Here is a 184,884-nt window from a genome sequence, read left to right on the forward strand (position 1 = left end):
GCTCGCGTTATATACGGCCACTTGGGGGGCGGGCCAACGGCCAGCGATCGAGCTGATGTTGACGACATCCGCGACTGACCGCGGACTCGTTGTCGGCGCTTCGAGGAGATAGGGAAGTGCTGCCTTGACCACGTGCACCAACCCCCTGAGGTTCACATCGATCATTCGATCCCAGTCTGCGATGGGCGAGGCAACCGAGTCACCATTAAGCATGACCCCGGCCGCGTTCACCACCGTGTCCAGGCGACCGAACTCGGTTATGACCCGCTCGATCAACGAGACCACTTCACCGGGATCGGTGATGTCTGCCGGAACAGCCGTGGCTTCGCCACCCGACCGCCGGATGCCCTCAGCGATCTCTTCGAGGCGATCGGCCCGGCGTGCAACCAGCACTACTGTCGCTCCCTCGGCCGCGAGAGTCTCGGCCGCCGCATGGCCAATGCCGCTCGACGCTCCGGTTACGAGCGCCACTGTTCTATCGAGTCGATCTGCCATCGCGAGCCACCTTTAGCGTCTGGGTCAATTTTGCGTCGATGGAACTCCGACCCCGCCGCCCGGAGGCTGCGGGGTCGGAAGATTCAGTTCTCGGTAGTGAAGCCTTCGAGGGATCCGTCCGACCAGTTCTCGAGCAGCTCGTAATATGCAAGCGCCCCGCCGCCGTAGCGTCCGCCGGTGAACAGGTCGTCCATGCTGGCCGCCTTGCCGTCGTTGTTGTAGTACCCGGGCGTGCACTCAAGGTAGAACTCGAACTGTGACTTGTTCGACGGTGCGGTACGGATCTCCTGCACCCACGCGTCGACTGCTTCCGTTGTCGCCTCGATCGTCCGCGCACCACGCTCGACGAAGTTGGAAACGATGTGCGCGACGTACTGCGCCTGCTCATCAAGCAGATGCACGGCGTTGACAGAGGAGGTGGTCTGCAGGTTGCCTCCGATGAAGAACAGGTTCGGGAACTTGTCCGTCGACATCCCGTGGAACGTGCGTGCGCCGGCCTTGCGCCAGTGATCGGTCAGGTTGGTTCCGCGTCCGTGGAATTCAAAGCCGGCGAGCCGCGTGTATTCAATGGTCGCTTCGAAGCCCGTGGCCATGATGACGCAATCGAGCGGAAACTCCTTGCCTCCGACGATGACGCCCGTCTTGGTGAACGCCTCGACGCCCTGGCCTTGAGTGTCGACGAGGTGGACGTTGTCCCGGTTGAACGACTCAAGATAGTCGTCGTGCCAACCTGGGCGCTTGCACCACCAGCGGTAGTACGGCTTGAGTGCATCCGCCACGGCGGGGTCGGCGACAACCTCGTCGATTCGCGAGCGCAGGCTGTTGGTCACCCGGTAGTCGTTGATGATGCTGAGCTCGTTGAGCTCCTCAGCGTCAGGCGTGCGGCCCAGCCGCGCCTCGATCTTGTCGATGGGCTCGGCAAGCACCTCGAACGTCGACGTCCATCCGTCAGCAACGAGGTCGAGCTCCGGGACCACCACATCTGCGCGCGAGCCGAACTGAACGTGCGCCTGGAAGTTTGCGCGGCGTTCGCGCTGCCAACCGGGCTGGGACATATCCACCCAATCCGGCGGTGTCTCCTGCTGGCCGCGCACACCGACCGTGGAAGGCGTGCGCTGGAACACAAACAACTCCTGGGCGTCTTCAGCGACCGCGGGGACAACCTGGAGACCTGTGGCCCCCGTGCCGATCACGCCCACCTTCTTGTCGATGAGGCCCAGCAGACCACCGGAAGCATCCCCGCCGGTGTAGTCGTAGTCCCACCGGCTGGAGTGGAAGATGTGACCTTCGAAGTCTTCGATGCCGGGGATGCCGGGAAGCTTCGGCAGGCTCTGGCGGCCACAGGCAACGATGAGAATGTCGGCGGTGATCTCGTCCCCGCGGTCAGTACGCACAACCCAACGGGCGTTCTCCTCATCCCAGGTCGCGTCCTTCACAGAGGTCTGGAACAACGCCTTCTCATATAGACCGTAGTCTCGACCGATCCGCTGGCTGATCTCGAGCATCTCAGGCCCGTACGAGTACCGGTGTTTGGGCGCATAGTTGAGCTCCTCGAGGAGCGGAAGGTAGATGTGCGCCTCGATGTCGCACATGGCGCCGGGGTAACGGTTCCAGTACCAAGTGCCGCCGAAGTCGCCGCCGATCTCGATCGTGCGGATGTCCTTGATCCCCTGGTCGAACAGGCGAGCACCCTGGAGCAGTCCACCGAACCCACCCCCGACGACAATCACCTGAGTGTGGTCGCGAAGCGGCTCGCGCTCCTTCTCCTCGGTCCAGGGGTCCTCACTGTACGAGCTGAATCGTCCAGTTTTCGTCGGAATGTACTGGGCTTTCCCCTCGGGCCGAACCCGCAGATCGCGCTCTTCCTGGTATCGCGCCCTCAGCGCCTCCGGGTCGAAATCGACCGTACCGAAGAGCTTCTCATCGAGCATGAGATCTTCATTCATCATTGAATTCCTTTGTTGACACAACTGGTGCGGTGCAGGCATCCATCGCCTGTATGACCCGCGGTAGTTCCAGTGAATCAATCACCATGACCGGCGAGTAGGGACCGCCGTCGTGTTCGTCCGGGACATTCGTCGCGGTCTTTGTCAGGCTCGCCCGCCCGCGAGCACAAGCCCGCCATCGAGCGTGAGCATCTGGCCGGTGATCCAGGAGGACTCCTCCGAGACCAGGAACGCCACAGCATTCGCGACGTCCTCTGGCACACCGAGTCGACCAAGGGGATATTCGGCAGCAACCTCGGCCTCACGCCCTTCGTACAGCGGCTTGCCGAACTCAGTCTTGACCACGGCAGGCACGATGCCATTCACCCGCACGCGGGGGGCCAGTTCGAGTGCGAGAGTCGCAGTCAGATGCGCAACGCCCGCTTTCGTGACGCCATACCAGCCGATGCCGGGTGAGGGAGCCGATCCTGAGATCGAGCCGATGTTCACGATGACGCCATCACCGTCTGCACCGAGCCCGGCCTGTACGGCCACCTGCGTCCACGCCAATGCGCCCAGCAGATTCACCTCGGCGATCTTGCGAGCAAGCCCCAGGTCCAGATCCATGAGCGTGCCATAGGCGGGATTGATGCCCGCATTGTTGATCAGGATACTCGGCACTCCGAACGCGGCACGCACACGCTCGAACACCTCGGCACGGTGGGCTGGATCGTCCGCCTTACCCGCAATGCCCAGTACCGTACCAGCCGGAAAAGCACTCGCTGCTTCGTCTAACGCCTCGGCCCCACGCGCCGTGATGCACACACGTGCGCCCTGGTCTACGAGCCGCTTGGCGATCGCGAGCCCAATACCGCGGCTTGCACCTGTGACCACAGCGGTTCGCCCTGTGAGAGAACCTTCTTGGTTCGCCTTGTTACTCATTGATGCTCCTGATCCTTGTTTGTTGACGAGAAGACCGCGTGTGCTTCAAGCGGCACACGCGGTCTTCTCGTCAACAATCGCTGAATGTTCGACTAGCCGTTGGAAACAGCGGCAGGTCCACGTACAGGTTCGACAATTCTCCCGCCGTCGTCTGCGATGTCGTGCAGGTCGATCTCTTCCGATTTGCGCACCGTCAGAGTTGCGAGGAAAGCAACAGCGCAGAGTACGGTTACTCCGAGCGCGATCGGCCATACGTTCACACCAGATGCGAATAGCGACTGTGCCGCGAGCGGTCCCAGGCCCCCACCCAAGAGCGATGCCAGCTGGTAGGTGACGGAAACGCCGGTGTAGCGGTTCTTCGTGGGGAACAGCTCCACATAGACGGCCGTCAACGGGCCGAGAATGAACGCGTGGATCGCGAAGACGAGCACGTAGCTCGTAATGAGCATCCCGAACGAACCTGAAGAAAGCATCGGCACAACGAGAATCGAGTTGATTACTTGAAGCCCGATACCCCACAGGATGACCTTGCGTTGGCCGTACTTGTCACCGAGCATTGCCGCCACCGGAAGCAACACGAGACAAACGGCGAGCGCGATCATGCCCACGTTTACGATTGTGCCCTGAGATATCCCACTCGTGCCGACCGAGTATGCGACCCAGAAGGTGAGCATGAGGTTCTGGATCAAGAATGGTCCGGTGAAGATCAGCGCACCGATAATCACCCAGCGCCAGTTCGAGCGCAAGACTGCCCCGAAAGGGTTCTCGAACTTCTGGCCCGCGGCTTCCGCTTCAATGATCTCGGCCCGACGCTTCACCATCGTCTCGCTCTCCTTTACACGCAAACGCATGTAGATGGCGAGAATGAAGAGAACGACCGTGACCAGGAACGGGATTCTCCAGCCCCAAGTCATGAAGTTGTCGCCGGTCGCGGGAATCACAATGGCAAACGCACCGAATCCCAGCAGCAATCCTGCTGCAGAGCCCATCGTCGTTGCTGTTCCCATGAGAGCGCGACGCCCCTTGGGCGCGTGCTCGCTGGTCAGCACTACGCCGCCACCCCACTCGCCACCCACGGCAAGACCCTGGATGAGACGCAGAGTGATCAACATTACGGCCGCTGCGGGGCCAACCATTGCGGTCGTCGGCAGGAGCCCGACGAGGAACGTCGCGAGTCCCATGACCACGATCGTGATGATCAGAGTTTTCTTGCGCCCGACCTTGTCACCGAAGTGGCCGAAAATAATGCCACCAATCGGTCGTGCGGCGTAGCCGGCAGCGAGAGTGCCGAAAGAAGCAACCAAGCCGATCGCCGGCGGCAGTTCGCTAAAGAAAAGGCTAGCGAATACGAGAGACGCAGCAGTCGAATAAATACTGAAGTCATAGAACTCGATCGCTCCGCCGATAAAGCTGGAGGCCCAGACTCGCCCAGCTTGGCTCGGCTCGGTGGTCGTAGTCGCTTTCGATTGATCAGCCATACGATATTGATCCTTCCTTGGATCGGCAGGCGAGTACCTCGGGTGTACCGCGCCTCCGGATTCATCCGCCACGGTGCGGATACCGTTCAGCTTGAGGCGTAAACATTTTTGTTGTCAACTAAAAACTAAGTAATCGCTACCTTGCTGTCAAGATCGCGACAAATGTCGCCGCAAAGGAAGGCGCGTTGCGCATAAAGTTGCTAGCCAGATACCAAATATTGTATGGTCAATCATGCACACTGCAGTGCACCGGAGAGGAACACCATGGGCAACATCGCCTTCAATTTCACTGGACGAACCACCGTCGTCACCGGCGCTGCACGCGGAATCGGGCTGGAGGTAGCCCGCGCATTCACTCAGGCTGGCGCACAGGTCGTCATGGCCGACTTCGACGCCGAAGTCCTCGAAGCCGCCGCCGCGGAGATTGGCGGCATCCCCGTTCAGGCGGACGTTTCCCAGACCGAGGATGCCGAGCGCGTCATCCAGACGGCGATCGAGCGCACCGGGCGGATCGACGTACTCGTCAACAACGCCGGCATCCTTCGCGACCGCGTGCTGTGGAAGCTGACTGATGACGACTGGGAGTCTGTGCTCGCCGTTCACGCCGGTGGCACGTTCCGCTTCACACGGGCGGCTATCCCCCAGATGCGTGAGCAGGGTTACGGGCGAATCATCAACGTCACCTCGTTCACCGGGCTTCATGGCAATTTCGGGCAGGCGAACTACGCCACGGCCAAGGCTGGCATCGTCGGCTTCACGAAGACCGCGGCCAAGGAGCTCGCCGGATTCGGGATCACTGTCAACGCGATCTCTCCGCAGGCGGCCACACGCATGACCGCGTCGATTCCGGAGGAGCGTATCCCCGAGCTCAGCGGGCCGATCCCGCGCTTCGCGGATCCCTCCGAGATCGCTACCGCGATCGAGTTCCTCGCCGCCGAGGAATCCGGATACATCACCGGCGTCGTCCTTCCGGTCGACGGCGGCGTCTCGATCTGAGGTTCACAATGCCTGACAACCCGACAATCTCCCGCCGCGATCTCGACTTCATCCTCTACGAGTGGCTGGATGTCGCATCTCTCACCGAGCGCGAGCGCTTCGCCGATCACTCTCGCGAGTCCTTCGATGCCGTCCTCGACCTCAGCGAGGAAATCGCTCGCGAGAAGTTCGCACCGCACTACAAGACGGTCGACTCCCATGAGCCGCACATGCTGCCAGACGGCAGCGTCGAGATGATCCCCGAAGTCGGGGAGGCGCTGGAAGCCTACGCGCAGTCCGGATTCTTCGCCGGAGCATTCGACGAGAAGCTCGGCGGCATCCAGCTTCCGACATCCGTCGCCCGCGCATCCATGGCGATCTTCACATCGGCAAACACCTCGACGTCGGGGTATCCATTCCTCACTCAGGCGAATGCAGCCGCGATCGTCGCGCACGGGAGTGCGGAACAGATCGACAAATGGGTACTGCCCATGCTCGAGGGCCGCTATTTCGGCACGATGTGCCTGTCTGAGCCCGAGGCAGGCTCCTCCCTCGCCGATATTCAGACACGTGCCGAGCCCCAGCCCGACGGTACCTATCGCGTCTTCGGACGGAAGATGTGGATCTCCGGTGGAGAGCACGAACTCAGCGAGAACATCGTGCACCTCGTGCTCGCCAAGATTCCCGGCGGCCCTGCGGGCGTCAAGGGAATCTCCCTGTTCACGTGCCCAAGCACACCGTGAACGATGCGGGCGAGATCGACGAGCGCAACGACGTGACCCTCGCCGGCCTCAACCACAAGATGGGCTTCCGCGGCTCGACGAACACGGCGCTGAACTTCGGCGATGGACCACACACCCCCGGTGGCGCCCCCGGCGCAATCGGATATCTCGTCGGTGAGCAGCACAAGGGCCTCTTCTACATGTTCCACATGATGAATGAGGCGCGCATCGGCGTCGGACTCATCGCGACAGCCCTCGGCTACACCGGCTACCTCCAGTCCCTCGAATACGCACGCGGTCGTCTCCAGGGTCGAACAGCATCAGCGAAAGATCCCTCCTCCCCGCAGGCTGCGATCATCGATCACGCGGATGTGCGGCGGATGCTCATCGCACAGAAGAGCTACGCGGAGGGTGCCCTGGCGCTCGGCCTGTACTGCTCCGACCTCGTCGACCGCCAGGACACCGCAGTAGATGATGCGGAGCGTGAGCGCTTCCGGCTATTGCTCGATGTGCTCACGCCTATCGCGAAGAGCTGGCCGTCGCAGTGGTGCCTCGCAGCGAACGACCTGGCCATCCAGGTCCATGGCGGCGCGGGCTACACGCGCGACTACAACGTCGAGCAGCTGTACCGCGACAACCGGCTCAACATGATCCACGAGGGCACCCACGGCATCCAGGGGCTCGACCTTCTCGGCCGCAAGGTCGTCATGGAGAACGGTGCCGCCCTGGATGCTCTCACCGAGACGGTGCGAGCATCGCTCGAACGAGCGAAGAGCGTCGGAGACGAGTCGCTCGCCGCCTTCGCGGCCGAGATCGGTGTTCGCCTCGACCGCGTTCTTGAGGTCACCCGCACTATCTGGGACGGCACGTCACCCGACGTCGCACTCGCCAATGCCTCGATCTACCTGGAGGCAGTCGGCCACCTCGTCCTCGCCTGGATCTGGCTCGAACAGAGCCTCGCAGCTCTCGGCAAGGAAGGATCCTTCTACGAAGGAAAGCACGTGGCGGCCGCGTACTTCCGCCGATACGAACTCCCTAAGATCGACGCACAACTCGATCTCCTCGCCAGCCTCGACCGCCTTACCGTGGATCTCGATCCAGCCTGGTTCTGACGTCGCAATCGCGACACAACGAAAGGACATCCCATGTCTCGTGAAGCAGTGATCGTCGAAGCAGTGCGCACACCGCTCGGCAAGCGCGGCGGATGGCTCGCCGAAGTACATCCCGCCGATCTGTCGGCCCATGTACTCAATGCGCTGGTCCAGCGCGCCAATATCGACGCGGCGCTCGTCGAGGATGTCATGTGGGGCTGTGTGAGCCAGATCGGCGAGCAGAGCTTCGACATCGCCCGCACTGCGGTGCTCTCGGCGGGGTGGCCCGAGCACATCCCCGGCGTAACAATCGACCGCCAGTGCGGTTCATCGCAGCAGGCCGTGAACTTCGCCGCTGCGAGTGTCCTGGCCGGACACTACGACATCGTCGTTGCCGGCGGTGTTGAGAGCATGTCGCGGATCCCGATGGGGTCCAACACCGCCGCGGGCGACAGCCCTCTCGGCAGGAGGTACCAAGAGCGCTACGGGAGTGCCTTCCCGAACCAGGGCATCGGCGCCGAGATGATCGCCGACGATTGGAAGCTCAGCCGCACCGATCTCGACCAGTTCTCCCTGGCCTCGCATGAGAAGGCGGCCGCAGCTGCGGATCGGGGCGCGTTCACGAGCCAGATCGCTCCCATCGAGACCTCAGCCGGCCTCATCGACAGCGATCAGGGCATCCGACGTGGCGGCACCCTCGAGAAGATGGCGACCCTTGCGACCTCCTTCAAGGAGAACGGCAAGGTCACCGCCGGAAACGCCTCGCAGATCAGCGACGGCTCCGCGGCCCTGCTCATCATGACCTCCGACAAGGCGAAGGAACTCGGCCTCACGCCGATCGCCGCGATCGACACGGTCGCGGTCGTCGGTGCTCCCCCGATGCCGATGCTCACCGGACCCATCCCCGCCACCGAGAAGCTTCTCGCTCGCAAGGGTATCTCCATCAATGACATCGGCACCTACGAGGTCAATGAGGCATTCGCCTCTGTCGTCCTCGCGTGGCTCCACGACACTAAGGCGGATGAAGCGAAACTCAACCCGCTCGGCGGATCCATCGCCCTCGGTCACCCGCTCGGCGGAAGCGGCGCCCGCATCATGACCACCATGCTCAATCACATGCGCGACAACAACCTCGAGTACGGTCTTCAGGTCATGTGCGAAGGCGGCGGGCAGGCCAATGCAACGCTGCTCCGTCTGCTGTAAGGAGAAACCATGACCACATTCACTTCGCTGGATGAGCTGCGAGCTGCTGTCGGTTCGGAGCTCGGAGCGGCTGGTCCCATCCTTGTGACGCAGGACCGGATCAATGGATTCGCCGACGTCACCGAGGATCACCAGTGGATTCACATCGACGCCGAGCGTGCGGCCGCCGGCCCCTTCGGCACCACCATCGCGCACGGTTATCTGACCCTGTCGTTCGTCGCACCGTTCCTGGAGAGCCTTCTCGTGGTTGAGGGTGTCAAAGCGACTCTCAACTACGGCCTCGACTCGGTCAGATTCCCCACTCCTGTTCCCTCGGGCTCGGAAGTCTCCGCGACGGCGGTTCTCGCTGAAGTCGCCGACAAACCGGGCGGGGCAGAGGTCCGAGTAAAGCTGACGATGACGATCCCGACCAGCCCTAAGCCCGTCTGCGTCGCCACCGTCGTCATGCGGATCGTCGAGTAAGGAGCAGCCGATGAGTAAAGATGACGCCCCCGACTTCGCGAGCTTCCCGGTACGCCGCCGCGGTTCGTACCTGGAGAAGTTCGAAACCGGACAGGAGTACGACCACCACTGGGGACGTACCCTCGATATCGGCGACAGCACTCTGTTCTCGACAACGCTGGCGTATTTTCTCCCTCTGTACCTCAATGAGGAATTCGCCCAGCACGAGGGACACCCTTCGCGTCCGATCAATCCGTTCCTGGTGCTCTGCACTGTGGTGGGAGTGTCGGTCGAGGATCTCAGCGAGTCCGCTGGCCCCTTCCTGGGAATCGAGGAATGCGAGTTCCCGACGCCGGTCTATGCGGGCGACACGATCCGCGCGCACTCGACCGTGCTCGACACCCGGCTCTCGGCCAGCCGACCGGGGCGCGGAATCGTCACCTGGCGCACGACCGGATACAACCAGCGCGACGAGGTCGTCGTGACCTACGTGCGCAAAAACCTGCTCGCGACCCTGGAGGAGCTGTGATGAAGACCGAACGCGCACTCACCCTCGTCGACGATGATGGCTGGTTCGAATCCTTCGAGGTCGGCGAACGCTGGCGACATGCTCGGGGCGCCACGGTGGACGAAGTCGAAAATCAGATGCTGACCAAGCTGGTGATGAACTCCGCCCAGGAGCACTGGAACGAAGCATCTATGCAGGGCTCCGAATGGGGCAGCTCCCGGATCGTCTTCGGACTCATCACCGGATGCTTGACGATCGGCCTCGCAAGTCAAGACACCGCCGAGCAGGCGATCCGCGAGCTCGGCCTCGACGCCATCCGCTTCACCTCCAGCGTCTATCACGGCGACTCGATCTACGCCTACACAGAGGTTCTCGAGAAGCGGCCTGCAGACCGCGACGACGCAGGAATCGTCGTCTTCCAGCATTGGGGCGCCACCTCAGACGGCCGACAGGTCTTCGAGTGCCGGCGCACCGTCCTCCTCAAACGTCAATCCCATTGGAGCCAGTCATGACAACACCTCTCTTTCCCGAGCCCACCACGCGAATGGGCGCCCCCTGCGCCGCCGCCGCTCGGAGCTGTCGACACCCGCCACGAACCTCAAGATGATGGCCAAGCTGCCGCCAGCGATGCAGACCTCGTCTTCCTCGATCTCGAAGATGCAGTCGCCCCGAACGCCAAGGGTGTGGCGCGGTCCCAGGCGGCCGAAGCGCTCAACACGCTCGACTGGGGAGACAAGACGCGTGCCGTGCGCATCAACGGCGTGACCACCCCGTGGTTCCTCGACGACATCACCGACGTGGTGCTCGGTGCCGGTGCGAATCTCGACATCTTCATCGTTCCGAAGGTCAAATCCGCCAAGGATGTCTGGTTCGTGGACACCCTGCTCAGCAAGCTCGAGGAGAAGGCAGGTCTCCCCGTCGGTCGCATCGGGCTGGAGGTGCTGATCGAAGAGGTCGAGGCGCTCTCCGACGTTGACGCCATCGCCGGCAGCACACCGCGCCTCGAGGCGATCATCCTCGCGTCGGCGATCTCGCCGCGAGCACGGTATGCGCTCCGCCCACATCGGCACCAGCGCGAACTACCCCGGCGACATCTGGCACTCCGCACGTGCCCGCCTCATCGTCGCGGCGCGCAGCCACGGCATCGATGCGATCGACGGCCCCTTCGGCGAGTTCCGCGAAACTGAGGGCTACCGCGAGCAGGCGGTCTGGGCGGCAGAGCTCGGCGCGGTCGGCAAGTGGGCCATCCACCCCAATCAGGTCGCCGTCGCGAACGAGGTCTACTCCCCCACCCAAGCGGAGATCGACCGCGCGCAGTACATTGTCACCTCCATGCGCGCGGCTGAGGCCGAGGGCGAAGGAGCAGTCGCGATCGACGGGATCATGGTGGATGCCGCGACTGCGCGCATCTTCGAAACCGTGCTCACCCGAGCTTCAGTGAACGGACAGATCTAATGCTCGCCCTCACCCCGTCCACCGTGCGATCATGAGCGGCCCCCTGGCAGGTCTGCGCGTCGTCGATCTGACGGCGGCGCTCGCAGGCCCCTACGGCACGATGATGCTCTCCGACCTCGGGGCGGATGTCATCAAGGTCGAGGCGCCGGGCGGCGAGGTCACGCGACGCGTTGGTCCGCTGCCCAAGCGCGACGAGGGTGAGGACGAGACCGGACCTACGCTCGGTGGATACTTCCAGAGCATCAACCGCGGCAAGCGGAGCATCGTGATCGACCTCAAGTCCGACGAGGGTCACGCGGAATTCCTCGCGCTCATTCGGACGGCTGACGTCCTAGTGGAAAACTTCGGCCCCGGCGTCGTCGATCGACTCGGAATCGGATTTGAGACCCTCCACGCGATCAACCCGCGCCTCGTCTATGGAACCCTGACGGGCTTCGGGTCACGATGGGCGGGCGAGAGTCCGTATGCCGAGTGGCCGGCAATGGACATCACCATCCAGGCGATGGCGGGTCCGCTGAGCGTGACAGGAACCGAATCGGGCGACCCGGTGAAGATCGGTCCCGGTGTGGGAGACATCTTCCCCGGTGCGCTGCTGATGACGGGAATTCTCGCCGCGTTACTCGAGGCGCGCACGACAGGTATTGGTCAGCAGGTCGACATCGCGATGTACGACGCCATCCTCTCCCTCACCGAGCGGATCGTGTACCAGTACTCGTACACGGACATCGTGCCGAAGCCCATCGGCAATACTCATCCGATCCTCACGCCATTCGACATCCTCAAGGTGAAGGATGGTTGGATCGCGATTGCGGCGACCACGCAGTTGCGCTGGGAAGCGCTCTGCCGCATCATGGGCAAGGCCGAGCTCATCGATGATCCGCGGTTCGTCACCGAGTTCGAGCGCTCGCAGCACCGAGACGATATCCGCGCCGTCCTCGACGAATGGACGGTCGGCTACACGCGGGCCGAGATGACCGAGATGCTCGGAGGGAAGGTCCCCTACGGGCAGGTCAACGATGTCCGCGACATCTTCGAGAGCCCGCATGCATGGGCGCGGGACATGCTCGTCGAAGTCGAGAATCCCAATGCGAGCCGTCCCGCCATCATCGCGGGGCAACCTCTCAAGTTCAGCCATTCAAAGCCCGATCCGCTGGTACGCGCACCCTTCCTCGACGAGCATGGCGATGCCATCCGACAGGAGATCGCGCAGCACGACTCATCGAAGGAGACCACCAATGAGTGATCGTGTCTTCCCCGACCCCTATCCGGCAAGCGAAGAGATCCGTACGCTCGTCGCGCGTCTGCGAGCGGCTCCATTCAAAGCGGACACGAAGACCGTGCCCGAGTTGCGGGACAATTTCGAAGGCTTCGCCTCGAGCTTCCACGACATTCCATCGTCGACTCGGTTTGAGCCCGTCGATGATGTGGAAGTCTCGATGGAGTGGGCGATAGCCGAAGGCGCCTCGACGGATGCCGTCATCCTCTACTTCCACGGCGGCGGTTACACCATCGGCTCGATCTCGTCCTATCGAGACCACTGCGCTCGGCTGTCGGCGATGACCGGCGCTCGCGTACTGTCGGTCGGCTATCGACTCGCCCCTGAGAACCGCTATCCCGCCGCACTCAACGATGCACGCACCTCATACGAGTGGCTGCTGGCTCAGGGCATCAGCCTGAGTGCATCCTGATCGCCGGCGATTCCGCCGGCGGCGGATTGTCTCTGGCGACGCTGGCTGCTCTCCGCGATGCAGGACGCCCTCTCCCCGCGGGCGCGGTGCTGCTCTCGCCGCTCACCGATATGGCGCACACCGGGGCATCCGTCGACGAGCGTGCGCATCTGGATCCGATCGTCACCCCGGAAGGCTCCCACGCCTACTCGACCCGCTATCTCGGTGAGGATGGCGACTTCGACCTGCCGTATGCATCTCCGGTGTATGCCGAGCTCGCAGGCCTCCCGCCCGTGCTCGTCGTCGTCGGCACGGAAGAGCTGCTGTTCGACGATTCCGTGCGCGTCGTGCGCAAGATCAAGGATGCCGGAGGTTCCGCAGACCTGGATGTCTGGCCGAACATGATCCACATCTTCCCGTTCTTCGCCTCGCAGATCCCCGAGTCGCAGCGAGCCATGGAGTACATCGCCCGGTTCGCCCGGCAACGACTCGGTCTTGAACAGACGGGAACATCACGATGAGCCGCAACGCCTACCGCGAGGCCGTCGACCTGCCCGCCTCGCCTCCTGAACTTCTTCCACCGTGGTCGACACCTGAGCGCCAAGCGATTCTCGCGGAGGCCAGGGCATTTACGGCCAACATCGTCCTCCCGTACGCGAACGTGCATGACCGGGACGAAGCAGCGATGCCCGCTGAGGTACTTCAGGGACTCGCGGAGCACGGATACTTCGGCATCACTGTTCCCAAGGAGTATGGCGGCCTCGGGCTCGGCGTGTTCGAGTACTGCATGATCGCCGAGGAACTCGGCCGCGGCTGGATGAGTGCGGCAAGCCTTATTGCTCGCGCCCAGGGCCTGGCGACCGCGTTCAGCGATCCGGAGCGCACCGAGCGCGCGCGCCGTCGCAGCGCGCGCGGCGAATGGATCGGCGCGGCAGCGTTCTCTGAGCCCGAGTCCGGATCCGACCTCGGATCGATCGAGACGGTCGCAGTTCGCGATGGCGACGGCTACCTCATCTCGGGCACAAAACGATGGTGCGGGAACGCCTTTGAAGGCGACTTCATCCTCGTGATGTGCCGGATTGTCGAGCCCGACGGAACCCGCGGACCGGTCGAGACCTTTGTGCTCGAAAAGGCCCGTAACAGCTTCCCCGTCGGTGTCACTGGCTCCCCGATCGACAAGATCGGCTACAACGGCATCATCAGCTATGACCTCGAACTGCGTAATGTGCGAGTCACGGATGCGGATATCGCCGAACCTTTCGGTTTCTCCGGTGCGGAGGGACGAGGGTTCGGAGCCGTCGAGAATGGCCTTAATGTGGCGCGAGTGCACACCGCTGCACGCGCCGTCGGACTCGCGCGCGCCGCTGTTGAAGACTCGATCAGCTATCTGCAGAAGCGTGTGCAGTTCGGGCATCCACTCGGCGATTTCCAGGCGCTCCGATTCGAGATCGCCGATATGGCTGCGCGGGTTGCGCAGGCCCGTGCGTTCTACCAGCAGGTCGCGCACCTCATGGATTCTGGTATCGCATGCGAGAAGGAAGCCGCGATGACGAAGCTTCTCGCGACCGAGATGTGCGTCGACGTCACAGGGCGTGCGCTACAACTGCACGGTGGAAACGGCTACACGCGAGACTTCCCGATCGAACGCTACTGGCGCGATGCGCGCCTGACGACGATCTTCGAGGGCACGAGCGAGATTCAGAAGAAGATCATCAGCGACCGGATCCTGCCGCGCGTGGCGCGCTAAAGGCCCTCGATCACCTCCTGCAGGATGCCTGCGGATTGCCCGGATGCGAGTCTGTGCGCCGCACCGAGGAGGCGATCGACGCCTTCCGAACCGATCTGCGCGTCACACAGGTCATGAGCCTTTGCGCGCAGCGCATCCCGCTGCTCACGCGGATGCTCTCGCCACTGCGGCGTACCAGCATTCGCCTCCGCGCTTCTGATGATGCCGTCGTCCAAGGTCACGGCCACCTTCGTCTGCGTCTTCGCATACGAGTCGTCGAAGGTGAGCGTCGTCGCATCCATCAAACTCCGCACCGTGCCTGACGGGCTGTAAGGCTCTGCGAACGATGCGGTCAGGATTGGTCCCTCGAGAGCGGCTGCCGTTGTGAACGCGACGCTGAACTTCGCTTCCTGTCCGGTCTTCGGATCAGGGATCGTGCAGACGGTGCGGGTGATCGGTGGCACAGTGATGTGCACCTTCCGCACGCGCGAAACATCGACCCCGGCGTCTTTCAAAAGACCGGCTGCCATGATCGCGCCGTGAGTGCCGAAGCATGCGGAGGAGAACTTGAACAGGAGCGAGCGGATGTACCAGGGCTCGCCGAACGCCTGAGAAAGTGAGGCTTCATCGACGCTGCTCGAATGTGTGGGCGCAAGCCCTTGCGGTCCGAACACGGTGTCAGCGGCCGGGCCGGCAAGGCCCGTGGCGGCCAGGAGCGCGGCGCGCAACCCGGTGCTCGCCGCATTACCGGCGTTGAGTGGCTTCCCTGCTGAGCCGAACACGGATTTCAGCCCGGATGCGCCGGTCGCGGCGTACGCGATGGCTGCGCGCAGCTGGCTCCGGTCGGCGCCGAGGACGAGAGACGCCGCGCATGCCGCCCCCAGCGCTCCCACGATCCCAGTGGTGTGAAATCCGACCTCGTAGTGCGAGGGGCTGATGGAGAGTCCAACTCGCTCCTGGAGCTCGTAGGCGGCCGCATACGCCGCCAACAGCTTCTCGCCCGATACCTCGCGACCGGCGGACGCGGACAGCAGCGCCGGCACGATCGCGACGGAAGGATGCGCGCCTGAACCAGGAGCCCAGTCGTCGTAGTCGAGGGTGTGGGCCGTGATGCCGTTCACGAACGCTGCAGTGACCGGGTCGCGGGACTCCTGAGTTCCCCAGATGCGCACTGCACCTTCGTCGGGGAAGGCGCGGCGGGAGGCCGCCGCCTCGGGTGCCTGCGTTCCCCCGATCGCACAGATCATCGCGTCCGCGATCGCCTGCGCCGCTAGCTCGGCGATGTCGGAAGGGAGCGGCGCTTGCGCGACCCGAATCGCTTCCTCCACGAGGAAATCGAGACGGTCAGCGTCTTTCTGCGTGCTCATCGAGTGGCAGCCGATTCAGGCGTCCCTCAAGGTGCGGATGAGCCCGGCACGTCGGCCCTTCAAAGCTGTCATCTCCGCCATCTTGCGGCTTGCTTCGTCAATCATCTCGTCGCCGAGCATGACCGCGCCGCGGCCGCCGCCAGCCTCAGAGGTGTGGAAGGCATAGGTCTCGAGAATCTGTTCCGCCCGGTCGTATGAGGCCTGCTGCGGGGCGAAGATGCGGTTGCCGGCGTCGATCTGAGACGGATGCAGCACCCATTTGCCGTCGAATCCGAACGCGACGGCTCGCTCTGCCGCCTTCTCGAATCCGGACAGGTCGCTGATCACGCCGTAGGGGCCGTCGATCACCTGCACACCGTGTTTGCGCGCGGCGATAGCCAGGAGCACGAAAACGGTGTCCAGCGGTGCATAGCCGCCCAGGGAGTTCTCGCCGATCGTCAACGACGGCAGTTGCATGGATGCCATGAAGTCCCCCGGTCCGAAGATGAGCGTCTCCACTCGGGGGCTCCCGCCTGCGAGCTCGTCGGCGATGCTGAGACCGGACGGGCCCTCGATCTGGACTTCGATGCCGATACGGCCTCGCTCGAGACCATGGCGCTGCTCCAGCTGATCGAGTGACGTGTCCAGCCAGTGCAGATCTGCCAGGCGCTCGACCTTCGGGAGCATGATGCAGTCGATGCGCGAACCTGCACCGGCGACAACGGTCTCGAGATCTTCGAATGCCCAAGCCGTCGACGCGTCATTGATGCGCACTGTCACGGTCTTGCCCGTCCAGTCCCCCTCGAGCAACGCCTTCACGATCGCCGCGCGCGCATCTTCCTTCGCGGCGGGGGCCACGGCATCCTCAAGATCGAGAAACACAGAATCGGCATCAAGAGTCTGCGCCTTGGCGAGCATCTTTTCGCTGCTTCCGGGCACTGCGAGAACAGTCCGTCGGGATCGAATCGGTCGAGACATGTCAGGGACTCCCATCCTGCCGGCTTCGCCGCCGACACCCGCCAGGCTATCGACCGACTTGGACTCGACCGGTCACAGAGCGGCGATTAGAGACGGATGTCGCTCCGGCCCCGCGACGCGGGTCGCGTCGAATCCCCTTTCCGAGGCGCAAAGAGTATCCTGGCAACTACCATTTAGAATCCAGAGGAGCCGGGATGTCATCGGAGACAGCCACTGAGAACGAGACCGCATCACAGCGACCTCGTATGAGCCAGCAGAAGCGTTCATCCATTTCCACGCGCAAGCTTCTTCAAGCCACCGCGGACCTGATCGCGGAGCGGGGCTACGAGGGAACCACGCTGATCGAGATCGGCAAGCGCGCTGGCTACAGCCACGGGCTCGTCACCCGTCGATTCGGCACCAAAGCGAACCTCGTGCAGTCGCTCATCGCCACTCTGTCCAAGCGTTTCGGGCACGTCGAGATGTCGCAGACGGTCGGTGACGCGGTGGGAATCGACGCGATCGAGACGCTGCTGCTTTCGATCCGTGTGAACGCCGAGGAGTCGCCGCAATCACTGCGGGGGTTCTACGCGTGATGTTCGAATCGCTGAAACCCGCGGTCGGGTTGCAGGAGTACATGGTCAGCATCCATCGAGACTTCTTGACCGACGTCGAAACTGTCGTCAGCCGCGGCTCCGAAAATGGTCGTCTCGCTGATGGTGCGGATCCCCGTGCGCTCGCCGAAACGATGATGAATCTGCTTCGCGGTCTCGCGTTCCGGTGGCTGCTCGATGAAAAGGAAGTCGACATGCTCGCAGGCATCGACAGCATCCGTCGCACGATGAACACTCTCGCCGCACCCGCAGACTGACCGCGCCCGCTGGGCGCGCTCGAGGGAGAACAATGGCAACCGAAATCGAGAGACTGCTCGACCAATCACCCGAGCCGCACGCGATCATTGATGCCGAGGGCAGATATCGATACATCAGCCCGGCGGCCCGCGAGATCCTCGACGGCAGGGAGTCACGCATCGGTGATCCATCACCGTTCAGCGACGCCCGCTCTCAAGAGTTCCACGGTAGAGTGCGGCACTCCCGGATCGGGTGGACCGCTGTCGAATTCTCCCGTGTTCCTTTCGAATCCGAAGGCGTGGAGCACTTCCTGATCCGATTCGAGCCCGTGCACGGGAAGTCACGTCGCGAAAGACAGCTCGACGCGATCGTCGCGGTGGCGGGGGCATTGAGCGAGGCAGATCAACTTGATGCCGCACTCAGCCGGTTGGCACGCGAAGTGCGCACAGCCGTGGACTTGGAAAGCTGCGCGCTGACCCTGCTGGAGCCGGATCTCCGAGTGCGGATTGCAGGAACAGCGGGGTTACCCGAGGATTACGCGGAGAAACTTGAGGCATGTCGCCAGCGAGGTGCACCGCTTCTCACCGTGCGCGCTGTCGAAGACGATCAGGTCATCATCGATCCGCAATGGCGCAATTCCATCCTTGCCGACCAACGCTGGGCCCCGCTGCACGAGACGATCCGAAGCCTCCGCATCGGAACCCTGATTGCCGCACCGCTTCATGTGCGTGACCCCGAGGGAAAGGACGAGGTCCTCGGCGCTCTCACGGTGTTCTGTCGCGAGGATGTCGAGCTCGGCCACGACGATATCGCGTTCTTGCGCGCGATGACGGACTACGCGTCAATCGCGATCTCGAATGCACGGATGTTTCGTCGGCTACGCGAGCAAGGTGCGCAGGACGAACGGCTCCGGCTCTCGCGCGAGCTGCACGATTCCGTCACTCAGGAGCTTTTCTCCCTCTCGCTTCGCACACGTGCACTCGCTCGCTGGCCCCAGGTGAAGGCGGATCCTGTGCTGGCGGAAGAGGTCGGCGACCTTTATGAACAGTCCCGCCGAGCACTCGACCAGATGCGCGCGACCATCCTCCGCGGCCGAGCAGTCGAGGTCGGCGCGGTGGGCGTGGTGCAGGCGTTGCGGACACAGTGCGCACAGCTGGATCTTCCTCCGGGCCTGAAGGTGGAGGTGCACGCCCACGATGAACCGAGCACGCTGGCGCCCGAACTGCAGGACGACGTCTTCCTGCTGGCGATGGAGGCAGTGCGTAACGCAGTCAAGCACTCCAATGCGTCACGGATCACCGTCGAACTCGCGCGAGGTATCGACGATCCCACGGCACTCCGTATCGTGGTGATCGATGACGGCGACGGGTTCGTACGCTCGCGTCGAAGCGCCGGAGCAATAGGGCTCGATGCGATGCGCGAGCGCGCTGAGGCGCATGGTGGCACACTGACGCTGACGTCGGAGCTCGGTCACGGGACCACGGTCACGTCCGTGTTCCCGGCCGCATACAGTGTCACCGGCGCGAGCGCCGGTGAAATAGCCCAGGAGAACACACCGTGACCGAGATCACCATCGTCCTCGTCGACGACCATGCCATGGTCCGAAAGGGACTACGCGCCTTCCTCGACACCGAAACCGACCTCGCCATCGTCGGCGAAGCGGCTGACGGTCGCGAAGCGATCGCCGTGGTTGACACGCTGTCACAGACACGGGCGCCGGACGTCGTTCTGATGGATCTACTTATGCCGGGCCTCGACGGTATCAGCACGATCCACCACCTACGCGAGCTCTACCCGGACCTCAAGATCGTCGCGCTGACGAGCTCCACCGACGCGGCGACCGTCAACGGGGCGATGAGCGCCGGGGTCAACGGTTACCTGCTGAAGAACGCCTCTCCGGAGCAGGTTGCGGAGGCTGTGCGAACTGCCGCCCGCGGTCAGGCTCACATCGATCCGCAGGTCGCGATGACGGTGGCGAACTCCGCACGTGGCGCCGCGCTGCCGATTCTGAGTGAACGAGAGACAGAAGTGGTGACTCTGCTCGCACGCGGATTCTCAAATCAGCAGATCGCTGACACGCTGTTCTTGAGCGAGCGCACGGCTCGCACACACGTGAGCCACATCATCTCCAAACTCGGCCTCGACTCGCGCATTCAGGTTGCACTATGGGCCATTCGTGAGGGCATTGTCACGGTCTCGTAGCCTCTCGACCGAAATGCAGGCGAGACAAGTGTCGCGTATGCATCAGGACCTTCGTACGACGCTGTGCCTCGCTGATTCCTGTTGGCTAGGTCCATGGCCGAATGACGGCTCTTGGCCGAAAGCCGGCCGATGATTGAGACGAGGATGTTTCGATGGGTGATCAGCTGCAGGGAATCAGGGCGATTGTGACCGGCGCTGGACGAGGAATCGGCCGTTCCGTAGCGATTCGCTTGGCTGAGCAGGGCGCGGACGTCGCCGTGGTCGACATCAATCTTGAATCGGGCAAAGACATCCCCGGCGAAGCTGACGAGCCTACGACCGAGGCGATCAAGGCTCTGGGACGCCGAGCCATCGGCATCCAGGCAGATTTAACCGACCCTGCTGCGGCAACGCGAATCATCGCCAAGGTCGTCGACGCGTGGGGTGGAATCGACGTGCTCGCGAACATCGCCGGCGGTGCGGTGACACCCTTCGCTCGAAGCAACGCGAGCACCATCCCCGTCGAGGACATCCGCCATATTCTCGATGTGAACCTGATGTCGGCGATCTACATGTGTCAGGCAGCGGTTCCTGTGCTTCGGGAGTCGTCGCGCGCAGCGATCGTGAACACGACGTCGCTCTCGGCATCCGTCGCCCATCCGGGCGGGAAGCTCGCGGGATACGGAATGTCGAAGATCGCGCTCGGGTACTACACGCGTGCGCTCGCCGAGGAGGTGGGGCCGGACGGTATCCGAGTGAATGCTGTCGCTCCCGGCTACACCATGACAGGACGCGTTCGTGCAAACTCCGTCGATACCGGGTTCGCCGAGAAGGCCGAGGACGTGGCGCTTCGCCGCCTCGCGACACCGGAAGACATCGCCGATGGCGTGGTCTTTCTTGCTTCGTCGAACTCCTCTTATGTCACTGGGCACACGCTCTCCATCGACGGTCAGACCAGTGTCCGCTGAGCCAGCATCGTGAGGGAAAAAGGTGAAGCTGACCTGCCTCGTGAAAGAATTCCGACGTATCAACAGTTGGGAGCATTGCCAGCCTCGGAGCGCCTGACCGTCCTGCCCGCGCAGATCGACGACCGCGAGCACATGAACATCCGACATTACTTCGATGCGGCGGCGAAGGTAATTCTTGACACCTGCGAGTTCCTCGGGCTCGATGGACACTATCGCGACGAGCACGGCGCTGACGTCTTCACAGCAGAGCATCACATTCGCTACTTCTCCGAGTTGCGGCTCGACGATTCATACTCGACCCGTATTCGTATCGACGCAGCATCAGATAAGGCACTTTGCATGACTGCGTACCTGGTGGATGAGACACAGAATCGTCTGGCGTGCACACTTGAGTCGACGCTCGTAAACGTCGATCTCGCGACGCGGCGCGCGAAGCCATTCACGGCAGAGGTCGCGCAGCAGATCGACGCCACCCTGCGCACCCATGACCTGCTGCCCTGGAAACTTCAGGGTTATGGTCGTCTCACGAGTGTCAGCTAAGCCTGCGACGCAGTGAGGTGCCGCGAACCCTCGTTCCGAAAGAGAACCCATGCTTTACGAGATTCGTCGCTATCAGACACTTCCAGGACTCCGGAGTGAATGGGTGCAGTACATGGAGGATGTGATCATCCCCATTCACGTCGCCGCCGACGTCAAGGTGGTCGCCACGTTCACCGACCTGGACGATGACGATGGCTTCGTGTGGGTTCGGGCCTTTCCTGATGAATCAGCACGAAAGGCCGCCTACCGCGGGATCTACGAGTCGGAGCACTGGAGGGCGATTGTCAGCCCGCGCGTCCGTGAGTTCCTGGTCAAGGATTCGACGACGATGATGAGCGTGCAGTCCACCGCGAAGTCGCCGCTCGACCAACACTTCTTCGGTACCGAGCCTGTATGAGTGAACGCCAGATTCCCCGCAGCGGGAACCGCTTTATTTGAACCCCATCTTTCGCGACCAGACTCATCCGGATTGACTCAGGAAGCCCGGATTCACGCGGATTTGTGATCTGGAAGATCTGGGCTCAGCCCGTCCCAGCGGGGTTGGTTCTTGTTCAGTTTGACGCAAAATGTGGGCAGGAATCCTGAGGACTCCAGGGCACGCGTTTCGCCTTCAGAATCATTCTCCCGCACCTAGCGGTCGCCGCCAGCGGGTCGCAATCCACAGGCTGACCCATCGCCCAAAAACTTCCACGCCCACTACTCACCGAGTAGAATCAGATGGACGGATGGAGAAACCATGACCATCACTGAAGCACGAGCCTTTCAGGTAGAAGCCGCGATCCACAGCGCCGAGATCGAAGGCTGAGCGTGACGCCCGACACTCGCGCCGATGCTGACTCGTACATTGCGGGCACCATCGATTCACACGAACTCGTCGATCGAGTACGTGCCCGGTATGGCCTCTCCTGATTTCGTCGACCCTTACCTGATTCCCGGAAGCGACGTCCTCCGAAACCTTGTGGGCGCCACATCGGCGTCAGAACTCTCGTTCGCAGAAGCCGACTTGTCCTTCGCGCGAGCGCTCCAGCTCCTCGAAGCACCAGCGCCAGCAACCAACGACCTCCGCGAACTGCAGGCAATTCATTCCCACCTGTTCCAGGACGTCTACGACTGGGCCGGTGAGCTGCGCACGGTCGACGTGCGCAAGAACGTCCCCGGTGCGGAGTTCTTTCTCCCCTACGGGTTCATCGAAAACGCCGCAGAGATCTGCTTCCGAGAGCTCGCCGAAGAACGACTCCTCGTCGGACTGGGTCGAACGACATTCATCGAACGCCTGGCCTCCCACTACGAGAAGATCAACTACGTCCACCCGTTCCGTGAGGGCAACGGCCGCACCCAACGCTTCTTTTGGAACCGAGTGGCACTTCAAGCAGGCTGGCAGCTCGACTGGCGCCCCGTCCACTGCGAAGAGAATCACACAGCCGCTCGAGTCGGATCAGACGAACAGGACCTCGGCCCACTGATTCGAATGTTCGACAAGATAGTGACCGAGCCTCAGGAGCTCGGATCAGACACATGGGCGACGCAAGAAATCCAACGACTGTCGATCACACTGCCCGAGACTGGTTAGACGACCCCAACCGAATCTCCACCACTCCACGGGACGTCACCTTTGTTCAGACCACAAGCCGAGCTCGAGCTTCGCGAGCGCCTGCACCATGTGCTCGAACTGTTGCCAACCCATCCTGTTGAGTTCGTAGTGGCCCACGCGCATCCTCTCAACCATTCAGGTCGCGACGGCGATCCGCCACTCCGGATCAGGCTACTGGCAACAGAGCGGAGGATGCCCCGAGGTCACCGCTCATGGTGAGGATGCGTCTGCGTTGGTTAGTCAGCGATCTGTTGACCAATTGCCGGTGCTCGCCGCGAGAGAACCCGCTCGGTCCCCTGGGGACATCAGATGCCGGTCGCGGCGCTGAAAATAAGAGAGGTCTGCGGCTCTGTGCGAGCCGCAGACCTGAATCTGAATCCGTATGGTGCCTAGCTAAGCCAGAGGGCCGAGACCACCGGAGTTCCCTCATTATCGCACCTTTACAGGCAGCTCGCTACCCTATGGGATGATGCCGGTGTGCAGCTTTCACAGACGACAGCAGAACAGTGGCTCTCTCACCCTCGACTGCACGTGTACCTGCATGCGCGTCCGGGAATCTGGATGACGCGCTCGACCTCTACGACTGGAACGCGGCAGTCGCCGCGGCGTGTCTGCGCGACGTCGGCCATTTCGAGGTCCTGATTCGCAATCGCTACGCGGCTGTTCTGAACCAGCACTATCCAGACTGGACCTTCCCCTCGAACGCCCTGTGGACCATCGAGGCAGGTATCCCCCAGACCCGCACGAAGCAGCGGAAGCTAAATCAAGGTTCGGCGAACATGGTGCGCAAGGCGCGGAACAAGACCACACCTCCTAGCGCCGGCCACACGATCGCAAACCTTCAGTTCGGGTTCTGGATGATGCTCACCGCGGCTCCTCGAGAAGTGACGATCTGGACGCCGATGCTGTCGCCGTCTTTCCCTGGCCGGTCTCGCGGCTATGTGCATGACCGGATGGAGAAGTTGAACGACTTCCGAAACCGGCTCGCTCACTGGGAACCGGTGTTCAGCACCACCACCGGCCTCGCTGCCCGTCTCAGCGAATTCGACCGCTTCCTCACCGAAGTGGATGCGGATGTGGCGCGGTGGGTCGGTGAGCGGTCGACCGTCGTGGAGACGGTGACACAGTGCCCAATCCCGGCCCTGAACATGGTGGCACCCACCTACCTGGGCAAAGCCCCCTGATCGATGCGGGCGGCCAGGAAGGTCGCTTTGCGGCAAAGAAACGCTCCGCGCGTTTGTAGGCACCGAGTCGGCGTCGCCGCCCGCCTCAAGTTCGCTGCGGGTGCCTCTAGCGATTGAGCGCGCGGCGAACACTAGTAGCACCGACTCCGAGCACGCGGGCGATGCTCTCCCAGCTCTGATGCTCGGCGCGCATGCGCGCGGCGGTCGCGATCCGTTCGGCCGTCATCACGCTCGGTCGGCCGCCGACGCGACCCTGGCTGCGGGCGTAGTCCAGCCCGCGAGTCGTGTTCTCTCGGATCGTGTCGACGCGGAGCTGCGCGAACACGGCGACGATCCCGTAGAGGACGCGACCCATCGGTGTCGTGGTATCGATCATTGGCTCGGTGAGGCTGACGATGTTCACTTGTCGGGCGTCGAGATCCTGCAACGTCTCGATCAGGATGCGCTCACTGCCGGCGAGGCGATCGAGTCGGCGCACTTTGAGGGTGTCTCCCGGCCGGAGGTAGTCCAGGCAGGCAAGCCACTGAGGGCGGTCCGCGACGCGGCTGGACTCGCCGTGGTCGACGAACACACGTTCACAGCCGGCCGAGCGCAGCTCGGCCTCCTGCGCGTCCGGGTTCTGCTCGCGCTTGGAGACTCGGGCGTAGCCGACTTGGTGTGCCATGCCGAAAACGGTACTGCCGATGTTCCGGCGCGATTCGGTTTCGGCAGGGAGTTTCGGCGGATCAATCCGCGGCGTGTCGTGCACCTGGTCGCCGACATCGACCGGCCTGCCGAAAACGATCGTTTGCGGTGGCGCTCGGCTTCCTGCCCAGCCAGCGCAAGCGGCGCGCAACTCGCCGCTGATTCGCACAGCCGCGTTGGTTGGCACAGGGCCGCGCTGACGACCGCGGTCGTGACGCTTACCCCTTTGCGGTACCGGCTCATCATCAGAACCGCTGTCAGCGTCACGATGATAACGAGCACAAGGACGAATGGCGCGACCACCGCAAGCGTGTACAGAGCGTATGCCCTGGGATCGAGCATCGGACCCGGGCACTATACCGGCTCGATCGCGACACATCAACCCAAGGCGAGCCCCTTGACACGTGGTTCCTGGGGGCGTTTGCTGTCTAGCGATGGGGCCGGCGTCGGAGAGGCCTTGCCAGAAAGACATCGAGCGACACAATCGGATCGGAGTAGACATGAAAGCAGTGGTGTACGAGGGACCCCGTCAGGTCAGCACGAAGGACGTCCCGGACGCGAAGATCGAGCGACCCACCGATGTCCTGGTCAGGGTAACGACGACGAACATCTGCGGCTCGGACCTCCACATGTACGAGGGGCGGACCTCCTTCGAAGTAGGCCGGACGTTCGGTCACGAGAACATGGGGGAGGTCATCGAAGTCGGTAGCGGCGTGGAGAAGGTCAGGGTCGGAGACCGGGTTGTGCTCCCGTTCAACATCTCGTGCGGATTCTGCAAGAACTGCGAACGCGGCCTGACCAACTACTGCCTCACCACCCAGCCCGAACCATCATTCGCCGGAGCGGCCTATGGGTTCGCCGACATGGGTTCCTATGGCGGTGGCCAAGCGGAGCTGCTCCGCGTGCCTTTCGGTGACCACAACGCGCTGCGTTTGGGCGAGGATGCGGAGGAGAAGGAGAACGACTACGTCATGCTCTCTGACATCTTCCCCACCGGCTACCACGCCACCGAGATGGCCGGCGTGATACCCGGCGACAGCGTTGTGATCGCTGGGGCGGGTCCGGTCGGATTGATGGCCGCCCTGTCCGCGATGATCAAGGGCGCAGCAAAGGTGATGGTGGTCGATCGCCACCCTGACCGGCTCGCGCTGGCCGAGCAGATCGGTGCGATTGCCATCGACGACTCCAAGGTCGACCCCGTGCAGGCTGTGCTGGACGAGACGATGGGGCTCGGAGCTGACCGTGGTTGCGAATGCGTGGGCTACCAGGCCCACGATCCCCAGGGCAACGAGGACACCGCCGCCACGCTGAACATGCTCATCAACTCGGTCCGCTTCACCGGAGGAATCGGCACCGTTGGCGTGTTCATCCCCCAGGACCCGGGGGCCAAGGGCGAATTGGCCAAGCAGGGCAAGGCAGCCATCGACTTCGGCACACATTGGCTCAAGGGGCAGACCATGGGAAACGGTCAAGCCCCGATCAAGCGGTACAACCGCCGGCTGCGAGACTTGATCGCGGCCGGCAAGGCGACCCCTTCCTGGATCGTCTCCCACGAAATCTCGCTGGACCAAGCCGCCGATGCCTACAAGAACTTCGACGCCAGGTCCAAGGGTTGGACGAAGGTCCTCATCAAGCCCGGCATGTCAAGCGGAAAGAAGGAAAACTGAGATGGCAGCAGATCTTCAGGGCAAGAGGGTCGCGATCCTCGCGGCCGACGGAGTCGAACGCGTTGAGCTCGAGCAACCCCGCGAAGCACTGGAACAGGCCGGCGCTCAGACCGAGGTCCTCTCGATCCACGACGGCGAGATCAAGGCCCGTAAGAACGATCTGGATGAAGCGGGCACGTTCACCGTCGACGGGTTGGTCGCCGACGCCTCGGTGGGCGACTACGACGCCCTGCTGCTTCCCGGCGGCACGGTGAACCCCGACCAGCTCCGGGTCGACAAGGACGCCGTTTCCTTCGTCCGCGACTTCGTCGAGAGTGGCAAGCCCGTGGCGGCGATCTGTCACGGGCCTTGGACGTTGATCGAGGCTGGCGTGGTCGGAGGTCGCACCTTGACGTCCTTCCCGAGCATCCGCACGGATCTGCGCAACGCCGGTGCGGAGGTCGTTGACCAGGATGTCGTGGTTGACGGGAACCTGATCACCAGCCGCTCACCCGACGACCTGCCTGCGTTCTGCGATACGATCGTGGCGAAATTTGCGAGCAATTCGACCCAGGAAGAGGTGATGTCATGAGCGTGACGAAGGGACTGCTTGTCAGGCTGGAGGCCCTGCCCGGCAAGGAAGACGAGGTCCAGGAATTTCTCGGCATCGGGCGAGGGCTCGTCGAGGAGGAACCGGCCACCATCGCGTGGTTCGCGATCCGTCTCGGCCCGTCCTCATTCGGGATCTTCGACGTGTTCCCCGATGACGCCGGCCGCGACGCGCACCTGTCTGGCGCGGTTGCGACCGCTCTCGGCGAGCAGACGGGCAAACTGTTCAGCGAACCGACGATCGAGAAGCTCGACGTTCTGGGCTCCAAACTCCCCGCCTGACACCACAGACCGGGAGTACTGGCCCAGAAAGGAGGGGTCGCTGCGCGCGGTGACTTCGGGCTTACACAGCCCGCTGACGTCGTGGCAGCGGCCCCTTCTCTTGCGGCCTATCGCTAATCGCCAACAGATCGGGGAACCGCGATGACAGGAACTGACGACGGCGTTGCCACGACGCGTTCACCCGAGGTAGCAGTGATCGGGGGCGGGATCGTCGGTCTGTCGACGGCGTACGCGCTGCGGGAGCAGGGCGTGCCGGTGCGCTTGTACGAGGCTGGTCTGCCCGGGACGGGTCAGTCCGCAGGCGAGGCGCGGATCTTCCGGCATGCCCACGACGACCCGCGACTCGTCGCTTTCGCGCGCGAAGCCGCGGCGTATGGGATGAGTGGGCCGAACACTTCGACGTCGAGCTGGTCTCATCAGACGGTGTCCTGGCGATCGGAGACAGCGCCCTGGCGCGGCTGCGGGTGCTCGACCAGGTCGGCGGCGTGGAAGCGCACGAGATCGACGCGGCCGAGGTCGCCCAGCGGATGCCGCTGCTCGCTGGGTACTCGGGGCCAGCGGTGCTCGACGAGTCGGGCGGCGCGATCCGCACCCGCGCCGCGATCACGGCACTCACGGGTGCCCTCGCAGATGCGGTCACCACCGGTGAGGTCATCTCCATCGATCCCCGCGCCGACGGGACGGTCGAGGTGCGCAGCGTCACCGACCGGGCTGTCTACTCCAAGGTGGTCGTGTGCGCCGGCCGCGAAACCGCCCGCCTGGCACGCAGCGTCGGCCTGTCGCTGCCGGTTCGCCTTGCCGCACACGTCAGGCTGACCTTCGAGGTGAAAGCCGCCGCCCCGGCACGAGTCGCGTGCCTGCAGGACAGCAGCGGCGTCTTCGGCGAAGTCGGCGTCTACGCGACGCCGCTACCGGGCAACAGCAACTATTCGGTCGGACTCAGCGACACCGTCGGCGTCCGCGACGACGGAACTTTCATCGACCCGGCGGCGATTCGATCGCTGGACGAACGCGCACGCGAATACGTGACACGGGCGCTGCCCGGTCTCCACCCAGAGCCGCGCGACTTCCTTCACTGCTGGGTGACCGACCTCCCGTGGAGTGAGGACGGCGTGGCCGTGTGGGAGGCAGGCTCTGTCCTTTTTGTGGCCGGTCACAATTTGTTCAAGCAGGCACCTGCGCTGGGTCGCGCTCTTGCCCGGGCTGCGACCGGCGGCGGTCTCCGCGCCGAGCTCACGCCCGAAGCGCGCCTCGGCGAGGCCCAGAGCTAGGGCGTGTCTCCCAATCGCGGGGGGGTGACCCGCGATTCTGGCCGGCAAACTGTTCAGCGAACCCACGATCGAGAAGTTGGACGTCCTGGCCTCTAAGCTCCCCGCCTGAGACTACGACCTCGTCGAGTCACGATGGGGTCACGTTGGTGGCTGCGTGCAGTGCGGCGGTGAGGTAGCCCGCGGAAGCACCGACACCTTTGTCCGCGACGTGCTCGTGCGTGCCAGCTGCAACCACGGTCCCGCCAGCGTCGCCCGCACCGGACCCTAGATCGATCACGTGGTCGGGCCACTGCGATGACACGCATATCGAGCTCTGCCGCGACGACAGTATTACCCGCCTCGACGAGCGTCTGCAGATGCGCGACCAGACGATCCGTGTCGGCGCAGTGGAGCCCGGACGTTGGCTCGTCCAATACGTACAGCGTGTCCCCACGCTGCGCACGCTGCAACTCGGCCGCGAGCTTGACGCGCTGCGCCTGTACTCCGGAGAGCTCGGTTGCCGGTTGACCCAACCGGAGGTAATCGGGTCCAACGTGCCGACGGGAGCATAGGGAGCAATGAATAGATCGCCTTGCTCCGCCGAAGCCTTCTCTCCGGCTATGCATAGCGTGACATTCGAAGAACTCGACCAGGTGAGCCCGACGCTTGCCCCTCGTGGAGGGTTCAGCACGGCGGAGGAACCGGTGCGAGACATCGTCGTGAAGATCGCGGAACCTGTAGGGACCGTCGCTGAAGAAGAGGCAGCGAGGTCTTAGCGTGCGCAGCCCGCCCGTGAGTGATCCGCTGACGGACACACGAGCCCGACATTGGGTGAACAAGATCCTTGCTCACCGATGCAGTAAGAGGCTGCGTATAGATCTGCGCCCCACGACACGAAGGCAGCAATGCCGGCGGGAACTGAGGGCCGGATGTGATTGGAGATCTGCTGCAGGGTGGAACCTCCAGCGAGGGAGACTTCGCACCCAGGTAGGCCGTGGCAGTTTCTGCCAGGCAGGTGTAGCATCACCCCCGTGATGGAGTGCGAAATCGAGCCGCGAGAGGGCGCGCGCCTTCGCGCATCGGAACAATGCTGCGCACTGTTCAGCGCCCGCGGCACCACGGACCTGACGATCACTGAGATCGCGAGCGAGATCGGCATTTCGCAGCGAACGTTTTATCGGTACTTTCCGGTCAAGGCTGAGTCGGTTGGGCCAGTGTTCGACTGGTCCATTCGACGTTTACGCGGTGATCGTCGAAACGGATCCAGACATCGCCTTGACGGAGGTGCTGTCGCCGTCGCGTTCCGGGGCAAGCTTGCTGGGCGAATCGGCCGTAGCGCACTTTGCACGCTGTTTCCCCTCGTGTTCCGCAACTCGGAGATGTGGTCGGTGTTCATGAGAAGGGTTCATGACGGTGAGCTGTCGGTCGCGCCCGTGGTGGCGCCCCGGCTCGGGTTGGCGGCGGACTCTGTCGCCGCCCGCGCGGCTGCCGCAGCCGTGGCGAGTTCGATTCGGATCGCCCTCGAGGACATGGTCACAGCGGGCGCTGATCCGGAGATCGCTTACGTGCGGACCCTCGCACAATTCACGTCGGGACCTCTCGTTGCCACCCCGCGCCGCCTCCCCGAGGTGGGCAGCCCGCCTCGCCACGCGAACCTGCGTCGATGGGAGGTGCGAACTCAACGCCCTGATCGAACAACACTGGCGCTTCGACGAGTCGCCTCCTGCGATCGCAGGGCAACCAGGCGACCGCAAACCATCATCCCCAACAAGGCCCGCTAATGGCGTATCTGTGAACAGAAAATGAAGCACATTATGAAAGCAGCACGACTGAACGAAGTAGGGTCGGATTTCGTCATCGAGGACATCCCGACTCCAGAACCTGGGCCTGGGGAGGTCCTGATACGAATCGGTGGATCCGGGGCATGCCACTCCGACCTGCACGTCAAGTCCGGCGAGATTCCGGGTGTCGCTTTCCCACACACCCTGGGTCATGAGAATGCAGGCTGGATCGAGTCCTTCGGTCCCGGCGCAGAAGGCAACGGGTTCGAGGTCGGCGACGCGGTCGTCGTGTTCGGCGGCTGGGGCTGCGGTCACTGCCGTTTCTGCCTGGGAGGCAAGGAACAGCTCTGCAACACATTCCTGTGGGGCGGCATGGGCCCAGCAGGCGGGTATGCGGAGTACATGGTCGTGCCGTCCGTGCGGCATTTGCTCCGGGCAGACGGACTCGACCCGGTAGAAGCAGCCGCTCTCACCGATGCAGCCCTTACGCCTTACTCGGCGGTCAAGAAGGCACTGCCCCGCCTCGTGCCCGGCACTAGCGCGGTCTTGATCGGCGCTGGAGGGCTCGGCCAGTACGGGGTCCAGTTCCTGAAGCTGCTCTCCCCGGCAAAGGTGATCGTCGTCGACACCGACGAGAAGAAGCGTCAGACCGCACACGAGCTCGGCGCCGACGTCACCGTCGACCCTCGAGATGCTGATGCCGCGGAACAGATTCGCACTGCCGCCGGCCAGGACGGGGTAGCGGCTGTTCTTGACTTTGTCGGAATCGACACGACCATGGCCCTTGGTGCTGGAGCGGTGGACCGGCTCGGTATCTTTGTGCTCGTCGGGCTCGCGGGCGGCAGCTTCCCGTTCTCGTTCTTCCGCTTCGCCGCCGAAGCAGTGATGATGACGAGCAACTGGGGTACCCGGAATGAACTCGAGGAGGTACTCGCGCTAGCCCGCTCTGGGCGCCTGGTATCGGCGATTGAACGACACCCACTTTCGGAAATCAACGAAGTGTTCGAACGCCTCGCCACCGGTCAGATCCCCGGACGGGCCGTGCTGGTCCCGGGAACACCCTCCTCGAAGGGCTGAGCGCCCAACGGCCAGGACGATGCCCCTCCCACGAGAGAACAACAGGCTGGGGCATCGTCCTCGCCACCACGATCGGGAATCGTTGACGCAAGCGGAACGAAGATCTGATCCGCTACGCCGAAGAGCTGGGCCTGAATGTCGCCCAGTTCACGGCTGACCTCGACAGTGCCGCCGTACGTGCTCGTGTGGAGCGGGATCTCGAAAGCGCCGATGCAAGCGGGGCGCACGCCACCCCGACGTTCTTCGTAGACGGCCGACGGTTGCTGGGTAGCTACGACGCTCGAACGCCCACCTCAGCCCTCGAAGCCAGCCGCCGAGGCACACGAACCCAGGAAGTGCGCTCCTGAGTCGTCAGGCGTCGCGGGGCGCGTCGGTACACCTGCCCGAGCGAACAAGAACACCCGATGGCAGGGCGCTCGTCGCCCTCGACAGCGCGGGAACGTACCTCCCCGTTGCGGCACTCTTCCTCATCCAAGTTCGCGGATTCTCGGTTGCGGACGCGGGCCTCGCATTGGGCGTCGGGGCAGGCGTCGGACTGCTGTTCCCCGTGCTCGCCGGGACGCTGGTCGACCGAGTTGGCCCTCGCAGGGTGATCGGCACCGGACAGTTGCTCCGAGCCATCGCGATGCTCGTCTACCTACTCGTACCCGGTTGGCCCGGGGCGATTGCCGGGAGCGCGATCTGCGCCCCGGGATGCAGCTGCACTACGGATCGCTATACGCCTTCCTGACAGCATTGCGTCCCAGCGACGGGTCTCACGATGCGCAGTTCGCTCGCGTGAGATGGTGCGTTCGGCTGGCTACGGTGCTGGCGCGCTCCTCGGTGCCGTGCTGCTGGCCTGGGACCCCGCCATGTTGCCTTGGCTGCTAGCGGTCAAACTCGTCACGTCGACGATGGCAGCCATACTTGTGTTCACGATGCGGATGCCGCCGCACACGTCATCTCGCTCGGTGAAGGCTACGTCCGCCGCACCAGGAGTGCTACGGAACCGCCCGTTTCTCGGGCTCATCCTTCTGGGCTTTCTCATCACCCTGGTGATGGAGTTCTTCCCGGTTGCCTTTCCGGTGATCGCTGTCGAACAACTCGGCGCGCCGGCATGGTTGCCGAGCCTCGCAAACGCCGGCCTGGCCGTGCTGTCGAGCACTCTCACAGGAGTCGCGGTGGCGCTGACGAGCTCACGTTCTCGGGCATTCGCTGTGCGGCTCGGAGCAGTGCTGCTCTTGGCGTGGATCGCCTCAATGGCGGCCGTCTACGCGGTTCCTTCAGCGTGGCTTGCGGTGGCCCTGTTCGGATCGGCGCTGATCTTCGGAGTCGGCACGGTCGTGCTCGGCACGAGGATGAACGCGGCCGCGAGTGAGGTCGCCCCACCGGAACAGGCTGGACGCTACCTCACTGCGTTCCAGTACTCATTCAGCATCGCCAGCCTCACCGCGCCTCTTCTGATGTCGGCTTTCGCGTTGTCGGGTTGGTTGCCGTGGGTGCTACTCGCATTGGGGCCTGCGGGGCGCTCGTACTGCTTCCGTGGCTACGTCGCGCGCTGCCGCCCCGTGTGCTCGCTCTCGCTCCCGACGAGACTGAAGCCGGAGCCTCACCCATCCGCATCCGACGGGTGAGGACGACGCCACCACCTGTTACAAGAGATGCACGATCCCTGTGTCACCCCAGGCGGACGCGAGATACTCCGCGGCGAGACGCCGATGACAACGATCAGGAGAGGCCTCTGAGCAGAGGAGCACTGCCTCGTTGAAGTCAGCAGGACTGAGCACCGCTTCGACCTGGCGACCTTCCAAGAGGCGCACGTACTCAGCGGCGTATTGCTCCCACGACACAGCCCCGTGCTGGTAGTCACGTAGCGCTTGCTCCGTCGGGGTGAGGATCAACTCCTGCCGATAATGCATGTGGCAAATCTCACTGAGGAAGAACTCGAGGTCGTCTCGCTTCGCGAATCCTGCGAGCTGCGAACGGTTCCGCAGCCGTATGTCAACAAGAGCCGTGGCGCCGCTGTCGGAGAGCAGACCGAAGAACTCGCGCGTCTTCTTCTTCGTGAACCCGATGGTAAACAGCCGCATCATCTTGCCTCCCACGGTCGATGAACCTGCTTACCACGAGACCCGCTTGGTACAGTTCTGAAATGGATCACCTTTCCTCAGTGCCCACCCACGTCCAGCCCGATGTCCGGGTGCGTGGTGCCCGCGAACACAACCTCAAGGACGTCGATCTCACGGTTCCGCGTGACGCGATGGTTGTGTTCACGGGCGTGTCCGGATCCGGGAAGTCCTCGTTGGCTTTCGGCACGTTGTACGCGGAGTCGCAGCGGCGCTACTTGGAGTCAGTTGCCCCGTACGCGCGGCGACTGATCGACCAGGCGGGTGTCCCCGACGTCGACTCCATCACCGGGATGCCGCCCGCAGTCGCCTTGCAGCAGCAGCGCGGAGGGCGTAGCGCGCGCTCCTCTGTAGGCAGCATCACCACGCTGTCGAGTGTGGTTCGGATGCTCTATTCGCGAGCAGGTGAATACCCAGATGGTCAGCCGATGCTCTACGCCGAGGACTTCTCCGCGAACACCGTGCAGGGCGCGTGCCCCGAGTGCCACGGCATTGGCAGAGTGTACGCGGTGACCGAGGAGCGGATGGTGCCCGATCCCTCACTCACCATCCGGGAGCGCGCCATCGCATCGTGGCCGACCGCCTGGCACGGCCACCAGTTGCGGGACGTGCTCGTCGCGCTCGGCTACGACGTCGACGTACCGTGGAAGGATCTGCCGAAGAAGGATCGGGACTGGATCCTCTATACCGACGAGACCCCCTTCGTTCCCGTCCACTCTCGACTCACACTCGCCGAGGCGCGCCGGGCAATCCGAGCAGGAATCGAACCGAGCTACTCGGGCACCTTCGTCGGCGCGCGGCGGTACGTGCTCGACACTTTCGCGAACACGAAGAGCGCGTCGATGAAGCGCCGCGTAGCCCAGTTCATGAGCGCGGCGGTCTGCCCGGTGTGCCATGGGAAGCGGCTCAAACCCGAAGCACTGACGGTGACGTTCGAAGGACTCGATATCGCGGACTTCTCAGCCTTGCCACTGCGTGAATTGACTGAGCTCCTCGAGTCCGTCGTCGCCGAGTCTGACCGCGAGGGCGAGACCTCCGGCGCCGTGGTAGACGTCGCGACTAGACGTGAAGCCGTCGAGCAGCGCGTTGCTGCTGGCGGCTCCGCTCACTCCGCTGCGCCGGATGTCCGTCGCACACCGAATCAGTCTGTCGAGAAGCGCGCCGCGGCAGCCCGCCTGGGCGCAGAATTGCTGGACCGCCTGCGCCCCATCATCGATCTCGGACTCGGTTACCTCTCGCTAGGTCGCACTACGCCGACACTGTCCGGAGGGGAGCTACAACGACTTCGACTCGCCACGCAGCTCACGTCGGAACTGTTCGGTGTTGTCTACGTCCTCGACGAACCGTCAGCCGGTCTCCATCCGCACGACGTCACCGCGCTGCTGGGTATCCTCGACGGGCTGAAGCAGCGCGGCAACAGCCTCTTCGTCGTGGAGCATTCCGTCGACATCATGCGGCACGCGGACTGGCTGGTTGACATCGGCCCCGGAGCCGGGGAACGCGGCGGGCGCGTGATCTACAGCGGACCCACGGACGGGCTCGCGGAGGTCGACGAGTCGGTGACGCGCGGATACATCTTCGGGGGCAGCGGCCTTCCACCGCACCAGCCCCGTGCCGCCCACGACTGGTTGCAGCTGGAGCACGTCACCCGCAACAACCTGCGGGACGTATCTGTGGCGCTACCGCTCGGAACGCTCACGGCTGTCACTGGCGTGTCAGGGTCGGGGAAGTCCAGCCTTGTCAGTCAAGTCCTGCCTGCCCTCATCGGCGCCAGGCGAGGAGACGCCCCTCGCGTCGAGGAGGAAAGCGCTGAGGCCGACGCCCTGCTCCTCACTGACGAGTCCGATGAACTCGGAGGGTCGGTCGAGGGCGATCTCACGACCGTCCGGCGTGTGGTGAGCATCGACCAGAAACCCATCGGCCGCACGCCCCGCTCCAACGTCGCGACCTACACAGGACTCTTCGATCATGTGCGGCGCCGGTTCGCCGAGACGCCGGAAGCTCGGACACGCGGATACAAGCCCGGTCGGTTCTCCTTCAATGTCGCAGGCGGCCGTTGCCCGACCTGTGAGGGTGAAGGCTCCGTGATGGTCGAGCTGCTCTTCCTGCCCTCGGTCTACACCGTGTGTCCCGACTGCCATGGCACCCGCTATCAATCGAGCACCCTGGAGATCACCTGGCGAGGGCGCAACATCGCGGAAATCCTCGCGATGAGCGTCGAAGAGGCTCACGAGTTCTTCGCCGGCGAGTACGACGTGATGCGCTCACTCACCTCGCTGGTCGATGTCGGGCTCGGTTATCTGCGCTTGGGACAGCCGGCCACAGAGCTCTCCGGTGGGGAGGCGCAGCGTGTGAAGCTGGCCACCGAACTGCAACGAGCGCAGCGCGGCGACACTCTGTACGTGCTCGATGAGCCGACCTCCGGATTGCACTGTGCCGACGCAGACCGTCTAGTTACCCACCTTCAGACTCTCGTCGATGCGGGCAACACGGTCGTGATGGTGGAACTCGACATGCGAGTGGTCGGCGCAGCCGACTACGTCATCGATCTCGGGCCGGGAGCCGGTGACAACGGCGGCACAGTGGTCGCGTCCGGAACGCCAGCAGAGGTCGCCGCGTCGAGAAACAGCGCTTCAGCACCGTATCTCGCCGCCGCCCTCGCCGAGGCCGCGACGCTGACGTCAGGGGCATAACCGGCTCTTCGCAGATGAGGGTGTAGACATCGAGGGTGCGTTGTTGGCCGGGTAAGGTGAATCGCTCTGGGTTTCGTTCCGTTCCGTTCTTCAAGCAAGGATGGAATTGATGAATCAGAAGTACTCGCCCGAGATGCGGGAGAAGGCGTTGCGGATGCTGGACGAGGCGAAGCCCTCGCATCCGAATCTCATGACCGCGGTGCGTCATGTCGCTGGGCTTCTTGGTATGAGCGCGGAGACGTTGCGGGTGTGGCATCGCCGTCGCGAAGTCGACGGCGGGCAGCGTCCCGGTGTGCCCACCGATGTTGCCGAGGAGAACAAGCGCCTGCGGCGTGAGAACGCTGAGCTGCGCAAGGCGAACGAAGTCCTCAAAGCCGCGAGCGTGTTTTTCGCGAAGGAACTCGACCGCTCCTGACGGGTCTGCCCCGCGCACACCGCTTCCGCTGTCCCGATAGCCGGTCGTCCACCGGTACAGGTGCGGACCATCCGGGTGAACGACCAGAACCCAGCAACTACCTAAGCCTTCGATTCCCGTAAGACTGTCCCGCAAAAATGCCCGGTGAAGGTCCCCTAAACGCTATAGTCGTCGCATGCTTGTCGGATACGCCCGCGTCTCAACCTCTGGGCAGGACCTCGCCGCGCAGCGGGACGGCCTCCACTCGCTCGGCGTCGATCCCGAGAACGTGCACGTCGACCACGGCATGACCGGAACGAACCGTGAACGCCCGGGGCTCCGCGAAGCGCTTGCCGCGGTCCGCAAAGGTGACGTCCTGGTCGTCACCAAGCTCGATCGCCTCGCAAGATCACTCCCCGACGCTCGTGATATCGCCGACGAGCTGACGCGCAAGGGCGTGACGTTGAACCTCGGAGGTTCCGTCTACGACCCAACCGATCCCGTTGGGCGACTGCTGTTCAACGTCCTCGGGATGGTCGCGGAGTTCGAAGCCGACCTCATCCGTGCCCGCACGCGCGAGGGGATGGCGATCGCTAAGGCCGCGGGCAAGCTCCGCGGAAAGAAGCCCAAGCTCTCCGTCTCACAGGAGAAGCACCTGGTCGCGCTGCACCGTGCCGGCACGCACACCACGAGCGAAATCGCCGAGCTCTTCGGTGTCGCCCGCTCAACCGTGTACCGAGCGATCCAGCGCGGCGGAGCGAACCCACCCGCCGCCTGACGACACCGAGCGAAGCGGGAAGGACGACACCGAGCGAAGCGAGAAGGACGACACCGAGCGAAGCTGCTCACAGGTCGTCGACTCCGAGCTCACTTCCGCGCTGGGGCTCCTCGACGCGATGAGCCCTGAGACGCCAGCGGTTAAGATCGGACGCTGTATCGAGTATCTGAGTCAGAGCTGCTCGCTGGGCTGCGGTGAGGACCATGGTGGGCACGTTAGCAACGAGGATGTGCACCCACCGAAAACGATGGGTTTTGAGATGTTGGTAGCCTCCAGCCAACCTCACCCGGACGGGCACCGTCACATTCCACCTCCGGCGAGGAGGTGCGCAAGCACCTCAAGAGTCGCCTGAGCCCTGCAGAGCGGCACGCTCGGCGGCCGATCCGACGGAGGTCTTTCCTCTTCTGAAAGACGTGTGGCCCTCGTTTGTCCTTTCTGGCGTTCCGCGATTGCAACGTCTTTCCGCGGTGGCCGCAGACTCATGCGCGTCAGACGCCGACACGATCGGACGTGCCCGTGATGCGGGTAGTCACCGGGGAACTAAGCCGGCGTCTGCCGCATCTGACTACAGGCACCGGCTTGGTCTCCGTGTCGAGCGCGCCGGAGCGGCTCGGGTCGCGTGAGCAGCGGTGCGAGAGCAAAGGACGGTGCGGGAAATTATCCCGCACCGTCGAGTCGCCACCAGGATCCCGAGCATTAGCGGCGAGGCACTCTCCACGTCAGTCTCAGAATACGCCCAAGCGGCTCAAAGTTCAGCCTGGTCACTCTCGGCACCCGGCAACGTCAGACGCGGACTCGGACTGCGAACCGGCACACGATCTGCAGCGCGCTCGACATAGGAGCTGTGCGTGCACCTGTCAGTCGCAGGAGATTTTCGTCAACTGCGAACCCCGCGGGGATCGCAGTGCAGACCACAAAAGACATCGCACGAGATAGGAGAGCGCGATGAGCGCGGACCACAACAGGGACTCGCCCCGGTTGTTCCTTTCCGAGGAAGAGGCGGCAGCGCAGCTCGGCATCCACCGCACCACGCTGCGCGCGCTGGCCCTGGATGGCCGCTCCCCTCTCGAGCGGGGTAGTGGAGTGAGCATCGAGATTCGTCGGACTAAGGCCGGAAAGCCCTACTACTTCGTTCGTGTCAAGTCCGGTCGCCGGTTGGTGGCATCCAAGGCGTTCGATATCAAGCGAGACGCAGAGATCTGGGAACGGATACAGAAGCACCTCGTCGAGACAGGTCTCCCTTTGCCTCCTCCTCGGACCTTCACGCTCCGGAAGCTTGTGACGCAATTCAAGATTGCACGCGCGGGCGGGAACCCGCACAGTGTCGATACCGACGTGAACAACCTGAACGCGCTACCAGCGAACCTGCTCGATCGCCCGCTCGCTTCGATCGATGCCCGTGACATCCGCGCCCATCTGCTCGACCAACTGCGCGCCGGAAAGATGCCATCCACCGTCGCGCGGGCAAAGACCACACTGAGCGCCCTATTCACCTTCGCCGCTGCCGAAGGCCTTCTGTATCAACAGCATCCTGTGCGCACCATGGCGCGAATCCCTGAGCTCGGAGCACCCGCGCTCCGTCCCGTCAGCCCCCATTCCATCCCCTCGCCGCGAATCGTTGCATCGGCTCTCACCGATCTCCGGGAGCGCCGTTCGGACATCGCTGACGTCTTCGAGTTCCTATCGCTTACTGGACTTCGCTGGGGTGAGCTTCGCGCTCTCCGCACGGATGCGCTGTCTGACGTTCCATTCCCGCAGTTGATCGTTGAGCGCTCCCACTCCGACGGATACGAGGAGAAGGAGCCGAAATCCTGGCGCGGCACACGTCTGATCCCACTTTCCCCTCGAGCTGTGGCCATCTTCCGCGCCCACGCCCGCGGAAAGCGACCCGAGGCCTATCTGTTCACCAACCGCCGAGGTGAGCAGCTCAGCGTCGGCGTCGTCCGAAAGTTCCCACTCGGCTTCCGCCGGCACGCCCTGCGCCACTACGCAGCATCCACCTGGCTACGGCTGGGGACACCCGTGAACGAAGTGGCCGAATACCTCGGCGACGACCCCCGCACAGTGCTTGCGGTGTACGCGCACGTACTCGGAGACGACCAGCGTCGTACGCACCTGCGACGCCTCACGGTGGCCGAGGGCCAGCCCTTCGAACACCGTGCGCGATCCTCCCCCGATGATCGCCTTTCGGGGCTCGGCAACTGACGCTCTCCCGCTCGGCAACCAGGCGCGAAATTGTCAAATCGGTGGGGCCGCTATCTGCGAGCGATACAACCTCAACGAATCCAGACGCACGAGGGCCCCGCGAGCTACCGAGGGCATCAAGCGGCAGCGGCTCGGGCAGGCACGGAACCCGCCACTCGATGGGGGACACCTGGGGGACACCTGACGGTCGAGACGCGGTGTTCGCGCCAGATTGGTCCCACCCGCCATGAATCAAGAAATCCCCGCCTGAGCGGGGATTTTGATGGCGGAGACGAGGGGATTTGAACCCCTGGACCCTTGCGAGGTCTCCACCTTAGCAGGGTGATTCTGCCGCGCCGCAGGAAGGCCACTCCCCCGCCGCCCCCTGCCCGGAAACACCCAATTTGTCTGTTTTTGCGGGCCTTTCCGGCCCGCCATCTAGAACCACACCACGCACTCGATGCACTCCCAAAGTGGGCAGCATCGGCATCCTCGGGAGACGCGGGGTCACTTGGGGGTCACCTGGCAGATATTCCCGAGAGCACAGACCACGTCAATCTGTTACAGTTATTGCAGTTATTCAGAACATGGAGGTGGACAATGACTGACATACTGACCCGTGACGCCAATGCCCTGCATCGTGCGCTCGACGGCAAGGGCGACGAGGTAAAGCTCAGCCTGTCGCGAGAGACCGCAGAGTGGCTCGCGCGCATCGTGGATGCCCGGACTCACGGCCAGGAAGTCGTCTTCACGCGCACCAGTGGCGAGGTGACGCCGACTGAGGCTGCGACGCTGCTCGGAGTTTCCCGCCCCCAGGTCCGCAAGTTCATGGACGAAGGCAAGCTCGAGTTCCGCAAGGTAGGCACGCACCACCGGATCACAGTCGAATCACTCCAGGCCTTCCGTGAGCAGGAGCGGGCACGCAGACGTGTGGCGATGGAAGAACTCTCCCAGTTGCAGAACGAGCTCGGCCTGTTTGAGTGAGTCCATCCACGGACATTGACCACGCCCCGATCCGTATCGTTCTCGGCGACGCGAACGTTCTCTACTCCCGCGTGCTTCGGGACTACCTGCTCTATACGGCGGACGCCGAACTCATCAGCATTCGCTGGAGCGCCGCGATCGTCGCCGAGGTCATCGAGCACCTCATCGCGAACCTGCCAACCTTCGATGCGGCCGCAGGACAGCGACTCATCACAGCCATGACCACTGCATTCCCTGACGCAGAGGTCAACATCGATGACGCCGCTCGCGAGCGGGTCGCATCGTTGGCGCTTCCCGACGAGGACGACCGGCACGTTCTCGCGGCCGCCATCGCGGCAGAAGCAGAGATCCTCTGCACCGACAACATCAAAGACTTCCCCATTGACGCGATGAAGGCGGTCAGCATCCAGGCACTGACCGCTGACGACCTGCTCTCGCTGCTCGTCAAGGAGTACGGCGACGAAATGCGCGCTGTACACCAGACGGTCGTCTCACACCTACCTGGTGCGACTGACGAGTCGACGCTCGCAACGCTTCGGCGGGCTGGCGCGGTAAGAACAGCCGCCTGATCGGGAATCTGCTCGATGACCGTTCCTGCTGAGACGGCTCACCGACAACGGCGGGAATCAGGCATGGGTCATAGGCTGAGGCCATCGCGTTCAGCACCGCGCCCGTGTGATGGTGAACGCCTCTGCTCCGGTTCCCGCATTTGGGCGGCTCGTTCCGCAGGGGCACGTTCGTCCGCCTTCTGCGCTTCGGCGTGCTCGCCGATAAGGGCTGCGGCCTGATCGATCGGTAGCGCTTCGATCTGCCCGAGATGTCGCCGGGCCTCGTCGGCTTGCCTCGCCCATCCATCGGCACGGGTTACCGCACTGCCAGCGATGCGAACCTGGCCGTAGATGCTCTCGCGGAGCACGTCCCGCTCCCTTCCCTGCCGAGTCTGCAGGGCGTGAAGCTTCTCCTGCTCGATCGTTGCCTGCCGCCGCTTCTGAGATACACGCGGATCGTTCTCAGCGATGCGACCGGTTGCGGAGGCCGACCACGTTGGCACTCCAGCAGTTGTGCCGGGCGTTGAGCCCCACCGCCGAGTCGTGGCCGCTTCCAGTTCACCGTGCTCCGTACTTGCTCGCACTTGGGCGCGGTCTGCACCGCGTCGCTGGAAACCTCGTGCAGAGCGTCGATCAGCCGACGCGTCCCACATGCGTTGCCGTGCCGCGAGGTAGGCGGTGCCGTCTTCAACCGCCTGCGCCAAAAGAGGAGTCGTCACCTCGGAACGCACTCGTTCGGCCTGCGCCTCAGCCGCCATGAGATCAGCTCGTTGTTCGTCGGACTCCGCTAGGTGTTCTTCCCTCTGCCCACTCAGCATCACGGCAGCGCGCTTCCACTGCGCAGCCTGGCGGTCGGCGCGTTCGATCTGCTCCGTTAGCCGGGCACGCTCCACGCTCACGAGTTTCACTGGTCCTTCTGCGACGAATCCGGCGACGGCGTCGCGGACGGCCTGGGTGGCGGCGACCAGGCCGCGGTCGGCGCGATCGCGCTCGAGCGCGGCGGTGAACTGCTCACGGGCGTCGTCCAGATCGGCGGCGACGATATGCAGACGGTTGGCCTCCTGTCCGCGAGTCATTCCGACATAGACACCTGCGGCGTCGAGGGCATCGCCGAGGACGGTGTGCGACTCAGGCATGGTCGCACCTTGCACTCCGTACGCAGTGGAGGCGTAGGTGAGGTGCGTGTGCTCAGCGACGTACTCGGCGGGGAGACGGACGCCGCGCTGGCGCTTCCGGTCGATGCCGTTCTCAACAGCCCACACGGTGCCGTCCTCTCCGACGTCCTGTACAGTCCAGGTCTGTCGGTTGGCGACCTGCACGTCAGCATCGTTGCGTCGGGTCTGAATCACATCACCGCGACCGAACGACAGGCCATCGTTACCGGTCGCCGTCCGAGCGTCATCGACCAGACCCGCACGCACTCGCTCCTCGCGGATGCAGATGTTCAGTTCGCGTGCCTCGTCGTTGGTCGCCACCGTGATCGCATCCCCCACGTGCGTGGTGCTGGCAATTGCGTCGCGCACGTCTTCGGTGCTGTTGTGCAGGGCAACCAGACCGAGTGCGTGCAACCGGTCGAACAGCAGCGCCGCGTTCTCTCCGGCACGCATCCGTATCGTCAGATCGGCGTATTCAGGATCGGTGAAGCGGTGCACCGTCGTCAGATCGACCACGTGCGTGGAGAGTTGCGCGGCCATATCGAGCACACCGCCACGGCCGACCGCAGCGAGCTGCGCCCGGTCGCCAACGAGCGCGAGAGTTGCACCGTGCTCGTCTGCGACAGCAAGGAGAGCGAGGGCGGTGTCCTGATCGAGCATCCCGGCCTCGTCCACCACGATCCGTTCCCCACGCATCAGACGCGCCTCTGCGGATGGACCGACGTAGGTGATACCGGTTTCCGGGTCGGTACCACCAGGGGTTAGGCGGGACCAGATGCCGTCCCGGTTCCAACGCCAGCCGTGTTCGTGCACGAGCATCGCGACCGACTCTGCCGAGATGCCGAATTCCTTTGCGGCAACGTCAGCGGCTTTCTTCGTCGGAGTCACGATTCTCGTCGCTCGGCCGTCCGCAGCAGCGGTTTCGATTGCAGCCCCGAGCATGGTGGTCTTGCCCGCGCCCGCAGCTCCCTCGACCACCACCAGCGGATTAGTGGAAGCGATCCCGGCAGCAGCCCGCACCTGCTCAATGTCAAGACCGTGGTCATCGGCCACGGATGCCGGCACCCGATCACTGCTCGCTGCACGGACGGCGAGCAGGTCGTGCAGTCGTGTTTCGACCGAAACAACATGCAAGCTCGTGAGGTGGGCGAAGTGCTCAGGTCGCGCTGCTTTCGGGGGCAGTACCGACAAGCTGTCCTCGGCGGCGAGCGCGGTGGCCAGGGCAACAAAGTCGCGCAACTCTGTAGGTGTTGCGCGCACTCCGGTCTCGGTGATGACGCGGGTGACGTGCTCCTGGATGGTGTGCACCGTCCACGTCGACGCACCCACGGCGCAACGGTCGAGTGCGCGGGAGGCGAGTTGTTGCACGCTCAGATCATCAAGTGCGACAGGCGTGCGCACCCGTGCACGCTTCGGGTGCGGTGTGTAGCCGGCCTCTTCCAGCTCACGCAACCACCCCGCTTCGCTACCGAGACGAGCAGGTTTCTTGCTCGGCCGCTCGTGATCCCACGCACGAGCGATCAACCGTGACCGCACAACGGGCCCGGGCTCCTGTCCGGGATGCGTGCCCTCCCATTCCGCCTCGAACCGGGCCAGGTCCGCGCGACTTGTTCGCCGCGCTTGGACATGACCGCGTTGTAGGACAGTAATTCCGCAACCTCACCGGTGATCGGATCGAGGCTCAGGCCGTGAACGTCGAGGACCGCGGCGAGTTGCGGGTGCGCGGCGATCACCGCCGTACCCAGCGCGCGGATCGCGCCCTGCTGCCGGAACAGTGCCGCCGTGTCCAGACCCCGCCAGGCTCCCGCCGCCCAGACACGGGTGCCGACCTGGAAGTGAATGTGCCGGTGCGGATCACCCGCCCGTGAAGTCTTATGCGAGACAACGACCGTCTCCAACTGCTCGATCGGCACGACCTCTTGCTTTCCCCGCGGACCGACCCGCGTAACCGAGTGTTGACCGAGCCATGCGCGGATCTCCGCCACCGCATCCCGCTGGGCGGCATCCAAAGCCTCCGACACTTCCGGGTGCAAGGCCGCGGCGATCGACAGCGACTTCGGCGCATTCACGACCATCTCCGCGAACCGCGGAGAACCCTGCCGATCCTCCCCCGGCGGGCGAGGCGTGCCCATCGATTCGCCGGTGAGCGGGTTGAGCCAATCAACCCATTGGGCGTACTCCTCCGGCGTCAGCCCCACCGCACCGATCACACGACCCTGGGCATCGACCGCAGAGAATTCGGCAAGTGCGGTCCCGCCCTCCAGGTAATACTCGTCAGCGCGGTAGCGGTCTGATTCCAGGTAGCGGCGCGCGTCCGTACCGGAGCCTCGGAACAGGATCACGCCGCCTTTCATCGCCGCCCCGATCCTTATCGCGTGTACTTGCTATTACGCACGGTAGCATACGTACATTCAGAAGAACAGAGCGGCAGGGCTGGGGTTCGCGTGATGGAGAGCACGGCGGTAGAGGCGGCTGTACTGCCGGTGAGGAGTCCATCTGGTTGACGGGGATTCCGCTTTCGTATGGCGTTTCTTCGGGTGTGAGAAACGCCATAGAACGCGCCGATCAGCATCGCTTCTAACGCGCAAAGAGTTGACGGAGGATGAGCCGTATGACATCGCTCCCGAGCGCTCGGGACTGATTTCTCGACTTTTGTGGGGTAGGTACTAGTGCGGTCAGAGGGCCGCGAAGCGGAAGATCGCGACGAAGATCGCGGCCAACAGCAGCACGATGTTGAAGAGGATGACTTTGATTTCGTGCCGACGCACGTGCACGAAAACAGCGAACAGTTGTATGACGGCGAGCCCTGCGGCGGCGATCGGTGTGAGGACCGGCGCGATGTCGGTCAGCCAGGGCAAGATGACACCGATCGCGCCGAGAGCTTCGACGCTGCCGATGAGCTTGATCGCAGCGGGGGAGTAATCCTCGGCCCATGGGAGGCTTTCGGCGAGTTTGGCTTTGGTGGTGAAGGTCTTCATGAGCCTGCGGCGAGGTAGGCGGCGGCCAGGATTCCGGAAATGATCCAGAGGGTGATGTCCACGTGTTCAGTACTCCGTCGTGTAGGGGGGAAGGGGATGGTTAGTTCAATGAGCGGATTCGGATCTCGGTGCGCGTGGTCGCGGCGATCTACGACGACAGGGCGGAAGTTGCTGTCGACTCTGCCGGTCAAGAAGAGCACGCGGTTGACATCGGCAGTGCTGTCGCAGAGGGTGCACCCGGTTTGCGGTACTAGGCGAGCGCGGCGTTCACCTTTGGGATGACTTCGGTTGCGAGGAGCTCGATCGATCGGTTGGTGAGGGCCGGGTCGATTCCGCCAAAGTCCAGCTGCATACCGATTCGAAGGTTGCCGAAGGTGTCGTGCACGCGCAGGATCTTGTCGACGACTTCGTTCGGTGAGCCGACGAACAGGGCCCCGGCGGGTGCGGCTGCTTGGTCATAGAACGCGTGCTGGTCTGCGTCGCTGCGTTCTCCGAACCGTTGGTTGATTACCGACATGAAGTGCGGGTAGAGCTCACGCTTTGCCTGTTGGCCGTCATCGAGGATGAGTCCGGTCGCGGAGATCCCCACCTTCAGGGAAGCGGCGTCATGTCCGCGACTTGCGCCGGCTTGACGGTACAGCTGAACGAGCGGGGCGAAAGATGCGGTGTCGCCGCCGATGATCCCGTAGACGATGGGCAATCCCAGGGCGCCGATGCGGATCGATGAACGCTGATTGCCGCCGGTGCCGACCCAGATTGGCAGATGGCCCGGCCTGTCGGCGGTCCCTTGTGCCCGCGGGAGCACGCGCGCATGGTCAAGTGGCGCGTGGTACTTCCCGGACCAGGAGACCTCTTCGTTCGCGTCCACGGCGAGGAGCATCGAAAGCTTTTCGTCGAACAGTTCGTCGTAGTCGGCTAGAGGCGCGCCGAACAGGGCGAATGCCTCGGTGAACGAGCCGCGGCCGGCGATGATCTCTGCGCGGCCTCCGCTGAGCTGATCCAGCGTCGCGAACTGTTGATAGACGCGCACGGGGTCCTCTGCGCTGAGCACGGTCACCGCACTGGTCAACCGGATCTGCGTGGTGAGGCTCGCGGCGGCTGCGAGCACTGTAGTGGGAGACGAGATCGCGAATTCGGGAACATGCCGCTCACCGACACCGAAGAACGTCAGACCGGCCTGGTCGGCGAGTACGATCTGCTCCACGGCCTGACGAAGCCGTTTGCCGACGTTCATCGCCGCACCGGTGGACGGATCCCGGTACATGTCGCCGAAACTGTAGATTCCGAATTCCATAGTCACTCTCGTCTCCTGTACGAATCAACTGACTGAGATGGCGTCACACCGCGTGTCGAAGTGCGGTGTGACGCCAGCCGTGTCATCCAGCCGTCGTGACCGAGGGGGTGCCGACGGTTTCGTTCCAACTTGTTTCCAGCGCCTGCAGGAACGCTTCGACCGGTTGTGCGCCGGAGACGGCGTACTTGCCGGCGAACACGAAGAACGGCACGCCGGTGATGCCGAGTTCGCGCGCTTGCTGCGTGTCCGCGACCACAGCGTCGGCGAACTCGCCACTCGCCAGCGCAGCCAGCGCGGCTTCGCGATCGAGTCCGATCTCGCTGGCAATACCTGCCAGCACCTGGTGATCGGCGATGTTGAGTCCGTCGGTGAAGTACGCCTCGAAAAGCCGCCGGATCATCTCATGCTGCTTTCCCTGGGAAGCGGCGAAATGGCTGAGTTCATGCGCCGACCTGGAATTGACCGTGATGGCGCGGTCGAAGTGGTAGTCCAGTCCGACCTCACGACCGCGCTCAGCGATCTGCTCGTTCATGGACACCGCCTGGTCCCGCGGGATTCCCCGCTTGGTGGTCAGCAATTCTGTCAGATCAGTCGGCACATCGCTGGCCAGCTCGGGCATCAGCAGGAAGCTGTGGTAGCGGACTTCGACACCCTGTTTGTGTGGAAACTGCGCTACGGCCTGCGCGAAGAGTTCATCGCCCAGATAGCAGAACGGGCACATCACGTCGCTCCACACGTCCACCACGAGCGGGTTCCGCGGCCGACCGAATGCGCCACCGGACATCAGGCGCACTCCCCATCCATGTCACACACATCGAGAGTGTTGTCCGCGGTGAGAACCTGGAATGAAGAGGTGACATCCGAATCGATAGTCGGAGGGTTCATCGTCGGCATCTCAGTACTGGCGCGAACGTATTGCGTGGGAACGGTCATGGTGTCAGGCCGTGAGAAGGATCTTGCCGAGCGTGCCCCGGCCGAAATGAGCGAGAGCGTCGGCGCCTTGATCGAGGGGATAGACCTGATCGATCGTGACACGGAGGCTGCCGTCGGCGTGAGCACGGGCCAGCCGATCAAGGGTGTGGGTTGTCGAGCTGGCGACCACAGCGGTGACAGTTGCGGTGCCGGCATCGATCTGGTCCGGCGACTGCAGCAGAGTAGACACGAATCGGCCATTCGACTTGATGACCCTGGCAAGGGCCTGTGGGTCGCCGGCCAGGTGGAACACGACGTCAACACCGCCCGGGTGCAGCTGGCCTACTGCCGCGGGCACATCCGCGGTGTAGTCAACAGTCTCGGCGGCGCCGAGGTCGGTGACGTGCGCGATCTCCTGCTCGGTGGTGGCGGTGGCGATCACGCGGGCGCCCGCAGCGCTGGCAAGCTGAACGAGCAGGCTTCCGACACCGCCCGTCGCCCCAGCGATCAGCACTGTATCGCCGGGCATGACGGCGGCGGCATCGAATGAATCCATCGCCGCAGCCCCGGCCAGTCCGAACGTGGCAGCCTGAGCGGTCTCGATCTCGTCCGGGATGAGGGCGAGACCATCGACGGGGACGATCACGTACTCGGCGAAGGAACCCTCGCCCATGTGCGCCTTGTTGACAACGCCGAACGCTCGATCACCCGCGCTGTACCCGGTGACGCCCGGCCCGACAGCGTCAACGGTGCCGGCGAAGTCTTTGCCGAGCACCAGCGGGAATCGGTGCTCGAGGACGCCATCCAAGTAGCCGGCCGCGACCGCGAGGTCGAAGCCGTTCACCGTTGCGGAGTGAACCCGCACCCGTACTTCTCCCTTACCCGGCGCGGGAATTTCGAGGTCAGTGAGCTCCGCAGTGGAGCCGAACGTGTTCAGGACAAGCGCTTTCATGGGTTTCCTTCGTTGATCGATATCAGTCAATATTCGCGGGCCACAGATACAAGCGGGTAAGCCTGCCCGTTTAGATCACCGTAGCACCTATCTGGGCATGGCTATCCAGTTGTAGACTGATGATGTGGAAGCAAAGATCATGACCGGCCCCGGTGAGGTGTTGCGCTCTGACGCGGCCCGAAATCGGGGGCGGGTGGCTGCTGCGGCCCGGGAAGTGTTCGCCGAACTTGGCACGAACGCACCGATGATCGAAATCGCCCGTCGCGCCGGGGTCGGCACCGCAACCCTCTACCGACGCTTCCCCACGCGGGATGACCTGCTCGAGTTGGTGTTCGAAGATCGGATCGAGCTCTGCGCGGCTACGGTCGATCAGTTCCTCGCTCGCGTCGCCACGGAGCCGTGGGAAGCGTTCGCGGGGTACCTGCGGACGCTCTTCACTCTTCAGCGCGAAGATCGGGCCTTCACCGCCGTGTTGCTGCATTCCTTCCCCGAGGGCGGGCGAATGGAACAGGAACGCCGACGCGCGATCGCCGGCCTGAGCGTGCTCGTCGCGCGGGCACAGTCTGCCGGCGCGCTCCGGCCGGATTTCTCGGTCGGAGACATCGAACTCCTCCTCACAGCCCACGACGGCGTCCTCTCCCGCGATCCGAACTGTTACGCCTCATCCCGCATCACAGAAATTCTGCTCGATGCCTGCCGGCCATCCACTCATGATTCGGGGCATGGTGCGATCAGATCGACAGCCGGTTCACACGGTTGAGCTGAGCTCACGGCCCAGCGCGGACTACGCCTCGGCTGGTTTCCGGCTCCCTGACTCGATGGCGAGCTGAGTGAGCGCGGCGAGTTCGCCGGTATGCGTGGCGACGCGTTCGACCAGCGGCAGGAGAAGGGCGGTGACCTCCCGGCCGTCCTTCGTCAGCGAATACTCCACATGCGGGGGCATGGTCGGCTTCTGCTCCCGCAGGATGAAGCCGTCCTCGACCAACGCCTGCAGACACTGCGCGAGCATCTTCTCACTGACCCCGTCAAGCGCGCGTCTGATCTCGCTCCACCGCCGCGTACCATCTGACAGCACGAGTAGAGCGAGCATGCCCCACTTGTTCGTCACATGTCCGAGGACACCACGGGTGACACAGTTGGCTGGAATGGAGAGTGCAGTACGGGAGACGGACACCGAAGTCATGCTCAAATTATACTTACCAAATAGTGGGTATGGTGGCTCGGGAATGTTCACTCGATATGGACGTTGTCTTCTGTGGTTGCGTCCGTGACCACCCCACTGACCTTTCGGAGAGCATCTGTGTCATCCACCATCGCGTCATCCAGCACCGCGCCCGTCATCGTCGTCTTCGGAGCTGGCCCCGGCCTCGGCGCTTCCATAGCGCGCCGTTTCGGCAAGGAAGGATTCCGGGTCGCCCTCGTCGGGCGACGTCAAGCCCCCCTTAACGAGCTCGCCGTAGCGCTGAAGGCCGACAGCGTCGAGGCTGCGCCGTTTACCGCCGACTTGTCCGACCCTGCCCAGGTTCCCGCTCTCATCGCCAACATCCGCGAACGGTTTGGCCGCATCGACGTCGTCGAGTACGGTCCTGCCAGCGCCGGCGAGCAGGGGTTCACTCCCGCCACCCAGCTCGATGCCGCGGCGCTGGAAAAGTCCACACGGTTCTTGCTGCTGACGCCCGTCGAGATCGTGCGCGCAGTCCTTCCCGAACTCACCGAACGCGGTACCGGCGCGATCCTGGTCACCCACGGTATGTCCGCTGCGATAGCGATGCCGTTCCTCAGCGGCACCGGGCCAGCGATGTCCGCGATGCGCAATTACATCTACTCGCTGAACGGCGAGCTTAAGGACACCGGCGTCTACGCCGGAACCCTGACCATTGGCGCGCTCATCGTTCGTGAGGACGCAGCCTCCAACGAGACATTCCCGGATGACGCAGAGGCAGCCGGCGCTTTCCCGACTGTTCATCCCGACGTCCTCGCCGACCTCTACTGGGACATGTACACCCAGCGCGACGCTGCCGAGCGAACCTACCCGGAGTCACTACCCACGGCATGACGCCCGCGATCGATAGGCGTCCCGCTCACCACGGGAGGCCCTCGGAGCTCGACCAGCCCGGGATGCCGCGCACCCGTTCGTGTGCATGGCGGCATTGCCGATGTTCAAGGCGAAGAACGGCGGTGCGGCACCAACCGGTGCGGCACCGCCGTTCTTCATTTCTTGCTCAGCAAGAACCTCAGCGCACGTTTCCAAGTCCTCCATTGACGGAGATGATCTGGCCGGTGATGAACCTCGACGCATCCGACGCCAGGAACACCAGCACTGGCGCGATGTCAGTGGCAGGGTCACCGAGACGTCCGCCGAGGGGAACCATCGCGCCCATGATCGCGTCGTGGGCGGCAAGCTCCTCCGCGTTCATTCGCTCACGGTGCTCGTTGTACATCGGAGTCCACATAGCGGGGACTACGGTGTTCACACGAACGCCGAAGGGTCCCCATTCGGCAGCGGCCGTTCGATCGAAGGCCATGACTGCGCCCTTCGAGGCCGCGTAATGAGCACCGTTCGGGTAGGGGGCGAGCCCCGCGTCCGAGCCGAAGTTGACGATTGCACCGCCATTGGTCTTCAAATGCGGGAACACTGCCTGGTTGATGAAGAACGTGCCTTTCACATTCACGTTCAGAATGACGTCGAGGTCGGCCTCGGTGATGTCCTCGACGGGCCCGGATCGCTCGACGCCTGCGATGTGGAAGAGGGAATCAAGCCCGCCGAGCTCGGCGACGGCGCTGTCCACCGCAGCGAACGTCTCAGCCCGATTTGAGACATCAACGTGACGGTATACAACCGAGCCGGGTCCGGTGGCTGTGGCCTCAGCAGCCACTTTGGCACCTGCATCGTCGCTGACGTCGAACGACACGACGCGTGCGCCGGCGGCGGCGAAAGCACGTACTACGGTTTCCGCGATGCCGCGAGCCCCTCCGGTGACGATGATGCGCTTGCCTTCGATTTCGAACATTTTTGTTCTTCTTTCTTGAATTCGATCGCCGACTCCAGTGCCGACGATGCCGTCATCATCATAAACGCGTAGTAGTCCGCGTTTATTTCATGATGACCGCACGGTCTAGAATTGCGCGATGAACAGCGACCAGCGCCCTCCGCGTCGGGACGCGATCCTTAATCGCGAACGGCTCATCCAGTCGGCCCGCGACGTCTTCGCGGAACTCGGTGTCGACGCCCCACTCGATATCATCGCCCGACGCGCAGGCCTCACCAACGCCACCCTGTATCGGCACTTCCCCGTCCGATCAAACCTCCTCCTGGAGACCTTCCGGCTGACGCTGCGGCGCCACGACCGAACCATCCACGAAGCACTCGCTATGGAGACGGGCTGGATCGGGTTCGAGTACTTCCTCCGATGGGAATTCGCCGAGCATCAATCAGACGCCAGTCTCAGCCACAGTCTGCTCAGCGTTCGAGCGGGCTCTGACACAGAAGTCGACGGACTGCGCCTGCAGACACTGGACGGCATCGAGGCCCTCATGGATCAGGCGAAGGCCGAAGGAGCATTGCGCCGCGATCGTTGGCTCGATGACGTTCTCGTGTTTTTCGAAGCCAACGCGCGATTGGTCGCCAGCGGCGGCACAGGGCCGCAAGCGGCCTCAGACCGCCTGCTCGAACTGGCACTCGACTCGTTCAGCGCTTCTCCGCCGGATCGCGGGGAGGTCGAGCCGGCATCGGTCCTATTGGTAAGGCGCGCATTCGTCCACCGCTTGCACGGAGAACCACGCGACAGCGATGACCTCTAGACAAAGTTCTGTCTGTTGCGTAACAAGACCGTGAGGATGGGCGATGCGTGATGAGACCACCGATCACGCCGATCACAAGGCCTGACGAACCTGCGCATCAGGGCGGGGTGACTGCCTGAATGGCAGCCACCCCGCCCTCTGATTCGGTCCAGCGTCAGTCCGCCTCGCGCCCTGCGCTCCGGACGATCACGACACCGCCAGTCGGTGGCTCGACCACCGCAGTACTGTCGGCATCGACGGTCACGACGAAGGATCCGACGTCGATCCGACGACGCCCGTTCTCGAGATCGTGCACGGCGACATCGAGGGTGTGCACCGCGTCGAGGGCACGGACCTGCCGGCGCAGCGACGCGGACTTCGGAGACACGAGGTGAGCGTGCTGGTTCAACTCGATCGATGTCTCCCGTGGCACGTGGGCGTCGACGTGGACCGATGCGGCATCCTCATCCAGTTGACAGTCGGCAGCATCAGGATCGTTCGCGTGTAACGCATCGACGTGGAGGTGACGGTGTTCGAGGGCGGCGCCTTCGACGTCGACGTTCGGCAGGATCCGGTCGAGCCATCGAGGCAGCCACCATGCCCATTTTCCGAGCAGATGCATCACGGCCGGGATGAACAGCAATCGGACCACGAAGGCATCCACGAGCACACCGAATGCGAGTCCGAAGCCCAGTGAGCGGATGATGGCGCTGTTCGAGAAGATGAATCCTCCGAACACCGAGATCATGATGATCGCTGCCGCGATCACAACCGTCCGACCGGCTCGTACACCTTGCTGGACCGCAATCCGAGCGGACGCTCCACGCGTATACGCCTCACGCATTCCGGACACGAGGAACAGCTGATAGTCCATCGAGAGACCGAACAGGATGCCAATGAGGACCGTGGGGAGAAAGCTCATGATCGGAGCGGGATCGTGCACACCGAAGACCTCGCTGAGCCAGCCCCACTGGAAGATCGCGGTCATCCCACCGAACGTCGCGAACAGCGACATGATGAAGCCGATCGTCGCCGTGATCGGCACCAGGATCGATCGGAACACGAACACCATGATGATCAGCGACAGTCCGATCACCACCGCGAGGTAGATCGGCAGGCTGTCTGCGAGCGTCTGCGAGACGTCGATCGCGCCGCTGGCACTTCCGGCTACTCCGAGTTCGATATTCCCGTCGAGGGGTGAGAGGTCGCGCAGATCGTGCACGAGCTGCTCGGTCGACTCGCTGGACGGTCCCTCTTCGGGGATGACCTGGAAGGCGAGCACGGTATTGTCGTCGGATGCGCCGATGGGCGCGACCGCAGAGACGCCGTCGCGATCGAGCAGTTCCTGTCCGATCTCGACCTGCTGGGCGACGAGATCGTCGTCGCTGATCGCGTCCGGTAGATCCGCGACCACGAGCAGCGGTCCGTTGACACCGTCCCCGAAATTCTCCTCGATCAGCGTGTACGCCTTGTACTGCGTCGAATCGACTGCTTCCGAGGTCCCGTCTGGGAGGCCCAAACGCATCTCGAGCGCGGGTGTGGCCACGACGCCCAGGAGGACGATGCTCGCGATCACTGTGATCCACGCGCGAGCGGTCTTCAGGGGCTTGATGTCCGCGGGCTTTTCCTGCCGCTGACCGAGGCGAGCACGAGCCTTGCGGTTCAGGACTCGTATTCCGATCAACGACAGCAGCGCCGGCGTCATGGTGATGGCGATGAGGATAGCGACCGCGACGCAGATCGCGCCGACGGTACCCATCAACCCGAGGAATGGAATCCCGGTGACGTTCAGGGCGAGCAGCGCCACCAGAACCGTTGCCCCGGCGAAGACGACAGCATTCCCGGACGTGCCGTTGGCGAGACCGATCGACTCTTGCAGATCAACGCCTTCAAGCAGCTGCTTTCGGTGTCGGTTGAGAATGAATAGGGAGTAGTCAATGCCGACCGCGAGTCCGAGCATCACGCCGAGCACGGGCGTGACGGAGATCATCTCAAGCGTTCCGGAGAGGGAGAGGGCGGCAGTGACGCCTACGCCCACCCCTACGATCGCGGTCAGGATGGGCAAGGCTGCGGCGATGACGGAACCGAGCATGACCAGCAGCGTGATCGCTGCGATGATGAGGCCCACGACCTCTCCGATGCCGAATATCTCGGGGATTTCCTGGGTGAGTTCGCTCGTGAACTCCGCTCCGACGCCGTCGGGCAGGTTCTCAGAAATGTAGTCGACGACCTCGGTCTTCGACTCGGGGTCGATCTCCTGCTGTGCCTCATCGAACGTGATGCTCGCAAGAGCTGTGCTGTTGTCATCCGATACCATCCGGATTTCGGACGACATCTCCAGCAGCCGGCTTGCCTGACCGAGTTCCTCGCCCTGTTCTTTCAACTGGGCACGGGTGTCGTCGAGGACGCCCTGTTGGGAGTCGAGCTCGGCCTGCTGAGCGTCCAGCTCGAACTGCTGAGCGTCCAGCTGTGCGAGGCCTGCCGACGTTGTGCTCTCTTCCCGGGCGGTATCGAGTTCGGTCTGAGCATCCGCGAGCATCTGGGCTGCGTCGTCGAGCTGTGCTTGTCCGTCGTCGAGTGCCGTGGTTGCGTCGGCGATCTGGGTCTTCCCGTCGGTGACTTCCCGCGCTTGATCGTCGATCTCCGCTTGGGTTACGAACGGGTCAGTCGTCGAGTCGACCCCGTCAATGTCAGCAGTATCCTCCAGAAGCACTCCGACTGCCGTTTTCTGCGCGTCGGTGAACGTGCCGTCATCGTCGGCGTGGAAAACTACCGTGCCGGATCCTCCGCTGGCGTCCGGGAAGTCCTCGGCGAGCTGGTCAGTAACCTTCGTGGTTGCAGTTCCGGGGATGGTGATAGCACTGGATAGGGCTCCGCCGAATGCCAGGAACGCCCCGACGGAGAGCCCTAGGACGACAACCCAGGCGGTGATGACCTTCCAGGCATGGCGGGCGGAGAACCGCCCGAGACGATACAATAACTCGGCCAAAACTTACTCTTTCTCTGAATGGCGGATGGGGGAAGTCAGTGCTGGGAGGGGTAGCCCGCACGGACGCTCGCGAGGAGCCGTTCGAGAAGGGAATCCCACAGTGCACGGGCATCATCGTCCGTCGTAGCCCCGGTTGCCGCGATCCATCGGTTCGCGATGACCCCGGTGCCGTGTATCAGAGAGGAGACCAGCAGCTCGGTCTCAAGGTCGTCAGTGGCCGGGTTGCGCTGCACGAGCACACGGGAGAGCTCATCCGATGTACGCGAGAAGGTCGCTTGGAAAATCTGCAGCGCACGCGGATCTCCCATATCGAAGCCACCGAGCGCCCGATACACGAATGAGAGCACGGTCGGCACATCCGTGGAGCGCAAAGCGTGGGCAACGTCGTCGAACATCGCGCTGCGCCCCCCGTCGCCCGGAGCATTCTGCTCGGCAGACTGCCGGAACGCGTCGATCACGAACTCAAGTCGCTCGGCGCACATGGTCGTGACGACATCGTCGATGGAAGCGAAATGGTTGAAGATCGTGCGGCGCGCGACATCTGCCCGGTCAGCCAACTCATCGACGCTGAAGCGAGTGACATTTCCTTCGGTCACGAGAGCCGCTGCGGCATCCATAATGGCACGGCGATGACGCGCTTTAAGGGCACTACGGCGATCAATGGGTTCGGATCGATCGACTGATTCAGAGGTTTGCACTTGATTACACTAAGTGCAAAGACGCATGAAGTGCAAGCTGGCACAGAGTGCAAGTGCTTTAGAGAGCATCAATCGAATACGTCGCCCGGAGCGATGCCCGGGAGAACTCTGGTTTCTTATACACTCAGCCTGCCGCGGCTGAGCGCGGTAAGAACATAACGTTGGCAACGAAGCCCCATACATTCATGAGGCGTGATCGACGTCGTCAGGGGTTTGAGGTCAGTTCAACTTGCTCACTGTCCTGAACTCGGCGCTACCCGGCGCGTCCGCGGCGTCCGGGAGGCAACAGCCCACGGGTACGAGTCTTGGCCACCCATCCTTGCGCGGTTGTCAGCGCAACGCCGTTGATCTGTGCCATGGTCGCGCTCGGGTTCTTATCGCCCTGCTGCACCAGACGTCCATGCTGAAGAGCGACGCGCTGGTAGAAATCGGGGACCTGCTTGGCAGTACCACCAAGAGGCTTGAGGAGGTCGCGTTCGGCGATCTTCCGCCCGCTGGGCAGGGTGATCTTTCCGCCCGTGATTGTGTGCTCGCGCTTCATGACGAACAGGCGTTTGTTGATCGCAGCCTCGATCTGCGCGGTCGGCAATTCACGGAGGAGGCGACTGGTGATGGGAGCACCGGGACCCCAGGGAAGATAGACGACTCCGGTGATGCGCACTTCCTCGGGCACGGCGAACATCTGACGCTGCAACCGGAGGAACACCCGCGTGCCGGTGCTGGTGTGCTCGATGTAGCGCCAGCGACCGTCTGCCGTCTCATTCGGCGCGGAGTCATCCCGCTCGTCCGCAACGGGAGTTGGAGGAGCCGCGTTGTCATAACCCAGGAGCGCGTCGATCTGCGTACTGGCATCGTCACTGCGCTCGCCGGGAAATCGAGTGGGCAGATGCCACCCCTCCGGCAGGTCGTCCTGCTGGATCAGACCGTCCGCGCCTTGAAGCGCATACGGAGAACCCGATTCCTTCATGCTTCCGATTGTATCGGCATGCTGCGTGAAATGATGCTCTTGCAGATACACGCGATACGTGATCTAATCGCGTGTACTAGCCAGAACGCGATCTAGGAGGTTGGCATGGGCGATACCGAGATGATCAACGCCGCCGCCCCTGCGCGCCTGTTCTACTCCGAGGAGGAGACCGCCGCCCTGCTCGGCATCCACCGCACGACACTGCGCACTCTCGCACTGGAGGGCCGGGCACCGGTGGAGCCGATTCGGCTCACCGATCACAAGCGCGTCTACCGCCGCATCGACGTCGAGCGCTTGGCGGGGGTGGTCGAATGATCGAGACCCGCACGACGAAAGCTGGCCAGACCTACTACCTCGTCCGGGTGAAGTCCGGCCGCAAGCTCGTCGCATCCAAGTCGTTCGATATCAAGCGCGACGCTGAGGCCTGGGAGCGCAACCAGAAGCATCTGTTGGAGACCGGCCGACCCCTGCCGCCAAAGCGCTCGTTCACGCTGAAAGACTGGTGACCCGGTTCCTGGAGGCACGAGAGGGTGGCAATCCGCACACCGTCGATACTGACCGGAACAATCTCGCCGCACTCCCCACCGAGTTGCTCGCCCGGCCGCTAGCCTCGATCCACGCGGACGACATCCGCACCCATCTGCTCACCGAGTTGCGTGGCGGGAAGAAGCCCTCGACGGTCGCGCGCGCGAAGACGACCCTCAGCGCCCTGTTCACCTATGCCGACGAGCAAGGGCTCCTGCACCAGCCCCATCCGGTGCGGACGATGAAGAAGATCCCCGAACTCAGTGCCGCCCAGCGTGGGATCAGCCCGAACGAGGTGCCCACTCCCCAGCATGTCGCCGCTGTGCTCACCACTCTCCGTGAACGGCGATCCGACATCGCAGATGTGTTCGAGTTCATGTCGCTGACAGGAGTGCGATGGGGCGAACTCCGCGCGATCCGCGTCGGTTGGCTCTCCGAGGTGCCGCTGCCGCAGTTGAGTGTCGAGCGCTCACACTCCGACCACTACGAGGAGAAGAGCCCGAAGTCTTGGCGCGGCACCCGCCCGGTACCGCTCTCTCCGCGCACCCTGGCGATCTTCCGCCAATATGCCGCCGGGAAGAACCCGGACGACTACCTGTTCACCAACCAGCAGGGTGGGCAGCTCTCCGTCGGCGTCGTCCGCAAGTTCCCCCTCGGCTTCCGTCGCCACGCTCTCCGTCACTACGCGGCGTCCACCTGGCTGCGACTCGGCACTCCCGTGAATGAAGTCGCCGAATACCTCGGCGACGAAGCCCGCACCGTCCTCGCCGTCTATGCACACATCCTCGGCGAAGGACAACGCCGCGACTTCGTGCGCCGCCTTGCTACGCCGAGAGCCTCGACATCGGCGGGGGTCACCTGGGGGTCACTCAGAAGGCCCCGGGCCTCGGATTCTAGCCGAGACACAGAATTAGATTCTACGAATAAACCGCTTCTGACCAGGTATTTCTTGGCGGAGACGGAGGGATTTGAACCCTCGGTACCCTTGCGGGTACTCCACCTTAGCAGGGTGGTGCACTAGGCCACTATGCGACGTCTCCAGGCATCCGGCTCGAAGGCACGGATGCGCTCGTCCATCATAACCGGTCGCGGGAACACCTACGAACCGTCGCGAAATCCATGGATCAAGTCAGCCTCCACGATGACGATGACAGGTGGGGCACCCACGCGAGCGCGACTCAATAGCGGCTCGAATCTCACTCTGCGTTGTCGGCGAAGGAATCAGCGAGCAGTCGCGCACTGGCCGTCGCCATGTGGATCGCCATGGCGGATGCCGCAGTATCCCCGTCGCCGGCACGGACTCCTGCCAGCACCGCTTCATGCTCGGCAACCGCCGTCGCCGCTTCACCCGGGTCGTGAACGGCGCGGTCGGCGTAGACCTGGAGGAGCGAACGGATGACGTGCACATGGTCGGTCAGCGTCTCATTGCCCGCCGCTTCGGCGAGCGCATGGTGGAAGTCGAGGTCTGCTTTGGCGAAGGCGGGGAGGTCGGCGATGGTCTCGCGCATCCGCCTTACGCCCTCGTCTAGGCGGGCAATAACGTCGGCATCCGCTCGCGCGGCAGCGAGACGGGCGACGTAGATCTCCAGCCCCTCGCGCAGCTCCAGCAGTTGGGCCGTGTTGCGCTCGCCGATGAGCAGCCCCCAGCGCAGCGTCTGCGGCAGGAGCTCGCTCGCCAGGCCTCGCAGGTAGGTGCCGGAGCCCGGCCGCACATCGACGATGCCGAGGATCTCGAGAGCCGCGAGCGCCTCGCGCACGGCCGAGCGGCCGACGCCGAGCGTGGCGGAGAGGTGGCGCTCGGGGGGCAGGCGGGTGCCGGCGGCGACAGAACCGCTCGTGAAGAGATCGAGCAGGCGGCGTGCCACCTCGGACACCGGCGTCGCGGAAGGCAGCGCACTCAAAGCGGCCGTGATGTCATCAACGGTTCACCGGGGAAAGCGGGCATGGGTTCAACTTACCCGGAACGTTGCAGAATTCGGGTTGCAATTGGTCAACCGGTTTGACAAAATTGCATGAGTTCGTCCATATTCAGTCGCGATCAGAAGGTGTTCACGATGATCGGCCTCGGCACCTACGCGTACTTCTGGCAGCACTCCGACCGAGTGCCGGAGCCGCTGAGCCTGATCGGTGCCTTTGAGGACACCCGCGCCCAGGGCGTCGACCTCTTCCAGATCTGCGACTACGCGCCGCTCGAGCAGATGAGCGACGGTGAACTGCGCGATGCGGCCGGAGCTGCCCGCGATCTCGGCCTCACGATCGAGCTGGGCACGAAGGGCATCGCCGGTGAGCACCTGAGCCGGTTTCTGACGCTCGCCGAGGTCTTTGATGCGCGCCTCGTGCGCAGCATGCTCTACGGCCCGCACTCCCGTCCGAGCCTGGCCGAGACAGAGGCCTGGCTTCGCCATGCTCTTCCTGCGTATGAGACCGCCGGTGTCACTCTCGCCCTCGAGACCTACGAGCAACTCGCCACGACGGATCTCGTCGGTCTGATCGACCGGATTGGCAGCGACCACCTCGGCATCTGCCTGGACCCGGCGAACGTCGTGGCTCGGCTGGAGAACCCCAAAGCATGCGTCGAGCAGACGGCCGCGCTCACCAAGAATGTGCACGTGAAGGACTTCGCCTTCGCCCGTCAGCCGGGCTGGGTCGGCTTCACCTACAGCGGCGCCTCGATGGGATCGGGGCTGCACGACTACGACCATCTCCTCGCGACGGTCCGTCCGCGCGAGCGCGGCATCAACGAGATCGTCGAGCACTGGCTGCCATGGCAGGACGATGCCGCGACCACCATCCGAACCGAGCGGGACTGGACCCGCACTACCCTGGAACACCTGAGGAGCACACTGTGAGCGAGAACTACAAGATCGCCGTCATCGGCGCTGGCGGCAAGATGGGCATGCGGGTGTCCAACAACCTAGCGAGGACCGGGCACACCGTCTGGTACGTGGAGAACTCCCCCGCCGGACAGCAGCGCACGCTCGACGCCGGCCGCGAGCTGACGGATGCGTCCGCAGCAGTCGCAGACGCCGACATCATCGTTCTCGCGGTTCCCGACTTGGCTCTCGGCCCGGTCACCGCTGACCTCGTCCCGCAGCTGCGCGCAGGCGCCATCGTGCTGACGCTCGACCCGGCCGCCGCCTATGCCGGGCTCCTCACCACCCGCGAAGACGTCATCCAGGCTGTCGCGCACCCGTGTCACCCGTCGATCTTCCTGCAGCGCGAGACGCCCGAGCAGTGGGCAGACACGTTCGGCGGCATCGCAGCCCCGCAGGATGCCATTGCAGCGATCGAGAGCGACGATGACGCCAAGAAGGCCATCGTCGAGGCCACCGTGCGCGCGATCTACGCTCCCGTCATCGACGTGCACTGGGTCACGATCAAGCAACTCGCCCAGCTCGAGCCGACCCTCGTCGAAACCGTCGCTTGCATGATCGGCGCTCTTCTCAACGAGGCACTCCAGGAGACAGTGAACACGATGGGCGTTCCAGAGGCTGCGGCGCGCAGCATCCTGTACGGCCACACCCAGGTGGCCCTCGCGAATGGCCTACGCGGCGACAACCCGTTCAGCGATGCCTGCCTCATCGCGATGGACTATGGCCGCGAGAGCCTCATCAAGGACGATTGGAAGAAGATCTTCCGCGACGATGAGCTCGACAAGAACCTTGCCCGGATGCTGCACCTCGACAAGATCGAGCGCTGAGATGGCCCGCCTCCAGGGGAAGACGGCGCTCGTCACCGGCGCGGCGCCGGAATCGGGCGCGCGGTGGCCGAGCGATTCGCCCGTGAGGGCGCGCGGGTGATCATCGCCGACAGAGACGCGGATGCTGCAGCATCCGTCGCCGCGGAGATCGGCGCTGCCGCCCGTGCCGCGGTCGTCGACATCTCTGACGAGGCCTCCGTCGAGGCGGCCTTCGCCGACCTCATCGCGGCCGGTTGGAGCCCCGACGTCGTCGTGGCGAACGCCGGCGTGCAGCTGTTCGGGCAGGATGCGAAGGCAGCGGACCTCGACCTCGACGTGTGGCGTCGAACGATCGACATCAATCTGACCGGCACGTTCCTCACGGTCAAGCACACCGTCCGGGCGATGCTCGCCTCCGGCGGCGGTTCGATTATCCTCACCGGAAGCCCCACCGGCCTCAACGGCGAAGGGCAGGACTTCACCGCATATTCTGCCTCGAAGGCTGGCATTCATGGCCTCACGCGCACAGTCGCCGCGGCATATGCCCGCGACGGCATCCGTGTGAACACTGTCGTGCCCGCCTACACAGAGACCGGACTCGTCGCGACGATATCCGACGACCCCGACTCGCGTGCGGCGATCATCGGGCGCATCCCGATCGGTCGCGCCGGAAGCCCGGCCGACGTTGAAGGCGTCATGGTGTTCCTCGCCTCGGAAGACGCGGCGTTCGCGACCGGCGCGCTGTTCGCCGTCGATGGCGGGATGACGAACCTCTGACGATCGGACGATGGCAATGACGTGGTGGCGGACGGATGCGGCGCCCTGGCGTGCACACGGCTGGAGCATCGAGGTGCGCGGCGACGAGCTCGCCGATATCCGCCGGGACGGGCGGCTGGTGCTGCGCGGCGTGCGCGCCGTCGTGCGCGACCACGGCTGGAACACTGTGCCGGTCGTCGTCGAGTCGTTCACGACCTCCCCTGACGGGCTCGAGTTCCGGCTGCGCCATGACGGACTCGGCGCACGTGTCGCAGCACTTCTGCGGGTCGACGTCCGCGGCGACGAGCTGATCGTCTCGTGGGATGCCGTCAACGAGGTGGGATTCGACACCTGCCGCGCCGGACTCGTCGTGCTGCATCCGGCGACGGATGCCGGATCGGCGGTGACGGTCACCCATTCGGACGGTTCCGCAGAGCAGACGATGCTCCCCGTTGCGATCAGCCCGCACCAGCCAACTAGAGACATCCGAGAACTGCGAATCGGCTCGACCGCCTCGATCAACCTTCGCTTCGATGGCGAGGTGTTCGAGATGGAGGACCAGCGAAACTGGTCCGACGCGTCGTTCAAGACGTACAGTCGACCGCTCTCGCTGCCGTACCCGTACCGCCTGGAAGCCGGCGAGCATCTGCGGCAATCGATCAGCGTTCGGGTGGACGCCGTGGCGACCACAGGCACCGCACCGGCCACAGGCACCGCGGCCGGTGCGGATCCCGTCATCCACCTGAACCCGGCCGGCGCGTTCCCGCAGATCGGAATCGAGGCCTGCACCGCCCCAGACCCGGTCCCCGCGGTCGCGACCGGTGCGTTCCGGGTGGTGGAGCTGAACCTCACCACTCCTAACTGGCACGCGGCACTGACCAGGGCGTCGGCCGACAAGCGTCCAATCGACGTCCGCCTCGTGACCGACGGCGATGCCGGGCTTCTCGAAGAAGCGGCGCGCTCACTCCGGGATCACGACGTGCAGCGAGTGACGCCGTTCGACGTCACGACGCACGTGAGCGACCGAGCCGTCGTCGAGGCGACGCGTGCAGCGCTCGCTTCTGCGGGCCTTTGTGTGCCGATCCTGGCCGGTGCACGCTCGCACTTCACCGAGCTCAACCGCGAGCAGCACCAGGTACCGCACGATGTGCACGGCATTGCCGTGAACACCACGCCGCTGTTTCATTCCCTGGACACCGAGCAGCTCGTCGAGGCCATCCCGATGCAGCGGCTCATCGCCGAGCAGACCGTGCGAATTGCTGACGGCTTGCCCGTGCACATCGGTCCGCTCTCGCTGCGCCCGCGCTTCAACAACGTCGCGACCAGCCCGGAACCGGCGCCGACCCGCGACGAGCTCTCTGAGGGCTACGGCGCACAGTTCACCGGGGGGGCCGACGAACGGCAGCGCGCCGCGGAACTGGCCGCGTGGGTGGTCGCGAGCGCGGCGGCCCTGGCCGTGCCAGGGGTGGTGAGCCTCTCATGGTTCGAGGCCTTCGGGCCGCGCGGGCTGCGCGACGCGAACGGCGCCTTCCCTGTCGCGGCGGCGATCGAGTCGCTCAGCGCTCTCGCCGGCGGCACTCTGCTGACTGGCAGCAGCCCGGACGGACTCGTCTGGGCGATCGGGTCGCGCAGTTCACACGAGGACATCGTGCTCGTCGCGAACCTCGATCGCGTAACGAGGAAGTTCGGCGTGCAGGTGACCGGCGGAGCGACGCAGGACGTCGTCGTCGAGCCCGGCAGCTGGACACGCATGAGCGCCGCCCGCTGACCCCGACAAACGTTCCCCGTGTCGTCGCGATCACCACGATGCAGCTCCGCTATAACGCGCGACGCGACGCCTGGAACGCGGCCGGGCAGACGGGAGCGGCGGTGCCGGTACCTGCTCCCCGACCGTGTTGACGAGTTCACCGATGCCCTCGATGATCATCCGCACCTCGTCGCCCTCCCGCAGCGGGGGCGGGGTGAGAGCCTGGTTGCGACCCCAGAGTTCACCGAGGCATCCGCCGTTGCCGACTGTTCCTGAGCCGAGCACGTCGCCGGGCACGACGCGCGAGTTGCGCGAGGCGTAGGCGACGAACTCCGGGAACGGCCAGCCGGCGTTCGACAGCAGGTCCTCGCCGATCAGCTCGCCATTGACGTACACCTCGGCGCGGAGCGCCAGGAAGCCATCGCCATCGAGATACGGCGCCACCTCGTCGCTGGTCACGATCCAGGGGCCCAGCGTCGTGCCGAAGTCTTTGCCCTTCGCCGGCCCCAGACGCACCTTCATCTCGCGGGCCTGAAGGTCACGCGCCGACCAGTCGTTCATGATCGTGTAACCGAAGATGACGGATGCGGCGGATTGCGCGTCGAGGTTCGACTCCCCCACTTCCGCATCGGCGCCGATGACGATCGCGAGTTCGAGCTCGAAGTCGAGCTTCTCGGTGACGGGCGGACGCAGCACGTCGCCAGGACCCGAGATCGTGTGCGGGTTCGTGAAGTAGAACGTCGGTGCGTCGTACCACTCCGCCGCGACGTCGCTCTTGCCCTCGACTCCGGCGCTGACTCCTTCGACGTGCTCCTCGAAAGCGACGAAGTCGCGCACCGAGGCGGGCACGACCGGAGCGAGCAGGCGCACGTCAGCCAACGACTCGCCTTCGCCCTCGACACGCTCATACAGGGCGTGCGTCTCGGCGAGACCACGCCGCAGCACGTCGGTGACAGTGAGGCCGTCGGGGAACGGCACCACGTTGCCTGCAATGATGAAACCCTCACCGACGCTCTGTCCGCTCTGTCCGCTCTCCCAGCGGGCGATCCTCATGCCTGCACCTTCCCCGTCAGCAGATCGGCGGCGTTTCCGGCCAAGATGCGCTGGGCGACCTCGGCGGAAAGCCCTGCGCCCTGCACGAACGCCACCGGGTCGTCGAGCCCCATGTCGAACGGGAAGTCACTGCCGAGAACCACCCGGTCGGCGCCAGCGACCTCGATCAAGTGCCGGAGCGACGTGGGACTGTGCACGACCGTGTCGAACCAGATCTTCTTCAGATAGGTCGATGGTGCCTCGGCGCAGCGCTGCGCCTCGGGCCGCACGGCCCAGGCGTGGTCTGAGCGTCCGATCGCGAATGGCAGGTAGCCTCCACCGTGCGCCGCGATGATCTTCAGCTTCGGATGCCGGTCGAGCACACCCGCGAAGATGAAGTGCGAGAGCGCCACCGCGTTCTCCGTCGGCTGCCCGACCGTGTTGGCCAGGTAGAAGCGGTCAAGCCGCTCGTCCAGGCTGCAGCCGAACGGGTGCAGGAAGATCACGCAACCGAGTTCGGCGACACGCGCCCAGAACGGCTCGAGCCGCTCATCCGAAAGCTCGACATCGCCGGCGAACGAGGATATCTCCACGCCGGCCAGTCCCCGCCCGAGCACGGCGTCATCGAGGCACTCCACAATCCGCTCCGGATGCTGCAGCGGGACGAGTCCGAGCCCGACGAGGCGGTCCGGAGCCTCGGCCACGTGCTCGGCCACGAGCCTGTTCGCCTCGTTCGCAGCCCAGACCGCGAGGCCCTCCGGAGCCCAGGGGTAGAAGTGGTTGGGCGACGCGCTCACCCACTGCACCTCGACGCCCTGCTGGTCCATCGCGGCAAGCCGCTCAGTGACCGAGGTGAGTTTCGGGATGCGGGCGCCGACCATGGGGCCGGACACAGCCGCGCTCTCCGCACCGTTGCGCTTCAGCTCCAGTGCGGCAGCCTCGGCGACCAGCTCTGGCACTCGCGCCTCCACCGCCGCCTGGATCGACGGCAGGAGGAGATGGGCGTGCACATCCGTCACGCGGGCGTCAGCGGTCCGCTCGTTCTCAACGGTCATGCCGGTTCCGCCATCTTCTTCGCGATCCCAAAGATCAACCCGCCAGCGTCGGCGTCGCGATCGCCGTCGATCTGCCACTGCGCGAGTTGCGAGGACGCTTCAACAACAGCCGTCGCCCTGGGGAGTCTGCGGCGGTGGAACTCATCCCACAGCGCCTCGTCGACAGCATCTGCCGTGACCAGAAGCTCGGCGAGAACGACGGCATCCTCCAGGCCCTGCGCCGCGCCCTGCGCGATCGTGGGAGGGCAGGAATGCGCGGCGTCGCCGATGATCACGACGCGTCCGCGATTCCACGGTGCATCGACGATGTGCCGCGTGAACCAGGTGTAGTTCGCGTGCGCACCCATCTCCAGGTCGGTGCGAATAGAGTCCCACGGGCCTGCATAGGCTCGAGACTCCTCGAGCATGATGCGTGTGGCCTCCTCGTCGGAGTGACCGAATCGGTCCTGCGCCTTCTCGACCAGGAACGCATACATCGAGTTCTCGCCGGTGGGTGTGTAGCCGGCAATGTACACCGGTCCGCCGTAGTACAGCTCGCTGCGCTCGACCTCGGCCGGACGTGACACGAAAGTGCGCCAGATGCCCATGCCGTTCTGCTCGGGCTTGGTCTCGATCCCGATGAGTCCACGGACTGTCGAGTGCAGACCGTCGGCGCCAATCAGCAGATCGTATGCTCCGGCGGATTCGCCATCCACGAACACCTCGACGGAGTCCGGTACGCTCGCGTCGATTGCCGTGACCTTCGCGCCGAAGACGATGTTCACGCCCGCCGCCTGTGCGTGGGAGAGCAGGATGCGCGCCAGTTCGGCACGCGGCATCCCCATAGCGGCCGGGTAGTCGGGGCCACCGGTCTTGACGTCGGGAAGCGATGCGACGATCGGTGCATCGGGTCCGGGAGCTCGGAAGTTCAGTCCCTCGAACGCGTAGCCGGCATCCCGGATGTCGTCCCAGGCGCCAAGCGCGTCGAAGCAGCGCAGTGCGTTCCCCTGCAGGGAGATGCCCGAACCGAGGCCACTCAACTCGGGCTTGGCTTCGAAGACGTCAACCTCGATGCCCGCCTTTGCCAGCTGAATCGCTGCGGCGAGTCCCGCGACGCCGCTGCCGGCGATCGCGACCTTGGATACTGCGGTCATGTCAGAACCTCTCTGTTCTGGTGTAGTGCATCGGAAAGTTAGAGAAGGGCGATGGGATTGATCGGAGAGCCGACCGCACCCGTGATGGGCAGGGGCGGGGCAGAGAGCAAGAACTCCCAGCGGCCGAGCTCTGCGCAGGCCGCTGCGAGCTCGTCGAGGTTCCACATCTCGCCGATCGTGAGCCCCATGTTCGGGATCACGACCTGGTGCAGCGGCTGGAAGGCCTCCGCGTCGAACTCGTTCGGGCGCACCTCGAAGCCCCAGGTGTCGGTCGCGATAGCGGCGATCTCAGTGCGATGCAGCCAGCCGGCGGTGGTGACTGAGAGTCCGGGTGCAGGTCCCCCTGCATAGTCGCCCCAGCCGTCGCGGCGAGTCCGCGTGTACTGACCTGTGCGGACGAGCACGATGTCGCCGCGGCCGATGCGTGCGGAGTCGCCCTGCGCTGCGGCGGTCGCTTCGAGATCGGCGACGGTGATCGCGTGGCCTTCGTCGAGCTCGCCCGTCTCAGGGCGCAGATGCCGGCCGACGTCGAGCAGCACGCCGCGTGAGACGACGACGGATGCTGCATGCTCAATGCCTGTGACGAGGTCGCCATCACTTGTGACGACGTCGCCGGCACGACGACCGTTCCAGGCGTTGCCGTGATCGAAGATGTGGCCGAGACCGTCCCACTGAGTCGAGCACTGCAGCGGCATGGCGATCACGTCATCCGCGCCGCCGATCCCGTGCGGGAAGCCCTGATTGCCGCGTTCGGCATCGGTGCCGGTGTCGGTCATCGTGTGCACCGGGTTGGTGCGTCGGCGCCAGCCCTTTTGCGGACCGTCGGTGTCGAAGGGCTGCGAGAGCGAGATTGCCCGCCGTCGCGGACCAGGCTCGCGGCCTGCACGCGCTTGGCCGGGTCGATGAAGTTCAGCGTGCCGAGAGCGTCGTCCTCGCCCCAGCGGCCCCAGTTGCGAAACGCCTCGGCACGAAGGGTGATCTCTGCCTCTGGATCCTGGCGGTCAAGGTCAGCGGGGTTCTCGGACGGAGCGGTCATGACTCGTCCTCCGCGACGCAGCGGATGACCTGGGTGCCGAGGCCTGCGATCGTCCCGGTCATGACGTCGCCGTCGCGCAGGAACCTCTTCCAGTGCTGACCATTACCCGCGGGGCTGCCAGTCAGCAGCAGATCGCCGGGCAGCAAGGGCATGTTCTGCGAGGCCGCCGAGATCAGTGCGGGGATGTCAAAGAGCAGGTCGGTGGTGGAGGCGTCCTGCATCACCTCTCCATTCAATTCGAGTCGCACCGCCGCATTGTCAGCATCCACGAACTCGGCCGGCACCAAGAACGGGCCAGTGGGCAGGAAGCCGGGGGCATTCTTGCCGCGGTACCAGTCGGTGCCGATGTCTTTCATGTCCTCGCGGAATACGAGGTCCCGCGTGGTGACGTCGTTGACCATGGTGTAACCGGCCACGTGCTCGAGGGCATCCTCGCGAGTCACCCGGAACGCTTCCCGACCGATCACTACGGCCAGCTCCAGCTCCCAGTCATGCACCTCACTGTACGACGGCAGCACGAGCGGTACGTCGTCGCCGACGACGCACGCGGGCAGACCGATGAAGAAGTAGGGCTCACCGTTCACGGCCCGATCGTCCATCAGCTTGGCCGCGAACTCGCGAGCCTCTTCGATTGTGCGACCGCTGTTCTTCGACACTCCGGCGGCGACCAGCTCGATCACGTGCTGACGGTAGTTCGCACCGGTCTGCAGCACCTGGCGCGGCTCGACCGGCGCGGTCAGGACGACCTCGTCCAGCGGACGCCAGGCTCCGTCAGCGCTTTCGGCGAGCGCGCCGAGGCGATCCCAGTCGGGGGCGGCGAGGAATGCATTCAGCCCGCTGCGCCAAGGTCTTCGTCATCCAGTGGGCGGATGCGGTCTCCCGCTACCAGCCCGAGACGCGCAGAAGCGCCGTCCTGGTAGCGGGCCAGCGCGAAGGGTGCCGTGGTGGTCGTCATCGATCCTTCTCCAGTTTCGTTTCTCAGTCTGTGTCATGAGGGTGGGAGGAGGGGCGCGGCATCACCGTACCCCTCCTGTCCACTCAGTCCTAGCCGTGCTGGGTGTAGGGGTTCAGCAGCAGGTCTTTGATCTCGTCGGGCACGCCCTCTTCGGTCGCGGACGGTCCGTCAGCCGGCGGGAACGACTCGGTCATCGACATCGGCATGGAGCCGTTGCGATAGAAGTTGCTCGATCCCTGCGACGGGCGCCAGGTCTGAGCTTCCCAGTCCGGAACGTAGTTGCGGTAGCCGCCGGTGTTCAGTTCGATACGCATCGTCGACGGCTCGCGGTAGTACAGGAACGTCTGCTCGCCAATGCCGTGGATGTTCGGCCCGTATTCCATCGGGGTGCCGTTTTCCATGAGCGTATCTGCCGCGATGAGCAGCTCCTCACGAGTGTCGACCCAGAACGCGTAGTGATTGATGCGCCCTGCGACGCTGGAGCTGTCAAGGACGATACCGAGGTCGTGTGACTTCTCGTTCGTGGTGAGCACAGAGAACACCGAGATAGGTGCCTCGTCCAAAACGGTGCGTGCCATGAACCGGAAGCCGAGCACATCGACATACCAATTGACGAAGCCGTCGACGTCGCTCGCCGCGATGGTGACGTGGTCGAGTTGGCGCGGTGCGCCGGCGACCTTCGAGCGCTTCTCCGGACGGTCGGGGTAGATGGATGCCGTGTCGCCCTGTGCCTGGTGACGGGTGACGTCCCAGTGCAGGGTCATGCGGTGTCCGTAAGGCCCGGTGAAGCGGTACGCCCGGCCGATCTTGTAGCCATCGAACCATTCGCCTTGGATGCCAGCAGCCTCGATGCGCTTGGCCGCCTCTTCGAGCGCTTCGGCGCTAGTCGTGCGCCACGCCATGGTTTCAAGGGCGGGCTCCGGGCCTTCGATGACGACGACTGAGTACGAGTAGTAGTCGCCCCAGCAGCGCAAGTACACGCGATCGTCCTCGCGAGCGACCTCGGTGAGGCCGACCTGAGTCTTGTAGAACTCGACCGACGCCTCGACGTCAGGCGTCGTGATCGCCACATAAGAGAGATGGGAGAGCAGTTTGATCATCATTGATTCCTTCTGAGGTGGGCTCGTCGTGTTCCTACTCTGCAGCGAGCCGCAACTATCAGGGAATCCGAATTCAGCTATCTCCGGTATCAGTGCGCTGATACGATCAGTCTCAGCTCGCCGACAAGCTCCATACCACCTGAGGAAGCCCCCACCCGTGTCCATCAGCCCTTACTCTCGCGCCTCGACCTGAACCTGCTCGTGTCGTTGGACGCGCTGCTTACCGAGCGCAGCGTCACCAGGGCAGCCGAGCGACTGCATCTCAGCCAGCCAGCCCTCAGCGCCTCGCTCGCGCGATTGCGTACGCACTTCGACGATCCGATTCTCGCCCGCCGCGGGAACTCCTACGAGCTGACCCCGCTTGCCATCCGACTCACGGACCACACCACCACGGCGCTCGAAGCCGCCAGGCGAGTGTTCGAGAGTCAGGCGGCGTGGAATCCGGAGCTTTCGACACGCGAGTTCGCCATCTACGGGTCGGACTATTCCTTCGCGACCGTCGGGCGACACGTCAGTCGGCTTGCCAGACAGCAAGCGCCCGGGGTGCGCTTCCGTTTTATGCTGCACAGTCCGGCCGTCGTCGAGGATGCCACCTCCCGGCTGCGTTCCGCGGACGCGATGCTCATCCCGCACGGCTTCCTCAGCGACCTGCCGTACGCCGATCTCTGGCAGGACCGCTGGGTGGGGGTAACAAGCACGCACGACACGACGATCGGCGAGCGGGCCACGATGGCCGATCTCTCGGCGCGCCCCTGGGTCTTCACCTATCAGTCCCGCGAGGCGTTCACCTCGGCGAGCCGTCAGATCCAGCAACTTGGCATCGAGCGAGATTCGAGGCGGTCGTTGAGAGTTTCCTCGCCCTGGCGTATTTCATCGAAGACACCGATCGACTCGGCCTGGTGCACGCCTCGCTCGCACCCGCTCTCGAGCGTTCCGCGGGCGTGCGTACCTTCGCTCTGCCCTTCGATGCGACCCCGGTGCTCAACGCCGTGTGGTGGCATCCTGTGCACGATCGCGACCCCGAGCACCAGTGGATGCGCGGGCTGTTCGTGCAGGCCGCGGCCGAGCTCGGAGACGCGCACTAGTCTGCACGATCACGTCTGATCCCTCTAACGGGCGATATGCCCAAGGCGCCAGCCACCCCTCCGATCGGGGCGAGAGCGGCGGCGCCGACCTGCTATCACCCTTATCGATGAGCACATAACAAGAAGCCTCTTTCCGGCGGCAGCGCCGTCGAGTCTCATTGCAAGAGAACAAGGGACTTCTTGATGACGAAATCACCAGCACCCGCGCTCCGACTCATCGACGTCGGGATCGGCTTCCGCGGAGTGCGCGCGCTCGACTCGGTGACCTTCGATGTCCCCCAGGGCGGCGTAAGCGCCGTCATCGGCCCCAACGGCGCAGGTAAGACCACGCTCTTCAACTGCGTCAGCGGCATCTACAGACACGAAGGCTCGATCCTCCTTGAGGGCACGGCACTCGACGGCAAGCGCGCGTTCCGCCGGGCGGGCGCCGGCATCGCCCGGACGTTTCAGACCCCGGTGCTGCTCGACGACCAGGACGTACTCACCAACGTGATGCTCGGTTCCTACACCGACACGCGCGTCGGCATCTTCACACCCCTCTGGGCCCCCGCCGGCGCGCGCCGCGAAGAACGCGCGGTTCGCGAGAAGGCGATGGCAGTCATCGAGCGCGTCGGACTGGGCGCTCACGCGTGGACTCCGGCCGGGGCCCTCGCGCATGGCGACCGGCGCCGGGTCGAGATCGCTCGTGCGCTCATCGCCGAGCCCCGCTTGCTCATGCTCGATGAGCCGGCGGCGGGGCTGAGCGAGCAGGAGGCGAACGCTCTCATGGATCTTGTCGTCGCGCACGGCACTGAGACGGGGATGACGTGCGTGCTCGTGGAGCACGATGTCGCCCTCGTCATGCGTTATGCGACCACGATCGCCGTTCTCGACGCCGGTCGACTCCTCGCCGTCGGCGCTGCCGCGGAGATCCAGAAGAACCCCGCGGTCGTCGCGGCGTATCTCGGAAGCGACGTGGAGGTCGATGCAGCGTGAGCCTCTTGAGTCTGCGCGGCGTCACCGCCGCATACGGGAAGGTCGAAGTGCTGCACGGCATCGATCTCGACATCGACGAGGGCAGCATCGTGGCGGTGCTCGGACCGAACGGCGCCGGCAAGACCTCGCTCCTGCGCGCGATCAGCCGCACCATCGCCGTCAGCGGCACCCGCACCTTCGCCGGCACCGACATCGCACGTTTGCGCACGCCCCAGATCGCACGGCTCGGCGTCGGCCACGTCCCCGAGGGCCGCGGCACCTTCTCCGACTTCACCGTCGAGGAGAACCTCCGTCTCGGCAGCGTCGCGCGGCCGTCGGCGCGGCGCACCGACAGCGCGGCCGACCTCGCGCGCATTTTCCGCTCGTTCCCGATCCTGGAGGAGTTCCGGAAGCGCCCAGCCGGAGCGCTCTCGGGCGGGCAGGCGCAGATGCTCGCGATCGCCCGGGCGCTCCTGGCACGGCCGCGGCTGCTGCTCGTCGACGAGCCGTCCCTCGGACTCGCGCCTCTGACCACCAAGGAGTTGTTCTCCCAGTTCACGGCGCTGCGCACGGAATGGGACCTCACGGTGCTTCTCGCAGAGCAGAACGCGCGGCTTTCGCTGGCCGTCGCCGATCGCGTGGTGCTGCTCAGCCGCGGCCGCGTCGTCCACGACGGACCTGCGGCCGAATACCAATCGACCGATGCCCTGCAAGCCCACTACCTCGGCGGCGCATCATCGCCCGCCGACCAGAAGGAGGGCTCGGCATGATCGAGTTCATCCAGATCTCACTCGACGGTCTGATGACCGGGCTGGTCTACGCGGCTCTCGCACTGGCGCTGAGCGTCATCTTTCAGGGAACCGGCATGCTCAATCTCGCCCAAGGCGAGATGGCCGTGCTCGCGGCGTACATCTCCTATTCGGTTCTACTCTTCGGACTCCCGCTGTGGCTCGCCATCCCGATCGCGATCGTCGTCTCAGCGGTTATCGGCGCCGCGATCTACTTCTTCGTCGTGCGATGGGTGGACCGACGCAACCAGACGGCGCTCACCACGCTCGGCGTCACCCTGCTGCTGGGTGTCAGCGCAGTGATCAGCATGATCTGGGGCACGGATCCACACAGATTCCCCCCGCTCTTCGGAACCTGGGTCTTCCACTTCGGCGGAGTGCGGCTGACGAGCCAGCAGGTGGCAGGGGTCGTCCTCGTCGGAGGTGCGATGATCGCCATGGCGCTCCTACTCACCCGGACGAATTTTGGGCTGCGCCTGCGCGCGGTGGCGCAGAATCAGTCGTCGGCTGCACTGCTCGGGCTCTCGGGTGGCCTCTGGCTCGCAACGGGATGGGCGGTAGCCAGCGGCGTCGGCACGATCGCCGGCGTCGTGGCTGCTCCCACGCTGGGGTTGTCACCCGGCATGATGACGGTGCCGTTACTGATGGCGCTGGCGGCGACGAACCTCGGCGGGATCACCAGCCGCGTCGGCGTCGTCCTCGGCGGGCTGATCATCGGCGTGCTGGCGGCTCTGGGCGGACGCTACGTCCCGGGGCTGGGCGGAGACCTCAATGTGCTCCTGGCGTTCGGCGTCGTGATCCTGGTCGTCCTGTTCAAGCCCGCCGGCCTGTTCGGCCGTGAGAGCACGGTGCGCGCATGATGGCTTCACTGCGCACCTGGCTGCCGCGCGGCATCGCGGCCGTGGCGATCATCGTGGGCATCCTGATGCCATTCCTCGTCACCGACTACGACCTGTTCTCGATGAGCCGCGTGCTCGCGGTCGCCCTCGGAGTCGTGAGTCTGAACCTCCTGATGGGCTCCTCCGGCCAGATCAGCCTGGGACACGGCGCGATCTTCGGTATCGGCGGTTACGCGGCGATGATGCTGATGCGCTACCTGGAGTGGCCGGTCGGCTTGGCCGTTCTCGGCGCGGTCGTCCTGTGCATAGTGCTCGGCGTAATCCTCGGGTTCCCCGGCGTCCGTTTGGGCGGGTTCAATCTCGGTCTCCTGACGATCGTCATCGCTGCCCTGTTCCCGATCCTGCTCTATCGCTTCTCCGACTTCACTGGCGGTCAGGCGGGCATCACCCTCAGCGGCGCGGGGCTAGTCTCCCCCACAGATGCCCTCACTGACGCCCAGTGGGCCTATCTGGTCATCCTCCTCGTGCTTCTGGTATGCGTGGGGATGCTCCGCGGCATCGTCTCCGGACGGACAGGCCGGGCGCTCGCCGCAGTACGGGCTTCGCCGATCCTGGCCGCTTCGATGGGCGTCAACGCCGACCGGCTCAAGCTGGTCGTGTTCGTCATCAGCTCGGCTCTCGCTGGCCTTGGCGGCGCCCTCTACGCGTTCGTGCTCGGACTCGTCGTGCCGGAGTCGTATCCGCTCGTCTTCTCGATCACGCTGCTCGTCGCATCCGTCGTCGGCGGCAGCCGATCATGGTGGGGCGCGATAGTCGGCGCCGCTGTCATCGTCTACCTCCCGACCTGGTTCAGCGAAGCGGTGCCGGGTGACACCTCGGCGTATCTCGCGCAGTTGATCTTCGCGATCGTGCTCGGCGTGTGCATCATCGTCGCCCCCGGCGGCATCGCCGGCCTGCTCTCTCGTTTGTACCGCTCGGTCTGGCCGGCGCGAGCCGCCAAACCGCATCCTTCCCTTCCCACCCAACCCGACACACAGGAGATTCGATGACGAAATCCATCCGCCGCAGCGCGCTGACGACCGTCGCACTGCTCGGCGTCACAGCCCTCGCCCTTTCGGCCTGCAGTCCACGAGGCGGTGAAGCAGGGGAATCGCCGGACAGCGGCGACAAGGCACCGATCGTCATCGGCGTCAGCTGGCCGCTGAGCGGTCCGGCCGGTTCCGTCGCGCCGGGGCTGGCCGGCATCGAGACGTACATCGCAGAGACCAATGACGACGGCGGGATCGACGGTCACCCCATCAAACTCGTCACCGCTGACGACGCGTACGATCCGGCGCGCCTGGTTGAGAACCAGCGCAAGTTCGTCGAGAAGGATGGCGCCGTCCTGGTCGTCAACTTCGGCGGCATCTCCATCGCCGGCCGCGACTACCTCAAGCAGAAGGATGTCGCCGGCGTATCCCTGGCGGGCAACTCTCCGCTCAGCGACATCGAGAACTATCCCCTCCAACGTGCCTTCTGGCCGGATGTCGCGTGGGAGGGCGAGCTCCAGGCGCAGTGGATAAAGGAGCAGAACCCGGATGCCGTCGTCGGCTACGTCGGATTCAACAACGATCTGAGCGAGAGCCAGCTTGCGGGCCTCGCCACCGGCGGCGTGGTTCCTGCCGAGCAGGCGCTGGTCGCACCCGGCACGTCCGATCTCAGCGCTCAGGTCAGTCAGTTCCAGGCTGCGGGCGTGGACACGCTCGTCGTCAACATCGGCGCACCGACCGTCGGTGCGCTGCTCGGATACATTCACCAGATCGGGTGGAAGCCGACGCTGATGCTCGGATCCACGACGTCGGACTTCACCGCCGCCATCAACCAGGCGACACCCCCGGCCGTCGAAGGTGCGTACGCGTTCAAGTGGTACACGGACCCGTCTGACCCGCTCTTCGCTAAGGACGAGCGCTATCTCGCGTACGCCGAGGCGATGACGGCGCAGGGCCACGAGGCCGAAATCGGTGACTCGCTGGCGTTCAGCGGTTACGGGCTCGCAGCGGCGATCGTCGGTGCGCTGGAGCAGGCCGAGTCGCTCGACAGCGAAGGATTCATCGCCGGCTGGGACTCACTCTCCGACCTGGAGAACCCGCTGACGCTCCCCGGCATCAACTTCGACTCTGGTCCTGACGGGCGCATCGTCTTCCAGTTCCAGCTGAGCCGGTTCGACGGCACCAGCTGGCAGCCCGAGGGCGAGATCGTCGACGTCCGGGAACTCGGGATAGTCAAGTAGCTGAACTGATGGGGGCGGCGGCACTCAGCCGGCGTCCCCATCAATGGTCTCAGCGCTCGAGCATGCAGTCAGCCCGAAGTCGACTGACGGATCACCAGCTCGGGCTGGAACCGAACGTTGCGCTCGTAGTCGCCATCCGGATCGTCGATGAAGCGCAGCAGCAGGTCTACCGCGGTGTGTCCGATCAGCCGCGCCGGCTGACGGATCGAACTCAGCGGTACGACGGTCGCCGCCGCGAAGTCGATGTCGTCGTAGCCGATCAGGGCGATGTCCTCGGGCACTCGCACTGTGCTGAACATGGTCAGGGCCTGCAGCACCCCGACCGCGAGCAGGTCGTTCGCTGCGAACAGGGCATCCGGGCGCTGAGAGGGCTCACGACGCACGATCTCTTCGCCCGCGGTGCGACCGTTCAGCACCGTCAGCGCCGGTATCTCGATCAGCTCGAGCGCAGCATCCGGAGTCTCGTCGACGGCACGCCGCGCTCCGCGCAGACGGTTCGCGACCTGCGCAATCGATGACGGTCCCCCGATGAAAGCGATCCGACGTCGACCGATGTCAATCAGATGCCGCACGGCGAGATACCCGCCCTCGACATCGTCCACCGACACCGAGCAGAAGCGGCTTCCCGGCAACTCATGGTCGACGAGGACCACGGGGATGCCGGCATTCTTTACCCGTTCGAGCTTGTCGACGTCATCGGATGCCGGGCTGATCAGCACCCCGTTCACACGCTGCTCTCGGAACAGATCAAGGTAGCGGTCTTCGCGCAAAGGATCATCATCGCTGTTTCCGAGGAGCACAGACAGCCGATCCTCTTCAGCTCTGGCCTCGGCCCCGCGAGCGACATCCGCGAAGAACGGGTTGCCGGCATCGAGCACGACGAGTCCGATGCTCCGGCTCCGCCCTGCGCGCAGCTGACGTGCCGCGTCATTGCGCACGAATCCCAGTTCCTCGATCGCGGCGAGTACGCGCGTGACCGTCTCCGTCGCGACCTTGTCACGTCGATTAAGAACATTGGAAACCGTGCCGACAGACACCGATGCCGCCACCGCAACATCCCGCACACTCACTGCCACCTGATACTCCTCATCCTTCACGCTGACCGCGAGTGTACGGCATAGGATGCGCTCCTCAGCCGCGCAGCCGCCTGCCGCGTGCCATCTGTGATCGCCGGCGCCGACGCTCGCACCGAGTGCGTGCCGTTGCCCAGACGTTCGTTATGTTGACTCGAATCGGAAATATCACCTAACATTACGTTTGAAACGATTCACAAACGCCACGCATCCGCGTCAAGGCCGACCGAAGGAGCATCGCCGTGACCACGCTCTCCCCCGCCATCCTCTCGGAACTCGAGAAGCAGTCCATCGAGCTTCCCTCGTGGGCCTTCGGCAACTCCGGCACCCGCTTCAAGGTGTTCGGCACGCCCGGCACCCCTCGTGATCCGTGGGAGAAGATCGCGGATGCCGCGCAGGTCAACAAGTACACCGCGCTGGCTCCCGCCGTCGCGCTGCACATCCCGTGGGACCTCGTCGACTCGTACGACGATCTGCGAAAGCACGCCGAAGACCTTGGCGTCTCGCTCGGCACGGTGAACTCCAACACGTTCCAGGACGACGAGTACAAGTTCGGCGCGCTCACGCACGAGGATGCCGCGGTCCGCAACAAGGCGATCGATCACCACCTCGCGTGCATCGATGTGATGGATGCGACGGGATCTCGCGACCTGAAGATCTGGCTCGCCGAAGGCTCGAACTACCCGGGACAGGCCGACCTTCGCGGCCGCCAGGACCGTCTGCAGGAGTCGCTGCAGAAGATCTACGCCCGCCTCGGCGACGACCAGCGACTGGTGCTCGAGTACAAGTTCTTCGAGCCGGCTTTTTACCACACCGACGTGCCGGACTGGGGTACGTCATACACCCAGGTGAGCGCGCTCGGCGACAAGGCGATGGTGTGCCTCGACACCGGCCATCACGCACCCGGCACGAACATCGAGTTCATCGTCATGCAGCTGTTGCGTCTCGGCAAGCTCGGCTCATTCGACTTCAACTCGCGTTTCTACGCCGACGATGACCTCATCGTCGGAGCGGCAGACCCGTTCCAGCTCTTCCGCATCCTCTTCGAGGTCATCCGCGGCGGCGGCCTCAACAACCCCGACGTGGCATTCATGCTCGACCAGTGCCACAACGTCGAAGACAAGATCCCCGGCCAGATCCGCTCCGTGCTGAATGTGCAGGAGATGACAGCCCGCGCGCTGCTCGTCGACAAGGATGCTCTGACCGCTGCCCAGAAGTCGGGCGACGTGCTCGCCGCGAATGCTGTGTTCATGGACGCCTTTTACACCGACGTGCGCCCGGCCCTCGCCGAATGGCGCGAGTCGCGCGACCTCGCCGGTGACCCGATGGCGGCGTACGCGGCATCCGGTTACCAGGCGAAGATCGCGGCCGACCGCGTCGGCGGCACCCAGGCCGGCTGGGGCGCGTAAGCAGCCATCGGTGTCACCAGCGAGGGTGCACGGCAGTGCGCAGGCGGCGATCGTAGATCTCACGTACGGACGCCGTGAACTCCTCCCCGGGATCCGGGATTGAGCCCGCCGCAGCATTCGACTCCGCCTGCGCGACGCTGCGGGCGCGGGGATCACCGCAGAGACCCCGGGGAGCTGGGACACCCATGCGAGGGCGGCCGCAGCCGGCGCGAGCTGCGCCTTCGCGGCGAGGGCGGAGAACTCTCGAGCGGCCTCGACGCCTTCGTCGTAGTCGACGCCGGAGAACGTCTCGCCCTGATCGAACGCTTCGCCGTGACGGTTGAAGCTGCGGTGATCGTTCGCGGCGAACACCGTCTCGTGCGTGTACCGCCCCGAGAGCAGCCCGCTTGCGAGCGGCACGCGTGCGATGATGCCGACACCGGCCTCGCGGGCCGCCGGGAGCACTCTGTCGAGCGGCTTCAGCCGAAAAGCGTTGAGGATGATTTGCACCGTCGCGACGCCGGGGCGCGCGATCGCGACGAGTGCCTCGTCGGCCGTCTCGACGCTCACGCCGTAGCCGGCGATCGCCTCCTCCTCGACAAGCGTGTCCAGCGCGTCGAACACGGCGTCGTCGGAGTACACCGCGGTCGGCGGGCAGTGCAGCTGCACGAGGTCGAGCGTGTCGACGCCGAGGTTGCGCCTGCTGCGGTCAGTCCATGCCCGGAAGTTCTTCAGGACGTAGTTCTCCGGGATCTGATCCATCCGGCGCCCCATCTTCGTGGCGACGGTCAGCTCGGCATCCGGGTGATCGCGCCGCCATGCGCCGATGAGCGACTCGCTGCGCCCGTCGCCATAGACATCCGCAGTATCGAAGAAGGTGACTCCGGAGCTCGCACTCGCATCGAGGACCGCTCGCGCATCGGCTTCACTGATATCACCCCAGTCGGCGCCGAGCTGCCAGGTTCCGAGACCGATGAGGGATACGTCGCGGCCGGTACGGCCCAGGGTGCGATGCTGCATGGCACCAGCCTACGGCGCCGGTACGCTGCACGCGCCGGCCGCGACGGCACCTCACGCTGCCTGAAGAACCTCGAGGAACGCCTTCATCCAGGTTCCGTTGTCTGGCCAGGCTCGCGCGGTGACGAGATTGCCGTCGACCACGGCACCGCCGTTCTCGAAGACGCCGCCGGCGGTTGCGCTCGGCGCCCTGCATCTCCTACTATTGAAACGATTCATAAATCCGATCGACGGAGCTCTCATGACGAACCCCACTGCCGCTGCTCTTCTCGCGCGCTCGAACCGCCTCGGCGCGGATCCGAAGAACACCAACTACGCCGGTGGCAACACCTCAGCCAAGGGCACCGAGACCGACCCTGTCACGGGTCAGCCGGTTGGGCTGCTGTGGGTCAAGGGGTCGGGCGGCGACCTCGGCACGCTCAAGGAGCAGGGTCTCGCCGTGCTGCGCCTCGACCGCTTCCGCGCGCTCGTCGACGTCTACCCGGGCGCGAGCGTGAAGACGAGATGGTCGCCGCGTTCGATTACTGCCTGCACGGCAAGGGCGGGGCTGCGCCTTCGATCGACACCGCGATGCACGGCCTGGTGGATGCTGCGCACGTCGACCACCTGCATCCCGATTCCGGCATCGCGATCGCCACGGCCGCCGACGGTGAGGAGCTGACCTCGAAGATCTTCGGCGAAAAGGCCGTGTGGGTGCCGTGGCGCCGTCCCGGCTTTCAGCTCGGGCTCGACATCGCGGAGATCAAGAAGCAGAACCCTGCCGCGATCGGCTGCATCCTCGGCGGGCACGGCATCACCACGTGGGGCGATACCTCGGAGGAGGCAGAGGCAGGCTCACTCTGGATCATCGACACTGCCGCCGCCTACATCGAGGCGAACGGCAAGGCCGAGCCGTTCGGCGGCACCCGTAAAGGCTTCGAGGCACTGCCAGAGGCCGAGCGCCGTGAGCGCGCAGCGGCCGTTGCGGGCACGGTCCGCGGCATCGCCTCTACCGACAAGCCGATGGTCGGCCACTTCACCGACTCTGACGTCGTGCTCGACTTTCTGGCATCCGAGAACGCGCCCGCCCTCGCCGCACTCGGCACCAGCTGCCCCGACCACTTCTTGCGCACCAAGGTCAAGCCGCTCATCCTCGACCTGCCGACGACCGCAACTGTCGAAGAGCAGATAGCACGCCTTCACGAGCTGCACACCGAATACCGCGCCGACTACCAGGCGTACTACGACGCGCACGCAACCGCCGATTCCCCCGCGATCCGCGGCGCAGATCCGCTCATCGTCCTGATCCCGGGCGCGGCATGTTCTCGTACGGAGCGAACAAGCAGACCGCCCGCGTTGCCGGCGAGTTCTACACAAACGCGATCAATGTCATGCGCGGCGCGGAGTCGCTCTCGACGTACTCCCCGATCTCAGATGCCGAGAAGTTCAACATCGAGTACTGGGCTCTGGAAGAGGCGAAGCTGCAGCGGATGCCGAAGCCGAAGTCGCACCAGGGCCGCATCGCGTTCGTCACCGGCGCAGCATCCGGAATCGGTAAGGCCATCGCTGTCCGTCTCGCCGCCGAGGGCGCATGCGTCGTCGTCGCCGACCTCGATCTCGAGAAGGCGCAGGCCGCCGCCGCAGAACTCGGAAACACCGATGTCGCGATCGGTGTCGCCGCCAACGTCGCAGATGCCGATGCTGTGCAGGCCGCAATCAATGACGCCGTGCTCGCCTTCGGCGGGGTCGATCTCGTCGTCAACAACGCCGGCCTCTCGCTGTCGAAGTCGCTGCTGGAGACCACCGAGAAGGACTGGGACCTGCAGCACGACGTCATGGCCAAGGGCTCCTTCCTCGTGTCGAAGGCCGCAGCCAAGGTGCTCATCGACCAGAAGCTCGGCGGAGACATCATCTACATCTCGTCGAAGAACTCCGTCTTCGCGGGCCCGAACAACATCGCCTACTCGGCGACCAAGGCCGACCAGGCCCACCAGGTGCGCTTGCTGGCCGTGGAACTCGGCGAGTTCGGCATCCGCGTCAACGGGATCAACCCCGACGGTGTCGTGCGCGGCTCAGGCATCTTTGCTTCGGGCTGGGGTGCGAACCGCGCCGCAACATACGGAGTCGAAGAGAAGGACCTCGGCCAGTTCTACGCGAACCGTACGATCCTCAAGCGCGAGGTCGTGCCGGAGAACGTGGCGGATGCGGTCTACGTCCTGACCGGCCCCGAGCTCAGCCGCACGACCGGCCTGCACATCCCCGTCGACTCCGGCGTGGCGGCGGCGTTCCTGCGATGAGTGAGAGTGTCCGCGCGGTCGCCGCCGTCGACCTCGGGGCGACCAGCGGGCGCGTCGTGATCGGGCGCGTCGGCGAGGGCACGCTCGATCTTGAGCTCGTCGCCCGCTTCCCGAACGGGCCCGTCGAGCGTGAAGATGGTCTGCACTGGGACTTCGACGCGCTCTATATCCATATCGTCGACGGTCTCGCCGAGGCTGTGCGGCGCGAACCTGCCATCGAGAGCATCGGCGTCGACTCTTGGGCCGTCGACTACGGCCTGCTGCGGGGCGGCGAACTGCTCGCGCAGCCCTTCCACTACCGCGACGAGCGCACCGTACGCGGCGTCGCCGAGGTGCACGAGATTGCGCCGTTCGCAGAGCTGTACCAGCGCAACGGACTGCAGTTTCTGGCGTTCAACACTCTGTATCAGTACCGCGTCGACGAACGACTCACGGATGCTGACACCGCTCTGCTCATTCCGGATCTGATCGCGTACCTTCTGACGGGCACCAGCGTTGCCGAGCGCACGAACGCATCGACCACGGGCCTGCTGGGTGTGCGCTCCGGTGAGTGGGATGCCGAACTGGCCGAGCGCCTCAGCATTCCGACGGCGATACTACCCAACCTGGTCGACCCCGGATCGGTGATCGGGATGCTGCGCCCCGAACTCGCTGCGCGCATCGGCAAGGAACTTCCTGTCATCGCGGTCGGCTCGCACGACACAGCATCCGCCGTCGTCGCCGCCCCGCTCTCGTCTCCGAACTCGGCATACGTCTCCTGCGGCACCTGGGGTCTCGTCGGTGTCGAACTCACTGAGCCGGTGCTGACGGATGCTGCGCGCGAGGCGAACTTCACGCACGAACTCGGCGTCGACGGGCGCTACCGCTTCCTGCACAACGTCACGGGCCTCTGGCTGCTCAGCGAGACTGTACGGGCGTGGGAAGCGGAGGATGGGATGAAGATCGACCTGTCGGAGCTGTTGGATGCCGCTGCCGCTGTGACCGACAGCATCCCGCTGTTCGATGCGAATGACGCGTCGCTGAGCGCGCCGGGTGACATGCCCGCCCGCATCGCGGCCCTACTGCGAGCGCAGAGCTCCGACGCGCCGGAAAGTCGGTCTGCCTTTGCCCGCACGATCGTCGAGTCGATTGCCGCGGCATTCGCGGCAGCGGTGCAGACCGCGGCCGATCTGTCAGGGCGTGAGCTTGACAGCATCCATCTCGTCGGCGGCGGTTCGCTCAACCGGCTGCTGTGCCAGGCGACCGCTGACCGCTCGGGTCTTCCCGTGTTGGCCGGGCCCGTCGAGGCGACCGCACTCGGCAACGTGCTCGTGCAGGCGCGCGCCCTGGGCGCCGCCCCCGAGACGCTCGACCAGCTCCGCGCACTCGTCGCACGGACGCACGAGCCGATGCGCTTCGACCCGCGTTGACCATCGCACGCGGGTAATACCGTCCAACCAACACGTCCGCTGCGAACACTCCCATTGCCGGCTACTACCCGGCGGTGATCGGGCCGGACGGCGAGTGGCTGTGTGTGCTGCTCGGCGTGCGACCACGCAGCATGACTCGCGCGTTCTCGGCACTCGGGCGCGAAACGTTTGTGACATCGGTGCGCTGGGAAGACAACGGCTGGCCCGTGATCGACCCGGTTCTCCTTAACCACCGAGCGGGCACACGCGTAGATATCGACTTCGCGTCGCAGCGGGCTCTCGATGCCGAGTGGATGGCGGTCCGCACTCTGCCGGCAGAAGTGGCCGATCTCACGGCACGACTCGATGCGCTCACCCTCCACGGCACGGGAACAACGTTGAATGATCCGCACCCGGTCTTCCTTGGCCGGCGCCAGGAGCATCTCACGAACGCGGTGACCGTGCACCTGGATGTGCGCTCCGGCGTCGGCGGGCTCGCCGTACGGTATGACGAACGCTTCCACGTCGAGATCGAAGCAGGCAATGGGCTGCTGACCGCGCGAGCTGTGGTCGCGGATCTCGTCCAGGAGTGGACAGCACCGCTCACGTCGACCGTGCTGGATCTGCACATCGACTCCCGCCGACCAGAGTCGTCGACGGGCTTCCCCCGCACCAGCGACGTGTTCCACCTCGGAGCCACGATCGACGGTGAACGCCACGAACTCGCGCAGGTCGATGGCCGCTTCCTCTCCTCCGAGACCTGCGAGTCATTCACCGGTCGCGTCATCGGCGTGTACGCCGTTTCCGGCGAAGTCGCGGTGCAGAGTTGGAGCGCCGAAGGAGACGACGAGTGACGGATGCCGCGGACGCGACGCCGTGCATCGCGACGCTCCGCGCAGAGCTGCGCGACGATACCGCGTTCGTCGCCACCCCGACGCCACGACTGAGCTGGACGGTGAACGCCGCCGCAAACGGTTGGCTGCAGGACTCTGCGGAACTCACCGACGGTCGTGACACCATCGAAATCGTGGGACGCGACGGTGTGCTTGTCGAATGGCCGTTCGCGCCCCTCACAGTGGGAGAAGCACGCGATGTACGCGTACGTGCGAGGGCGACTTCTGGCGCTCAAACACCATGGAGCGCATCATTGCGGGTCGAATCGGGGTATCTTGCCGAGGGCGAATGGATCGCGCGGCCGGTGGGGCTCGCCAGGCCCGACCGCGCGGCTCAGCCGGCTGTCGTTCGCTCACGGTTCCACGTCGAGCGGCCAATCAAGAGGGCTTTGCTGTTTTGGACAGCGCTCGGTGTCGCTGAACCAGAGCTCAACGGAGCGGCTGTTTCCGATGACATCCTTGCTCCCGGTTGGACGGCCTACCGTGATCGGCTCGTGCACGAGAGCGTCGATGTCACAGCTCTCGTACACGTGGGGACCAACGAACTCACCGCATCGATCGCTGGGGCCTGGTACACCGAGAAGTACGGCTTCTTCGCGTTCGCCGACCGCCTCTACGGCACGCAACCCTCATTCCTCGCTCAGCTCCGCGTGACGTACGCAAACGGTTCAACCGAGACGCTCGGCGCGACGGGCGAGGGATGGGAAGCAGCAGGCGACGGACCAGTCGTCGAATCCGGCATCTACGCCGGCGAGCACCAAGACCTCCAACGCACCTCATCAGACTGGGCTCCGGCTCGCGTCGGGGCAGCGCACCTCCCCGGCTATGAAAACGTCCCCGCACCCGAGGCGAGGATCGCCCCACCAGTACGTCGCATCGAGTCTCTGCCGGTTGCTGACGTGCTCACCACGCCGTCCGGTGGTCGCATCCTCGATTTTGGCCAGAACCTCGTCGGTCGGCTCCGCATCCGAGTCCGTGGCGCAGCGGGCACACGACTGATCGTGAAACACGCCGAAGTTCTCGAGATGGTGAGCTGTCGTTGCGCCCACTGCGCAACTCTGCAGCCACCGCAACGTTCGACCTCTCCGGCGACGACGATGTGCTCGAATCCCGCTTCTCGTTCTACGGCTTCCGCTACGCGCAGCTGACCGGATTCGACGTCGATCCCGCCGACATCTAAGCCGTCGTACTGCACACGGACATGCGGCGAACCGGTTGGTTCGAAGCATCCGATCCGCTGCTGAGCAAATTGCACGAGAACATCGTGTGGGGCATGCGCGGCAACTTCCTTTCGATCCCGACTGACTGCCCGCAGCGCGATGAGCGCCTGGGGTGGACCGGTGACATTCAGGTATTCGCGCCGACTGCGAGCTTCCTATACGACTGCAACGGGTTTCTCACCTCCTGGCTGCGTGATCTCAGCCATGAGCAGTCGCACAACAACGGCGCAGTGCCCGTCGTCGTGCCCGCAGCGCTTCCTGGGTTTGGTGCCGACGGTGCAGCCACTCCAGCAGCTTGGGGAGATGCGGCGACAGTGGTGCCGTCAGTGCTCTTCGAACGCTTCGGCGATATCGGCATCGTCGCCGCGCAGTACCCGAGCATGCGTGCGTGGGTCGACACGGTGCTGAAGGATGCTGGCGACACGGGGCTCTGGGCCGGTCGAATGCAGCTGGGCGATTGGCTCGACCCTTCCGCTCCCGCCGACAAACCCGGAAAGGCGAAGGTCGACTCCGACATCGTCGCCACCGCTTACCTCGCCCGCTCTATGCGTCAGGTATCGCAAGCCGCGGCGTTGCTCGGCCACCATGATGATGCCGAGACATATGCGACGCTCTCCGAGCGCAGTCGTGCCGCGTTCGTGGCCGAGTACATCACACCCGCTGGCCGGATGATGAGCGACGCGGTCACGGCATATGCGCTCGCACTGGAATTCGATCTCGTGATCGATTCGACGCAGCGCCAGGCCCTCGCCGATCGACTGGCCGCGCTCGTCCGAGAGGGCGGTTACCGGATCAGCACTGGCTTCGTCGGCACGCCACTGGTGGCCGACGCTCTCACCGCTGGCGGCCACCTCGCCGCAGCCGAACGTCTGCTCCTGCAGACGGAGTGCCCCTCGTGGCTGTATCCCGTGACCATGGGCGCAACCACTGTGTGGGAACGATGGGACTCACTCCTACCGGACGGCACCGTCAACCCGGGACAGATGACCTCCTTCAATCACTACGCACTGGGCGCCGTCGCTGACTGGTTGCACCGCACGGTCGCCGGCCTCGCACCAGCAGAGCCTGGTTATCGTCGTCTGCGCATCGCGCCGCGGCCGCTTTCTGCTCTCACGCACGCCTCAGCACAGCATGAGACACCGTATGGCATGACATCCGTGTCGTGGCGCCGCGTGCCCTGTGCCGACGGTGAGGAGATCGTCGTCACGGCGGTCGTGCCTGCCAACACGACCGCTGAGGTGTCTATCCCCGGGGCTCCCGCGGAGATCACCGCGGGAGCCCACGAATGGCGTTACCGTGCACAACCCACTCTGGCGCGACCTGCGCTGCCGGGGCTCGAGGCGACACTCGCCGATGTGATCGATGACCCGCGCGCGTACCGGGCACTGCTCGACACGCTCACTCAGATCGATCCACAACGAGCGGAAGCCGTCCGCACCGATACGGTCTGGGGTGCCGGGCGTCGGCTCTCCAGTGCCCTCATGTTCACTCCATCGGAGGTGCTCACCCGCGTCGATGACGCAGTGCGCACCGCCACAACCTGACGAGAGGGTCGATCTTGTTCGATCGCGCTTCTACCTTCGGTGACACACTCGACAGCCCTGCGGGACGGGCAGTGCTGGAAAGGCATCTTCCCGGCATCGCGGCGTCACCGATGGCCGTGCAGTACCGAGGCGTACGTCTCGGCCAGCTTGTTGCGCTCGTGCCAGAGCTTGAGTCTGTCGATGCACGGGAGCGCCTGTGGGCGGCGCTGTCGGAGGTCGGCGACGGTGAGTCGCGAGCCCCGTACGCACCCGCACTCGCACCAGACCCCTCGTACGAAGACATCGCGGTACCGCGTGCCTCGGCAGGGGCGGCGCTTCCGGATGCTGTCGCACTCTGGGATCCGATGGAGATCCGCATCGCCGGCCCCTCACACGGCAATCCATTCGTCGATGTCGAGCTCGACGCCGTTTTTGTGCGCGATGGCGAAGAGATCCGGGTGGGCGGCTTCTACGACGGCGATGGCACTTACGTTATCCGTGCTCTCGCTGATCGTGAAGGCCGGTGGACGTTCACGACGCGATCGACGGCGCGGTCGTTGGATGGGCTCACCGGATCGGTGACGGTTGGTGCTGCAAGGGAAGGATCGCACGGCCCCGTGGGCGTCGACGGATTCCACTTCCGTCACGCAGACGGCACCCGTCATCTGCCTCTCGGCACGACTGCCTACGCCTGGACGCACCAGCGGAAGTCACTTCAAGAGCAGACTCTCGCGACTCTCGCGGACGCGCCATTCACGAAAATGCGCATGTGAATCTTTCCGAAGTCGTATCTGTACAACGCGAACGAACCGGAAGACTTCCCTTTTCTAGGATCGCTCGCCGAAGGCTTCGATCTCGAACAGTTCAATCCGGAACACTTCCGCAACCTCGAGAAGCGCATCTCACAGCTGGGCGCGCTCGGCATCGAAGCCGATCTCATTCTCTTCCACGCGTACGACCGATGGGACTTCGCTGACCTTGGCCCCGCCGTTGACGAGCGATACTTGCGATACGTCGTACGGCGCCTGTCTGGCTTTTCAAACGTGTGGTGGTCGATGGCCAACGAGTACGACCTGCTGTGGTCGAAGGACACCGCGGACTGGGAGCGCCTGGCCGCTGTGGTCGGCGAGGAAGACGCGTTCGGGCACTTGAACTCGATCCACAACTGTCGACCGTTCTACGACTAAGCGATGCCGTGGATTACCCACGTCAGCGTGCAGCGTGTCGACGTGTACCGCACGGCGGAGAACACCGACGAGTGGCGCGAGCGCTGGGGCAAACCTGTCGTGATCGACGAGTGCGCTTATGAGGGCGACATCGATCAGGGGTGGGGCAACATCACCGGCGAAGAGATAGTTCGTCGTTTCTGGGAGGGTGCGATCCGTGGGGGGTATGTCGGACACGGCGAAACCTATCTACCCGAACCGCTCGGGCTCGACGACGACGTGCTCTGGTGGTCCAAAGGCGGTGTGCTGCACGGAACCTCGCCCGCACGCATCGGGTTCCTCGAACGTCTCATTGCGCAGGCACCGGAGGGCGTGTGGGATCCGCTGCCGAGCGATTGGGATGTCCCGTGGGGCGGCGTCGGCGGGCGCGTCCATATCGGGTATTTCGGCTTCAACCGGCCGCGGTTCAGAAACGTGCTGCTTCCGGAAGGCGTATGGTCCGTCGAGGTCATCGACACCTGGAACATGACGGTCGAGCCGATCCCCGGCACGCATCCTGCAGGCTCTCTGCGCGTTGAACTGCCCGGGAAACAGTTCATGGCCATCCGATCGACGCGCGTCGACGACGCGCTGACCTCGACTACTAGCGAACGTTACCGTTCGAGCAGGTCTGCTGCGCGGCAGAGTTACCCTTGATCGAATCGGGCAACGCGGCGATGTTGTCGGCCGGGGTCGGCACAGGCGCATCGGTGGCTGCCGGGTCGGGAGCGGGCGCTCCGGCACGGCGCCTTCAACAACCACGCCTTCGTTGGCATTGTTCTCGTGCGTGATCTGCAACTGCTGATTCGCGTTGATCGCGTCCCACATCATCTGCGCTGAACCCGTGTCGGCAACAACCTTGTTCGGGTCGGCGGAGTCCGTATACGTCGGGTACTGCAGGAACACGATGTCCTCGAACGGCACGTCCTTCACCGCGAGCGCGACCTGCACGATCGTCATCGGGTTAGTAAGCGAGGTGCTCGCTTCAAGATTGCTGAGTGCGGTGTTGGCTAGCCGCAGCATCGTCGGCACGTTGCCGAGCACTTCACCGCTGATGAGCTTGCGGGCAAGACTCGACATGTACTGCTGCTGGTTGCCAATGCGACCCAGGTCGCTGCCGTCGCCCACGCCATGGCGCGTGCGCAAGAACTGCAGAGCTTCAAAGCCCGCGACCGTATGCGTGCCAGCGGCCATATCTAGCCCCGTGTACGGGTCGTAGATGGGGCTGGCAAGGCAGACATCAACTCCGCCGATGGAGTTGGTGATCTCGATCACACCGCCGAAGGTCACGGATGCTGCGAACTCGATGTCCTGGCCAGTGAGTTTGCTGATCGTCTGGACGACACAGTTCAGCCCGCCATACGTGTACGCACTGTTCAGTGGCTGCTTGCTCATCGCCGACGAAGTGTTGCCGTCGGCATCCGTGCACTCCGGAATCGGAAGCATGAGGTCGCGAGGGAAGCTGACGGCGGTGATGCGTCGCGGCTCTTCCGACACGTGTACGAGAATGTTCACGTCGTTGAGGTTGCCCTCGGAGTCCGCTCCGCTGCAACGGTCACCGAACAGGTAGGCGTATGCCTCTTCACAGCTATCAGTGCCCACGAGCAGCAGGTCGAACCCGCCCTTGTACGCGCTGATGTCCGGCGGAACCGGCTTCTGACCCTCAAGCTCAACAGCATCCGCTGTCGCGGTGCCATAAAGGTCGCTGACCACAAAGGCACCGATGCTCACGCCGCTGACCAGCAGGACAGCAAGCGCGACACCGAGAATCTTCAAGAGCTGGCTGATCGGGCCCGGGGTGCGCAGTTGGCCATGGCGTGCCACGGTCTTGCGGCGACGGATCTTCTCGCTCACTCGGTGCCTTTCGGATCTGAACGCAGTGCTCGGGGTACCACAGTCAGTTTTTCTGCGGAGGGTGTGGGATTCGAACCCACGAGACATCTCTGCCCACTGGTTTTCAAGACCAGCTCCATCGGCCGCTCGGACAACCCTCCTCGACGGACGAATCCGACGATCAGTGGTTGAGTCTAGTCGCTTTCATTCTCTCGTCCTCACCTGGGCGACCCCTGGATGCACCAATAGCGTGTCCAGGGCGAGCGCAAGCCCCCCATCGGCGACATCCGCGGTGACTTCACCTGCGGCATCCTTCACATCATCCGGCGCCTGGCCCATCGCTACGGCTCGCCCGCCAAGGCCGAGCGCCCAGCCGAACATGCCGACGTCATTGCGGCCATCTCCTGCGACAAAGACCTGTCCCTCAGCGATGCCGAGCTCTGCATGCACGCGCGCCAAAGCGGTGCCCTTGTCGACACCCTGCGGCGCGATGTCAAGCCATGCGGTCCAACCGATGGCGTACGAGACCTCGTTGAGTCCGGCCTCCGCCACTAACCGCTGGAAGTCCTCCTCGTTGTGGCCGGGCGACACCACGACGACGCGCGAAACCGGCTGAGCGCCGAGCTCGTCGAAATCGACCCGTCGTCCACCTTCTAGCGTCCAGTCATCGACCACGTCAGTGAACAGCCGCATCCCCGAGTCGAGCTCAACCATGTAGTGGGCCTCTGGCAGCCGCTCCGTCAGCAGCGCGAGCACGGCACGCGGGTCAAAAGTTTCAACCCACCAGCGCTCCCACGAGTCATCGACCCGCCGCATGGTGACTGCGCCGTTCGAGCAGACGACGAACTCAGGGGTGATCTCCAACTCGTCGACCCAGCGCTCCGTCGCCATCCAGCTGCGGCCGGTCGCGATCGTCACGACGTGACCGGCGTCTCGCACCCGCGCGACCGCCTCCGGCACGCCAGGACTCATCGTCTCGTCCTGCAGAATGATCGTTCCGTCGACATCGAGGCCGACGAGCCAGGGCGCACTCACGCCTGCGGCTCCAGAACGGCTAGCCCGCCGAGGTATGGCCGCAGAGCCTCGGGAACGATCACCGAACCGTCCGCCTGCTGATGCGTCTCGAGCAACGCGACGATCCAGCGAGTGGTCGCGAGCGTGCCATTCAGGGTTGCCACGTGCTGCGTCTTCGTCTGCGTAGCGGTCGCTGAAGCTGTCGAAGGATCGGCTGCCGGACGGTACCGGATATCCAGCCGCCGCGCCTGGAACGTCGTGCAGTTCGACGTGGAGGTGAGCTCGCGGAACGCACCTTGGGTCGGCACCCACGCTTCGATGTCGTACTTGCGCGCCGCACTCGAGCCGAGGTCGCCGGCTGCGACGTCGATTACCCGGTACGAGAGGCCGAGCGCCGTCAGCATCTCTTCTTGCAGAGCAACGAGGCGCAGGTGCTCTGCCTCGGCGTCTTCAGGAGTCGTGTAGACGAACATCTCGAGCTTGTTGAACTGGTGCACGCGAATAATGCCGCGGGTGTCTTTGCCGTACGAGCCCGCCTCACGGCGGTAGCAGGTCGACCACCCGGCGTAGCGCAGCGCACCGCCCTTCAGATCGACGATCTCGTCCTTGTGATACCCGGCGAGCGCGACCTCACTGGTACCGACCAGGTACAGGTCGTCTTCCTTGTCGAGGTGGTAGACCTCATCGGCGTGCTCACCGAGGAACCCGGTGCCCTGCATGATCTCTGGACGCACCAGCGTCGGCGTGATCATCGGCACGAAGTCATTCTGCAGCGCCCTATCGAGCGCCATGTTCATGAGGGCGATCTCAAGACGCGCACCGATTCCGCGCAAGAAGTAGAACCGTGCACCGGAGACTTTCGCCCCGCGCTCCATGTCGATCGCTCCAAGAAGCTCGCCGATGGCGAGATGGTCACGCGGTTCGAAGTCGAAGGTCGGGGCTTCACCAACTCGGCGGAGTTCAACGAAGTTCTCCTCGCCACCGGCCGGCACGCCATCGATGACGATGTTCTCGATGCGCGCGAGAGCGGATGCCACGGCATCCGCCGCCTCGTTCGCCATCTGCTGCGCCTGCTTGACCCGGTCTGCCAGGTCCTTGGCCTGCGCGACGAGGGCAGCCTTTTCATCCTTGGGGGCCTTGGCGACCTGCTTGCCGAACGCGTTCTGCTCGGCACGAAGCTCTTCGAACGTGCTCAGCGCCGCACGTCGCGATCGATCTGCATCAATCGCCGCATCAACGGTGGCAGCGTCATTGCCGCGCGCGTGCTGCGAACGACGAACGAGCTCGGGCTGGTCACGAAGGAGAGCGAGGTCGATCATTCATCAAGTCTAGATGCCGTGGCCTGTGGGTTCGGATGCGGGACATAGAGTGATCGACATGGGGATAAGCACCTCACGCCAACGACAGGCGGCGCTCGTCTACAACCCGATCAAGGTTGACGAGAAGCGTCTGCGCGCTGCCGTGCGCGATTTGTCGAAGCAAGCCGGGTGGGTACCGCCCGCCTTCTATCCGACGACGGTCGAGGATGCCGGGCAGGAAGTGACCAGGCAGGCCATTGCCCGCGGAGTAGATGTCGTGCTGGTTGCCGGAGCGACGGAACGGTGCGTGCCGTCGCCGAGGCAATGGCCGGAACCGGAGTGCCGCTGGCGATCGTGCCGAGCGGCACCGGAAATCTGCTCGCACGTAACCTCGGGCTGCCGCTCACTGTGCCGGAGGCGATGATCCGCGCTGCGCTGGGAGATTTCCACCACCCGATCGACATCGGTTGGGCCGTCCTCACCCGAGAGAACGGTGACACGAACGAACATGCGTTCGTGGTCCTGGCTGGTATCGGCTTGGATGCCGACATGATCGCAAACACACGCTCAGATCTGAAGAAGTCGGTCGGCTGGGTCGCTTACGTTGACGGCGCTGCGCGTTCACTCCCCAAAGCGAAGCCGTTCCGCATCGTCTACCAACTCGACGAGTCGCGGCTGCATTCGACCAAGGTTCAGAGTGTGTTGTTCGCCAACTGCGGCACGCTACCCGCCGGCATTTCGCTCATCCCGTCGGCGTCGATCGCCGACGGCCTCATGGATGTCGCGATCATCCAGCCCAGCGGCCCATTCGGGTGGATCGGAGTCTGGCGCAAGATTTGGTGGGACAACTCGGTGCTCCGGCGATCCCGCGCGGGACGACTCGTACTGCAGCGTCGCGGAAAAAGTGCTTCAGTGCGCTACTTGCGGGGACAGACTGCCGAGGCCGCGGCCACTGGGCCCACCCCGATCGAACTCGACGGCGACGAGTTCGGGGTGGCCGTTCGCATCCACTGTCGCATTGCACCCGATGCGCTTTTACTGGCTCTGCCTGAGGGGCATCCGGTCGATTCGCTCTGAATGATCAGTTCGCCCGCACGGAGACTGTCCCATCGAGGTTGTCACCGACGAGCGTCAACGTGAAGTCGTCACCCTGATCGTCATCGAGCTCGTCACCGAAGTCGAGGATCGTGGCGCGCGGCGCCATATCCATCGTGCATACGCGGTCCTCGGTCTTGAAGGTGACTGTTCCGCTGTTTCCACTCGCCTGAACGTCCTCGACAATCGGCGGGCAACTCGATGAGCCCCAGGTGAGCAGCACCAGAGCGCCGTCATCGAACCAGCCAGCGGAAGGCTTGTAATCGGTGGATTCACCGGGGGTGCCGGTCAGTGCGGAATTGCCGTCGAGTTCAACACTGTCGGAGTTGTCGCCATAAGTGACGACGAGCTCGACATCCTTGGTCGGATCGACGCCCACAGGAAGCCCCCCAATGCTGGCCCGCGGGGCGAGATCAGCGGTGCAGGCCTTCGTGGCATCCGCCCCATCGCTCAGGGTGATACTGACCTTCTGACCGTCCGCAGTGACCTCGTCGACGATCGGGACACAGGTCGAAGATCCCCAGGTGACGACAGCGAACGAGCGTCCGTCGTCCAGCCATGCCGCCTCGAAGTCGTCATGGTCATCCGGAGAGGTCGGGGCGGCCGAACTATCCGTCACCGGAGAATTCGTCGGCGCCGGCGCGGCCGGTGATGCGGTGCAACCAGCCACCAGCAGCGTGGCCGCGATGAGAGCGGAGGCATACAGGGCAAGCCGCAGAGGAGTGGTCATGGCCTCAGAGTAACGCTGGGCGTGTCATGGCGGGGGAACAAAATGGTTACGGGTTACTGCAACGCCGAAGTCAGCCGAGCGAGGTTGTCGAGCACCGTGGAGCGCAGGGGCTGTTGCAGCCACTCCTCCAGGGTGAGTTCGCGGCTGAGCGCACGATACTCATCCTCGACCCCACGCATCTCGGCGACGAACTCCTCACCGCGCACGAGCATCGAGATCTCGAGATTCAGACCGAACGAGCGCATGTCCATGTTGCTGGAGCCGATGACCGCAACCTCGTCGTCGATGCTGAGAGTCTTGGTGTGCAAGATATACGGTTTGCGATACATCCAGATCCGCACGCCCGCGCGGAGCAGGGACTCGTAGTAGCTGCGCTGTGCGTGATAGACCATGGCCTGGTCGCCTTCTTCAGAGACGAACAGTTCGACGTGCACGCCGCGGTCGCAGGCCGCGTTCACGGCAAGCAGCAGCGCCTCATCTGGCACAAAGTACGGGCTGACGATGATGATCTTCTCGCGTGCTGCGTAGAGCAAAGTGAGGAAAAGTCGCAGGTTGTTCTCGACCTCATAGCCAGGGCCCGACGGCACGATCTGGCAGTCCAGATCGCCCGAGCCGATTTCGGCGTGGGTGATGTCAATCTCACCGAGTGCTTCGTCTGTCTCGCTGTACCAGTCACTGAGAAAAATGGCGTTGACGCTGAGCACGATCGGTCCGTCGACGCGCACCATGAGATCGACCCAGTGCAGACCGCGCTTAATATTCTTCGGCAGGTTGTAAGACGAATCGGTGACGTTCTGCGATCCAACGAAGGCGACGTTGCCATCTACGACGAGGAGCTTGCGGTGATTGCGCAGGTCAGGACGCTGCATCCGACCCTTCAAAGGCTGCATCGGCAGCATCAGATGCCAATCCGCGCCCATCGCGGTGAGCCGCTTGATCGTCTTGCGATAGCGGGGCTTCCAGCGGTTTGCCCAGTGGTCAAGGAGCACGCGCACTTCGACGTCGCGCGCCGAGACCTCTTCGAGCGCGCGGAAGAAATTGTCGGTCGCGTCATCCGATTGCAAAATGTAGAACTCGACGTGCACGTAGTCGGTCGCCGTGCGGATGGCATCGGCCATCGCATCCAACGACTGCTGATAGTCGCTGATCAGATGCGCGCCGTTGTCTCCAGAAATCGGCAGCGCACCGAGCTTCTCGTTCATCGCGACCAGCGGAGGAAACCATCCCGGCGCGTTCGGACGCAACGTTCCGAAGTGCAGCTGGTGAGAAGTCTCAGCGATATACGCGTTGATCTGATCTTGTTTCCGGCGGCGTGCGCGAGGCAGCCGCGGATTGCCGATGACGAGAAATAGCAGGACGCCGATATACGGGATGAAGAACACCGCGAGTAGCCAGGCCATCGCGGCGGTGGGACGGCGGTTGCGCGGGATGATGATTATCGCGGTAATGCGGATCGCGATGTCGACGACGACCGCAAAGGCAAGAACCCACCAGGGCCACTGGTCCATCCGCCTCACCCCCGACGTCCACTGTTCAGCAGTCGCCGAATGCGGCGTCTGGACTCAGCGTAGCCCGTACTACTGACGCGGCTGGTCGGCGTGACTCAGACGCGCGGCGGCAGTCCGCGCGCTTCGCGTTCCTCGGCTTCAATCCGCGCGTGCACCTTGCGTTCGGTGCGGTCGGATCGAATGATCCCGCGCAGAACGAAGAAGAAGACGATGCTCACTCCGATGGTCGGCAGGATCGACCACGCCGCAACCGCCCAGTAGCTGTCCATCCTTCTATCGTACGCGGGCCTAGCACCGGTGAAGCCCCACTAGTTCTGCACCAACCAAGGATTTCGGGATTTGCGTGAATAGGCTGTGGAACCGAAGTTTTGAGCTCTGCCGATCGGCCACACTCGCGTCATGAACACAGTCCTCCGTGCTACTGATTCCGCCGAGTTCCTCGCTCTCGTCCCGGCCCTCGCCGGGTTCACCCCCAGGCAGAGCATTGTGCTGCTGCCGTTCCAGCGTTCACGCGCTCATGGTGCGATGCGCATCGATCTGCCTCATTCCGATGCCGACCTTGAGCACTATGTCGACACCGCGATCGGTTTGGTCTCTCGCGTCGCGGGGACGGATGCCGTCGCCGTTGTCGTGTACACCGACGAGGCACCGCAGCAAACGCCAGACGGCATCGTGTTGCCGTCTCGTCGTCGTCGATGAACTGCTCAACCTGACCGAAGACCTCGGTCTAGGCATTGTCGACGCGCTCTGCGTCACCCCGGATGGGTGGTCCAGCTACCTGCACGATGACCCGATGCTGCACCCGACAGGTGATATTCCGACTGCCCCGCTGGCACCAGGAATCGGCGATGTCTCGGGCGACCAAGATTCGGGTACCGCCCTGCCCATGATCGATCTCGCCGAGAAGGAGCGTGTCGGTCGCGCTCTGCTCGAGCTCTCTGACGTACTCGCCCACCAGAACTTTCCTGGCACGGGCCGTGAGCGCGAGAATCCGCAGGCGATCGCAGCAGCGACGCTGCTCGATGATCTGCCGCTCTTCTTCGAAGACCTGCTTAACGCGCCACAGAACATGCCTCCATACGTGACCGCAGCGCTGCTCTGGTGCCTGGACCGTCCGCGCTACCGCGACGTCGCACTGGTGCAGTGGGCCAGCAATCTTCCAAATGGTCTCCGCGCGCTCGGCGCACAGCTCGGATACTCACTCGATCGCACAGCGGTGTCGAGCGATCTGGGAGAGGTGTTCCTCGGCCGCGGGCCTCGCCCTGACCTCGACCGGCTCCGAGTTGCGCTCACAATCGTCCGCAACGTCGCGGCTCGCGCGCCACGGGCATCGAAGCCTGCACCGCTCACTGCTGCAGCGTGGCTGTCATGGGCGCTCGGCCGTTCCACACACGCCGCACACTACTTACAGCTGGTGACCGAGATCGACCCCACCTATTCGCTGGCGTCGCTAATGAACACCATGATCCACGCGGCTGTGCTGCCGGAGTGGACGTTTCACCGCGACGCAGACGATGCCGCTATTTGACCAGCGGGAAGAGGATGGTCTCGCGGATACCGAGACCAGTGATGGCCATCAGCAGCCGGTCAATGCCCATACCCATGCCCCCCCGACGGCGGCATACCGTGCTCGAGAGCGCGCAGGAACTCCTCGTCGACTCGCATCGCTTCGACGTCGCCGCGCGCGGCAAGCTTCGCTTGCTCAACGAAGCGCTCGCGCTGAATGACAGGATCAACGAGCTCGGAGTACCCGGTGGCAAGTTCGAACCCGCGAATGTACAGGTCCCATTTCTCTACGACGCCAGCGATCGCGCGGTGCTCGCGCACCAGCGGAGAGGTGTCTACCGGGAAGTCCATAACGAAGGTCGGGCGCACGAGGTCGTCCTTCACGAAGTGCTCCCAGAGCTCTTCGACGAGCTTGCCGTGGGTCGCCTGCGGCGGCAGATCAACACCGGATGCCTCGGCGAACGCAATCAGGTCCTCCACTGCGTCGTCCGGGGTGACCGTACGCCCGGAGGCTGCGGAAAGCGACTCATACATCGAGATGCGATCCCACTCACCGCCCAGGTCGTACTCCGTGCCATCTGCCCAGGTAACGGTCGTTGAGCCGGTGACAGCAACCGCAGACTGCTGCACGAGCTCTTGCGTGAGCTCTGCCATCTGAATGTAGTCGCCGTAGGCCTGGTATGCCTCGAGCATCGCGAACTCGGGGCTGTGCGTGGAGTCAGCACCCTCATTGCGGAAGTTGCGGTTGATTTCGTAGACGCGCTCGATGCCGCCGACGACGGCGCGCTTAAGGTAAAGCTCCGGCGCGATGCGCAGGTACAGCTCGGTGTCGAACGCATTCGAGTGGGTGATGAACGGACGAGCGGATGCTCCACCATGCTGCACCTGCAGCATGGGCGTCTCCACCTCGAGGTAGTCGTGCGAGCCGAACGTTGCTCGCAGACTCGCGTTGACCGCCGCGCGAGCGCGCACCGTTGTACGGGCCTGCTCGCGCACGATGAGGTCGAGGTAGCGAGTGCGCACGCGCCCTTCCTCGCTGAGCTCGGAGTATGCGTTCGGCAGCGGCAAAATCGCCTTGGACGCGATCTGCCAGCCGTCGGCCATGATCGACAGCTCACCGCGGCGGCTGGAGATCACCTGGCCGTGGACGAAGACGTGATCCCCCAGGTCGACATACTCTTTCCACTGCGCCAGCGACTCTTCGCCGACCTCCGCCAACGAGATCATGGCCTGGATGCGGGCACCATCGCCGGCCTGCAGCGTCGCGAAGCAGAGCTTGCCGGTGTTGCGGCTGAACACCACCCGTCCGGCAACGCCGACGACAACTCCGGTCTCGTCTCCCGCCTCGAGCTCGCCGTACTCGGCGCGCAGCGCCGGGATCGTGTGCGTCACCGGCACCCCGACCGGGAAGCTCCGCCCGCGGCATCCGCTCGCTGTGCGATGAGTCGCTCACGCTTGGCCAGACGCACGGCCTTCTGCTCGTGAATCTCCTCGCCGTCGGTGTCGTCAGGGGTGGATGCGGGCGCGTCAGGCGCGGTGGTCATAAGGGCTCCTTGGAAGTCGCACTCAGTTTACCGGGCGCCCCTGCGACCGCTCACCGAACGCGGTCCCTGAGCCTGTCGAAGGGTCTGGTAACCCTCCCCCGTTACGCTCGACGTATGTTCTGGCAATCGATCCCCCGCTCTCTTGCCCTGCTGGCCGTCACGGCCGGCATGCTCCTGACCGGCTCTGCCGCCGCATCCGCTGCCCAATCACCCACCGGCGTCGACGACTTCGATTTCACTTCATGGGATGCGACCTACGAGGTCAGCCTCAACGATGAAGGCCGTGCGACGATGCATGTCGAAGAGACCCGCGTGGCGGCATTTCCAGACTTCGATCAGAACCGCGGCATCGTCATCGGCTATCCGGAGAGCTACCAAGGCGCGACCCTGAACACGACGATTCTCTCGGTGCGCGACGAGAACGGCGACGAGGTTCCCTACGAGACCGAAGAAGATGACGGGCTCCTCTACGTCCTCACCGGCAACGACGACTACGTGCAGGGCTCGACCACCTACGTCATCGAGTACGAGATGCGCGACGTCATCCTTGCCGCTTCCGAGACGGGGGTCGATGAGTTCTACTGGGATCTGCTGCCGCTGAACAGCACGCAGGACGTCGATTCCTTCCACGCCGATGTCATCTTCTCCGATGAGCTCGCCGCGCACCTCACGGGCAACGCATCGTGCTACCAAGGCCGAGAGCGATCGACTGAATCCTGCGAGCTCACTGGTGAGAACGGCACGTTTAGTGTCACAGCGGACGGCCTCGCAGCTGGCGAAGGTGTCACTGTGGCGATCGCTCTTGAGCCCGGCACTGTGACCCAGCCTCTGCGCGCGAGCCGAATGCTGCCACTGACGTACTGCCATACGCATTGGGTGGCGGCGCAGCCTTACTCTCGGTCGTCGGGTGGTTCGCGAGCTCTGCGATGATTCGCTCCCGACGCCGCGGTACCGGCGTCGTTGTTGCACAGTACGACGTGCCGGATTCGATGTCGCCTCTTCTAGCCCACGCGATTGTGCCCGGCGCCAAGAATCCAATCACGGCCGAGATCGTGCACCTCGCCGTGCGCGGTCTGCTTCGCCTCGAAGAGCTTCCAGAGCCCGGTGCGAAAAAAACGACGTCCTCGTCTGCGGCGGCTCGCAGGCACCGCACCCGATCCGCTTGATGACCGCGCGATGACTGCGTTGTTCACCAATACTGAGATCGACGCGGTCATGAAGATGCCGAAGAACAGCGAAGCCTTCGCCAAGCGCATGCAAGCGCTCATCAAAGACGGATCGAAAGCCGCAGAAGAGCGTCGCCTCACGACGAAGGCGCACAGCACCCTGGCGCGGATCACCCAGAGCATCGCAGTCTCGGCGATCGCGGTGATGCTCGGGTTGATGTTATGGGGCATGTTCACCGGTCGCGCATCTGCCGGACCCGTGCTCCTCGTGTTCATCTTCTGTGCCGTCTTCGTGCTGATTGCGAGCATCCAGGGCTTCAGGAAACACACGGTCCTCACCCCAGACGGCGCCCTGCAACTCGAGTACCTGGAGGGCGTGCGCGAGTTCATCCGCGTCGCCGAAGCCGACCGCCTGCGGATGCTGCAGTCGTATTCCGGAGCAGAACGCCGCAGCGATGGCACCGTTGATGTGATTCACATCTACGAGCGATTGCTCCCCTTCGCGATCTTGTTCGGCCAAGAGAACGAGTGGGGCGAGGTACTCGAAGACGCGTACAGCCGCGCCCAGCGCTCCCCCAGCTGGACAGACAACTCGTCGGCAGGCTTCGCTATGCGAATGGGCGCCTTCTCCACGGCGACGCGTTCATCGTCGACCTATTCCGCTCCGAGCTCGTCGAGCTCTGGCGGGTCATCTGGCGGCGGGTTCTCCGGCGGCGGGGGCGGCGGCGGGTTCTCCGGCGGCCGCTGAGACCAGCCCTGAGCGAACGCCTCAGGGCGCGAGTGGATCGGATACCTCGCGCAAGGCGCGCTCGACGGTCGACTGCACGAGTGCCGAAAGATATCCGCCCGGGTTCTCGACCCCGATGCCGCGCAGCAGCGACGTGGACTGGCCGATGATCGCTCTCGAGAACTCGGAAGCTGTAGCGATCGCCTCTGCGTATGACGCGCGATCTTCCTCGCTGATGACAATCGGCTCACAGCCCAGCTCGACGGCAAGCGCCTGAGCAATCGGCAACACCGGTCCTGGCGCGGTGACGGCAGCAAAGCTCGCCTGCAACTGGCGCAGATCGATCGACGTACCCGTGAATGAGATCGCCGGGTGCACCGCCAACGGAATTGCGCCCGCTCGCTGCGCCGGCTCAAGCACATCAATGCCGAAAGCGGGGTCGGTGTGCAGGACGAGTTGCCCCGCCTGCCAGGCTCCGAGCTCGGCCATGCCCCGGACGAACCCAGCTAGTTGATCGTGCGGCACGGCCAGGATCACCAACTCGCTGCGACGCAGCACCTCCGGCGCCTCGAGCACAGGAACGCCCGGAAGCACACCGGCAACCCGGTCATCGTCAGAGCCACTCGTAATCCCTGTGATCGCATGCCCTGCCCCGGCGAGCGCCGCACCGATCACCGGGCCAACGTGTCCTGCACCGATGATGCCGACGCCGAGCCTTCCGTCACGATCCATTCGACGCCTCCGCCCAACGGTGGCTGTGGTCACGGTTCGCGGCGGATGCTGCGCGACGGACGATCTCATCGAGAGCGGTATTCAGCTCAGCACTGTCAATGCCGACCACATCGCCGTTGATCGGTCCGGTGACGCTGTGTGCGGTGAGGCCTCCGACACGTTGCATCCGATCGATCGGTCCCTGGTCACTCGAGATGCCTTGCAGACGTGCGAGCGGGAACACCGCGAGTTTGCGCCATACGACACCACGGCGAAAGATCAGTCCGAAGTCGGTGACGGTGAACCCATGGCGCTTCCACGAGACCGGCCGACGCCACCATGCACGCGGCTGCAGCACACGATACGGATCATTCTGTTGCGGGCCGAGGATCCCGTGCTCCCAGACAAGCGGCATGTCCTCGGCGGGTAGGTCAGGAAGGATCAGGCCGAGCACACGCTCGACGTCAGCGCGTTTGCCCACGGGAAGGACGACGTTGAACTGCTGCGCCGAGCTGGACTGCTGCGCGGACATGCTCTTGCCGCTCATGCGATTGATCTTGATTGTCCACCAGCCGAACGGCCGCCAGAGGAATGGCTGCGAAACCTCGACGCCGAATATGCGTCCGGGCGGAATGGTCTCGGTGATGGTGGTGAACAGGCCGAAAGTGATGCGCACGCCATCCGACGTCGGTGCGATCGAGTAGCGCAACGACTTCGAAATTTGCCCCCAGGTGATCGCGACCGTCGCGATGATGAACGGAACTCCCATTCCGAGCACAATCGCCACCACACCGATCCACGCGTCGGGGTCTCCGTCCGCAAGAATCGCGGGGACCGCGAAAGCGAGGCCGACCGCAAAGATCGCGAGGAAGAAAAAGAACCACAGCACGCCCGCGAGCAGCATCGAGCCCACCAGACGCCCGGTGGGGATTCTCACGACGCTCTCGGGCTCGACGTCACTGAGATCAACGCCGCCGATGAGGTCGGTCACGCCGGTGTTCATCGAACCGACGAGCTGGCCGCGCATCGTTGCAGGAGCCGGGATCTGCGGTCCGCCCTGGCGCGCATGACGCGCTGCGCGTGCGCCAGATGCGAGGCGGAGGATGTCGGACCGCACTGCCTCAGCTTTGGACGTGGACAGGTACTCCAGCGCCACGTTCGCGTCGGTGCCAGCGCCCACGACTTCGAGCTTTGCCATCCCGATCAGCCGGGCGGGGAAGGGACGGGTGAGATTGACACCCTGCACACGATCGAGCGGAGCGCGCCGATGAGATCGGAAGACGATGCCTTTTCGAACTTCTACGTGCTCATCGGAGATGCGGAACTGCTGGAACCGCCACACCATCCAGAACCCGATGATCAGCACGGCCAGCACACCGAGCACAATCAACAGCGCAACCAAGATCAAGTTATTGGCGAACACCCAGTCGACCGGGTCGCCGCCGCCGTAGTCGCCGACGTGCGCTTCTTCCGGAGCGAAGAGTCCGATGAAGCCGAAGATGATGCGGTCACGGAAGTTGTTCAGCAGAGGCCCGCGACGAGGATGAGGACCAGCCCGCCCTTGAACAGGGGCGTGAGGGGGTGCATCCGGTGCCATTCGCCATCAGCGAGCGAATCGCTGTTGGTGGGCTGCGCCGGATGCGACACAGGAAGCGACGGGTCGGGCGGCTGGGGCGTGCTCACAGGCCGGTCCGACGAGTTTCGGCGACGTCGATGAGGGTGTCACGCAAGGCTTCTGCGGCGGCCCGCGTGAGTCCAGGGATCTGCACGCCTGTGGTCGCGGCGGCAGTCACCATCTTCAGCTGCGAGACGCCGAAGGCGCGATCCAGCGGTCCGTGCGTGATGTCGACGAGCTGCATCCGCCCGTAGGGCACCGCGATGATGCGCTGCCAAAGAATGCCCTTGCGGAACACGATGTCATCTGCGCGCAGCATGTAGCCGATCGCCTTCGCCTGCCGCGGCAGGATGATCAGAGTGATCAGGGTGACGAAAATAAGGATGCCAGCGGGGATCCATACCCAGAGCTGATCAAAGACCAGTCCAACGATGAGGGCCGCAGCGATGATGATCGCCAGCATGATCCCGTTCTGTACGAACTGGGACACGACGTAGCGCGGAGAGATCTGGTGCCACTTGCCGTCTAGGGCGAGTCGGGCGGTGCTGCGAGGCTCACGAATCTGCGAGTACGTGCCCTCGTCCAATATCGGGGGTGCAGTAATTGGCGGCGCCTGTGCGGCGACCGGTGCTGGCGCGCTGAAAGCCGGAGCGGGCGCAACAGCCGGAGCGGGCGGCACACCAATCGGAGTGGGCGGCGGCGCTGGCGGCACATTCGTCACGAATGACGGCGCAGGCGGCAGAGGCGACGGCGAGGGCTCAGTGCCCCGCGGGTACTCCGGTGGCGGGGTCATCTGGCTGTCGGTCATCAGGGCCCTTCGGCAGAGTGCAGAACTGTTCGGCGACGAGAGCTGCGGCCACGAGCACGAGCGAACTCGCCACGAGTGCAGCCATCGCCACAATCGACCCTACCTGGGGATCGACCGGACGTGACAACAAGAACGTTCCGAGCCCGGCGCCGAGCCCGGTCATGATCGCGCCGAGCAGGCTCGAGGCTCGCGCAAGTGTCGCCGCGCGAGTGGCGCGGAACGGGTCGATGCGTCCCGGCGTCCGTCCGCGCACGCTGCGTCGCACCGGCCAGGCGACAGCGAGAACCGCAGCGGCCAGCAACAGCAGAAGAACTGGCAGGAAGCCCGACGGCGTAAACGTCGCACGCCCCGAAACGGTCAGCACCTGGTCGATCAGATACCCGAGACCGCCCGCGACGAGCGCGAGAACAACGAGGGCGGTCGCCGATGTGCGCTTCACAGACGCTCCGGATCATCGCCAACAGGATCCGCACGCAGGCGAGCCGCGAGGTCGGCGACATTCCCCAGCCCAGGAATCTTGGCCTCGGGCGCAATGCTCAGCCACGGCTCCAGCACGAACAGTCGCTCGCCAGCACGAGGGTGCGGCAGCAGCAGATGCGGATCCTCGGAGACGATATCGCCATACGTGATCAGGTCAAGGTCGAGAGTCCGGTCACCCCACCGCTCGTGACGCTCACGTCCGTACTCGTCCTCGATCGCGTGCAGCATGCCCAGCAGCACCTGCGGTGCCAAACGCGTGGTGACCAGCGCGACCGCGTTCACATAGCCCGGAGCATCCGGATCGGGTCCGTCAACGCGCACCGCGACGGTCTCGAAGAGGTCAGAGAGCCGCACATCATCAACGAGCGGCAACCGCGCGATACGTTCGACGGCGGACTGGATCGTCTCGCGGCGATCACCGAGATTCGCCCCGAGTGCGACGACCGCGGTGGTCCACTCACGTCCGGGACGCGGATCTGGTGCTGCTGGTGGCGGTTTACGGATCATTACGGCGCAACTTTCTGACCCCGGTGCACGGTGACTGAGACATCGGCGAAAGAAAGCGAAATCGGTGCGTGCGGCTTGTGCACAGTGACGCTGGTCAGCTGCACCCTCTCATCCGTGAGCACGACATCTGCAATGCGTACGGCGAGCGTTTCGATGAGGTTCACCGGTTCGCCGGCGACCACCGCTGCGACCTTCTCGGCGAGCTCACCGTAGTGCACGGTGTCAGCCACATCGTCGGATGCCGCGGCATCCGCCAACGCGATATGAAGGCGCACGTCGATCACGAATTCTTGGCCGTTCTCGCGCTCGTGATCGAACACGCCGTGCCGGCCGAAAACCGTGAGTCCGGTGAGCTGAATTTCGTCCAAAGGGTGCATTTCAGCCCTCCCAGGCATGTGCGATCGCGAGCGCATCGCGGGTGGCGGCGACGTTGTGCACGCGCACTGCCCAGACACCGTGACGGACAGCAAGTGCGCTGGTGACGGCGGTCGCGAGGTCGCGCCGCGCCTCATCGATCTCCTCGAGAGCCCCCAGCCCCCGAGCCTGTCGAAGGGTGTCTGCCAGAAAGAGCTTGCGTGAAGTGCCGATGAGCACGCGGTATCCGAGCGCCGTGATGTCAGCGAGGCCGCGCAGCACGTCCCAGTTCTGCGCGCCCGCCTTGGCGAAGCCGATCCCCGGGTCAACGATCAGTCGCGCAGGGGCGATACCTGCTGCGGCTGCCTTCTCGATCCGCTCCCGGAGTTCACCCGCGACCTCACGTGCGGCCCGGCTGTACTCGGCGAGCGCGTACATGTCATCGGAGGGGCCCCGCCAGTGTCCGATGGCGAAGTCCGCGCCGGACTCGGCGACCGCGCTCAGCATCTCCGGATCAGCGAGACCACCCGAGACGTCATTCACGATCCGCGCCCCTGCGCGCACGGCGGCTACTGCCGTCGAGGCATTCAGCGTGTCAACGCTCACCGGGATACCCTGCGCAGCGAGTTCCTGGATGACCGGAACCACCCGCTGCTCTTCGACGGCAGGATCAACCCGTTCGGACCCCGGTCGCGTGGACTCTCCACCCACGTCAAGCACAGTCGCACCATCCTCGCAGAGGCTGAGTCCGTGAGCGATGGCGCGCTCTGGGTCAAAATAGCGACCCCCGTCGCTGAACGAGTCAGGAGTGACGTTGACGATGCCCCAGATCCCGGTCATCGAGCGCCCGCTGAACCTGTCGAAGTCCCGATGAGTGTGACCAGTTCTGCCCGTGCGACCGGTTCGGTGTATATGCCACGGGCGGCCATCGTGAGGGTGGATGCTTCGGGCTGGCGACCGCCGCGCATCGTGACGCAGCCGTGCGTGGCATCCAGAACGACGAGGACCCCGCGAGTGTCGAGATGCTCAGAAATGGTGTCAGCGATCTGCTCGCCGAGGCGCTCCTGCACCTGTGGACGGGTAGCGAGGGTCTCGACGACCCGAATCAGAGCGCCGAGTCCGACGACTTGCTCGCCGGGCAGGTACGCGATGTGCGCGCGACCCGCGAACGGCAGCAGGTGGTGTTCACACACCGAGCGGAAACGGATGTCTCGCAACAGCACCGCGCCAGAGGGCAGAGTCTCTGGCGCAGGCCCCCGCGAGACGCTGATCGTGCGCGCAAGCGGCGCCGCAGCATCTTCTCCGACACCGGCGAAGAACTCGGAGTAAAGATCGGCCATGCGAGCGGGAGTCTGCTTCAGCCCCGGGCGCTCTGGATCCTCGCCGATTGCCTCAAGCAGCTCACGCGTGAGCCGCTCGACACGCCGCCTGTCGACAGCCACGATCAGGCCGTCGCCGGCCGGGCCTGCCCGGTTGCGGGTGCACCGCTGGTCGCGCCGCGGGATGCCGTCGCATCCGCCGGACCTTCGACAGAGGCCGCGGCATCCGCTGGGATCATGCGCTTGGGGACCTCGATCGGCGGACGGCTCGACACCGGCCGGTCTTCGCTGGAGAGCCACTGCGGGCGCTCGGGAAGCTTGCGGATGTCGGTAAAGATCTCTGCGATCTGGTTGTGATCGAGCGTCTCCTGCTCGATGAGCGCGAGAGCGAGTCGGTCAAGGAGGTCGCGGTTGTCACTGAGCACCTCGTACGCCTCGTTGTGCGCCTGTTCGATGAGGTCCCGCACTTCTGCGTCGACACGCTCGGCGATTGCCTCCGAGTATTCGCGTCCGCGGCCCATGTCGCGACCCGCGAACGGCTCACCGCCCTCAGAGCCGAGCTTGACCGGGCCGAGCTCGGTCGTCATGCCGTACTCGATGACCATCTTGCGGGCGATGCTCGTCGCCTTCTCGATGTCGTTCGATGCACCGGTGGTGGGATCGTGGAAGACGAGCTCTTCCGCGACGCGGCCGCCCATCGCGTACGTGAGCTGGTCTTGCAGCTCGTTGCGGGTGACGGAGTACTTGTCGTCCAGCGGCATCACCATCGTGTAGCCGAGGGCCTTGCCGCGCGGAAGGATCGTGATCTTCGTCACCGGGTCGGTGTAGTTCATCGCGGCCGCGGCGAGCGCGTGTCCGCCCTCGTGGTACGCGGTGATGAGCTTCTCCCGGTCCTTCATCATGCGCGTGCGGCGCTGCGGGCCGGCGATGACACGGTCGATCGCCTCATCGAGTGCGCGGTTGTCGACCAGCTGGGCATTCGAGCGCGCGGTGAGCAGAGCGGCCTCGTTGAGGACGTTCGCCAGGTCGGCACCGGTGAACCCCGGAGTCTTGCGGGCGACGACTTCGAGGTCGACGCTTTGCGCGAGCGGCTTTCCCTTCGCGTGCACCTCAAGGATGTGCAGGCGACCCTTCATATCGGGAGCATCCACACCGATCTGACGGTCGAAACGGCCAGGGCGCAAGAGAGCAGGGTCGAGGATGTCGGGGCGGTTGGTCGCCGCGATCACGATGACGTTCGCGTTCGGGTCGAAACCGTCCATTTCGACGAGCATCTGGTTCAGTGTCTGCTCGCGCTCATCGTTTCCGCCACCCATGCCGGCACCGCGGTGGCGACCGACAGCGTCGATCTCATCGATGAAGATGATCGCGGGCGCGTGTTCCTTGGCCTGGTTGAACAGGTCGCGCACACGGGAGGCGCCGACGCGACGAACATCTCCACGAAGTCAGAGCCGGAGATTGAATAGAACGGGGCGCCAGCTTCGCCCGCGACAGCGCGAGCAAGCAGCGTCTTGCCTGTTCCTGGAGGGCCGTACAGCAGCACGCCCTTTGGGATACGAGCACCAATGGCCTGGAACTTAGCGGGATCCTCAAGGAATTCCTTGATCTCCTGCAGCTCTTCGATGGCCTCATCGGCACCGGCGACGTCAGCGAAGCTGACCGTCGGGGTCTCTTTGTTGACGAGCTTCGCCTTGGACTTGCCGAACTGCATGACCTTGCCGCCGCCGCCCTGCATCGACGAGAGCAGCCACCAGAACAGCAGCCCGAGCAGTACCAGCGGAAGAAGAAGGGAGATGAACCCGTCGAACCAGGTTGCCCTCGGGACGACGTCGTTGAAGCCGTCCTTCGGGTCTGCCGCCGTGATGGCCTTGACGACCTCGTCTGCGCGGGCGTCGACGTAGTAGAACTGCACGGTCTTCGAGTCTTCGAAGGCCTTCGACAGTGTCATGTCGACGCGCTGGTCACCGTCGGTGTTGGTCACCTCAGTCACGGTCGTTCCCGACAAGAGGTCAAGCCCCTGTTGGGTCGTAATCGTCTTCGGGGCACCGAGGTTCGAGATCAGCAGGAAGCCGCCGAACAGCAATACACCGATCAGCACTACGTAGAGCAGCGGATTCCGGGTGATCTTCTTCACATCCATGATGCGTTCAGCGTATCGCGCCGTACTTTATGGTCCGCTGTGATTCGCCCACGGCGTACGCCGCGTCATCCGATCTCAGGAATATATGTGCGGAGCGAGCACTGCCACGTCACGCAGGTTGCGGTAGCGCTCGTCGTAATCGAGTCCGTAGCCGACAACGAATTCCGTCGGGATGTCGAAGCCAACGTACTTGCAGTCGATCTCGACCTTCGCGGCTTCGGGCTTGCGCAGCAGCGCCAGTACCTCGATCGATTCCGGCCCGCGGGACTCGAAGTTCTCCAGCAGCCAGCTGAGCGTAAGGCCCGAGTCGATGATGTCTTCGACGATGAGTACGTGCTTGCCATGCAGGTCGGTGTCGAGGTCTTTACGAATCTGCACGACACCGCTGGATTTCGTGCTGGAGCCGTAGCTGGAGACCGCCATCCAGTCCATCGGCGCGTGGAACGGCAGCGCCCTGGCAAAGTCAGCCATCACCATCACTGCGCCCTTCAAAACGCCGACGAGCAGCAGATCCTTGCCTGCGTAGTCCTCCGCGACCCTGACCGCGAGCTCATCGAGCTTGATCTTGATCTCCTCCTCTGTGACGAGAATTTCTGCAAGGTCATCCTGAATCTCAGCCGCGCGCATGCTTTGATTTTAGGTGACGAACCCTGTGGTTTCCGCACTACTGTGATGTGCACTGGCCGCAGGCCCATACGGAAGGAATCACTATGGCTCTTGACGACATCCTCAAGCAGGTCCCGATCGACGACATCGCGGCGAAACTCGGGGTCTCCCCCGAGGTCGCAAAATCGGCCGTTGAGCAGGGCGGCGCAGTATTGCTCAGCGGAATCGCGAAGAACGCCCAGACCCAGGAAGGCTCTGCTGCGATCGAGAACGCGCTGAAGAAGCACCAGGGCTCAACGGGCGCCGCGAAGGTTGACGACATCGACCAGGCCGACGGCGACAAGATCGTAAATCACGTCCTCGGCGACAAGAAGCAGGAGGTGACCGCCAAGCTCACCGAGTCGAAGGAGACGGCCGGCATCGACTTCGGCAAGCTTCTTCCTATCCTCGCCCCGATCGTGATGGGCCTCATTGCCAACGCGACGAAGGACAAGTCGGCTGGAACCGCGACCGCGTCCGGTGAGTCCAGCGGCGGCGGCATAGGTGACATCATCGGCGGCCTGCTCGGCGGTGGCAGCTCAAACGGCGGAGGCGGCGGGATCGGCGATATTCTCGGCGGCATCCTCGGGGGCGGCTCTTCTACCGGCGATTCCGGCGGCGGGATCGGCGACATTCTCGGTGGCTTGCTCGGCGGCAAGAAGTAGTTTCCGCCCGACGACGTCAATGGCGGGCAGCGAAGTGAATCTGCCCGTCACGGCGTGCCGCGGTACAACTCGGCAGATCAATCGGCCCCTGGCCTGACCAGTCGGTAACGAGCCGCGCAACTTCAAGAGTCTGCGTGCGGGTGAGGCTCGCCCCGAACTCGCTGTGCGTGACAAGACGGATGATGCGGTTTCGTAGCGCAGCGGGGTTTGCTGCGAGGGCTGCGACGCTGACAGAGATTCCCGCTTCCGCGTGCTCCACGATGTCTTCGATCGTCTCGAGGATCATCTCGTCGAACGCCTCGGCATCCTCGCGCAGCTGCTCGGCAGTTCGTGCCAGTGCTTCGGCGATGCCGGGGCCGAGCTCTTCCTCAAGCACAGGAAGCACCCGTTCGCGCACTCGAACCCGTGCGAAGCGGAGTTCAAAGTTGTGTGGATCATCCCAGGGCGTGAGCTCGGATGCCGCGCAAAATGCCCTGGTCGTCTGGCGTCGTACGCCGAGCAGAGGACGCAGCCAAAGGGTTTCGTCATCGTCTCTGCGCGCCGGGGCCATGCCCTGCAGGCTCGCGGCCCCGGAGCCGCGGGCGAGGCCGAGCAGCACGGTCTCGGCTTGATCATCGAGGGTGTGCCCAAGCAGCACGGCATCTACCCTCTCGGTGAGGGCGATTTTTCGCAGCGCCGCGAAGCGCGCGTCGCGCGCGGCCGCTTCCGGCCCACCGGCCCCGAAGCCTGCCGAAGGGCCACCCAACTGCACGCGTTCCACCAGCGCTCGGATGCCGAGCCTCTCAGCCTTCGCGGATGCTGCAGCGGCGACATCCGCCGACCCGTCCTGCAGACCGTGATCGATCGTAGCGCTCACCACCCTCATCGCACGTGATCGCGCTTCGAACGCTGTGGCGGCGGCCAGCGCGAGCGAATCCGCCCCGCCGGAGAGGGCGACGAGGACTGTCGCACCATCTGCGAGTCTGGCCAGCGCGGCGCGTACGGCGAGACGGACTTCGGCGATGACGGGTGGGAGCGACGGCACCCCTCAAAGGTAGAACACCGCGCAAGGTATCCGCGCGCCCGCCCGGGACACGCATACGGCACATGACCTGAGCGATCTCTCTATCGGTCACAGTCATCTCGGTCGTATCCTGAGCGCATGAGTGATATGAGCTCTGAGCGCGTGAGTGAGATGACGACGTTCGCGCCCGAGCGCTTGAAGGCATTCGTCGACGCTGTCGTCGCGATTGCCATGACTCTACTAATCCTGCCGTTACTCGAGTCCGTATCGAACGCAGGAGACGACGGAACGACGACCGCGCAGTTCCTTTTCGAACATCGCGGTCAGCTGGTCAGCTTCTTCATCAGCTTCATCCTGATCGCGCTGTTCTGGATGGAGCATCATCGCACCTACGAACGCGTGCAACGGATTTCCTCGTCGTTGCTGTGGGTCAACGTCGCATGGATGCTGACGATCGTGTGGCTCCCGGTGCCAACGGCGATGGTCGGGCAGATGCAGGCTGATCCGCTGCAGGCATTCCTCTACATCGGCACGCTGATACTGACGCAGGTCACCACGCTCTCCGGAAAGCTGTATCTGATGCGGCATCCGACGCTCACCGATATCACCGCCGACAGGCTCTGGGTCGGGGCAATCGGCGACATCGCCGCGATCATCCTGTTCTGCGTGGCGCTTCCTATCGCTGCGTGGGTGCACGTGGTCGGCTACTTCGCCCTGCTGCTCCTCGCCTTTTCCACACCGTTGGAGAAATTGCTCCTGCGGCGGCGCAGGTAGCTGGTTTCCGGCATCCACCCCCTTTTTCTTCTTGAGGAGCACACGTATGGGCGCACACGACGCCGTCATCGAGATCCCGCGCGGCAGCCGCGTGAAGTACGAAGTCGACCACGAGACCGGCCGAGTACACCTCGACCGTGTCCTGTACACGACCTTCGGCTACCCCGCCGACTACGGCTACTTCGACAACACTCTCGGCGAAGACGGTGACCCGCTCGACGTGCTGGTGCTGCTCGACCAGGCGCTCTTTCCCGGTGTCGTCGTTGAGGTACGTCCCGTGGCTGTACTCAAGATGAGCGACGAAGCTGGCGGCGACGACAAGCTCGTCGCCGTCCTTTCCAAAGACCCGCGCTGGGCGCACATCCAGGACATCGACGATCTGCCCGAGTACACGAAGAAGGAAATCGCGCACTTCTTCGAGCACTACAAGGACCTCGAGCCCAACAAGTGGGTCAAGGTCGACGAATGGGGTAACGCCGCCGAAGCGCAGCGCATCCTCGACGAAGCAATCGCCCGTGTCGGCGAGCAGGGTCACTGAGCCTGCTCTGAGCTTTTCTTAACGTCAGAAGCCCCCGGTTCCGCTCCTAAAGCGGCCGGGGGCTTCTTCGCACATGAGCGGACTCAGACCGAGACGCCGCGATCCGCCATGAAGTAGATGGGGTTGGTGTATTCGCCCCAGATGTAGACCTCGAAGTGGAGGTGGCATCCGAACGAGCCGCCAGTGTTTCCGGCATATGCGATGACCTGGCCAGCATTCACCCAGTCGCCGCGGCGCACTGCGAAAGAGCTGATGTGCCCGTAACCGGTGCCGATCCCGCCACCGTGATCGATGCGGACGTAGTTGCCGTAGCCACCGTTCCAGCTCGCATAGTCGACGGTTCCGGACTGCGCGGCATAAATCTGCGCGCCGCAGCCGTTTGCGAGGTCAACTCCGTAGTGGTAACTGGACGAACATCCGTTGGAATTGCACTGCTGCGAACGCGCGCCATAGCCGGAACTACGGAATCCGCCCTGAGGGCGCACCCAGCCGCCAGAACCAACAGCGCCGCCTCCGCCGCCATCTCCTCCGCCACCACCTCCGCCGCCACCGCCGTTGTTGGCGGCCGCTGCTGCGGCTGCGGCCGCCTCAGCGGCGCGTCGTGCTTGTTCTTCAGCAGCCCTGCGCGCGGCTTCAGCGGCGACGCCAGCCTGGTATCCGGCGACGGTCTTCGTGGTCTCATCCTGCAGCGCTGCGAGCTGCGCCTGGAGTGTGGAGAGGTTGGCGGTCTGCTCGTCGAGCGCAGCCTGAGCCGCATCGGCGGCCGCCTGCGCGGCGACCATCTTCTCTTCTGCGACCTTTTGCAGACGGTCGCGCTCGGTGCGGGCGACGGCGGCCTGGTCGCTGAGAGACTGAGCAGAGTTGCGGGCGGCGACAGCGTTGTCGTAGACCGACTGGTTGTATTCGAGGAGCTTGTCCATCGTGCCCAAGCGCGACAACAGCTCGTCGGCGTTCGCTGCCGATCCAGCGAAGAAAAGCTCCAGGGCGGTATCGTCACCGCCGTTGCGGTAAAGCTGCGCGGCGACCTGGCCGGCCTTGCGCGCCGACTCGTCCGCGATCAGTGACTGCTCATCGGCCTGAGCCTGAATCGCATTCGCTTTGGCGATCGCGTCGAAGTACGCCTGCTGCGCCTCGTAATACTCGTTACCGGCAAGCTCTGCAGCAGCCTGCGTATCGGCGACCTGCTGAGTGAGCGAGCTGATCAGGTTCTGGATGCGAGTAACTTCGCCAGCCTTCGCGGCTTCGTTGTTCTTCGCGTTCTGAACGTCGTCCCAGCTCGGGTAGGTCGCGGCATATGCGGCATTGACGCCCGCTCCGATGCCAAACGCGCTCAGTGCCGCGACGCCAAGCGCGCCGATGCCGAGCGCATTGCGGCGCGTGACCGTGCCCTTCTGCCAGAAGGTACGCCGCTCAGCGATGCTGGGCGCGCACCCGCAGGAGTCGCCTGCGTCGAGCGCAGCATCCATCGTCGACTGCTCGTCTTCACACGGCCCCTTCCGCCGGATTCACACATGTCACACTAACAACAACTGTCACATCCGCAACAGCGGGATTAAACCGCGTGGACACAGTGGTTCGGGATCATCGTCCCCCAGAAACGCCCGGGCGCGACGGCGGCGCGCCCTCGATTCGCGTTTTGGCCAAATCATCCTTTATGCTTGAGCGTCGGCAAGGAAGTCCCCCGGGACGCCCTTCGGCCCCATCGTTTAGCGGCCTAGGACACCGCCCTTTCACGGCGGCAGCACGGGTTCGAATCCCGTTGGGGTCACTCCAAATCCGATACAATTTAATAGCATGGCCCTGTAGCGCAGTTGGTTAGCGTGCCGCCCTGTCACGGCGGAGGTCGCGGGTTCAAGTCCCGTCAGGGTCGCTCTAAGCGACGGGCCCTTTTTTCGAAAAGGGCCTTTCGTCTAAGATGCGGCAGATTTATGATGTGTCGCACGGCTCTGTAGCTCAGTTGGTAGAGCGCACGACTGAAAATCGTGAGGTCACGGGATCGACGCCCGTCGGAGCCACACGGGTCATCATTACAGTGATCCTAGAAACCCTCGCCTAGCTTCTAACATGGCGGGGGTTTTGCTTTGCCCTGATGAGGGGTCGTTTGGTCAAGTCTGGGGCCGGTCGTCACGCGTTCCAGCCACGCGACGACGCATACTCATGGATGCTGTCGACCATCCGCCCGACGAACGGGTCGTCGCCGAGCTGCGCTCGCGCAGCATCCGCCGCCGCAGCGTAGGCGATCACGATGCCGTCCGTGATCTCATGGGCGCGCGCCTCAGCCCAATCGCGGTCGAGGCCGACCCGCGCCGCCACCCTGACCAGGGAATCGAGGCTGATCTGTCCGACGCTGTCCTCGCCCTCGATCGACATGGCGAGCTTCGGGTTACCGCCGTCGGCGGCGAGGTACGGAGCGTAGCTGCCGAGGTCGTTGAGCGGGGCGAGTGTGGCACGATCACGCCGCAGCAGAAGCGAGTAGTTCTTCGCGTGCGCGTCGGTGCCGAGGGACGCCACCGAGAACACAAGAGCCTCGTAGAACTGCCTTGCGTTGCCTCGCCGGTCCTCGGCGTCAGGCAGGGAGTTGATGAGGCGGGCAATCGCGGCGATACCTGGCCCGCCCTCGGACTGATACTTCATGTCCGGCGGCACGCTCAGCGCCTGACAGAGGTCTTCCTGATGGAGCCGATGCCAACGCCCTTCTTCGAGCCGGCGGTCGTAACGCGTGGACACGAACACCGCGTCACCACGTTCGGTGGTTACCAAGAAGTCGTCAGCGACGCGAAGATCCAGCGCACGCGCCGCGGCCATCGTCATGAACTCATTGATGTGATGGTCCGGATAGGGCGCGACTGCTGGCTTCAGTATGTGCGTGGTCGGTGTCGAATCCTGCGGCACCGCCCATCGTTCCTGCTCGGTGCGGAACAGCGCGACTTTGGGCTGCGCACCGGGAAGACTCCAGCGCGCGTCATCCGTACGCCTCCCCCAGGTATCACCGTTGCGAACAAGATCCGCCACGAGCTCCGCGAAGTCGGTGTCGGAGAGTTCTCTCACATCGCCGTGACGTTCGGCTGCGTCAGCGCTCGCCTCACCAGCCGGAAGCAACTGCACCGCACCGGCCGCATCACGACCAATGTGCGAAAGCAACGCGAAAGGATTACTGGCGCTGACACGATACTCGCGTCCGAGCTCCGCGAGCCGGCCCGGACTGTCGGGAAGCAATCCCTGCAGAAAAGCGCGCACCGGCTTGTTCTTGTGCCCGGCGCGCACAAGCGGCATGGAGAGTGAGAGCGGGGTCGCATCGCGCCGGGACCGGTAGTCAGCGTCGTAGGTGAATGACAAGGCGCCGCCAGCCGACTGCTCGACGACGCCGATCGCTTCGCCATCGAGATACGCGAACAGTTCACTCGACATCGTCGACCTCGCTGACGTCGACGACGAGGCCGAGCTCTCGGAGAACGCGCATGAGCCGGAAGAGCGTGACGGTTGTGGACCCGTTCTCCAGCCGCACGACCCACTCGCGAGTGACGCCGGCGCGGCGCGCGAGCTCAGCTTGAGACAGACTCAGACCTTCGCGGCGCTCAGCAACGAGTGCCCCGAAGTCGGATGCAGCGCGTACTTCCATCTCCACCTCACAAGTGACTTGTAACGCACAATTCTACATGTGACTTATAACGCACACAAGGCGAAGTGACTCATAACGCACAATCTTGCGTGGCGCTCAGGGACAACGCTCGAAGTTCTTCACACAGAAGGTTTAAGCCTGAACTTTTTGACAACGAATGAGGCAGCACAGCTACTCGGTGTTACGCCGCGTCGCGTGGTGCAGTTGCTGAACCAACGCCTCCTCGATGGGCGCCAAGTCCAGCGCGATTGGCTGGTCTCAGCCGCCTCCGTTCGACAGCGCGAAGCTCTGACTACCGCACGCGGTCGGCCGATGACGCCACAAACGTCACGCGCACTGATCGAAGCACTCGACAACGGAACCAGCCTCCCCGCACGTCGAGGCAATCTCTTGCACAGCCGCAACGCCGAGCTACTTTCCAGCGCTATCGCTCACGCCGTCTGCGTGGAGACATTCATGACGCGCGATCCTCAACTCGCACTCGAGCGCCTGCATCTCACCGCGGAGTCCGCGCTTCAGCGCCTCACCACCGAGACTGGCGAGAGCCTTGCAGGGCAGTCGCCGGAGATTCACGGCTATCCGCGAGATACGTCCATGGAGGATCTCATTGATGACGCGATGCTGGTCCGCAGCGATGAAGGTACGGTGCACGTTTATCAGTTCCGCGATGGCCTGTTCCCTTGGGAGGAGACCCCGGCGGCATTGATCGCCGCTGATGCAGCACGCAGTGACAGTTCGCGCGTGCACGCTGCAGGCATCGATGCGCTCGAAAAGAAGAGGACCAAATGGCTGGCCAGTCACACACAATAGAGCTGGCTGCGGATGAACCGCCATGGCCGCTTGCATTCGAGCTCGCCTCCGGCCTGCCGAAGGGCAGTTGGGTTCTCGTTGGCGGCCTCATGGTTCATGTCCACGCGCTGCGTGCCGGAGTGAAAGCTTCACGTCCGACAACTGATGTCGACCTGCTGCTGAACATCGAGACGGCGTCGGCCGCCGAGATCGGTGACGTCCCCGGGAGTGGTGTGGTTTCCCGGGTTCCTGGCGTCGCGTCGTTGAGCCACCCCCTTTGAGCGCTCGGGAGAGCGCACCACTCATCGCAACGGCTCTCGATCCCGGACGTTGTCGACCACGGCCGGGGACCTGGACTTGCGAGATGCGCCTCGTACGCTCATCGGGCTGAGTGTTCCCTTGGCCTGGTGGCCGGCTGCGCCGACTCGCGAGACCTTGTTCGAAACCCGCTCCAGCGCGCACGCGCTGATATTGTGACGGCGGTGGACACTGCGTCCCTGGGGCCGGCTGAGCTGGAGATAACTCGACATGAAGCGAACGTCACGATGGCGTCTGGCGCGCGTCGCGATGCTGGCCGCGGTGGCAGTGCTCGTCGGGACGATCGCGACCTCGTTCGCACCTCCGCCCCCCGCATCGGCAGCTACTGACGGTCAGATGATCTACCCGGCATCGGGCACGATCCAGTCCAAGGTGGGCGACGGGTGCCGCTCCGACTACCGCAATCACGACGGCATCGACATCTCCGGCCAAGGGGGCACGCCGATCCTTGCTGCGTACGACGGGGTCGTCACGACGCGCACCTGGAGCAACGGTTACGGCAACTACGTCGACATCGAGCACGCGGCCGGATATGCCACCCGGTACGCCCACATGGTCGCGCCGGGAACCGTCGCCCCTGGCACGCGAGTGGTGCGCGGCCAACAGATCGGCGTCGTCGGGAGCACCGGCAACTCGACGGGCGCGCATCTGCACTTCGAGGTGTGGCGGAACGGATCCATCTACACCGCGATCAACCAGGGCTTCGTCTGCCTATCCACCATCGCGCGGGGCGCGACGATCCCGCTGGGCTTCCCCGGGCTCAGCACCGCTACGCCCGCACCCGTGCTTTCGGGCGACTACAACGGCGATGGAAAGGCCGATCTCCTCGGGGTCGCCGCAGACAGCGACCTTCATTTCCTCGCGGGCAACGGCAGCGGCGGGTTCCTCAAGGGATCGATCGTCACGAGTGCGTGGGGAATCCACCGGCACCTGACCCACGCGGATCTCAACGGCGACGGCCGCTCCGACATGCTCGTCGCCCGCAGCGACGGAGTGCTCGAGTACTACGCGGGGAACACCAGCGGCGGGTTCGGTGGCTACAGCACGCCCGGATCCGGGTGGTACGGGATGCTGCATGTGACGTCGGGCGCTGACTACACGGGCGACGGCAACCAGGATGTGCTCGGCGCCTCAGCGGCGGCGTGCTCACGCTCTATGCCGGCAACGGCACCGGAGCGCTCCCCGGACCGTACACGGTGGTCGGGAACGGGTGGAACAGCATCCGGTTCATGACCGGGGGCGACTTCAACGGCGATCGCTCGGTGACATCATGGCCGTGGGGTACGACGGCACCCTCTACTTCTATCCCGGACTCGGCAGCCGCTTCGGCGCCGGAGTCGCAGTCAGCAGTGGCTGGGGTGTGATCACTGCGTTCACCGGGGGCGTCGACTACAACGGCGACAAGAATCCGGACCTGATCGCGCGCATCTCGGACGAGCTCTACCTATATCCGGGGGACGGGACGGGCCAGTTCAAGAGCCGTGTCCTCATCGGCTCCGGGTGGGCCGGGTATCTCCAGATCGAGTGACGAAGAGAGCACTGATGAGCCCTGACCCCAACCCCACCCGCCGCATCGAGATCACGCTGCACAAGCCCTGGTTCGCGCTGTACATCGCTCCGAAGCCGACGCTCGTCATCGACGGACGCGGACAGCCGGTGCAGTGGGGACTCGGCACCTGGCAGGTTCCGACTGACCGCACGGTGACAGTCGGCGTGTTCCTCTTCAACAGGCTGTGGCGCTTCGGACAGGCAGAGTTCGCATTCGACCCGCACCATGCTCCGTCACTCACCTACCGCGCGCCGGCGCTACCGTTTCTCCGCGGCCGAATAAACCCGATGTGAACCCGACGCAAGCCCGATGAGGATGCCGTCCAGCCGCCGCAACGTCAGAATAGAACTATGTCTCGCGAACACCCCTGGCACCTGCTGAACTCTGTGCGCCGCGTGATCCGGACCGACCCGTCTGAGGTCGCGCTCACCGAGTCATACCCAGTCCTGGGCGAGACCATCGTGGTGAAGATCCTCGATCTCGCCCTGCGCATCGGCGAGTCGATGTTCACGGTCGGCGCCTCCGCGCATGACGTGACGTTTGCCATTGTCCGCGTCGCCCAGGTCTATGGACTCACCGGCGTGCACGTCGACGTCACCTACAACTCAGTCAACGTCTCGTACCACCGTGGTGAGGAAGACTGGCCGACGACTCTCATGCGAGTAGTCAAGGCCGCATCCCCCGATCACGCCAAACTGCAGCGTCTGCAAGCCCTCCTGGTCGAGATCAGCGAGGGCATGGACCTCGGCGAAGCCCGACTCGCGTTCCGCGTCATCCGCCGCACTCCCTTCCTGTATCGCCCCATCGTCGTGATCTTCGCTCGCGCCCTGCTCGCCCCCGGCGTCGCGATTCTCTTCGATGCCTCGCCGCTGATCGTCTTGCTGTCTTTCATCGCTGCACTCGGGGCGGCCTTCACACAGGCTGGTCTCGCGCGCCTGCAGGTGCCGTCGTTCTTCAGCCAGATCGCCGGAGCGTTCGTCATCACCGCATTCGCGACGGCCGTTTCCGCACTGAGCGCAGCGGGTATCGAACCGTTTACAGACGTGCAACCTTCCATCATCGTTGCCTCGGGCATCGTGCTGATGCTCTCCGGGCTTACTGTCGTCGGTGCCGCACAGGATGCGATCGACGGCTTCGCGGTCACCGCTGGCGGACGCATTCTCGACCTCACTATGCAGACCGTCGGCGTCGTCCTCGGCATCCTGATCGGATTAGAGCTTGCCCGCCTGCTCGGCTTCAGCATGGCCCTGCCGAACGATGCTTTGCCGTTTGGATCACTCCCGTCTCAGATCGTCGGCGCGGTCATCATTGCGGTCGCCGTCGCGCTGTTCAACGGCGCCGGTATGCGCATCATCATCGTCAGCGCGCTGCTGAGCATGATCGCCATCATCGGCTACAATCTCGCGATCCTGCTCGACATTCACGCGGCCGGCGCGAGCGGTGTCGGCGCTCTCTTGGCAAGCTTCATCGGTGTGCTGATCGCGCGCAATCAGCACGTGCCCTCTGTCGCCGTCACGACGGCCGCAATCGTTCCGCTGGTGCCCGGTTCAGCCGTCTTCCGCGGCCTCCTCGGGATCGTGGACTCCGACGGCACCGCCGAAGGGATGCTGGCCAGCATCAGTCCGCTTGTGCTCGCGGCATCCATCGGTGTCGGCCTGGCAGCTGGTGCCTCACTCGGCCTCTATCTCGGCACCCCGCTGCGTGCGACCCTCGCCAGCGTCGCGAAGTCCCGCGCTCGCGTTCGGCGCTGACCCGGCAAATACCGACTGGGGTCAGCGGCGGCTGCGCGCAACGTAGACCGTGTTGGATGACACGCCACCGGTAACCGGATTGTCGAAGTCCACGACGTGGGCAGCCGCGTCGTCGAACACCGCGTTCAGGTTGACCATGAAGTCGTCGTCGGGCGGGTCATCTGACCACAGCGCGAAGATGCCACGCGATGCGAGATGCCGATCGAGGGCGCGCAGGCCATCTGCCGTGTAGAGGTCAGCGTGCGTCGGATCCAGCTGGTGGCGTGGCGAGTGATCCACATCCAGCAGGATGGCGGAGTATCCGCCCGCGCTTTCGGCAGGCGTCGTGCGCATCAGCGCGAAGAAGTCGTCTTCGACAAGGCTCGTGCGCTCGTCGTCGACGAGTTCTGCTGACACCGGCAGGAGCTTCCGCTCGTGCCAGTTGATCACGGTTCCGAGTCGGTCGACCACGGTGAGGGCAGCCACCCGTTCGTCACGCAACGCTGTGACGGCGGTGTATCCGAGCCCGAGACCGCCGACCAGCACGGTCAGCTCATCGCCTTCAGTCACGGCAAGCCCAAGAGTCGCGAGCGCTTCTTCTGCAACGGTGAAGAGGCTCGACATCAGGTACTCGTCGCCGAGTTTGACCTCGTAGATTTCCTGGCCAACAGCCGGCTCCGTGCGGCGGCGCAACATAAGATCGCCCATCGGTGTGGGCTGCCAATCAAGTTCTTCAAACCGAGTGATCACTGCGGCATCCCTCCGTCGCTTTCACCCTACCCGCCGGATGCTTTCACGCCCGCCAGACTGCAGGACGCGGCAGCACGCCCACCCGTCGTTCCAGCTCAGCGGCAAGCGCGATGATCGCCACCTCTCCACCTGGCCGGCCGACGAGCTGCACACTCACCGGATGCCCCAACCCGTCGAGCATCACCGGCACAACGATCGCGGGAAGGCCGGCGACGTTCACAAAGCTGCTGTAGGGCGCATAGCGCACCTGCTGCGAGAAGTTCTTGGCCGCGTCATTCGGGTCGAACGAGCCGATCGGCTGCGGCGGTAGAGCCAGCGCAGGGGTGAGCACCGCATCAAATCGCGAGAACGCGGTGATCGTGTCACGCTCGAAAGTCGTCGCCTCGGCGAGCGCCTCCAGCACCTGGGTGCCGCTCAGCGCGCGACCTTCGCGCACAAGCCAGGCCGTGATCGGTTCGACGAGTTCGAGCTCGGCATCCGACAGGTTCATCCGAGCCGCGCTCGTGCGCCAGATCGTCGTGAACATTCGCGCGTAGCCGCGCGGGCGCCAATCGAATGCGTCGACGCCGTGCCCGGCATCCGTCAGCAGCGCCGTCGCGACCTCGACAGCACGCGTTGCCGCCGGGTCGAGCGTGATGTCATCGTCGTCGTCCCAGGGCGACACCGTGGTCACGCCGATACGAGCGGATGTCATCATCGCCGTCACCGCGGAAAGGAACGGTCCCCTCCCCGGCGCGCGAGTCGCATACGAGTACGCACGACCTGCGACCTGCACGTCCAGCAGCAACGCCGCATCAGCCACCGTGCGAGCGATCGGTCCCGCGACCGGAAGCCCGCCCGGGCTGTCGAGCCCCGAAGCGAACGGGATCCTCCCCCGCGAAGGCTTCAGACCGACAACACCGACGGTCGCCGCCGGGATGCGGATCGACCCGCCGCCGTCGGATGCCGGAGCCAGCGGCAGAAGCCCCGCGGCCACGGCGGTTGCCGCTCCGCCGCTCGAGCCACCCGCACCGTTCTCAGGATCCCATGGGTCTCGCGCTGGTGGCGCAACCTGCGATTCCGTGTAGCCAGTCAGGCCGAACTCCGGGGTGTTCGTCTTACCGAGCTGATGCCGCCGGCCTCATCAAGCACCGCCGCCTGATCAGCCGTGGCATCCGGTACAAAATCGCGGTGCAGCCGCGACCCAAAGCGGGTCGGCACGCCGGCGCGTGCCACGAGGTCTTTGTCAGCGAAGGGCAGCCCCCACAGGGCGCCATTCGGCGCTCGCTCCTGTAATTTCGCGGCGCGGGCGTGCGCAGCATCCGCCGTGACCTCGACGAAAGCTCCGAGCCCCGCGTCCAGCCGGGCGATGCGATCCAGGTAGTGCGCGGCGAGCTCGGCCGGAGTGAACTCCCGCGCTCGCAGCGCTCCGAGCTGCTCGATCGCCGTGAGCTCGTGCATTTCCGCCATGTGTCGAGCCTATTCCGCCGATCATGCAAGAGACCCCTCCCGCGTCCGCTTAGATACAAGCGATATGCGGGAGGGGCCCTGAACTATTCGGCAACGTCAGTCGCGAAGATCTTCCTTCACGTCGTTGCGCGCCTTGACGGAGTCGCGCTCGGCTTCAGCCTTCTTGACGTCGGCGTCTGCCTTCATCTCGTCAGCCTTGTCCTTGACGCGCTCAACCGTGTCGTCGATAGCGCGGCCAGCCTGCTTGGCGGCCTCGCCAATGGTCTCTTTTGCGTCCTCGAAGATACCCATAGGGCCCCCTTTACCTCGGTTGCTAATGTGACGTTACCCTACGCCTTTTCTCTGACATTCGCGTGAAGATTGTTGTCTGCGGGCCCTCAGATGCGCCTCGGTATCCCCCGATCGGTGGATGTCAGAATAAGCCGCTCCACCACTACCGGACGTCGTGCGACGAGGCCACGCTGTAACCATGACCGAAAACGTGATCGAGGTTCGCGACCTGCAGAAGTCGTATGGCAGCTTCACCGCCGTCGACGGGATCAGCTTCGACATCCACCGCGGCGAGACCTTCGCTCTGCTGGGGCCGAACGGCGCCGGTAAATCCACGACCATCGAGATCTTGGAGGGCTACCGGCACCGCACCGCGGGCGATGTGCGCGTGCTGGGCATCGACCCACAGCGGGGCGGTCTCGACTGGAAGGCACGACTCGGCATCGTGCTGCAGTCCACCGGTGAGGCCGGCAACGTCACCGTCCGAGAGCTGCTCACCGAATTCGCGGGCTACTACCCGCACCCTCGTGACATCGATGAAGTGATCGCCGCCGTCGGACTTGAACAGAAGCAGAAGACGCGCGTCTCGAAGCTTTCCGGTGGCCAGCAGCGTCGCCTCGACGTCGCACTCGGCATCATCGGCCGTCCCGAACTTCTCTTCCTCGACGAACCCACGACCGGATTCGATCCCGAGGCACGGCGTCAGTTCTGGGACCTCATCAACACGCTCAAGCGTGAGGGCACCAGCATCCTGCTCACCACTCATTATCTCGACGAGGCCGCCCAACTCGGCGACCGCGCGGCGGTCATCACGGGCGGCACGCTCGTCGCGATCGGGCGCATCGATGAGATCGGTGGGGCGGATGCCCGCACTCCCGTAGTCCGCTGGAGAGACAGCGACGGAACCCCGCACGAAACACGCACCGCTGAGCCAGGCGCCGTGGTCGCAGCTCTGTTCCGCGACGGGGGCGAACCCCACGGGCTCGAGATCGTGCGGCCCACGCTCGAAGACATCTACCTTGACCTGATCCGTGAGAGCGCGAATCCCGTTCATAACTCCTCCGAAACCGAGCCGGACGGACAGCCGGACCCCGGAAACACGCCCCTCCCCGTCAGCGCATCCTCGATTTCGCAGGAGTTGTGAACATGAACAGCACGACAGTGGCCCGCACCGATCCCCCGGTGACCGCGAACTTCGGCCTCGCGCGCACTCTCCGAATCGGCCTGCGCCGCATTCCGTTCGAGCTGCGCCAGTATTTTCGCGCCGGCGATCAGGTGTTCTTCACGTTCCTATTTCCGACGCTGATGTACGTCGTCTTCGCCACGATCTTCATCGGAGACATCGGCGAAGGACCGGATGCTGTGAGCATGGCAACCTACTACCTGCCAGGCCTCATCGCCGGTGGCATCCTGCTCTCAGGAGTACAGGGGCCGGCAATCGAAATCGCGACCGAGAAGAGCGATGGAACGCTCAAGCGTCTTGGCGGCACACCGATCTCACCCATCAGTTACTTCATCGGCAAGATCGGGGAGGTTTTCGTCGCCGCTATCCTCCAGATCGCCGTCCTCATCGTCGTTGCCGTTGTCGTCTACGGCGTGGAGCTGCCGACGGATGCTGAGGCATGGGGCCGCTTCGCCTGGATTTTCGCGCTGGGACTGATCACGTGCACTCTGCTCGGCATCGCACTGTCGTCGGTCCCCCGCTCAGGAAAGACGTCGACGGCCGTCGTGATCCCGATCGTGCTGCTGTTGCAGTTCATCTCCGGTGTGTACATCTCGTTCACAATGCTTCCGGAGTGGCTGCAGAACGTCGCAGGAATCTTCCCGCTGAAGTGGATCGCTCAGGGGATGCGCTCAGCCCTGCTGCCTGACTCGTTCAAGGCCGCCGAAGCCAGTGGCTCATGGGATCTGGGCATGATCGCCATCATGCTCGGCGTCTGGTTGATCGCGGGCTTTATCCTCAGCCGCATCACCTTCCGCTGGATTCACCAGAACGGATAACGACCGTGCGGCAGCGCAACGGGTGAAAGAGTAGGACGCATGAGCAGCACGATGCACCGCGAACAGTTGGGCTGGGACCTCGCCAGCGGTGCACTGTTCATCGTGATCGTCCTCATCGCTTTCTCTGAGCCGCCGCGTTTCCCCGGATCGCAATGGATGATGGTCGCCGTCGCGGCCGGCATCCTCGCGGTCTATGCGTTCGGGGCTCGCCGCTACGTGAGTATCCATGAGGGGCCATGCCCGTCTCGGCGCACCTCGGTGCTCCTGCAGTTCTGCCTCATCGCACTGTTGGCGATCGGAACGTCCATCGCTCCGAACATGCTGCTACTGCAGACGATCGTGTTGCCGCTGATCTGGATGACATCGCGTTCCACCCGTCAGTCGGTACTTGTGACTCTCGCGAACGCAATCGTGCTCGGGCTCGCATACTCGATCTGGGGTGGTTTCCGCCCGGAGCAGGTGCTCGCCGGGTTCCTGACCTCTGGATTGTCGGCAGCGTTCAGCATCGCGCTCGGCCTGTGGATTTCACGGATCGCCGAGTGGGGCACAGAGCGTCACCGCCTTCTCTCAGAACTCACCGAAGCGCAGACGAGCCTCAAGGCTGCGAGCAGAGAGGCCGGCGCCACCGCCGAGCGTTCGCGCCTTGCCCGTGAGGTGCACGACACGATCGCGCAGAGTCTGACCAGCATCGTGATGCTTGCCGAGCGCGCGCGTCGAGACGGATCGGCCGACACCATCGCCCTCATCGAAGAATCCGCCCGTGATGCGCTGCGCGAAGCCCGCGCACTCGTGGTCGTGGAGTCTCCGGCATCCACACCTTCTGGTTCGCTCGCGCAGGCGCTGCACCGCCTCGGCGAACGTTTCCAGCGCGAGACCGGAGTGAGTGTGAGCGTCGACGCTCACGAACGCACGGTGCCGCGCGACCTGCAGGTGGTGCTGCTGCGTTGTGCGCAAGAGGGGCTGGCGAACGTCCGCAAGCACGCTGCGGCGAGCGCCGCATCCGTCGTGCTCGAGATTGACGAAGACGCGACACTCACCGTGCGCGATAACGGGCGGGGGCTGGGCGACGCGACAATCGACGACGGTCGCGGTTTCGGGCTGTCGGGGATGCGCGATCGCGTCGCCCTCGTCGGCGGGACATTGGGCGTGACGGATGCTGCGCCGAACGGCACAGCCCTGACGGTGCGGCTTCCATTGATTATCGAGAAGGTGTCCAAATGATCCGCGTCATCGTCGCTGACGATCACCCCATCGTGCGCTCTGGCATCGTGGGCCTGATCGCGTTGGATGCCGACATCGAAGTGGTGGGTGAAGCAGCAGACGGCGTCGAAGCAGTCGAGCTCGCGCGGACGCTACGCCCCGACGTGGTGCTGATGGATTTACGGATGCCGCGCCTCACTGGCGCCGAAGCGACAGCCCAGCTCGCCGAAGAACTGCCAGAAGTGCGGGTGCTGGTGCTCACCACATATGAGACCGACGACGACATCCTGGGTGCGATCGAAGCGGGCGCCAGCGGCTACCTGTTGAAGGCAGCGCCCCAAGAGCAGATCGTGGCCGGAATCCGATCAGTCGCCGATGGCCACACCGTACTCGCGCCATCTATTGCGGCGACTCTTGTGACACGGATGCGATCGGCCCCAGCAGAGCGCCCGCAACTGAGTCCACGTGAGCTCGAGGTTTTGAAGCTCGTGGCTACGGGGCTCAGCAATCCAGCGATCGCGCGGGCGCTGTTCATCGGCGAGGCGACGGTGAAGACGCACCTGCTTCACGTGTTCGAGAAGCTCGACGTCTCCGACCGCACCCGCGCCGTTACGCTCGCGCTGGAACTCGGGCTCCTGTAGTTACGGCCGCCCGAACTGGGCGACAGCGGGGCAGTCGAACGGGTCGCTCGCAGCGAGTCCCACTCGGTTCAAGTATTCGACGACGATCGCATACGAGCGGAGGATAGTGGTCTCGGTGTACGGCACGTCGTTGGAGAGGCAGTAGTCACGAACGATCTCGCGCGCCTTCGCCAGGTGCGGGCGCGGCATGCTCGGGAACAGGTGGTGCTCGACCTGATAGTTGAGGCCGCCGAGGAAAGTGGTCACCCACCAGCCGCCTGAGATGTTGCGCGAGGTCCGTACCTGCTTCGTGAAGAAGTCCAGCCGGGCGCCCGCCTCGATGATCGGCATGCCCTTGTGATTAGGAGCGAATGCAATGCCCATGTATACGCCGAAGACGGCAAACTGGATCCCTGCGAATGCGAACGCCATCCCCAGCGGGAGCATTATGAAAACCGGCACCAGCACGGCCGCAAGGCGCCCGACGATGAGGCCGATCTCGAGCCACCGACCCTTAACCTTCTTCTTCGTGAAAAGGTACTTGAGCCCCTGTAAGTGCAGGTTCAGGCCCAACAGTGTGAGCAGCGGGAAGAACAGCCATCCCTGCTTGCGGGTGATCAGCCGGATGAAGCCGCGCGACTTGGCTGCGTCCTCCTCGAGGAACGAAATTGTATCGACCGCGATGTCCGGGTCCTTGCCGACCTGGTTGGGGTTGCCGTGGTGCTTGGTGTGCTTGTTGTCCCACCAGGAGTAGCTCATGCCGACGAGCCCGATGAGAATGCGAGCGAGCCGGAAGTTGGCCGGGCCCGACGTTAACACCTGACGATGCGCCGCCTCATGGCCGAGAAACCCGATCTGCGTGAAAATAATGCCGAGCGCAGCGGCGATGAGCAGCTGGAACCAGCTGTCGCCGAGCAGGATGAAGCCCGTGATTGCGCCGCCAAGAGCGACGACGATGCCTGCGGCGACGAGGGCGTAGAACCACTTCGTCCGCTGCAACAGTCCCATCTCACGTACGACCTGTGAGACGTTCTGATACGCCTTGGCCATCGGAGGGAAGTCGGCGTTACCCGCGTACGTCTGGCGCACTCGTCCAAGAGTGCTGACGGTCTGTTCGACCTGTGTGATGGAGATGATTCTCTCCCGTCGATCGGAGCCCTGGAGCTGTGAAGCCAAAGGCAACTGCCGATCGCTTCACCCCAGGCTAACCCGACCCGTATACGCCGACCGGTATACGTCTACGACTTTTTTTCGAAGAAGAAACGGGCTCAGGAACGTGCGCGGCTCAGATGGCGGCGCAGCGTCTGCCGAATGGGACGAGTCGCACGTCGCGGGGTTCCTTCAAGCGCGCACCTCGCCTCCGCAAGGTTTGCGAAGGTTCCGCGCTCGGCGCCGTGGTTGTCGCGCACGACGTGCGCCGTGCCGTCGGACTCGACGAAACCGGCGAATTCGCCGTCTCGGGTCGCGACGTGCACGTTGTCGTCTGCCTGTTTCCAGGTCAGCGTTGTAGATGAATGGGTGATGGTGGTATTCATTGTGATGCTCATTGCTTTGTGCGGACGCGCGCGCACGCGCATCTCATGTTCTTGAGATCAAGGGCGGATGCCGCGCGCGTCGGTGCGTTTGGTCCCTTACGGCCCTGATCAGTGGCGACGTGATGCGCCGAAATCGCGGCGAAACCTTCACGTTGCACCACCAGTCTAACCCAAAAAGCATCAAGGGTCAGTTCTGGGGCGGCGCAGAGCCCTGTGCACCGCCCGGCGCCTGGCCTCCGCCCGGCATCTGAGCGCCACCCATCGAGCCGCCAGTAGGTGGCGTAGCGGTGTCGATGCGCACGATGAGGGATGCCGCATAACCCTTGGCGGCATCGCCAGTAATACTCGCGAGCTGCAGCTCGCCGCCATCGTCGCCGAACACGTTGTCGCTGTCGAGCGTGATCTGCGCGAGGTTCTTCGCCGAGCCGTCGTACCCGCTCGTTGCGTACACCGCGCTGCAAGCGTCTTCGGCGAGCGCGAGTTGCGACGTCGCGATCGCGTTCGCGGAGTCGATGATCGCCGTGGCATCCGGATAGACCTCGAAGTGGATGTGCGGCCACCGTCCGGAATAGCAGCCAGGGAACACCGATGTGAACGAGACCTTGCCATCGGCATCCGCTACCTGCACGCCACGCAAGTAGGTGACGTTCTCGAGCCCGGAAGAGTACATCGAGTACTCGCCCAGTGCGTTGCAGTGCCAGGCATAGACCGCGACGCCTTCGAACGGCACACCGCCGCCTGCCACATCCACAAGAGACAGTTCGAACGAGAGCGGCACGCCCTCCGCCGTCACCGACCCATCGAGCGAAGAACGAATGTCCTGGCGGATGATGCCGGACTGCTCGAGCACATCGGGGCCGTTCGAGCCGTCGCCCGGATAGGGGCCCGCGGTCTCATCGGGAATCTCTGCACCGGAGCTCGCGGCTGATCCGCTGGAAGTCGGCGAGGCACTGGGCGAGCTGCCGGTAGCGGCGGGCGCACACGCGGCCAATACGGCTACGCCGACGCCGATGCCCGCGAGGCTGAACACTGCACGTCGGCTGACGAGAGTGCGCAAGTCGAACGCCACGCCCTGGTCGACGATTTCCTCGTCTGCGCGATCGAGCAGTCGCCCCTCGTATGACGGTCCGTCGGGGGTCTGTGTCGGTTCGGGAAAGCTACTCATGTACGGTCTCCTCGTGCGGCGAAAGGGTCTGAGACTCCATCATCCGTAACGAGGCCGTTGAAATACTGTGCTGCGTTTATGTATTCGCGATGGCGTCTTCCGTGTGGACACTCGCCGTTAGTCGACGACGAGCATGTCAAAGATGTGCTCACCGATGAGCAGGGACGCCGTTGCTGCCGGTGAGGGCGCGTTCAAGACGTGTAGCGTGCGGCCGCTGCGAACAAAGTGGAAATCGTCCAGCATCCGTCCGTCCTTGCCAACGGCCTGCGCGCGCACTCCCGACTGGGAAGAAGTGAGGTCGCCCGGCTGCAGTTCGGGAACCATTTCCCGCGCCGCGCGCAGCATTGCTCGACCGGAGAGCGAACGGAACACTTCTTTCACACCCACCCCGAGGTACCCGGCGCCCAGTTTCCAGGTGCCAGGAAATGCCAGAGAGTCGACCGTGTCTCGAAACGAGATCTTGCTCCAGGAATAGCCTTCGCGCGCCAATGCCGGAACGCGTTCGGGCCGACATGCACCGTGCCATCGATCCCGCGAGTGAGGTGGACGCCAAGGAAAGGCAAATCTGGATCAGGAACCGGGTACACCAATCCCTTCACCAGGTGAGCTCGATCAGCGCGGAGTTCGCTGTACTCACCGCGGAACGGGATGATCCGCACGTCGACGGCAAGGCCCGAGCGCCGAGCGATCCGGTCGGCGTGCAGTCCGCCACACACGGCGACGCGATGAGCGATGAGCGAAAGATCACCGGCGTCCACCCTCGCACCTTCCGGTGTCTCGACGACGGCGGACACCTCGGCTCCCAGCCGAATTTCACCGCCGGCCGCCCGTATCTCGGCAGCGAGCACGCGGGAGACCGCCCCATAGTCCACACGTCCGGTCGATTCGACGACGAGTGCGCGCAACACCCGCAGATGCGGTTCTCGCTCAGCGAGCTCACCCGGTTCGGGATCGCGCACCGGCACGCCATTGGCGATACCCCTGGCCCGGAGCGCCTCCAGCCGCGGAATCTCCCCCGGTCGAGTGGCGACAACGAGTTTGCCAGGGACGTCGTAGGAGATGCCGTGCTCCTGACAGAACTCCTGAATAAGGCGTCCACCACGAATCGCCAGGTCTGCCTTGAGCGACCCGGGGGCGTAGTACAGCCCCGAGTGAATGACACCCGAATTGCGGCCCGTCTGGTGCAGCGCGACATCCGGCTCCTTCTCGAGCATGACGAGGGGACGCTCCGGGTCACGTCGGAGCATCGCACGCGCCGTGGCAAGCCCCACGATCCCACCGCCGACGACCACATTAGGCAGCACGAGAGTTCCTTCCGTCAGGCGAGTCGCCTCACCTACCTACGTGACGCCCTCATCCTAGAGCTCACCTGGCCGCATTACCTCGGCGTCAATCGCTTTGATGATGCGCTGGGCGGCGGTATCTGGCTTCAGCTCGGACACCGTCGGCGCATCACTAACCGTTCGACCTCGCCCGCGTCGCGGTGCATACACGAACAACGAGTGGAACAAGAACCTCGCGAAGAACGCGACGATGAGTGAGAGCCCGGTGGCCAGGACACTGGAGATGTGCCAGGTCTCGACCATGAGCGCCATGATGGGAATGCGCAGCGCCGCCTCGACGCCGTTGAAAGTCACCGATGCGCCAAAGCGAGCCCACGTGCCCCGAGCATCCTGACGCATGTCGGCGAAGACGAATCGCTCCTGCAGCACGAAGTTGCCGACTATCGTCGCTGCGGCGCCTATGATCGCCGCCCAGATGTAATCCATTCCCATGGCCGTGAGAGCCCACATGATCGTAAGATTCACGACCGCTCCGACGGCACCAATCAGCGCAAAGAGCGACATCTTGCCGAATCTCAGTCGCGTGAGGTGAGCAGCGAATGTAGCACCCTGACGCAGCGACGCCTTCGACGTTCCATTCCGGCGCTCGGAAAATTCCATCGGCACCTCGGCGATGCGCACGTCTGATCTCGCGAGAATCTCCAGCAGGATCTTGAACCCCCGCGGGCGCAGCTGCGCGAGATCGAATCGCCGGCGGTCGACGAGGAAGAACCCGGTCATCGGGTCAGTGCTGCGCGCCAGCCGCCGGGGAAACATCGCCTTGGTCAGCCAGGTCGCTGCCCGCGAGACTCCGAACCGCACGGCCGTGCCGAGCCCCCGCGAGTCTCCGCCACCGACATAGCGGGATGCTGCGACGACGTCAGCGTCGCCCTGCTCGAAGCGCTCCACGAGCGCGGGGATCAGCTCGGGCGGATGTTGGAGATCGCCGTCCATCACGACGCAGATGTCAGCCGCAGCCTCAGCAAGACCCAGCGCGACGGCGCCGCCGAGTCCGCCGGTGTTCTCCGCGCGATGGATCACCCGCACCGGCAGTGGCGCGTCAGCGGCGACCCGCTTGACCTCGGACGCGGTGTCATCTTTGCTGTCGTCGATGAAGAGGATCTCAGCCTCGTGGCCTGCCAGCGCTGCGCCGACACGTGCGACGAGCTCTGCGACGTTCGCACGCTCGTTGAATGTCGGCACGATGATCGTGACTGTAGTACCCACGTGCCCCTCTTCTCATCACGGCACCCCTATCGTTTCATGCCATGCGATGGGTCGAGAACATCGTTGAGCCCCGTCAGCGCTCACCCATCCGCGACGTCGTATCCTGGATATATGACTTCTCCTGCCTCTGACACGATCACCATGTTCGGCGCGAATGGTGCGGCGACTGCCGACGCACCAAGAAGCAGCTCGATGAGCTCGGTGTCGAGTACACGTACGTCGACCTCGCTGCCGACCCCGCCGCCGCGGATGTCGCGAAAGAGATCTCGGGGCGCACCAGCATCCCCGTCGTCGTCTACCCGGATGCGTCGCACCACGTCGAGCCTTCCAACGACGACGTCGCAGCGAAGCTCCGCGAGCTCTCCCTGATCTGAGACTCCGGCCTGATCTGAGACTCCGGCCTGATCTGAGACTCCGGCCTGATCTGAGACCCCGGGCGCAATCCCGCGCCGCTACACTGGCGCGATGAGCACTGCCGCTCGCCATGAGCGAGCCTCCGTCCGCCTGCCCGTGCGCACGATCGTGAATTATGCGGTCGGATCCCTCGGTACCGGCGGCTATTCGACCCTGCCAGGGCTAGTGCTGACGTACTTCCTTACCGACAACCTCGGTGTGGCCGCCCTCGCCGCGGGGCTCATTGTCACCGTGGCGAAGGTGTGGGACGTCATCATCGATCCACTGATCGGTGCGGCATCCGATCGACAGCTCGCCCGCACGGGCTCGCGTCGTGGATTCATGATCATCGGCGCGCTCACGCTGCCGGTCTTCTTCGCGGCGACATTCGCCGTGCCGCCCTCCTGGGGCCCGGTCGCCAGTGCGATCTGCGTGCTGCTCGCCTTCGTCGCTACCGCGACCTCGTTCAGCCTGTTCCAAGTGCCATACATCGCGCTGCCGGCCGAACTCACCGACAGCTATGACGAGCGCACGCGCCTGCTCGGATGGCGAGTCGTCGTGCTCACCGCAGCAATTCTGCTCTTCGGTGCTGGCGGCCCGATGCTCCGCCGCGCCACCGGCGACCAGGTCACCGGCTACCTGCTGATGGGTATCGTCGCCGGTGTCGTCATCGGTGTGGGCATGCTGATCGCGAGCCGAACAGCGGATGCTGCGGCCAAGGTGACCCGTTCGGACGCTTCGACACCCACACAGAGCAGCCTCCGCACCCAGTACCTCTCCGGGTTCCGCGCGCTGCGCCGAAGCCTCCCCTTCCGCGCACTTCTGGGCACCTTCCTCCTCCAGGCGCTCGCCACCGGCACGATGCTCGCTGGCGCCCAGTACGTCGCCAGCTGGGTGCTGCACGACGAAGCCGCAGTCGAGGTGCTGTTCATCGCCCTCGTCGGTCCTGCCCTGATCGCGACCCCGGGCTGGACGGCGATCGCGAACCGCATCGGCAAGGAGCGGACCTTCCTCGGCGCCAGCATCCTGTTCCTCGCGGCGTCCGCCACCATCACCATCGCCATCTGGGCGCCTGGACCGTGGATCTACGCCTCCGTCGCGGTCGCCGGCGTCGCCTACGCCGGGCTGCAGTCACTGCCGCTGGCGATGCTGCCCGACGTCATCTCCCACGACGAGCGCACCACCGGCCCCGGCCGGGCCGGTACTTTCACCGGCATTTGGACTGCCGGTGAAACGGTGGGCTTCGCGCTCGGCGCATCGGCTGTCTCGCTCATGCTCGCGCTGACCGGTTACGTCTCCAGCGTTGCGGGGGAAAACGTCGTGCAGCCAGATGCCGCCGTCACCGGAATCGTGCTCAGCTTCAGCATCCTGCCTGCGGTACTCATGGCGTTGAGCCTGATCCCGCTCGCTCGCTACACGCTACGGCGAGATGACATCGACGCCTCACCGGTTGTGTCCACATAAGCTGAGGACACCGCCAGAAGGAGACGACGATGACGTCAGTGAGCACTACTACCCCGACAGCGTCCGGTATCGATGACGCCGAACGCGAGCGCCTGGATGCCGCGATCGATGAGCTTTCCGAAGGGTCACGCACCTGGAGCGCTCTCAGTGTCGGCCAGCGCGCGACGCTGCTCAAAGCCGTGCGCGCGGGCGTGGCATCCTCAGCGGAGGAGTGGGCGCACACGGCGGCGGCTTCGAAGGGGCTGAATGGCAGCCATCCATTGCGCGGCGAAGAATGGCTGGCCGGACCGTACTGCACCCTGGGTGCGCTCGACGCATATACCGAGACGCTCTCACGACTCGCCGAGGGACGAAACCCCCTCGAAGGCATTCGCATCGACCGCGCACCGGGTGGGCGCACTCGCGTGCATGCTTTCCCGCTGGACGGCATCGACAAGGTGCTGCTGTCCGGATTCACCGGTGAAGTCTGGCTGGAGCCGGGTACCACTCCGCGCGCGGCGCGCGCCAGCGCAGGACTCGTGCAGCGCACCCCGCAGGCTTCCGGCGGTGTCGGCCTCGTGCTCGGTGCTGGGAATGTCACCTCGATCCCGATCCTCGACGTGCTGTACGAGCTGCTCGCACACAACCGCACGGTGCTACTCAAGGTCAACCCGACGCAGGACGCCCTCGTCTCGGTCTTCGAACACGCGCTGGCGCCCCTCATCGAACCAGGGTTCCTGCGCATTGTGCGCGGCGATGGCAAGGTCGGCGCCTACCTCACCGCACACGAGCAGCTGGTGCACGTGCACATCACCGGATCCGCCCCGACATTCAACGCGATCGTGTGGGGCCCGTCAGGCACCGCAGCGGAGAAACGGCGCCGGGAGAACCGCCCGCTACTGAAGAAGCCGATCACGGCCGAGCTCGGCGGGGTCTCGCCCATCATCGTCGTGCCGGGCGAATGGTCCGAAGCCGACATCAGGTTCCATGCCGAACACGTTGCGACGATGCGGCTGCAGAACTGCGGCCACAACTGCATCGCCGGCCAGGTGGTGATCGTGTCATCCGACTGGGCGCAGGGCGATGCCTTCCGCGCCGCGCTTCGCCGCGCGTATGCGAAGGCTCCTGAGCGTCCGATCTGGTACCCCGGCTCAGATAAGCGCATGCAGCAGGCAACCGACGACTACCCGGATGCTCTGGTGCTCGGCGACCGCCTGCTCGTCGAGATCGGCGCGGAAGACGACCCCACGGCCCTGCAGAACACCGAATACTTCGCTCCGGTGCTCGGCGTCGTGGAGGTCGCCGGAACCGGCCAAGAGTTCGTCGATGCCGCCATCGCGTACGCGAACGATGAGCTGCAGGGCACTCTCGGAGCCAACCTGCTGATCGATCCGAGAACTGAGAAGTCACTCGGCAGTGGGTTCGAGCGCGCCATCACGGCGTTGCGCTATGGCTCGATCGCGATCAACGCGTGGACGGCCTTCGGGTTCCTCACCCCGACCCTCACCTGGGGCGCGTTCCCCGGGAACACCGTCGACGATGTCGGCAGCGGCATCGGCGTGGTGCACAACGCGTTGCTTCTCGACCACGTCGAGCGCTCCGTGGTGCGTGGCCCGTTCCGCCCGCTTCCGCGCTCACTGCCCATCGCGAACGGCGGCGGCCGCTTCACGGTCTTGCCGAAGCCGCCGTGGTTCGTCACCGCGCGCACGGGCGCTGAAACTTCCGAGGGGCTGACACGATTCCGCGCCACCGGCGGCATCCTGGGACTGGTGAAGACGCTGATGAAAGCAATGCGCGCCTAAACCAGCGCAGGTCGGGGCCGCGTCAGAGCTGGCTGCCGTCGATCGTGAAGGTGTCACAGCTGCCAAGGCCGTTCTTGTACCCTTGCGCGAACCATGCCTGACGTTGCTCGCTCGAGCCGTGCGTCCACGACTCGGGGTTCTGGAAGCCGGACTGCTCCTGAATGTGATCGTCGCCGACGGCGAAGGCCGCGTTGAGGGCATCTTGCAGCTGCGCCTCTGTCGGCTTCAGCAAGTAGGGGTTGCCCGCGGCATCCGTCTGCTCGGTCATGCGACCGATCCACGAACCGGCGTAGCAGTCAGCCTGAAGCTCAGTGCGAACGCTGTTGCTGTCCGGGCCGGTGCCGTTGTTCGGGTAGTCGGCCATGACGCCGGTGATGTTCTGGATGTGGTGGCCCCACTCGTGACCCACGATGTACAGCTGCGCGAGGTCGCCAGCAGAGGCACCGAACTGCTGCTGCATGAGATCGAAGAACGTCGGGTCAAGATAGACCCCCTGATCGGGTGGGCAATAGAACGGACCAACCGCATTGGATGCCGTGCCGCACTGCGTCGACGCCGAACCATCGACCACCGTGAGGGTCGGGGCGACGTACCCCTCGACGTGCTCTCCCCAGTAGGCGTCGAGCGCGACCTGCGCGCCAGCCATGCGGCAGTCGACATTGCTGTTGGCGTCGGCGCCGGTGTCGCAGTTCTCGATGACAGAAGTGCCGCCGGATTGGCCGCCGCCGGTGTCACCCGGAATAAGTCCGGTGAGGTCAGTGCCGGTGAAAGCGCTGATCAGATACACGATTATGCCGACCACGCCGACGCCGCCGGCCCCGGCGATCACGGCTGTCCGGCCACCACGACGAGTCTTGTTGCTCGAGATGTCAGCATCCGGATTGAAAGTCATGGGATGAGAATACCTCGGCGACTCGGCATGCGCGGGCAACGGCCGTAGGCTCGTGCCATGGCTACCACGATCACGCTCACGGGTGCAGGCGGACAGATCGGCTACGCGCTGCTATTTCGCATCGCCGCAGGAGACCTGCTCGGCCCAGACGAAAAAGTGCGGCTGCGGCTGCTCGAGATTCCGCAGGGGCTGAAGTCTGCCGAGGGCGCTGCCCTGGAGCTTCAGGACGGCGCGTTCGATCTTCTTGAAGACGTCGAGGTGACCGACGACGCGGCGGTCGGCTTTGACGGCTGCAACCTCGCGCTGCTGGTGGGCGCTCGACCTCGCGGTCCCGGTATGGAGCGTGCCGAACTGCTGGCCGCGAACGCCGGAATCTTCGGGCCGCAAGGCAGAGCCATCGCCGAGAATGCCGCGGACGATGTGCGAGTCACCGTTGTCGGCAACCCCGCCAACACGAACGCGCTGATCGCCGCGACATCCGCTGAGGGCGTGCCGGCGGAGCGCTTCACCGCGCTAACCCGGCTCGATGAGAACCGCGCGCGTGCGCAGCTCGCCTTGGCTCTGGATGCTCCGGTCTCGAGCATCCGCTTCGTCCCGATCTGGGGCAACCACTCGGCCACCCAGTTCCCCGATGTTTCGCGAGCGACTGTCGACGGTCGCCCTGTCGTTGAGGCGCTATCCGAACGCGTCGGCGATGTGCGCACCTGGTTGGAGGACGCCTTCATCCCACGGGTCGCGAAGCGCGGCGCAGAGATCATCGACATCCGCGGTTCTTCTTCGGTGGCATCCGCCGCGAACGCGACAATCGAGCACGTACGTGACTGGGTTCACGGCACCCAGGAATGCACATCCGCCGGTGTAGTCTCCCGAGGCGAGTACGGGGTCCCCGAGGGTCTCGTCTGTTCTTTCCCGGTCGACTTCATCGACGGCAACTGGCGCATCGTCGAAGGCCTCGAGATCGACGCCTGGTCTCGAGCCCGCATCGACGCGTCGGTCGCAGAGCTCGTCGAAGAGCGCGACGCCGTGCGGGCGCTCGGGATGCTGTGACGATTACTCCATATCGCCCCCCCAACGGCACCACCACAGGGCAGAATGGGCGTGGAGGTGCGCCGATGAGCGATTTGACTGATGTGACCACCGGAGCCGCGAGTGCTGCGGAGCCATTGACGAGCCCCCTGCACCTGCCGCATGCGGCAGCAGAGTGCCCGAAATGCTTCACCGAGCTGCAGCAGAACCACGACTGGTGGCACGCACGTCCGAAGGGCTCACGACTGGTCGGGCTTGTCGTCTCTCGCGAAGGAATGCCGCCGGTGGTCCAACAGCGTGACGACCTGACGCGTTTCGGTGTGCCGATCGATGGCTTCCGTCACCCCGCACCAGACATCCTGGAGAGTTGGGGTGACCGACTCAACCGGCTCATCACAACGCTGCGCACCGGCGATGTGCTCGTCGTCGCGAACGTCCACGCTCTCGGCCACGACCGCGACGAGGAAACACGCACAATCACTGAGTTGCGCCGCCGCGGCATTATCGTGAAAGTTCTCAGCCACGACGCACGTCACCTCGCTGACGCTGTGCGCTGAGGGCGCCTACTTATTCGGCATCGGAGTCGCTCTGCTTGCGCAGCACCTCGTCATCGAGAAGAGGAAGGTCCGCGCGGGTAACCACGTGTGACGTCACCGCGTACTCGACCAGGCGAGCACGGCGGTTGGTCGCCAGTTTCCCTGGGCCACCGCGAAGGCCCTGCACTCCCATGCGATCAAGCTTGTCGCAGACGTTGTCGAGTTTTCGATTGAACTTGCTCATCGTCCATCCGAGACGCTCAGCGGCAACACTCGACGATGGCAGCTCGTTCATGCTCACACCCTCACGTCTCAGCATCGGCTCGGCGAGAGCGACGATGAGCTGCTTCTGCATCGCGGTGAAGCTGGCAGGCATCACTGTCGTCTCGCCACTCATCGACACTTCCACGTGACGAGAAACGTCATAAGGCGCTTCATCCGTATGAAGGCTCAACTCATAGGTGAACGGGCCAGCGGTGAACACGATCACGCTGCGTTCGAAGACAAGCGGCATTCGCGCCCCTGGTGAGAGCCACGATTGGACCGCCCCACCGGCGCTAGAGATGGTGGCAGCGAGGCGCACGCCTACGTTCGCCAGCCACCACAGCCCGTCGCGGTGCTGAAGCTCTAGAAAATGTCGGTGCAAGTAGGGGTTGTCGTCGATCTCTACGTCACCTTCGCGACCGATGATGAACGGTTTCCCGACGGGTACCTCGTACCACTCTCCGGCGAACTCAAGACGCAACGGCTTCGCCTCCGCTGCGTTGGCGACTCCCGCAGGTGCGGTATCAGAATTCAAATCAGTCACGTAGTAACCCCCCTGCGCAACATCTTGCCACGTAGGTGTTACCGACACGTGCACGCGCCTTCAGTGATCCATGAGGTCAGCTGTCGGGGTAGTCGATCTCAACACTGACGAACCGCGACCCAGGGATCGCCTTCACTTCGACGTTCGCACCGTTCAGCGAGCCAGCATCCAGCCCGAATCTGGCCTCGATCTCCGCGTGGCTAAAACCACTCAAATCGCTAGCATCGCTGGCGGGCACGAGGAAGCTCATGTCGCCCTCGGGCTTCTTGCCGTACGCGTCCGGATCGTCCTGCCCGATCGCGTCCTCGTAAAGCTCCTCCACCAACTGCTTGGGCGCTTTCTTCGGCACATCCTTGATTTCGTCAAGAATATCTCCCGGCGTCTCACGAATGGCCTGACCCACGGACTGGCCGAGGTCACGGGCGGCGTCGTAGTCGGGTGCGTTGTGCCGAGGCGTGTTGCCCAGGTTATGAAGACCCCGCGTGACATCCGTGAGCATGTCGTACTTCTTCGCGTGTGACGTGGGTGGGCTCGCACGATGGCTCGGCGTGTGACGCGAGTTGCTCCGGTCTATGCCGCGGATGGCGTTAGCATCCGCTCGATGCCTTCCACCGCGTTTGCGGAACGCACCCGCGAATCCCCGCTTGAACTCATGGCCGGCACCATCCACAGCGTCCACAAGGTCACGCATCAGCTTTTTCATCGACGACATGGGTTCACTCCCCCGAGATCTGCAAATTAGCGATGTCTGCCAGCAGACGATCGGTCAGTTCTTCAACGTCCGCGGCATGCGTATCCATGTCGTCGGCGGCCTGGTCGAGAGCCACGAGGTCTGCGTAGAACTCGTCGGCGTCGCCGATGGCGCCCTCCACGACTGGGGCGTCCAGTAATGCCATCACCAGCCCGGGCACCTGCTCTGCGAGGGGCTCGATCGCAAGTGGCAGCACCTGGTTGATGACCTGCTCAAGAGTTGCCTCCATCGCCATTGAGAACAGCTTCTTACGCGCCAGAATCAGCAGAGCCGCGCCTCCTGCGCCGAGCGGCCCAGCGGCCAGGAGCGGGATCAGCTGGATGAGGGTGAGCGTGATTTCGGCGATCACTTTGATCTTCAACGCAAGCACGATCTCGGCGGCGATGTCGATACCTACCGCCGCCGGAGGCAGAATATCAAGCAGCTTCTGCACATTCTCCGAGCGGTTACGATTCCACCCTGTGACGTGCGCTTCGCCCGTCTGACCGCGCATCGCCGCAGCGATCACGCCGTTGATGCGACCATCCGCCGCCTGCACCAGCGTCTCCATATCGTCGTGATAAGTGCGCACAAAAACAGCGGCCTTGCGAACCTCGTCCTCGTCAATGTCGGGCCATTCAAGACCCAACTTGTCCATGACCCAGATGAGCTCGTTCGGCAACATCATTCCCACAGCAACCACCTCCGACTACGAGGCTAATGAGCGATGGGGTGTGTGCGCGATGGGGAGATCAGCCCATTTCGGGCGGCGCACCGGGCACAAAATAGCGCGCTGGTGAGAGGCCCGTACGGATGATTGCGTCGCCGCCCGCATCCAGGAACTCATTAAACGTCGCGACGCTGACGGCGCCCGACGGGTCGGCAACGATCACGTTGTCGACTACGGGCAACAGCGACGCGACGCCCTTCGGCCATGCCGCGAATGTCGTCGTCACGCCCGTCTCGAGCACCTGGATCTTCGGGTCGATGTAGCGAACATCGGGTCGCTGCAAGGCCGCCGTCTGGACCTCGTACGCCCGAACACTGAACAGGCGCAGCATCCGCTCGAAACGCATCTCGAGTGATGGGAACCGCTCCCGCCAAGGGAACGGAGCCCAGGCGCCTTCGTTCAACACCACCGGGTGCGCACTCACGAGCGGGCCACCCGCATCGTACAATTCCTCGGCAAGGTCCAAGACGCGTGCGATGCCGGCTTCGTCGTCTGCTCCGACGATCACCAGCCGCCGACGAGACAATGCGAACACGACCGGAGCGCCGTGGAGCTGCGCCGATGACGCACGCGCGGGGTCAACGAGCACAGCCGAGGCCAGCGCCTCGTCGTCCACGACGACGACCATGGCGTCGACAGGCTCGGGCAGCACCCCTGCCGTCGCGACGGCAGCAGCCACCGCATCAAGGAACGGGCGCTCCCATTCCTCGGCCTGTGCCTGCGTGATCGCGGAACCATCGTCCGCATCCAGCCCGACGAACAGCTCTCCCCCGACGTACTCCACGCGAGGGTGAGCCTCGCCGGGAGCCGTGATCGACAGCACACCGAGTTCACTCGCCCCGTAGACCCTCGGAACCATATTCACGTCAAAGTCTCCAACCGCACCTGTCATCAGCCAAGTTCCTCTTCACCCACGTCTGCCAGGCTATCTGCTGCGACCGGCAGGGCTGTGCCTGTCATCCCCGCAAACAGCGTGACGACTTCAGCCCACGACCAGCGCACGTCAATACCTTTAAGAGGTTTCTTGGCCAGACGTTCCGACACCCAACCGACAGGCACGACATGCAACGCCAGCGACCTGGTTGCATCGTCTGCGGCTCCAGCCCAGACGAGCGCGACGCCAATGGTTTGGGAGTACGTCCAGCAATCTACGAGAGTGGCGCCAGCCGCCCGGAGCGCACCGGAATACGACCCGATGCTGTCATCGCGGCGCTCGGTGATGTCGAGAACTCTCCAGTTCCCCGCCCACTGCATCCCGGCTGCCTGCATCTGCGAGGCGAACGCTGCGATCTCTTCTGGCTTGACCCCCGAACCATCGCCCCACCACGCAAGAGGCAGGATCTTGGCCAGTCCTCGAACGAGAATGGGGTTATTCGGCGACACCCACCCATCCTGTTCCGCGTCGAGCACGGCGGACGGTAGCCCCTCGGGGCCCTGCATCAACGTTCGTCCCTCAAACGGCAGGAGAGACCCTGCCGTCAGAGACGCCGGCCCGAAGGCGGCGGGCGCATCCCTCTCCAAATCCATGTCGAAGCGCATTCGTCACACCAGACTTAAAGGTTGAGAGGTCGCGGGCTACCCGGCCAGAACGACGGGTTGTAGCCACCGTTGTTCATTCCGGTCGCTGTCTCTGGGATGTCGATAACAGCTTCCGGGATGCCGCTCGGCAGATAGCCGCCGGGGATCCACTTATTTTCGTCCGTCCCACCCTCATTGCCATCCGGCATGCGCAGTCCATCGAGCTCGTCGGGTCCGAAGTCCCGTAGCTGGATGTCGGCACCCTCAAAGAACCCATCAGGAAGACCGAGCGCCTCAGCCAGCTCTGCAGGGCTGTTGGCCTGCTCCATGAGATTGTTCAGCTGGTCCGTCGGAAACACATACGTGGTGTTGTTGTTTCCTGGCCCGTAGTTGTCGAGACTCTCCGTCTTATAGATTCTCGTGGCGCCGTCATTAAATTGATCGAGGTGGTTCTTGACGTAGTCGGCGTCGAGGTAGTCGCCCGGATCTGGTCGACCGCCCTTACCCGCACGATCCACGTCCTTCGGCGTCCACGTGTCCGGCTTCCACCCGTTCTGCAGAGGCGACGGCACGTCCGTGGCATCCAGATCTGTGATGTCGCTGCTGTTGCGCTTGTGGACGTTCCCGTGTTTGCGGAACATCTCCGCGAGCTGCCGGACGTGCACCGGCATGTCATCGAGCGCATTCTTCATTGGACGAATGAGCGCCTCGCCAATTCCCTTACTCATTCTCAGTCCCCTCCGATGTTGAGCGTTGCAAGATCCGTGAGTAGGCGATCCGTCAACGTCTCGATGTCAGCAGCGTTCTGCTCCATCTCGCCCTCTGCCTGCTCGAGAGCCTGCAGGTCCGCGTAAAACTCCTCAGGATCACCCGCAACCGACTCCACCAACGGCGAATCCAACGCCGCCATCACCACCCCAGGCAACTGCTCCGCCAACGGCTCAATCACCATCGGAAGAATCTGATTCAACGTCTGCTCCACCGCGATATCAACCGCCGCGTTCAACAACTTCTTCTTGATCAAAATCATCGGTCCGGCACCCAACGCGGTAACCGGGTTTGTCAGCATCGCCACCAACGTGACCATCGTCGTGGTCACGTCGAAGATCACCTTCATCTTCAACCCGAACACCACATCAGCCGCAATATCAATACCCGTCGGGGCAGGCCCCAACAGATCTAGCAGCTTCTGAAGATTCTGCGATCGGTTCGCATTCCACGCACCCACATACGCAGGCCCCGCCTGACCCCTCATCGCTGCCGCAAGATCCCCATTGACCTTCCGATCCATGACCATGACCTTCGACTCAAGATCATCCTTGAAGACACGAACCATCTCCGCCCCCCCGGCGCAGCTCGTCCTCATCAATATCCGGCCACTCAAAACCCAGCTTCTCCATCACCCAGATCAGCTCATTCGGCAACATCATTCCCACAGCACAACCTCCACGGAAGATTCTATTCGTCGCGAAGTAGTCCTCGCGATGGGGAGAACAACCCAGACGGCTGAGCTCACGGAACGACAGCCCATTGCGAAACCCCCGATGTCAGGGGCGCGGCTGCGCCGCTACGCGGTGTAACTCCGCTCACGCCGGGGTCGACAATCGTCACTCGCGGATTCGCGGCGAGTGGAAGAGCAACGGCAGCATTGACGATCGTCGCTTCAATCTGTGCGCGCACCTCTCGGGCCTTGTACACGTCGGTCGTCTGCTCGAGCTGGGCGATCAGAGCATCGCGCTCTGGATCTGCATTTTGAGTGATGGATGCCGTACCCGCGCTGCCCCATTGGGCGGAAATCTGCTCAGTCGTCTGCGGAACGGGCACGCGAGTGATCACCGCATCCCACCCTCGCTGTGCGAGCGCAGCATCGAAGTCGTCGCTGCCGCAGTCAACGACGCTCCAGCCTGCTTCAGCTGCAGTGTCGCGAAGCGCGGCAAAGGCGCCGGATGCAAACTCGCTCCGGCGGTCGTAGAGAACACACACCGGCGATCCAGCGGAAAGCCCAGCGCTCTCGCGTTCGAGGGCCGGCTCACCGGCGGGCGCGCCCAGCTTCTGAGCGAAGCCGGAGTCCTCGTTCACGATGTCGTACGCACGCGAGCCCGGCGCTGCCACCATCGAAGTGGTGGCAGTGTATGCCGATGCCCACGCGCCGGCGCCCCGTTGTGTCACGGCGCTGGCCTGCACCGCATGGATGAACGCGCTGCGCGCCTGCTGCGGAGTGAAGAAGCCGACGGGATTCAGCAGCATCGCCCAAATAGTTCCGTCGTACGTTGTGCTGACGGTGAAATCTCTACGTTCGAGCTCATGGATCGGCGCCTGATTCGACGCCACAGGAGCTACCTGAGCAATGTCCAACAGGTCGCCGACTGCGGTGACAGGGTCGTCAGGGGGCGGCACGAGTTCGATGCGAGCGACCTGCGGCGTCACAAGTCCGCGATAGGCAGAATTCGGCACCAGCGTGATGCTCTGCCCGTTGTCAGTGCTGCTGACTTCCTCCACCTGGAAGGGCCCGCTGGAGACCAACAGGTCTGCGGGAAGCTCATCGCGGTCAGGGAGCTGGAAGCCTTCATTCCACACTTTGGATATCGCGGCGAGAGCTTTCGTATCGTCCTCTTGAATCGCTCGGATGACTGCCTGTTTCGCCTCCATCGGGTCATCGATTCCTAGGGCGCGACTGCCAACGACGTGCGCGGCCACCGGCACAGTCGCCGCCTGCTGCCAGTCCATTACTGGTGCCGGAAAAGTCACCTTGATCGAGCGGGCGAACTCGTCAACACTCGGAACGGCCGGGATCGCGGTCGGCTCTTCGCTGCTCGAATCGGCGTTTTCACTGTCTGCGAAATATCCGGATACTCCAGCCCAGCCCAGCAGCAGATCGGCAGCGTCGAGAGGAACGCTATCGGACCAGGACGGCTCTGCGAGGTCGTACTGCACGGTGAACGGGTCTTCGTTGACGATCGTAATCTTCCCGAAACCCTCATCCGGAACGAATTCACCATCGATGACATCACCGAAATCACCTCGGGTTGCTTCGGCGATATCGATGTTTCCTGATGTGGGCGATGCGGCAGGGTTCGCCGATGTGAACTCGTTCGTCCACCCCACGGTGACCGCTGTTCCCTGAACGACCGTCTCCGGCATCGCTGGCGCGCAAGCCACCAAGCTCATGCTCGTAGCGAGCACCAAAACCAGCGGTGTCGCGACACGACGTTTCCCCCTCATGCCGTCGCCGTCACACGAGGTCGGCGCCGTTGTCGCCCTCGGCCATCTCTCGGAAGGGTTCGCTCTCTTCGCTCTCCAGCCACGCGCGGGCGTGTTCCAACAGGACAGCGGGCGATTCCTCCGCCTCCTGCGCAGTGCCGAACGGACCGATCGTGTCCTCAGAAGGACGCTCGTCCGCGCGTACTACCGACTGGGTCGACAGGTTGTACCAGTAGCTCTGTGCTCCGCTCATGTTCCCGATTCTATTCGTCGTTGATGTGCGTGATCTCGTGCATACACAGAGGTCGTGGTGCCAGTCCTATCGACTGGCACCACGACCTCGTAAAATGCGATGGCTCAGCTGCCAGCGTGCTCCGAGTCCCAGTCGCGGATCGAGTCCGCCATCCGGTCGAGAGCGTCGGCCATCTCGTTCACGGCCTCCGCTGCGTCGTCAAGTGATGTCGAAAGCTCCGAGTACGACGTCGAGAAAGCCTCCGACGCGTTCTCGGTCTTGAACCCGTCCTGGACGAGCTCGTCGATGATGCCGTTGAGCTCCTTCAGAGTGTCCGTGACGGTGGTGCGCCCGTCGCGGAGCTTCTGAGCAGCCCCCTCCATCTCGCTGTATGTTGCGCCAAAATCATGTCCGGCCATGAGAAACCGCCTCCCGCGTTAGTCGTCTTCAGGCCAGTTCGGCCTCTTACGACGAGGTTAGTCAAAGATCGTCTCATCGCAAACGGGGAGCGGTACCCATGTACCTCTACCCGTTCTCCGTCGCATCCGGCACGTACGGGATCTGCATCGTGATCGCGCGTCCCGCCTGCACGAAGATTCCGCGGCCAACCGGGAAATCTGCGCGTTTGACGCGTCCGAACGGCGTCTTGAAGATTCCTTCGCCGTCGTACGTATCGGGCTTGAGCACGATGCCTTGCCGACCGGTCTTCCACTCGCCCAGTACACCGATACTGCCGGTTGCACGACTGATCTCCGCCTCGCCGATCAGCAGGTGGTCGCTGTTGTTCATGGCCTGTAGCAGCGCACGCATCGGACGGTCGGCTGGACCATCTGCCAGGTGCGGCATGTCTTCGATAACGATCATGATGCGCTCACCCGGGGATTCGCTCACCACCATCTCGGCAAGTTCAGCGGCAAGATCCTTCTCGTCTTCAGGTTTCGTGGCGCTGCGCACCCACGGACGGAAGTCCTTGAGCTCAGCGCGACGACTACCGAAGTGATACATCCGAATGTTCGGGTTGTAGCGCTCCATCGCGACGACGAGTGCTTTCAAAGCATTCGTCCTACCCGATGCGGGCGGACCCGAGATCACGAACGACCCGATCGGCTCGAACCCATGAGGAGCCAGCGTGTCATCGGCGACGCCGAAGACCGGCAGCCCATCGACCTGAGCGGGCATGTCCGTCACCGGCACCATCGTCGGAAGGGCACCGATCTCCGGTAGATCTCGCACACCCTCTTCGCGCAAGCGATCACCCAGCGCAATGAGAGCCTTGGTCTGCTCAACCACGTTCATCGTGCCGCCCAGCACTGCGATCTGTGCCTCATGGCCGTCGACGACGGCGCGACCAGGTGCAGACTGCTCGTCGAGAACATCCTTTGGCGCGTTCAACAGCATGTACTGGGTGGGATCTCCCATCCGCAGAACGACGCGACGAGAGATGTTCGATGCGACGGCGCTCGGAACGGCGTTGCCACGGTCAGCGGTGATGACCGTGTGCAAACCCAGCGTGCGCCCCTCGCCGAGGATGCGCATGAATACGCGGTAGAAGGGCCCTCGGCCTGGAGCGACCTCCCAGTCCTTCTTGAACTCCGGGTAGTTGTCGATCAGCAGCAGGATGCGCGGCATTTTCGGGTCAACCAGTTCGCGATACTCCTGGACGGATGCCGCGCTGGCCGCAGAGAAGGCCGCGGCTCGACGATCCATCTCCCGATCCAAGGTGCGCAGCAGGCGCTGGATGCGGTCGACGTCTGCACTGTCAACGACCGAGCGACGTGCGGCAGGGACGCAAGCGCGCCCAGAGCACCCGAAGCGAAATCGAGGCAGTACACCTCTACCCGACCACGATCGGGCCGCATGCCGGCAGCCGTTGCGATCGTCTTCAGCAATGTCGATTTGCCCGAGCCCGAGGTGCCGTAGATCACCAGCGATCCATCACGATCGGGCACAAACGCACCCGGCTCTTGCTGCTGCTTCTCTGGCACGTCGAGCAGTGCGAGCGGAATGCGTGTATCGCCCTCGTTCGGCAGGTCATGCAGATCCACCAAAGCCGACAGGTCATCCAGCCACGGCCGGCGAGGCCGGGGAAGTGCTGCAACCTCACTGGCGCGTATCAGAGTCGACACTATGCGCTTCTGGTCGTTCGGGCCGAGGTCCTCTTCGTGCGAGTCCGACTCGGCATCGCGGTCGGGCTCCCACTCAGCACTGGAACCGAAGCGCAGCTCAGCGACGCGCACTTCGGCCACAGCGTCGTCGTTTTCCGCTGTCCACCCACCGGCGTATGCGGATTGGAACGGCACCAGCCGACCTGGACCGGTCTTCGCGATCGCCCGACCCGGAATCGCTGCCGAGAAGGACGCCGCGATCGGGTCGTCCACAACGTCACGCGAGTCCGACTCGTCTGCCATGCGCAGGGCGATACGCAGGTTCGTGTTCGCGCGCAGGTTGTCTTTGATGACACCTGCGGGTCGCTGCGTCGCCATGATCAGGTGAATGCCGAGCGAGCGACCCCGCTGGGCGATGTCCACAACCCCGTCGACGAATTCCGGCATCTCTGACGCCAGCGCGGCGAACTCATCGATGACCAGTACGAGAGCCGGGGGGCATTCCGGATCCTGTCGCTTCTCAAGCTCGAGCAGATCCTTCGCCTTCTTGCGATTGAGCAGGTGCTCTCGATGGTGCAGCTCGGCGCGAAGGCTCGTCAGCGCACGGCGGACCAGGTGCGGACTCAGGTCGGTCACAAGTCCCACACAGTGCGGCAATTCCACACAGTCAGCGAAGGCAGATCCACCCTTGTAGTCGATGAACAAGAAGGTGACGCGATCCGGACTGTGTGCTGCAGCCATGGCGAGCACCCACGCCTGCAGGAACTCAGATTTTCCCGCACCGGTCGTTCCGCCGACGAGCGCGTGGGGCCCCTGAGTCCGCAGATCGAGCGCCATAGCGTCGCTCGCGCCCTGACCGATAATCGCTCGAAGCGTGCCGGACTTCTTCAGGCGCGGCCTCGGGTTCGGAGATCTGTCAACGATGGTGTTGTTCTGTCGCCAACGCTCGATCACGACCTGTGGATCCTCGGCGATCGCGGGGTCCACAAGCTGCAGGAACATCACCGAGTTCGGAATGTCGGACGAATCATGCACCACGGTGCTGGCATCTACCACCGGCGCGAGACGACGCGCGAGCATGTGCATGTACGCGTTCGACACACCTTCGACCTTGACGTGCTCGAAGTACTCGCCGTTGCGGACCAACCCGACCTGGGCGTCTTCCAGACCGCCTGTCACGTCGATGTAGCTGCGGCACACCGCGGGGAGTGACTCGACGGTAGGCGAGACGAAAACGGCGTGAACGCCGTGATCTGCGCCGCGCTCCAGCACATCGGTGAGCCGCCCTCGGTCCACCGGAGCGTCGTTGGTCACGAACACGATCACCGACACCGGAGGTGTGCTCTGGTGGTCGGTCGACGCGCGGGCGACATCCGTGCCGTAGAGGAGCGGGTTCCAATCCTCCTTGAACGGTCCTCGCGGCTCGCCGTCCTGCGTTCCGGCTGAGGCCCTGGCGACGTATTCCTCGAGCGTGCTCAGCAACGCGGCACCGGTCGGTGCGGAGTCAGCCAGTGCCATGTCCCTGAATGCACTTTTCTCGCTCGAAGTGTGTGGCATCCATTTGAGCCAGTCCAGCTCTGGTGTCCATGCCGCGTCGGCGAAGGCGACGGCAACGACATCGTTGGGGGCGTGCAGTCCGAGCAGTTGGACTGCGACGCCGCGCATCGTGTCTGCCACGGGGCCGCGGGGCCCGGCTATGCCGATTGAGCCTGCGTCGCCCAACGTATCGACGATGGGGACATCGTCGACGAACTCATAGCGCTCGCGCAGCCGATCGACCCGCTCGATGAACTCCGGCAAGCCGTCCGGCGATTCTTCCTCATCGATTGTGTTGCGCGCGGGAAGTCGGGAGCTTGCCAGCCGCAGACTGAGAAAGTTCCAGTGTTCGGGCCGTCTCGTCCACAGCATCGGGCCCAGGCGCATGGCATGTTCGAAGATCTCAGCGACAGGCGGAGCCTCCGCGTTGCGGGCCTGCTCTTCCTCGGGTTTTCCGCGGAAGAAGTCCTCTTCAAGCTGCTCGTATTGCCGCTCGAAGAGGAGGAATTCGTGATTGGAGCTCTTCTTGCTCTGCACTGACTGGTTGATGATATTGCCGAACGCCATCAGTGGCGTCATGATCATCATGAGGAGCGAACGCGGATTGCCGTTCATCGTGTACAGCGCCGCACCCATCAGGATCGGCGTGATCAGGATCGGCCACGGGAACATCTTGCCGATCGTCTCAGTGGGCAGACGCGGGATCTTGAACTTCGTTCCCGGGTAGCGCACTTCGACACGCGGGCTGCGGTTGAACAGCAACCCACCGCCGCGTTCGATGATCGGCTCCTCCGAGGCAGATCCGTCGAAGGATCGGGCGAGGCGGAGTTCGAGCGTGGTTCCGCCGATGACGAAAGGCTCGCCCTCCTCAACCCTCACCCGCTGTACAGCGACACCATCTACCAGCACGCCGTTCGCGGAATTCAGGTCGACGACCTCGATACTCGCACCGACTTCAAGTCGGGCGTGACGCTTGGAGGCCATCGGGTCAGAGAGCACGACATCGTTGCCTGCGTCGCGGCCGAGGGTGACGTGCCCGGATGCGATCGGGAACTCGTGTCCCACCAGCGGCCCTGCGGTCACGCGCAGCACGCCCACGATCTCGCGTCCCTCGGCGACGGCATAGTCCGGACCGTAGTTGAGGATGGATGCCGCGAAACCGGAGCCGATCGGTGCTTCACCGATCGGGACGCCGGGCTGCAGCGGCACCAGGCGTTCGCCAGTCGGAGGAGCGACTGCGAGCGTCAGCACATCGCCCTCGGCGACGGGCGTCGAGCGGCTCGGATCTGCTTCGGCGATATGCCGTGCCACATCGCCTGCGGTAGCCGTCGAATCGGTCGTGATCACGATGTCGACGGGGTCACCGCTCTGACGGTGCAAGGTCAGCTTCAGCCTCATTGGTGGCCCTCAGTCCCGCTTAGATCGTCAACAGCGGTCATCATTCGTTCACTCTCGATCACACTCGAACCACGGCCGCGGTGCGGTCGCCGAACAAAATCGTGTCGCCATCCATCACCATGACCGCCACATCCGGAGTAACCGTGTACTCCGCGCCGCTTCGGATCAGTCCCGATCCATTAGTCGAGCGACAGTCGACGATCTCAAGCCCGCCATCCACCGGCTGCACCAGCAAGTGAGTCTTCGAGAGCGACCTGCTGTCATCGGCCATCGCAATAGGTCGCGCACCCGGATGCTCAGCCGCGTCCGGATTACGACCGAGAAGCACCGGTTCTGAAATCAGAATGCTCTCGCCGGTGTCGAGGCGCAACGCGAAGCGCGCCGGGGGCACGGATTGCGGTGGCACGGGTTGCGGTTGCACGGGTTGCACGGGCTCAGGTTGCGCCGCGACCGGTTGCGGCGCAGGATCCGGAGCAACCGGAGCAACCGGCGGCGTGAAAGCTGCTCCGAGCGGAGGCTCGCCTCCCTGGTTCCGGTAACCGCCGAAAACGGGCTTGCCCGCCTCGATCGGTCCGATCTCCACAGACGGGGCTGTCTGCGGCAGGCCGATCACCGGGCGCTCATTCGGCTCGTAGGGTCGTGCCACGCCGATCACGCCCGCGCTGACGCGGCTGCCTGGGCGATACTCCGGTTGTGCCGCGGGATCTTCGGGTGTGGCAAGAGAAGGGAGCGCCGAACGCTCCGGCATCGGCTCGGCCTTGACGACCTTGCGTGCGACGCGCATCCGCTTCTCGTCGTACGGGTTCAGACCGCCGCGCACATCCACAAGCCAGACATTCGTCGCCTTGTCGTGCAACCCGCGACCGCGATGATCAGGATCGAACGTGGGCGAGATCAGGAAGAACGCTGGTCCCAGGAGCGGCAGCATGTTCGATGCGCCGACGATGAGATAGCGCAGGAATACCGCCCCCACTTTGGGGCGTTCCAGTGTGCGCACGTTCACGCTTCGGATGCCGGCGATGGCCTTGCCGATCGTCATCCCCTTGGTTCCGTGAAGCACGAGCTGGACAACGCTGAAGACGATGCTGAGCAGTGTCGTGACGGCAGCAGTCACGATAGCGAGCACGAATCCGGGATGGTTGATCAGCCCGTAGGTCGAGATCGATCCGGTTGCGAGCTTCAGCAGCAATGGAACCGCACCGAGCCAGAGCGGCAACTGCAGCACCACCCAGATCGCGACATCGCACACCACGGCGGCTGCACGACGACCGTAGGGAGCGTTGAGCAGGCCGAGGGCTGCAGCGTACGCGGGATCAGGGCGTCCGTCAGCGTCGAGCCCTTCAATTTCCTGCGTGTTCTCGCTGATCTCCCAGATCATGCCGTCAGATGCTTCGCCCCGCTGAGTCACTCGACGCACTTTCGAACCGGTTCAGAGGCGCGTCCGTCGCCACGGCGCAGCATCACGTCGACGCAAACCTGACCGGATGCCGCGCCCTGGAATGTCACCGTCGTCTCCTCTGTGGTCTCGGTGGTGCCGGTTCCGCTGAGATCCACCACGTTCCAGAGGTACAGGTCGTCGTCCTCCGGCAGAGGGTTGGTCCAGGTGAAGGTGATCGCAGTACCGTCCCGTGTGCCGGCGAGCGCGTCAACTTTGGGCACGGCATCCGACACGGGATCCTGCGGCACGATTTCGTCCTGAGTGGCGATCGGGTCGGGCTCTTCGTTGCCCGCGAGTAGATTCACACCGACGATCGTGCCACCGACGACGACCACCGCGATGACAGCGATCGCGACCCACAGACCAACGCGAGATTCGCGCTTCTGCGCAGGTGGCGCCTCAGGCTGCGAGCCTGGATCGACCTGAGCGGCCGACGACGGGGACGGCTGCGGTGAAACCGTGCGTGGCGGACGCATCAGGGTCCGGTCATCGTCAATCGGAACGGGCGCCGGGGGTGTTGCCCGTCGCACCGTCTCCTCAATAGCCGATGCAGCGGGGTTGTGCGCGTCAGGCCGGGGCGGCGAGAATCGCGGACCGGCATCGGAGGCGGGAGCAGGCTGAGGCTTGCCAAACGGACGAGTGGTCGCCGACGGACGGGTGGCGCCGGAAACGGGCTCGATACTCAGAATGTCGCGCACTCGCGTCAGACCGTCTGCCTCGTCCTCGAGGTCCTCCGCGATGGGATGGTCGTCCACGATGTCGATCGGAGTCACAGAATGAGTGAGTTCGATCTGCACCTTCTGCAACGCCCGCGCGAACGCGACGGCGCTCGGATAGCGTGCGTCCGGGTTCTTCGACATGGCACGCTCGAGCACCTGCTGCAGGCTGGCCGGCGAGTCCGGTCGAGCCAGGGCCGACAGTGGGGCACGCTCGATGCGCTCGATCAGATCTGCTCCGGAGTTGCGCTCCCCTGGCCGCTCGAACGGTGATCGACCGGCGAGCAACGTGTACAGCGTCGCTCCCAGCGCGAATACGTCGGAACGGGGACCGCTCTGCGGCGGGTCAGCGAAGAACTCCGGCGGGGACCACGGGATCGACATCCCGGTCGCATCCGACACCGCACCCGTTGTCGACGCGATGCCGAAGTCGGTGAGAGCCGGTCGGTTGTACTCGGTAACGAGAATATTCGCCGGCTTGATGTCGCGGTGCAGCACGCCAGCGCGGTGTGCGGTCTCAACGGCACCGGCGACCTGGATGCCGACCCGCAGTGCCTCAGCGACCGAGAAGGGCTCTTTGCGCGCGCGGATCTGAAGGTTCGGCCGGGGACAGTACTCCATCACCAAGTACGGTCGACCGTCGCCGGCAACACCGGCCTGGTAAATCGTGACGATCGCCGGATGCGTGGACAGCATCGCCATGACGTTCGCTTCGTCGGCAAATTCTTTCGCGGCACTGCTGGAGATACGATCCGCCAGCAGCACCTTCACCGCAACGCGGCGTTTGGGCATCTGCTGCTCGTAGAGGAAGACGTCCGCGAACCCACCGGTGCCGAGCGGCTCGACATAGGTGAAGCCGGGAAGCTCCGGCGGCGGGGACGGACGTCGACTCACGGAAGGTCCTCGAAGGTGACTGTCACGCCGTCGCCGAGGTCGACCGTGTCGCCGGAGAGCACCACAGTCTGCTCGCCAGGATGCAGGCGCAAAGGGTCGGCACCGTGGCGCAGCAGCGTGGAACCGTTCGTCGTGTGCAGATCGATCACGAGGATGGTGTCGCCCTCTGGACGAATCTCGAGGTGGCTGCGCGAGATGTCCTGCTGCGGGCTCTCCACTGCGACGAGGTGCGGCAGATCGGCGCCACTGGCGCGGGTCGAGCGCGGACGACGACCGATGATGACCGTGCGATCAAGACTGACGACCTGCCCGGTGGACACGCGGATGCGGCCCGTGCTTCCCTGCACCACCGGCAGCACAGCGGTGGCGGCGTCTGGCCCCGCGACGGGAGCGTTCTGTCGGAGTGCGCGAGCTTCAGCAACCGAGATCGTCGCACCGTCGTGATCGCCGTCGAGTGGCACCGGAACCGGTGGCGCCGGAACCGGTGGCGCCGCGGCCGGCGGAGCAACCGCGCTCGGCGCGGCGACTGTGGCGCCGAAAAGCTGGTCGAACTCGTCAGCGTCAGAGGCGTATGTCACCTCGGTGGGAATGAGAGTCGCGCCGTTGATGGAATCGTCGAGCTCAGTTTCGAGTTCTGGCTCTGGCACCGCTTCGACCTCCGGCTCCGCTTCGAGATCAGGCTCTGCTTCGACCTCAGGCTCCGCCTCGGCCTCCTCGGCACGAGCGGGCTCCGGCGCGACCGCATCCGTCAGCGACTGCTCATCCGCGATGTCGGATTCTTCGAGGTCGGAATCTTCCAGGTCGGCGTTTACCTCAGCGGCACGCACGACACCGCCACGCACTGGCAGCTCTGCTTCATCACTGGCGTCAGCGATCAAAAGCGCGATCCCACTCGCGTTTGCGACGAAGCGCTCACTCCAGGTGGTGACATTGGATCCGCCGAAGCTCTCTACCCCGTGTGGCCCGGTGACTCGCACTGTGACGTCGCCGCGGACGGCGATCCTGGCATCCCCACGCTCCATCACAACCGCGGCAAACGGCAGCATGTCGGCGAACGAGCCGGCAGCGTGCGCAGTCAGCGCGTCGATGACAGCCGCGAGGTTGCGTTCAGATTGCTGGTGGTCCCACACCTGAGTGACGAGATCAATCGGGGCGTCCGGCGGCAACGCGATGAGCGCCCCCGGCGTGACAAGGACGTACCACTTCCCGGTTCGGTATGTCGTCTGCATCAGCGCATCCCTCCTGCGGTGGCCTCACGGGGCCGAGTGTCCTCATCGATGTCATCATCGGCTTGCATCTGCACGCCTGGTCGCGAAGCGACGGACACCGCATCCACCACTACGACAGTGATGTTGTCTCTGCCGCCTGCGCGCATGGCTTCCCCGACGAGCGCAGCGGCGGCCGTCTGAGGATCGGGTTCCAGTGCGAGAATTTCGTGGATCAACTCGTCGGATACTTCAGATGAGAGCCCGTCAGAGCAGATGAGCATCCGGTCACCGAGCTCGGCAGGAAACATCCAGAAGTCCGCATCGCCCGCGCTGCCCGCACCGATTGCACGCGTGATGATGTTGCGGCGCGAATCTGTGACAGCGTCGCTGCGGTGATCTCACCGGACTCGATGAGCTCCTGCACGACTGAGTGGTCGACACTGATCTGCTCGAGTTCACCGTCCGCGAGGCGGTACGTGCGCGAGTCGCCGACGTTGAACGTGAGCCAGTAGCCCATGCCGTCGACCGTCGCGAGGACCAGACCTGAGAGTGTGGTGCCCGCACGTCCTGTTCCCGAAAACGGCAGGTCCTCGACGGCTTCGCGTGAACGGCTCAATGCCTCACGCACATCATCGAGGACGAGGCTCTCGCGCCCGATGTAGCGCGAGAATGCGGAGATAACTGCCGTGCTCGCTCGTTCACCGGCCTCGTGGCCACCCATGCCATCGGCGACGATGAATACCGGTGCACTGGCGAGGAGGGAGTCCTCATTCAATGTGCGTCGAAGCCCGGTGTGGGTCGACGAGCCGACGGAGACGACCAGTGGAGCGGTCATGCATATCCTCCGATCGTGACAATGCGGTCACCGATCTCTATGGCGTCGCCGAGCTTGATCCGCACCTGCTCGCCGGGTGCGCACACGATGCGATGCCCATCTCGAACCACGGCCGTGCCATTGGTCGAGTGCCGGTCGATGATCCAGCCGCCAGATGCCTCTGCAGCCGCTTCGAAGTGCGTCTTCGACAGCGACAGCGTCTCATCTCGGACAGAGACGACCTCGGCGCCCTGTTCGGGTGCGGGGTTTCGACCGAAGATCGTGCGCCGTGAGACGGTCACCCTGGTTCCGTCGTCCCACGTAAAGATGAGTCGGTGACCCGGGATGCTGATCCGGGTGTCCTCGAGATCGGATGACTCGTGGAGCAGGGGCGCCGGAGCGGGCCTGACGTCGCCACGAAGCTGCGTCTCCTCCTGGACGGACGAGTCCACCTTTGGCGCTGGCGCGACCACGGCAGGTTGCTCCGAAACGCTACGAACTGGCGGGGCGTCCTGGGTGATCCCGGGGACGAACGCGATCAGCGGATCATCGTTGGACGGAGCAGGAGCGACGACGAGAGCTGGCGCCGAGGGGGCAACCGGCGTCGGCAGGGACGGCATGAGAGGCGCAGGCGACGCGGGCACCAGCGGGGGCGCCTGTGCTGCCGGGGCCGGGTGTACTGACGGGGCGGGTGCGGCAACCGACTGCGGCGGCGCATATCCACTCGTAGCGGCGGGGGTGAGCCCCGGAATCGGCGGCGCAGACGTCGGCTGCGGGGACCCCGTCAGGGAAGGTGTCTGCGGTCGCGGCGGAAGCGCCATCGCCTGCGTCGGCGGTGCCGCGGTGGCCGCACTCGTGCCACGTGCGTCGAGCATCACAGATTTTGCGACCTTGTCGTGCCACCCCTGGTAACGTCCCGAGCCGTCGAACAGCGGGGTGAAGTAGCCGACAACAATGGATGCCGCGAGCCCGAAGATGATGTTGCGCAGCAGCGTCATGCCGAAGCCGAGGGGCGCGCCATCCGTCTCGCGTGCCAGTCGGAGCCCCTGTGCGCGCATTCCGATGGAGCCTTTACCACTCTGCATGAGGGTGTAAACGACAAACCATCCGAGCAGCAGCAGCGAAACCAGCGGCCCGCCTACGGCGAGCACTCCCAGCATCCCCTTGCCGGCCGAGAATGCGGCACCGAGCAGAATGAAGGTCAGCACCATGCCGAGCCCGGCCGCGATCACGGCATCGATAATGTATGCCACGGCACGTCGGGACGGCGGGGCGACGGTGCCAAACGCCAGTTGTGTCATGAGGTCTCACTCTCGGGTGCTTCGGATGTGCTGTTCTCGATCGTGCCAGGTTCTCGCCGGATCCGCGCGGTCGCGGCATCCTTCAACGTACGCAATCCGTTGGAGACGCCCGAACCATCCATGAGGGAGCGCACGCTGAGTCGCGCCTTCATCCGCTTCCAGAAACCGACGTTACTGCCGAGCCCGACGACGATCTCGTCGACCTGTTTCCAGAACGCGTCGACCTCTTCCTGCGTCGGGTCGCTGGGTCCGAACACATCGGCGTCGGCCTTCTCTGCAAGCGTGGTGACAACGGGCACCGAAAGCGAACTGGCGACCAGAGCAGCCTCTTCACCGCGCGTGGCGCCGGGTTCGAGGCGAGCGCCGTAGTCGACAGCGCGATCGGTGAGTTCATCCCATCCACCGCTGATCCGGTCGGCGGTGCGCTCGGCCGAGCGTCGGCTGCGGCGCCGCGAGGCCTTCCACGCGCCGATCACGATGAACGGCGATGCGAGCAGCGCAATCACGGCCAGCGAGATTCCACCGATCGCGAGGATCATGGCGATGATGCCGGCAATGTTGAGCGACTCGTCGTCGGACTCCCGGTCATCAGGAAGCGTCGGCGGCAGGTCGGCAGGCTCTTGCGGCGGGGGCGGCGGCTGCAGTACCTGAGGTTTGGGGTCGGCGCGCGGCTTGGTGCTCTGATCGTTCGGCACCTGGTCTTCGGGCGGTGTGGGGTCGAACTGCACCCATCCGAAGCCCTTGAAATTGACCTCGACCCAAGCGTGAATATTGTCACCGGTCGCAGTGAACTCCGCAGCACCCTCTTGCTCTTCCGCAGGGTAGAAACCCATCACGACGCGGGCGGGAATGCCGAGCTCGCCGGCCAGCAGAGTCATGGCGACGGCATACTGCTCGTCGTCACCGATCATCTGATCGCCACCGATCAGGGCCGAGATGCGTTCTGAGGTGTGCCCTGCCCGCGAGATGACCTCACCCTCAAGTCCGTGACTGAAGAAGCCGTCCTCAGAGAGGAAGGTCTCCAACGCCCGCGCTGTTCGATGGGAGTCTCAGCCTCAGACACCGTCTCGGCAGCCAGCGAGGTGAGTTCCTCAGGCACGTTCTCGTTCTTGGGTAGGCGCACTGTGCCGAACGCAGCCTCGCCGATCTGCTCATCGGTGGGCGTTGCGGGAATCGTCGTCTGCACGGCGTAGCTATCGCCCTTGCCGATCCCGGTCGTCGAGACCGCGGTGCCGCTGCCAGAGCTGTAGTAGGTGCTGCGACGCAGCTCGTCAGCATCGTCTCCGGCAAAGTCGAATTCCGAGACGTCACCAGCGTTCGGCACCCACACACCGGAGTACTTGCCGACATCGACCTGCAGAGTCACAGGCAACCCCTCGGCATCCGGTGACATGTTGGAGCGAATCGGAGAAAACGCGCTCGACGACCCTGGCCCGCCGTCGACGACATTGATGACCTGCCCATCGAACTCGTCCATGGATGCCAGTCGGATGCGTGCACCCTTCGGCAGGCCACGCACGGTGAACAGCGTCTCTTCGGCGTCGTCACGAACATAGCCACGGAACGACTGCAGAGCGCTCGGGTAGTCGTGCACGTTGAACGGCGGGATGATCACGTCGCGCAAGACGTGGCGCACTTCGGCCGGCGCGGTAAAAGCACTGGTCGCGACACCGGCGCCACCGGCAACCGCGAGGACAACGGCGCCGGAGAGCAGTCGACGCATCCGCATGTGGTTGGCGCGGGAGGGATCCACCTGCCCGACAGAGACGGCAGCATTCTGCGGTGCCCAGATCTGACGCACCGCCAGCCACGCCATACTCGCGATCGCGAATATCGTGCCCTGGATGACAGGAAGCGCCGGCTCCGGAACGCCCAGCGCGATCACGAGTGCGAGCAGGACGCCCGCCGGGATCAGCGCCCACGCCGCTGCGACAGCCGGAAGGCAAGGGATGCCGTGAGAACCGCGATGACCAGCATCAGCAGGAACGGCACGATGAGGTGGCCGTCGGGTGCTGCGACCGGCGCCACCGTGGTGAGCAGCTGTTTCCACGAAGTGACCACTCCGACCGCCAGCTGCTGGAGCGTGTCGAGGGAGGGAATGACGCCGACGATCGCCGTGTACGGCAGTGCAAGAGCACCGCCGAAGACGAAGTAGGCGAGAACGGTGAGACCGGCGACGACCAGGATTCCCCAGCGGCGCCATGCCGCTACCGCGGCAATCGCGATGCCGAGGATGAGTCCGCCGATCGCAGCCGGAAGGTAACTGGGGCCAGCGAAGCTCGGCCAGAAACCGGCCACTGAAACACCGAGCAGAATCAGCACGGCGACAACGTCGACGGCCCAACGGCGCGCGGAGAACGTCACTACTGCTGGCGCGCTCATGCGAGAACTCTCTGAAGGGCGAGAGGGATCTGCTCCAGCGTACCAACGCTGACGACATTGGCGTCCGCGATCTTGCGCAATGACGGCATCTCGACAGTCGTGTCAGCGACAATCGCAATCACTCGAGCACCGAACGGGAGTCGGGCGCAGGCGCGGCGAAGGTCATCGTTCGAGACCTTTGAGCCGCAGACGAGCACGACCACGCTGGCGAGCGGCATGGTCGCCGCGATAACACCGCTGAGGTCGGAGACACTTCCTTCGCGAGGTTTGCTGCTCTCGACCGCTGCGAGCGAATCGAGTAGCTGCTTGCCGGTGCCGGCTCTGAGCTCGCGGCCCTGCACCCGCACATCGACGCGCTGAGAGTCGCGGATCGCACGGAGGCCCACCGATCCTGCTGCGGAAATCGCAAGCTCGAAGTCTTTGTCGGTGGCGTAGTCGCCCGTAGAGCACGAGAGGCCGATGACGAAGTGGGATCGGCGAGTCTCCTCGTACTGACGCACCATCATCACGCCCGTGCGCGCGGTGGAGCGCCAGTGCACGTGGCGAAGATCATCGCCGGGCTGGTACTCGTTGAGCGCGTGGAACGAGACATCATCGCGCGAAAGGTCAGCAGCGGGAAGGCCCTCAAGGTCACGGAGGAACCCGAGCGACTGTCCATCGAACAGCACGGTCTTCGGATGTACGAAGAGGTCGACAGGATCGTCACGTCGATGAGCGCGCTCGAACAGTCCGAGAGGATCACCACGGACCACGCTGACCGGACCGACCTTCACGACTCCGCGTCGCTGGGTGGGGATCGCGAAGAGCTCTTCGGCCTTCTCGCCCGGTGCGAGACGCTGGATGCCGAACTCACCGCGCCCGCCGCCGACGGGCAGCACGACACGAGAGGGCAGGATGGCGCGGTTGCTCGGATTGGCGAGCGTCAGAGCACCGACAGCACGCTCGCCGACGACCACGCGGGTGCGCGCAAGGTCAAGTGCCACATCGTATTCGGTACGACCAATCAGGAAGAAGGCACACAGAATCAGCGTGATCACGATGACGATGGCCGTCATCGTGAGTTCTACCCAGCCGAGGCTCTGACCGATGATCCAGAACACCACTGCCAGCACCATCAACACCCACGCCAATGGACGGATGGCCTGAGTGATCTTCAGCAGACGCGCGCCAACGCGCGCGCCGATGACCGCCGCGATGTCACGCCAGTTGGCGTCGCGTTCGATGCTCGGCGCCGCTGGCAACGTACCTGCGGACATCAGGCCGCCGTTCGCGCCTGCGGTGCCGCCACATTCTCGAGCACTCGCGCGATTACGACGTCTGCCGTTGCGCCAGCGAACTCCGCCTCGGCGTCGAGCAGCAGACGGTGCTGCCACACCGGGCCGACCAGCGTCTTGATGTCGTCGGGGAGAACATAGTGACGGCCGTGAGCGGCTGCCCAGACCTTCGCAAGGCGCACCATCGCGATCGCACCGCGCACCGATACTCCGAGACGCACACCGCTGTCTTCGCGGGATGCCTCAGCGAGTTCGGCCACGTAGCGAAGCACGGCGGGCTCCACGTGGGCGGTAGCGGCGAGGTCGGCCATGTCTGCGACGGCGCTGGTGGTGATGATTGCCGTCAGGCCAGCGGACGGGTTTCGATCGGATGCACCGGCAAGAATGCTCTCGGTGATAGCGAGGTCGGGGTAGCCGATCGAGGTCTTGATGAGGAAGCGATCCAACTGCGCCTCGGGGAGCTTGTAGGTTCCTGCCTGCTCGACCGGGTTCTGCGTCGCGATGACAAGGAACGGTCGCCCAGCCTCATGGGTTACGCCATCCACCGTCACGCGCGACTCTTCCATGACCTCGAGGAGCGCGGACTGGGTCTTGGGAGACGCACGGTTGATCTCGTCTGCCAGTACGATCGACGCGAAGATCGGGCCCTTGTGGAACTCGAACTTGTGGGCCTGCTGGTCATAGATCGTCACACCCGTGACGTCTGAGGGCAACAGGTCAGGCGTGAACTGAATGCGCGAGCTCGTGCCCTGCACAGTCGACGCGAGAGCCTTCGCGAGACTCGTCTTTCCGGTGCCGGGTGCGTCTTCGAGAAGCACATGGCCTTCGGCAAGCATGGCTGCCAGCACCAGGCTGACGACCTCCTTCTTACCCTGCACTGCCTTGTCGATGTTGTCGACGAGGCGCTGGAAGGTGCCCTGGAACCAGGTTGCCTGTTCGGGGGTCATAGTCATGAAAGTTCGTTCCTCTGTGTCTTCGAATCTGTCGCCAGGACGGTCACGGTATTGCCCAGTAGCGCTTCTCGGTGTCAACGTCCGTACCCCAGCCGACGATGTCGACCCAGACGTTGACGTTGTCCTGACCCTGGTAGCAGCTGAGTTCCTGCGAGCCTGTCCCGTTGAAATTCACGGTGTACGCGTGGCCAGCGATGTGAGTGTTGTCGTCGGAGTTGCACCAGACCTGCGCATTGCCGATGCTCAGGTTCTCCCAGTTGACCGTGTACTTCAGGCAAGCGCCGTTGTTGCAGCTCGCACCGAAGCCTCCCTTGCTCACCCAGACCTTGGGCGCGGGCGGAGCGTCGGTCGTTGCGGAGGCTTCGGCGACGCTAGACCAGCCAGCGGCATTGTGCACGCGCACCTGGATCGCGTAGTTCTGTGAGTAGCCGTTGCCGACGTTCCGCGAGCCGCTCGCGCTCACTGTCTCCCATCCGCCCCAGCCACCACCCGGACCGCGCACGTTGATTTGCGTTGTATCAATCGCGGCGCCGTTGTTGCCGTTATTGCTCCAGCGCAGAGTAATCGCCTGAGCACCGTTTTTCGCCGCGCTCGCGCTCGGCTGCGGCGGAATCCCGTATGGCGTCACCGAGTTGGACGGTGCAGACTCGACGCCGGTGTAGCTGCCATCACCAGTGTTCGACAGTGCACGAATCTGCAGGTTGTACCCTGCACCGTTCGACAGTCCACCGATCGTCGTGCTACTAAGGGCCTGCCAGTTGCCGCTACTGTTCAGCCGGTACTGGTAGCTGATCTCCGAGTCCCTGGCTCCGTTGCGCTGATCTGCGTTCAGTGTGTACGACGAGGTGATCGTGATCGCGCCATCGCCGGCAGTGATCGTCGGCGTCGCTGGCGCATCAGGTCGTAGCGCGCCGCGGCGCTCGGTGGAGGCCGGGCTCCACGCACCCCAGCCAGCCTTGTTCTCAGCTCGCACGATGTACGTGTAGCCCGACTCCGAGGTATCGACCACAACGGCCTGGCTGGTTTGCCCCGATGGGACATCGATCGTGGTGACCGTCGTTCCTCCGCGCATGACCTGCAGCGCATAGTGCGAAATGGCGTCGCCATTGTTGTTCGGTGCGACCCAGTTGACCTGCATCTGTGCCTGCGATCCGACCGGAGCGAGTTCGGCGGTCGTCGGCGCCGATGGCTGCATCGGCGGGCCCGCGGGGACCATCGCGAGCGACCATCCGCTGAACGTGGACGGATCAGGCGCTCGGTTGTGGGCCTGCACGCGCACCTGATACGACGTGCCGTTCTCCAGCCCCTCCCACGTCATCGCGTTTCCGGTAACGCCGGTCTTCTCAGTGATGCCTGACGGCGGTGCGGGCGAGATCTGCAGGGTGTACGACTCGACCGGTGAGCCCGGTGTCGTTGGCGTCTTCCACGCCACCTTGAGCGACTTGTCACCGAAGACGAGCGTCGGCGGAGTCGGAGTATCTGGGCGCGCATCAGGACGCGCAATCTCCGACGCGGCTGACGGCTCGGAATCGCCCACACGGTTGGTCGCGACGACACTAAATGTGTACTCGACGTTGTTCGTCAGCCCGTCCAGGGTGCAGGTGGTCGACGCACACTTTTTGCTGTACGCGCTTCCTGATGTGCTCGACACCGTGTACTGAGTGATTTCAGCACCATTGTTCGACGGCGCAGAGAAGGACACCACGACACTGCGGTCTTGCACGCTGGTCACCTGAGGGCGACCGGGCACATCGGGCACACCCTGCACCGTGACGACGACGCGGCCACTGACATGGCGGTCCACATCGGTCGTTGCATCTTCAATCGTGTAACGAACGACGAGTGTGCCGACAAACTTCGCGCCCGGCGTCACCGAAATCTGATCGCCCTTGATCGCCGCGGTGCCGTCACCGGTCTCCGTTGCGACCGAGACGAGCTCCAAAGGCGTCTCAGGGAACGGGTTGACGTCATTGCTCAGCACCGGGACCGAGATGGTTTTGCCCTGATCTGCCTGATCGATGGTGTCAGTATTCGCCGTCGCAAGAGATCGAGTCGACGCGGCGACTCGCACGATCACGGCGCCTTCGATCGGCTCAGTTTCGCCGTCAGAGACGCTGATTGTCAGTGTTGCGGCGGTGCCCTTCTTAGCGTTTGACGCTGCCTCGACAGACAGCGTGGATCCGTCGATGCGCGCGCTCATACCGTCGCCCGCTCGGCCGACCAGCTTGTAGGTGTGCTTTCCGGCATCGCCCGGGTCTGGGTCGTTCGTCAGGGCTGCCAGATCGAGGGTCGTGGCAGGCTCGCCAGCTGCGACATTGAGTTCACCACGTGTAAATGTTGGCTGCTGGTTGGATGGCGGCAGTACGGTGACCGGAATCGTGAGTGTCGCCTTGCGACCATCCGGATCATCGGGTCCGGTGCCGTCAGTCACCTCGAACGTAATGGCATCCTCGCCGAAATACCCGGCGGCAGACGTGTAGGTGAGCGTGCTGGCATCTTTCACCAGATCAGAACCGTCGGCGTGCGCCGCGCTCACCTTGCTGTGCTCAGTGATGACGACGTCGCCACCACCGGCCGCGCTGACGTATTCCGCAAGCGGCAAGGCCTTCGTCTCGCCGCTGACGACCTCGACAGGCTTCGTCCACGTGGTGTACGGGCGCATATCGCCCAGCGCCGGAACGAAAATGAATGCAGAGGTCGCAAGATCGTCTCGGTCGGTGAGCGTGTAACGGATGAGCTGCATCTCCTCGCCCACCTTCACGCGTACTTTGCCATCTTCCAGACGAGTGCCGCCAGTACCAACAGTGACGTTAAGGGCGTCCGTCGTGCCATCGGGATCTTCATCGTTGGCAAGAATGTCAATGTCAGCGGTCAGCTCACCATCCGCGAGATCGGTGGGGCGCAGGCGATCGTCCCGAGCGATCGGAGCGATCAGCGGCACGTTCTCATCGACGGTGATCTGCAGCACGGCTTCAGCCGTCGCACCGCGGGCATCACTGATCGTGTACTGCAGCGATGTCTCGGCAGCGTGATCCGGGGCCTGCACGAGCACGCGGTCACCGGACACGCGAGCCTCCAGCTCACCGCCATCCGGTAACACAAGCGCATCCTTGACGAGGGCAATCTTGTCGCCCTCTGGGTCAGAGTCGTTGAGCATCACCGGGACGGCAACTTCACGGCCCGGGCGCACGACGACTGAGTCCTTCACGGCATAGGGCGCCTGGTTCACATCTTCCGCGCCGGCGATGCCGACACGGATCGTCGCCGTGCCTTCCTTCCCGAGACGATCACGCACTCGATAGGAGAACGTATCTACGCCCGCCGAATCTGCGTAGGCCTCGTAGACGAAGTAGTTCTGTGCAACCTCGGCGACTCGACCCTTCGTCGGGTTTGATGCGAGGCCGATCAGCTCAACAGAGTCGCCATCTGCGTCGATGTTGTCCAGGGGTACAGCGATGTTCGCGGTGTTTCCACTGAGCACACGGCTGGTGATGTCTTGCGGTCGCGGTGCCGCATTGTCATCCTGCACAGGCAAGATCTGGATAGTGATGTATCCACCGACCTTGTTGCCCCGGGTGTCAGACACCTCGTACGTCGCGTAGACGGTCTTGGCTTCGCTACCGGCTTTGAATCGCACGGCGTCTTGCGAAACGAAAATCTCGCCATCTTCCGGGTCAACGAAGGGTTCGATCAGCTCTGGCTGCAACGTCAGCGCATCACCGATCGGGCTGGTGTCGTTGTCGAGAACCGGGATCGTAACGACGTCGTTCACCCGCACGACTGCCTGATCGGGGATTGTGACCGGAGGCAGAATCTTCGATGGGGCGGGGATCGGGATGACGACCACCTCACCCTCGGCGGTCTTTGAGCCATTGGAAATGCGATAAGTGATGCGCGCCTGCTCGTCGAGCGACCCCTGATCACCGATCCGGAGCGTCTCGTGGTTCAGCACGGATACCGAAATGCCACTGCCGGGCTCCACCGTCACCGACTGGATGACGAGAATGCCGCCGGCCGGATCGGTGTCATTGTTCAGCACCCCGAGGAGCACTTCGCCGCCGGTGGGAAGCAGCGCGACATCGCGCACCGCTACCGGTGGAAGATCCTGGTCGCTGGCGTCGGTGACGTCGACCCGGACGATTCCCTGCACACCATTCGGCCCCGCCGCAACCTCGTAGAGCACGTAGTAGACGCCCTTGGTCGGCGCGCTGAATGTAAAGGTCTTGTTCGGGTAATCGGGGACGATCGTCCCCCCGGGTGTCTCGTCGCCGTTCACCCGAGTAAGACGCAGCTGCTCGCGTCCGGAGCTCGAGTCGTTTGCGAGCGGGGCAACGGTCACCTGCTCGCCGACGCGAGTGATCACGTGGTCAGCGTTCGTCTTGGGCAGCGTCGATCCGGAAGGACGCACATCGAGGACGAGAGTGCCGGTGGTCAATTCGCCGAGGGCGTCTGCAACAGTGACGCCGACTTCCTTGCGACCCTGTGTGCTTGTGGTCGCACGGTACGTGATCTGACCATCGGTGGTGAATTCAACCTCGTCACCGGGTGCTGCAAGGACATCCTTCAGATAGATGTCATCGCCCTCGGGGTCGATCCAATCCGGCAGCACGTTGTACGAGACGGTTCCGCCCGTCTCGATCGCGAGAGTTGTGGTGCGTTTCGGTTTCGGCGCGGTGTTGGTGTCCCAGTCCTTGACACTGAGGCTGACCGTCGCGGTGTCTTCGCCCCCGCGTCCGTCATTCACCGCGTAGGTGAAGGATGCCGCGCCGGATGCCTTCTCATCCACGGCTATTTGGAGTGACCCGCCGTCATAGATGGGTTGCACAGTTCCCACGGCGGGCTGTTCGGCGGCGAGCGACGCAACAAGCACGTCACCGTCGGCGTCATTGTCGTTGTCGAGCACGGGCAGCGCCGTGGTCTGGCCAGGGCGCACGCCGAAGTTGTCGTCCTCGGCAACCGGGGGCGTGTTGGTGTCTGTCCGGACCGGAAGAGTGGTTTCCACCGTCTCTTCGGTGGTTTCTTCCTCATCTTCGGTCTCACCCTCGGGCGGCGTCAGGTCGTTCCAGTTATCGACCTGCTGCAGGCTTTCGTCTGCGAGCCACGCGCTGCCGCTGACTGTGTCGTTGAGGATGATGACGTCGCGATTCACGCGGAACGTCAGCGAAGCGTTTCCCTCGACACCGGGAATCTCGGCGGAGACGTCGCTCGCGTCGCTCGGACACTCGCGCACGAACTTTCCCGAGCCTGCCCACGCACCGTAGGTGCAGCCGAGGAGTGACACCGGGGCCGCTGGCGTGCCCTGGCCGCCCGCACTGGTCATCACAGGCTCTCCGCCATCGAGCGGAACGCTGATCAGGTTCGACGCGGTCGCGACGGTGACGGCATCTGTCGCCACCGAAGCTTGCTGCAGCACCGCACTGTCAGCTTCGGGGATCTCGGTCCGGAACCCACCGGGCGTCATCACAGCGCTGTCGGCCGGCGACAACACCACCGGGGTCTGTCCGACCACGGTGATTGTGGCCGCGATCGACGTGTCGATTTCACCCAGCGACGACGTGGACGGCTCAAGAGCCTCACCCTCGTTGTCGACCGGGATCGTCACGACCTCGGCCTTATCGCCGTTCAAGGCGTAAACCGTGCCGTCCTGGCCGACGGCCACATCGGCGTTCTTGCCGAGCTCGACGAGCGGATCGCTGCCCTGCAGCTCGAAGCCGGAAAGACCACGCACCGGGATGACCCAGAGGTCGCCAGATGCAGGATCGAGGACAGCGGCGGTCTGCGCACCCAGCGCGACCTTCGCCGACCCCGGAATAGTCGTGGTGTCTGCAAGCGAGACGCGTGCGGGATCAACGGCGGTCAGGGTCGCGTTGCCCTGGTCAACCACCAGGATGGTGGCGGCATCCTGCAGAATGTCGAAGTTCTCACCGCTGGTGCGCAATCCGCCGTCCAGCAGCGTCGATTCGTTATTGAAGTGACCGACCATTAGCGCGGATGACTTCGTGATCCACACGCCACCATCGTTGAGATCAACCTTGGTCGTCGGGTTGCCCTCATATGTGAAGGCCAGAGTGGCGATCGCCACCGCCGCCACTGTCACACTCGCCGCAGACGCGATCGTCTTCGGTTTTGCGCGCAGCCATGTCAGCGCCTTCATGACCGGTTCCCCCCTGGTCGTTCGTATAGATCGCACCGCTCATCCCGTTCAGATGGCACGAGGCACCCGGATATCCTAACTGGCTCACATGGATGCGCCGAAGGGGAGAACTGCCCACGTGGTCAGTGCGCGCGCCAGCATCCTTCGATGTGGTCGTCGACCATGCCGCCGGACTGCATCAACGCATACATGGTCGTTGCCCCCACAAAACGAAACCCCCGTGCGCGCAACGCCTTGCTCATGGCTGTCGATTCGGCCGTCACCGCCGGAACTTCGGCAAACGACCGTGGACGGATGCCGACGGGCGGCGCGAACGACCACATGAAGTTGTCCAACTCTCCCGACTCCATCTCGGTGACCAGCCGGGCGTTGCCGATCGTCGCGAGAATCTTCGCGCGGTTGCGGATGATCCCGGCATCCGTCATCAGTCGCTCGACGTCATCATCGCCGAACCCGGCGACCTTCGCGGGATCGAACCCCTCGAAGACCTCGCGGAATCGCGGTCGCTTGCGCAGAATCGTGATCCAGCTCAGGCCAGCTTGGAAGCCTTCCAACGACAGCTTCTCGAAGAGCGCACGATCGCCGTGCAGCGGCACGCCCCACTCCTCATCGTGGTAGCGGATGTACTCGCCATCCGTTCCAACCCACGCGCAACGTGCGCGTCCGTCATCCGCGGTGAGAAGAGAGCTCATGCCTACAGCGTAAACAATGCCGCCGACGCTACTTCTTGGCGGCCTTCTTCAGAGCCTTCTCTGAGATGGGCGCCTCACCGGACGCGGCGAGCGCAGCGTAGTACGCGCGCGCCTCGTCCTGTCGCTGCTGCTCGATGCCACTCGCGAGGGGTGCGCGCACATGCTCAGGCTCGTAACCGAAAGCGTTGACGAGATCGAGTGCGTGCGGACGAAGCCGCAGGCACAAGCGGTCGATGTAGCTCGACACGACCGCGGCACGCTGAGTCGACAAACGACCGTTGATGATGTGCCAGGCGAGGTGTTTCTCGATGAGCTGCAGTCCGAACAGGTCGCGCAGCCAGGTCAGCACCTTCTTCGTGTCGCCGCCTTCCGGGATGCTGTTGACCGCATCGGTGAACGCCTCCCACTGCAGCAACTCGCCGTGCGCACGGGCAACTTCAATGAGGTCGGCCTGATTCTCGTTGAAGAGCTTCTCGCCCAGCACCTTGTCTTTGCCGGCGTGACGCAGGTTGCCGGCGATGTCGGCCACCATCTGCTGCACACGATCAGCGAGCAGCTCGTGCTGCTGCTCTGCGCGCAGACCGTTTTCAACAGAACGCGCGGTCGAACCGAAGTCGGCGACAGTCTGGCCGAAGCGACGAAGCCCCGCGCCGTGGAAAGCCTTACCCGCAGTCTGGCCAAGTGCGAACGCGGCGAGCGCCTTCGCATCCTTGTCTTTGAACTGCTTCGCAAAGTCGGTGAGCAGACGCTTGCCAACCAGCTGAAGAAGGATGTTGTTGTCACCCTCGAACGTGGCGTAGACGTCGAAGTCTGCGCGAAGCCCCACCAGGCGATTCTCAAACATGTAGCCGGCACCGCCGCAGGCTTCACGTGCCTCCTGCAACGTGTCGAGCGCATGCCACGTCGACAGCGGCTTGAGCGCCGCGGCAAGAGTCTCGAGGTCTTCGCGATCATCCGGAGTATCGGTGCGACCAGAGAAAACGCCATCGAACTTCTGCAGGAACTCGTCGTGCGCGAAGATCTGCGCATACGTCGTCGCCAAGCGCGGCAGCAGTCGGCGCTGGTGCTTGCCGTAATCGAGCAGCACGACCTCCTGCCCGTCCGCACCGTCGAACTGGCGGCGCTCGGTGGCATAGGTGATCGCGATGTGCAGGCCAAGCGCAGACGCCCACGACGCAGCACCGTCGAGCGAGACGCGCCCCTGCACGAGGGTGCCGAGCATCGTGAAGAACCGGCGTCCTGGGCTGTCGATCGGGCTCGTGTAGCTGCCATCGACCGCGACATCGCCGTACTTATTCAGCAGGTTGGTGCGCGGAACACGAACGTGGTCGAACGAAAGACGCCCGTTGTCGATGCCGTTGAGGCCGCCCTTCAGACCGTCATCCTCGCGGGTGATGCCGGGAAGGTCATTGCCGTCTTCGCCGCGCAACGGCACATAGAAGCAGTGCACGCCGTGGCTCACACCGTTCGTGATGAGCTGCGCGAATACCGTCGCCGCAATCCCATGCACCGCGGCGTTGCCGAGGTACTCCTTGGTCGCTGCCCTGAACGGCGTATTGATCACGAACTCTTCGGCCTCGGGATCGTAGGTTGCTGTGGTTCCGGCGGAGGCGACGTCAGAGCCGTGTCCGATCTCGGTCATGGCAAACGCGCCGGGGATCGAGAGATCCATGGCCCCGGGGAGCCACTTCCTGTGGTGCTCGGCGGTGCCAAGCTGGTGGATGGCTGAACCGAACAGCCCCCACTGCACGCCCGCCTTGATCTGCAGGCTGGGATCGGCTGCGAAGAGCTCTTCGAACGCGGTGATGTTCGCACCGTTGGTCTCTTCGCCCCCGAATTCTTTGGGGAACGCGCGGTGCACGGCCTTCTTTTCCACCAGGAGGTGCATCTGGCTGAGCACACGCTCACGGTGCTCGTCCTTGCCGAGTGAGTCATCCCGCCAGAACGCGGAGTCTTTGATCATCTCGCGAGCGGTGCGGCGGGTGTCGGCCCAGGTACCGAATAACAGGTCGGTGACGCGCGCGACGTCGATACGGGTAGCGCCGTCAGCGGCGGATACCTCGGAAGGCGTGGATGTGCGGGCGGCAACGTCGACCATGAAGATTCCCATCAGAGAGAAGTAAGGATGCTTCGATCGTAGGACTCCTCCAATGCGGTAGCGAGTGACATGTGCGCTTCCTCCAATCTGATCGAAGGGCACGACCGGGTGCGATTGTCGCCTCACTACAGGTCTGCCGTTCTCAGGGCACTTTCCCACGTCGGAGCGGTGACTTCCTGAGTCTGAATGATGGGAGGAGGAACGTGTCGGATTCAGAGTCAGATGGCCGACGCGTCCCTCCTTTCAACGTCTCATTGGGGAGCGCGGCAGGCATACTCTGGAACGATGAGCCTGAAGTATCAGACCGAGGCGGTCAACCGCGATGGCAGCACTGGCACGAGCGCGGTGCGCGACGGAATCGCTGTGGCAGTATCGTCGCCGCTCAACCCCGATCGTGATGTATCAGCGACCAACCCAGAGCAACTGCTGGCCCTGGCCTGGGCGACCTGCCTGAACGCCACCGCGCGCACAGTCGTCGAGAATAAGCACCGTACGTCCGTCCGCGTCGAGGTCGAGTTGCACGACGCGAACCCCGGGCCCGGTTACGAGTTCCACGTCGACGCGTATCTCTCGGTCGAGGGAGCGGATGCTGCCGAAACCGAGCGCGCGCTCGCCGCAGCCCACGCGCGTTGCCCGGTGTCGAAACTGCTCAGCAGCGCTGCGACCGTGCGCGTGCACGCCGAGAGCTACCAGGGCGCCTAAGAACGGCTTACGGCCAATCAGTTCGCGGCGACGACCGCGAGTACCGCGTCGCCGTAGGCCTCACGCTTCTTCTCTCCGATGCCGGTAATCCCGTCGAGGTCGTTCAGGGATGCCGGGCGCGCTTCGGCGAGCGCGCGCAGCGTCGCATCACCAAAGACGATGTACGCCGGCTTGCCGATCTCTTTGGCTGTCCCGGCACGCCACACTCGCAGCGCCTCGAAGAGCGAGCGGTCACCTTCGGCCACGGCATCCGACGCTGCGGAAGTCTTGCGTGCACGACTCGCGCTGACGCGGCCCATGGTGTCTTTTCGCAGCGGAACTGAGGTCTCGCCACTCAGCACACCGCTCGCAGCTTCGCCGGGCGCGAGGGTGCCGTAGTCGCCCTGGGCGACGAGGATGCCACGGGCCAGCAGCTGTCGAACGACACTGCGCCAGTCCTGATCGGAGAGGTCAGCGCCGATGCCGTAGGTCGCAAGGCCGTCGTGCTTCTGCTGACGGATGCGGTCATTCGAGGAGCCGCGCAGGATGTCGATGAGGTGTCCGGCGCCGAAGGCCTGGTTTCGCTCGCGCTTGAGTCGCACGATGGTCGAGAGTAGCTTCTGCGCCGGCACGAGGCCGTCGAAGGTCTCGGGCTTCTCGAGGCAGGTGTCGCAGTTGCCACAGGGGCCCGAGTCCTGACCGAAGTAGTTCAGCAGGTTCTGACGTCGACACTCGACGGTCTCGCTCAGCGCGAGCATGGCGTCGAGGTGCTGTCCCATCCGCATCTTGAAAGTACGGTCGCCGGGACTCTGGTCGATGAGTCGGCGCTGCTGCACGACGTCACCGAGGCCGTAAGCCATCCATCCGATTGCCGGTTCGCCGTCGCGACCGGCGCGACCGGTCTCTTGGTAGTAGCCCTCGACCGATTTCGGTAGGTCGATGTGTGCCACGAAGCGGACGTCTGGCTTGTCGATGCCCATGCCGAACGCGATCGTCGCGACCATCACGACACCGTCTTCGCGGAGGAAGCGCGACTGGTTGGACGCGCGCACTTCGGCGGGAAGACCCGCGTGGTACGGCAGGGCGTCAAACCCCTGAGCGGCAAGATATGTCGCCGTCTGCTCGACCGATTTGCGACTCAGCGCATAGACGATGCCCGCGGAGTTCTCGGGCTGAGACCTGATGAACGACACCAGCTGCTTGCGCGGGTCGACCTTCGGCACAATCCGGTACTGGATGTTCGGCCGGTCAAAGCTCGCGACAAAGTGTTTCGCGTCGTCGAGCTGCAGCCGATCCGTGAGCTCTTTGTGAGTCGCGTGGGTTGCCGTCGCGGTGAGCGCCATGCGCGGAACACCGGGGAATCGCTCACCCAGGTCGCCGAGCGCGAGGTAGTCGGGGCGGAAATCATGGCCCCACTGCGACACACAGTGCGCCTCATCGATCGCAATGACGCTGAGCACGCCGCGCTGGAGCAGCGCCGTCGTCTGGCGGTTCGACAGTCGCTCTGGTGCGACGTAGATGAGGTCAAGCTCACCAGCAATGTACGCGCGCTCGACCTCGGCACGTTCGGCCACAGCCTGGGTGGAGTTCAGGTACGCCGCGTTCACGCCGTTGGCGCGCAGCGCATCGACCTGGTCGTGCATCAGGGCGATGAGCGGGCTGATCACGAGCCCGGTGCCCTCCCGAACGAGCGCAGGCACCTGATAGGTGACGCTCTTGCCCGCGCCGGTCGGCATCAGTACGACAGCATCCCCGCCGCCGACCACCTGATCGATGACCGCCGCCTGGTCGCCGCGGAATTCTTCGTACCCAAAGACGGTATGCAGCGCCTCGCCCGCGGTCGAGTACCGCGAGGGCGTCGCCTTGCGTTCGGTGGATGCCGTGGGCATCGTCCGTACGGCCGTTGCAGGCCCCGGGCCCCAATCGAGAGGCGGCTCGTAGCCGGCGCCTGTGGCTCCCAGTCCATCGGCTCGGGCGGTGGCGCGTCATCCCACGGCTCATAGCCGTCGGCAGGCTCGGGTGCTCTGTCATCCCACGGCAGATCCTCGTACGGGTCACGGGGTGTCTGCGGCATCCCTCCAGCGTAACGACCCGCGCCGACACCGTCGGCCGAATTCCACAGGCCGCCCACTCTGTGGGTGTGCTGTCCTATGGTGAGAGCAATCGAAGGAGCAGCCATGACCGACGACATCACCGTCACCCGCAATGACGAAGCCTCGCGGTACGAGATTCATTTCGACGAGACCCTGGCCGGGTTCGCCCAGTTCGAGCGACGCCCTGGCGAGATTCTCTTCACGCACACCGAGGTCGATCCGGCATTCCAGGGCAAGGGACTGGCGGCAGTTCTCGCGGCCGACGCACTGGCAGATGCCGCGGCATCAGGCGACACGATCGTGCCGTATTGCCCGTACATCGCCCGCTACCTGAAGCGCAACGAGTTGGCGGGGGCGAAGGTCCGCTGGCCGCAGCTTCCCGACGATCCGGCTGACGCGGCGAGCGCATGACGATCGGGCAGCGCGCCATTTCGCTTGAGCCTCGTGAGGTTCCGCTCGGCGGAGTGCGCGGGATGAGCGTGCTGCGAACCCTGCCGAATCGTGACCTGCCGACGGTGGGAGCGTGGTGCTTCCTTGACCGCTTCGGACCTGATGAGGTGCGCATGCGCGTCGAACCGCACCCGCATATCGGGCTGCAGACGGTCACCTGGCCGCTCGTCGGCGAACAGCGCCACCGTGACTCACTCGATAGCGACGTCGCGTTGAGGCGCGGTCAGCTGAATCTGATGACTGCGGGCAATGGCATCTCGCATTCTGAGTACTCGGTCGGTGAAGACGCGCTCCCCCTCGATGCGTTGCAGTTCTGGGTTGTCTTGCCTGAATCGGCACGACATGGGGCCGGCGGGTTCGAGCAGCACACATCACTGCCGGTCGTGGCGCTGCCGGCCGACGATGGTCCGGATGCCGCCGCCACGGTGGTGCTCGGCGAGTTCGCCGGGGTGCGTTCCCCCGCAACCGTGCACACGCCCATTGTCGGTGCGGAGATCTCGCTGCCCGCCGGTGCCCGTGTCGCGCTTCCCCTGAACCCGGCGTGGGAGCATGCCGTGGTGCTCGTCGAAGGCGATGTGACGGTTGATGACCGCACCGTCGCGCAGAACGAAATGCTGTACCTCGGGGACTCACGCTCTTCGATGACCGTGTCGAGCGTCGAGGGCGGACTTCTCTTCGTCCTCGGCGGTGAGCCGTTCGAAGAAGATCTCATCATGTGGTGGAACTTCGCCGCGCGCACCCACGATGAGATCGCGCAGGCGCGTCATGACTGGGAGACGCCGGATGCCGCATCCGCCCGATTCGGCCACGTCGTGACCCACGGCGCCGAGCGAATCCCCGCTCCCGAGCTTCCGAACGTGACGCTGAAGCCGCGCCGCCGGCGCATCTGAGCGCTCGGTAGACGCAGTCCTCCCGATTGGCACCGCTTCCGGCTACTCGAGATGCGGTCACTTGGTGAGACTCGTCGCGATGGCCTTGATCGCTGACAACACGATCTTCACGTTGGAGCGCTCTCGCGTTTCGGGTCGAGTGAGGCAGTCGATATATCGACCGAGTCCGGGGTTCACGAGTGGGCGCAGAACGAGGTCGGGATGGTCTCGAAGATCGGTCGTGTAGCGGGGCATAAGCGCTACGCATCCGCTGGCAGCGACAACGGCGGCGGCAACGCGGAACTCGTTGATTCGGTGGGCGATGCGTGCCTCATTCCCGCCGATGCTGGCAATCATGGTGATGGCATGCGATAGCGGGAACCCGTCCTGCACTGCCACCCATCTTTCGTCGACGAGATCTGCTGCTTCAATCGAGGTCTTTGCGGCCAGAACGTGATCGCGGCGGAGGGCGAGATCCAGGGGCTCAAAAAGGAGCGGCTCGACATGCACCGATCCCGGCCATGGCGGGCTACCCACAAGCCTGTGCGCCAAGACGAGATCGTGGTCGGAAGTGAGCTGTGGAAAGCGCTCCTGGGAGACGTCGAAATCGCTGAGCATGACATCAGGCTGGCCACGGACATCTAACGCCGCGATGAGAGGACCGAAGACTGCCAGGCCACCACTGTGGAACGCCGCCACCGACACTGCACCCGTTTGATCTTCCTGGAAGCGCGTCACTGCGTGCTCGGCTCTTTTGAGCGCAACTTCGACGTCGATCGCGGCCACAGCCAAGGCGTGCCCCGCCTGGGTCGAGCGCGGTGCGCCGGCCCTCCTTGAACGTCAGTGGCACCGCTGAATGCCTTTGCAACGCACTGATCTGCTGCGAGATCGACGACGGCGTGACGTGCAAGGCAGCCGCTACGGCGGCGATGCTGCCTCTGTCGCCTAGCTCCCTTAGCGCGCGCAGTTGACCGAGTTCCATAAGTTCAAACTAATCTATTGGTCACAAAACTGCTCTCTTGTCTTATGCAACGCTGATCTGGACGATGGAGGAGTGATCGCTCTCCTCTCTCGACTTCGCGTCGACGTGCTCCTGCTTCTCGTCGCCGCGGCGTGGGGGTCGACCTACCTCGTCGCGAAAGAGCTCGTTTCTCCGAGTACGGTGGTGACGCTGCTGGCGTTAAGGATGCTGCTCGCCGCTGCCTGCATGGCCATCATCGTGGCAATTCGGCAGAAGCGCGTGACCGCACCAGAAATGCGGGTCGGCACGATCCTCGGAGTGTTACTGGCTGCCGTCTTTGCGTTCGAGACCTTCGGCATCGCCCACACTTCGGCGACCAATGCCGGACTCATCATCAGCCTGACGATCGTGTTCACTCCGATTCTTGAATCCGCAGTGTCGGGTCGGCGAATGCCAGGCAGGTTCTTTTTCGCCGCCGGAACTGCCGTCATCGGGGTCATTCTCCTCGCGGGTAACGGCACGTTTCGCCCCCCGAGCCTCGGTGATTTGCTCATCCTTGCGGCCGCCATTGTTCGTGCCGTTCACGTCACGTCGATGCATAAACTCACCAGCGCTCGACCGATGGACTCGCTCCACCTCACGACGGTTCAGCTGACGACCTGCGCAGCAATCTTCTCGGTTGCGTCCATGTTCTACGGTGATTCGCTCCCGCACTTTCTCTCGACATTCGATCTCGGGCGTGGCGCACTTCTGCTCTATCTCGTGCTCGCGTGCACGGTCTTCGCTTTCCTAATTCAGACCTGGGCAGTCCGACGCACCTCACCATCGAGAGTCAGCCTCCTCCTCGGTACCGAGCCAATCTGGGCCGCACTCGTCGGAGTCGTCCTAGCCCACGACAGCGTGACGGCAGTCGGCTACTGCGGCATCGCACTCGTCCTCGCCGGAACAGCTTGGGGCCGCTCCGTCGAACAGCGTCACCGCCTCGCCACCGCCTCGGATCTCAGCACGCCGATTACCGCCGCCAGCGGAGAATCAGCGCCAGCGCGCCAGTAGGCTGAGTCAGTGCCCAACAACCGCGTACTGTCGACCCGGACGCTGCTGGTGTGCGCGGCGATCGGCGTCGCGACGGGACTGGTCTCGGCGGCGTGGGCCGGCCTGCATATCCTCGTCCTCGCAATCGGCGCCGTGCCGCTGTACGGTCTCGTCCTGGGTTTCACGTTCTCCCCGGCGTCATCGCTCAGCAGGCGCTTCGCGCGCCATGGGTCGCTCTCATCACCCACGCGATCGCTGCGCTGATCGGTATCGCGTTCGTCCCCGCGATGGCGGGGCGGTACCTACTTGCGGCCGTCGTGTTCGGCGGAGTTCAAGAGGCGGTGTCAGCGCTCACGCGCTACCGGCACTGGGAGCCGTGGCGCTTCCTGCTGTCGTCCGCTGTCACCGGGATCGTGATCGCCGTGCCCCTCTGGTTCGCTTTCGATGTTGCCGCTCTTCCCGTCTGGGGCGCGATCGGCTTCGCCGTGCTCTTCGTGATCGGCCCCGTCGCCTGGACCCTCGTCGGGCTCGGACTCGGCGGCGCCCTCCGTCGCGCAGGAGTCATCCGCGCCTGACGCGCAACCACGTGAGGCACAATCAGCGGCGCACCTCAGGTAAGGCTCGGCTAACCTAGAGGTGTACTGATCCACCGGGACTTCCGGTTCCTGATCCATGGGAACCGCCAGTTCCTGATCCATTGGGACCACCATCCCTGAGCCTGTTGAAGGGTCGCCGTGCGCACATCCGCGCCCCTGCTTCGTGTGCGTGACCTCTCCCTCACCCACGCAGGCTCGACACACCCTTCTCCGGCCGACGTCAGTTTCGACATGCATCCGGGCGAGGTCATCCTGGTGCTCGGACCCAGCGGATCGGGCAAATCAACACTCGCGCTCGCGCTGAACGGCCTCATCCCGCAGTCCGTCCCTGCGGAGGTCAAGGGAACAGTCGAGGTACGAGGTCGCAGCACGATCACGACCCCGGTCGCCGAGCTCAGCACCGACATCGCGATGGTTTTTCAGGATCCGGATGCCCAGCTCGTCACCGGGACAGTGCTCGATGAAGTTGCCTTCGCGCTCGAGAACCTGCTGCTGCCGGTCGACGAAGTTCTGGCCCGCACCGAGGCTGCGCTGCGACGCGTCGCACTCTGGGATCGCCGCAGCTGGAACCCCGACCGCCTTTCCGGTGGCGAACGGCAGCGCCTCGCAATTGCGTGCGCGCTCGCCATGGGGTCGCCTCTCATCGTGCTCGACGAGCCCACTGCGAACCTCGATCCGCAGGGCATCGACGATGTCTACGACGCCCTCCGCGACCTCATCGCTGCCGGTGACCGTGCGATCGTGCTCGTGGAGCACAACCTCGATGCCGCGATGCGGTTCGCCACGCGCACAATCGTGCTCGACCGGGACGGACACCTCGCCTTCGACGGCCCGATCGACGAAATCCTCCGTGGCCACACGGACAAGCTCATCGCCATAGGCGTCTGGCTGCCCGCGGCGACCCTGGCGGGGCGGATGCTGCGCGAGCGCGGCATCCTCCCGGAAGACGTTCCGCTCCCCCTGACACCCGAGGAACTAGCCGGCGCCCTCGCGGCGGCCGGCAGCGCGGTACAGAGGCAGGCTCAGATCCCACCTGTCGGTCGACACACCGAGGATTCGACCGACATCCGTACTTCCGACCGGCATCCGTACCAACCGGTGCCCGAGCACGCCATCGTCCGCGCTCGCGGGCTCACCGTAAAGCGCGGCGCGCACGAGATTCTGCACGGCATCGACCTCGACATCCCCGCCGGCTCGCTCACCGCGATCGTCGGGGCCAACGGCGCGGGCAAGACAACGCTCATCCAAGCTCTTGCCGGTGTCGTGCCGCCACCCAAGCGACAGGTGATGATCGGGGATCTTGACCCAGGAAAGGCATCACCGCGCGAACTCGCCGCCCGCATCGGGTTCGTGTTTCAGAATCCTGAGCATCAGTTCATCGCCCACACGGTGTTCGATGAACTCGCGCACGGCCTCCGACTGCGCGGCACCACCGATCATGAAATCACAGAACGAGTCGGAGAGATGCTCACCCGTTTCGGGCTTGAGAAGAAGGCCGACGTGCACCCGTTCCTCCTCTCCGGCGGCGAGAAGCGACGCCTCTCGGTCGGCACGGCGCTCATCACCCGCCCGGAAGTGCTCGCCCTTGACGAGCCGACGTTCGGACAGGATCGCGCCCGAGCCTCGGAGCTGCTGCGCCTGCTCAGAGATCTGCAGACGGAGGGCACAACAGTCATCCTTGTCACCCACGACCTGCAGCTTGTCGCTGACCACACGACTCACACGGTGATCCTCGCGGGCGGTCGAGTGCATGCCGCCGGCCCGACTGCTGAGCTGTTCGCCACCGAGGGCCTCTTCGAGTCAGCGGGACTGCGCCTGCCCCCGGTGCACCGAGCCCTCACTCCGGCGCTACGTGATCTCCTCACGGAGGCCGCACATTGAGCACCTCCGCAGCGCCCACCACGACGATCGATCCTTACGCACCAGCAGCACCGGCATCCGCCCGGCATTTTCTGCACCATCTGAATCCGCTGGCGAAGATCGCGGCGGTCGCGCCCGCGATGGTGATGCTGCTGTTCGTCCGGGATCTGGCGACCCCGGCATCCTTCATCGTGCTCGCGTACGTCATCATCGTGATCGGCGCCCGCCTCAGTGTCCGCACCACTGCACTGCTTTTCCTCGCGGTCCCGGTGGGCATCGCCGTGATCGGTGTCGGGTTCTCACTCTGGGTGGATGCTGCGATCGTCGACGACACCGCACCATTCCTGCAGATCGGAGGATGGACGCTGTTCACCGGCGCGCTTCAGGTCGGGTTCGCCACCGCGCTGCGCCTGGGAGCGATCCTCACACTCGCATTGATCGGCGGTCTCACAACGACCGGACCGGATCTTGTGCGGGCCAGCATCCAACAGCTTCACGTGCCGTATCGGATCGGATACACGGCTCTGGCCGCCTACCGATTCGTGCCGCGCTTCGGCTACGAGCTCGCTGTCATCCGCGCGGCCCATCGCGTGCGCGGCCACCACGGCGGGCGAGGCCCGTTCGCGCGGATGGCCCGCGGGTGGGGCTACATTGTGCCGCTACTGGCCAGTGCGATCCGGCATGCCGAGCGCGTCGCGCTGGCGATGGATTCTCGCGCGTTCGGAGCGCACTCCACCCGCACTGAGCGCTATCTCGTGCCGTTCCGCGTTAGGGACGTCGTCTTCATCGCGCTGTTCCTCATAGGATCCGCGGCGATCTTCATCATGCTGTTCCCCGTATAGAAGGAAATCCCCGGTCCCAATCGATCTGGGGCCGGGACTTCCTTTTATCAACGACTGCAGATGCCGTCTTGCTGATGTGTCAGCGCTTGCCGGCGATCGGACGGCTCACGATGTCACGCATGATCTCGTTTGTGCCACCGTAGATGCGGTGCACGCGAGCGTCGAGGAAGGCACGAGCAATCGGGTACTCGGTGATGTATCCGTAGCCACCGTGCAGCTGCACGCACGTGTCGAGAATTTCCCACTCGCGCTCGGTCGTCCAGAACTTGACCTTCGCGGCTTCTTCACCGGTCAGCTTCTTGTCCTTGTACGCGAGCAACGCTCGGTCAAGATACGCCCACATGACATCAACGGTGGTCGCGACATCCGCCAACTTGAAACGGGTGTTCTGGAAATCGATGATCCGCTCACCGAAGGCCTCACGGTCCTTCGTGTACGCGACGGTCCAGTTGAAGGCGGCCTGCGAAGCGGATGCCGCGGCGATGCCGATCGACAGACGCTCGAGCGGCAGGTTCATCATCAGCTGGATGAAACCCTGGCCCTCTTTGCCGCTGATGAGGTTCTCTTCGGGAACGAAGACGTCGGTGAACGACAGCTCAGCGGTGTCGTGTCCGTGCGAGCCCATCTTGTTGAGCTTCTTGCCGTGATCGAAGCCCTCCATGCCGTTCTCGATGATGACGAGGCTGAACGCCTCTGGCCGGTTACCCTCACCGGTCTTGACGAACGTCACGACGATGTCGGCAGTCTTGCCGGACGAGATGAACGTCTTCGCACCGTTGACGATGTAACCACCGTCGACCTTCTTGGCCGTGGTCTTGATGCCGCGCAGGTCACTGCCCGCACCAGGCTCGGTCATCGCGAGAGCACCAAGGATCTCGCCGGTGGCCATGCGCGGAAGCCACTTCTCTTTCTGCTCCTGCGTGCCCATGTGCACGATGTACGGCACCGCAAGGTCATCCTGAATGCCAAATGCGCCAGCGAGCGATCCAGCACCGGCGGCGATGACCTCTTCGTTCACGACCGTGCGGAAACGGTAGTCCTGCAGCATGCCGGCGCCACCGAACTCTTCGGGAACGGAAAGCCCGATAATCCCGGCCTCGCCCGCGGCAAGCATCGTCTCGCGGTCAATCTCGCCGTCAGCGTCCCACTTCTCTATGGTCGCGTTCGACACGTGGCGCTTGACGAAATCCTTGACGAGGTCTCGGAATGCCTCGTGATCCTCTTCGTAGATGTCGCGTTCCATGCCATCCTCCTGAATAGTCAGTGCATCGTTGCTTCCGCGATTCTATGCCGGAGAACGGATGTCGGGACAGCCTGTTGTGAGAATGCATCCCACCATGCGTGGGACTGCGTTCCGTGTTTGTGGGATGCCACAGAAGAAGTCAGTGCGGGTAGTCGGGCGCGGCCGGGAGCTGGAAGAACTCCTCCAGCGTGCGATAACCACCCGCGTGATAAACCGCAGCGAGCTCGGTACCGATGTACCGCACATGCCAGGGCTCTGGCATGTAACCCGTCCGGTCCGTCGCACCACTTTCGTAACGCACCACAAAGCCGTACTCCCAGGCGTGCTCTTGAACCCAACTGCTCTGCACGGTGTCACCGAACTCGTCAATGCTGGTGCATCCACCCGCGCATGCAACGAGATCCACGGCCAGGCCGGTCTGGTGCTCGCTGAACCCCGGCCGCGCAGAGCCCTGATCGGCTCCCGCCTGCCCCTCAGCGTCGACGAACGACGAGTACGTCGCGACCTGCAAGTCGTAGGAACGGTAGCCGTTGTTCATTCCGATTGATCCTGCCCCGGCCTCGGCTGCCGCGGCGACCATCGCATTGAGTGCGGTCATCGCGTCCGTGCGCAACAGGTCAGAGGCGGTCGTCGCCGTCAGGGCGGGAGTCGCCACCGGATCGGGCACGAATTCCAGCGGTGCAAGCGGTCGAGTTTTGTTCACCACAACCCAGAATCGCGCAGGGTCATTGAGCAAGATGCACGGCGCGTTGCCCGCAACGACAGCATCGCGAAATGCCACCCCGCCGCCGAAAGCTGCGATCGTCGCCGCGTCATCGCCCGAAGAGAGAGCGTCGACAACACCCGCGTCAGAACACGGATCAGTCGCGATGACGCCGGTGAGGTCGACTTCAGGCAGGGCGGCCGCAACGACGGGCATCGGCGGAAGCTCTGCTTCGGCAACGACGGGCACGTCGGCAAGCGCCCACAGCGCCCCCAAAGCGGTCACCGCGAGACCGATAGGCAAGGCCACGGTCAACGCGCGAGGTCGGCGCGACGCATGCCGGGGTCGCAGGGCGTCACTCATTTGTCCATTGTCGCTTAATCTGGATGCCGCTTAGCCTAAATCGAACATATATCCCCGCTTCACTTGACTTAACCTCGATTATTTGTTCGACTCATCATATGAGGTGGCAAGGACAAACAGTCGACGATGCAGATGCGGCAGCGCTGCCCGGACTGGAGAACCGCACCGGCATCGTCCGTACGGTGACGACGCCCGAGTTCGCCGGAATGACCTTCCACGAGGTACTCAGCAAGACGGCCCTGAACAAGGTTCCGGCGGCGTCGCGAATGCCATTCGCGTGGACGATCAATCCGTACCGCGGCTGCAGTCACGCCTGCGTTTATTGCTTTGCCCGCGGCACGCACGAGTACCTCGACCTCGATGGCGGCGGTGACTTCGACTCGCAGATCGTCGTGAAGGTAAACGTTGCCGAGACTTTGCAGAAAGAGCTGCGCCGCGGCAGTTGGCGCCACGAGAGCGTGGCGCTTGGTACGAACACCGACCCGTACCAGCGCGCGGAAGGGCGCTACAAGCTGATGCCCGACATCATTCGGGCGCTGGCCGAATCAGGAACACCCATGTCGATCCTGACAAAGGGCACGCTGATCCGGCGCGACATCCCGTTGCTGGTAGATGCCGCGAAGCTCGTGCCGATCGAGATTCAGATGTCGATCGCAATGTACGACGACGAGCTCCAACACTCGATCGAACCGGGGACTCCGAGCACGCAGGCGCGGCTCGACACGGTCCGCGCTCTGGCCGATTCCGGATTTCGCGTCGGCGTCTTCCTGATGCCGATCCTGCCGCACCTCACAGATTCGGTTGCCGCGATCGATCACGCTTTGCGTCGCATCAGCGAGTCCGGGGCCGATCACGTGATCTACGGCGCACTGCACCTCAGAGCTGGCGTCAAACCGTGGTTCTTGCAATGGCTTGAGCGCGAGCATCCGCAATTGTCGTCGTCGTATCGAGCCCTCTATCCGGGAGCTTCGGCGAACGCTCCGAAGGAATACCGCAAGTGGCTCGCCAATCGCGTACGCCCGCTCATCCGCGCCTATGGGCTGGAAACCCGGCACTCTGCTGGCGACTCTCCGACTCGGCACATGCCGGGGCGCCCGCCCGAGCGCGAGGAAACCGCTGCGCCAGCCATGCTCTTCTGAACCGGGCGATCCCGTCTGAGCTGCGCGATGGACGCTGCGCACCCGCGTAGGCTCGAGCGTTATGGCAATCGGCGCAATGATCCACACCTTCGCAGCACAACTGGCCGACATGGATCGCGGTGTCTACGAGGACTTCACGTTGCGTGTGGCGCGGCATCCGTCCGAGACGGACGCCTACATGGTGACGCGCCTGCTTGCGTATTGCCTGGAATACGAGGAGGGCATCGCGTTCAGCGAGGGCATCTCCAAGACCGATGAACCGGCCGTGCTGGTGCGCGACCTCACCGGACGACTCACAGCATGGATCGAGGTGGGTGCACCGGACGCGGAGCGCATGCACTACGGCAGCAAGCTCGCCGATCGCACCCGGGTCTACACGCACCGCGACCCAGCAAAGGTGATTTCGGCGTGGGCGGGCAAGCGCATCCACAACGCCGCCGAGATCGAGGTGTTCAGCTTTGATGCCGGCTTCATCGACGATGCCGTTCGAGTGCTCGAGCGGCGCAACACTCTGACACTGTCAGTGACCGAGGGGCAGCTGTACTTCGACCTCAATGGAACTTCACTGAGTTCCGCCCTGCACACACACCGGATCGAATGAGCCTGACTTTCGGTTCATAACTCCTCCAGAAACACGCGAAAGGGCCCCGGAAATCGATTCCGGGACCCTTCTCCGCAAGATCTGGAGGAGTTATTAACGCGCGGGCTACGAGGTCAGCTCAGAGTTACTGGGCAGGCGCCCGGCGATCTCTTCGATGACGTCGTCGCCGACACGGGCCTGCTCGAACGGCGCGTCAATTTCGGCGCGATCCAGCAGTTCGGTCATCCGACGCTGACGCTGACGGGTGATGAGCGTCACAACACGACCCGAACGACCGGCGCGACCCGTGCGACCTGAGCGGTGCATGTAGGTCTTGTACTCGTCCGGCGCATCAGCCTGCACCACCAGGTCGATGTCGTCGACGTGGATGCCGCGGGCTGCGACATCAGTGGCAACAAGAACCTGCACGCGACCAGAGGTCAGACGCTCGAGGTTGCGGGTGCGCTTGGCCTGGTTGAGGTCACCGTGCAGCGACACCGCAGGGATGCCGGCGTCATCGAACTGCTCGGCAAGCATCTCCGCGTACGCACGTGTGCGAGCGAAGACGAGAGTCTTGCCCTTACGGTCGACCAGTGAAGTCAAGACCTCAGCCTTGTCGCGGTGCTCGATCACGAGCACGCGGTGCTCGATCGTTCCGGAATCCTGGTCTTCACCAGCGACCTCGAACACCGCCGGGTCCACGAGGAACTCGTCAACGAGCGCAGCGACCTCGCGGTCAAGCGTCGCCGAGAACAGCAGCTTCTGGCTGCCCTCCTGCGTGTGACGGAGGATGCGCTGCACCGGCTCAACAAATCCGAGTTCACACATGTGGTCGGCCTCGTCGAGGACAGCAATGCGGCAGTCAGACAGGTCCAGCTTGCGCTGGTTGATGAGATCTTCGATGCGCCCGGGAGTGCCGATGACGATGTCGACGCCCTTCTTCAACGCACCGACCTGACGTCCCTGAGGTACGCCACCATAGATTTGCGTGGTGAACAGACCAACACTGCGCGCGATCGGCTGGATCGTGCGGTCAAGCTGCAACGCGAGCTCACGCGTCGGGGCGAGGATGATCGCACGGGGCGAGCGACCGAACTCACGACGCTTGCCCGCCTGCGACTTCAGCACGCGCTCGACGAGCGGAGCACCGAAGGCGATGGTCTTGCCCGAGCCTGTGCGGCCACGTGCGAGCACGTCGCGTCCATCGAGGACGGCGGGGATGGTGGCGGCCTGAATCGGGAACGGCGCTGCCGCTCCCATTCCGGTCAGGATCTCGACGATGTTCGAGCCGATGCCGAGGTCAGCAAATGTGGTGCCATCAACCTCAGGTGCCGCAACGACCTTCGCCTCGAGACGCGCGTGAACGACGTCCTCGGTGGGCTCGAACGGCTTTGCAGCTGTGTTGTTCCAATCGTCACGGGTCGGACGCTGCTCGCTGCGACGATCATCGCGACGCGGACGCTCGTCACTGAAGTTGCGACCCTCAACACGAGGACGCGCGTTATAGCGAGGACGCTCTCCGCCGCTGTCGGCGCGGTTCGGGCGCTCGGTACGGGCCGGACGCTCGTCCCGGTTGAAGCGGGGACGTTCAGCACCACGGTCGGAGTTGTAACGAGGACGGTCGCCGCCACGCTCGTCACGTGCCGGACGGTCGTCACGTGCCGGACGCTCATCGCGGTTGAAACGGGGACGCTCAGCGCCACGATCACTGTTGTAACGCGGGCGGTCACCACCACGCTCGTCACGTGCCGGA

At 64.2% G+C, this 184,884-nt stretch carries 173 protein-coding genes, 6 tRNA genes and 19 pseudogenes (1 of these 198 only partly in view); 102 read left to right on the plus strand and 96 right to left on the minus strand.

Annotated elements, in window-relative coordinates; all coding sequences use genetic code 11:
• The 4 genes from DC31_RS11085 to DC31_RS11100 form a co-directional block, all read right to left on the minus strand.
• A protein-coding gene (locus DC31_RS11085) for an SDR family oxidoreductase (RefSeq protein WP_036280055.1) crosses the window boundary here: on the minus strand, positions 1-495 show its 5' portion. Its footprint begins 267 nt before the window's first position; only the first 495 of its 762 coding nucleotides appear in the window; its start codon is at positions 493-495; its stop codon lies off the left edge, out of view.
• Positions 496-578: 83 nt separating this feature from the next.
• Positions 579-2,444, minus strand: a complete 1,866-nt coding sequence (locus DC31_RS11090) for a flavin-containing monooxygenase (protein WP_235201445.1) — start codon at positions 2,442-2,444, stop codon at positions 579-581.
• A gap of 141 nt (positions 2,445-2,585) precedes the next feature.
• Positions 2,586-3,362, minus strand: a complete 777-nt coding sequence (locus DC31_RS11095) for an SDR family oxidoreductase (protein WP_036280058.1) — start codon at positions 3,360-3,362, stop codon at positions 2,586-2,588.
• Positions 3,363-3,454: 92 nt separating this feature from the next.
• Positions 3,455-4,840 (minus strand): MFS transporter, encoded by a 1,386-nt coding sequence (locus DC31_RS11100; RefSeq protein WP_051606796.1) that lies wholly within the window; start codon positions 4,838-4,840, stop codon positions 3,455-3,457.
• 264 nt (positions 4,841-5,104) lie between these two features.
• Between DC31_RS11100 and DC31_RS11105 the strand changes: the two genes are divergently transcribed.
• The 12 genes and pseudogenes from DC31_RS11105 (at position 5,105) to DC31_RS11150 (ending at position 14,649) form a co-directional block, all read left to right on the plus strand.
• The gene (locus tag DC31_RS11105; RefSeq protein WP_036280060.1) at positions 5,105-5,836 is read left to right on the plus strand and encodes an SDR family oxidoreductase; all 732 of its coding nucleotides are present in this window, start codon (positions 5,105-5,107) and stop codon (positions 5,834-5,836) included.
• Positions 5,837-5,844: 8 nt separating this feature from the next.
• Complete coding sequence (locus DC31_RS19450; RefSeq protein WP_235201446.1) at positions 5,845-6,558, plus strand: acyl-CoA dehydrogenase family protein; 714 nt, start codon at positions 5,845-5,847, stop codon at positions 6,556-6,558.
• Complete coding sequence (locus tag DC31_RS19455; protein ID WP_235201447.1) at positions 6,540-7,649, plus strand: acyl-CoA dehydrogenase; 1,110 nt, start codon at positions 6,540-6,542, stop codon at positions 7,647-7,649. Before DC31_RS19450 ends, DC31_RS19455 begins: the two co-directional genes overlap by 19 nt.
• Before the next feature lie 33 nt (positions 7,650-7,682).
• Positions 7,683-8,831 (plus strand): thiolase family protein, encoded by a 1,149-nt coding sequence (locus tag DC31_RS11115; RefSeq protein ID WP_036280063.1) that lies wholly within the window; start codon positions 7,683-7,685, stop codon positions 8,829-8,831.
• Between the two features lie 9 nt (positions 8,832-8,840).
• A complete protein-coding gene (locus DC31_RS11120; protein WP_036280066.1) occupies positions 8,841-9,293 on the plus strand; it encodes a MaoC family dehydratase in 453 nt (150 codons plus the stop codon).
• A gap of 10 nt (positions 9,294-9,303) precedes the next feature.
• On the plus strand, positions 9,304-9,801 hold the full coding sequence (locus tag DC31_RS11125; protein WP_036280069.1) for a MaoC family dehydratase: 498 nt from the start codon (positions 9,304-9,306) through the stop codon (positions 9,799-9,801).
• Entirely contained in the window at positions 9,801-10,292 is a 492-nt protein-coding gene (locus DC31_RS11130) for a MaoC family dehydratase (protein WP_036280071.1), read from the plus strand. Before DC31_RS11125 ends, DC31_RS11130 begins: the two co-directional genes overlap by 1 nt.
• 159 nt (positions 10,293-10,451) lie before the next feature.
• Positions 10,452-10,745: pseudogene (locus DC31_RS20555) on the plus strand (aldolase/citrate lyase family protein); the annotation flags it as partial.
• An 82-nt stretch (positions 10,746-10,827) separates the two neighbouring features.
• Entirely contained in the window at positions 10,828-11,235 is a 408-nt protein-coding gene (locus DC31_RS19965; protein WP_200872914.1) for an aldolase/citrate lyase family protein, read from the plus strand.
• 31 nt (positions 11,236-11,266) lie between these two features.
• Positions 11,267-12,478, plus strand: a complete 1,212-nt coding sequence (locus tag DC31_RS11140) for a CaiB/BaiF CoA transferase family protein (RefSeq protein WP_036280073.1) — start codon at positions 11,267-11,269, stop codon at positions 12,476-12,478.
• Positions 12,479-12,671: 193 nt separating this feature from the next.
• Positions 12,672-13,423, plus strand: a pseudogene (locus tag DC31_RS17060) (alpha/beta hydrolase).
• The gene (locus DC31_RS11150) at positions 13,420-14,649 is read left to right on the plus strand and encodes an acyl-CoA dehydrogenase family protein (protein ID WP_036280076.1); all 1,230 of its coding nucleotides are present in this window, start codon (positions 13,420-13,422) and stop codon (positions 14,647-14,649) included. The pseudogene DC31_RS17060 and the gene DC31_RS11150 overlap by 4 nt, the downstream one beginning before the upstream one ends.
• Here the strand turns inward: DC31_RS11150 and DC31_RS17065 are convergent.
• Together DC31_RS17065 and DC31_RS11160 are read right to left on the minus strand one after the other, a co-directional pair.
• Entirely contained in the window at positions 14,646-15,995 is a 1,350-nt protein-coding gene (locus DC31_RS17065; protein ID WP_051606804.1) for an MmgE/PrpD family protein, read from the minus strand. The two genes, DC31_RS11150 and DC31_RS17065, sit on opposite strands and share 4 nt — an antisense overlap.
• A 15-nt stretch (positions 15,996-16,010) precedes the next feature.
• Entirely contained in the window at positions 16,011-16,952 is a 942-nt protein-coding gene (locus DC31_RS11160) for an HpcH/HpaI aldolase/citrate lyase family protein (protein WP_036280078.1), read from the minus strand.
• Positions 16,953-17,146: 194 nt separating this feature from the next.
• Here DC31_RS11160 and DC31_RS18745 point away from each other — a divergent pair, with 194 nt between their 5' ends.
• The 10 genes from DC31_RS18745 to DC31_RS11205 all read left to right on the plus strand — a co-directional run bounded on the left by DC31_RS18745 (position 17,147) and on the right by DC31_RS11205 (position 24,246).
• A complete protein-coding gene (locus DC31_RS18745; RefSeq protein ID WP_051606806.1) occupies positions 17,147-17,527 on the plus strand; it encodes a TetR/AcrR family transcriptional regulator in 381 nt (126 codons plus the stop codon).
• Positions 17,524-17,802 carry a hypothetical protein gene (locus tag DC31_RS18750; protein WP_200872915.1) on the plus strand — a complete coding sequence of 93 codons (279 nt, stop codon included), beginning with the start codon at positions 17,524-17,526 and terminating at the stop codon, positions 17,800-17,802. Before DC31_RS18745 ends, DC31_RS18750 begins: the two co-directional genes overlap by 4 nt.
• A gap of 32 nt (positions 17,803-17,834) precedes the next feature.
• Entirely contained in the window at positions 17,835-19,343 is a 1,509-nt protein-coding gene (locus DC31_RS11175) for a PAS domain-containing sensor histidine kinase (protein WP_036280085.1), read from the plus strand.
• Positions 19,340-19,984: a response regulator gene (locus tag DC31_RS11180; RefSeq protein ID WP_051606809.1), complete on the plus strand. Its 645-nt coding sequence runs from the start codon at positions 19,340-19,342 to the stop codon at positions 19,982-19,984. The genes DC31_RS11175 and DC31_RS11180 overlap by 4 nt, the downstream gene beginning before the upstream one ends.
• A 152-nt stretch (positions 19,985-20,136) precedes the next feature.
• On the plus strand, positions 20,137-20,931 hold the full coding sequence (locus tag DC31_RS11185) for an SDR family NAD(P)-dependent oxidoreductase (RefSeq protein ID WP_036280088.1): 795 nt from the start codon (positions 20,137-20,139) through the stop codon (positions 20,929-20,931).
• A 75-nt stretch (positions 20,932-21,006) separates the two neighbouring features.
• Positions 21,007-21,471: a thioesterase family protein gene (locus tag DC31_RS11190; RefSeq protein WP_051606810.1), complete on the plus strand. Its 465-nt coding sequence runs from the start codon at positions 21,007-21,009 to the stop codon at positions 21,469-21,471.
• A 49-nt stretch (positions 21,472-21,520) separates the two neighbouring features.
• Positions 21,521-21,868, plus strand: coding sequence for an NIPSNAP family protein (locus tag DC31_RS11195; RefSeq protein WP_036280091.1), 348 nt, complete (start codon positions 21,521-21,523; stop codon positions 21,866-21,868).
• A 410-nt stretch (positions 21,869-22,278) separates the two neighbouring features.
• Positions 22,279-22,380 (plus strand): hypothetical protein, encoded by a 102-nt coding sequence (locus tag DC31_RS19465; RefSeq protein ID WP_235201448.1) that lies wholly within the window; start codon positions 22,279-22,281, stop codon positions 22,378-22,380.
• Positions 22,367-23,041, plus strand: coding sequence for a Fic/DOC family protein (locus DC31_RS11200; protein ID WP_081813827.1), 675 nt, complete (start codon positions 22,367-22,369; stop codon positions 23,039-23,041). The genes DC31_RS19465 and DC31_RS11200 overlap by 14 nt, the downstream gene beginning before the upstream one ends.
• Positions 23,042-23,568: 527 nt before the next feature.
• Positions 23,569-24,246, plus strand: coding sequence for an Abi family protein (locus DC31_RS11205; protein ID WP_051606811.1), 678 nt, complete (start codon positions 23,569-23,571; stop codon positions 24,244-24,246).
• Positions 24,247-24,352: 106 nt separating this feature from the next.
• Here the strand turns inward: DC31_RS11205 and DC31_RS11210 are convergent, their stop codons facing one another.
• A complete protein-coding gene (locus tag DC31_RS11210; protein ID WP_036280368.1) occupies positions 24,353-24,910 on the minus strand; it encodes a recombinase family protein in 558 nt (185 codons plus the stop codon).
• A gap of 520 nt (positions 24,911-25,430) precedes the next feature.
• Between DC31_RS11210 and DC31_RS11215 the strand changes: the two genes are divergently transcribed.
• The 4 genes and pseudogenes from DC31_RS11215 to DC31_RS11230 all read left to right on the plus strand — a co-directional run bounded on the left by DC31_RS11215 (position 25,431) and on the right by DC31_RS11230 (position 28,738).
• On the plus strand, positions 25,431-26,597 hold the full coding sequence (locus DC31_RS11215) for a glutathione-independent formaldehyde dehydrogenase (RefSeq protein WP_036280094.1): 1,167 nt from the start codon (positions 25,431-25,433) through the stop codon (positions 26,595-26,597).
• A 1-nt stretch (position 26,598) separates the two neighbouring features.
• Positions 26,599-27,168, plus strand: coding sequence for a type 1 glutamine amidotransferase domain-containing protein (locus tag DC31_RS11220; RefSeq protein ID WP_036280096.1), 570 nt, complete (start codon positions 26,599-26,601; stop codon positions 27,166-27,168).
• The gene (locus DC31_RS11225; RefSeq protein WP_036280099.1) at positions 27,165-27,467 is read left to right on the plus strand and encodes a putative quinol monooxygenase; all 303 of its coding nucleotides are present in this window, start codon (positions 27,165-27,167) and stop codon (positions 27,465-27,467) included. Before DC31_RS11220 ends, DC31_RS11225 begins: the two co-directional genes overlap by 4 nt.
• Before the next feature lie 141 nt (positions 27,468-27,608).
• Positions 27,609-28,738, plus strand: a pseudogene (locus tag DC31_RS11230) (NAD(P)/FAD-dependent oxidoreductase).
• Between the two features lie 127 nt (positions 28,739-28,865).
• On the opposite strand, the pseudogene DC31_RS17675 reads toward DC31_RS11230, so the two are convergent.
• Positions 28,866-29,271, minus strand: a pseudogene (locus tag DC31_RS17675) (excinuclease ABC subunit A); the annotation flags it as partial.
• Between the two features lie 480 nt (positions 29,272-29,751).
• Between DC31_RS17675 and DC31_RS20560 the strand changes: the two are divergent.
• From DC31_RS20560 to DC31_RS11250, 5 genes are all read left to right on the plus strand, one after another.
• Complete coding sequence (locus DC31_RS20560) at positions 29,752-30,498, plus strand: helix-turn-helix domain-containing protein (RefSeq protein WP_036280105.1); 747 nt, start codon at positions 29,752-29,754, stop codon at positions 30,496-30,498.
• Between the two features lie 33 nt (positions 30,499-30,531).
• Positions 30,532-31,575, plus strand: coding sequence for an NAD(P)-dependent alcohol dehydrogenase (locus DC31_RS11245; protein ID WP_036280107.1), 1,044 nt, complete (start codon positions 30,532-30,534; stop codon positions 31,573-31,575).
• A gap of 107 nt (positions 31,576-31,682) precedes the next feature.
• Positions 31,683-31,922: a DsbA family protein gene (locus DC31_RS17680; RefSeq protein WP_268748240.1), complete on the plus strand. Its 240-nt coding sequence runs from the start codon at positions 31,683-31,685 to the stop codon at positions 31,920-31,922.
• Between the two features lie 32 nt (positions 31,923-31,954).
• Positions 31,955-32,305, plus strand: coding sequence for an MFS transporter (locus DC31_RS20565; protein WP_442921901.1), 351 nt, complete (start codon positions 31,955-31,957; stop codon positions 32,303-32,305).
• A 52-nt stretch (positions 32,306-32,357) separates the two neighbouring features.
• Positions 32,358-33,188: an MFS transporter gene (locus tag DC31_RS11250; protein WP_036280109.1), complete on the plus strand. Its 831-nt coding sequence runs from the start codon at positions 32,358-32,360 to the stop codon at positions 33,186-33,188.
• 18 nt (positions 33,189-33,206) lie between these two features.
• Here the strand turns inward: DC31_RS11250 and DC31_RS11255 are convergent, their stop codons facing one another.
• On the minus strand, positions 33,207-33,647 hold the full coding sequence (locus DC31_RS11255) for a DUF488 domain-containing protein (RefSeq protein WP_081813818.1): 441 nt from the start codon (positions 33,645-33,647) through the stop codon (positions 33,207-33,209).
• A gap of 59 nt (positions 33,648-33,706) precedes the next feature.
• Here DC31_RS11255 and DC31_RS11260 point away from each other — a divergent pair, with 59 nt between their 5' ends.
• The 4 genes from DC31_RS11260 to DC31_RS11280 all read left to right on the plus strand — a co-directional run bounded on the left by DC31_RS11260 (position 33,707) and on the right by DC31_RS11280 (position 39,750).
• Complete coding sequence (locus DC31_RS11260; RefSeq protein WP_036280112.1) at positions 33,707-36,373, plus strand: excinuclease ABC subunit UvrA; 2,667 nt, start codon at positions 33,707-33,709, stop codon at positions 36,371-36,373.
• A 109-nt stretch (positions 36,374-36,482) separates the two neighbouring features.
• A complete protein-coding gene (locus DC31_RS11265) occupies positions 36,483-36,788 on the plus strand; it encodes a transposase (RefSeq protein WP_036280114.1) in 306 nt (101 codons plus the stop codon).
• Between the two features lie 175 nt (positions 36,789-36,963).
• On the plus strand, positions 36,964-37,545 hold the full coding sequence (locus DC31_RS11270) for a recombinase family protein (protein WP_036280117.1): 582 nt from the start codon (positions 36,964-36,966) through the stop codon (positions 37,543-37,545).
• 945 nt (positions 37,546-38,490) lie between these two features.
• Complete coding sequence (locus DC31_RS11280; RefSeq protein WP_036280121.1) at positions 38,491-39,750, plus strand: tyrosine-type recombinase/integrase; 1,260 nt, start codon at positions 38,491-38,493, stop codon at positions 39,748-39,750.
• 263 nt (positions 39,751-40,013) lie between these two features.
• Here the strand turns inward: DC31_RS11280 and DC31_RS18155 are convergent.
• Positions 40,014-40,115: transfer RNA gene (locus DC31_RS18155), tRNA-OTHER, on the minus strand.
• Between the two features lie 214 nt (positions 40,116-40,329).
• On the opposite strand from DC31_RS18155, the gene DC31_RS11285 reads away from it, so the two are divergent.
• Both DC31_RS11285 and DC31_RS11290 read left to right on the plus strand, forming a co-directional pair.
• Positions 40,330-40,713, plus strand: coding sequence for a helix-turn-helix domain-containing protein (locus tag DC31_RS11285; RefSeq protein WP_036280124.1), 384 nt, complete (start codon positions 40,330-40,332; stop codon positions 40,711-40,713).
• Positions 40,710-41,282 (plus strand): PIN domain-containing protein, encoded by a 573-nt coding sequence (locus DC31_RS11290; protein WP_051606812.1) that lies wholly within the window; start codon positions 40,710-40,712, stop codon positions 41,280-41,282. The genes DC31_RS11285 and DC31_RS11290 overlap by 4 nt, the downstream gene beginning before the upstream one ends.
• A 68-nt stretch (positions 41,283-41,350) precedes the next feature.
• On the opposite strand, the gene DC31_RS11295 is transcribed toward DC31_RS11290, so the two are convergent.
• From DC31_RS11295 to DC31_RS11300, 3 genes are all read right to left on the minus strand, one after another.
• Positions 41,351-43,951, minus strand: coding sequence for an AAA family ATPase (locus tag DC31_RS11295; protein ID WP_235201449.1), 2,601 nt, complete (start codon positions 43,949-43,951; stop codon positions 41,351-41,353).
• Entirely contained in the window at positions 43,936-44,769 is an 834-nt protein-coding gene (gene mobF, locus DC31_RS19475) for a MobF family relaxase (RefSeq protein ID WP_235201450.1), read from the minus strand. The genes DC31_RS11295 and mobF overlap by 16 nt, the downstream gene beginning before the upstream one ends.
• Positions 44,770-45,090: 321 nt before the next feature.
• A complete protein-coding gene (locus DC31_RS11300) occupies positions 45,091-45,393 on the minus strand; it encodes a DoxX family protein (RefSeq protein ID WP_235201451.1) in 303 nt (100 codons plus the stop codon).
• Positions 45,394-45,521: 128 nt separating this feature from the next.
• Between DC31_RS11300 and DC31_RS19970 the strand changes: the two genes are divergently transcribed.
• On the plus strand, positions 45,522-45,647 hold the full coding sequence (locus tag DC31_RS19970) for a hypothetical protein (protein WP_268748238.1): 126 nt from the start codon (positions 45,522-45,524) through the stop codon (positions 45,645-45,647).
• Here the strand turns inward: DC31_RS19970 and DC31_RS11305 are convergent.
• The 3 genes from DC31_RS11305 to DC31_RS11315 all read right to left on the minus strand — a co-directional run bounded on the left by DC31_RS11305 (position 45,644) and on the right by DC31_RS11315 (position 48,551).
• Positions 45,644-46,687 carry an LLM class flavin-dependent oxidoreductase gene (locus tag DC31_RS11305; protein ID WP_036280126.1) on the minus strand — a complete coding sequence of 348 codons (1,044 nt, stop codon included), beginning with the start codon at positions 46,685-46,687 and terminating at the stop codon, positions 45,644-45,646. The two genes, DC31_RS19970 and DC31_RS11305, sit on opposite strands and share 4 nt — an antisense overlap.
• A gap of 82 nt (positions 46,688-46,769) precedes the next feature.
• The gene (locus DC31_RS11310; RefSeq protein ID WP_235201452.1) at positions 46,770-47,423 is read right to left on the minus strand and encodes a DsbA family oxidoreductase; all 654 of its coding nucleotides are present in this window, start codon (positions 47,421-47,423) and stop codon (positions 46,770-46,772) included.
• 201 nt (positions 47,424-47,624) lie between these two features.
• The gene (locus tag DC31_RS11315) at positions 47,625-48,551 is read right to left on the minus strand and encodes an NADP-dependent oxidoreductase (RefSeq protein WP_036280128.1); all 927 of its coding nucleotides are present in this window, start codon (positions 48,549-48,551) and stop codon (positions 47,625-47,627) included.
• Positions 48,552-48,675: 124 nt separating this feature from the next.
• Between DC31_RS11315 and DC31_RS11320 the strand changes: the two genes are divergently transcribed.
• Complete coding sequence (locus DC31_RS11320) at positions 48,676-49,311, plus strand: TetR/AcrR family transcriptional regulator (RefSeq protein WP_051606815.1); 636 nt, start codon at positions 48,676-48,678, stop codon at positions 49,309-49,311.
• Between the two features lie 24 nt (positions 49,312-49,335).
• On the opposite strand, the gene DC31_RS11325 is transcribed toward DC31_RS11320, so the two are convergent.
• Positions 49,336-49,734 (minus strand): winged helix-turn-helix transcriptional regulator, encoded by a 399-nt coding sequence (locus DC31_RS11325; RefSeq protein ID WP_051606817.1) that lies wholly within the window; start codon positions 49,732-49,734, stop codon positions 49,336-49,338.
• Between the two features lie 117 nt (positions 49,735-49,851).
• Between DC31_RS11325 and DC31_RS11330 the strand changes: the two genes are divergently transcribed.
• On the plus strand, positions 49,852-50,607 hold the full coding sequence (locus tag DC31_RS11330) for an SDR family NAD(P)-dependent oxidoreductase (protein WP_235201453.1): 756 nt from the start codon (positions 49,852-49,854) through the stop codon (positions 50,605-50,607).
• A gap of 178 nt (positions 50,608-50,785) precedes the next feature.
• On the opposite strand, the gene DC31_RS11335 is transcribed toward DC31_RS11330, so the two are convergent.
• A complete protein-coding gene (locus DC31_RS11335) occupies positions 50,786-51,562 on the minus strand; it encodes an SDR family NAD(P)-dependent oxidoreductase (protein WP_036280130.1) in 777 nt (258 codons plus the stop codon).
• A 118-nt stretch (positions 51,563-51,680) separates the two neighbouring features.
• Here DC31_RS11335 and DC31_RS11340 point away from each other — a divergent pair, with 118 nt between their 5' ends.
• Positions 51,681-52,352, plus strand: coding sequence for a TetR/AcrR family transcriptional regulator (locus DC31_RS11340; RefSeq protein ID WP_051606818.1), 672 nt, complete (start codon positions 51,681-51,683; stop codon positions 52,350-52,352).
• A 154-nt stretch (positions 52,353-52,506) separates the two neighbouring features.
• Here DC31_RS11340 and DC31_RS11345 read toward each other — a convergent pair whose 3' ends face one another.
• The 3 genes from DC31_RS11345 to DC31_RS11355 all read right to left on the minus strand — a co-directional run bounded on the left by DC31_RS11345 (position 52,507) and on the right by DC31_RS11355 (position 56,985).
• The gene (locus tag DC31_RS11345; RefSeq protein WP_081813821.1) at positions 52,507-55,320 is read right to left on the minus strand and encodes an MMPL family transporter; all 2,814 of its coding nucleotides are present in this window, start codon (positions 55,318-55,320) and stop codon (positions 52,507-52,509) included.
• 35 nt (positions 55,321-55,355) lie between these two features.
• Entirely contained in the window at positions 55,356-55,937 is a 582-nt protein-coding gene (locus DC31_RS11350) for a TetR/AcrR family transcriptional regulator (protein ID WP_051606820.1), read from the minus strand.
• 334 nt (positions 55,938-56,271) lie between these two features.
• The gene (locus tag DC31_RS11355; protein ID WP_152545410.1) at positions 56,272-56,985 is read right to left on the minus strand and encodes a hypothetical protein; all 714 of its coding nucleotides are present in this window, start codon (positions 56,983-56,985) and stop codon (positions 56,272-56,274) included.
• Positions 56,986-57,090: 105 nt separating this feature from the next.
• Here DC31_RS11355 and DC31_RS11360 point away from each other — a divergent pair, with 105 nt between their 5' ends.
• Positions 57,091-57,300, plus strand: coding sequence for a helix-turn-helix transcriptional regulator (locus DC31_RS11360; protein ID WP_036280139.1), 210 nt, complete (start codon positions 57,091-57,093; stop codon positions 57,298-57,300).
• Positions 57,297-57,491: a hypothetical protein gene (locus DC31_RS11365; RefSeq protein ID WP_036280142.1), complete on the plus strand. Its 195-nt coding sequence runs from the start codon at positions 57,297-57,299 to the stop codon at positions 57,489-57,491. Before DC31_RS11360 ends, DC31_RS11365 begins: the two co-directional genes overlap by 4 nt.
• 98 nt (positions 57,492-57,589) lie before the next feature.
• Here the strand turns inward: DC31_RS11365 and DC31_RS11370 are convergent, their stop codons facing one another.
• Entirely contained in the window at positions 57,590-57,823 is a 234-nt protein-coding gene (locus DC31_RS11370) for a hypothetical protein (protein WP_036280145.1), read from the minus strand.
• A 63-nt stretch (positions 57,824-57,886) separates the two neighbouring features.
• On the opposite strand from DC31_RS11370, the pseudogene DC31_RS20570 reads away from it, so the two are divergent.
• A pseudogene (locus DC31_RS20570) lies at positions 57,887-58,234 on the plus strand (hypothetical protein); the annotation flags it as partial.
• A 226-nt stretch (positions 58,235-58,460) separates the two neighbouring features.
• Here the strand turns inward: DC31_RS20570 and DC31_RS11380 are convergent.
• Positions 58,461-58,550 (minus strand) — tRNA-Ser (locus DC31_RS11380).
• Between the two features lie 156 nt (positions 58,551-58,706).
• Positions 58,707-59,375 (minus strand): FadR/GntR family transcriptional regulator, encoded by a 669-nt coding sequence (locus DC31_RS11385; protein WP_235201454.1) that lies wholly within the window; start codon positions 59,373-59,375, stop codon positions 58,707-58,709.
• A gap of 189 nt (positions 59,376-59,564) precedes the next feature.
• On the opposite strand from DC31_RS11385, the gene DC31_RS11390 reads away from it, so the two are divergent.
• The 4 genes from DC31_RS11390 (at position 59,565) to DC31_RS11405 (ending at position 63,713) form a co-directional block, all read left to right on the plus strand.
• Positions 59,565-60,359 (plus strand): sugar phosphate isomerase/epimerase family protein, encoded by a 795-nt coding sequence (locus tag DC31_RS11390; RefSeq protein WP_036280393.1) that lies wholly within the window; start codon positions 59,565-59,567, stop codon positions 60,357-60,359.
• A complete protein-coding gene (locus DC31_RS11395; protein WP_036280150.1) occupies positions 60,356-61,210 on the plus strand; it encodes a phosphogluconate dehydrogenase C-terminal domain-containing protein in 855 nt (284 codons plus the stop codon). The genes DC31_RS11390 and DC31_RS11395 overlap by 4 nt, the downstream gene beginning before the upstream one ends.
• Before the next feature lie 63 nt (positions 61,211-61,273).
• Positions 61,274-61,966, plus strand: a complete 693-nt coding sequence (locus DC31_RS11400; RefSeq protein WP_235201455.1) for an SDR family NAD(P)-dependent oxidoreductase — start codon at positions 61,274-61,276, stop codon at positions 61,964-61,966.
• 10 nt (positions 61,967-61,976) lie between these two features.
• On the plus strand, positions 61,977-63,713 hold the full coding sequence (locus tag DC31_RS11405; RefSeq protein WP_036280152.1) for a hypothetical protein: 1,737 nt from the start codon (positions 61,977-61,979) through the stop codon (positions 63,711-63,713).
• Between the two features lie 30 nt (positions 63,714-63,743).
• Here the strand turns inward: DC31_RS11405 and DC31_RS11410 are convergent, their stop codons facing one another.
• The 6 genes and pseudogenes from DC31_RS11410 to DC31_RS11435 form a co-directional block, all read right to left on the minus strand.
• Positions 63,744-64,745, minus strand: a complete 1,002-nt coding sequence (locus DC31_RS11410; RefSeq protein ID WP_036280154.1) for a fumarylacetoacetate hydrolase family protein — start codon at positions 64,743-64,745, stop codon at positions 63,744-63,746.
• Positions 64,742-65,779, minus strand: coding sequence for an amidohydrolase family protein (locus DC31_RS11415; protein WP_036280155.1), 1,038 nt, complete (start codon positions 65,777-65,779; stop codon positions 64,742-64,744). The genes DC31_RS11410 and DC31_RS11415 overlap by 4 nt, the downstream gene beginning before the upstream one ends.
• Positions 65,776-66,912: an FAD-dependent monooxygenase gene (locus DC31_RS11420; RefSeq protein WP_036280156.1), complete on the minus strand. Its 1,137-nt coding sequence runs from the start codon at positions 66,910-66,912 to the stop codon at positions 65,776-65,778. The genes DC31_RS11415 and DC31_RS11420 overlap by 4 nt, the downstream gene beginning before the upstream one ends.
• Before the next feature lie 38 nt (positions 66,913-66,950).
• Positions 66,951-67,948 (minus strand): annotated as a pseudogene (locus tag DC31_RS11425) (cyclase family protein).
• Positions 67,945-68,903 (minus strand): annotated as a pseudogene (locus DC31_RS11430) (fumarylacetoacetate hydrolase family protein). The pseudogenes DC31_RS11425 and DC31_RS11430 overlap by 4 nt, the downstream one beginning before the upstream one ends.
• An 89-nt stretch (positions 68,904-68,992) precedes the next feature.
• Complete coding sequence (locus DC31_RS11435; RefSeq protein ID WP_036280394.1) at positions 68,993-70,003, minus strand: VOC family protein; 1,011 nt, start codon at positions 70,001-70,003, stop codon at positions 68,993-68,995.
• 201 nt (positions 70,004-70,204) lie between these two features.
• Here DC31_RS11435 and DC31_RS19485 point away from each other — a divergent pair.
• The 7 genes and pseudogenes from DC31_RS19485 to DC31_RS11465 form a co-directional block, all read left to right on the plus strand.
• Positions 70,205-70,303: pseudogene (locus DC31_RS19485) on the plus strand (LysR family transcriptional regulator); the annotation flags it as partial.
• Between the two features lie 599 nt (positions 70,304-70,902).
• Positions 70,903-71,088, plus strand: coding sequence for a hypothetical protein (locus DC31_RS19490; RefSeq protein WP_235201482.1), 186 nt, complete (start codon positions 70,903-70,905; stop codon positions 71,086-71,088).
• Positions 71,089-71,271: 183 nt separating this feature from the next.
• Positions 71,272-72,063: an ABC transporter ATP-binding protein gene (locus DC31_RS11445; protein ID WP_051606823.1), complete on the plus strand. Its 792-nt coding sequence runs from the start codon at positions 71,272-71,274 to the stop codon at positions 72,061-72,063.
• Between the two features lie 5 nt (positions 72,064-72,068).
• Entirely contained in the window at positions 72,069-72,812 is a 744-nt protein-coding gene (locus tag DC31_RS11450) for an ABC transporter ATP-binding protein (RefSeq protein ID WP_235201456.1), read from the plus strand.
• Positions 72,809-73,690: a branched-chain amino acid ABC transporter permease gene (locus tag DC31_RS11455; RefSeq protein ID WP_036280158.1), complete on the plus strand. Its 882-nt coding sequence runs from the start codon at positions 72,809-72,811 to the stop codon at positions 73,688-73,690. The genes DC31_RS11450 and DC31_RS11455 overlap by 4 nt, the downstream gene beginning before the upstream one ends.
• The gene (locus DC31_RS11460; protein ID WP_081813823.1) at positions 73,687-74,718 is read left to right on the plus strand and encodes a branched-chain amino acid ABC transporter permease; all 1,032 of its coding nucleotides are present in this window, start codon (positions 73,687-73,689) and stop codon (positions 74,716-74,718) included. The genes DC31_RS11455 and DC31_RS11460 overlap by 4 nt, the downstream gene beginning before the upstream one ends.
• Positions 74,715-75,938, plus strand: a complete 1,224-nt coding sequence (locus DC31_RS11465) for an ABC transporter substrate-binding protein (RefSeq protein WP_036280162.1) — start codon at positions 74,715-74,717, stop codon at positions 75,936-75,938. Before DC31_RS11460 ends, DC31_RS11465 begins: the two co-directional genes overlap by 4 nt.
• A gap of 68 nt (positions 75,939-76,006) precedes the next feature.
• On the opposite strand, the gene DC31_RS11470 is transcribed toward DC31_RS11465, so the two are convergent.
• Positions 76,007-77,014, minus strand: coding sequence for a LacI family DNA-binding transcriptional regulator (locus DC31_RS11470; RefSeq protein WP_200872924.1), 1,008 nt, complete (start codon positions 77,012-77,014; stop codon positions 76,007-76,009).
• A 239-nt stretch (positions 77,015-77,253) separates the two neighbouring features.
• On the opposite strand from DC31_RS11470, the gene rhaI reads away from it, so the two are divergent.
• Complete coding sequence (gene rhaI, locus DC31_RS11475; protein ID WP_036280164.1) at positions 77,254-78,420, plus strand: L-rhamnose isomerase; 1,167 nt, start codon at positions 77,254-77,256, stop codon at positions 78,418-78,420.
• Positions 78,421-78,433: 13 nt separating this feature from the next.
• Here rhaI and DC31_RS17690 read toward each other — a convergent pair.
• Positions 78,434-79,419 (minus strand): annotated as a pseudogene (locus tag DC31_RS17690) (aldo/keto reductase).
• Between the two features lie 51 nt (positions 79,420-79,470).
• Positions 79,471-79,635 carry a hypothetical protein gene (locus tag DC31_RS17695; protein WP_200872917.1) on the minus strand — a complete coding sequence of 55 codons (165 nt, stop codon included), beginning with the start codon at positions 79,633-79,635 and terminating at the stop codon, positions 79,471-79,473.
• 22 nt (positions 79,636-79,657) lie between these two features.
• Between DC31_RS17695 and DC31_RS11480 the strand changes: the two are divergent.
• The 8 genes and pseudogenes from DC31_RS11480 to DC31_RS19515 all read left to right on the plus strand — a co-directional run bounded on the left by DC31_RS11480 (position 79,658) and on the right by DC31_RS19515 (position 88,578).
• A pseudogene (locus DC31_RS11480) lies at positions 79,658-81,692 on the plus strand (bifunctional aldolase/short-chain dehydrogenase).
• Positions 81,689-83,101, plus strand: a complete 1,413-nt coding sequence (locus tag DC31_RS11485) for a rhamnulokinase (RefSeq protein ID WP_036280166.1) — start codon at positions 81,689-81,691, stop codon at positions 83,099-83,101. The pseudogene DC31_RS11480 and the gene DC31_RS11485 overlap by 4 nt, the downstream one beginning before the upstream one ends.
• A gap of 74 nt (positions 83,102-83,175) precedes the next feature.
• Positions 83,176-83,934, plus strand: coding sequence for a hypothetical protein (locus tag DC31_RS11490; RefSeq protein ID WP_051606827.1), 759 nt, complete (start codon positions 83,176-83,178; stop codon positions 83,932-83,934).
• Positions 83,931-85,153 (plus strand): annotated as a pseudogene (locus DC31_RS19495) (family 78 glycoside hydrolase catalytic domain). Before DC31_RS11490 ends, DC31_RS19495 begins: the two are co-directional and overlap by 4 nt.
• A gap of 21 nt (positions 85,154-85,174) precedes the next feature.
• The gene (locus DC31_RS19500; protein WP_235201457.1) at positions 85,175-86,737 is read left to right on the plus strand and encodes an alpha-L-rhamnosidase-related protein; all 1,563 of its coding nucleotides are present in this window, start codon (positions 85,175-85,177) and stop codon (positions 86,735-86,737) included.
• A gap of 14 nt (positions 86,738-86,751) precedes the next feature.
• Positions 86,752-87,489 carry a DUF5060 domain-containing protein gene (locus DC31_RS19505; RefSeq protein ID WP_235201458.1) on the plus strand — a complete coding sequence of 246 codons (738 nt, stop codon included), beginning with the start codon at positions 86,752-86,754 and terminating at the stop codon, positions 87,487-87,489.
• A gap of 231 nt (positions 87,490-87,720) precedes the next feature.
• Positions 87,721-87,903, plus strand: coding sequence for a hypothetical protein (locus tag DC31_RS20575; protein ID WP_442921899.1), 183 nt, complete (start codon positions 87,721-87,723; stop codon positions 87,901-87,903).
• A 3-nt stretch (positions 87,904-87,906) separates the two neighbouring features.
• Positions 87,907-88,578, plus strand: coding sequence for a DUF5605 domain-containing protein (locus DC31_RS19515; protein ID WP_235201478.1), 672 nt, complete (start codon positions 87,907-87,909; stop codon positions 88,576-88,578).
• A 456-nt stretch (positions 88,579-89,034) separates the two neighbouring features.
• Here DC31_RS19515 and DC31_RS19520 read toward each other — a convergent pair.
• The 4 genes and pseudogenes from DC31_RS19520 to serS form a co-directional block, all read right to left on the minus strand.
• Positions 89,035-89,862 (minus strand): annotated as a pseudogene (locus DC31_RS19520) (LCP family protein); the annotation flags it as partial.
• Positions 89,831-89,915 (minus strand) — tRNA-Ser (locus tag DC31_RS11510). The gene DC31_RS11510 and the pseudogene DC31_RS19520, both read right to left, overlap by 32 nt.
• Before the next feature lie 43 nt (positions 89,916-89,958).
• Complete coding sequence (locus DC31_RS11515) at positions 89,959-90,789, minus strand: HAD family hydrolase (protein WP_036280168.1); 831 nt, start codon at positions 90,787-90,789, stop codon at positions 89,959-89,961.
• Positions 90,786-92,087, minus strand: coding sequence for a serine--tRNA ligase (serS, locus tag DC31_RS11520; RefSeq protein WP_036280170.1), 1,302 nt, complete (start codon positions 92,085-92,087; stop codon positions 90,786-90,788). Before serS ends, DC31_RS11515 begins: the two co-directional genes overlap by 4 nt.
• A 282-nt stretch (positions 92,088-92,369) precedes the next feature.
• Here serS and DC31_RS11525 point away from each other — a divergent pair, with 282 nt between their 5' ends.
• Positions 92,370-93,143 (plus strand): diacylglycerol/lipid kinase family protein, encoded by a 774-nt coding sequence (locus tag DC31_RS11525; protein ID WP_327036855.1) that lies wholly within the window; start codon positions 92,370-92,372, stop codon positions 93,141-93,143.
• 4 nt (positions 93,144-93,147) lie between these two features.
• Here the strand turns inward: DC31_RS11525 and DC31_RS11530 are convergent, their stop codons facing one another.
• From DC31_RS11530 to DC31_RS18755, 3 genes are all read right to left on the minus strand, one after another.
• Positions 93,148-93,891, minus strand: coding sequence for a hypothetical protein (locus tag DC31_RS11530; RefSeq protein ID WP_036280172.1), 744 nt, complete (start codon positions 93,889-93,891; stop codon positions 93,148-93,150).
• A 53-nt stretch (positions 93,892-93,944) separates the two neighbouring features.
• Positions 93,945-95,399: a cardiolipin synthase gene (gene cls, locus DC31_RS11535; protein WP_036280174.1), complete on the minus strand. Its 1,455-nt coding sequence runs from the start codon at positions 95,397-95,399 to the stop codon at positions 93,945-93,947.
• 95 nt (positions 95,400-95,494) lie between these two features.
• Positions 95,495-95,668 (minus strand): hypothetical protein, encoded by a 174-nt coding sequence (locus tag DC31_RS18755; protein ID WP_200872918.1) that lies wholly within the window; start codon positions 95,666-95,668, stop codon positions 95,495-95,497.
• Positions 95,669-95,798: 130 nt separating this feature from the next.
• Between DC31_RS18755 and DC31_RS19975 the strand changes: the two genes are divergently transcribed.
• Together DC31_RS19975 and DC31_RS17075 are read left to right on the plus strand one after the other, a co-directional pair.
• Positions 95,799-96,098, plus strand: coding sequence for a DUF4192 family protein (locus DC31_RS19975; RefSeq protein WP_036280176.1), 300 nt, complete (start codon positions 95,799-95,801; stop codon positions 96,096-96,098).
• 94 nt (positions 96,099-96,192) lie between these two features.
• Positions 96,193-96,927 (plus strand): DUF4192 family protein, encoded by a 735-nt coding sequence (locus tag DC31_RS17075; protein ID WP_327036856.1) that lies wholly within the window; start codon positions 96,193-96,195, stop codon positions 96,925-96,927.
• Here the strand turns inward: DC31_RS17075 and lysS are convergent.
• Positions 96,920-98,449: pseudogene (gene lysS / locus DC31_RS11550) on the minus strand (lysine--tRNA ligase). The gene DC31_RS17075 and the pseudogene lysS sit on opposite strands and share 8 nt — an antisense overlap.
• A gap of 114 nt (positions 98,450-98,563) precedes the next feature.
• On the opposite strand from lysS, the gene DC31_RS19980 reads away from it, so the two are divergent.
• The 3 genes from DC31_RS19980 to DC31_RS19990 are packed head-to-tail and all read left to right on the plus strand — an operon-like array spanning position 98,564 to position 100,363.
• Positions 98,564-99,379: a DUF2207 domain-containing protein gene (locus DC31_RS19980; RefSeq protein ID WP_051606829.1), complete on the plus strand. Its 816-nt coding sequence runs from the start codon at positions 98,564-98,566 to the stop codon at positions 99,377-99,379.
• Positions 99,376-99,615, plus strand: coding sequence for a DUF2207 domain-containing protein (locus DC31_RS19985; RefSeq protein ID WP_051606831.1), 240 nt, complete (start codon positions 99,376-99,378; stop codon positions 99,613-99,615). Before DC31_RS19980 ends, DC31_RS19985 begins: the two co-directional genes overlap by 4 nt.
• A 10-nt stretch (positions 99,616-99,625) precedes the next feature.
• Positions 99,626-100,363: a DUF2207 family protein gene (locus DC31_RS19990; protein ID WP_051606833.1), complete on the plus strand. Its 738-nt coding sequence runs from the start codon at positions 99,626-99,628 to the stop codon at positions 100,361-100,363.
• Between the two features lie 21 nt (positions 100,364-100,384).
• Here DC31_RS19990 and DC31_RS11560 read toward each other — a convergent pair whose 3' ends face one another.
• From DC31_RS11560 to hpt, 10 genes and pseudogenes are all read right to left on the minus strand, one after another.
• Complete coding sequence (locus DC31_RS11560; RefSeq protein ID WP_036280178.1) at positions 100,385-101,074, minus strand: Rossmann-like and DUF2520 domain-containing protein; 690 nt, start codon at positions 101,072-101,074, stop codon at positions 100,385-100,387.
• On the minus strand, positions 101,064-102,650 hold the full coding sequence (locus DC31_RS11565; RefSeq protein WP_235201459.1) for a PH domain-containing protein: 1,587 nt from the start codon (positions 102,648-102,650) through the stop codon (positions 101,064-101,066). The genes DC31_RS11560 and DC31_RS11565 overlap by 11 nt, the downstream gene beginning before the upstream one ends.
• An 82-nt stretch (positions 102,651-102,732) precedes the next feature.
• On the minus strand, positions 102,733-103,272 hold the full coding sequence (locus DC31_RS11570) for a PH domain-containing protein (RefSeq protein WP_051606851.1): 540 nt from the start codon (positions 103,270-103,272) through the stop codon (positions 102,733-102,735).
• A gap of 154 nt (positions 103,273-103,426) precedes the next feature.
• Positions 103,427-103,915 (minus strand): DUF3180 family protein, encoded by a 489-nt coding sequence (locus DC31_RS11575; protein ID WP_036280180.1) that lies wholly within the window; start codon positions 103,913-103,915, stop codon positions 103,427-103,429.
• Positions 103,912-104,463: a 2-amino-4-hydroxy-6-hydroxymethyldihydropteridine diphosphokinase gene (gene folK / locus DC31_RS11580; protein ID WP_036280183.1), complete on the minus strand. Its 552-nt coding sequence runs from the start codon at positions 104,461-104,463 to the stop codon at positions 103,912-103,914. The genes DC31_RS11575 and folK overlap by 4 nt, the downstream gene beginning before the upstream one ends.
• Positions 104,463-104,840, minus strand: coding sequence for a dihydroneopterin aldolase (folB, locus tag DC31_RS11585; protein WP_036280186.1), 378 nt, complete (start codon positions 104,838-104,840; stop codon positions 104,463-104,465). Before folB ends, folK begins: the two co-directional genes overlap by 1 nt.
• 1 nt (position 104,841) lies before the next feature.
• A complete protein-coding gene (folP, locus tag DC31_RS11590) occupies positions 104,842-105,657 on the minus strand; it encodes a dihydropteroate synthase (protein ID WP_036280189.1) in 816 nt (271 codons plus the stop codon).
• Complete coding sequence (gene folE / locus DC31_RS11595) at positions 105,654-106,259, minus strand: GTP cyclohydrolase I (protein ID WP_036280192.1); 606 nt, start codon at positions 106,257-106,259, stop codon at positions 105,654-105,656. Before folE ends, folP begins: the two co-directional genes overlap by 4 nt.
• A gap of 2 nt (positions 106,260-106,261) precedes the next feature.
• Positions 106,262-108,276: pseudogene (gene ftsH / locus DC31_RS11600) on the minus strand (ATP-dependent zinc metalloprotease FtsH).
• A 75-nt stretch (positions 108,277-108,351) separates the two neighbouring features.
• Positions 108,352-108,903: a hypoxanthine phosphoribosyltransferase gene (gene hpt, locus DC31_RS11605; protein ID WP_036280195.1), complete on the minus strand. Its 552-nt coding sequence runs from the start codon at positions 108,901-108,903 to the stop codon at positions 108,352-108,354.
• Between the two features lie 83 nt (positions 108,904-108,986).
• Between hpt and DC31_RS11610 the strand changes: the two genes are divergently transcribed.
• The gene (locus tag DC31_RS11610; RefSeq protein WP_036280198.1) at positions 108,987-109,586 is read left to right on the plus strand and encodes a DUF937 domain-containing protein; all 600 of its coding nucleotides are present in this window, start codon (positions 108,987-108,989) and stop codon (positions 109,584-109,586) included.
• Positions 109,587-109,602: 16 nt separating this feature from the next.
• On the opposite strand, the gene tilS is transcribed toward DC31_RS11610, so the two are convergent.
• Entirely contained in the window at positions 109,603-110,610 is a 1,008-nt protein-coding gene (tilS, locus tag DC31_RS11615) for a tRNA lysidine(34) synthetase TilS (protein ID WP_036280200.1), read from the minus strand.
• A 117-nt stretch (positions 110,611-110,727) separates the two neighbouring features.
• Between tilS and DC31_RS11620 the strand changes: the two genes are divergently transcribed.
• Both DC31_RS11620 and ppa read left to right on the plus strand, forming a co-directional pair.
• A complete protein-coding gene (locus tag DC31_RS11620) occupies positions 110,728-111,363 on the plus strand; it encodes a TMEM175 family protein (RefSeq protein WP_036280202.1) in 636 nt (211 codons plus the stop codon).
• Positions 111,364-111,409: 46 nt separating this feature from the next.
• A complete protein-coding gene (gene ppa, locus DC31_RS11625; RefSeq protein WP_036280204.1) occupies positions 111,410-111,901 on the plus strand; it encodes an inorganic diphosphatase in 492 nt (163 codons plus the stop codon).
• An 83-nt stretch (positions 111,902-111,984) separates the two neighbouring features.
• On the opposite strand, the gene DC31_RS11630 is transcribed toward ppa, so the two are convergent.
• Positions 111,985-113,367 (minus strand): M23 family metallopeptidase, encoded by a 1,383-nt coding sequence (locus DC31_RS11630; protein WP_036280206.1) that lies wholly within the window; start codon positions 113,365-113,367, stop codon positions 111,985-111,987.
• Between the two features lie 229 nt (positions 113,368-113,596).
• On the opposite strand from DC31_RS11630, the gene DC31_RS11635 reads away from it, so the two are divergent.
• The 3 genes from DC31_RS11635 to DC31_RS11645 all read left to right on the plus strand — a co-directional run bounded on the left by DC31_RS11635 (position 113,597) and on the right by DC31_RS11645 (position 113,916).
• Positions 113,597-113,669 (plus strand) — tRNA-Glu (locus DC31_RS11635).
• Positions 113,670-113,697: 28 nt separating this feature from the next.
• A tRNA-Asp gene (locus DC31_RS11640) sits at positions 113,698-113,771 on the plus strand.
• Between the two features lie 72 nt (positions 113,772-113,843).
• Positions 113,844-113,916 (plus strand) — tRNA-Phe (locus tag DC31_RS11645).
• Between the two features lie 109 nt (positions 113,917-114,025).
• Here DC31_RS11645 and DC31_RS11650 read toward each other — a convergent pair.
• Complete coding sequence (locus DC31_RS11650) at positions 114,026-115,309, minus strand: HipA domain-containing protein (RefSeq protein WP_051606834.1); 1,284 nt, start codon at positions 115,307-115,309, stop codon at positions 114,026-114,028.
• Positions 115,299-115,520, minus strand: coding sequence for a helix-turn-helix domain-containing protein (locus DC31_RS11655; RefSeq protein ID WP_036280208.1), 222 nt, complete (start codon positions 115,518-115,520; stop codon positions 115,299-115,301). Before DC31_RS11655 ends, DC31_RS11650 begins: the two co-directional genes overlap by 11 nt.
• Positions 115,521-115,667: 147 nt before the next feature.
• Here DC31_RS11655 and DC31_RS11660 point away from each other — a divergent pair, with 147 nt between their 5' ends.
• The 7 genes and pseudogenes from DC31_RS11660 (at position 115,668) to DC31_RS11680 (ending at position 119,927) form a co-directional block, all read left to right on the plus strand.
• Complete coding sequence (locus DC31_RS11660; RefSeq protein WP_036280211.1) at positions 115,668-116,330, plus strand: helix-turn-helix domain-containing protein; 663 nt, start codon at positions 115,668-115,670, stop codon at positions 116,328-116,330.
• Positions 116,306-116,590 (plus strand): hypothetical protein, encoded by a 285-nt coding sequence (locus DC31_RS11665; RefSeq protein ID WP_036280214.1) that lies wholly within the window; start codon positions 116,306-116,308, stop codon positions 116,588-116,590. Before DC31_RS11660 ends, DC31_RS11665 begins: the two co-directional genes overlap by 25 nt.
• A pseudogene (locus DC31_RS18160) lies at positions 116,577-116,672 on the plus strand (transposase); the annotation flags it as partial. The gene DC31_RS11665 and the pseudogene DC31_RS18160, both read left to right, overlap by 14 nt.
• Positions 116,673-116,837: 165 nt before the next feature.
• Positions 116,838-117,860 carry a VCBS repeat domain-containing M23 family metallopeptidase gene (locus tag DC31_RS11670; protein WP_235201460.1) on the plus strand — a complete coding sequence of 341 codons (1,023 nt, stop codon included), beginning with the start codon at positions 116,838-116,840 and terminating at the stop codon, positions 117,858-117,860.
• Between the two features lie 37 nt (positions 117,861-117,897).
• Positions 117,898-118,155 (plus strand): hypothetical protein, encoded by a 258-nt coding sequence (locus tag DC31_RS19530; RefSeq protein WP_235201461.1) that lies wholly within the window; start codon positions 117,898-117,900, stop codon positions 118,153-118,155.
• A gap of 14 nt (positions 118,156-118,169) precedes the next feature.
• A complete protein-coding gene (locus DC31_RS11675; protein WP_036280217.1) occupies positions 118,170-118,469 on the plus strand; it encodes a hypothetical protein in 300 nt (99 codons plus the stop codon).
• Between the two features lie 57 nt (positions 118,470-118,526).
• Positions 118,527-119,927, plus strand: coding sequence for a threonine/serine ThrE exporter family protein (locus DC31_RS11680; RefSeq protein ID WP_036280220.1), 1,401 nt, complete (start codon positions 118,527-118,529; stop codon positions 119,925-119,927).
• A 21-nt stretch (positions 119,928-119,948) separates the two neighbouring features.
• Here DC31_RS11680 and DC31_RS11685 read toward each other — a convergent pair whose 3' ends face one another.
• The 3 genes and pseudogenes from DC31_RS11685 to DC31_RS11695 all read right to left on the minus strand — a co-directional run bounded on the left by DC31_RS11685 (position 119,949) and on the right by DC31_RS11695 (position 122,396).
• Positions 119,949-120,614 (minus strand): spermidine synthase, encoded by a 666-nt coding sequence (locus tag DC31_RS11685; protein ID WP_051606853.1) that lies wholly within the window; start codon positions 120,612-120,614, stop codon positions 119,949-119,951.
• Positions 120,615-120,699: 85 nt separating this feature from the next.
• Positions 120,700-122,105 (minus strand): annotated as a pseudogene (locus DC31_RS11690) (amidase).
• Between the two features lie 96 nt (positions 122,106-122,201).
• Complete coding sequence (locus DC31_RS11695; RefSeq protein WP_036280225.1) at positions 122,202-122,396, minus strand: hypothetical protein; 195 nt, start codon at positions 122,394-122,396, stop codon at positions 122,202-122,204.
• A 178-nt stretch (positions 122,397-122,574) separates the two neighbouring features.
• On the opposite strand from DC31_RS11695, the gene DC31_RS11700 reads away from it, so the two are divergent.
• From DC31_RS11700 to DC31_RS11715, 4 genes are read left to right on the plus strand one after another with little or no spacing between them, the layout of a single operon-like run.
• The gene (locus DC31_RS11700) at positions 122,575-123,519 is read left to right on the plus strand and encodes an ABC transporter ATP-binding protein (RefSeq protein ID WP_081813824.1); all 945 of its coding nucleotides are present in this window, start codon (positions 122,575-122,577) and stop codon (positions 123,517-123,519) included.
• A gap of 2 nt (positions 123,520-123,521) precedes the next feature.
• Positions 123,522-124,376: an ABC transporter permease gene (locus DC31_RS11705; RefSeq protein WP_081813825.1), complete on the plus strand. Its 855-nt coding sequence runs from the start codon at positions 123,522-123,524 to the stop codon at positions 124,374-124,376.
• A gap of 39 nt (positions 124,377-124,415) precedes the next feature.
• Positions 124,416-125,597, plus strand: coding sequence for a sensor histidine kinase (locus DC31_RS17095; protein ID WP_051606839.1), 1,182 nt, complete (start codon positions 124,416-124,418; stop codon positions 125,595-125,597).
• Positions 125,594-126,217 carry a response regulator gene (locus DC31_RS11715; RefSeq protein ID WP_036280228.1) on the plus strand — a complete coding sequence of 208 codons (624 nt, stop codon included), beginning with the start codon at positions 125,594-125,596 and terminating at the stop codon, positions 126,215-126,217. Before DC31_RS17095 ends, DC31_RS11715 begins: the two co-directional genes overlap by 4 nt.
• Here DC31_RS11715 and DC31_RS11720 read toward each other — a convergent pair whose 3' ends face one another.
• The 6 genes from DC31_RS11720 to DC31_RS11740 form a co-directional block, all read right to left on the minus strand.
• Entirely contained in the window at positions 126,218-127,285 is a 1,068-nt protein-coding gene (locus tag DC31_RS11720) for a fatty acid desaturase family protein (RefSeq protein WP_442921900.1), read from the minus strand.
• A 179-nt stretch (positions 127,286-127,464) separates the two neighbouring features.
• Positions 127,465-127,731 carry a hypothetical protein gene (locus DC31_RS11725; protein WP_152545412.1) on the minus strand — a complete coding sequence of 89 codons (267 nt, stop codon included), beginning with the start codon at positions 127,729-127,731 and terminating at the stop codon, positions 127,465-127,467.
• Between the two features lie 187 nt (positions 127,732-127,918).
• The gene (locus DC31_RS11730) at positions 127,919-128,896 is read right to left on the minus strand and encodes an intradiol ring-cleavage dioxygenase (protein ID WP_036280233.1); all 978 of its coding nucleotides are present in this window, start codon (positions 128,894-128,896) and stop codon (positions 127,919-127,921) included.
• Positions 128,897-129,013: 117 nt separating this feature from the next.
• A complete protein-coding gene (locus DC31_RS19535; protein WP_235201462.1) occupies positions 129,014-129,277 on the minus strand; it encodes a hypothetical protein in 264 nt (87 codons plus the stop codon).
• Positions 129,274-130,200 (minus strand): L-2-hydroxyglutarate oxidase, encoded by a 927-nt coding sequence (gene lhgO / locus DC31_RS11735; RefSeq protein WP_235201463.1) that lies wholly within the window; start codon positions 130,198-130,200, stop codon positions 129,274-129,276. Before lhgO ends, DC31_RS19535 begins: the two co-directional genes overlap by 4 nt.
• 54 nt (positions 130,201-130,254) lie before the next feature.
• Positions 130,255-131,445, minus strand: a complete 1,191-nt coding sequence (locus DC31_RS11740; protein ID WP_036280235.1) for a glycosyltransferase — start codon at positions 131,443-131,445, stop codon at positions 130,255-130,257.
• Positions 131,446-131,556: 111 nt separating this feature from the next.
• Here DC31_RS11740 and DC31_RS17700 point away from each other — a divergent pair.
• From DC31_RS17700 to DC31_RS11755, 3 genes and pseudogenes are all read left to right on the plus strand, one after another.
• Positions 131,557-131,819 (plus strand): annotated as a pseudogene (locus DC31_RS17700) (glutaredoxin family protein).
• 91 nt (positions 131,820-131,910) lie between these two features.
• Positions 131,911-133,302, plus strand: a complete 1,392-nt coding sequence (locus DC31_RS11750) for an MFS transporter (RefSeq protein WP_051606843.1) — start codon at positions 131,911-131,913, stop codon at positions 133,300-133,302.
• Positions 133,303-133,331: 29 nt separating this feature from the next.
• Positions 133,332-135,083 (plus strand): aldehyde dehydrogenase family protein, encoded by a 1,752-nt coding sequence (locus DC31_RS11755; protein ID WP_036280238.1) that lies wholly within the window; start codon positions 133,332-133,334, stop codon positions 135,081-135,083.
• 22 nt (positions 135,084-135,105) lie between these two features.
• Here the strand turns inward: DC31_RS11755 and ypfJ are convergent, their stop codons facing one another.
• On the minus strand, positions 135,106-135,975 hold the full coding sequence (gene ypfJ / locus DC31_RS11760; protein WP_036280240.1) for a KPN_02809 family neutral zinc metallopeptidase: 870 nt from the start codon (positions 135,973-135,975) through the stop codon (positions 135,106-135,108).
• Between the two features lie 57 nt (positions 135,976-136,032).
• Between ypfJ and DC31_RS11765 the strand changes: the two genes are divergently transcribed.
• Positions 136,033-137,022, plus strand: coding sequence for a malate dehydrogenase (locus DC31_RS11765; RefSeq protein ID WP_036280243.1), 990 nt, complete (start codon positions 136,033-136,035; stop codon positions 137,020-137,022).
• A 65-nt stretch (positions 137,023-137,087) separates the two neighbouring features.
• The gene (locus DC31_RS11770; RefSeq protein ID WP_036280246.1) at positions 137,088-137,558 is read left to right on the plus strand and encodes a dehydrogenase; all 471 of its coding nucleotides are present in this window, start codon (positions 137,088-137,090) and stop codon (positions 137,556-137,558) included.
• A 10-nt stretch (positions 137,559-137,568) separates the two neighbouring features.
• Here the strand turns inward: DC31_RS11770 and DC31_RS11775 are convergent, their stop codons facing one another.
• From DC31_RS11775 to DC31_RS11880, 25 genes and pseudogenes are all read right to left on the minus strand, one after another.
• A complete protein-coding gene (locus DC31_RS11775) occupies positions 137,569-138,336 on the minus strand; it encodes a hypothetical protein (protein ID WP_235201480.1) in 768 nt (255 codons plus the stop codon).
• Between the two features lie 85 nt (positions 138,337-138,421).
• A complete protein-coding gene (locus tag DC31_RS11780; RefSeq protein WP_036280250.1) occupies positions 138,422-139,057 on the minus strand; it encodes a hypothetical protein in 636 nt (211 codons plus the stop codon).
• 4 nt (positions 139,058-139,061) lie between these two features.
• On the minus strand, positions 139,062-139,763 hold the full coding sequence (locus tag DC31_RS11785; RefSeq protein ID WP_036280251.1) for a WXG100-like domain-containing protein: 702 nt from the start codon (positions 139,761-139,763) through the stop codon (positions 139,062-139,064).
• Positions 139,764-139,827: 64 nt separating this feature from the next.
• Positions 139,828-140,697 (minus strand): hypothetical protein, encoded by an 870-nt coding sequence (locus DC31_RS11790; protein ID WP_036280253.1) that lies wholly within the window; start codon positions 140,695-140,697, stop codon positions 139,828-139,830.
• A complete protein-coding gene (locus tag DC31_RS11795) occupies positions 140,697-141,332 on the minus strand; it encodes a hypothetical protein (RefSeq protein WP_200872919.1) in 636 nt (211 codons plus the stop codon). The genes DC31_RS11790 and DC31_RS11795 overlap by 1 nt, the downstream gene beginning before the upstream one ends.
• Positions 141,333-141,358: 26 nt before the next feature.
• Complete coding sequence (locus tag DC31_RS11800; protein ID WP_036280255.1) at positions 141,359-142,051, minus strand: hypothetical protein; 693 nt, start codon at positions 142,049-142,051, stop codon at positions 141,359-141,361.
• A gap of 2 nt (positions 142,052-142,053) precedes the next feature.
• Positions 142,054-142,659, minus strand: coding sequence for a hypothetical protein (locus tag DC31_RS11805; RefSeq protein WP_235201464.1), 606 nt, complete (start codon positions 142,657-142,659; stop codon positions 142,054-142,056).
• A gap of 176 nt (positions 142,660-142,835) precedes the next feature.
• Complete coding sequence (locus DC31_RS11810; RefSeq protein WP_235201465.1) at positions 142,836-144,491, minus strand: ABC transporter substrate-binding protein; 1,656 nt, start codon at positions 144,489-144,491, stop codon at positions 142,836-142,838.
• 64 nt (positions 144,492-144,555) lie between these two features.
• Positions 144,556-144,777 (minus strand): hypothetical protein, encoded by a 222-nt coding sequence (locus DC31_RS11815; protein ID WP_036280264.1) that lies wholly within the window; start codon positions 144,775-144,777, stop codon positions 144,556-144,558.
• Positions 144,778-144,881: 104 nt separating this feature from the next.
• Positions 144,882-145,175, minus strand: a complete 294-nt coding sequence (locus tag DC31_RS11820) for a WXG100 family type VII secretion target (protein WP_235201466.1) — start codon at positions 145,173-145,175, stop codon at positions 144,882-144,884.
• A gap of 106 nt (positions 145,176-145,281) precedes the next feature.
• Positions 145,282-149,795: pseudogene (locus DC31_RS11825) on the minus strand (FtsK/SpoIIIE domain-containing protein).
• Positions 149,796-149,853: 58 nt separating this feature from the next.
• Positions 149,854-151,203: an RDD family protein gene (locus DC31_RS11830; protein WP_036280267.1), complete on the minus strand. Its 1,350-nt coding sequence runs from the start codon at positions 151,201-151,203 to the stop codon at positions 149,854-149,856.
• Positions 151,200-152,843, minus strand: a complete 1,644-nt coding sequence (locus tag DC31_RS11835) for a serine/threonine-protein kinase (RefSeq protein ID WP_036280270.1) — start codon at positions 152,841-152,843, stop codon at positions 151,200-151,202. The genes DC31_RS11830 and DC31_RS11835 overlap by 4 nt, the downstream gene beginning before the upstream one ends.
• The gene (locus DC31_RS11840) at positions 152,840-154,072 is read right to left on the minus strand and encodes an FHA domain-containing protein (RefSeq protein WP_051606845.1); all 1,233 of its coding nucleotides are present in this window, start codon (positions 154,070-154,072) and stop codon (positions 152,840-152,842) included. The genes DC31_RS11835 and DC31_RS11840 overlap by 4 nt, the downstream gene beginning before the upstream one ends.
• On the minus strand, positions 154,072-154,287 hold the full coding sequence (locus tag DC31_RS19545) for a hypothetical protein (protein ID WP_235201469.1): 216 nt from the start codon (positions 154,285-154,287) through the stop codon (positions 154,072-154,074). The genes DC31_RS11840 and DC31_RS19545 overlap by 1 nt, the downstream gene beginning before the upstream one ends.
• On the minus strand, positions 154,284-154,886 hold the full coding sequence (locus DC31_RS11845) for a PP2C family protein-serine/threonine phosphatase (RefSeq protein WP_235201470.1): 603 nt from the start codon (positions 154,884-154,886) through the stop codon (positions 154,284-154,286). The genes DC31_RS19545 and DC31_RS11845 overlap by 4 nt, the downstream gene beginning before the upstream one ends.
• The gene (locus DC31_RS11850) at positions 154,883-156,166 is read right to left on the minus strand and encodes an RDD family protein (protein WP_036280273.1); all 1,284 of its coding nucleotides are present in this window, start codon (positions 156,164-156,166) and stop codon (positions 154,883-154,885) included. Before DC31_RS11850 ends, DC31_RS11845 begins: the two co-directional genes overlap by 4 nt.
• Positions 156,163-157,191: a transglutaminase-like domain-containing protein gene (locus DC31_RS19550; RefSeq protein WP_235201471.1), complete on the minus strand. Its 1,029-nt coding sequence runs from the start codon at positions 157,189-157,191 to the stop codon at positions 156,163-156,165. Before DC31_RS19550 ends, DC31_RS11850 begins: the two co-directional genes overlap by 4 nt.
• The gene (locus DC31_RS19555; RefSeq protein WP_235201472.1) at positions 157,092-158,051 is read right to left on the minus strand and encodes a hypothetical protein; all 960 of its coding nucleotides are present in this window, start codon (positions 158,049-158,051) and stop codon (positions 157,092-157,094) included. Before DC31_RS19555 ends, DC31_RS19550 begins: the two co-directional genes overlap by 100 nt.
• A gap of 26 nt (positions 158,052-158,077) precedes the next feature.
• Complete coding sequence (locus DC31_RS19560) at positions 158,078-158,548, minus strand: hypothetical protein (RefSeq protein WP_235201473.1); 471 nt, start codon at positions 158,546-158,548, stop codon at positions 158,078-158,080.
• Positions 158,545-159,804 carry a DUF58 domain-containing protein gene (locus DC31_RS11860; RefSeq protein WP_036280276.1) on the minus strand — a complete coding sequence of 420 codons (1,260 nt, stop codon included), beginning with the start codon at positions 159,802-159,804 and terminating at the stop codon, positions 158,545-158,547. Before DC31_RS11860 ends, DC31_RS19560 begins: the two co-directional genes overlap by 4 nt.
• Complete coding sequence (locus tag DC31_RS11865) at positions 159,804-160,775, minus strand: AAA family ATPase (RefSeq protein WP_036280279.1); 972 nt, start codon at positions 160,773-160,775, stop codon at positions 159,804-159,806. The genes DC31_RS11860 and DC31_RS11865 overlap by 1 nt, the downstream gene beginning before the upstream one ends.
• Before the next feature lie 43 nt (positions 160,776-160,818).
• The gene (locus tag DC31_RS11870; RefSeq protein ID WP_036280281.1) at positions 160,819-166,929 is read right to left on the minus strand and encodes an Ig-like domain-containing protein; all 6,111 of its coding nucleotides are present in this window, start codon (positions 166,927-166,929) and stop codon (positions 160,819-160,821) included.
• A 122-nt stretch (positions 166,930-167,051) separates the two neighbouring features.
• Complete coding sequence (locus tag DC31_RS11875; protein WP_036280284.1) at positions 167,052-167,621, minus strand: DNA-3-methyladenine glycosylase I; 570 nt, start codon at positions 167,619-167,621, stop codon at positions 167,052-167,054.
• Positions 167,622-167,649: 28 nt separating this feature from the next.
• Positions 167,650-169,719, minus strand: a complete 2,070-nt coding sequence (locus DC31_RS11880) for an acyl-CoA dehydrogenase family protein (RefSeq protein WP_036280440.1) — start codon at positions 169,717-169,719, stop codon at positions 167,650-167,652.
• Positions 169,720-170,004: 285 nt separating this feature from the next.
• Here DC31_RS11880 and DC31_RS11885 point away from each other — a divergent pair, with 285 nt between their 5' ends.
• Positions 170,005-170,421 carry an OsmC family protein gene (locus DC31_RS11885; protein ID WP_036280286.1) on the plus strand — a complete coding sequence of 139 codons (417 nt, stop codon included), beginning with the start codon at positions 170,005-170,007 and terminating at the stop codon, positions 170,419-170,421.
• A gap of 17 nt (positions 170,422-170,438) precedes the next feature.
• On the opposite strand, the gene recQ is transcribed toward DC31_RS11885, so the two are convergent.
• The gene (gene recQ, locus DC31_RS11890) at positions 170,439-172,289 is read right to left on the minus strand and encodes a DNA helicase RecQ (RefSeq protein ID WP_051606847.1); all 1,851 of its coding nucleotides are present in this window, start codon (positions 172,287-172,289) and stop codon (positions 170,439-170,441) included.
• 288 nt (positions 172,290-172,577) lie between these two features.
• Here recQ and DC31_RS11895 point away from each other — a divergent pair, with 288 nt between their 5' ends.
• Both DC31_RS11895 and DC31_RS11900 read left to right on the plus strand, forming a co-directional pair.
• Positions 172,578-172,904 carry a GNAT family N-acetyltransferase gene (locus DC31_RS11895; RefSeq protein WP_036280289.1) on the plus strand — a complete coding sequence of 109 codons (327 nt, stop codon included), beginning with the start codon at positions 172,578-172,580 and terminating at the stop codon, positions 172,902-172,904.
• Positions 172,901-173,833 (plus strand): pirin family protein, encoded by a 933-nt coding sequence (locus DC31_RS11900; protein WP_036280291.1) that lies wholly within the window; start codon positions 172,901-172,903, stop codon positions 173,831-173,833. The genes DC31_RS11895 and DC31_RS11900 overlap by 4 nt, the downstream gene beginning before the upstream one ends.
• Before the next feature lie 57 nt (positions 173,834-173,890).
• Here the strand turns inward: DC31_RS11900 and DC31_RS11905 are convergent, their stop codons facing one another.
• Together DC31_RS11905 and DC31_RS20580 are read right to left on the minus strand one after the other, a co-directional pair.
• A complete protein-coding gene (locus DC31_RS11905) occupies positions 173,891-174,598 on the minus strand; it encodes a LysR substrate-binding domain-containing protein (RefSeq protein ID WP_235201481.1) in 708 nt (235 codons plus the stop codon).
• Positions 174,599-174,683: 85 nt separating this feature from the next.
• A pseudogene (locus DC31_RS20580) lies at positions 174,684-174,794 on the minus strand (LysR family transcriptional regulator); the annotation flags it as partial.
• Positions 174,795-174,866: 72 nt separating this feature from the next.
• On the opposite strand from DC31_RS20580, the gene DC31_RS11910 reads away from it, so the two are divergent.
• The 5 genes from DC31_RS11910 to DC31_RS11925 all read left to right on the plus strand — a co-directional run bounded on the left by DC31_RS11910 (position 174,867) and on the right by DC31_RS11925 (position 179,103).
• Positions 174,867-175,826 carry a DMT family transporter gene (locus DC31_RS11910; RefSeq protein WP_051606848.1) on the plus strand — a complete coding sequence of 320 codons (960 nt, stop codon included), beginning with the start codon at positions 174,867-174,869 and terminating at the stop codon, positions 175,824-175,826.
• Between the two features lie 9 nt (positions 175,827-175,835).
• A complete protein-coding gene (locus tag DC31_RS20305; protein ID WP_327036862.1) occupies positions 175,836-176,069 on the plus strand; it encodes a hypothetical protein in 234 nt (77 codons plus the stop codon).
• The gene (locus tag DC31_RS11915; protein ID WP_327036861.1) at positions 176,006-176,380 is read left to right on the plus strand and encodes an ECF transporter S component; all 375 of its coding nucleotides are present in this window, start codon (positions 176,006-176,008) and stop codon (positions 176,378-176,380) included. The genes DC31_RS20305 and DC31_RS11915 overlap by 64 nt, the downstream gene beginning before the upstream one ends.
• A 159-nt stretch (positions 176,381-176,539) precedes the next feature.
• Positions 176,540-178,282 carry an ABC transporter ATP-binding protein gene (locus tag DC31_RS11920; RefSeq protein WP_036280293.1) on the plus strand — a complete coding sequence of 581 codons (1,743 nt, stop codon included), beginning with the start codon at positions 176,540-176,542 and terminating at the stop codon, positions 178,280-178,282.
• Positions 178,279-179,103: an energy-coupling factor transporter transmembrane component T family protein gene (locus tag DC31_RS11925; protein ID WP_036280296.1), complete on the plus strand. Its 825-nt coding sequence runs from the start codon at positions 178,279-178,281 to the stop codon at positions 179,101-179,103. Before DC31_RS11920 ends, DC31_RS11925 begins: the two co-directional genes overlap by 4 nt.
• A gap of 79 nt (positions 179,104-179,182) precedes the next feature.
• On the opposite strand, the gene DC31_RS11930 is transcribed toward DC31_RS11925, so the two are convergent.
• Complete coding sequence (locus DC31_RS11930; protein WP_036280299.1) at positions 179,183-180,346, minus strand: acyl-CoA dehydrogenase family protein; 1,164 nt, start codon at positions 180,344-180,346, stop codon at positions 179,183-179,185.
• Between the two features lie 139 nt (positions 180,347-180,485).
• The gene (locus DC31_RS11935; RefSeq protein WP_036280301.1) at positions 180,486-181,412 is read right to left on the minus strand and encodes a M15 family metallopeptidase; all 927 of its coding nucleotides are present in this window, start codon (positions 181,410-181,412) and stop codon (positions 180,486-180,488) included.
• A gap of 98 nt (positions 181,413-181,510) precedes the next feature.
• Here DC31_RS11935 and DC31_RS11940 point away from each other — a divergent pair, with 98 nt between their 5' ends.
• Complete coding sequence (locus DC31_RS11940) at positions 181,511-182,551, plus strand: Rv2578c family radical SAM protein (RefSeq protein WP_081813826.1); 1,041 nt, start codon at positions 181,511-181,513, stop codon at positions 182,549-182,551.
• 61 nt (positions 182,552-182,612) lie between these two features.
• Positions 182,613-183,152, plus strand: coding sequence for a YaeQ family protein (locus tag DC31_RS11945; protein ID WP_036280304.1), 540 nt, complete (start codon positions 182,613-182,615; stop codon positions 183,150-183,152).
• A 105-nt stretch (positions 183,153-183,257) separates the two neighbouring features.
• Here DC31_RS11945 and DC31_RS11950 read toward each other — a convergent pair.
• Positions 183,258-184,884, minus strand: a 1,627-nt coding sequence (locus DC31_RS11950; RefSeq protein ID WP_036280306.1) for a DEAD/DEAH box helicase, incomplete at its 5' end; no start/stop codon positions are given.

The sequence above is a fragment of the Microbacterium sp. CH12i genome, from assembly GCF_000685355.1.
Classification (GTDB): Bacteria; Actinomycetota; Actinomycetes; order Actinomycetales; family Microbacteriaceae; genus Microbacterium.

Excerpts from the sequence above, each read along its gene's own strand:
- DC31_RS11090 (WP_235201445.1), bottom strand. The coding sequence starts at position 2,444 with ATGATGAATGAAGATCTCATGCTCGATGAGAAGCTCTTCGGTACGGTC.
- DC31_RS11095 (WP_036280058.1), bottom strand. The coding sequence starts at position 3,362 with ATGAGTAACAAGGCGAACCAAGAAGGTTCTCTCACAGGGCGAACCGCT.
- DC31_RS11100 (WP_051606796.1), bottom strand. The coding sequence starts at position 4,840 with ATGGCTGATCAATCGAAAGCGACTACGACCACCGAGCCGAGCCAAGCT.
- DC31_RS11105 (WP_036280060.1), top strand. The coding sequence starts at position 5,105 with ATGGGCAACATCGCCTTCAATTTCACTGGACGAACCACCGTCGTCACC.
- DC31_RS19450 (WP_235201446.1), top strand. The coding sequence starts at position 5,845 with ATGCCTGACAACCCGACAATCTCCCGCCGCGATCTCGACTTCATCCTC.
- DC31_RS11115 (WP_036280063.1), top strand. The coding sequence starts at position 7,683 with ATGTCTCGTGAAGCAGTGATCGTCGAAGCAGTGCGCACACCGCTCGGC.
- DC31_RS11120 (WP_036280066.1), top strand. The coding sequence starts at position 8,841 with ATGACCACATTCACTTCGCTGGATGAGCTGCGAGCTGCTGTCGGTTCG.
- DC31_RS11125 (WP_036280069.1), top strand. The coding sequence starts at position 9,304 with ATGAGTAAAGATGACGCCCCCGACTTCGCGAGCTTCCCGGTACGCCGC.
- DC31_RS11130 (WP_036280071.1), top strand. The coding sequence starts at position 9,801 with ATGAAGACCGAACGCGCACTCACCCTCGTCGACGATGATGGCTGGTTC.
- DC31_RS19965 (WP_200872914.1), top strand. The coding sequence starts at position 10,828 with ATGCGCTCCGCCCACATCGGCACCAGCGCGAACTACCCCGGCGACATC.
- DC31_RS11140 (WP_036280073.1), top strand. The coding sequence starts at position 11,267 with ATGAGCGGCCCCCTGGCAGGTCTGCGCGTCGTCGATCTGACGGCGGCG.
- DC31_RS11150 (WP_036280076.1), top strand. The coding sequence starts at position 13,420 with ATGAGCCGCAACGCCTACCGCGAGGCCGTCGACCTGCCCGCCTCGCCT.
- DC31_RS17065 (WP_051606804.1), bottom strand. The coding sequence starts at position 15,995 with ATGAGCACGCAGAAAGACGCTGACCGTCTCGATTTCCTCGTGGAGGAA.
- DC31_RS11160 (WP_036280078.1), bottom strand. The coding sequence starts at position 16,952 with ATGTCTCGACCGATTCGATCCCGACGGACTGTTCTCGCAGTGCCCGGA.
- DC31_RS18745 (WP_051606806.1), top strand. The coding sequence starts at position 17,147 with ATGTCATCGGAGACAGCCACTGAGAACGAGACCGCATCACAGCGACCT.
- DC31_RS11175 (WP_036280085.1), top strand. The coding sequence starts at position 17,835 with ATGGCAACCGAAATCGAGAGACTGCTCGACCAATCACCCGAGCCGCAC.
- DC31_RS11185 (WP_036280088.1), top strand. The coding sequence starts at position 20,137 with ATGGGTGATCAGCTGCAGGGAATCAGGGCGATTGTGACCGGCGCTGGA.
- DC31_RS11195 (WP_036280091.1), top strand. The coding sequence starts at position 21,521 with ATGCTTTACGAGATTCGTCGCTATCAGACACTTCCAGGACTCCGGAGT.
- DC31_RS11200 (WP_081813827.1), top strand. The coding sequence starts at position 22,367 with ATGGCCTCTCCTGATTTCGTCGACCCTTACCTGATTCCCGGAAGCGAC.
- DC31_RS11210 (WP_036280368.1), bottom strand. The coding sequence starts at position 24,910 with ATGGCACACCAAGTCGGCTACGCCCGAGTCTCCAAGCGCGAGCAGAAC.
- DC31_RS11215 (WP_036280094.1), top strand. The coding sequence starts at position 25,431 with ATGAAAGCAGTGGTGTACGAGGGACCCCGTCAGGTCAGCACGAAGGAC.
- DC31_RS11220 (WP_036280096.1), top strand. The coding sequence starts at position 26,599 with ATGGCAGCAGATCTTCAGGGCAAGAGGGTCGCGATCCTCGCGGCCGAC.
- DC31_RS11225 (WP_036280099.1), top strand. The coding sequence starts at position 27,165 with ATGAGCGTGACGAAGGGACTGCTTGTCAGGCTGGAGGCCCTGCCCGGC.
- DC31_RS20560 (WP_036280105.1), top strand. The coding sequence starts at position 29,752 with ATGGAGTGCGAAATCGAGCCGCGAGAGGGCGCGCGCCTTCGCGCATCG.
- DC31_RS11245 (WP_036280107.1), top strand. The coding sequence starts at position 30,532 with ATGAAAGCAGCACGACTGAACGAAGTAGGGTCGGATTTCGTCATCGAG.
- DC31_RS11250 (WP_036280109.1), top strand. The coding sequence starts at position 32,358 with ATGGTGCGTTCGGCTGGCTACGGTGCTGGCGCGCTCCTCGGTGCCGTG.
- DC31_RS11255 (WP_081813818.1), bottom strand. The coding sequence starts at position 33,647 with ATGATGCGGCTGTTTACCATCGGGTTCACGAAGAAGAAGACGCGCGAG.
- DC31_RS11260 (WP_036280112.1), top strand. The coding sequence starts at position 33,707 with ATGGATCACCTTTCCTCAGTGCCCACCCACGTCCAGCCCGATGTCCGG.
- DC31_RS11265 (WP_036280114.1), top strand. The coding sequence starts at position 36,483 with ATGAATCAGAAGTACTCGCCCGAGATGCGGGAGAAGGCGTTGCGGATG.
- DC31_RS11270 (WP_036280117.1), top strand. The coding sequence starts at position 36,964 with ATGCTTGTCGGATACGCCCGCGTCTCAACCTCTGGGCAGGACCTCGCC.
- DC31_RS11280 (WP_036280121.1), top strand. The coding sequence starts at position 38,491 with ATGAGCGCGGACCACAACAGGGACTCGCCCCGGTTGTTCCTTTCCGAG.
- DC31_RS11285 (WP_036280124.1), top strand. The coding sequence starts at position 40,330 with ATGACTGACATACTGACCCGTGACGCCAATGCCCTGCATCGTGCGCTC.
- mobF (WP_235201450.1), bottom strand. The coding sequence starts at position 44,769 with ATGAAAGGCGGCGTGATCCTGTTCCGAGGCTCCGGTACGGACGCGCGC.
- DC31_RS11300 (WP_235201451.1), bottom strand. The coding sequence starts at position 45,393 with ATGAAGACCTTCACCACCAAAGCCAAACTCGCCGAAAGCCTCCCATGG.
- DC31_RS11305 (WP_036280126.1), bottom strand. The coding sequence starts at position 46,687 with ATGGAATTCGGAATCTACAGTTTCGGCGACATGTACCGGGATCCGTCC.
- DC31_RS11315 (WP_036280128.1), bottom strand. The coding sequence starts at position 48,551 with ATGAAAGCGCTTGTCCTGAACACGTTCGGCTCCACTGCGGAGCTCACT.
- DC31_RS11325 (WP_051606817.1), bottom strand. The coding sequence starts at position 49,734 with ATGACTTCGGTGTCCGTCTCCCGTACTGCACTCTCCATTCCAGCCAAC.
- DC31_RS11335 (WP_036280130.1), bottom strand. The coding sequence starts at position 51,562 with ATGTTCGAAATCGAAGGCAAGCGCATCATCGTCACCGGAGGGGCTCGC.
- DC31_RS11340 (WP_051606818.1), top strand. The coding sequence starts at position 51,681 with ATGAACAGCGACCAGCGCCCTCCGCGTCGGGACGCGATCCTTAATCGC.
- DC31_RS11350 (WP_051606820.1), bottom strand. The coding sequence starts at position 55,937 with ATGGATGCCGCAGCGGCTCTCGTGACCGAAGGAAATGTCACTCGCTTC.
- DC31_RS11355 (WP_152545410.1), bottom strand. The coding sequence starts at position 56,985 with ATGAAGGAATCGGGTTCTCCGTATGCGCTTCAAGGCGCGGACGGTCTG.
- DC31_RS11360 (WP_036280139.1), top strand. The coding sequence starts at position 57,091 with ATGGGCGATACCGAGATGATCAACGCCGCCGCCCCTGCGCGCCTGTTC.
- DC31_RS11365 (WP_036280142.1), top strand. The coding sequence starts at position 57,297 with ATGATCGAGACCCGCACGACGAAAGCTGGCCAGACCTACTACCTCGTC.
- DC31_RS11370 (WP_036280145.1), bottom strand. The coding sequence starts at position 57,823 with ATGCTGGGGAGTGGGCACCTCGTTCGGGCTGATCCCACGCTGGGCGGC.
- DC31_RS11390 (WP_036280393.1), top strand. The coding sequence starts at position 59,565 with ATGATCGGCCTCGGCACCTACGCGTACTTCTGGCAGCACTCCGACCGA.
- DC31_RS11405 (WP_036280152.1), top strand. The coding sequence starts at position 61,977 with ATGGCAATGACGTGGTGGCGGACGGATGCGGCGCCCTGGCGTGCACAC.
- DC31_RS11410 (WP_036280154.1), bottom strand. The coding sequence starts at position 64,745 with ATGAGGATCGCCCGCTGGGAGAGCGGACAGAGCGGACAGAGCGTCGGT.
- DC31_RS11415 (WP_036280155.1), bottom strand. The coding sequence starts at position 65,779 with ATGACCGTTGAGAACGAGCGGACCGCTGACGCCCGCGTGACGGATGTG.
- DC31_RS11420 (WP_036280156.1), bottom strand. The coding sequence starts at position 66,912 with ATGACCGCAGTATCCAAGGTCGCGATCGCCGGCAGCGGCGTCGCGGGA.
- DC31_RS11435 (WP_036280394.1), bottom strand. The coding sequence starts at position 70,003 with ATGATCAAACTGCTCTCCCATCTCTCTTATGTGGCGATCACGACGCCT.
- DC31_RS11445 (WP_051606823.1), top strand. The coding sequence starts at position 71,272 with ATGACGAAATCACCAGCACCCGCGCTCCGACTCATCGACGTCGGGATC.
- DC31_RS11455 (WP_036280158.1), top strand. The coding sequence starts at position 72,809 with ATGATCGAGTTCATCCAGATCTCACTCGACGGTCTGATGACCGGGCTG.
- DC31_RS11460 (WP_081813823.1), top strand. The coding sequence starts at position 73,687 with ATGATGGCTTCACTGCGCACCTGGCTGCCGCGCGGCATCGCGGCCGTG.
- DC31_RS11465 (WP_036280162.1), top strand. The coding sequence starts at position 74,715 with ATGACGAAATCCATCCGCCGCAGCGCGCTGACGACCGTCGCACTGCTC.
- DC31_RS17695 (WP_200872917.1), bottom strand. The coding sequence starts at position 79,635 with ATGAATCGTTTCAATAGTAGGAGATGCAGGGCGCCGAGCGCAACCGCC.
- DC31_RS11485 (WP_036280166.1), top strand. The coding sequence starts at position 81,689 with ATGAGTGAGAGTGTCCGCGCGGTCGCCGCCGTCGACCTCGGGGCGACC.
- DC31_RS19500 (WP_235201457.1), top strand. The coding sequence starts at position 85,175 with ATGCGGCGAACCGGTTGGTTCGAAGCATCCGATCCGCTGCTGAGCAAA.
- DC31_RS19515 (WP_235201478.1), top strand. The coding sequence starts at position 87,907 with ATGCCGTGGATTACCCACGTCAGCGTGCAGCGTGTCGACGTGTACCGC.
- serS (WP_036280170.1), bottom strand. The coding sequence starts at position 92,087 with ATGATCGACCTCGCTCTCCTTCGTGACCAGCCCGAGCTCGTTCGTCGT.
- DC31_RS11530 (WP_036280172.1), bottom strand. The coding sequence starts at position 93,891 with ATGACCACTCCTCTGCGGCTTGCCCTGTATGCCTCCGCTCTCATCGCG.
- cls (WP_036280174.1), bottom strand. The coding sequence starts at position 95,399 with ATGGACCAGTGGCCCTGGTGGGTTCTTGCCTTTGCGGTCGTCGTCGAC.
- DC31_RS18755 (WP_200872918.1), bottom strand. The coding sequence starts at position 95,668 with ATGGACAGCTACTGGGCGGTTGCGGCGTGGTCGATCCTGCCGACCATC.
- DC31_RS19975 (WP_036280176.1), top strand. The coding sequence starts at position 95,799 with ATGAACACAGTCCTCCGTGCTACTGATTCCGCCGAGTTCCTCGCTCTC.
- DC31_RS17075 (WP_327036856.1), top strand. The coding sequence starts at position 96,193 with ATGCTGCACCCGACAGGTGATATTCCGACTGCCCCGCTGGCACCAGGA.
- DC31_RS19980 (WP_051606829.1), top strand. The coding sequence starts at position 98,564 with ATGTTCTGGCAATCGATCCCCCGCTCTCTTGCCCTGCTGGCCGTCACG.
- DC31_RS19985 (WP_051606831.1), top strand. The coding sequence starts at position 99,376 with ATGATTCGCTCCCGACGCCGCGGTACCGGCGTCGTTGTTGCACAGTAC.
- DC31_RS19990 (WP_051606833.1), top strand. The coding sequence starts at position 99,626 with ATGACTGCGTTGTTCACCAATACTGAGATCGACGCGGTCATGAAGATG.
- DC31_RS11560 (WP_036280178.1), bottom strand. The coding sequence starts at position 101,074 with ATGGATCGTGACGGAAGGCTCGGCGTCGGCATCATCGGTGCAGGACAC.
- DC31_RS11565 (WP_235201459.1), bottom strand. The coding sequence starts at position 102,650 with ATGGCACCGGATGCACCCCCTCACGCCCCTGTTCAAGGGCGGGCTGGT.
- folK (WP_036280183.1), bottom strand. The coding sequence starts at position 104,463 with ATGATCCGTAAACCGCCACCAGCAGCACCAGATCCGCGTCCCGGACGT.
- folB (WP_036280186.1), bottom strand. The coding sequence starts at position 104,840 with ATGCACCCTTTGGACGAAATTCAGCTCACCGGACTCACGGTTTTCGGC.
- folP (WP_036280189.1), bottom strand. The coding sequence starts at position 105,657 with ATGACCGGGATCTGGGGCATCGTCAACGTCACTCCTGACTCGTTCAGC.
- hpt (WP_036280195.1), bottom strand. The coding sequence starts at position 108,903 with ATGCGCGCGGCTGAGATTCAGGATGACCTTGCAGAAATTCTCGTCACA.
- DC31_RS11610 (WP_036280198.1), top strand. The coding sequence starts at position 108,987 with ATGGCTCTTGACGACATCCTCAAGCAGGTCCCGATCGACGACATCGCG.
- DC31_RS11620 (WP_036280202.1), top strand. The coding sequence starts at position 110,728 with ATGAGTGATATGAGCTCTGAGCGCGTGAGTGAGATGACGACGTTCGCG.
- ppa (WP_036280204.1), top strand. The coding sequence starts at position 111,410 with ATGGGCGCACACGACGCCGTCATCGAGATCCCGCGCGGCAGCCGCGTG.
- DC31_RS11630 (WP_036280206.1), bottom strand. The coding sequence starts at position 113,367 with ATGGATGCTGCGCTCGACGCAGGCGACTCCTGCGGGTGCGCGCCCAGC.
- DC31_RS11650 (WP_051606834.1), bottom strand. The coding sequence starts at position 115,309 with ATGTCGAGTGAACTGTTCGCGTATCTCGATGGCGAAGCGATCGGCGTC.
- DC31_RS11655 (WP_036280208.1), bottom strand. The coding sequence starts at position 115,520 with ATGGAAGTACGCGCTGCATCCGACTTCGGGGCACTCGTTGCTGAGCGC.
- DC31_RS11665 (WP_036280214.1), top strand. The coding sequence starts at position 116,306 with ATGGCTGGCCAGTCACACACAATAGAGCTGGCTGCGGATGAACCGCCA.
- DC31_RS11670 (WP_235201460.1), top strand. The coding sequence starts at position 116,838 with ATGAAGCGAACGTCACGATGGCGTCTGGCGCGCGTCGCGATGCTGGCC.
- DC31_RS19530 (WP_235201461.1), top strand. The coding sequence starts at position 117,898 with ATGGCCGTGGGGTACGACGGCACCCTCTACTTCTATCCCGGACTCGGC.
- DC31_RS11675 (WP_036280217.1), top strand. The coding sequence starts at position 118,170 with ATGAGCCCTGACCCCAACCCCACCCGCCGCATCGAGATCACGCTGCAC.
- DC31_RS11680 (WP_036280220.1), top strand. The coding sequence starts at position 118,527 with ATGTCTCGCGAACACCCCTGGCACCTGCTGAACTCTGTGCGCCGCGTG.
- DC31_RS11685 (WP_051606853.1), bottom strand. The coding sequence starts at position 120,614 with ATGGGCGATCTTATGTTGCGCCGCCGCACGGAGCCGGCTGTTGGCCAG.
- DC31_RS11695 (WP_036280225.1), bottom strand. The coding sequence starts at position 122,396 with ATGGGTATCTTCGAGGACGCAAAAGAGACCATTGGCGAGGCCGCCAAG.
- DC31_RS11700 (WP_081813824.1), top strand. The coding sequence starts at position 122,575 with ATGACCGAAAACGTGATCGAGGTTCGCGACCTGCAGAAGTCGTATGGC.
- DC31_RS11705 (WP_081813825.1), top strand. The coding sequence starts at position 123,522 with ATGAACAGCACGACAGTGGCCCGCACCGATCCCCCGGTGACCGCGAAC.
- DC31_RS17095 (WP_051606839.1), top strand. The coding sequence starts at position 124,416 with ATGAGCAGCACGATGCACCGCGAACAGTTGGGCTGGGACCTCGCCAGC.
- DC31_RS11715 (WP_036280228.1), top strand. The coding sequence starts at position 125,594 with ATGATCCGCGTCATCGTCGCTGACGATCACCCCATCGTGCGCTCTGGC.
- DC31_RS11725 (WP_152545412.1), bottom strand. The coding sequence starts at position 127,731 with ATGAATACCACCATCACCCATTCATCTACAACGCTGACCTGGAAACAG.
- DC31_RS11730 (WP_036280233.1), bottom strand. The coding sequence starts at position 128,896 with ATGAGTAGCTTTCCCGAACCGACACAGACCCCCGACGGACCGTCATAC.
- DC31_RS11750 (WP_051606843.1), top strand. The coding sequence starts at position 131,911 with ATGAGCACTGCCGCTCGCCATGAGCGAGCCTCCGTCCGCCTGCCCGTG.
- DC31_RS11755 (WP_036280238.1), top strand. The coding sequence starts at position 133,332 with ATGACGTCAGTGAGCACTACTACCCCGACAGCGTCCGGTATCGATGAC.
- ypfJ (WP_036280240.1), bottom strand. The coding sequence starts at position 135,975 with ATGACTTTCAATCCGGATGCTGACATCTCGAGCAACAAGACTCGTCGT.
- DC31_RS11765 (WP_036280243.1), top strand. The coding sequence starts at position 136,033 with ATGGCTACCACGATCACGCTCACGGGTGCAGGCGGACAGATCGGCTAC.
- DC31_RS11770 (WP_036280246.1), top strand. The coding sequence starts at position 137,088 with ATGAGCGATTTGACTGATGTGACCACCGGAGCCGCGAGTGCTGCGGAG.
- DC31_RS11780 (WP_036280250.1), bottom strand. The coding sequence starts at position 139,057 with ATGTCGTCGATGAAAAAGCTGATGCGTGACCTTGTGGACGCTGTGGAT.
- DC31_RS11785 (WP_036280251.1), bottom strand. The coding sequence starts at position 139,763 with ATGATGTTGCCGAACGAGCTCATCTGGGTCATGGACAAGTTGGGTCTT.
- DC31_RS11790 (WP_036280253.1), bottom strand. The coding sequence starts at position 140,697 with ATGACAGGTGCGGTTGGAGACTTTGACGTGAATATGGTTCCGAGGGTC.
- DC31_RS11795 (WP_200872919.1), bottom strand. The coding sequence starts at position 141,332 with ATGGATTTGGAGAGGGATGCGCCCGCCGCCTTCGGGCCGGCGTCTCTG.
- DC31_RS11800 (WP_036280255.1), bottom strand. The coding sequence starts at position 142,051 with ATGAGTAAGGGAATTGGCGAGGCGCTCATTCGTCCAATGAAGAATGCG.
- DC31_RS11805 (WP_235201464.1), bottom strand. The coding sequence starts at position 142,659 with ATGGTTCGTGTCTTCAAGGATGATCTTGAGTCGAAGGTCATGGTCATG.
- DC31_RS11810 (WP_235201465.1), bottom strand. The coding sequence starts at position 144,491 with ATGAGCTTGGTGGCTTGCGCGCCAGCGATGCCGGAGACGGTCGTTCAG.
- DC31_RS11815 (WP_036280264.1), bottom strand. The coding sequence starts at position 144,777 with ATGAGCGGAGCACAGAGCTACTGGTACAACCTGTCGACCCAGTCGGTA.
- DC31_RS11820 (WP_235201466.1), bottom strand. The coding sequence starts at position 145,175 with ATGGCCGGACATGATTTTGGCGCAACATACAGCGAGATGGAGGGGGCT.
- DC31_RS11840 (WP_051606845.1), bottom strand. The coding sequence starts at position 154,072 with ATGCAGACGACATACCGAACCGGGAAGTGGTACGTCCTTGTCACGCCG.
- DC31_RS11845 (WP_235201470.1), bottom strand. The coding sequence starts at position 154,886 with ATGACCGCTCCACTGGTCGTCTCCGTCGGCTCGTCGACCCACACCGGG.
- DC31_RS11850 (WP_036280273.1), bottom strand. The coding sequence starts at position 156,166 with ATGACACAACTGGCGTTTGGCACCGTCGCCCCGCCGTCCCGACGTGCC.
- DC31_RS19560 (WP_235201473.1), bottom strand. The coding sequence starts at position 158,548 with ATGAGCGCGCCAGCAGTAGTGACGTTCTCCGCGCGCCGTTGGGCCGTC.
- DC31_RS11860 (WP_036280276.1), bottom strand. The coding sequence starts at position 159,804 with ATGTCCGCAGGTACGTTGCCAGCGGCGCCGAGCATCGAACGCGACGCC.
- DC31_RS11865 (WP_036280279.1), bottom strand. The coding sequence starts at position 160,775 with ATGACTATGACCCCCGAACAGGCAACCTGGTTCCAGGGCACCTTCCAG.
- DC31_RS11870 (WP_036280281.1), bottom strand. The coding sequence starts at position 166,929 with ATGAAGGCGCTGACATGGCTGCGCGCAAAACCGAAGACGATCGCGTCT.
- DC31_RS11875 (WP_036280284.1), bottom strand. The coding sequence starts at position 167,621 with ATGAGCTCTCTTCTCACCGCGGATGACGGACGCGCACGTTGCGCGTGG.
- DC31_RS11880 (WP_036280440.1), bottom strand. The coding sequence starts at position 169,719 with ATGGTCGACGTTGCCGCCCGCACATCCACGCCTTCCGAGGTATCCGCC.
- DC31_RS11885 (WP_036280286.1), top strand. The coding sequence starts at position 170,005 with ATGAGCCTGAAGTATCAGACCGAGGCGGTCAACCGCGATGGCAGCACT.
- recQ (WP_051606847.1), bottom strand. The coding sequence starts at position 172,289 with ATGCCCACGGCATCCACCGAACGCAAGGCGACGCCCTCGCGGTACTCG.
- DC31_RS11895 (WP_036280289.1), top strand. The coding sequence starts at position 172,578 with ATGACCGACGACATCACCGTCACCCGCAATGACGAAGCCTCGCGGTAC.
- DC31_RS11900 (WP_036280291.1), top strand. The coding sequence starts at position 172,901 with ATGACGATCGGGCAGCGCGCCATTTCGCTTGAGCCTCGTGAGGTTCCG.
- DC31_RS11930 (WP_036280299.1), bottom strand. The coding sequence starts at position 180,346 with ATGGAACGCGACATCTACGAAGAGGATCACGAGGCATTCCGAGACCTC.
- DC31_RS11935 (WP_036280301.1), bottom strand. The coding sequence starts at position 181,412 with ATGAGTGACGCCCTGCGACCCCGGCATGCGTCGCGCCGACCTCGCGCG.
- DC31_RS11940 (WP_081813826.1), top strand. The coding sequence starts at position 181,511 with ATGAGGTGGCAAGGACAAACAGTCGACGATGCAGATGCGGCAGCGCTG.
- DC31_RS11945 (WP_036280304.1), top strand. The coding sequence starts at position 182,613 with ATGGCAATCGGCGCAATGATCCACACCTTCGCAGCACAACTGGCCGAC.